Origin of the sequence: Janthinobacterium darwini (assembly GCF_051380905.1) — a bacterium.
In the GTDB taxonomy this organism is placed as follows: Bacteria; Pseudomonadota; Gammaproteobacteria; order Burkholderiales; family Burkholderiaceae_D; genus Janthinobacterium.
The window spans coordinates 879,758-1,108,581 of sequence record NZ_JBNYXX010000001.1 but is presented as its reverse complement, the minus strand read 5'-3'; the positions used below and the strand labels follow the sequence as shown (position 1 = coordinate 1,108,581).

At 62.4% G+C, this 228,824-nt stretch carries 205 protein-coding genes, 7 tRNA genes and 2 riboswitches (1 of these 214 cut by a window edge); of the genes, 73 read left to right on the top strand and 139 right to left on the bottom strand.

All coding sequences use genetic code 11. From position 1 onward, the window contains the following. From ACQ4WZ_RS05055 to ACQ4WZ_RS05020, 8 genes are all read right to left on the bottom strand, one after another. On the bottom strand, nt 1-1,212 hold the 5' portion of the coding sequence (locus ACQ4WZ_RS05055; protein WP_436572716.1) for a TolC family protein. The gene continues 144 nt to the left of window position 1, outside the view; only the first 1,212 of its 1,356 coding nucleotides appear in the window; the start codon lies at nt 1,210-1,212; its stop codon lies beyond the left edge, outside the window. Nucleotide 1,213: 1 nt separating this feature from the next. Next, entirely contained in the window at nt 1,214-1,561 is a 348-nt protein-coding gene (locus ACQ4WZ_RS05050; protein ID WP_436572715.1) for a hypothetical protein, read from the bottom strand. 126 nt (nt 1,562-1,687) lie between these two features. Next, complete coding sequence (locus tag ACQ4WZ_RS05045) at nt 1,688-2,122, bottom strand: hypothetical protein (protein ID WP_436572714.1); 435 nt, start codon at nt 2,120-2,122, stop codon at nt 1,688-1,690. A 44-nt stretch (nt 2,123-2,166) separates the two neighbouring features. Beyond that, on the bottom strand, nt 2,167-2,700 hold the full coding sequence (locus ACQ4WZ_RS05040) for a hypothetical protein (RefSeq protein ID WP_436572713.1): 534 nt from the start codon (nt 2,698-2,700) through the stop codon (nt 2,167-2,169). A gap of 146 nt (nt 2,701-2,846) precedes the next feature. Then, the gene (locus tag ACQ4WZ_RS05035) at nt 2,847-4,421 is read right to left on the bottom strand and encodes a sensor domain-containing diguanylate cyclase (protein ID WP_436572712.1); all 1,575 of its coding nucleotides are present in this window, start codon (nt 4,419-4,421) and stop codon (nt 2,847-2,849) included. 143 nt (nt 4,422-4,564) lie between these two features. Further along, complete coding sequence (locus ACQ4WZ_RS05030) at nt 4,565-5,122, bottom strand: NADPH-dependent FMN reductase (RefSeq protein WP_101481890.1); 558 nt, start codon at nt 5,120-5,122, stop codon at nt 4,565-4,567. Between the two features lie 204 nt (nt 5,123-5,326). Then, the gene (alr, locus tag ACQ4WZ_RS05025; protein ID WP_436572711.1) at nt 5,327-6,448 is read right to left on the bottom strand and encodes an alanine racemase; all 1,122 of its coding nucleotides are present in this window, start codon (nt 6,446-6,448) and stop codon (nt 5,327-5,329) included. 1 nt (nt 6,449) lies between these two features. After that, nucleotides 6,450-7,739 (bottom strand): D-amino acid dehydrogenase, encoded by a 1,290-nt coding sequence (locus tag ACQ4WZ_RS05020; RefSeq protein ID WP_099411493.1) that lies wholly within the window; start codon nt 7,737-7,739, stop codon nt 6,450-6,452. 105 nt (nt 7,740-7,844) lie between these two features. Between ACQ4WZ_RS05020 and ACQ4WZ_RS05015 the strand changes: the two genes are divergently transcribed. Both ACQ4WZ_RS05015 and ACQ4WZ_RS05010 read left to right on the top strand, forming a co-directional pair. After that, the gene (locus ACQ4WZ_RS05015) at nt 7,845-8,345 is read left to right on the top strand and encodes an Lrp/AsnC ligand binding domain-containing protein (protein ID WP_034754979.1); all 501 of its coding nucleotides are present in this window, start codon (nt 7,845-7,847) and stop codon (nt 8,343-8,345) included. Nucleotides 8,346-8,493: 148 nt separating this feature from the next. Next, on the top strand, nt 8,494-8,841 hold the full coding sequence (locus tag ACQ4WZ_RS05010) for a hypothetical protein (RefSeq protein WP_101481893.1): 348 nt from the start codon (nt 8,494-8,496) through the stop codon (nt 8,839-8,841). Here the strand turns inward: ACQ4WZ_RS05010 and ACQ4WZ_RS05005 are convergent. Beyond that, nucleotides 8,807-9,751, bottom strand: coding sequence for a DMT family transporter (locus tag ACQ4WZ_RS05005; RefSeq protein WP_436572710.1), 945 nt, complete (start codon nt 9,749-9,751; stop codon nt 8,807-8,809). The genes ACQ4WZ_RS05010 and ACQ4WZ_RS05005 overlap by 35 nt on opposite strands. 58 nt (nt 9,752-9,809) lie before the next feature. Next, the gene (locus ACQ4WZ_RS05000) at nt 9,810-10,574 is read right to left on the bottom strand and encodes an AraC family transcriptional regulator (protein WP_436572709.1); all 765 of its coding nucleotides are present in this window, start codon (nt 10,572-10,574) and stop codon (nt 9,810-9,812) included. 114 nt (nt 10,575-10,688) lie between these two features. On the opposite strand from ACQ4WZ_RS05000, the gene ACQ4WZ_RS04995 reads away from it, so the two are divergent. Further along, complete coding sequence (locus ACQ4WZ_RS04995; RefSeq protein ID WP_436572708.1) at nt 10,689-11,549, top strand: tetratricopeptide repeat protein; 861 nt, start codon at nt 10,689-10,691, stop codon at nt 11,547-11,549. On the opposite strand, the gene ACQ4WZ_RS04990 is transcribed toward ACQ4WZ_RS04995, so the two are convergent. After that, complete coding sequence (locus ACQ4WZ_RS04990; protein WP_436573855.1) at nt 11,526-12,494, bottom strand: GlxA family transcriptional regulator; 969 nt, start codon at nt 12,492-12,494, stop codon at nt 11,526-11,528. The genes ACQ4WZ_RS04995 and ACQ4WZ_RS04990 overlap by 24 nt on opposite strands. A 143-nt stretch (nt 12,495-12,637) precedes the next feature. On the opposite strand from ACQ4WZ_RS04990, the gene ACQ4WZ_RS04985 reads away from it, so the two are divergent. From ACQ4WZ_RS04985 to ACQ4WZ_RS04970, 4 genes are read left to right on the top strand one after another with little or no spacing between them, the layout of a single operon-like run. Beyond that, a complete protein-coding gene (locus tag ACQ4WZ_RS04985) occupies nt 12,638-13,282 on the top strand; it encodes a cysteine hydrolase family protein (RefSeq protein ID WP_243858009.1) in 645 nt (214 codons plus the stop codon). A gap of 54 nt (nt 13,283-13,336) precedes the next feature. Next, complete coding sequence (locus tag ACQ4WZ_RS04980) at nt 13,337-13,900, top strand: YdcF family protein (RefSeq protein WP_436572707.1); 564 nt, start codon at nt 13,337-13,339, stop codon at nt 13,898-13,900. A gap of 20 nt (nt 13,901-13,920) precedes the next feature. Next, entirely contained in the window at nt 13,921-15,105 is a 1,185-nt protein-coding gene (locus ACQ4WZ_RS04975) for an alpha/beta hydrolase-fold protein (protein ID WP_436572706.1), read from the top strand. Beyond that, entirely contained in the window at nt 15,102-15,476 is a 375-nt protein-coding gene (locus ACQ4WZ_RS04970; RefSeq protein ID WP_436572705.1) for a hypothetical protein, read from the top strand. Before ACQ4WZ_RS04975 ends, ACQ4WZ_RS04970 begins: the two co-directional genes overlap by 4 nt. 4 nt (nt 15,477-15,480) lie before the next feature. Here the strand turns inward: ACQ4WZ_RS04970 and glpK are convergent, their stop codons facing one another. The 8 genes from glpK to glpD form a co-directional block, all read right to left on the bottom strand. Continuing rightward, nucleotides 15,481-16,974 (bottom strand): glycerol kinase GlpK, encoded by a 1,494-nt coding sequence (gene glpK, locus ACQ4WZ_RS04965; RefSeq protein ID WP_436572704.1) that lies wholly within the window; start codon nt 16,972-16,974, stop codon nt 15,481-15,483. Nucleotides 16,975-17,055: 81 nt separating this feature from the next. Further along, on the bottom strand, nt 17,056-18,783 hold the full coding sequence (locus ACQ4WZ_RS04960; protein WP_101481901.1) for an ABC transporter substrate-binding protein: 1,728 nt from the start codon (nt 18,781-18,783) through the stop codon (nt 17,056-17,058). 72 nt (nt 18,784-18,855) lie between these two features. Continuing rightward, nucleotides 18,856-19,131: a DUF2160 domain-containing protein gene (locus ACQ4WZ_RS04955; protein ID WP_034779613.1), complete on the bottom strand. Its 276-nt coding sequence runs from the start codon at nt 19,129-19,131 to the stop codon at nt 18,856-18,858. Nucleotides 19,132-19,159: 28 nt separating this feature from the next. Next, nucleotides 19,160-19,966 (bottom strand): carbohydrate ABC transporter permease, encoded by an 807-nt coding sequence (locus tag ACQ4WZ_RS04950; protein WP_436572703.1) that lies wholly within the window; start codon nt 19,964-19,966, stop codon nt 19,160-19,162. Continuing rightward, nucleotides 19,963-20,847: a carbohydrate ABC transporter permease gene (locus tag ACQ4WZ_RS04945; RefSeq protein ID WP_034754965.1), complete on the bottom strand. Its 885-nt coding sequence runs from the start codon at nt 20,845-20,847 to the stop codon at nt 19,963-19,965. The genes ACQ4WZ_RS04950 and ACQ4WZ_RS04945 overlap by 4 nt, the downstream gene beginning before the upstream one ends. Continuing rightward, nucleotides 20,847-21,938, bottom strand: coding sequence for an ABC transporter ATP-binding protein (locus tag ACQ4WZ_RS04940; protein WP_101481902.1), 1,092 nt, complete (start codon nt 21,936-21,938; stop codon nt 20,847-20,849). Before ACQ4WZ_RS04940 ends, ACQ4WZ_RS04945 begins: the two co-directional genes overlap by 1 nt. Before the next feature lies 1 nt (nt 21,939). Beyond that, the gene (locus ACQ4WZ_RS04935; protein WP_436572702.1) at nt 21,940-23,058 is read right to left on the bottom strand and encodes an ABC transporter ATP-binding protein; all 1,119 of its coding nucleotides are present in this window, start codon (nt 23,056-23,058) and stop codon (nt 21,940-21,942) included. Between the two features lie 81 nt (nt 23,059-23,139). Further along, on the bottom strand, nt 23,140-24,711 hold the full coding sequence (gene glpD, locus ACQ4WZ_RS04930) for a glycerol-3-phosphate dehydrogenase (protein ID WP_436572701.1): 1,572 nt from the start codon (nt 24,709-24,711) through the stop codon (nt 23,140-23,142). Nucleotides 24,712-24,905: 194 nt separating this feature from the next. On the opposite strand from glpD, the gene ACQ4WZ_RS04925 reads away from it, so the two are divergent. From ACQ4WZ_RS04925 to ACQ4WZ_RS04915, 3 genes are all read left to right on the top strand, one after another. Continuing rightward, nucleotides 24,906-25,664 carry a DeoR/GlpR family DNA-binding transcription regulator gene (locus tag ACQ4WZ_RS04925; RefSeq protein ID WP_101481904.1) on the top strand — a complete coding sequence of 253 codons (759 nt, stop codon included), beginning with the start codon at nt 24,906-24,908 and terminating at the stop codon, nt 25,662-25,664. A gap of 355 nt (nt 25,665-26,019) precedes the next feature. Then, entirely contained in the window at nt 26,020-26,523 is a 504-nt protein-coding gene (locus ACQ4WZ_RS04920; RefSeq protein ID WP_101481905.1) for a MarR family winged helix-turn-helix transcriptional regulator, read from the top strand. A 78-nt stretch (nt 26,524-26,601) separates the two neighbouring features. Next, the gene (locus tag ACQ4WZ_RS04915; protein ID WP_436572700.1) at nt 26,602-27,519 is read left to right on the top strand and encodes a pyridoxal-phosphate dependent enzyme; all 918 of its coding nucleotides are present in this window, start codon (nt 26,602-26,604) and stop codon (nt 27,517-27,519) included. 6 nt (nt 27,520-27,525) lie between these two features. Here ACQ4WZ_RS04915 and ACQ4WZ_RS04910 read toward each other — a convergent pair whose 3' ends face one another. The 7 genes from ACQ4WZ_RS04910 to ACQ4WZ_RS04880 form a co-directional block, all read right to left on the bottom strand. Further along, complete coding sequence (locus ACQ4WZ_RS04910) at nt 27,526-29,526, bottom strand: diguanylate cyclase domain-containing protein (RefSeq protein WP_436572699.1); 2,001 nt, start codon at nt 29,524-29,526, stop codon at nt 27,526-27,528. Between the two features lie 19 nt (nt 29,527-29,545). After that, nucleotides 29,546-30,076: an adenylyl-sulfate kinase gene (gene cysC / locus ACQ4WZ_RS04905; protein WP_101481908.1), complete on the bottom strand. Its 531-nt coding sequence runs from the start codon at nt 30,074-30,076 to the stop codon at nt 29,546-29,548. 62 nt (nt 30,077-30,138) lie between these two features. Then, on the bottom strand, nt 30,139-32,808 hold the full coding sequence (locus ACQ4WZ_RS04900; RefSeq protein WP_436572698.1) for a molybdopterin-dependent oxidoreductase: 2,670 nt from the start codon (nt 32,806-32,808) through the stop codon (nt 30,139-30,141). A gap of 22 nt (nt 32,809-32,830) precedes the next feature. Further along, nucleotides 32,831-34,069, bottom strand: coding sequence for an NAD(P)/FAD-dependent oxidoreductase (locus tag ACQ4WZ_RS04895; protein WP_436572697.1), 1,239 nt, complete (start codon nt 34,067-34,069; stop codon nt 32,831-32,833). Then, nucleotides 34,066-34,419: a nitrite reductase small subunit NirD gene (gene nirD / locus ACQ4WZ_RS04890; RefSeq protein ID WP_101484621.1), complete on the bottom strand. Its 354-nt coding sequence runs from the start codon at nt 34,417-34,419 to the stop codon at nt 34,066-34,068. Before nirD ends, ACQ4WZ_RS04895 begins: the two co-directional genes overlap by 4 nt. A gap of 12 nt (nt 34,420-34,431) precedes the next feature. After that, nucleotides 34,432-36,984: a nitrite reductase large subunit NirB gene (gene nirB / locus ACQ4WZ_RS04885; RefSeq protein ID WP_133990370.1), complete on the bottom strand. Its 2,553-nt coding sequence runs from the start codon at nt 36,982-36,984 to the stop codon at nt 34,432-34,434. Nucleotides 36,985-36,995: 11 nt separating this feature from the next. After that, the gene (locus ACQ4WZ_RS04880; protein ID WP_133990368.1) at nt 36,996-38,303 is read right to left on the bottom strand and encodes an MFS transporter; all 1,308 of its coding nucleotides are present in this window, start codon (nt 38,301-38,303) and stop codon (nt 36,996-36,998) included. A 401-nt stretch (nt 38,304-38,704) separates the two neighbouring features. Here ACQ4WZ_RS04880 and ACQ4WZ_RS04875 point away from each other — a divergent pair, with 401 nt between their 5' ends. Next, nucleotides 38,705-40,336, top strand: a complete 1,632-nt coding sequence (locus ACQ4WZ_RS04875) for a CehA/McbA family metallohydrolase (protein ID WP_436572696.1) — start codon at nt 38,705-38,707, stop codon at nt 40,334-40,336. 7 nt (nt 40,337-40,343) lie between these two features. Here ACQ4WZ_RS04875 and ACQ4WZ_RS04870 read toward each other — a convergent pair whose 3' ends face one another. After that, entirely contained in the window at nt 40,344-41,285 is a 942-nt protein-coding gene (locus ACQ4WZ_RS04870; RefSeq protein ID WP_436572695.1) for a LysR family transcriptional regulator, read from the bottom strand. A 144-nt stretch (nt 41,286-41,429) separates the two neighbouring features. On the opposite strand from ACQ4WZ_RS04870, the gene ACQ4WZ_RS04865 reads away from it, so the two are divergent. Both ACQ4WZ_RS04865 and ACQ4WZ_RS04860 read left to right on the top strand, forming a co-directional pair. Continuing rightward, nucleotides 41,430-41,825, top strand: a complete 396-nt coding sequence (locus tag ACQ4WZ_RS04865; protein WP_436573854.1) for a RidA family protein — start codon at nt 41,430-41,432, stop codon at nt 41,823-41,825. Nucleotides 41,826-42,038: 213 nt separating this feature from the next. Further along, a complete protein-coding gene (locus tag ACQ4WZ_RS04860; RefSeq protein WP_436572694.1) occupies nt 42,039-44,150 on the top strand; it encodes a prolyl oligopeptidase family serine peptidase in 2,112 nt (703 codons plus the stop codon). Nucleotides 44,151-44,224: 74 nt separating this feature from the next. On the opposite strand, the gene ACQ4WZ_RS04855 is transcribed toward ACQ4WZ_RS04860, so the two are convergent. Beyond that, entirely contained in the window at nt 44,225-44,848 is a 624-nt protein-coding gene (locus tag ACQ4WZ_RS04855) for a glutathione S-transferase family protein (RefSeq protein ID WP_101481916.1), read from the bottom strand. Between the two features lie 251 nt (nt 44,849-45,099). On the opposite strand from ACQ4WZ_RS04855, the gene ACQ4WZ_RS04850 reads away from it, so the two are divergent. After that, nucleotides 45,100-47,805 carry a M1 family metallopeptidase gene (locus tag ACQ4WZ_RS04850; RefSeq protein WP_436572693.1) on the top strand — a complete coding sequence of 902 codons (2,706 nt, stop codon included), beginning with the start codon at nt 45,100-45,102 and terminating at the stop codon, nt 47,803-47,805. 525 nt (nt 47,806-48,330) lie between these two features. Further along, entirely contained in the window at nt 48,331-49,077 is a 747-nt protein-coding gene (locus tag ACQ4WZ_RS04845) for a YceI family protein (protein ID WP_243858005.1), read from the top strand. On the opposite strand, the gene ACQ4WZ_RS04840 is transcribed toward ACQ4WZ_RS04845, so the two are convergent. Then, complete coding sequence (locus tag ACQ4WZ_RS04840; protein ID WP_101484623.1) at nt 49,040-49,669, bottom strand: LysE family translocator; 630 nt, start codon at nt 49,667-49,669, stop codon at nt 49,040-49,042. The two genes, ACQ4WZ_RS04845 and ACQ4WZ_RS04840, sit on opposite strands and share 38 nt — an antisense overlap. Nucleotides 49,670-49,825: 156 nt before the next feature. Between ACQ4WZ_RS04840 and ACQ4WZ_RS04835 the strand changes: the two genes are divergently transcribed. Further along, the gene (locus ACQ4WZ_RS04835; protein WP_436572692.1) at nt 49,826-52,717 is read left to right on the top strand and encodes a hybrid sensor histidine kinase/response regulator; all 2,892 of its coding nucleotides are present in this window, start codon (nt 49,826-49,828) and stop codon (nt 52,715-52,717) included. Here ACQ4WZ_RS04835 and ACQ4WZ_RS04830 read toward each other — a convergent pair. Both ACQ4WZ_RS04830 and ACQ4WZ_RS04825 read right to left on the bottom strand, forming a co-directional pair. Further along, the gene (locus tag ACQ4WZ_RS04830; protein WP_436572691.1) at nt 52,702-53,613 is read right to left on the bottom strand and encodes an alpha/beta hydrolase; all 912 of its coding nucleotides are present in this window, start codon (nt 53,611-53,613) and stop codon (nt 52,702-52,704) included. The two genes, ACQ4WZ_RS04835 and ACQ4WZ_RS04830, sit on opposite strands and share 16 nt — an antisense overlap. Nucleotides 53,614-53,615: 2 nt before the next feature. Continuing rightward, on the bottom strand, nt 53,616-56,699 hold the full coding sequence (locus ACQ4WZ_RS04825) for an NAD(P)-binding protein (RefSeq protein ID WP_436572690.1): 3,084 nt from the start codon (nt 56,697-56,699) through the stop codon (nt 53,616-53,618). A gap of 229 nt (nt 56,700-56,928) precedes the next feature. Between ACQ4WZ_RS04825 and ACQ4WZ_RS04820 the strand changes: the two genes are divergently transcribed. Then, nucleotides 56,929-57,510, top strand: a complete 582-nt coding sequence (locus ACQ4WZ_RS04820; RefSeq protein ID WP_436572689.1) for a phosphohydrolase — start codon at nt 56,929-56,931, stop codon at nt 57,508-57,510. A 362-nt stretch (nt 57,511-57,872) separates the two neighbouring features. After that, nucleotides 57,873-58,472, top strand: coding sequence for a response regulator (locus tag ACQ4WZ_RS04815; RefSeq protein ID WP_436572688.1), 600 nt, complete (start codon nt 57,873-57,875; stop codon nt 58,470-58,472). A 416-nt stretch (nt 58,473-58,888) separates the two neighbouring features. Here ACQ4WZ_RS04815 and ACQ4WZ_RS04810 read toward each other — a convergent pair whose 3' ends face one another. Next, nucleotides 58,889-59,110: a hypothetical protein gene (locus tag ACQ4WZ_RS04810; RefSeq protein WP_101481921.1), complete on the bottom strand. Its 222-nt coding sequence runs from the start codon at nt 59,108-59,110 to the stop codon at nt 58,889-58,891. Between the two features lie 220 nt (nt 59,111-59,330). Here ACQ4WZ_RS04810 and ACQ4WZ_RS04805 point away from each other — a divergent pair, with 220 nt between their 5' ends. Beyond that, entirely contained in the window at nt 59,331-59,918 is a 588-nt protein-coding gene (locus ACQ4WZ_RS04805) for a chromate transporter (protein ID WP_101481922.1), read from the top strand. After that, nucleotides 59,915-60,499, top strand: a complete 585-nt coding sequence (locus ACQ4WZ_RS04800; RefSeq protein WP_101481923.1) for a chromate transporter — start codon at nt 59,915-59,917, stop codon at nt 60,497-60,499. The genes ACQ4WZ_RS04805 and ACQ4WZ_RS04800 overlap by 4 nt, the downstream gene beginning before the upstream one ends. 2 nt (nt 60,500-60,501) lie before the next feature. On the opposite strand, the gene urtE is transcribed toward ACQ4WZ_RS04800, so the two are convergent. From urtE to ACQ4WZ_RS04765, 7 genes are all read right to left on the bottom strand, one after another. Continuing rightward, nucleotides 60,502-61,200 carry an urea ABC transporter ATP-binding subunit UrtE gene (gene urtE / locus ACQ4WZ_RS04795; protein ID WP_101481924.1) on the bottom strand — a complete coding sequence of 233 codons (699 nt, stop codon included), beginning with the start codon at nt 61,198-61,200 and terminating at the stop codon, nt 60,502-60,504. A 3-nt stretch (nt 61,201-61,203) separates the two neighbouring features. Then, a complete protein-coding gene (gene urtD, locus ACQ4WZ_RS04790; RefSeq protein ID WP_101481925.1) occupies nt 61,204-62,034 on the bottom strand; it encodes an urea ABC transporter ATP-binding protein UrtD in 831 nt (276 codons plus the stop codon). Next, on the bottom strand, nt 62,031-63,146 hold the full coding sequence (gene urtC, locus ACQ4WZ_RS04785; RefSeq protein WP_133990348.1) for an urea ABC transporter permease subunit UrtC: 1,116 nt from the start codon (nt 63,144-63,146) through the stop codon (nt 62,031-62,033). Before urtC ends, urtD begins: the two co-directional genes overlap by 4 nt. Then, complete coding sequence (gene urtB / locus ACQ4WZ_RS04780) at nt 63,143-64,729, bottom strand: urea ABC transporter permease subunit UrtB (RefSeq protein ID WP_436572687.1); 1,587 nt, start codon at nt 64,727-64,729, stop codon at nt 63,143-63,145. The genes urtC and urtB overlap by 4 nt, the downstream gene beginning before the upstream one ends. Before the next feature lie 136 nt (nt 64,730-64,865). Further along, nucleotides 64,866-66,119, bottom strand: a complete 1,254-nt coding sequence (gene urtA / locus ACQ4WZ_RS04775) for an urea ABC transporter substrate-binding protein (RefSeq protein ID WP_436572686.1) — start codon at nt 66,117-66,119, stop codon at nt 64,866-64,868. Between the two features lie 200 nt (nt 66,120-66,319). Further along, nucleotides 66,320-67,108 (bottom strand): DUF4349 domain-containing protein, encoded by a 789-nt coding sequence (locus ACQ4WZ_RS04770; RefSeq protein ID WP_436572685.1) that lies wholly within the window; start codon nt 67,106-67,108, stop codon nt 66,320-66,322. Between the two features lie 16 nt (nt 67,109-67,124). Beyond that, nucleotides 67,125-67,736, bottom strand: coding sequence for a transglutaminase-like domain-containing protein (locus ACQ4WZ_RS04765; RefSeq protein ID WP_436572684.1), 612 nt, complete (start codon nt 67,734-67,736; stop codon nt 67,125-67,127). A 256-nt stretch (nt 67,737-67,992) separates the two neighbouring features. Between ACQ4WZ_RS04765 and ACQ4WZ_RS04760 the strand changes: the two genes are divergently transcribed. Genes ACQ4WZ_RS04760 through ACQ4WZ_RS04750 form a run of 3 tightly spaced genes read left to right on the top strand, consistent with a single transcriptional unit; the run spans nt 67,993 to nt 73,234 of the window. Continuing rightward, entirely contained in the window at nt 67,993-68,574 is a 582-nt protein-coding gene (locus ACQ4WZ_RS04760; protein WP_436572683.1) for a DUF2760 domain-containing protein, read from the top strand. Continuing rightward, nucleotides 68,571-70,442, top strand: a complete 1,872-nt coding sequence (locus tag ACQ4WZ_RS04755; RefSeq protein ID WP_133990340.1) for an Hsp70 family protein — start codon at nt 68,571-68,573, stop codon at nt 70,440-70,442. The genes ACQ4WZ_RS04760 and ACQ4WZ_RS04755 overlap by 4 nt, the downstream gene beginning before the upstream one ends. A gap of 2 nt (nt 70,443-70,444) precedes the next feature. Beyond that, nucleotides 70,445-73,234: an Hsp70 family protein gene (locus ACQ4WZ_RS04750; RefSeq protein ID WP_436572682.1), complete on the top strand. Its 2,790-nt coding sequence runs from the start codon at nt 70,445-70,447 to the stop codon at nt 73,232-73,234. A gap of 30 nt (nt 73,235-73,264) precedes the next feature. Here ACQ4WZ_RS04750 and ACQ4WZ_RS04745 read toward each other — a convergent pair whose 3' ends face one another. Next, nucleotides 73,265-74,806: a CHASE2 domain-containing protein gene (locus ACQ4WZ_RS04745; protein WP_436572681.1), complete on the bottom strand. Its 1,542-nt coding sequence runs from the start codon at nt 74,804-74,806 to the stop codon at nt 73,265-73,267. Nucleotides 74,807-74,927: 121 nt separating this feature from the next. After that, nucleotides 74,928-76,265, bottom strand: coding sequence for a serine hydrolase domain-containing protein (locus tag ACQ4WZ_RS04740; RefSeq protein ID WP_436572680.1), 1,338 nt, complete (start codon nt 76,263-76,265; stop codon nt 74,928-74,930). A gap of 395 nt (nt 76,266-76,660) precedes the next feature. On the opposite strand from ACQ4WZ_RS04740, the gene ACQ4WZ_RS04735 reads away from it, so the two are divergent. Together ACQ4WZ_RS04735 and ACQ4WZ_RS04730 are read left to right on the top strand one after the other, a co-directional pair. Continuing rightward, the gene (locus ACQ4WZ_RS04735) at nt 76,661-77,803 is read left to right on the top strand and encodes a sigma-54-dependent Fis family transcriptional regulator (RefSeq protein WP_436572679.1); all 1,143 of its coding nucleotides are present in this window, start codon (nt 76,661-76,663) and stop codon (nt 77,801-77,803) included. Nucleotides 77,804-77,956: 153 nt separating this feature from the next. Next, on the top strand, nt 77,957-79,765 hold the full coding sequence (locus tag ACQ4WZ_RS04730; RefSeq protein ID WP_436572678.1) for an NAD(P)-binding domain-containing protein: 1,809 nt from the start codon (nt 77,957-77,959) through the stop codon (nt 79,763-79,765). A 107-nt stretch (nt 79,766-79,872) separates the two neighbouring features. On the opposite strand, the gene ACQ4WZ_RS04725 is transcribed toward ACQ4WZ_RS04730, so the two are convergent. Beyond that, nucleotides 79,873-80,439, bottom strand: coding sequence for a YceI family protein (locus ACQ4WZ_RS04725; RefSeq protein WP_101481935.1), 567 nt, complete (start codon nt 80,437-80,439; stop codon nt 79,873-79,875). Nucleotides 80,440-80,920: 481 nt separating this feature from the next. Between ACQ4WZ_RS04725 and ACQ4WZ_RS04720 the strand changes: the two genes are divergently transcribed. The 4 genes from ACQ4WZ_RS04720 (at nt 80,921) to ACQ4WZ_RS04705 (ending at nt 84,033) form a co-directional block, all read left to right on the top strand. Next, a complete protein-coding gene (locus ACQ4WZ_RS04720; RefSeq protein ID WP_436572677.1) occupies nt 80,921-81,379 on the top strand; it encodes a YbaN family protein in 459 nt (152 codons plus the stop codon). A 324-nt stretch (nt 81,380-81,703) separates the two neighbouring features. Beyond that, nucleotides 81,704-82,513: a methionine ABC transporter ATP-binding protein gene (locus ACQ4WZ_RS04715; RefSeq protein WP_070222288.1), complete on the top strand. Its 810-nt coding sequence runs from the start codon at nt 81,704-81,706 to the stop codon at nt 82,511-82,513. Further along, nucleotides 82,506-83,180 carry a methionine ABC transporter permease gene (locus ACQ4WZ_RS04710; protein WP_099380715.1) on the top strand — a complete coding sequence of 225 codons (675 nt, stop codon included), beginning with the start codon at nt 82,506-82,508 and terminating at the stop codon, nt 83,178-83,180. The genes ACQ4WZ_RS04715 and ACQ4WZ_RS04710 overlap by 8 nt, the downstream gene beginning before the upstream one ends. Before the next feature lie 25 nt (nt 83,181-83,205). Further along, nucleotides 83,206-84,033, top strand: a complete 828-nt coding sequence (locus ACQ4WZ_RS04705; protein WP_436572676.1) for a MetQ/NlpA family ABC transporter substrate-binding protein — start codon at nt 83,206-83,208, stop codon at nt 84,031-84,033. An 80-nt stretch (nt 84,034-84,113) separates the two neighbouring features. Here ACQ4WZ_RS04705 and ACQ4WZ_RS04700 read toward each other — a convergent pair whose 3' ends face one another. Next, complete coding sequence (locus tag ACQ4WZ_RS04700) at nt 84,114-84,731, bottom strand: OmpW/AlkL family protein (protein ID WP_101481940.1); 618 nt, start codon at nt 84,729-84,731, stop codon at nt 84,114-84,116. Nucleotides 84,732-84,892: 161 nt separating this feature from the next. Beyond that, nucleotides 84,893-85,789 carry a LysR family transcriptional regulator gene (locus ACQ4WZ_RS04695; protein WP_101481941.1) on the bottom strand — a complete coding sequence of 299 codons (897 nt, stop codon included), beginning with the start codon at nt 85,787-85,789 and terminating at the stop codon, nt 84,893-84,895. A 251-nt stretch (nt 85,790-86,040) separates the two neighbouring features. On the opposite strand from ACQ4WZ_RS04695, the gene fur reads away from it, so the two are divergent. The 7 genes from fur (at nt 86,041) to ACQ4WZ_RS04660 (ending at nt 90,727) form a co-directional block, all read left to right on the top strand. Further along, nucleotides 86,041-86,478, top strand: a complete 438-nt coding sequence (gene fur, locus ACQ4WZ_RS04690; protein ID WP_101481942.1) for a ferric iron uptake transcriptional regulator — start codon at nt 86,041-86,043, stop codon at nt 86,476-86,478. 71 nt (nt 86,479-86,549) lie between these two features. Continuing rightward, nucleotides 86,550-86,915, top strand: a complete 366-nt coding sequence (locus ACQ4WZ_RS04685; protein WP_133990328.1) for a MerR family transcriptional regulator — start codon at nt 86,550-86,552, stop codon at nt 86,913-86,915. A gap of 59 nt (nt 86,916-86,974) precedes the next feature. After that, nucleotides 86,975-87,553, top strand: coding sequence for an NAD(P)H-dependent oxidoreductase (locus ACQ4WZ_RS04680; RefSeq protein WP_133990326.1), 579 nt, complete (start codon nt 86,975-86,977; stop codon nt 87,551-87,553). Nucleotides 87,554-87,725: 172 nt separating this feature from the next. After that, nucleotides 87,726-88,940 carry a SpoIIE family protein phosphatase gene (locus ACQ4WZ_RS04675; RefSeq protein ID WP_436572675.1) on the top strand — a complete coding sequence of 405 codons (1,215 nt, stop codon included), beginning with the start codon at nt 87,726-87,728 and terminating at the stop codon, nt 88,938-88,940. Between the two features lie 64 nt (nt 88,941-89,004). Further along, nucleotides 89,005-89,562 carry a SiaB family protein kinase gene (locus tag ACQ4WZ_RS04670; RefSeq protein ID WP_101481945.1) on the top strand — a complete coding sequence of 186 codons (558 nt, stop codon included), beginning with the start codon at nt 89,005-89,007 and terminating at the stop codon, nt 89,560-89,562. Nucleotides 89,563-89,584: 22 nt separating this feature from the next. After that, nucleotides 89,585-89,983, top strand: coding sequence for a DUF1987 domain-containing protein (locus ACQ4WZ_RS04665; RefSeq protein ID WP_133990322.1), 399 nt, complete (start codon nt 89,585-89,587; stop codon nt 89,981-89,983). A gap of 3 nt (nt 89,984-89,986) precedes the next feature. Continuing rightward, complete coding sequence (locus tag ACQ4WZ_RS04660) at nt 89,987-90,727, top strand: GGDEF domain-containing protein (protein ID WP_133990320.1); 741 nt, start codon at nt 89,987-89,989, stop codon at nt 90,725-90,727. 1 nt (nt 90,728) lies between these two features. Here ACQ4WZ_RS04660 and ACQ4WZ_RS04655 read toward each other — a convergent pair whose 3' ends face one another. From ACQ4WZ_RS04655 to ACQ4WZ_RS04615, 9 genes are all read right to left on the bottom strand, one after another. Beyond that, a complete protein-coding gene (locus ACQ4WZ_RS04655; protein ID WP_436572674.1) occupies nt 90,729-91,442 on the bottom strand; it encodes a substrate-binding periplasmic protein in 714 nt (237 codons plus the stop codon). Between the two features lie 157 nt (nt 91,443-91,599). Further along, nucleotides 91,600-91,695 (bottom strand) — tRNA-Sec (locus ACQ4WZ_RS04650). A 12-nt stretch (nt 91,696-91,707) separates the two neighbouring features. Next, entirely contained in the window at nt 91,708-93,663 is a 1,956-nt protein-coding gene (selB, locus tag ACQ4WZ_RS04645; RefSeq protein ID WP_133990318.1) for a selenocysteine-specific translation elongation factor, read from the bottom strand. After that, nucleotides 93,660-95,069, bottom strand: coding sequence for an L-seryl-tRNA(Sec) selenium transferase (gene selA, locus ACQ4WZ_RS04640; RefSeq protein WP_436572673.1), 1,410 nt, complete (start codon nt 95,067-95,069; stop codon nt 93,660-93,662). The genes selB and selA overlap by 4 nt, the downstream gene beginning before the upstream one ends. Then, on the bottom strand, nt 95,066-96,121 hold the full coding sequence (gene fdhE / locus ACQ4WZ_RS04635) for a formate dehydrogenase accessory protein FdhE (protein ID WP_133990314.1): 1,056 nt from the start codon (nt 96,119-96,121) through the stop codon (nt 95,066-95,068). The genes selA and fdhE overlap by 4 nt, the downstream gene beginning before the upstream one ends. Nucleotides 96,122-96,260: 139 nt before the next feature. Beyond that, nucleotides 96,261-96,932 (bottom strand): formate dehydrogenase subunit gamma, encoded by a 672-nt coding sequence (locus ACQ4WZ_RS04630; RefSeq protein ID WP_436572672.1) that lies wholly within the window; start codon nt 96,930-96,932, stop codon nt 96,261-96,263. Next, nucleotides 96,919-97,842 carry a formate dehydrogenase subunit beta gene (gene fdxH / locus ACQ4WZ_RS04625; RefSeq protein ID WP_101481952.1) on the bottom strand — a complete coding sequence of 308 codons (924 nt, stop codon included), beginning with the start codon at nt 97,840-97,842 and terminating at the stop codon, nt 96,919-96,921. The genes ACQ4WZ_RS04630 and fdxH overlap by 14 nt, the downstream gene beginning before the upstream one ends. Nucleotides 97,843-97,855: 13 nt before the next feature. After that, the gene (fdnG, locus tag ACQ4WZ_RS04620) at nt 97,856-100,927 is read right to left on the bottom strand and encodes a formate dehydrogenase-N subunit alpha (RefSeq protein WP_436572671.1); all 3,072 of its coding nucleotides are present in this window, start codon (nt 100,925-100,927) and stop codon (nt 97,856-97,858) included. A gap of 310 nt (nt 100,928-101,237) precedes the next feature. Continuing rightward, complete coding sequence (locus ACQ4WZ_RS04615; protein ID WP_436572670.1) at nt 101,238-103,382, bottom strand: TonB-dependent receptor; 2,145 nt, start codon at nt 103,380-103,382, stop codon at nt 101,238-101,240. Nucleotides 103,383-103,763: 381 nt separating this feature from the next. Here ACQ4WZ_RS04615 and ACQ4WZ_RS04610 point away from each other — a divergent pair, with 381 nt between their 5' ends. Continuing rightward, entirely contained in the window at nt 103,764-105,473 is a 1,710-nt protein-coding gene (locus tag ACQ4WZ_RS04610; protein WP_101481955.1) for a methyl-accepting chemotaxis protein, read from the top strand. Nucleotides 105,474-105,527: 54 nt separating this feature from the next. Here the strand turns inward: ACQ4WZ_RS04610 and ACQ4WZ_RS04605 are convergent, their stop codons facing one another. Both ACQ4WZ_RS04605 and ACQ4WZ_RS04600 read right to left on the bottom strand, forming a co-directional pair. After that, nucleotides 105,528-105,980 (bottom strand): hypothetical protein, encoded by a 453-nt coding sequence (locus ACQ4WZ_RS04605; RefSeq protein ID WP_101481956.1) that lies wholly within the window; start codon nt 105,978-105,980, stop codon nt 105,528-105,530. Between the two features lie 70 nt (nt 105,981-106,050). Further along, complete coding sequence (locus tag ACQ4WZ_RS04600; RefSeq protein ID WP_133990302.1) at nt 106,051-107,538, bottom strand: SulP family inorganic anion transporter; 1,488 nt, start codon at nt 107,536-107,538, stop codon at nt 106,051-106,053. Between ACQ4WZ_RS04600 and ACQ4WZ_RS04595 the strand changes: the two genes are divergently transcribed. Continuing rightward, nucleotides 107,528-107,776, top strand: coding sequence for a hypothetical protein (locus ACQ4WZ_RS04595; RefSeq protein WP_436572669.1), 249 nt, complete (start codon nt 107,528-107,530; stop codon nt 107,774-107,776). The genes ACQ4WZ_RS04600 and ACQ4WZ_RS04595 overlap by 11 nt on opposite strands. 30 nt (nt 107,777-107,806) lie before the next feature. Here the strand turns inward: ACQ4WZ_RS04595 and ACQ4WZ_RS04590 are convergent. From ACQ4WZ_RS04590 to ACQ4WZ_RS04455, 28 genes are all read right to left on the bottom strand, one after another. Further along, nucleotides 107,807-107,880: transfer RNA gene (locus ACQ4WZ_RS04590), tRNA-Cys, on the bottom strand. Nucleotides 107,881-107,922: 42 nt separating this feature from the next. Next, nucleotides 107,923-107,998, bottom strand: a tRNA-Gly gene (locus tag ACQ4WZ_RS04585). Nucleotides 107,999-108,081: 83 nt separating this feature from the next. Then, a tRNA-Gly gene (locus ACQ4WZ_RS04580) sits at nt 108,082-108,157 on the bottom strand. 56 nt (nt 108,158-108,213) lie between these two features. Then, nucleotides 108,214-108,289, bottom strand: a tRNA-Gly gene (locus ACQ4WZ_RS04575). A 71-nt stretch (nt 108,290-108,360) separates the two neighbouring features. Further along, nucleotides 108,361-108,436 (bottom strand) — tRNA-Gly (locus tag ACQ4WZ_RS04570). A gap of 92 nt (nt 108,437-108,528) precedes the next feature. Further along, nucleotides 108,529-108,604, bottom strand: a tRNA-Gly gene (locus tag ACQ4WZ_RS04565). Between the two features lie 105 nt (nt 108,605-108,709). Continuing rightward, nucleotides 108,710-109,294, bottom strand: coding sequence for a CDP-diacylglycerol--glycerol-3-phosphate 3-phosphatidyltransferase (gene pgsA / locus ACQ4WZ_RS04560; protein WP_101481959.1), 585 nt, complete (start codon nt 109,292-109,294; stop codon nt 108,710-108,712). Nucleotides 109,295-109,420: 126 nt separating this feature from the next. Beyond that, entirely contained in the window at nt 109,421-111,301 is a 1,881-nt protein-coding gene (uvrC, locus tag ACQ4WZ_RS04555; RefSeq protein WP_436572668.1) for an excinuclease ABC subunit UvrC, read from the bottom strand. A gap of 24 nt (nt 111,302-111,325) precedes the next feature. After that, nucleotides 111,326-111,721 carry a holo-ACP synthase gene (acpS, locus tag ACQ4WZ_RS04550; protein WP_436572667.1) on the bottom strand — a complete coding sequence of 132 codons (396 nt, stop codon included), beginning with the start codon at nt 111,719-111,721 and terminating at the stop codon, nt 111,326-111,328. A 23-nt stretch (nt 111,722-111,744) separates the two neighbouring features. Beyond that, nucleotides 111,745-112,506: a pyridoxine 5'-phosphate synthase gene (gene pdxJ, locus ACQ4WZ_RS04545; protein WP_101481962.1), complete on the bottom strand. Its 762-nt coding sequence runs from the start codon at nt 112,504-112,506 to the stop codon at nt 111,745-111,747. 49 nt (nt 112,507-112,555) lie between these two features. Next, on the bottom strand, nt 112,556-113,407 hold the full coding sequence (gene recO, locus ACQ4WZ_RS04540) for a DNA repair protein RecO (RefSeq protein ID WP_436572666.1): 852 nt from the start codon (nt 113,405-113,407) through the stop codon (nt 112,556-112,558). Nucleotides 113,408-113,435: 28 nt separating this feature from the next. Further along, nucleotides 113,436-114,338 carry a GTPase Era gene (era, locus tag ACQ4WZ_RS04535; RefSeq protein WP_034749612.1) on the bottom strand — a complete coding sequence of 301 codons (903 nt, stop codon included), beginning with the start codon at nt 114,336-114,338 and terminating at the stop codon, nt 113,436-113,438. 1 nt (nt 114,339) lies between these two features. Next, nucleotides 114,340-115,155: a ribonuclease III gene (gene rnc, locus ACQ4WZ_RS04530; RefSeq protein ID WP_436572665.1), complete on the bottom strand. Its 816-nt coding sequence runs from the start codon at nt 115,153-115,155 to the stop codon at nt 114,340-114,342. A gap of 92 nt (nt 115,156-115,247) precedes the next feature. Next, nucleotides 115,248-116,165, bottom strand: coding sequence for a signal peptidase I (gene lepB, locus ACQ4WZ_RS04525; RefSeq protein WP_101481964.1), 918 nt, complete (start codon nt 116,163-116,165; stop codon nt 115,248-115,250). 2 nt (nt 116,166-116,167) lie between these two features. Beyond that, complete coding sequence (gene lepA / locus ACQ4WZ_RS04520) at nt 116,168-117,958, bottom strand: translation elongation factor 4 (protein ID WP_101481965.1); 1,791 nt, start codon at nt 117,956-117,958, stop codon at nt 116,168-116,170. A gap of 315 nt (nt 117,959-118,273) precedes the next feature. Continuing rightward, nucleotides 118,274-118,519, bottom strand: coding sequence for a glutaredoxin family protein (locus tag ACQ4WZ_RS04515; protein ID WP_436572664.1), 246 nt, complete (start codon nt 118,517-118,519; stop codon nt 118,274-118,276). 112 nt (nt 118,520-118,631) lie between these two features. Beyond that, nucleotides 118,632-120,116, bottom strand: coding sequence for a DegQ family serine endoprotease (locus tag ACQ4WZ_RS04510; protein ID WP_436572663.1), 1,485 nt, complete (start codon nt 120,114-120,116; stop codon nt 118,632-118,634). A gap of 226 nt (nt 120,117-120,342) precedes the next feature. Then, nucleotides 120,343-120,678, bottom strand: a complete 336-nt coding sequence (locus tag ACQ4WZ_RS04505) for a sigma-E factor negative regulatory protein (protein WP_436572662.1) — start codon at nt 120,676-120,678, stop codon at nt 120,343-120,345. 72 nt (nt 120,679-120,750) lie between these two features. Then, on the bottom strand, nt 120,751-121,374 hold the full coding sequence (gene rpoE, locus ACQ4WZ_RS04500; RefSeq protein WP_436572661.1) for an RNA polymerase sigma factor RpoE: 624 nt from the start codon (nt 121,372-121,374) through the stop codon (nt 120,751-120,753). Nucleotides 121,375-121,440: 66 nt separating this feature from the next. Then, entirely contained in the window at nt 121,441-121,938 is a 498-nt protein-coding gene (locus tag ACQ4WZ_RS04495; protein WP_101481970.1) for a hypothetical protein, read from the bottom strand. 130 nt (nt 121,939-122,068) lie between these two features. Further along, a complete protein-coding gene (gene fabF / locus ACQ4WZ_RS04490; protein ID WP_101481971.1) occupies nt 122,069-123,319 on the bottom strand; it encodes a beta-ketoacyl-ACP synthase II in 1,251 nt (416 codons plus the stop codon). A 29-nt stretch (nt 123,320-123,348) separates the two neighbouring features. Next, nucleotides 123,349-123,588, bottom strand: coding sequence for an acyl carrier protein (gene acpP, locus ACQ4WZ_RS04485; RefSeq protein WP_008449912.1), 240 nt, complete (start codon nt 123,586-123,588; stop codon nt 123,349-123,351). 178 nt (nt 123,589-123,766) lie between these two features. Next, nucleotides 123,767-124,510 (bottom strand): 3-oxoacyl-ACP reductase FabG, encoded by a 744-nt coding sequence (gene fabG / locus ACQ4WZ_RS04480; protein WP_436572660.1) that lies wholly within the window; start codon nt 124,508-124,510, stop codon nt 123,767-123,769. Between the two features lie 49 nt (nt 124,511-124,559). Further along, nucleotides 124,560-125,501 carry an ACP S-malonyltransferase gene (gene fabD / locus ACQ4WZ_RS04475; RefSeq protein ID WP_436572659.1) on the bottom strand — a complete coding sequence of 314 codons (942 nt, stop codon included), beginning with the start codon at nt 125,499-125,501 and terminating at the stop codon, nt 124,560-124,562. Nucleotides 125,502-125,532: 31 nt separating this feature from the next. Next, nucleotides 125,533-126,531 carry a beta-ketoacyl-ACP synthase III gene (locus ACQ4WZ_RS04470; RefSeq protein ID WP_101481973.1) on the bottom strand — a complete coding sequence of 333 codons (999 nt, stop codon included), beginning with the start codon at nt 126,529-126,531 and terminating at the stop codon, nt 125,533-125,535. A gap of 15 nt (nt 126,532-126,546) precedes the next feature. Further along, entirely contained in the window at nt 126,547-127,614 is a 1,068-nt protein-coding gene (gene plsX, locus ACQ4WZ_RS04465; RefSeq protein ID WP_101481974.1) for a phosphate acyltransferase PlsX, read from the bottom strand. A gap of 210 nt (nt 127,615-127,824) precedes the next feature. Beyond that, on the bottom strand, nt 127,825-128,007 hold the full coding sequence (rpmF, locus tag ACQ4WZ_RS04460; RefSeq protein ID WP_010399517.1) for a 50S ribosomal protein L32: 183 nt from the start codon (nt 128,005-128,007) through the stop codon (nt 127,825-127,827). A gap of 191 nt (nt 128,008-128,198) precedes the next feature. Then, a complete protein-coding gene (locus ACQ4WZ_RS04455) occupies nt 128,199-128,696 on the bottom strand; it encodes a YceD family protein (protein WP_101481975.1) in 498 nt (165 codons plus the stop codon). Nucleotides 128,697-128,931: 235 nt separating this feature from the next. Between ACQ4WZ_RS04455 and ACQ4WZ_RS04450 the strand changes: the two genes are divergently transcribed. Next, nucleotides 128,932-129,540 (top strand): Maf-like protein, encoded by a 609-nt coding sequence (locus ACQ4WZ_RS04450; RefSeq protein WP_436572658.1) that lies wholly within the window; start codon nt 128,932-128,934, stop codon nt 129,538-129,540. A gap of 94 nt (nt 129,541-129,634) precedes the next feature. Then, nucleotides 129,635-130,384 carry an SAM-dependent methyltransferase gene (locus ACQ4WZ_RS04445; RefSeq protein ID WP_101481976.1) on the top strand — a complete coding sequence of 250 codons (750 nt, stop codon included), beginning with the start codon at nt 129,635-129,637 and terminating at the stop codon, nt 130,382-130,384. A 182-nt stretch (nt 130,385-130,566) separates the two neighbouring features. Here ACQ4WZ_RS04445 and ACQ4WZ_RS04440 read toward each other — a convergent pair whose 3' ends face one another. Further along, complete coding sequence (locus tag ACQ4WZ_RS04440; RefSeq protein ID WP_101481977.1) at nt 130,567-131,484, bottom strand: 23S rRNA (adenine(2030)-N(6))-methyltransferase RlmJ; 918 nt, start codon at nt 131,482-131,484, stop codon at nt 130,567-130,569. A 279-nt stretch (nt 131,485-131,763) separates the two neighbouring features. Here ACQ4WZ_RS04440 and ACQ4WZ_RS04435 point away from each other — a divergent pair, with 279 nt between their 5' ends. Next, nucleotides 131,764-132,195, top strand: coding sequence for a thioredoxin family protein (locus tag ACQ4WZ_RS04435; protein WP_436572657.1), 432 nt, complete (start codon nt 131,764-131,766; stop codon nt 132,193-132,195). A gap of 3 nt (nt 132,196-132,198) precedes the next feature. On the opposite strand, the gene ACQ4WZ_RS04430 is transcribed toward ACQ4WZ_RS04435, so the two are convergent. Together ACQ4WZ_RS04430 and ACQ4WZ_RS04425 are read right to left on the bottom strand one after the other, a co-directional pair. Then, nucleotides 132,199-134,472: a xanthine dehydrogenase family protein molybdopterin-binding subunit gene (locus tag ACQ4WZ_RS04430; RefSeq protein WP_180338496.1), complete on the bottom strand. Its 2,274-nt coding sequence runs from the start codon at nt 134,470-134,472 to the stop codon at nt 132,199-132,201. Between the two features lie 10 nt (nt 134,473-134,482). Continuing rightward, on the bottom strand, nt 134,483-137,608 hold the full coding sequence (locus ACQ4WZ_RS04425; RefSeq protein ID WP_133990273.1) for a bifunctional diguanylate cyclase/phosphodiesterase: 3,126 nt from the start codon (nt 137,606-137,608) through the stop codon (nt 134,483-134,485). Nucleotides 137,609-137,871: 263 nt separating this feature from the next. On the opposite strand from ACQ4WZ_RS04425, the gene ACQ4WZ_RS04420 reads away from it, so the two are divergent. After that, nucleotides 137,872-138,378 (top strand): DUF1993 domain-containing protein, encoded by a 507-nt coding sequence (locus tag ACQ4WZ_RS04420; RefSeq protein WP_034779265.1) that lies wholly within the window; start codon nt 137,872-137,874, stop codon nt 138,376-138,378. A gap of 127 nt (nt 138,379-138,505) precedes the next feature. On the opposite strand, the gene ACQ4WZ_RS04415 is transcribed toward ACQ4WZ_RS04420, so the two are convergent. Continuing rightward, the gene (locus ACQ4WZ_RS04415) at nt 138,506-138,700 is read right to left on the bottom strand and encodes a DUF1289 domain-containing protein (RefSeq protein ID WP_133990271.1); all 195 of its coding nucleotides are present in this window, start codon (nt 138,698-138,700) and stop codon (nt 138,506-138,508) included. Further along, nucleotides 138,700-139,278 (bottom strand): DUF1415 domain-containing protein, encoded by a 579-nt coding sequence (locus ACQ4WZ_RS04410; protein ID WP_373917852.1) that lies wholly within the window; start codon nt 139,276-139,278, stop codon nt 138,700-138,702. The genes ACQ4WZ_RS04415 and ACQ4WZ_RS04410 overlap by 1 nt, the downstream gene beginning before the upstream one ends. Nucleotides 139,279-139,611: 333 nt before the next feature. Here ACQ4WZ_RS04410 and ACQ4WZ_RS04405 point away from each other — a divergent pair, with 333 nt between their 5' ends. From ACQ4WZ_RS04405 to ACQ4WZ_RS04395, 3 genes are all read left to right on the top strand, one after another. Next, nucleotides 139,612-141,027 (top strand): transglycosylase SLT domain-containing protein, encoded by a 1,416-nt coding sequence (locus ACQ4WZ_RS04405; protein WP_101481982.1) that lies wholly within the window; start codon nt 139,612-139,614, stop codon nt 141,025-141,027. Between the two features lie 104 nt (nt 141,028-141,131). After that, nucleotides 141,132-141,920, top strand: coding sequence for an enoyl-ACP reductase FabI (gene fabI, locus ACQ4WZ_RS04400; RefSeq protein ID WP_101481983.1), 789 nt, complete (start codon nt 141,132-141,134; stop codon nt 141,918-141,920). Nucleotides 141,921-142,461: 541 nt separating this feature from the next. Further along, on the top strand, nt 142,462-143,868 hold the full coding sequence (locus ACQ4WZ_RS04395; RefSeq protein WP_101481984.1) for a DEAD/DEAH box helicase: 1,407 nt from the start codon (nt 142,462-142,464) through the stop codon (nt 143,866-143,868). An 87-nt stretch (nt 143,869-143,955) separates the two neighbouring features. On the opposite strand, the gene ACQ4WZ_RS04390 is transcribed toward ACQ4WZ_RS04395, so the two are convergent. From ACQ4WZ_RS04390 to ACQ4WZ_RS04375, 4 genes are all read right to left on the bottom strand, one after another. After that, nucleotides 143,956-144,414, bottom strand: coding sequence for an acyl-CoA thioesterase (locus ACQ4WZ_RS04390; RefSeq protein WP_101481985.1), 459 nt, complete (start codon nt 144,412-144,414; stop codon nt 143,956-143,958). Between the two features lie 81 nt (nt 144,415-144,495). Further along, entirely contained in the window at nt 144,496-144,864 is a 369-nt protein-coding gene (locus ACQ4WZ_RS04385; protein WP_101481986.1) for a hypothetical protein, read from the bottom strand. Nucleotides 144,865-144,993: 129 nt separating this feature from the next. Then, on the bottom strand, nt 144,994-145,131 hold the full coding sequence (locus ACQ4WZ_RS04380; protein WP_166674638.1) for a hypothetical protein: 138 nt from the start codon (nt 145,129-145,131) through the stop codon (nt 144,994-144,996). Between the two features lie 240 nt (nt 145,132-145,371). Then, the gene (locus tag ACQ4WZ_RS04375; protein WP_166674727.1) at nt 145,372-145,542 is read right to left on the bottom strand and encodes a hypothetical protein; all 171 of its coding nucleotides are present in this window, start codon (nt 145,540-145,542) and stop codon (nt 145,372-145,374) included. Nucleotides 145,543-145,872: 330 nt separating this feature from the next. Between ACQ4WZ_RS04375 and pepA the strand changes: the two genes are divergently transcribed. Further along, the gene (gene pepA, locus ACQ4WZ_RS04370; protein ID WP_101481987.1) at nt 145,873-146,706 is read left to right on the top strand and encodes a flocculation-associated PEP-CTERM protein PepA; all 834 of its coding nucleotides are present in this window, start codon (nt 145,873-145,875) and stop codon (nt 146,704-146,706) included. A 78-nt stretch (nt 146,707-146,784) separates the two neighbouring features. Here pepA and ACQ4WZ_RS04365 read toward each other — a convergent pair whose 3' ends face one another. The 5 genes from ACQ4WZ_RS04365 to ACQ4WZ_RS04345 all read right to left on the bottom strand — a co-directional run bounded on the left by ACQ4WZ_RS04365 (nt 146,785) and on the right by ACQ4WZ_RS04345 (nt 153,715). Further along, nucleotides 146,785-147,894 (bottom strand): nitroreductase family protein, encoded by a 1,110-nt coding sequence (locus ACQ4WZ_RS04365; RefSeq protein ID WP_436572656.1) that lies wholly within the window; start codon nt 147,892-147,894, stop codon nt 146,785-146,787. After that, nucleotides 147,895-148,764, bottom strand: a complete 870-nt coding sequence (locus ACQ4WZ_RS04360; protein ID WP_133990263.1) for a ThiF family adenylyltransferase — start codon at nt 148,762-148,764, stop codon at nt 147,895-147,897. A gap of 79 nt (nt 148,765-148,843) precedes the next feature. Next, nucleotides 148,844-150,436: a methyl-accepting chemotaxis protein gene (locus ACQ4WZ_RS04355; protein WP_101481990.1), complete on the bottom strand. Its 1,593-nt coding sequence runs from the start codon at nt 150,434-150,436 to the stop codon at nt 148,844-148,846. Nucleotides 150,437-150,580: 144 nt separating this feature from the next. Then, the gene (locus ACQ4WZ_RS04350; protein WP_010399555.1) at nt 150,581-150,778 is read right to left on the bottom strand and encodes a hypothetical protein; all 198 of its coding nucleotides are present in this window, start codon (nt 150,776-150,778) and stop codon (nt 150,581-150,583) included. Between the two features lie 93 nt (nt 150,779-150,871). Next, the gene (locus ACQ4WZ_RS04345) at nt 150,872-153,715 is read right to left on the bottom strand and encodes a M16 family metallopeptidase (RefSeq protein ID WP_436572655.1); all 2,844 of its coding nucleotides are present in this window, start codon (nt 153,713-153,715) and stop codon (nt 150,872-150,874) included. A 185-nt stretch (nt 153,716-153,900) separates the two neighbouring features. After that, a riboswitch (FMN riboswitch) is annotated at nt 153,901-154,051 on the top strand. Nucleotides 154,052-154,146: 95 nt separating this feature from the next. Here ACQ4WZ_RS04345 and ribB point away from each other — a divergent pair. Further along, entirely contained in the window at nt 154,147-154,794 is a 648-nt protein-coding gene (ribB, locus tag ACQ4WZ_RS04340) for a 3,4-dihydroxy-2-butanone-4-phosphate synthase (RefSeq protein ID WP_436572654.1), read from the top strand. A gap of 4 nt (nt 154,795-154,798) precedes the next feature. Here the strand turns inward: ribB and ACQ4WZ_RS04335 are convergent, their stop codons facing one another. Beyond that, on the bottom strand, nt 154,799-156,172 hold the full coding sequence (locus ACQ4WZ_RS04335) for an MFS transporter (RefSeq protein WP_101481993.1): 1,374 nt from the start codon (nt 156,170-156,172) through the stop codon (nt 154,799-154,801). Between the two features lie 118 nt (nt 156,173-156,290). On the opposite strand from ACQ4WZ_RS04335, the gene ACQ4WZ_RS04330 reads away from it, so the two are divergent. The 5 genes from ACQ4WZ_RS04330 to ACQ4WZ_RS04310 all read left to right on the top strand — a co-directional run bounded on the left by ACQ4WZ_RS04330 (nt 156,291) and on the right by ACQ4WZ_RS04310 (nt 161,214). Further along, the gene (locus ACQ4WZ_RS04330; RefSeq protein WP_101481994.1) at nt 156,291-157,157 is read left to right on the top strand and encodes a LysR family transcriptional regulator; all 867 of its coding nucleotides are present in this window, start codon (nt 156,291-156,293) and stop codon (nt 157,155-157,157) included. 70 nt (nt 157,158-157,227) lie between these two features. Beyond that, the gene (locus ACQ4WZ_RS04325; RefSeq protein WP_166674871.1) at nt 157,228-158,043 is read left to right on the top strand and encodes an MlaE family ABC transporter permease; all 816 of its coding nucleotides are present in this window, start codon (nt 157,228-157,230) and stop codon (nt 158,041-158,043) included. Nucleotides 158,044-158,098: 55 nt separating this feature from the next. Continuing rightward, a complete protein-coding gene (locus ACQ4WZ_RS04320) occupies nt 158,099-159,130 on the top strand; it encodes an MlaD family protein (RefSeq protein ID WP_101481996.1) in 1,032 nt (343 codons plus the stop codon). Beyond that, complete coding sequence (locus tag ACQ4WZ_RS04315; protein WP_436572653.1) at nt 159,127-159,798, top strand: hypothetical protein; 672 nt, start codon at nt 159,127-159,129, stop codon at nt 159,796-159,798. The genes ACQ4WZ_RS04320 and ACQ4WZ_RS04315 overlap by 4 nt, the downstream gene beginning before the upstream one ends. Nucleotides 159,799-159,885: 87 nt before the next feature. Then, nucleotides 159,886-161,214: an ATP-binding protein gene (locus ACQ4WZ_RS04310; protein ID WP_436573853.1), complete on the top strand. Its 1,329-nt coding sequence runs from the start codon at nt 159,886-159,888 to the stop codon at nt 161,212-161,214. Here ACQ4WZ_RS04310 and nosR read toward each other — a convergent pair. The 8 genes from nosR to ACQ4WZ_RS04270 form a co-directional block, all read right to left on the bottom strand. Beyond that, a complete protein-coding gene (gene nosR, locus ACQ4WZ_RS04305; RefSeq protein ID WP_166674726.1) occupies nt 161,211-162,524 on the bottom strand; it encodes a response regulator c-di-GMP phosphodiesterase, NosR family in 1,314 nt (437 codons plus the stop codon). The two genes, ACQ4WZ_RS04310 and nosR, sit on opposite strands and share 4 nt — an antisense overlap. 14 nt (nt 162,525-162,538) lie before the next feature. Next, nucleotides 162,539-164,002 carry an ATP-binding protein gene (locus tag ACQ4WZ_RS04300; RefSeq protein WP_436572652.1) on the bottom strand — a complete coding sequence of 488 codons (1,464 nt, stop codon included), beginning with the start codon at nt 164,000-164,002 and terminating at the stop codon, nt 162,539-162,541. 14 nt (nt 164,003-164,016) lie between these two features. Then, nucleotides 164,017-164,856: an HDOD domain-containing protein gene (locus ACQ4WZ_RS04295; protein ID WP_133990251.1), complete on the bottom strand. Its 840-nt coding sequence runs from the start codon at nt 164,854-164,856 to the stop codon at nt 164,017-164,019. Beyond that, on the bottom strand, nt 164,853-165,197 hold the full coding sequence (locus ACQ4WZ_RS04290) for a hypothetical protein (RefSeq protein ID WP_133990249.1): 345 nt from the start codon (nt 165,195-165,197) through the stop codon (nt 164,853-164,855). The genes ACQ4WZ_RS04295 and ACQ4WZ_RS04290 overlap by 4 nt, the downstream gene beginning before the upstream one ends. Further along, nucleotides 165,194-166,060: a response regulator gene (locus tag ACQ4WZ_RS04285; RefSeq protein ID WP_436572651.1), complete on the bottom strand. Its 867-nt coding sequence runs from the start codon at nt 166,058-166,060 to the stop codon at nt 165,194-165,196. The genes ACQ4WZ_RS04290 and ACQ4WZ_RS04285 overlap by 4 nt, the downstream gene beginning before the upstream one ends. A gap of 147 nt (nt 166,061-166,207) precedes the next feature. Beyond that, nucleotides 166,208-166,678 (bottom strand): hypothetical protein, encoded by a 471-nt coding sequence (locus tag ACQ4WZ_RS04280; protein ID WP_101482004.1) that lies wholly within the window; start codon nt 166,676-166,678, stop codon nt 166,208-166,210. Nucleotides 166,679-166,765: 87 nt separating this feature from the next. Further along, nucleotides 166,766-168,019 (bottom strand): DEAD/DEAH box helicase, encoded by a 1,254-nt coding sequence (locus ACQ4WZ_RS04275; protein WP_101482005.1) that lies wholly within the window; start codon nt 168,017-168,019, stop codon nt 166,766-166,768. 182 nt (nt 168,020-168,201) lie between these two features. Next, nucleotides 168,202-169,260, bottom strand: a complete 1,059-nt coding sequence (locus tag ACQ4WZ_RS04270; RefSeq protein ID WP_436572650.1) for an Lnb N-terminal periplasmic domain-containing protein — start codon at nt 169,258-169,260, stop codon at nt 168,202-168,204. A gap of 125 nt (nt 169,261-169,385) precedes the next feature. Between ACQ4WZ_RS04270 and ACQ4WZ_RS04265 the strand changes: the two genes are divergently transcribed. From ACQ4WZ_RS04265 to motA, 5 genes are all read left to right on the top strand, one after another. Beyond that, nucleotides 169,386-169,820, top strand: a complete 435-nt coding sequence (locus tag ACQ4WZ_RS04265) for a hypothetical protein (protein WP_436572649.1) — start codon at nt 169,386-169,388, stop codon at nt 169,818-169,820. Between the two features lie 4 nt (nt 169,821-169,824). Further along, nucleotides 169,825-170,529 (top strand): hypothetical protein, encoded by a 705-nt coding sequence (locus tag ACQ4WZ_RS04260; protein ID WP_101482008.1) that lies wholly within the window; start codon nt 169,825-169,827, stop codon nt 170,527-170,529. Nucleotides 170,530-170,571: 42 nt separating this feature from the next. Further along, nucleotides 170,572-170,934 carry a glyoxalase superfamily protein gene (locus ACQ4WZ_RS04255; protein WP_101482009.1) on the top strand — a complete coding sequence of 121 codons (363 nt, stop codon included), beginning with the start codon at nt 170,572-170,574 and terminating at the stop codon, nt 170,932-170,934. A gap of 80 nt (nt 170,935-171,014) precedes the next feature. Beyond that, entirely contained in the window at nt 171,015-171,203 is a 189-nt protein-coding gene (locus ACQ4WZ_RS04250) for a LysR substrate-binding domain-containing protein (RefSeq protein WP_243857999.1), read from the top strand. A gap of 42 nt (nt 171,204-171,245) precedes the next feature. Continuing rightward, the gene (motA, locus tag ACQ4WZ_RS04245) at nt 171,246-172,109 is read left to right on the top strand and encodes a flagellar motor stator protein MotA (RefSeq protein WP_101482011.1); all 864 of its coding nucleotides are present in this window, start codon (nt 171,246-171,248) and stop codon (nt 172,107-172,109) included. Nucleotides 172,110-172,136: 27 nt separating this feature from the next. Here motA and ACQ4WZ_RS04240 read toward each other — a convergent pair whose 3' ends face one another. The 4 genes from ACQ4WZ_RS04240 to ACQ4WZ_RS04225 all read right to left on the bottom strand — a co-directional run bounded on the left by ACQ4WZ_RS04240 (nt 172,137) and on the right by ACQ4WZ_RS04225 (nt 176,248). Continuing rightward, a complete protein-coding gene (locus ACQ4WZ_RS04240; protein WP_133990241.1) occupies nt 172,137-172,535 on the bottom strand; it encodes a VOC family protein in 399 nt (132 codons plus the stop codon). 279 nt (nt 172,536-172,814) lie between these two features. Then, a complete protein-coding gene (locus tag ACQ4WZ_RS04235; RefSeq protein WP_436572648.1) occupies nt 172,815-173,258 on the bottom strand; it encodes a hypothetical protein in 444 nt (147 codons plus the stop codon). Nucleotides 173,259-173,904: 646 nt separating this feature from the next. Further along, nucleotides 173,905-175,722, bottom strand: coding sequence for a DUF4153 domain-containing protein (locus ACQ4WZ_RS04230; RefSeq protein WP_436572647.1), 1,818 nt, complete (start codon nt 175,720-175,722; stop codon nt 173,905-173,907). An 88-nt stretch (nt 175,723-175,810) separates the two neighbouring features. Next, complete coding sequence (locus ACQ4WZ_RS04225; RefSeq protein ID WP_133990234.1) at nt 175,811-176,248, bottom strand: hypothetical protein; 438 nt, start codon at nt 176,246-176,248, stop codon at nt 175,811-175,813. Nucleotides 176,249-176,328: 80 nt separating this feature from the next. Here ACQ4WZ_RS04225 and ACQ4WZ_RS04220 point away from each other — a divergent pair, with 80 nt between their 5' ends. Next, complete coding sequence (locus ACQ4WZ_RS04220; RefSeq protein WP_436572646.1) at nt 176,329-176,712, top strand: MerR family transcriptional regulator; 384 nt, start codon at nt 176,329-176,331, stop codon at nt 176,710-176,712. Between the two features lie 110 nt (nt 176,713-176,822). Here ACQ4WZ_RS04220 and ACQ4WZ_RS04215 read toward each other — a convergent pair whose 3' ends face one another. The 3 genes from ACQ4WZ_RS04215 to ACQ4WZ_RS04205 form a co-directional block, all read right to left on the bottom strand. Then, nucleotides 176,823-177,464 carry a choice-of-anchor C family PEP-CTERM protein gene (locus ACQ4WZ_RS04215; protein ID WP_257561063.1) on the bottom strand — a complete coding sequence of 214 codons (642 nt, stop codon included), beginning with the start codon at nt 177,462-177,464 and terminating at the stop codon, nt 176,823-176,825. A 140-nt stretch (nt 177,465-177,604) separates the two neighbouring features. Beyond that, nucleotides 177,605-178,099, bottom strand: coding sequence for a ribonuclease E activity regulator RraA (rraA, locus tag ACQ4WZ_RS04210; protein WP_101482021.1), 495 nt, complete (start codon nt 178,097-178,099; stop codon nt 177,605-177,607). Between the two features lie 32 nt (nt 178,100-178,131). Continuing rightward, nucleotides 178,132-179,379 (bottom strand): MFS transporter, encoded by a 1,248-nt coding sequence (locus ACQ4WZ_RS04205; protein WP_133990226.1) that lies wholly within the window; start codon nt 179,377-179,379, stop codon nt 178,132-178,134. A gap of 100 nt (nt 179,380-179,479) precedes the next feature. On the opposite strand from ACQ4WZ_RS04205, the gene ACQ4WZ_RS04200 reads away from it, so the two are divergent. Beyond that, on the top strand, nt 179,480-180,280 hold the full coding sequence (locus ACQ4WZ_RS04200) for an AraC family transcriptional regulator (protein WP_436572645.1): 801 nt from the start codon (nt 179,480-179,482) through the stop codon (nt 180,278-180,280). Here ACQ4WZ_RS04200 and fliD read toward each other — a convergent pair. The 4 genes from fliD to alr (ACQ4WZ_RS04180) form a co-directional block, all read right to left on the bottom strand. Beyond that, nucleotides 180,277-181,662 (bottom strand): flagellar filament capping protein FliD, encoded by a 1,386-nt coding sequence (fliD, locus tag ACQ4WZ_RS04195; protein WP_133990224.1) that lies wholly within the window; start codon nt 181,660-181,662, stop codon nt 180,277-180,279. The two genes, ACQ4WZ_RS04200 and fliD, sit on opposite strands and share 4 nt — an antisense overlap. A 231-nt stretch (nt 181,663-181,893) precedes the next feature. Continuing rightward, nucleotides 181,894-182,214, bottom strand: coding sequence for a PilZ domain-containing protein (locus tag ACQ4WZ_RS04190; protein ID WP_257561064.1), 321 nt, complete (start codon nt 182,212-182,214; stop codon nt 181,894-181,896). A gap of 131 nt (nt 182,215-182,345) precedes the next feature. After that, complete coding sequence (gene radA / locus ACQ4WZ_RS04185) at nt 182,346-183,722, bottom strand: DNA repair protein RadA (protein ID WP_101482026.1); 1,377 nt, start codon at nt 183,720-183,722, stop codon at nt 182,346-182,348. 69 nt (nt 183,723-183,791) lie between these two features. After that, on the bottom strand, nt 183,792-184,889 hold the full coding sequence (alr, locus tag ACQ4WZ_RS04180) for an alanine racemase (RefSeq protein ID WP_436572644.1): 1,098 nt from the start codon (nt 184,887-184,889) through the stop codon (nt 183,792-183,794). Nucleotides 184,890-185,146: 257 nt separating this feature from the next. Between alr (ACQ4WZ_RS04180) and lplT the strand changes: the two genes are divergently transcribed. After that, nucleotides 185,147-186,409 (top strand): lysophospholipid transporter LplT, encoded by a 1,263-nt coding sequence (gene lplT / locus ACQ4WZ_RS04175; protein ID WP_101482028.1) that lies wholly within the window; start codon nt 185,147-185,149, stop codon nt 186,407-186,409. An 87-nt stretch (nt 186,410-186,496) separates the two neighbouring features. Here lplT and ACQ4WZ_RS04170 read toward each other — a convergent pair whose 3' ends face one another. From ACQ4WZ_RS04170 to tsaB, 4 genes are read right to left on the bottom strand one after another with little or no spacing between them, the layout of a single operon-like run. After that, complete coding sequence (locus ACQ4WZ_RS04170; RefSeq protein ID WP_436572643.1) at nt 186,497-187,450, bottom strand: DUF1853 family protein; 954 nt, start codon at nt 187,448-187,450, stop codon at nt 186,497-186,499. Further along, nucleotides 187,437-188,324 (bottom strand): uracil-DNA glycosylase, encoded by an 888-nt coding sequence (locus tag ACQ4WZ_RS04165; protein ID WP_133990220.1) that lies wholly within the window; start codon nt 188,322-188,324, stop codon nt 187,437-187,439. Before ACQ4WZ_RS04165 ends, ACQ4WZ_RS04170 begins: the two co-directional genes overlap by 14 nt. Then, a complete protein-coding gene (gene rimI / locus ACQ4WZ_RS04160) occupies nt 188,321-188,818 on the bottom strand; it encodes a ribosomal protein S18-alanine N-acetyltransferase (protein ID WP_133990218.1) in 498 nt (165 codons plus the stop codon). Before rimI ends, ACQ4WZ_RS04165 begins: the two co-directional genes overlap by 4 nt. Next, entirely contained in the window at nt 188,815-189,540 is a 726-nt protein-coding gene (tsaB, locus tag ACQ4WZ_RS04155; protein WP_133990216.1) for a tRNA (adenosine(37)-N6)-threonylcarbamoyltransferase complex dimerization subunit type 1 TsaB, read from the bottom strand. The genes rimI and tsaB overlap by 4 nt, the downstream gene beginning before the upstream one ends. 244 nt (nt 189,541-189,784) lie before the next feature. On the opposite strand from tsaB, the gene dapC reads away from it, so the two are divergent. From dapC to ACQ4WZ_RS04120, 7 genes are all read left to right on the top strand, one after another. Beyond that, complete coding sequence (gene dapC, locus ACQ4WZ_RS04150; RefSeq protein WP_101482032.1) at nt 189,785-191,017, top strand: succinyldiaminopimelate transaminase; 1,233 nt, start codon at nt 189,785-189,787, stop codon at nt 191,015-191,017. A 20-nt stretch (nt 191,018-191,037) separates the two neighbouring features. Next, nucleotides 191,038-191,865, top strand: coding sequence for a 2,3,4,5-tetrahydropyridine-2,6-dicarboxylate N-succinyltransferase (gene dapD, locus ACQ4WZ_RS04145; RefSeq protein WP_101482033.1), 828 nt, complete (start codon nt 191,038-191,040; stop codon nt 191,863-191,865). A gap of 121 nt (nt 191,866-191,986) precedes the next feature. Beyond that, nucleotides 191,987-193,534, top strand: coding sequence for an FAD-dependent oxidoreductase (locus tag ACQ4WZ_RS04140; protein ID WP_436572642.1), 1,548 nt, complete (start codon nt 191,987-191,989; stop codon nt 193,532-193,534). A gap of 121 nt (nt 193,535-193,655) precedes the next feature. Beyond that, complete coding sequence (locus ACQ4WZ_RS04135) at nt 193,656-194,012, top strand: ArsC family reductase (RefSeq protein WP_436572641.1); 357 nt, start codon at nt 193,656-193,658, stop codon at nt 194,010-194,012. Nucleotides 194,013-194,058: 46 nt separating this feature from the next. Next, a complete protein-coding gene (dapE, locus tag ACQ4WZ_RS04130) occupies nt 194,059-195,195 on the top strand; it encodes a succinyl-diaminopimelate desuccinylase (RefSeq protein WP_101482036.1) in 1,137 nt (378 codons plus the stop codon). Between the two features lie 56 nt (nt 195,196-195,251). Beyond that, entirely contained in the window at nt 195,252-196,142 is an 891-nt protein-coding gene (gene prmB, locus ACQ4WZ_RS04125; protein ID WP_133990208.1) for a 50S ribosomal protein L3 N(5)-glutamine methyltransferase, read from the top strand. Between the two features lie 55 nt (nt 196,143-196,197). After that, nucleotides 196,198-198,195, top strand: a complete 1,998-nt coding sequence (locus ACQ4WZ_RS04120) for an ATP-binding cassette domain-containing protein (RefSeq protein WP_166674723.1) — start codon at nt 196,198-196,200, stop codon at nt 198,193-198,195. 41 nt (nt 198,196-198,236) lie between these two features. Here the strand turns inward: ACQ4WZ_RS04120 and ACQ4WZ_RS04115 are convergent, their stop codons facing one another. Then, nucleotides 198,237-198,719 carry a chemotaxis protein CheW gene (locus tag ACQ4WZ_RS04115; RefSeq protein WP_101482039.1) on the bottom strand — a complete coding sequence of 161 codons (483 nt, stop codon included), beginning with the start codon at nt 198,717-198,719 and terminating at the stop codon, nt 198,237-198,239. A 196-nt stretch (nt 198,720-198,915) separates the two neighbouring features. Between ACQ4WZ_RS04115 and arfB the strand changes: the two genes are divergently transcribed. Then, entirely contained in the window at nt 198,916-199,314 is a 399-nt protein-coding gene (arfB, locus tag ACQ4WZ_RS04110; RefSeq protein WP_034749850.1) for an alternative ribosome rescue aminoacyl-tRNA hydrolase ArfB, read from the top strand. Here arfB and ACQ4WZ_RS04105 read toward each other — a convergent pair whose 3' ends face one another. Together ACQ4WZ_RS04105 and ACQ4WZ_RS04100 are read right to left on the bottom strand one after the other, a co-directional pair. Continuing rightward, entirely contained in the window at nt 199,315-201,174 is a 1,860-nt protein-coding gene (locus ACQ4WZ_RS04105; RefSeq protein WP_436572640.1) for a flagellar assembly protein A, read from the bottom strand. 158 nt (nt 201,175-201,332) lie between these two features. Further along, a complete protein-coding gene (locus ACQ4WZ_RS04100; protein ID WP_133990204.1) occupies nt 201,333-201,722 on the bottom strand; it encodes a hypothetical protein in 390 nt (129 codons plus the stop codon). A gap of 264 nt (nt 201,723-201,986) precedes the next feature. Here ACQ4WZ_RS04100 and ompR point away from each other — a divergent pair, with 264 nt between their 5' ends. Beyond that, the gene (ompR, locus tag ACQ4WZ_RS04095; protein ID WP_223278807.1) at nt 201,987-202,688 is read left to right on the top strand and encodes an osmolarity response regulator transcription factor OmpR; all 702 of its coding nucleotides are present in this window, start codon (nt 201,987-201,989) and stop codon (nt 202,686-202,688) included. Between the two features lie 13 nt (nt 202,689-202,701). Then, nucleotides 202,702-204,060 carry a sensor histidine kinase family protein gene (locus ACQ4WZ_RS04090; protein WP_436572639.1) on the top strand — a complete coding sequence of 453 codons (1,359 nt, stop codon included), beginning with the start codon at nt 202,702-202,704 and terminating at the stop codon, nt 204,058-204,060. A gap of 135 nt (nt 204,061-204,195) precedes the next feature. On the opposite strand, the gene ACQ4WZ_RS04085 is transcribed toward ACQ4WZ_RS04090, so the two are convergent. Together ACQ4WZ_RS04085 and ACQ4WZ_RS04080 are read right to left on the bottom strand one after the other, a co-directional pair. Beyond that, on the bottom strand, nt 204,196-204,678 hold the full coding sequence (locus ACQ4WZ_RS04085; protein ID WP_101482042.1) for an Imm26 family immunity protein: 483 nt from the start codon (nt 204,676-204,678) through the stop codon (nt 204,196-204,198). A gap of 93 nt (nt 204,679-204,771) precedes the next feature. Continuing rightward, nucleotides 204,772-205,077, bottom strand: coding sequence for a ferritin family protein (locus ACQ4WZ_RS04080; RefSeq protein ID WP_034750230.1), 306 nt, complete (start codon nt 205,075-205,077; stop codon nt 204,772-204,774). A 142-nt stretch (nt 205,078-205,219) separates the two neighbouring features. Here ACQ4WZ_RS04080 and ACQ4WZ_RS04075 point away from each other — a divergent pair, with 142 nt between their 5' ends. Beyond that, nucleotides 205,220-206,377, top strand: coding sequence for an iron-containing alcohol dehydrogenase (locus tag ACQ4WZ_RS04075; protein WP_101482043.1), 1,158 nt, complete (start codon nt 205,220-205,222; stop codon nt 206,375-206,377). Nucleotides 206,378-206,390: 13 nt separating this feature from the next. Here the strand turns inward: ACQ4WZ_RS04075 and ACQ4WZ_RS04070 are convergent, their stop codons facing one another. Continuing rightward, complete coding sequence (locus ACQ4WZ_RS04070; protein WP_436572638.1) at nt 206,391-206,543, bottom strand: hypothetical protein; 153 nt, start codon at nt 206,541-206,543, stop codon at nt 206,391-206,393. 155 nt (nt 206,544-206,698) lie between these two features. Further along, nucleotides 206,699-206,796, top strand: a riboswitch (TPP riboswitch). Nucleotides 206,797-206,883: 87 nt separating this feature from the next. On the opposite strand from ACQ4WZ_RS04070, the gene ACQ4WZ_RS04065 reads away from it, so the two are divergent. Next, on the top strand, nt 206,884-209,028 hold the full coding sequence (locus ACQ4WZ_RS04065; protein ID WP_436572637.1) for a TonB-dependent siderophore receptor: 2,145 nt from the start codon (nt 206,884-206,886) through the stop codon (nt 209,026-209,028). Here the strand turns inward: ACQ4WZ_RS04065 and ACQ4WZ_RS04060 are convergent. The 3 genes from ACQ4WZ_RS04060 to ACQ4WZ_RS04050 all read right to left on the bottom strand — a co-directional run bounded on the left by ACQ4WZ_RS04060 (nt 209,025) and on the right by ACQ4WZ_RS04050 (nt 210,788). Further along, the gene (locus tag ACQ4WZ_RS04060; RefSeq protein WP_101482046.1) at nt 209,025-209,573 is read right to left on the bottom strand and encodes an AAA family ATPase; all 549 of its coding nucleotides are present in this window, start codon (nt 209,571-209,573) and stop codon (nt 209,025-209,027) included. The two genes, ACQ4WZ_RS04065 and ACQ4WZ_RS04060, sit on opposite strands and share 4 nt — an antisense overlap. Then, nucleotides 209,573-210,184: a nicotinamide riboside transporter PnuC gene (pnuC, locus tag ACQ4WZ_RS04055; protein ID WP_436572636.1), complete on the bottom strand. Its 612-nt coding sequence runs from the start codon at nt 210,182-210,184 to the stop codon at nt 209,573-209,575. Before pnuC ends, ACQ4WZ_RS04060 begins: the two co-directional genes overlap by 1 nt. Before the next feature lie 85 nt (nt 210,185-210,269). Then, on the bottom strand, nt 210,270-210,788 hold the full coding sequence (locus ACQ4WZ_RS04050; RefSeq protein WP_436572635.1) for a DUF2867 domain-containing protein: 519 nt from the start codon (nt 210,786-210,788) through the stop codon (nt 210,270-210,272). Nucleotides 210,789-210,855: 67 nt separating this feature from the next. On the opposite strand from ACQ4WZ_RS04050, the gene ACQ4WZ_RS04045 reads away from it, so the two are divergent. Next, nucleotides 210,856-211,491, top strand: coding sequence for a TetR/AcrR family transcriptional regulator (locus ACQ4WZ_RS04045; RefSeq protein ID WP_436572634.1), 636 nt, complete (start codon nt 210,856-210,858; stop codon nt 211,489-211,491). 225 nt (nt 211,492-211,716) lie between these two features. Here the strand turns inward: ACQ4WZ_RS04045 and ACQ4WZ_RS04040 are convergent, their stop codons facing one another. The 9 genes from ACQ4WZ_RS04040 to ACQ4WZ_RS04000 all read right to left on the bottom strand — a co-directional run bounded on the left by ACQ4WZ_RS04040 (nt 211,717) and on the right by ACQ4WZ_RS04000 (nt 228,719). Next, nucleotides 211,717-212,250 carry a hypothetical protein gene (locus ACQ4WZ_RS04040; protein WP_436572633.1) on the bottom strand — a complete coding sequence of 178 codons (534 nt, stop codon included), beginning with the start codon at nt 212,248-212,250 and terminating at the stop codon, nt 211,717-211,719. Nucleotides 212,251-212,290: 40 nt separating this feature from the next. Further along, entirely contained in the window at nt 212,291-213,529 is a 1,239-nt protein-coding gene (locus tag ACQ4WZ_RS04035; RefSeq protein ID WP_436572632.1) for a tetratricopeptide repeat protein, read from the bottom strand. A gap of 27 nt (nt 213,530-213,556) precedes the next feature. Continuing rightward, entirely contained in the window at nt 213,557-215,149 is a 1,593-nt protein-coding gene (locus tag ACQ4WZ_RS04030; RefSeq protein WP_436572631.1) for a tetratricopeptide repeat protein, read from the bottom strand. A gap of 27 nt (nt 215,150-215,176) precedes the next feature. Then, entirely contained in the window at nt 215,177-216,772 is a 1,596-nt protein-coding gene (locus ACQ4WZ_RS04025) for a tetratricopeptide repeat protein (protein ID WP_436572630.1), read from the bottom strand. Between the two features lie 2 nt (nt 216,773-216,774). Further along, a complete protein-coding gene (locus ACQ4WZ_RS04020; RefSeq protein ID WP_436572629.1) occupies nt 216,775-218,829 on the bottom strand; it encodes a phospholipase D-like domain-containing protein in 2,055 nt (684 codons plus the stop codon). Nucleotides 218,830-218,854: 25 nt separating this feature from the next. Further along, nucleotides 218,855-221,629 carry a type VI secretion system Vgr family protein gene (locus tag ACQ4WZ_RS04015; protein ID WP_436572628.1) on the bottom strand — a complete coding sequence of 925 codons (2,775 nt, stop codon included), beginning with the start codon at nt 221,627-221,629 and terminating at the stop codon, nt 218,855-218,857. A gap of 145 nt (nt 221,630-221,774) precedes the next feature. Further along, nucleotides 221,775-223,931 (bottom strand): S46 family peptidase, encoded by a 2,157-nt coding sequence (locus tag ACQ4WZ_RS04010; protein WP_347876590.1) that lies wholly within the window; start codon nt 223,929-223,931, stop codon nt 221,775-221,777. An 88-nt stretch (nt 223,932-224,019) separates the two neighbouring features. After that, nucleotides 224,020-226,128 (bottom strand): PAS domain-containing sensor histidine kinase, encoded by a 2,109-nt coding sequence (locus tag ACQ4WZ_RS04005; RefSeq protein ID WP_436572627.1) that lies wholly within the window; start codon nt 226,126-226,128, stop codon nt 224,020-224,022. Continuing rightward, the gene (locus ACQ4WZ_RS04000) at nt 226,125-228,719 is read right to left on the bottom strand and encodes a chemotaxis protein CheB (RefSeq protein WP_436572626.1); all 2,595 of its coding nucleotides are present in this window, start codon (nt 228,717-228,719) and stop codon (nt 226,125-226,127) included. Before ACQ4WZ_RS04000 ends, ACQ4WZ_RS04005 begins: the two co-directional genes overlap by 4 nt. Nucleotides 228,720-228,824: the final 105 nt, after the last annotated feature.

Genomic DNA, 228,824 nt, shown 5'->3' with positions numbered 1-228,824 from the left:
CAGCATGCCGTTGTAGCGCAGTAATACTTCATGCGAGATCGTCTTGCGCAGCGGCACGACTTCATCGCGGTAGTGGCGCGCCAGGTCGTAGGCCGTGCGGTAGCTGGAATACGCTACGCGCACTTCGGAGCGGGCCTGCACCGCCGTGCCTGCCGTGCGCTGCAGCGCCTGCTCATACAAGGCTTGCGCCCTGGCGTTGCGCGCCGAGCCCCAGTCGAACAGGGGCAATTCCAGCGACACCTCATAGCCATTCTCGCGCGGCGCCTCGCTCGTGCTCTTGTTGGTATAGCCCACGTCGAGCACATTGACGAAACCCGTGACCTTGGCCAGGCCCAGTGCGTCGGCCATGGCGTGCGCATCAAGTTTCGCTCTTTGCACGTCGAGGCGCTGTTCCATGGCCTGCGCCTCGATATTGCCCGCCTCCACCGCCTGGGCCGGCAAGTCGGGCAGGCGCGACGGTAAAGTAAAGCTGGCCTGCTTGCCCCACAGGCCCAGCAGACGCGTCAGGTGCTCGCGCGTCACCAATGCCTGATGGCGCGCGCGGGCCAGGTCGCCGACAGCATCCGCATAAAACACTTGCTGGCGCGCCTGGTCGAGGCGGCTCCAGTTGCCCGCCTGCTGCAAGCGTGTGGCCAGCTCGGCGCCCGCCTCGGCCGACAGCAGTGCCCGCTGCATGAAAGCTTCCGTCTGCACGGCGGCGACAGCATTGAAGTAGGCGCGACGCGTGTCCGACGCCAGTTGCACGGCGCTGATGGCTGCCTGCAGCTTGGCTTGCTCGAAACGGCCCCGCTCGATATTCACGCGCATCGGCATGGTCAGCAAGCCGGCCAGGTCGAAACTGACGCCCCGGTCGATTTCATTGCCATGGCTACCATGCGAGCGGCCGAATGACAGGCCGGGATTGCGCAAGCGCCCCGCTTGCACCAGGTCCGCCTCGGACGCGCCCAGTTCGGCCAGCGCCACTTTCATGGCGTGGTTGTTCATCAGGGCGATGCGCGCGGCGCTGTCGGCGTCCAGGGGTTGGGCCAGCAATTGCGCCAGCCTGTCGTCGCCTTTGTCAGTCAGCGCTGCGGGGACACCCGTGCGGGCGTCGGCCAGCGCGGACACCGTTTGCATGCCGCCATCCGGGCTGAAGCTGGCGCAGCCACTGAGCAGCAGGACGGCCGCCAGCGCCAGCGGCGTGAGGCAAGTTGATTTTGTGAAACGGGCCATGTCAATGTCCTTCATGCTGGTGTTGCGGAGCCGGCTGGGGGGCCGGCTTGGCACTGGGCTTAGCCATTGGCGTCTTGTGGCCTTCCATCTTGTGGCCCTCCATCTTCATCATGCCCATGTGGCCGCCCGCCTTGCCGACTTTCTCGTTGAGGGCACGCCAGGCCTGGTCGGGCGTGGCGTCGTCTTCGGCGGCGGGTCGGTAGCCCGCGAAGGCGGAGCGGTACATGGTGACAGGCACCGGCGCTTGCGCCTCTTGCGGGGCGGATGGAACTGGCGTCGATGCGGCAGGGCTGGCAGCACTGGCGGCCAGCGGCAGCACGGCCAGCGCGAGGCTGAACAGGTGTTTCATGGTATTCCTTGAAGGACAGGGTATGGCGCGGCAGGCGCGCTACTGGAACGCTGGCGCGGCCGGTGCAAGCTGCAAGATCAAGATGCAAGGACGTGCGACAGCGGCACCGCCAGGTTCAACGGGCGGTCAGGCGGAGTGCGTGCTTCTCGGGGGACGTTCGGGACCAAGCGGGATATGCCCGGCGAACAGGGAATCGGGCGCCAGCGCGGGAGGCGGCGCGCGCAGGGTCAAGGCGTGCAACACTGGCATGCCGGGCGGCGCCGTGGCGCCCACGGTACACGCCCCATGGTTGCTGCAATCGTGGCCATGTTGCGTGGCGCCGCCATCGTCCATGGCCATTTTCATGGGCTGGTCCGTCATCCGCATGTCGGCCATATTGCCCATATTGCCCATATCGTGGCACTGGGGTGCCTGCGCCTGCGCTGCCACGACGGCGACCGTCGCCGCCAGCTCGCCCACACAGCAGCTGCGCATGGCCGACGCAAAGCCCTGCAAGGGCAGCGTGACGGCCAGCAGCCAGAGCAGCGAGCGGGCGAGAAAGCGGGAAAAGGCGTGGTTCATAAGTGGACTATAAACCTTCCCACACGAGGAAGGTCAAGTCCATGTCAAGCTCGGCGGCCGTGCGTCAGCCAGATCACGTACACGCCGTAGTAGCCCTGCCCCTCCAATATGACCTGGCCATCGGCAAAATGGATTTTCTCCACTTTATTGACGGTGAAATACGCGCGGCCATCGGACGCCTCCACGTCGCCCCGGTAACGGGCGCGGGGCCGGCAGTAGCCGCTGGCGCGCCCGATGGCCCACATCAGGTCGCCGATCATGAAGTCGTCAATCATTTCGGCCAGCAGCGTCCGGTGGCCCGCCAGCATGCCCGTGATGTCGGGGTAGCCGGCGTCTCTGAGCGCGGGCAAGTCGCTTTCCTCGTATTGCAGGTCGTCTTCGCGGCAATCCTGCACGAAACTGTTGAACGGTTCGTCGAGCAGTCCCGCCAGCGCCGTTTCCGGCACGCTCAGGCGGAACGGATGCAGCGGCAGCACGCTGTGCTGGCCGTAATTGAGTTCGCGGCAACCGAGATAGGCCAGCGGGTGCAGCTGGCCATTGACCTCGCAGCGGATGCCAAGTTCTTGCTCAAACGTCATCAATACTCATTCCTGCCATTTCTGCCATGCCCATTACTCTCTCGTTACACCTTATCTTGGCCTCATGGTAAGCGTTGGCGGGCAAACCGGACAGACTCAGATTCAACAAAAAACAGCGGATCAGTTTATGCCGCACGGCACGCCTGTCAGGCCGGCTCGGCGAGACCCACCCGGTTGCGCCCATTTTCCTTGGCCACATACAGGGCCGCGTCGGCCGCCAGCAGCACGGCGTCCGCGCCGCGCTCCCCATGCGCCGACGAGACCACGCCCAGCGAGACCGTAACGGCGCCCGCGCCGGGAATCACGGCGGCGGCCACCTTGGCGCGCAGGCGCTCGGCCACCTGCATGGCCACGTCCAGGTCGGCATCGGGCAACAGCATGATGAATTCATCGCCGCCATTGCGGCACAGCACGTCGGCATCGCGCGAACAGGCGCGCATCAGCTGCGCCAGGCGCAGGATGACGTCGTCGCCCACGGCATGGCCCCACTGGTCGTTGACTTGCTTGAAATGGTCGATGTCGATGGCAATGACAGAAAACGGCCGCGCCTGCGCCTGCCACTCTTCCAGCGCTGCCGCCATGCCACGCCGGTTCGACAGGCCCGTCAGCGGGTCCGTCTGCACGTCGGTCTTCAGCTTGCCGATCTTATTCTGCAGCAACGCCAAGCCTTTCAACAGAGCCTTCTTGATCTGTGCCGCCTCCACATACCAGGAGCGGATGGCGGCAATGTGCTCGGCCGTGCCCGCTGCATCCATGCGCCGTGCGCTCTCGGCCAGCTGCACCAGGGGCCGCGATATCAGACTGGCCAGCCACCAGATGAATGGCAAGCTCAGCAAGGCGATCGGCAGGGAATACCATATCGTATTGGCCATCAGCTGGTTCAGCGGTGCCAGGGTCATCGCCGTCGGCCGCTGCGCCACGATGCCCCAGCCCGTCGACGGCATGACGGCGTAGCCGGCCAGCATATCCACGCCCAGGCTGTTATGCATGCGCCGGCTGCCGCCGCCCTGCTGCGCGATGATGGTGTCGATGACATCGTTGCTGCCAGCCACGTCGCCGAGGCGCTCGGGGTCCGGGTGGTACAGCAGGCGCCGGTTCTGGTCCACCACGTACAGATACGAGCCATCGCGGTAGTAATGCTGGCCCAGCATGGTGTACAGGATGTTTTTCTGTTTCAGGTAGATGCTGCCGCCCACATAGCCCAGGTAGCGGCCATCCTTTTCCACGATGGGATGGGAAATGAAGACCACCAGGTTGCCGGCAGAGGACATGTACGGCTGCGTCACCAGCGGACGCCGCTCGCGCAGCGCCTGCACGGCGCCAGCCGAATCGAGCGTGCGGTACTTGAGGGCCAGGGTTTCCGGCGACACCCCCAGCACCTTGCCCTGGGCGTCGACGATGAGCACGGAATTGAAGCTGTTCGTTTGCAGGCGCAGGCGCTGCGCCTCGTCCGTCAGCCAGGCGTCATCCCCCATGCGCGGCGCCAGGCCGCCAGCGCTGTAGGCCAGCTGCTGGCGCGCCGACTGCAGGAAATCCTCGGCCGTGCTGGCCAGCTTGCTCGCGTAGGCGTGGTTCGCTTCCAGCGTGGTATCGATCAGCAACTGGCGCTGCACGCTGTAGCTGGCAAAGAACGTATTGGCCAGGGACACCAGGGCGCTGGCAAAGGCCACGAGCACGATCAAACGGCGCAAATTCATGCGCAGAACAGGTTTAGTCCACATGGCGTCGGCAAGAGATAGGGAAATATTGCGCTAAAGAAAGGGCGCATTATACCGAGACACCCGTGCCAATATTGAAATGTTGGCATCCATAATCAAGGAACGTGTACAAGCGGCAACGCAGAGCGCTGCCGCCTTGACCTGCATCAAGCGTGGATGGCGTGCTTGCGTACCCAGTCCACATAGCGCTGCATCCAGCCCTGGAAGAAGCCCAGGCTGGCCGGGCCTATGCCGCCATGCTCGTCGAACAGGCCTTCCTTGGCCTGGATAAACATTTCGGGCTGGCCCAGCAGCGGCACGTCCAGGTAAGCGAGCACATTGCGCAAATGCTGCTGCGCCAGGGCCGTGCCCGTGGCGCCCACGGAGACGCCCAGCACGGCGCCCGGCTTGCCGCCCCACACGCTCTGGCCATACGGGCGCGAGCCGTGATCGAGGGCGTTTTTCAGCACGCCGGGGATGGAACGGTTGTATTCGGGGGTGAGGAAGAGCAAGGCTTGCGACGCGGAAATGTCGGATTTGAGGCGCAGCACCTGCTCGGCCTGCGCGCCATCGTCATCCTGGTTGTACAGCGGCAAGTCGCCGATGTCGATATGTTTGAAGGAAAACTCGGGCGGCGCCAGCTTGATGATGGCGTCGGCCAGTTTGCGGTTGAAGGAATCCTTGCGCAGGCTGCCGACGATGATTGCAACTTGATATTGGCTCATGAAAGTCCCCGATAACGGTTAAAAGAAAGCCCTGGAGTGAAGCTCATACCAGGGCTATCTTGCCACACAATCATCGGTTTTGCGCTGCCTAGCGTGCGAAGTCAGCGCGCCTGAAAAAATGCACAGGGCCAGGCGCCTTGCCGAAGACAGTACGAATGTACGGCAAGGCAAGGCAACAACGCCATGGGCGTTTTGGCAGGTGCGCTAACGTGCCAAGCCCCGGTATTCGCGGTAGTAACGCCCGCCCAGGTTGGTCAGCACTTCATAGCCGATGGTATTGGCCATGGCCGCCACCGCGTCAACCGGATGTTCGGCGCAGATCAGGTCGACCAGGCTGCCCGGCGCGACGCGCTCCTCGGCGATGGCGCTGACGTCCAGGGTAATGGAATCCATGGAAATGGCGCCGATCTGCGGCACTTTCACGCCATCGACGATGGCCAGGCCCTGGTTGCTCATGCTGCGCAGCCAGCCATCGGCATAGCCGACGGAAATAGTCGCCACCTGGCGCGGCTCGCTGGCCGTGTAACGGCGGCTGTAGCCCACGTGGTCGCCGGCGGCAATCGTGCGCGTCTGCATGACCTTGCCTTGCAGGCGCACCACGGAACGCAGGGGATTGGGCTCGCCGCCCTGCGGCGCGATGCCGTACAGGGCCGCACCGGGGCGCACCAGGTCAAAGTGAAAATCGGGCGACAGGAAAATGCCCGAGGAATTGGCCAGGCTGGCGCGGTATTGCGGCAAACGGGCGCGGATGGCGATGAAACGGGCCAGTTGCTCGCCATTCATGGGGTTGCTGCGCTCGTCGGCACACGCCAGGTGGCTCATGATGTAGCGAACGTTGATGCCGTCAAGAAAGTGTGCATCAGCCAGCCAAGCGTCGATTTCCTGCGGCGACAAGCCCATGCGCGACATGCCCGTATCGACCTGCACGACGGCGTTCAGGGTGGTGCCCTGTGCTTGCGCATGTTTGCGCCAGCCCGCCACCTGCGGCTCGCTGTTGAGCACTGGCGTCAGGCCGTGGGCCGTGAATTCAGCTTCCGTATCGACGGGCGGGCCATGCAGCACGAAAATTTCCGCGTCCGGTGCCACATGCGGGCGCAGGCTGATGCCCTCTTCCAGGTGGGCCACGAAGAAATGGCGGCAACCCTCTTCATACAGGGCCGCACCCACTTGCGCGGCGCCCAGGCCATACGCGTCGGACTTCACCACGGCCGAGCAGGCGGCCGGGTGCGCCTTGTCGCGCAGCAAGCGGTAGTTGGCGCGCACGGCGTCCAGGTCGACCGTCAGGATGGCGCCGCTACGCTCCTTGGCAGGCATGCTACCGGCCATCTCAGGCTCCCGCGTATTGCAATTTGCCGCCGCGCTGCGCGCCGCTGTAGCGGCTGACAGACAGGTCGTCGGCCAAAATGGCCGGCTGTTTCGACGACATCAGGTCGGCCAGCAATTGCGCCGAACCGCAGGACATGGTCCAGCCCAGAGTGCCGTGGCCCGTGTTGAGGAACAGGTTGCGCAGCGGCGTGCGGCCGACGATCGGCGTGCCGTCCGGCGTCATCGGGCGCAGACCAGTCCAGAAGGTGGCTTCCGCCGTGTTGCCGCCGCCAGGGAACAGGTCGTTGACGACCATTTCCAGGGTTTCGCGGCGGCGCGGATTCAGGTTCAGGTTGTAGCCGGCGATTTCCGCCATGCCGCCCACGCGGATGCGGTCGTCGAAACGCGTGACGGCAATCTTGTACGTTTCATCGAGGATGGTCGACACGGGCGCCTTCGCCGCGTTGACGATAGGCACGGTGATCGAATAGCCCTTCAGCGGATACACGGGAATGTCCAGCAGCGGCTTCATGAAGCCCGTCGAGTAGGAACCCAGGGCCACCACATAGGAATCGGCCTTGACGATTTCCGCGCCGCATTGCACACCAGCGATTTCATCTCCCTGCGTGAGCAAGGCATCGATCGACACGCCGTAACGGAACTTCACGCCCAGCGCCTCGGCCATCTCGGACAGGCGGGTGGTAAACAGCTGGCAATCGCCCGTTTCATCGTTGGGCAGGCGCAAGCCGCCGAACAGTTTATCCTTGACCGCTTCCAGGGCCGGCTCGGCACGCGACAGCTCGTTGCGCTGCAGCACTTCATACGGCACACCCGCGTCTTTCAATACTTCGATATCCTTGGCGGCGTCGTTGTATTGTTTTTCGGTGCGGAACAATTGCATCGTGCCTTGCTGGCGGCCTTCATACGTGATGCCAGCCTCCGCGCGCAGCACCTTGAAGCAGTCGCGGCTGTATTCAGCCAGGCGCACCATGCGTTCCTTGTTCACCGCATACGCTTCCGGTGTGCAATTACGCAACATCTGCCACATCCATTTGAGCTGGGCGGCGCTGCCGTCGAGCGAGATGGCCAGTGGCGCGTGGCGCTGCATCATCCACTTCACGGCTTTCAGGGGAATGCCGGGCGCGGCCCATGGCGAAGCGTAGCCGGGCGAGATTTGCCCCGCATTCGCGAAGCTGGTTTCCAGTGCAGGGCCCGGCTGGCGGTCGATGACGGTCACCTCATGTCCTGCCTTGGCCAGATAGTAAGCACTGGTGACGCCGATGACGCCGCTACCCAGAATCACGATACGCATAGTTTCCTCATTATATTTTTTAGGCTGACGCCAGATTAACCGCTATCATATTGGGAAAGAGCCAGTATTTGTTCACGTATAAATCGAGATATTCAGCAATAAATCATGAGAATCCTTAAAGAATCGGCACGTGGCCTCGACAAGCTGGACCGCCACATCCTGCGCATCCTGCAACAGGATGGCCGCATCTCGATGAAAGACCTGGGCGAACAGGTGGGCCTGTCGATCACGCCCTGCATCGAGCGGGTCAAGCGCATGGAGCGCGACGGCGTCATCACGGGCTACCACGCCAAGGTGAACCCGGCCGCGCTGGGCGCCAAGCTGCTCGTCTTTGTGGAGATTACGCTCAATCAAAAATCGGCGTCTGCCTTCGAACAATTCCGCCGCGAAGTGCTGCAAATTCCCGAAGTGCAGGAATGCCACCTGGTGTCGGGCGACTTCGATTACCTGATCAAGGCGCGCATCCATGAAATGGCCGAGTACCGCAAGCTGCTGGGCGACATGCTGTTGCAGCTGCCGGGCGCCGCGCAATCGAAAAGCTATGTGGTGATGGAAGAAATCAAGGAAACCCTGGCGCTCTCGACCGACGTATTGCAGAGCAGGTAAAAAGTAGCGCCAGCCGGTACCGGCAGCATCGTTTTATGCTCCTTTGTATAATCTTGTAGCACATTCGTGGCGACCCAAGCACACTCCCTCCTGACATCACGCCCGTCCCCTCTGAGATTGGAAGCAGTGATGCACATTGGGAGTCCGTATGAACACATTGATAAAACTGGCAGCTTCCTGCCTCGCGGGCCTGGCCGTGGCCATGTGCACCGCCAGTGAATACAAGGTCAACCGCGCGCCGGACAATGGCGCCATCTACCAAAACATCAAGGTCGGCAAGACCACCCGCCTCGACCTCGACGCGGCCCTGGGCAACGCCACCGTGGTCAGCTTCGATCCAGGCTATGAAGTCTGGGTCTACAAGAACCAGCTGCAAACGCCCAAGGTGACGCGGCTGATCCCCCTGCTGGGCGAAAAAGGCACGCGCGAAGTGGCTGTCATGTTCGACCAGGCGGGTGTCGTCAGGAAATTCCGGATACACGAGCCACGCAAGTAGGCGGCCGATGCGCCGCAGCGCAAGCCACCACGCCCGCCAGTAACAGCATGCTGGCCGCAGCCTCGGCAAGCGTGGGCCAGCGCTGCTCCCACAGATAGCCGTACAGCAAGGCAAACAGGAATTCAAACACAATCATCTGCCCCATCAGGGTCAGCGGCAAGACCCGGCTGGCATGGTTCCACAAGCCATTGCCAACGACGGAACACAGCAGCGCGACACCCGTGACAACGCCGGCAAACTGCAGCCAAGCCATGTCGGCATGCGCGGCGGGCGCGGCAAGTGCGACGGGAATTGCCAGCAGCAGCGCGGCACCACCCGTGACCACGCCCGTCAGCAAATTCCACTCCTGCGCCGAGACCGAGCGCAACCGCCCCAGCCAGCGGCTGTTACCGACCGCATACACCGTCCACGACAGCAGCGCAGCCAGCGCACACAGCAAACCCAACAGGGATGCATGGCCCGCATGCGCGAGCGACTGCCAGCTAATGCAGGCCAACCCGGCTGCGCTCAGCATTAGCGAGGGAAGCAGGCGCCGTAACGGCACGGCATGGCGGTCGCGACTGCCCACGAGCGTGACGACCAGCGGCAGCAAGCCGATCACCATCGACGTCATGGCCACGCCACCCGCCTGCACGGCGCTGGCCAGCAGCACGTAATACACGATATTGCCTGTCAGGCTGAGCCAGATCAGCCCGCGCCATTCGCGCCAGGTCAGTACGCGCAGCAGGCGCCGCCACGACGGCGCGACCAGCACGGCCGCGATCAGGCCATACGCGAGGTAGCGGCCCACGGACAGTTCCAGCGGCTGGAAGGCGGGGATCAGCGCCGGCGCCAGGAACACCAGCCCCCATAGCGCGCCCGCGGCTATGCCGGCCAGCATGCCCAGCAGGCTCTTGTTTTCTTGATGCATGTTCAATCTCCTGAAAAGGAGATTGTGGCAAGTCTGCCGCGTCCATTCTTGGCACCAGCTACTGCCTTGTTGACCGTTTCTCGCGACATGCGCGCCGGTAGGCGGCAGGCGTGACATCCATGCTGTCGCGCATGGCCCGCGTCAGCGCGCTTTGCTCGGAAAAGCCGGCCACCAGCGCGATCCCGGCTAGGCTGGCGTCGCTGGCGGCAAGCAGTTCGCAAGCGCGCGCTATGCGCTGCTGCAACAGCCAGGCATGTGGACTGGCATCCATTTCCTCGCGGAACAACGCGTGCAGGCGGCTGACACTGAGGTTGGCGAAGCGCGCCATCGACGCCGTCGACCAGGGCAAGCCAGGCTCGGCTTGCACACGGGCAATGAGCGCCCCCAGGCGCGAACGGGGCTGCGGCTCTCCCACCAGCAAGGTATCGAGCAATAGCGGCGTCCAGGCCGTGACGATGGCCGGCGTCAGCGCCTCCTGCTGCGCCATCAGGCCCAGGTATTCGATCAGCTTGCGGGCACCCGGCCCGATCGCCGTATAGGGACGCTCCAGCAGCAACTGCCAACAGCCCCTGGCCAAGGTGGCCGCATCCACATCGAGGATGATGGAGTGGTTGGCCACCTGGCTATGCTGGGCATGCCATGTATTGGCCGGGATCACCACGCCCAGCTGCGTATCCACCTTCCCCGGCCTGCCGTCGATGTCCAGCAACAGCTGGCCATGCAGGGGCAGCACCAGTTGCACGAAATCGTGCCGGTTCGGCGCGCCAATTTCCGCATAGCTGCGAAAGCTGAAGTCGATGGCAGAGTGTGGTGTGCTGGACATGGCGAGGCCGCCTGGGCGAAGAATCCCCCATTTTATCAGCAGGCAGGTGCACCGAGACGCGCGCCTGGCTCTGCCCACTTGCCCTACACTGGCGTTTTATCTTTCCCTACCTCCATGCAACGACCTGCGAACCTCGCCCACATTTCGGTGGAACAAGACTGGCAACACACGACACCGTATCCACCGCTCGGCTTCGCCCCCTTCTTCGAAGGTGCGCTGGGCAATGGCGACACCTTCGGCCTGTACTGGCCCATCGGCCGCGAAGGGGCCGAACCGATCGTCGTCGAAACCTGGCACGACGAATGGCGTATCCAGCCGCACTTTTCCAGCCTGGCGGCGTTTTTGCAAGCCCATGCGGCTGCGGAGGACGAGTACGTCGCCACGCCCTCGCTGGCCGACGACCCCGCCTCGCCGCGCGCCGCCTTCCTGGCGGCCAAGGAACAGATCGCCCAGCGCAACCCAGACGAGGCCATCGCCCTGCTGGAAGCGGCGCTGGCCATCGTTCCCGAATATACGGATGCGCTGGTGCTGCTACATGGCCAGTATGTGCGCGCGGGAAGAACCGATGCAGCCGTCAAGGTGGCCATCCAGGCGATCATATCGCCACCGTCCTTTGGCGGCCCGCCATTCAAGGCCTTGCAATGGCTGCACACGCAGCCGGTGCCGGATGGGGAACTTGATCCCATCTGGCGCGCCTGCGGGCAGCTGTCGTTCAACTTTGGCGGCAGCAAGGAAAACGGGGATTATCCCGTGCTGCTGGCCGCCATAGAAAGCTATCTGGAGCACGGCAACTACCGTTGCGCCTCGACCCTGATGCAAACGTATGCGGAACTGATGAGCGCGGAAACCGTGTCCTTCCAGGAGCGCTACGCCTTCGAGCCGGCCGCCTTCATTGCACGGCAAATCGCCGTCAGTGCGCGGCTGCCCCAGGGCAGCCGCGACCCGGCAGCGCTATGGTTGTCGGGCATGGCTTAGTTGCTGCCGGAACAGCTTGCGATACGCCGAAGGCGACGTCTGCAGGCTGGCGCGGAAATGCTGGCGCAGGGACAGGGCCGTGCCGAAGCCGGCCTCTTGCGCCACGACATCGATCGAGGCGGCGCTTTTTTCCAGCAAACCTTGCGCATGCGCCAGGCGCTGGTTCAGCAGCCACTGCTTGAACGAGGTACCCATGGCCTGGCGGAAGTGGCGCGTGAAATTGCGCCGGCTCATGGCAGCCTGTTCGGCCAGCGCGTCGATGCTGTGCGCCTGGTCCAGCTTGGCGGTCACGCTAGCGAGCACGTCGGCAAAGCGCCCTTCGCTGCCGGACACGGGCAGCGGGCGCTCGATGAATTGCGCCTGCCCGCCCTGGCGGTGCGGCGCCACCAGCAAGCGGCGCGCCACCCTGTTGGCCACCTCGGCGCCCGCCAGCTGGCGCAACAGATGCAGGCAGCAATCGAGGCCGGCCGCTACGCCGGCCGACGTCAGCACGGCGCCATCGTCCACATACAGCACTTCCCGGTCCACCCTGACCTTGGGATAACGGGCCGCCAGCCGCTCCGCCATGCCCCAGTGCGTGGCCGCGCGCTTGCCATCCAACAAGCCTGCCTGCGCCAGGGGAAACGCGCCCAGGCACAGTCCCACCATGCGCGCCCCGCGCCGACCGGCCGCCTGCAGCGCCGCGACCAGGGGCTGCGGCGCATCGCGGCAATCGTCGTGCCAGGCCGGCATGATGACGATATCGGCGTCCTCCAGCCCTTCCAGTCCGAACTCGGGCGTAATGGCAAAGCCGGCCGTCGTGCGCAAGGGCGCGGGATCGGCGGCGCACACGCGCACATGAAACTGCGGCAGATCGGCCTCGTCCGTCTGGGCGCCAAACACGAGGCAAGGCACAGACAGGTGGAATGGCGTCATGCCGTCGAAAGCGATCACGGCGATGCTCAAGGGAGCGGAAGGAGCGGGAATAGTAGGCATGGCCCGATTTTATCGCATAAAGTCCTTTGGGCCACTTTTTGTTTGTATCGCGCGGCCTGACAATGGCCTTATCGAGGAGCTATTTCCTCCTTTCAACCTTGCCAGGAGAACCCATGTCCACCGAAATATCCACCACCACGCGCCGCGCCCTGCTCGTCATCGATGTGCAAAATGAATACTTCACGGGCGACATGCCCATCGAATATCCGTCCGTCGAGATATCCCTGCCGAATATCGTCACCGCCATGGCCGCCGCCCGCGCCGCCGGCGTGCCCGTGATCGTCGTCCAGCACGACGCGCCGGAAGCCTCCCCCATCTTTGCCAAAGGCAGCGATGGCTGGCTGCTGCATCCGCAAGTGGCCGCCTTCCCCGCCGACCACCGCATCAACAAGACCATGGGCAGCGCCTTTGCGGGTACGGACTTGCGCGCCTGGCTGGAGGACCATGGCATCGATACCCTGACGGTAATCGGCTACATGACCCACAACTGCGACGCCGCCACCATCTACCACGCCGCGCACGACGGCTTGCAGGTGGAATTCCTGCAAGACGCCACCGGCACCCTGCCCTACGCCAACGCGGGCGGCACGGCCAGCGCCGAGGAAATCCACCGCGTCTTCAGCACCGTGTTTCATTCGAATTTCGCCGCCGTCGTCAGCACGCAGGACTGGCTGGCTGCCGTGCGGGAAGGCAAGCCGCTGGAAAAGGACAATATTTATCTGTCGAACCAGCGCGCGCGCAAGGCGCAGGCGAACTGACGCCAGCGGGAATGGACGGGTATCATGCGTCCATTCCCTACTTGACGATGAACAATGCGAAAAATAACTGTGCTGGGCTTAACGACGGCGGGGGTTTTCCTGCTGGCCACGACAGCGCTGGTGCTGGCGGGACTCAACGACAAGCTGGCGCCCGCCGACGTGATCGTCGTGCCCGGCAATACGATCATGCCGGATGGCACGCCCAGCCCCCGCCTGCAGGCACGGCTCGACGTGGCGCTCAAGCAGTTCCAAGAACACAGGGCGCCGCGCATCCTTGTCAGCGGCGCGACGGGCAAGGAAGGTTTTGACGAGGCTGCATCGATGGCCCGCTACCTGCAATCACGCGGCGTGCCTGCCAGCGCCATCCTTGAGGATAATCAAGGCTGGACCACGGATGCCACGGCGCGCAATACGGCGCTTCTCATGCGCGCGCACGGCTGGAAGACAGCCATGGTCGCCACGCAATACTTTCACGTGCCCCGCTTCCGGCTGGCTCTGGCGAGGGCCGGCATAGCCGTCAGCGGCAATGTGCATGCGCCCTATTTTGAGCTGCGCGATTTATATTCAATTCCCCGGGAAACGGCAGGCTATGCAGTGTATTATTCTTTTCACCACTAATTATAAAGGGGATGGAATACATGCGGAAATTGCTACTGGTTTTTTCTTTTATTGCCGCCTGCGGCGTCCTCAATTCCGGCTTTGCCCAGAAAATAGAAGAAATCGCCTTGCGCGATTTCACGAAATGCAGCGCCGACAATAAAAGCACGGGTTATGCCACACCGTGCAAAGATGCGCTGGCCAGCACGGATGTGGCAAAAGCGCTGGCATTGTCCGCAAAACAAAACTTTTCACTCCATATTGAAGGCGATACGCTGTTGCTTGCCGCGAAGGTCGTCTCCGGCGATATTCAGTACGCAGGCAAGCCTTATCTGTGCTGCGACATACAGGCTTATCTCGACCCCATCGCCGATGGCATCTATGCAGCGAAGTTTCGCTGGAAAGAGATGGACAAATCGCTGCTGGAACTATCCCTAATGAATGTAGCCCAACCTTCCAGCCGTAGCATTACCTACAATGGCAGCGGGCAATTTCCTGACCCACTCAGCAACACAGAAAAATCCGTGCTCAAGAATGCGGGCATGGAACTGACCGAACACGCTTTTGAAATCAACCAGGAATTCGGCATGCGCAAGGTCACCGTCATCAAAGGTGATGCATGCCTGCTAAGCGTAGCGCCATGCCAGGTAATTTACACGGCCGATGGCCAGTCACTCGAATTCATGGTCAAAAGTGCACTGCTCGATAAACGCGATTTGAGCCGATTTGTTTTTGTGGGCATTCATACATCGGAGGATAAGGAACATGCGATTAGCATCCGCATTGAAGAATTATTATTTGGCTACAATCCGGCCCGTTATGACGCCTTCATGCACTTTGTCACAGTCACGCTGGTGCAGCAGATAGAAAGACAGGCTGCTCCGCTAGCGCGCTACAGCGCAGGCTATTCGAATGGCGGCGCGTGGGCACTCGATATGCTACTGGACAAGCCCGATATATTCAGTGGCGCCATTATCATGTCGCCGGCGCAGTGGAAATCGCGCACGGATACCCGCCTGCCGGCGCGCCGCGTCTTCGTAGGCGCAGGCCAACTGGAAACGTCCTACCATGCCAACGCGCATACCGTGAGCACGAACCTGCGCGCACGCGGCGCCCTGGTGCAGGAAACCTATGTGCCCAGCGGCCATAGCATGAATACGTGGAGCAATGTCTGGAGCCGCTCACTGCTGGCCCTGTCGCAAGATGCACCGGTGCAGCGCCCATGATCGCCTACAGCCTCGGTTTCATCCTGGCGAGCTTGCTTGCCGTGCCGCCAATGGCCGCCGCCGATGCGGAACCGATTGGCGCCGCTGCAAGCCTGTATCTGTTTGGCGTGCTGATGCTGGGGGTGTGCATCGCCGCCTTTGGCGCGCTGGCGCGGCGTGTGGACGTGGCGCATGGCCACTGGCTGTCGGCTTGCGCGGGCGCGCTGTGCGGCGCGGTGCTGTATGGCAGTTTCGCGCTGGCATTTGCAACGCCATCGATCACGGCGAGCCTTGCCTATGCCGCCAGCGCCCTGTGTGCCGCAAGCGCGGCCCTGTTGCTGCCGGGCCTGCTGAAGCGTGTAGCAAGGCTAATGACAAGGCCAGGCCAGTAAGCCGTCACTCGCTCCAGTCGCGCGAGCGCTCCACGGCGCGCTGCCATTTGTGCAGCCGCGTCAGGCGCTCGTCGGCCGCCATGGCCGGTTCAAAACGGCGTCCCACCTGCCACTGGGCGGCGATTTCTTCCTGCGATTCCCAGAAACCCACGGCCAGGCCCGCCAGGTAGGCGGCGCCCAGGGCCGTCGTTTCCGTCACCACAGGGCGCACCACGGGCACATTCAAGATGTCGGCCTGGAACTGCATCAGCATGTCGTTGCGCGCCGCACCGCCATCGACGCGCAACTCGGATAGCGCGATGCCCGCGTCATCCTGCATGGCGGACAGGACGTCCACGTTCTGGTAAGCCACGCCTTCCAATGCGGCGCGCGCGATGTGCGCCTTGCCCGTGCCGCGCGTGATGCCGATCAGGGTGCCGCGCGCATACGGGTCCCAGTACGGTGCGCCGAGTCCCGCGAATGCAGGCACGAAGACCAGGCCGCCCGAATCGGGCACGCTGGTAGCCAGCGCTTCCACTTCGGACGAGTCGCGGATGATGCCCAGCCCGTCGCGCATCCATTGCACGGCCGCGCCCGCGATAAAGGCGCTACCTTCTAGCAAGTAATCGGTCTTATCGCTGCCCACGCCCAGGCTCCAGCCCACCGTCGTCAACAACCGGTTTTTCGAGGGCAAGGGGCGCTTGCCCACGTTCATCAGCATGAAGCAGCCCGTGCCATAGGTATTCTTCGCCATGCCCGGTTTCAGACAGGCTTGGCCGAACGTGGCCGCCTGCTGGTCGCCCGCGATGCCGGCGATCGGCACGGACACGCCCAACAGTGCCGCATGCGTGTGCGCGGCCACGCCGCTCGATGGCACGACGTCGGGCAGCAGCGCGGCGGGAATGTCCAGCAGCGCCAGCAAATCCGTGTCCCATTGCAGGGTATGGATGTTGAACAGCATGGTGCGCGCCGCGTTGCTCGTGTCCGTGATGTGCGCGCCGCTCATCTTGTAGATCAGCCAGCTGTCGACAGTGCCGAAGGCCAGCTCGCCCCGCTCTGCCCGCGCGCGGGCTTGCGGCACGTTATCGAGCAGCCATTTCAATTTGGTGGCGGAAAAATAGGCGTCCAGCACCAGGCCCGTCTTGCGCTGGATCAAGTCCGCCTTGCCCTGCTCGACCAGTTGCTCGCAATACGCTGCATTGCGCCGGTCTTGCCACACGATGGCGTTGGCGACAGGCTCGCCCGTGGCGCGGTCCCACAATACCGTCGTTTCGCGCTGGTTGGTCACGCCGATGGCGGCCACGTCGGATGCGGCCACGCCGCTGTCGCGCAGCACCTGCTGCAGCACGCCTTCTTGCGAAGCCCAGATTTCGTTCGCGTCATGCTCGACCCAGCCCGGCTGGGGGAAAATCTGGCGAAATTCGCGCTGTGCGCTGGCGTGCGGCCGGCCCGCATGGTCAAACAGGATGGCGCGCGAACTGGTGGTGCCCTGGTCTAAAGCAAGTATGTATTTGGTCATGGTCGCTACTACGTCTTTACAGTGAAAGGGGCACAGGCAAGCGCCCGTGCCCCGGGACAACGGCGGCGGAAGTTTACACCACTACCTTACCTTGCCTTCTTTCCAAGCCTGCAATAATTTATCGTAGGCAATCGTTTCACCCTTCGGCTTTTCATTCGCCAGCTTTTTCCATGGGGCGTGCTGATCCGACAAGTACTGGTTCGGATCGCCCTTGGCATTGAGCTTGGGCGCGCAAGCCTTCATGCCGGCCCGCTGCAGGCGCGCCATGACCTGGTCCATTTCCTCGGCCAGGTTATCCATGGCGGCCTGCGGCGTTTTTTCCGCCGTGATGGCCGTGGCCACGTTTTTCCACCACAGCTGCGCCAGCTTCGGATAGTCAGGCACGTTGTTGCCCGTCGGTGTCCATGCCACGCGGGCCGGGCTGCGATAGAACTCGATCAAGCCGCCGTATTCGTTCGCGTGCTTCGTGAAGTAATCGTGGCGAATGTCGGAATCGCGAATGAAAGTCAGGCCGACAATCGATTTCTTCAGCGACACGGTTTTCGACGTGACGAATTGCGCGTACAGCCAGGCGGCGGCCTTGCGGTCGTCCGGCGTGGACTTGAACAGGAACCAGGAACCGACGTCCTGGTAGCCATTCTGCATGCCCTCTTTCCAGTACGGGCCGTGGGGCGACGGCGCCATGCGCCATTTCGGCGTGCCGTCCTTGTTGACCACTGGCAAGCCAGGTTTCGTCATGCCAGCAGTAAATGCCGTGTACCAGAAGATTTGCTGGGCAATTTCGCCCTGCGCCGGCACGGGGCCCGATTCCGAAAAATTCATGCCGTTCGCCTGCGGCGGCGCATATTTCTTCATCCAGTCGATATATTTCGTCAGCGCAAACACGGCCGCCGGAGAATTGGTGGCGCCGCCGCGCGACATCGATGCGCCCACGGGCGTGCACTTGTCGGCCGCCACCTTGATGCCCCACTCGTCAACCGGCATGCCGTTCGGAATGCCCTTGTCGGCTGCGCCAGCCATCGACAGCCAGGCATCGGTGAAACGCCAGCCCAGGGACGGATCTTTCTTGCCATAATCCATGTGGCCATAGACTTTCTTGCCGTCCAGTTCCTTCACGTCATTGGTAAAAAAGTCGGCGATATCTTCATACGCGGACCAGTTTTGCGGCACGCCCAGCTCGTAGCCATACTTGGCCTTGAACTTGGCTTGCAAGTCCTTGCGCGCGAACCAGTCGGCACGGAACCAGTACAGATTGGCAAATTGCTGATCGGGCAATTGATACACCTTGCCGTCCGGCGCCGTGGTAAAACTGATGCCGATGAAATCCTTCAAGTCCAGGCCCGGGTTCGTGAATTCCTTGCCCTTGGCGGCCATGTAGTCGGACAGCGGTTCGACGGCGCCGTAGCGATAATGCGTGCCGATCAGGTCGGAATCGGAAATCCAGCCGTCATAGATGCTCTTGCCGGACTGCATGGACGTTTGCAGCTTTTCCACCACATCGCCTTCCTGGATGATGTCGTGGCGCACCTTGATGCCCGTGATTTCCTCGAATGCCTTGGCCAAGGTCTTCGATTCGTAGACGTGGGTGTCGATGGTTTCCGAGACCACGGAAATTTCCTTGATGCCCTTGGCTTTCAGCTTGGCCGCCGCATCGATGAACCATTTCATTTCAGCAAGCTGTTGCTGCTTGCTCAGGCTGGATGGCTGGAATTCCTTGTCGATCCAGGTTTGCGCCTGCTTGGCGTCGGCCAGGGCCGCATTCGACACGAGCATGGCCGCAGCCGCGAAGACCGTGAACTTCAATTTCATCGTGAATCTCCTTTTATTGTATTGCCGGCCGCCTGCTGACGGTCCGGCCTCCATCAACACCGGCAAGCCGGCTCACCCCCAACGCATTACCACTAATAAAAGTACAAAACTGATGGCAGCCCCGATGGCCTGCTGCATTTCCGTGAAACCGGCCCACGCCAGGTTGACATAGGCGGCCGTAAGCAAGCCGATGAACAGCCGGTCGCCGCGCGTCGTCGGCATGGGCAAAAAGCCCTTGCGCTCTATGCTGGGCGAGCGGATTTGCCACACCGTCATGCCGGCCAGCATCAAGCCGATGCAAATGAAAAAGATGGCCACTTCCGGCGTCCAGGCCATCCAGCCGAACAGGCTGGCTGTGCTATCGGTATTTTCCATGTCACACCCTCCCCATCGCAAAACCCTTGGCAATGTAATGCCGCACGAACCAGATCACCAGCGCACCGGGCACGATGGTCAGCACGCCCGCGGCCGCCAGCACGCCCCAATCCATGCCGGCAGCCGACACGGTACGCGTCATGGTGGCGGCAATCGGCTTGGCATTGACGGAAGTCAAGGTGCGCGCCAGCAGCAATTCCACCCAGCTGAACATGAAGCAGAAGAAGGCCGTCACGCCCACGCCCGACTTGATCATCGGCAAGAAGATGCGGATGAAGAAGCGCGGAAAGCTGTAGCCGTCGATATACGCCGTCTCGTCGATTTCCTTGGGCACGCCGGACATGAAGCCTTCCAGTATCCACACGGCCAGCGGCACGTTGAAGACCATGTGCGCCAGGGACACGGCCAGGTGCGTATCCATCAGGCCCACCGTCGAATACAGCTGGAAGAAGGGCACGAGGAAGACGGCGGGCGGCGTCATGCGGTTGGTCAGCAGCCAGAAGAACAGATGCTTGTCGCCCACGAAGTTGTAGCGAGAAAACGCGTACGCGGCCGGCAAGGCGACCGTGACCGACATCACCATGTTCAAGGCCACGTAAATCATGGAATTGATGTAGCCGCTGTACCAGGAACGGTCCGTGAAAATCGTGTGGTAGTTTGCGAACGTCAGTTGCCGGGGCCACAGGCTCAAGACCCCCACGATTTCCTCGTTGGTCTTGAGCGACATGTTGAGCATCCAGTAGATGGGCAACAGGGACGCGAGCAAAAAGACGGCGAGGATGGCGCTGCTCATTTTCTTGTGCATCATTTCTGGTCTCCCGTGCCGACGCGCTGCATCCACGTGTACAGCACAAAGCAGAACAGCAGGATGATGAGGAAATAGATCAGGGAAAAGGCGGAAGCCGGCCCCAGGTCGAACTGGCCCACGGCCTTTTGCGTCAGGTATTGCGACAAAAAGGTGGTGGCATTGCCCGGCCCGCCGCCCGTCAGCACGAACGGTTCTGTGTAAATCATGAAACTGTCCATGAAGCGCAGCAACACGGCGATCATCAGCACATTGCGCAGTTTGGGCAGCTGAATGTAGCGGAACACGGCCAGGCGCGAAGCGCCGTCGATGCGGGCCGCCTGGTAATACGCGTCGGGAATGGCGCGCAAGCCCGCATAGCACAGCAGCACCACCAAGGGCGTCCAGTGCCAGATATCCATCACCATCACCGTCAGCCAGGCGTCGAGCGAATTACCGTTGTAGTTGTAATCAAAGCCCAGCTGGTTCAGGGTATAGCCCATCAGGCCGATGTCGCCGCGGCCGAAGATTTGCCAGATGGTGCCCACCACGTTCCAGGGAATCAGGAGCGGCAGCGCGATCAGCACCAGCGCCAGCGACGCCTTCCAGCCATCGGCCGGCATGCACAGGGCGATCAGAATGCCCAGCGGAATCTGGATCGCCAGCACGGAGCCGGAAAACAGCAGCTGGCGCAGCAAGGCGCTGTGCAAGTCGCCGTCCAGCATGACCATGCGGAACCACTCGGTGCCTACAAATACCTTTTGCGTGGGGCTCAGGATATCCTGCACGGAATAGTTCACCACGGTCATCAAAGGCAGGATGGCGGAAAAGGCCACGCACAGCAGCACTGGCAGGATCAATAACCAGGCGCGGCGGTTGTTATCGGTTTTACCATTATGTATCATCAGGCCACCCGCTTATCGTTGACATAGAACAAGGTGCGTTGCGGCGGAAAGCGCAGCCGCACAGCATTCCCGACGACAGCGTCGATGGCGCGCAGCTTGGCCGCCACCATCGCGCCACCCAGCTGGAATTCCGCCAGGTAATGCGTGCCCATATTGCGCACGGCCGTGACCGTCGCGTCCAGGCAGTGCTCGCTACCCTCGCCTGCCGGCAGGCATTCAACGAATTCAGGCCGCACACCGAGCGTGATTTTCCCTTGCGCCCCTAGCAGAGCCGCGCGGGCGGCGGCGGACACCGACAGTGCCTGTCCCGCCACGCGCAAGCCGCCATCGTCCAGCGCGCAATCGAGCAAGTTCATGCCCGGGTTGCCGATGAAATAGCCGACAAAGGTGTGCTCGGGCTCCTCGAACAATGCTTGCGCGCTGCCCGTCTGCACCACTTCGCCCTGCGTCATGACAACCACTTGGTCGGCAAAGGTCAACGCTTCCACCTGGTCGTGCGTGACGTAGATCAATGACAATTTCAGTTCGTGGTGGATTTCCTTCAACTTTCTGCGCAGCAGCCATTTCAAATGCGGGTCGATCACCGTCAGCGGTTCGTCGAAGAGCACGGCCGCCACGTCAGGGCGCACGAGGCCACGTCCCAGGGAAATCTTTTGCTTGGCGTCCACGGACAGACCACTGGCGCGCAATTTCAAGTCGCCCGTCAACTCCAGCATTTGCGCTACCTGCTGCACGCGCTTTTTCACGTCAATCTCTTTCCAGCCGCGATTGCGCAGCGGAAACGCCAGGTTGTCGTGCACGGTCATGGTGTCGTAGATGACGGGGAACTGAAACACTTGCGCGATATTCCGCGCCTCGGTGGGCAGCTGCGTCACATCCTTGCCGTCGAACAGCACCTTGCCATGCGACGGTTTGACCAGGCCGGAGATGATATTGAGCAAGGTCGTCTTGCCGCAGCCGGACGGTCCCAGCAAGGCATAGGCACCGCCGTCATGCCACGCCATGCTCATGGGCCGCAGCGCGTAGTCGGTGGGTTCCGTCGGGTTCGGTTTGTAGGCGTGGGCCAGGTCGACCAGTTCAATGCGCGCCATGTCAAGCTCCTCCCGACATAGCGACGCCCGACGCTACGGCGCCCGGAGCGAACAGCAAACCGCCATCGTCCGCGAATATCAGCAAGGCATGCGGCTGGCAATACACAGTGCAGGCGCTGCCGATGTCCAGGTTGTGCACGCCACCGAGCTGCGCCACCAGAGCCAGCTCGCCGCGGCGCGCGTGCACATAGGTTTCCGAGCCGCTGATTTCCGCCAGGTCCACCTGCGCCGCGATCGCCACGTCGCCATCGGACTGGGGAGATAAATGCAGGCTGTGGGCGCGCACGCCGAGAATCACCTCCGTGCTGTCGCCCAGGCGGGCGCGCTGCTCGCCGCTCAGGTGAATCGCCAGACCATCAGCCGCCTGCGCCACGCCCTGCGCATCCACGCGCGCAGGAATCAGGTTGATCGGCGGATCGCTGAAGGTGCGCGCCACGGCGATGGAATTGGGGGCGTTGAAGACATCGAGTGTCGGTCCCTGCTGCAGGAGCCGTCCCTCGTGCAGCACGGCCACGTGGCCGCCCAGTTGCAGCGCTTCCAGCGGTTCCGTGGTCGCATACACGACCGTCGTGCTGCCGCTGGAAAACAGTTCCGTCAATTCGCGGCGCAGTTCCTCGCGCAGTTTGTAATCGAGGTTGACGAGCGGCTCGTCGAGCAGCAGCAGCGAGGCATCCTTGATCAGCGCGCGTCCCAGCGCCGTGCGCTGCTGCTGGCCGCCCGACAGTTCGCCCGGCGTGCGCTGCAGATACGGGGTGATATGCAGGCGCTCGGCCAGCGCCAGCACTTTCGCGCGGATCTGTTCCTCGGGCACCTTGCGCAGGCGCAAGGGCGAGGCGATATTGTCGTAGACGGTGAAGGCCGGATAGTTGATGAATTGCTGGTACACCATGGCCAGGTTGCGGCGGCTGACGGGCACACCCGTCACGTCGACGCCGTCGGCAGTCACTGTGCCCCCGCTGGGCTTGTCCAGGCCCGCCATCACGCGCATCAGGGTCGTCTTGCCGGCACGCGTGGTGCCCAGCAAGACGTTGATGGCGCCCGGCACCAGCGCCAACGACATCGGATATAAAAAGTCGTCAGCCCCCTGCTTCCTGCTGATCTTGTCCAGTACCAGTTGCACGCGCTTCTCCTCCAGTGATGGTTTCTTATTCTTCGCCGCACCCTCTGCGGGGCGCGGTCGCCAACGTATTCTGCGCTCTTCTTACGGCACCAACGGATGCTGCAACAGCCAGGCGTCGAGCCTGCCCGCCGTCTCGCGCGGCAGGTGCAGGCCCAGCTTGGAGCGCCGCCACAGGATGTCGGCCGCGCTGACGGCCCATTCATGGCGCCGCAAATAATTGACTTCCGCCGCGTACAGGCCGGCGGCGATTTCCTCGCCCATGGCCGCCACGTTCTTGCACCCATCGAGCAACACATGGATGCGCGTGCCGTAAGCGCGCGCATAGCGCGCCACCAGCGCCGCCGGCAGCCAGGGGTACTCGCCCTGCAAGCCTTGCACGAACTGGTCGAACTCGCGCACCGACCTGTTCTGCGGCGTGCTGCCGAACACATCGCCGCCGGGCAGGCAGGCGTTAGCCGTCCAGGCTGGCCGCGTATTGCCCAGCAAGGGCGCCAGCAGATCGAGTGCTTCCTCGGCCAGCTTGCGGAAGGTCGTGATCTTGCCGCCGAAAACACTGAGCAGCGGCGCACCGCCCTGCTCCAGCTCGAAGCGGTAATCGCGCGTGACGGCCTTGGCATCGGCCGCCGCGTCTTCCACCAGCGGACGCACGCCTGCATACGTCCAGACCACGTCGGCAGGCACGACGGGCTTGCTGAAATAGTAACTGGAAAGCTCGCACAAGTAACGAATTTCCTCGTCATCGATTTCCACCTTGCCGCTATCGCCGTGGTAATCGAGATCTGTGGTGCCGATCAGGGTGAAATCATGCTCGTAAGGAATGGCAAACACGATGCGTCCGTCCGGATGCTGGAAGATATACGCATGATCATGCGCGAACAGGCGCTTGACGACGATATGGCTACCTTTGATCAAGCGCAAATGGCGGCCCGTACCACCGGGCGCCGCCTGCTGCAGGAACTCGGCCGTCCATGGCCCGGCCGCATTCACGACGCTGCGCGCGCGCACCAGCGTCTGCCTGCCACCGGCGTGTTGCAAGGTGGCCAGCCAGGTATCGTTCTCGCCCGCACCCTCGCGTGAGAGGGCCGTGCAGCGCGTCTGCGTCAGTACGTGCGCACCCTTGTCTGCCGCATCGATGGCGTTGAGCACCACCAGGCGCGCATCGTCGACCCAGCCATCGGAATACACGAAGCCGCGCTTGAACTGGGGTTTTAACGGTTTTCCCGCCGCGTGGTGCTCAAGGTCGATGCCGTGCGAGGCAGGCAGGATTTCGCGCTTTGCCAGCATGTCGTAGAGAAACAGGCCGGCACGTATCAGCCAGGCCGGGCGCTGGCCCTGCGCATGCGGCATGACAAAGCGCAGCGGCCACATGATGTGCGGCGCCGAGCGCAGCAGCACTTCACGCTCGATCAGCGCCTTGCGCACGAGGCCGAACTCATAGTATTCGAGGTAGCGCAGGCCGCCGTGTATCAGCTTGGTGGAAGCGGACGAGGTGTGGGCAGCGAGGTCGTCTTTTTCGCACAGCACCACGGACAGGCCCCGCCCGGCCGCGTCGCGCGCGATGCCGGCGCCGTTGATGCCACCGCCCACCACCAGCAGGTCGCATGCCATCGCCGGCTCCGGCACTGCGTCGATTCCCTGCTGTACTGAAGCCATCGGAACTCCATCGTTATCAAGGACAGGCGACCAAGAAAGACTAGGCACACCCGGCGACTGTGGTTAAGATCAATACTGATGTCATACGAATTCAATATGGATAAGATTACGCCATAAATCGAACTCATAGCAACATATTTTTACCCGCATTTGTTCGATTTTGTTCGTTTGTAAAATTTTAAAGAGACACGCTCATGAATTTGAATCCCCGCCAGCGCCGCTTGCTTGAAGTGGTGCGCCAGAAAGTCACCATGTCGGTAGAGGAGTTGGCCCAGCAACTCGACGTCACTCCGCAAACCGTGCGGCGCGACGTCAAGCAGATGGAAGAAGCGCGCCTGCTGGCCCGCTATCACGGTGGCGTGGGCTTGCCCTCGTCCGTGGAAAATATCGATTACAACCAGCGCCAAGTATTCAACAGCGAAGCCAAGCGGCGCATCGCCGCCGCCGTGGCGGCGCAAGTGCCGCATGGCTGTTCGCTCCTGATCAATATCGGCACCACTACCGAGGAAGTGGCGCGCGCGCTGGGCCGGCACACGGGCTTGCACGTGGTGACGAACAACCTGAACGTGGCGGCCATCCTGGCCGACAATGCCGCCTGCGAAGTCATCGTGGCGGGCGGCGTGGTGCGCGGGCGCGACCGCGGCATCGTGGGCGAAGCCACCATCGACTTCATCCGCCAGTTCAAGGTCGACATCGGCATCATCGGCATTTCCAGCATCGACGAAGACGGCAGCTTGCGTGACTTCGATGCGCGTGAAGTGAAGGTGGCGCAAGCCATCATCGAGCAGTCGCGCGAAGTGTGGCTGGTAGCCGACCAGCATAAATTCGGCCGCAAGGCGCTGGTGCGACTGGCCGACCTCGCGCAAATCGATATCTTGTTTACGGATGCGCCTCCGCCGGCCCGCTTTACCGACGTACTGCGCGACGCAGGTGTGAAGCTGGTGGTGGCCTGAGCGGCCGGCATATCGGCATGAAAACGCGCACTGTCGCGCAGCCAATACGGCAGGTAGAGGCAAGCGCAGCGAATGATATGAAATATTTATCAATTCAGTAAAAAAGCTGTTACCATTGAGGCAACATGAGTTATTTTTTTAATCTTCCTCTCCGGCAATACGATTATTTGCTTGATATTGCTTTTTATCTATCCAGAGCAAGAAAATAAGGAAAAACTCTTTGCCGGTCGGTGATTTCCTGTGAAAACAGTGTTAGAACTACCTCAAGCACGATGATTGTTCCCAAACAAACCACTCGACAGCAAGCGTGAAGGCCTTGACCATGCCCGTAACGCCGCCCAGTGAAGGAAATAAAATGAGCCATAGTTTTGAAACGGCCGCCTCGCCGCAAGCCGCCCACCCCAACAGCGTTCCCGTCAGCGAACTGGAAGCCCATCTCGGTTACTGGCTGCGTTTCGTGTCCAACCACGTTTCCCACAGCTTCCAGAAAAAAGCGGAAGCCAATGGCGTGACGGTGTCCGAATGGGTGGTGCTGCGTGAAATGTTCCGCCTGGGCTGCACCTCGCCCACGGTGCTGGCGCAAGTGTCCGGCATGAGCAAGGGCGCCGTGTCGAAGCTGATCGACCGCCTGGAAAGCAAGGGCATGGTCAGCAAGTCGATCCTGCTGGCGGACCGCCGTCAGCATTCGATCGAACTGACCACGGAAGGTGAAGCGCTGGTACCCGTGCTGGCCGAGATGGCAGACCAGAACGACGAGGAATTCTTCGGCAAGCTGCCGCGCCAGCTGCGCGACGACCTGCTCGAAGCGATGAAGGAAGTGGCGCGCACACATCAGCTCAAGAGCGCACCCCTGAATTAAAGCGACTTGGGCAAGGGTGAGACGGTAGCTCGGGCGCTTCGGCTATGATGCTGGCCTGACCGTCTACCAGGAACACGCATGGCCCTGCACATCGAAACCCCTCTGCTCAACTCGCGCGCCCTGAGCCTGCACAGCGAACGCGCGATCTGGCTCAAGCTCGAAGCCTTGCAGCCCCCCGGCTCCTTCAAGATCCGCGGCATCGGCCTCGCCTGCGAAGAATACGCGCGGCGCGGCGCCAGTCGTTTCATCTCTTCTTCCGGTGGCAATGCCGGCATCGCCGTGGCCTACGCGGGACGCCAGCTGGGCATTCCCGTCATCGTCGTGGTGCCAGAAACGACCAGTGCGCGGGCCAGGGCTCTGATCGCGCAGGAAGGCGCCGAAGTCATCGTGCATGGCGCCGCCTGGCAAGAAGCCAACGCGCTGGCGCAAGCCATGCTCACGCCGCAAGACGCTTTCCTGCATCCCTTCGATGACCCGCTGCTGTGGCAAGGCCACGCGGGCATGATCGATGAAGTGGCCAGCGCGGGCCTGAAACCGGATGCGGTCGTGCTGTCAGTGGGCGGCGGCGGTCTGCTGGCCGGCGTGGCCGAAGGCTTGCAGCGCAACGGCTGGGACGACGTGGTCCTGGTGGCCGTGGAAACCGAAGGCGCCGCCTCGCTGGCCGCCGCCATGGCCGCGCGCGAACACGTGGCCCTGCCCGCCGTAAACAGCATCGCCACTTCGCTGGCCGCGCGCCAGGTGTGCGCGCAAGCCTACGCCATCAGCCAGACGCGTCTGCTGCACAGCGTGGTGGTCTCGGACCGGGCCGCCGTCGATGCCTGCCAGCGCTTTATTAGCGACCAGCGCCTGGTGGTGGAGCCGGCCTGCGGCGCCGCGCTGGCCGCCGTCTACGGCAAGACGCCGGAACTGGCGCCCTACCGCAATGTGCTGGTCATCGTCTGTGGCGGCGTCACTGCCACCACGCAGCAGCTTGACCACTGGAGCGCCGCCCTGTAACGCCGCCTACGGCGCCGCCTCAAGCAGCGCCACGCCATCGCGGCCCTGCCCCTTGGCGGCATACAAGGCCTGGTCCGCCAGGTCCAGCAACTGCGCCGGCGTCAGCGCGCCTTCGCGGAAGATGGCGATGCCGATGCTGGTCGTCACCGGCAGCGGGCCGCTGGCCAGGTCGAAGGGGTGGCGGATGGCATCGATGATCTTCGCGCCGATCTGGCGCACTTCGGCCGCGCTGTTTACGCCTTCGAGAATGATCACGAATTCATCGCCGGCCAGGCGCGCCACCAGGTCGCTGGCGCGCACGCTGCGCACCAGGCGCGCGGCAAATTCCTTCAGCACCTCGTCGCCGGCATGGTGGCCGAGGCTATCGTTGATGGCCTTGAAGCGGTCGATATCGAGATAGGCCAGCGCCATCGGCGCGCGCGCAGCGCGCGTACGCTGCATGCTTTGCGCCAGTTGTTCGTCGAAGCGGCGGCGGTTGGCGATGCCCGTCAGTATGTCGGTGGCGGCGGCAAACTGCAGCGCCGTATGCACCGCCTTGGTCTTGGTGATTTCGTGGATCAGGCCATACACGCCTTCCACCGTGCCGCTCTCGCCCACATCGGGCACATAGCTGGTCTGGAAGGCACGCTGGCCCGCCTCCCCCTCGCCATCAATGCTGAATTCATATTCGACCTCCTCGCCCGCGAAGGCGCGCTGCAGGTAGGCTTCGCGCAATTGATACGCCTCTTCGCCCAGCACATCGCGTATCGACTGCATCATGCTTTCCTTGCGCGACCGGCCGAACCATTTTTCAAACGTGGCGTTGATGAACTGGTAGCGGTGCTCGCGGTCGATGTAGACGATCACCACGGGTACATGGTCCGTCAGCAGCTTCAAGCGCCGCTCGCTGTCGCGCGTCTGCGCCTCGGCGATTTCGCGCTCGGCCACCAGCGAGTAGAAATCACGGCTCAAGTCACCGATTTCATCGCGCCGTTCGATTTGCAGCGCCTCGATGCCCAGGCGCTGGCGGCGGATCTGGTGCACCTGGCGGCGCAGGCGCTCCAGTGGCTGCAGCAAACGCAGCACCACGCGCCAGCCGGCCAATCCAGCCAGCACCGCCAGCAGCACGGCAGCCAGCAATATTTTGCTGCGCATCGCATGCAGTGGCGCGAAAGCCTGATTCATCGGATAAACCGAGGCCAGTATCCAGCCCGTGCCGGCAATGCGGTGGTAGGCAAACAAGGCATCGACACCCTGCGTGGTGGTGCCCGTCAGCCAGCCCTCGAAGCCCTGCATGGCGCGCCGGGTCGGTTCGCTGACGGGGCCATTCGCCTCGATGCGCTGCATGATGCGCGACTTGTCCGGATGCTCGACGATGACGCCTTCGCTGGTCATGATGTACAGGTAGCCGCCCGTGCCCGGCTTGAGTGCGCCCAGGCGCCCCAGGAAATCGGGTTGGCGCAGGTTCACGCTGGCCGCCAGCACATAGCGCATGGCGCCCTGCGCATCGAACACGGGCTGCGTCACCACCACGATGGGCATGCCGGAAATGCTGCCGTTGAGCGGCGAGGAGATCACCGAGCGCCGGGTCGCCAGCGTCTGATCAAAGTAGGGACGTCCCTTCAGGTTCAGTCCCGCCTGCGGCTTGAAGGGGCTCAGGGTGGCCAGGACAACACCATCGATACCAACCACGCCGGCCGTATAAAACTCCTTGCCCAGCACTGTTTGCGCGCCCAGAAAGCGCTGCAGGCTGGCGCCATCGTGCGCGCCACTGGCCGCCAGGCTGTCCGCCATCGCGCGCAGCACATTGCGCTTGGCATCGAGTTCTTCTTCGATGAAGACGGCGGCGCTGGCCAGCGATACATACTGCTGGCGCCCCGTCACGTCGCGCATGCCGCGCTCGGCCACGCTCAGGGTGGCCAGCGCCAACGAGGCCACGGCAGCCAGCACGAGCAGGAAGACGACCACGCTCATACGCGCCTTCAGGCTGGCCGGCAGGCGTCGGCGCAGCAATTTACGCAATCTCATACGCATCGTCGCCACGCCGTCACAGCCGCTGCTGCAAGTACCGGCACAGGCGCTCGACCGATTCTTGCAGCGCCAGCACCTCGGTGTCGAGGCTCAGGGCGGGCGACAGCGGCGTCTCGTAGGGAGCGGAAACGCCCGTGAATTGCGCGATCTGGCCCGCGCGCGCCTGCGCATACAGGCCTTTCGGGTCGCGCGCCTCACACTCGGCCAGCGGCGTGCTGACATGGACTTCGATGAAATGCGCCGCGCCGATGATGTCGGCGGCCATGGCCCGGTCGGCGCGGTACGGCGAAATGAAGGCGGCGATGACGATCAGGCCGACCTCGTTCATCAGGCGCGCCACTTCGGCCGTACGGCGGATATTTTCATGCCGGTCTTGCGGCGTAAAGCCCAGGTCGCGGTTCAAGCCATGGCGCAGCTGGTCGCCGTCGAGCAGCGCCACGGCGCGGCCCTGCGCCTTGAGCGCTTGCCCCAGCGCCAGCGCGATGCTGGTCTTGCCGGCGCCGCTCAAGCCCGTCAGCCAGACCGTGGGGTGTTGTGCTGCTGTCATCACACTGCCTCTCCATTATAGAGCTGGCAATATAACAAAGCCGTGCCGGAAAGGACAGATTTTCAGGCCGCGCTGCGCGCCTCAAGCAGCAACTGTCGTATCTCGGGCACGCAGGAGCCGCAATTGCCGCCCGCCTTGACGCAGGCCGTCACCTGCGCCGTCGTCGTCAGTTTTTGATCCTGGATGGCGGCGCAAATGGTGTTGCGCCCCACCCCAAAGCACGAGCACACTGTGGGGCCGGCGTCGACGCTCTTGCCGATCGGCTGGCCCAGCAGCACACCGGCGCGATCCGCCGCATCCATTTGCGCGTGCGCAAACAGGCCCGCCAGCCAGCTGCGCGACGGCATGTCGGGACGGGGCGAGACATACACGCACTGCGCGATGCGCCCTTCGTCCAGGTGCACGGCGCGGTACACGCCGGCGCTGGCGTCCGCATAATCGAGCCAGTCGGCGTTGTCGTCCGAGACGCCGAGCAGTGCGCGCGCCCAGACGCCCAGGTCGGCAATGCGCTGGCGGCCCGCCAGCTCGTAGCGCAGGAATTGTTCGCCCTGGATGCGCGTCCAGTGCGCCACGCCGTCAAGGTTCAAGGGCGTGCGGCTCAGGACAAACGCATGCCAGTGCACGCGGAACTGCTCGATGCGCACGGGCGTGTGCTTGAACTCTGGCTCGCCCGAGACGGGATCGACCACCGGATTGACGACGGCGCCCACGCGCGCGTCGGAGGCATTCGCGTCGCTCCAGTGTATCGGCACGAACACCTGGCCGCGCGCGATGCCGCCGCCATGCACGACGCGCGCCACCATCGCGCCCCAGGCACTGCTGATGCGCGCCAGCTCGCCCTCGCGCACGCTGTACAGCAGCGCATCCTGCGGGTGGAGGTCGATGAAGGCTTCGGCGACGTGACCCGACAGCTTGGCCGCCTTGCCCGTGCGCGTCATCGTATGCCACTGGTCGCGCACCCTGCCCGTATTCAAGATGAGTGGATAGTCCTCGTCGGGCATATTATGCGGCGCGCGCGGCGCCGTGGGCACGAAGCGCGCACGCCCGTCCGCATGCGCGAAGCGGCCGTCGCCGAACAGGCGCGCCCGGCCCTGCGGCCATTGCTGCGGCACCAGGGCGTCGTATTGCGCCGCATCAAGGTTGTCCAGGCCCGTCAGGTTGAACAGGCGCGCCGTTTCTGCCGCGTTGCGGAAGGTGGACAGGCGCGCGTGTTCGTCGAAGATGGCCTGCGGCGAGGTGAAATCGAAGCCTGCGTAGCCCATGCGCGTGGCCACGTCGCACAGCACCTGCCAGTCGGCGCGCGCCTCGCCGGGCGCCGGCAAAAAAGCGCGCTGGCGCGAGATGCGCCGCTCGGAGTTCGTCACCGTGCCATCCTTCTCGCCCCAGCCCAGGGCCGGCAGCAGCACGTCGGCATGCGCATTCGTGTCCGATTCGGCGCTGATGTCCGACACCACGACCAGTTCGCATTGATCCAGCGCGCGGCGCACCTGCTCGGCGTCCGGCATGCTCACCAGCGGATTGGTGGCGATGATCCACACGGCTTTCACCTTGCCCGATTCGATCGCGTGGAACAGTTCCACGGCTTTCAAGCCAGGTTTGCCGGCGATGCGGGGAGAGTCCCAGAACGTTTGCACGGTGTCACGGTGCAACGGATTGTCCAGCTCCAGGTGCGCCGCCAGCATGTTGGCCAGGCCCCCTACCTCACGCCCGCCCATGGCGTTCGGCTGCCCCGTCAGGGAAAACGGCCCCATGCCGGGCTGGCCGATGCGCCCCGTCGCCAGGTGGCAGTTGATGATGCTGTTGACCTTGTCCGTGCCGGAGGACGACTGGTTTACGCCCTGCGAAAAGGCCGTGACGACCTTGCGCGTGGCAGCAAAGGCCTGGTAAAACGCCAGCAAGGCCTGCGGGTCGACCTTGCAGATGCGCGCCACCTGCAGCGGGTCGCCGCACTCCACATGCGCGGCGGCCAGCGCCTCATCGAGACCGCGGCTGTGCCGCGTGACGAAAGCGTCGTCGATCACGCCTTCTTTCGCCAGATGGCACAGCAAGCCATTGAACAGCCATACGTCAGTGCCCGGCTTCACGGGCAGGTGCAAATCGGCCAGCTCGCACGTGGCCGTGCGGCGCGGGTCGATCACCACCAGTTTGACGCCTGGCCGGCTTTCCTTGAGGCGCGCGATGCGCTGGAACAGGATCGGGTGGCACCAGGCCGTGTTCGAGCCCACCAGCACCACCATGTCGGCCAGTTCCAGGTCTTCATAGCAGCCCGGCACGATATCCTCGCCAAACGCGCGCTTGTGGCCCGCCACGGCCGACGACATGCACAGGCGCGAATTGGTGTCGATATTCGCGCTGCCCACATAGCCCTTCATGAATTTGTTGGCGATGTAATAGTCTTCCGTCAGCAGCTGTCCCGAGACATACAGGGCCACGGCGTCAGGCCCGTGTGCATCGATGATGGCGCGCAAGCCGCCAGCCACCTGATCCAGCGCAGCATCCCATGAAGCGCGCTGCAGGACGCCATCGACGCGCACCTGTGGAGTCAGCAGGCGCTTGTCGAGGCCCAGGGTATCGCCCAGCGCCGAGCCTTTCACGCACAGGCGCCCCAGGTTGGCCGGGTGGCTGCTATCGCCGGCGATGCGGATGGCGCCGTCGGGCAGGCGTGTCGCTTCCACGCCGCAGCCGACGCCGCAGTACGGGCAAGTGGTTTTTACGGGCGTGCACGTGGTCATGGGCGTATCCTGTTGGTCGCTGTCAGGCGGCCTGGCCGCACAGGGCCTGGCCAAACAATAAATGGGAGCGCAACTGGCTGATGTCGCGGCGCTGCTGGATCAGGTCGAAATACCAGGGACCGTCCTGCACCTCGCCATACAGCACGGCGCCCACCAGGCGGTCGCCCTGCACCACCAGGCGCTTGTAGACACCGCGGCGCGGATCGCGCAGCACCAGGTCTTCGCTGCCCTCGCCGCCTATGATGTCGCCGGCCGAATACAGGTCGATGCCCGTCACTTTCAATTTGGTGGCGCTGGCCTGCTGCACGTAGCGCCGGTGCCCGGCGCCAGCCAGGTGCGCGCCGCACACGCGCGCCTGCTCCCAGATGGGCGCCACCAGGCCGAAGGTGGCGCGGCGGTGCTGCACGCATTCGCCCACGGCGTACACGCGCGGGTCATAGCTTTGCAGACAGTCGTCGACGACGATGGCCCGTTCGCAGTGCAGGCCGGCAGCTTGCGCCAGGGCGATATTGGGGCGCACACCGGCCGTCATCACCACCAGGTCGGCGGGAATGCTGCTGCCGTCAAGAAAACGCACGCTTTCCGCCCGCTCGCGGCCCGTGATCTCGGCGGTCTGCGCCTGCATCAGGAAACGCAGGCCGCGCGCCTCCAGCGCCGATTTCAACAACATCGATGCGGGCGCATCGAGCTGCTGGTTCATCAGGGCGCCGCTCATGTGCACGACGGTGACGTCCATGCCCTGGCGCTGCAAGCCGTTGGCCGCTTCCAGTCCCAGCAAGCCGCCGCCGATGACCACCGCATGGCGGTGCGTGCGCGCCGCCTGCAGCATGGTGTCGACATCGCTGATATCGCGAAAACCGATCACGCCTGGCAGCGCGTGGCCCGGCACGGGCACGATGAACGGCGTCGACCCGGTGGCCAGCAGCAGGCGGTCATAAGGTACCTCGATGCCCGACTGCGCCTCTACCTTGCGCGCCTGGCGGTCGATGCGCACCACGGGGTCGCCCGCGTGCAAGGTGATGCCGTGCTGCGCATACCAGTCGCGCGTGTGCAGCATGATGTCGTCCACCGTCTTTTCACCGGCGAGCACCGGGGAAAGCAAAATGCGGTTGTAATTGCCATGCGGCTCGGCGCCGAACACGGTGATGTCGTACAGGTCAGGCGCGAGTTTCAACAGCTCCTCGACCGTGCGCATGCCAGCCATGCCGTTGCCGACTACCACGAGCGAGGGGCGCGCAGTTGCCTTGGCTGGCGGGTTCACAGGGCCACCCACACCATGTCCGCAAACAAGCGCGCGGGCCAGGATGTGACCGAATGCTCGGGCGCTTCCAGGCACTCGCCGCTGGCGAGGTCGAAGTGCTGCTTGTAGATGGGCGAGGCGACAACGACGCGCTCGCCGATGCTGCCCACCAGGCCACGCGACAGCACGGAAGCGCCCGCGCTCGGGTCGACATTGTCGATGGCGTACACGCGCGGCGCCGCATCGCCGACGCGAAACACGGCCACGTGGCGCCCACCCAGCAGCGCGCACACGCCCGTGTCGGGCACGATGTCAGCCAAGGGGCAGATTGCCACCCAATTGTCGGCGCTGGCGCCAGTCAGTTCATTCATCGCATTCATGCTTCACGCCTCCACGGCAAGGATGGGGATCACGGTGCTGCGGCGTTCGATGGGCGTGGCAGGCCGGATCTGGCCCCGCTCTTCCACGAACACCACGTTTTCATCGTTTTTCTCGCTATTGACGAAGTGGCGGAAACGCTGGCGCACGGCGGGGTTGGAGATGGCTTCCTGCCACTCGCAGGCATAGGTGTCGACCACGTGCTGCATGTCCGCTTCCAGCTCGTGGGCGATGCCCAGGCTGTCGTCGATGACGACGCGCTTGAGGTAATCGAGTCCCCCTTCCAGGTTGTCGCGCCACACACTGGTGCGCTGCAGGCGGTCGGCCGTGCGCACGTAAAACATCAAAAAGCGGTCGACATAGCGCACCAGGGTGGCTTCATCGAGATCGGACGCCAGCAATTCCGCGTGGCGCGGCTTCATGCCGCCATTGCCGCACACGTACAGGTTCCAGCCTTTTTCCGTGGCGATCAGGCCGATATCCTTGCCCTGCGCCTCGGCGCATTCGCGCGTGCAGCCGGAGACGCCGAACTTGATCTTGTGCGGCGTGCGCAAGCCCTTGTAGCGGTTTTCCAGGCGGATGGCGAAACCCACGCTGTCGGCCACGCCGTAGCGGCACCAGGTGGAACCGACGCACGATTTGACCGTGCGCAAAGATTTGCCATAGGCGTGGCCCGATTCGAAGCCGGCCGCGATCAATTCTTCCCAGATGGCGGGCAACTGGTCCACGCGGGCACCGAACAGGTCGACCCGCTGGCCGCCCGTGATCTTGGTGTACAGGCCGTATTTCTTCGCCACCATGCCCACGGCGATCAAGCCGTCGGCCGTCACTTCGCCGCCCGGCATGCGCGGCACCACCGAGTACGTGCCATCCTTCTGGATATTGCCAAGGAAATAATCGTTACTATCCTGCAGGCTGGCGTGCACAGGCGAGAGGACGAAATCGTTCCAGCAAGACGCGAGGATATTCGCCGCCACGGGCTTGCACACGTCGCAACCGAGACCCTGTCCATGCGCGGACAGCAGCGCGCCGAAGCTGCGGATTTTGCCCACGCGCACCAGGTGGTGCAATTCCTGGCGCGAGTACGCAAAGTGCTCGCACACGTGGTTGTTGACGGCCAGGCCCTGCTTCTGCATTTCCGCCTTCATGATCTGCGTTACCAGTGGCACGCAGCCGCCGCAGGCCGTTCCCGCCTTGGTGCAGCTTTTGAGGGCGCCGATACTGGTGGCACCCTCGGCGACGGCCGCGCACAGCGCGCCTTTCGAGACGTCATTGCACGAGCAGATTTGCGCCGACTCGGGCAAGGCGTCCACGCCCAGTCCCACCTTTTGCTGACCGTCGGCCTGCGGCAAGATCAGGAATTCGGGGCATTCCGGCAGCTCGATTTTATTCAGCATCATTTGCAGGAGCGTGCCGTATTCGCTGGCGTCGCCCACCATCACGCCACCCAGCAGGTATTTGCCGCAATCGGAGACGACGATCTTCTTGTAGATCTGCTTGCGCTCGTCCGTGAACTGGTAGGAGCGGCTGCCTGGCGCATTGCCATGCGGGTCGCCCAGGCTGGCCACGTCCACGCCCATCAACTTGAGCTTGGTGCTCATGTCGGCGCCCTTGAACGCGGCTTCTCCCTCTTCCTGCAACACATGGCGCGCGCAAATGCGCGCCATGTCATAGCCGGGCGCCACCAGGCCAAAGATCAAGCCGCCCCACAGCGCACATTCGCCGATGGCGTAGATATCCGGATCGGACGTGACGCAGCTGTCGTCGATGGCGATGCCGCCGCGTGCTCCCACGTCCAGGCCGCAGGCGCGCGCCAGTTCGTCACGGGGGCGGATGCCGGCCGAAAAGACGATCATGTCCGCTTCCAGGTAACTGCCATCGGCAAACTGCATGCGGTGCATGGCCGCTACACCGTCGACGATGGCCAGGGTATTCTTTTGCGTGTGCACGGTAACGCCCAGTTCCTCGATCTTGCGGCGCAGGACGCGCGCGCCGCCTTCATCGACCTGCACGGCCATCAGGCGCGGGGCGAATTCCACCACGTGAGTATCGAGCTTCAAATCGCGCAAGGCCTTCGCGCATTCGAGGCCCAGCAGCCCGCCGCCGATGACCACGCCCGTGGTGGACTTGGCGCCCCAGGCCAGCATGGCTTCCAGGTCTTCGATGGTGCGATAGACGAAGCAGCCATCGCGCTCCTTGCCCGGCAGCGGCGGCACGAAAGGCGTGGAGCCGGTGGCGAACACCAGTTTGTCGTAGCGCAATACCTCGCCCGTGCTGGTCGTGACGCTCTTCGCCAAGCGGTCGATGGAGATGGCCCGCGCATTGAGCTTCAACACGACGTTGTCCTTGTCGAAGAAACCGGGCGCCACCAGCGACAGCTCTTCCGCCGATTTGCCGCTGAAAAATTCGGACAGGTGCACGCGGTCGTAGGCGGGACGCGCTTCTTCGCACAAGACCGTGACGTGCAGGTGCGGGGCGTTTTCCAATGCCAGGCATTCGAGGAACTTATGCCCGACCATGCCATGGCCGAGAACGACGATCTTCAAAGGGTGGTTCATGCTTGCTCTCCTCAGGCCGCAGCCATGTTCGGTTCCGCCGCCAGCCCCGTAAATCGGGCGGCGATGGCGCACAGGGCCGAGATCACCACCAGCGCGCTGAGGATGATCAGGGTCTGGCGGATGTCGCCCGTGCCCTTCATCAGAAAACCGGCCGCCACGGCGCCCACATTGCCGCCCGCGCCGATGATGCCGGCCACGCCGCCGAGCGCACGGCTATCAATAAAGGGCACCAGCGCGTAGGTGGCGCCGCAAGCCATGTGGGTGAACAGGCCGAAGACCAGCATGGCGATGACGGCGTACGTGACGCTGTCGACTTTCGCAAACCACAGCAAGCCCACGCCTTCGCCTATCATCAGCATGAACAGCAGGGTCACGCGGCTGTTCAGGTTGCCGCGCAGGGCCAATTTATCGGACATCCAGCCACCCAGGGCGCGGGCAAACAGGGCCAGCAAGCCGAAGCTGCCGGCGGCCAGGCCGGCGGATTTCAAGGACAGGCCGAAATGGTCGACGTAGTACACGGCGGCGATGTTGTGGATGAAAATCTCGATGCCGAAGCAGGCGCCGTAGGTGACGAACAGCAGCCACACGCGGTAGTTGGAACTGGCGGCCTTGAAGCTGTCCCAGCCCCCGCTTTTGCCACCACCTTTGCCACCCTCGATGGCCGCGCCAGCCTTGCGCAAGTCTGAATAATTTCCTTCCGGGCAATCCTGCGTATAGCGCCAGTAGAGGACAGCCATCAGCAGCATCAGCACGCCCGGCACCAGCAGGGCGATGCGCCAGCCCAGCGACTCGGACACGCCCAGCATCAGCACGGCGCCAAGCAGCAGCGGCATCAGCGCCTGCGCCGCGCCGCCGCCCGCATTGCCCCAGCCGGCGGCGGCCGCATTCGCCGTCCCCACCACGCGGGGCGCAAACATCACGGAGGTGTGATATTGCGTGATGACAAAGCTGGCACCGACGGCGCCGATGCCCAGGCGGAAAAACAGAAAGCTTTCATAACTTTGCGAAGCGGCCACGCCCAGCACGGGAATGGCGCCCAGCAACAGCAAGCCCGTGTACGTCTTGCGCGGGCCGTAGCGGTCGCACAATGGTCCCACGATCAGGCGCACGAGGATGGTGATGGCGACGGCCGCGATATTGATATTGGCCACTTGCGCCAAGGAAAGGCCGAACTCGCCCTTGATGACCGGCATTAGCGGTGCGCAGGCGAACCAGGCGAAGAAACACACGAAAAATGCCATCCACGTCAGGTGGAATGCCCGCATGGGCGGGGTGGCGAGGGAGAAGAGCGCGATGCGCGTTGCTTTTTGGCTGGCCATGTCAGGTTCCCGAAATATCCCGTTGATAAAACAAAACGGCGCCCGCCCCCGCCGATGATAAAAATCAGCCTGGGCGGACGCCGTTGTCCATGTGGTCCCACGTTGGACCGTTGTGCGTTTATTCAGGGGATCGCCGTTGATCCGTATCTCTTGTGTAGCAAGCGCCGTGCCAGCTTCTCCAGGGGCATGCGGCGCCATTGACACCTGCTTTGCGCCAGATCATGGTGCCTCATGGTGCAAGCACGCCACTTGCTGGTGCATGCGGGAACCAACGATGGCATATCTTATCTAAACTACATTTGAAGCAGTAGCGGGAGACTACAATGGTCAAGACCCTGCAATGCCGATTTTGGCCACCTTGGCCGCCCTGGCCGCCATGGCTCGCTTGCATGTGCGCTGGCGTGTTGCTCCTTACATGGAGCAACACTGCTGCCGCGCACGAGCCTAAGGAACACAGCGAACTCGACGCCACCGTCGTCGCACACTTCCGCGCCGCAGCCGGTGCGCGGACAAGCCCGGCGCACACATTTATCGTGTGGCTTGCTTATCCCGACGAGGGCCGCACCCATGCGGTGCGCTGGACATTGACGCTGTCCGGCCCCTTCCCGCAAGGCGCCATGCAGAGGCGCTGGTCAGGCACACAAGAGGTGGGCGCTGGCGGCCAGAACGTCACCCTGCCCTGGGATGGCCGCGCCGACGCCGATGCGCGCGAACGGCGCGCGCGGGTTCCTGACGGCTTGTACCAGCTGCGCCTGCTGGCCGTGGCGGACGCCGGCACGCCGCAGCAGACGCAGGTGGAGCAGCAATGGCACATCCAGCTGCTGCGGGGGCGTGGCACGGCGCCCAGGGTGCCCGCCTTCCAGGCCGCCCAGCAACAACTGCCCGGCCTGGATGGCCAGGTGGACTACCGCATCGTCTACGCCAACCTGCACAGCCAGACGCGCCACAGCGACGGCGGCGCGGCGCTCGATGCCTGCCATGGCGCGCAAGACCCGCAAACGGCGCCCTACGGTCCCATCGATGCCTACCAATACGCGCAGCAACATGGGCTAGACGCGCTGCTGACGTCCGAGCACAACCATATGTATGACGGTTCTGACGGCACGAATGGCGCTGCCACCGCTGCCGAAGCGACAGCTCTGTACCAGACGGGGCTGGCCGAAGCGGCCGCCTACACGGCTGCCCACCCCGGCTTCCTCGCCCTGTACGGCATGGAATGGGGCGTCATCAACAAGGGCGGCCACCTGAATATCTTCAATAGCGAGCAGTTGCTGGGCTGGGAAAGAAATGCCGGCGGCGAACTGCTGGCCGACGTGGAAACGCCGAAGGGCGATTATGCGGGCCTGTACGCGCTGACGCGCGAACGGGGCTGGATAGCCCAATTCAACCACCCTGCCTATGCGGGCCAGTTTCTCGTCAACGGCCAGCCGCTGGGCTACACACCCGATGGCGACGCGGCCATGGTGCTGTGCGAAGTGATGAATACCTCCGCCTTTTCCAGCAACGACCAGGAATCGGAGACGCGGCGCAGCAATTACGAGGCCGCTTGCAACCGGGCCCTGGCGGCCGGCTACCACGTGGCCTTCAGCAGCAATCAGGACAACCACTGCGCCAACTGGGGCGCGTCGTATGGCAACCGTACGGCCGTGCTGGTGGCCAACCCGGCTGCCGGCATGCCCGTGACACGCGACAGTTTCCTGGAGGCACTGCGCGCGCGCCGCGTCTTCGCCACCATGGACAAGCACGCACAGCTGCTGTTCACGGCCAACGGAAAGCTGATGGGCGAGCGCTTCGACAACCATGGCCCGCTGCACCTGGCCACCCATTTCAGCAACAGCGCGGGGCGGCAAGCGGCGGCCATCGCCATCTTGCACGGCGTGCCGGGCGGCAATGGGTCCGTCACCCAACTGTCGGACCAGGCTGACATCACCTTCACGCCCGCGCCCGGCCCGCATTTCTATTACGCGCGGCTGACGCAGGATGACGGCAACATCATCTGGTCCGCGCCCGTGTGGGTGAATCAGTTGCCGTGAAGGGAGCTTAGCGTGGCGGCAGAAATTCCCGCGTGTCTGGCTGCAGCGGCGCCTGCTGCGCCATCAATTCGACGACCCAATCAATAAATACGCGCAGCTTCTTGCTGACATGGCGGTTGGGCGGATATGCCAGGTACAAGGGCATGGGATCGATCTGCCAGTCCCCGAACAAGGGAATCAGGGCCCCTGCCGCCACATGCGCCCTGGCCATGTAATCCGGTAGCCACAACGCGCCCAGGCCCGCCAGCCCCGCCGCCAGATAGCCATTGCCATCGTCAATCGACAGCGCATACTGGCCCTGGATCGTCACGCTCCTGCCATCGTGCCGCAGCACAGTGGAAAAGCCGTTGCCGCCACGCCCCCAGCGAAAGCGAACGATACGGTGCCGTGCCTCTTCCAGTTCCTGTGGATGGCTGGGCGTGCCTGCGCGCGCCAGGTAGCCTGGCGCGGCGTACACGGCCAGTTGCAAGTCGCCGATCTTGCGCGCCATCAAAGACTGGTCGCGCATCTCGCCGCCACGAATGACGCAATCGACATTGTCGCCAATGACATCGACCATGCGGTCGCTGGCGCCCATATCCAGCTGGATGTCCGGATAACGCGCGTAAAATTGCGGCAGCGCCGGCACCAGCAGCAGGTTGGCGAGCGGGCTGGGCACATCCACCCGCAACTGGCCACGGGGTAGCGCCGCAGCGCCGGGCAAGCTGGCTTCAATGTCGTCCAGGCTGGCCAGCACGGGCACGATGCGTTCGTAATACTCGGCACCATCGGCCGTGACATTGACCTTGCGCGTCGTACGGTTGAGCAACTTCAGGCGCAAACGGGCCTCCAGCTGCTGCACCAGCTGCGTCACGCTGGTACGACTCATGTGCAAGGTGTCGGCCGCCTTGGTGAAGCTGCCCGTCTCGACCACCCGCACGAACGCCCGCATCGTATCCAACTTGTCCATCGCCACCTCCCCGTACCGATTATTTGGATTATACAAACAGTCTTGGGGTAGTTTGCCCCTTTATCTGCGCGCCGGGCGTGGCTAAAGTTCTGTCCAGGCCGCCGTTGGGCGGCATCACCAAAGGAGCATGCCATGAACAATGCAATGACCACCCGCGACGTCGTCTTTCCACCTGGTCGCCAGGCGCTGTATGAAAAAAACCGCTATTCCCCCGCCGTGCGGTCCAACGGCTTGCTGTTCGTCTCCGGCCAGGTGGGCAGCCGCGCCGATGGCTCGCCAGAACCGGAACTGGAAGCGCAAGTCAGGCTGGCCTTCGACAACCTCAACGCCATCCTGCAGGCCGCCCATTGCACCTTCGACGACGTGGTCGACGTGACCCTCTTCCTGGTCGAACCGGAAGCGACATTCCAGCGCATCTGGGACATTGTGCTGGCCGAGTACTGGGGCGATGCACCCCACCCCACCGTCACGGCCGTGGGGGTGACGTGGCTGTACGGCTTCCAGTTTGAGATCAAGGTGGTGGCAAAGTTGCCAGCGTAGTACTTCCCAGGAAGCACGAAATTAAAAACCGTAGACACCGCCCAATGACGCAGAAAATGTGGCCAACAGGATTCAAATAAAATATTATATGAAACACATGCCAAGTCTATCGTAATAGCGATACCACACTGGTTCCTCACAGCAATCCATGGCACCATGAACGCGCCGTTTTGCCTGCAACGCGGCCTCCATCGGACCAACCAGGAACCCTTTATGTCGTCATATCGCACCTTTGCCAGCAGCATGCTGCTCGGCCTGGCCGCAGCGGGCATCGCCCATGCACAAGCACCCGCACCCGCCGCGTCCACTTCTCCGGCCGATCCCCACCTGTGGCTGGAAGAAGTCCTCGGCGACAAGCCGCTGGCCTGGGTCAAGCAGCACAATGCCGTCACCACCAAAGAATTGGAAGCCCGGCCCGGCTTCCCGGCCCTGCAGGCGCGCCTGAAAACCATCCTCAATTCGAAGGAACGCATTCCCTACGTCAGCAAGGAAGGCGATTTTTACTACAATTTCTGGCGCGACGCCCAGCATGTGCGTGGCATCTGGCGCCGCACCACGCTGGCGCAGTACCAGCTGGCCGAACCGACCTGGGAAACCGTAATCGACCTCGACCAGCTGGCCGCCGGCGAAAATGAAAACTGGGTCTGGGGCGGCGCTTCCTGCCTGTATCCGAAGGGCGAACGCTGCCTCATTTCCCTGTCGCGCGGCGGCGGCGACGCCAAGGTGGTGCGCGAGTACGACGTGGCGAAACGCGCCTTTGTCGACGGCGGCTTCACCCTGCCGGAAGCGAAGGGCAGCGCCAGCTGGATCGACCAGGATACCCTGTTCGTCTCCACCGATTTCGGCCCAGGCACGATGACCAGCTCCGGCTACCCGCGCATCATCAAAGAGTGGCAGCGCGGCACGCCGCTGGCGCAGGCGCAAACGCTGTACGAAGCCAAGGCCGACGATCTGAGCGCCGGCGCCTACAAGGGCTTCACACCCGGCTACGAACACCAGTTCATCGAGCGGCAGATCGATTTCTACAGCGGCGAAATGTTCCTGCGCGACGGCGCCAACTTGAAGAAGGTGCCGAAACCGGACGACGCGACGGCATTCACCGTGCGCGACCAGCTGGTCATCACACTGCGCTCGGACTGGAAAGTGAACGGCAAGACCTATGTGCAAGGCTCCCTGCTGGCCACCGACTTCAAGGCCTTCATGCAGGGCAAGCAAGAGCTGGAAGTACTGTACGCGCCCACGGCCACGTCTTCGCTGGACAATGTCACGCCGACGAAATCAACCATCCTCGTGACAACCCTGGACAAGGTCAAGAACCGCCTGACGGAACTGCGCCACGTGAACGGCAAGTGGCAGCGCCGCGCCGTCGATGCGCCAAAACTGGGTACCCTGGCCGTCAGCGCGCTCGATCCCGTCGACTCGGACCAGTACTTCCTGACGGTGACGGACTTCCTCAACCCGACCACCCTGTATCTGGCCACGGCGCAAAGCGACAAGCGGACCAAAATCAAGTCGCTGCCCGCCTACTATGACGCGGCGCCGTACAAGGTGGAGCAGTTCGAATCGACGTCGAAGGATGGCACCAAGGTGCCGTATTTTGCCATCATGGGCAAGAAGACGAAGTTCAACGGCAGCAACCCTACCGTGCTGTATGGCTATGGCGGCTTCGAAGTGTCACTCAAACCTAGCTACAGCGGCACCACGGGCGTGGCGTGGCTGGAAAAGGGCGGCGTGTATGTGCTGGCGAATATCCGCGGCGGCGGCGAATTCGGCCCCCGCTGGCACCAGGCGGCGCTGAAGGAAAACCGCCAGCGCGCGTATGACGATTTCATCTCCGTGGCGCAAGATCTGATCAAGCGCAAGGTTACCAGTCCGCGCCACCTGGGCATCATGGGCGGCAGCAATGGCGGCCTGCTGACGGGCGCCGTGCTGGTGCAGCGCCCCGACCTGTTCAACGCCGTCGTCAGCCAGGTGCCGCTGCTCGACATGCGCCGCTATAACAAGCTGCTGGCGGGCGCCTCGTGGATGGGAGAGTACGGCGACCCGGACGTGCCGGAACAATGGGCTTACATCAGCAAGTACTCGCCGTACCAGAACGTCTTCAAGGACAAGAAATATCCGCGCGTGCTGTTGACCACCTCGACGCGCGACGACCGGGTCCACCCCGGCCATGCGCGCAAGATGGTGGCGAAGATGGAAGAACAAGGCCACGACGTACTGTACTGGGAAAACACGGAAGGCGGCCATGCGGGCGCCGCCAACAACGACCAGCAGGCGCTGATGTGGGCGCTGACCTACACCTTCCTGCTCGAGCAGCTGAAATAAAACGGGCCTGACGGCACCTGGCAAGACAGAACGCCTGCACCGGACTCCGGCGCAGGCGTTCTTTTTTGGGGAGCTTACTTCAGCTGCGCGCTGGGACGTTCGGCGATGCGGTCGCGGTAGGCCTGCAAGTGCTGCAGCCCTTCCGCGCCCGGCCGATACTTCATCAGGCCCCGTGCGAATTCCAGCGCGCAAAAGGCCGTGATGTCGGCAATCGTGAAACGATCGCCGGCGATGTAGGGCTGGCTGGCCAGCACCTGGTCCAGCCATTGCGCCGTTTCGCGCAGCTTGCCCGCCTGCGCCGTGGCGAAATCGGGAAACTGCGGGTTTTCCAGCGCCACCAGGGCCGGATGGCCATGGCGCACCCAGTTGGCGGCGGCGCTGAACAAATGCAATTCCACGCGGCGGTCGGCCATTTCAATGAAGGCGCGCTCCTCGAAACCCTCGCCCATCAAATTGGGCTGCGGCTGCAAACCTTCCAGGTAGGTGCAGATGGCGCGCGTCTCGGTCAAAACGCGCCCGTCCGCCAATTCCAGCACGGGCACGCGGCCCAGCGGGTTTTTCGCCAGGAAGGCGGGATCGCGGTGCTGGCCCGCCATCAGGTCGAGCGCCACTTCCTCGATGCCGGTGATGCCCTTCTCGGCGATGAACATGGTGACGCGGCGTGGATTGGGCGTGCGGGGGCTGATAATCAGTTTCATGGGCGTGGGTCTCGTCTCGTTGTGGTGGAAAATCAGCTGTGGGACTGGCCTGTGGCAGTACGGCCAGTCACCCATCATACCAGCGTGCGGCAGGCAAGTGCCGCCCCGGGCGCGTTGACTTTGCCCCCGTTTCGCCTTAGATTGCTGCAGGGGAACGCTGGCCGCCAGTTCCAGCGATGTCCCCCACACGTCATCAACGCCCGCGGCCTACCCGGCTGGCGGGCGTTTTATCCATGAACCAAGGGCATACCATGCACCGTACACCGACACCGCGTTTCCGCCGCAGCCAACTGGCCGCCGCCGTCCTGGCACTGGCTGCCGTCACCGCCTTCAACCCGGGCCACGCCGCACCCGCCGCCAAATACGCCTCGGCCAGCCACGCCGCCACGACCACCACGCAGCTGCCGCGCGGCGTCAGGCCTTTGCACTACATTGTGTCGATCACCCCGGACGCCGCCGCCGCCACCTTCAAGGGCGAAGCGGCCATCAAGGTGGCCGTCGACACGCCAACAAGCAGCATCACCTTCAATGCCTTGAACCTGGCGTTTGCCGCCGCCGCCATCGAAGGCGCGGGCGGCAGCAAGCAGGTAACGCGCAAGATCGAGTTCGATGCGGACAAGCAGACGGCCACCGTGCACTTTGCCGAGCCCGTGGACAAGGGCGAGTACCTGTTGCGCATCGATTACAGCGGCAAGATCGGCACGCAGGCCACGGGCCTGTTCTCGCTCGACTACGACACGCCGCAAGGGCGCCAGCGCGCGCTGTACACGCAGTTCGAGAATTCCGATGCGCGCAGCATGCTGCCGTCATGGGATGAACCGGACTACAAGGCCACCTTCGCGCTGGACGTGGTCGTGCCGAGCAATCAGATGGCCGTCGGCAACATGCCCATTGCCCGCAGCGAGGAGCTGGGCTATGGCATGAAGCACGTGTACTTCGCCACCACCCCGCGCATGTCGACCTATCTGCTGTTCTTCGGCCTGGGCGACTTCGAACGGGCGACAAAGATGGCCGACGGCACGGAAGTGGGCGTCATCACGAAAAAGGGCGCGCTGGCGCAAAGCCGCTTCGCGCTCGACGAATCAGCCGCCCTGCTGCGCGAATACAACGATTACTTCGGCGTGCGCTACCCGCTGCCCAAGCTCGACAACATCGCCGCGCCGGGCCGCAGCCAGTTCTTCGGCGCCATGGAAAACTGGGGCGCCGTGTTCACCTTCGAATATGGCCTGCTGCTCGACCCGGCCATCTCGACCCAGTCCGACAAGGAAAACATCTACACCACCCTGTCGCATGAAATGGCGCACCAGTGGTTCGGCGACCTGGTCACCATGCGCTGGTGGGACGACCTGTGGCTCAACGAAGGCTTTGCCTCGTGGATGGAAAGCCGCACCACGGAACGCCTGCACCCTGAGTGGAACACGGCCCTGTCCAACGTGGGCGGGCGCGAATCGGCCATGAGCCAGGACGCGCTACGCACCACGCATCCCGTGGTGCAGCGCATCGCCACCGTGGAGCAAGCCAGCCAGGCCTTCGACGGCATCACCTATCAAAAAGGCGAAGCGGTGATACGCATGCTTGAAGCGTACGTGGGCGCCGACACCTGGCGCACGGCCGTGCGCAGCTACATGCGCAAGCATGCGTATGGCAATACGGTGTCGGACGACCTGTGGCGCGAAGTCGATGCGGCCGCCGGCAAGCCTGTCAGCGCCATCGCCCATGATTTCACCCTGCAGCCGGGCGTGCCGATGATCACGGTGGGCCAAGCCGTGTGCAGGAAGGGCAGCACGCGCGTGACCCTCACGCAGACGGAATTTTCCAAGGACCAGCCGGACAAGAAGCCGCTGTCGTGGAAAGTGCCGGTGATCGCCTCGACGGTCGGCAGTCCCAAGCAGGCGCGCGTGCTGGTCAAGAATGGCAAGGCGACATTGAACGTGCCCGGTTGCGGCGCCCTGCTGGTGAACGCGGGCCAGAGCGGCTACTACCGCACCGTGTACGCGCCCGCCAACACGCGCGCGCTGGCGCGCAGCTTTGCGCGCCTGGCACCCATCGATCAACTGGGCTTGCTGTCGGACAGCCAGTCGCTGGGCCTGTCGGGCGCGCAAAACCTGGCCGACTTCCTGGAACTGGTAAAAGCGACGCCCCTGTCGGCAGATCCGCAAGTGCTGGGCAAGGTGGCCGCCTCGCTGAACGGCCTGTATGAACAATATGCGGGCGATGCCGTGCGCCAGCAAGCCTTCGGCCGCTTTGCCATCGCCCGCCTGGCGCCGATGATGGCGCAGACGGGCTGGGAAGCGCGCGCCGGCGAAGCGTCCAGCGTGGCGACCCTGCGCGGCCGCCTGATTGCCATCCTCGGCGACATGGGCGAGCCCGGCGTGCTGCAAGAGGCGCGCCGCCGCTACGCGGCCAGCGAACAGGCCGGTGAGCAAAATGCCGCCGCCATGCCCGCGCCGCTGCGCCGCACCATTCTGGGCGTGGTGGCCCAGCATGCGGACGCCGCCACCTGGGAACAGCTGCACGCCAAGGCGCAGCAGGAAAAGACGCCGCTGGTCAAAAACCAGCTGTACGACCTGCTGGCCTCCAGCGATGATCCTGCCCTGGCACAGCGCGCGCTGACACTGGCGCTGACGGACGAACCGGGCGTGACCAACAGCCCCGCCATGATCTCGCGCGTGGCGCGCACGCATCCGGATCTGGCCTTCGACTTTGCGCTGGCGCACCTGGAACAAGTCAATGCGCGCATCGACGCCAGTTCGCGCAGCCGCTACTTCCCACGCCTGGCCGCCGGCTCGGCGCAGCCGGAGATGATCGCCAAGCTGAAGGCGTACGCGCAAGCCAACCTGCCCGAAGGCGCGCGCGGCGACGCCGACAGTTCCGTGGCTGGCATCGAGTACCGCATCAAGCTGCGTGCAGAACGGCTGCCAGCGGTCGATGCATGGCTGGCGAAACAGGCGGGCTAAGTGGAATTGCCGGCGCTACGGCGCCGGGAACGGATGAAAACGCAGGCAAAAAAAACCGGCTTCGCAAAGTGCGGTAGCCGGTTGAAACGCTGTTTCAGAGCGCAGGGATAAACTGGGAAAAACAAGAAAGCGGAAATCGTGCCGGTCATTGAGGTGTCCGGCAACCCTGCGCCCGGGGTTTCCGTGCGCCATGACTCCACTATGCCAGCCCTTCGTTGAGACAGGCTTAGGACTTCATTAAATTCCCGCCCCATCCCTTCATTTCCCCTGCTCCGCCCTGCGATCATTACTATAAAATAAGTTTTACGTGTCTGGTGCCGATGGTTGAGCTCACCGGCTAAGCTGTTGAGTCATGCCTGCATCCTATCGCTCCCGGAACGTAGTGATCTGCGCACCGCATGCTGTGTGCCAACGAAAGCATCATAACAGCGGCATATGACGGCTGTATGACGCAGCGCTAACATTGCACGCGCGCCGACGCGCAGATCGCGTACTATTCCCCCATCGCCCCAGCCCCTTGCGTCCATGCCCAGCCAGAAACACCGCCTGCCGTCCGCCATATGCACCACTTTTCTGCTTGCATGCGCCGTGCTGGCGGCCTGCACGCCCTTGCCTCCCGCTCCTGCCCAGGCACCTGCGCCGGCCGCCCCTGCCGCCATGCCCGCGCCCGCGTGGCAACAGCCGGGCATGCGCGTCCTGCATATCGTCCCGCAGGAATCCCTGCTGACCATCACCGTGCGGCGCGGCGGCGCGCTGGCCCGCCTGGGGCATGACCATGTGATCGCCAGCCGCACCCTGCAAGGCGTGGTGGCACCTGCGCCGGGACGCGCACAATTCCAGTTCCGGCTGGACGAGATGAGCGTGGATGAAGAGAGCTTGCGCCAGGCGGCCGGCCTGACAACGACGCCGTCGGCGGACGCCGTCGCCGGCACGCGCCACAATATGCTGGTGCGCGTGCTCGACGCCGAGCGATATCCGTGGGTGCGTATCGAGGCCCGCCGCACGGGCGACAAGGAGGTGCTCGACGCCGACATCACCCTGCATGGGGTGACGCGCACAGTGCAGCTGCCCGTGCGGGTGGCGGAAGCGGCCGATGGGCGCGGCTTGCAGGCCAGTGGCAGCCTGCTGCTGAAACAGAGCGACTTCGGCATCGTGCCGTTCGCCGTCCTGGGCGGCGCCATGGCCGTGCAGGATCAGATGGAACTGGCGTTCCGCATCACCGCCCGGCAGGAAGTCAGCGCGCCAGGATCAGGCGCAGGCCCAGGCCGATGAAAATGGTGCCGGCCACGCGGTCCAGCCACAGGCCGGCGCGCGGGCGACGGTTGAGCCAGAGGCCGACGGCGCCGGAAAAATAGCCGAGCAGGCCGAACAGCACGCAAGCTTGCGCCGTGAAGACCAGGCCCAGCTGCGCCGTCTGCCAGCTGGCATTGCCCTGGCCTGCGACAATGAATTGCGGCAAGAACGAGAGGAAAAACAGCACGACTTTCGGATTGATACTGTTGGCGAACAAACCCTTGCCGAACAGGCGCAGCAGCGATTCGTCGGGCAAGACAGCCGCACCGTCGACTTTCGCGCCGCCACGGCTGCGCAAGGCGCCGATGCCCAGCCATACCAGGTAGAGGCCGCCAGCTACTTTCAGCGCGGTAAAGGCGATGGGCGAGGCGGCAAGCAGGGCCGACACGCCGACGGTCGCCAGCACCGTGTGCGTGAGGCAGCCAAGGGCGCAACCCAGGCCGAACGCCATGCCCTGGCGGCGCCCGCGCGACATGCCCACGCCCAGCACCATCAGGTTGTCGGGGCCGGGACTGGCGGTAATGAGGACGGCGGCGGCCAGGAAGGCCAGGAACTGGTCGGGACTGAGCATGGAGGTCTCGCGGGCAAAAGGCGCCATGATACCGGAGTGTGCGCCATGCCGGCAGGACATGAAATTGTCCTTATGCCACCGAGAGTCGATTAAAATGAGTCATCTACAGCAAACGGCATTGCCGCCAGTCCCGCGCGACCATCACCACACTCATCGATGCCAGCCCACCCGCCCCCATCCCGCCACCGCGCGCCCAGCTCCCGCGTCAGCGTCTGGCTATGCGGCTGGCCGCTCCTGATCGGCCTGCTGTTCGGTCTGCTGGGGCTGACGGGCGCGGCGCAGGCGGCATCCTTGTCCCTGAGCAAGCAAGGCATCCATCACCTGGGCAGCGGCGGGCAACTATTTCTCGCCGGAAATGACAGCGCGCCCGCCGATGCCGCCGCCCTGCCCGCCTGGCTGGCGCGCCAGCGCCCGGCCGACCAGGTCGACCTGTTCGGCGGCGCCTACTGGCTGCATGCGCAAGTGCGCAACGACAGCAGCGTAGCAGCCTGGGTCATCGACCCGAACGACACCCTGATCGACCTGGTCGACCTGTACGTGTATGGCCCCGGGCCGCACACGGCGCCGCAGACCTTGCTGACGGGCTACCAGCGCCCGCACGAGTATTTATTGCACTACGGCAGGAACGTGCAACTGGCGCCTGGCGCCACGTATGACATCCTGATCCGCTTTTCCAGTCCGTATTACGCGCGCGCCCCCCTGTTCGGCATGAAGACGCAGCAGGACTACCGCAAGCTGGTGGGCAAGGAAAACTTCCTGATGGTGGCGTCCATCGGCGCCCTGCTGGCGCTGGGCCTGTTTAATTTCTTCATCTTTTCCATCACCCTGGACAAAGCCTCGGCCTATTACGCGCTGTACGTGCTGACCTATGGCCTGGCCTGGGCCATGACCTTCCACGTCTTTGCCGACCTGTTCGACTGGCACCAGTTGCAGTTGCATTACGTGCCGTTTTTCCTGCTGCCCGTCTTCAGCACCCTGTTCTACATGCATTTCCTGCACCTGCGCGACTACTCGCTCCTGCTGTACCGCATCAGCAAGGTCAACCTGGTGCTGCCCCTGCTGCTGCTACCCAGCTGCTTCTTCGCCCTGTCGTATGCGCACACCCTGGCCACCATCGCCATCAGCATCTGGATGCTGCTGGCGCTCATCTGCGGCATCGTCGTCTGGTGCCGCGGCTACCAGCCGGCGCGCTTCTTCGTGCTGGCCTTCGTCGCCCTGATGCTGCCCGGCTTTCTGATCCTGCCGGCCAACCTGGGCCTGATGCCGGCCATGGTGGCCAATGCCCAGCTGGTAACCCTGCTTGGCGGCACCTTCGACGGCTTGCTGCTGGCGTTTGCCCTGGCCGACCAGATCCGTTTGCTGCGCAACAATCTGGAGCAACGCGTGCGGGAGCGGACGTTGGCGCTCACCCTCAGCAACGACGCCCTGCTGAAGGCCAAGGAGCACGCGGAAGTGGTCAGCCGCCACCGCATCGATTTCCTGTCGGCCATGAGCCACGACATCCGCACCCCGCTGGCCGGCGTGATCGGCATGCTGAAATTCGCCCTGCGCGACCAGTCCGTCAAAGGCCGCACGCAGGAATACCTGCGCATCGGCCTGCACAATGGCGTCTCCCTATTGACCATTCTCAACGATATCCTTGATTTCTCGAAGATCGACGCGGGCAAGCTGACCCTGGAAACCGTGGACTTCGACCTGCTGGCGCTGATCGGCGACGCGGCGGGCATCGTGCAGGGCCAGGCCGACGCCAAGAGCCTGCTGCTGCGCCGCGAACTGGCGCTGGACCTGCCCCGCTACGTGCGCGCCGATCCCACCCGATTGCGGCAAATCCTCATCAATCTGCTGGGGAACGCGCTGAAATTCACGGCGAATGGCGAAGTGCTGCTGGAAGTGCGGCGCCCCCGCACGCTGCCGCGCGGCGATGGCCGCTGCGACATCGAATTCATCATCAGCGACACGGGCCCTGGCATCGATGCCGACACCTTGCCGCGTTTGTTCCAGAAATTCGAGCAAGCCGACCATTCCACCACGCGCCGCTACGGCGGTACGGGCCTGGGCCTGGCCATCTGCAAGGAACTGGTCGAACTGATGAATGGCACCATCGGCGTGGAAAGCCGGGTCGGCATCGGCTCGCGCTTCCATTTCACTTTGCCGCTGCAAGACGGCAGCGCGCCGGCGGCCGACGCGCGCCGGCCAGTACGCCAGGCGCGCCATGCCTGCCGCCTGCGCATCCTGTGCGCCGAAGACGTGCGCACCAACCAGATCATCATCGGCACCCTGCTGGAGGGCATGGGCCATGACGTCACCATCGTCGAAAACGGCGAGCAGGCGCTGCGCGCGCTGGGCACAGGCGCCTACGACTGCGTGCTGATGGATGGCCGCATGCCGCTGATGGATGGCGAACAGGCCGCGCGCCTGATCCGCGACGGCGGCAACGCGCAATTCCCCATTCCCGACGCGCACATCCCCATCCTCGCGCTGACGGCCAACGCCAGCGAACACGACCGGCAACGCTACCTGGCATCCGGCATGGACGACTTCCTCAGCAAGCCCGTCGACGAAGCGCTGCTGTTCGAGAAAATCGACGCCATCATCGACCTGCTGCTGGCGCGCGGCCATGCCCTGCCGCCGGCCGCGCCCACCGAGGACGAGACCCTGGCGCACCAGTTCGGCCTGGACGTCGCCGACGACGAACCATCCGCGCCGGCCGATCCCATGACGGCGCCCGTGCACATCCTTCCCCTGGCAGGCTTGTCGCCGCAGCACTTGCAGCGTATCGCGCAAGCGTTCTTGCTGGAAGCGCCGCGACGCCTGGACCTGGCATGCCACGCCGTGCGCGATGGCAACGCCGGCGCGGCCGCGGCCGCCTTCCACGCCTTGAAAGGCAGCGCCGGCTACCTGAGCCGCCCCACCCTGCACAGCCTGTGCCACCAGATGGAAACCCTGGCCTCGAACGGCCAGCTCGATAACGTGGAGCAATTCCTGCCACAACTGCAGGCGGCGCTGGACGTGGCGCGACACGACCTGGAAGATCAGCCCGGAGCTTGAACCATCCAGTCATGCGATTGCAGCCACGCCAGCAACAGTTGCGGCCAGGCGGCCGGCTCGCTGCCCGGCTTGCCCAGGCCCCAGCCATGGCCGCCGCTCTGGAACTGGTGCAGCTCGACGGGTACGCCCGCGCGGCGCAGAGCCGCGGCCATCAGCACACTGTTCTCGGGGGGAGAAATGGGATCGTCCAGTGCCTGCGCCAGAAACACTGGTGGCGTGCGCGCATCGACTTGCAATTCAACCGACAGCGCGTCGCGCGCCGCCTGCGTCGGATGGGCGCCCAGCAACTGCTTCTTCGCATGCGTCGTGTCGTATGGTCGCTGCATGGTCAACACGGGGTAGAGCAGTACGGCAAAGTCGGGCCGCGCGGATAAGACGTCCATCGCGTCGACAGGCGCATACAGGGCGGCGTCGGGCTGCACGGCCGTCATGCCGGCCAGGTGGGCGCCAGCGGAAAACCCGAGCATGCCGATACGCGCAGGGTCAATCCCCCACTCTGCCGCGTGCGCACGGATCACGCGCATGGCGCGCTGGCCGTCCTGGAATGGCGCGGCCACCCCGCCGCCCTCCTGCGGCAAGCGGTACACGAGTTCAAACGCCGTAATGCCCTGCGCCTGCAGCCAGCTGGCGGCCGGGGCGCTTTCCTTGCCCGCCTCGATATGCGCATAACCGCCGCCGCTGACCAGCAGGATGGCCAGGCCGTTCGGCTGCGCCGGGCGGTGCACGATCAGATACGGTTGTTCGACCTGCGTGAGGGAGCCCTTGGCACTATCGCGCTGCGGGCCGGGCGCCGCGCCACCGGGCGGCGCACCGGGCCACAACACAATGGCGCCAGCCGGCGCGGCGCTGGCATGCAGGTGGACAAGGACAAGACACAACAGCATCAGGCAGCGCATGGCTAGAAGTCCTTTTCGCCCTGGATCACGGCCGGATAGCCCGTCATGGCCCGCGACGTTTGCATGCCAGCCATCACGGCCGCTTCCACGCAGCCCGCGTTGAGGCCCGTCTTGATCCAGTCGCCCGTCAGGAACAGGTTGGAAAAGCCCGACTGGTCGGTGGCCAGCCGGAACTGCGTGCTGTTCACCACCGACATCACGTAGCGCTCGGATGGGTCGACATTGGCGCGCCAATACTGACTGTCGAAGCGCGCCGGTCCGCTACCCGCCTTTGCGTCGACCAGCCATTGCCACGGAAACGCGCCCGGCCCGCCCGCCTCGGGCCACAGCGCGCCGATCTCGCGCTCCAGCTGGTGCAGCGCGCCCTGCTTCGCCTTGGCAGCGCAGCGAGCAGGAAAGCCCGTATCGGTGACGGGCGGGTAGCTGTCGACGGGGAAGGCGCTGCAAAAGTAGGACACATTCTTCGGTTCCAGCCCCGCCGGCCAGTCTTCGTGCGCCAGCAGCTGGTCCATGGGCGCCCACGTGTCGTACGGCTCCGTGAAAGCCGACAGCACAGGTTGCTGACCTTTCGGCTGCGTGGTCCAGCCCATCTGCGCCAGGTTTTTGTTCAGCCACACCTGGTAAGCCTGCGTGGCCACGGTTTTCACCTTGTCGGCCGCCAGTTGCAGGGCCGGGCTTTGCGCCAGCAATTGCGGACATAAAGCCTGCAGCGAGCCGATGGAAATGCCGAACACCACCTTGTCGAAATCGACGCCCTTCTGCAAGACCGTGACGGGCAGCGCGCGGCCGAACGCCTGCTGGTACTGCTGCGGCCAGTCGCTCCAGTACGATTCCAGGTTGACTTCCTGCTCTTGCAGCAGCGCCGCTTGCGCTGGATCAAGCTGCGCGTAATCGGGCGCGCTGGGCCAGCAAGCCAGGCCTTTCACATCCACCAGCGGCGCGTAGCCGGCGGCCGGGTCCTTCAATTGCACCTGCTGCGTGATACGGATGCTGTCGATGTCGCCCGCGCCCGGCACCAGCTCTTCCACGCGCTGGAAGAACTTGAATTGCACGCCGCGCTTGGCGAGCACTTCGTACAGGGGCGTAAAAATCGTGTCGCCCATGCCGGCCTGCATCTTGAACATGATGCCGCCCTTGTAGGCCAGGCCGATGCGCGCCATGGCCCGCAGCAAGGTGCCCGCCTCGATATTCGGCTTGGAGAAATCGCCGCCCTCGTAGGCGAACACCAGGTCGTAAAAGCCCCGCACGGGTGCCGAGTTGACGCTGAACTGCTCGTCGCCGCCATGCTTGCGCAGCCAGGCGCGGAAATCGATGTCGTTGATGACGTCAAAGCCGTGCTTGAACACGCCATCCTCGAACATGCCTTTCATGACCGTGATGCCCAGGTCCAGGCAGGTGAACAGGCGACGCAATTCATCGTCGCCATCGATCAGGGTCCGGTAGCGCAGGCGCAGCCAGGCGCGGATGCCGTTCAGGGTGCTGGCCAGCAGCTGGTGGCGGGCCTGGTCGTGGCGCGTGGAATCCGGCGCCAGGTCGGCCACCAGCGCCGCCAGCGCGCCCACGGACAGGCCCACGTCCAGGCCCAGTTCATCGGCCTGGCCCACCACTTCGTCGGCCAGGCGGCGCAGCCAGCCCGGCCACACGCCCTCGCCTTGCGATGCGCTGGCGCGGACGATGCGCGCGTCGGCGTCCGCCACTTGCCGGATCTGGCGTATCCACTGCTCGATCCATCCCACCATGGCAATGGCCATCTGCCACAGGGTGATGTCTTCGCCGCCCTCGCCCGGCTCGCCCGGCAAGGTGGGAAAGACGATGGACCAGTTGCGCCACTTGCCCTTCACGTCTTCCGACAGGGCCACGTAATCGTGCTGTTTAAAAGCATCGCGCCAGGTGGCCAGCGGGGCACCGGGCGGGCGCTCCAGGCTGGCGTAGGCTTCCTTGATCATCCTGAAGGCATTGGCATAGAAGCCGAACCAGATGTGCAGGCCGTGCTCCTCGATGCGCTGGCCCACTTGTGCATTGCGTCCGCTGGCGCCCTTGCCGCCCAGGCGCCAGCCCAGCTGATAGACGGTGATGGCGTGCTGGTTTTGCCAACCCGGCTGGTTCGTCAGGTAATACGCGGCCGTCATGGCCGCCACGCCGCCGCCCAGGATGGCGATCTTTTCCGGCGCGATCTGCGAATTGTCGACCAGTTCCTCGCCCGGCATGGCCGTGAAGTCGAAATTCACATTGAACGGCAATATCGCCGTCTGCGGCCCCAGCTGCAAGCCCAGGGTCTGGTCCAGCGGGAAGCTGTCGAAGGCGTGCAAGGTACATTCGTATTCATAGCCGAGCAGGCGCGCACTGTGCAGACGGTTGATTTCGGCCGGTGCGGCCACCAAAGCCTGGTACACGGCTTTCACGCCCGCGCTGTCGGGAAACTGCTTGAGGAAAATCTGGTCGATGCGGGGCTTGCGCAGCAGCGACAAAATATCAGCCCAGCCGGCTTGATCCATGTCAAAGAAATCGGGAATCGACAGGAAAATCTTGAAGGCTTGCTCGATGAGTTCGAGGAAGCTGTTGACGCTCTTGTGCTGGCCCGTCTGCACGGTGGCATTGACTTCCAGCAGCGGGTGCAGGGCAAGTTTCGTTTCCGGCGAAAAATGCTGGAACCCCTTGGCGGCCACGGAACAGCGCAGCGGCTCGCTGCCGGCGGCGGGAATGTCGTATTCGCACAGGTATTTCGGATAGCCGAACAGTTCGCGCCCGTTGATCAGGGCCATGGCATCGTCGACGAAAATATGGCAAGGGTACCAATAGATATGCGCCAGCTTGCCCGCCGCATCCATCTCGCCGACCATGATCCAGGTGACGATGTCGACTTCCGTGATCCAGCCCTTGGCCTGGTCGACGGGATTGGCGGAGTCCGCGTGGTTGACGCGCGTAAACGTCAGCATCACGTACGGCGACAGCGCTTTCAGGGTCATTTTGCGGCCCGCCACCTGGTTCAGGGTGGTATTCACGGTCGATTGCAACTTCGCCAGGTCGCCCCTGACGAAATAACCGTACATTTCCGACTGTTTCAATTGCAGCGGCGAGTGCATCATCACCGAACCGCCCTGATAAATATACGAAGGTCTTGCCGAAGGTATCGCCGTCATTGCCCTGTCCCCTTAAGTTTCAGTCAAACAAGATTTCTACAGTGTATTTGAGAAAGAACAATGAATGATATGAAATAAATTAAAGGATTTGCCAAGATGCATAGCTTTACTTCCATCCCGGCAGCAAGGTGCTTGCGCACGGCAGCTGGGGCAAGCCCGTGCCATCGGGTGTACGATGAAACATCCTGACCGCTCCGAGCACCCTGCCATGGCAATGATTACCACCGACTACGTTTCCACCTATTCCGGCAACCGTTTTTATCCCTTGCGCCCGCATATCGACAAGGTCGCCATCGAAGACATCGCCCACGGCCTGGCTTACCAGTGCCGTTTCAATGGGCAGACGCAAGTGTTTTACTCGGTCGCGCAGCACAGCCTGATCGTCGCCGAACTGGTGCCACCCCATTTGCGCCTGGCCGCCCTGCTGCACGACGCGGCAGAAGCCTACCTGGGCGATATGGTGAAACCCCTGAAAGTGCTGTTGCCGGAATTTGCCCTGCTGGAAGACAAGGTCAGCGCCATCATCGCCGCCACCTATGGCCTCGACTTTTCCGATTACGCGCCCATCAAGCGGGCCGACCTGATCGCGCTGGCCACGGAAAAGCGCGACCTGATGCCGCATTCGGCGGAACGCTGGGCTTATCTTGACGACATCGCCCCCTTGCCCGGTATAATCGAAGCCATGGGTCCGGCCGAAGCCAAGCAGCGCTTCCTGCATGCCTTTGCCCAGTTGGGCGGGCTTGGGCTTGCCGCATGAATGCATCCACCCTGCCGCACGAACCGGCGCTAAGCCCCGGTTTTTGCACGGCTTTTTTAGATATCCACAGCAACTGTGGATAAAGTTGTTGATAAGCCCCTCTTGACAAGCCGCAACACCAGTATTAATGCGGGTTTCAACAATTTGCTGATTTCACAGGCAATTTTTTACCTCAATGAAATCAATGACTTAGAATCCTGATTTTGCGCCTGAGCAAAGTTACTCTGCAAGCATGAAAATATATTTTGCTGTGCATAAGCAATCCTGCTCCACGCCGTCTTGCCTGAACCGCATTGTTTTGACAAACCCCGCAGACTGGCATAGTGTGGAATGAGCGAACACAATCAACGGTGGATAAATGCATGAATATGGATAGCGACAGTGCCGCCAAGGGTGCGGATGACCCCGACTGGCTGGTCGACGAGCCACTCGGTCGGGCAGACGCGGCGGCAGAAGCACCCACCGCGGCGCCATGGCGCGTGCTGATTGTCGATGATGATGTCGACGTCCACGTGGTGACCAAATTCGCCCTCAGCCAGGCCAGCTTCCAGGGCCGCAGGCTGAGCTTTATGCACGCGTATTCGGGCGCCGAGGCGCTCGCCTTGCTGCGCAACACGCCCGATATCGCCGTGGTGCTGCTTGATGTCATCATGGAAACCCAGGATGCCGGGCTGCAAGTGGCGCGCCAGATCCGCGAAGACCTGCACAACAGCGCCGTGCGCATCATCCTGCGCACGGGCCAGCCCGGCCAGGCGCTGGAGCACCGCATCATCATCGACTACGACATCAACGATTTCTGGTGCAAGACCGACCTGACCACGCGCAAGCTGTTTACCACCGTGATCACCTCGCTGCGCACCTACGCCACCTTGCGCGAAGCGCAGCAACAAGTCGCCGACCTCGCCGCGGCCCTGGTCCACTGCGGCGACGCGCCAGCAGAACCGGTGGACGGCAAGCCCTGAAACGCCGCCGCTACTTTCAGTCATAAAACAAGAGCACTGGATAGGCATACAGGCTTGTGCAATGCCCTGTTTTGGGCTGGCGCGACACTGCATTTGCAGCGCCGATCCGGTGCCACTATCTAAGTGGCGGATTGTTAAGCGCTTTTTCAGATATCCACACTGACTGTGGATATCTTTGTGGATAAGGGCCTATTGACATGCCTCAAAGCCACAGCCCGTGCGGCTTTCAATAAACTGCTCAATCAAACAGCAAAAATAAACCCCAATAAAATCAATCACTTAGAAATTCACACATAATCACAAGAAAAATATTTCGGCATTTTCGCTAAGCCATCATTTGTGCATAACTGAGCCGAAATGATCAATCCGACAACACCGCACTCCGGCTGCCGGCAACACAGTTGCCGTGCGAATACTCAATGCACGGTCTGGCGGCGCTGCTCAGGATGCAGCAGCACGCGTTCGATCAGTTCGGGGGCGACATTGTATGACTTCAGGTATTCCAGCGCGCACAAGGTACTGAAGGCAGCCTGCACGGCGATGCCCAGGTTGACGATATCGGACATCTTCTGATCGAGCCGGGCATGCAGCACCACGGTATTGACGGGCATATGCAGCGTTTCTGTGGAATTAAGCATGATGAACAACTCCTGCGAAGGGGGACGGAGGGGTGGAGACGGCGTAGCGGTACGCACCGCGCCAGCGCGGGCAAGAACAGCGGTCGTGTTGCCGATAAAGTATTGCTGATAAACTCTCGATGTCAATGGCAGGGAAACATGAGCCACAGTTTTTTCTTGCTGGCACAACAGGGGGGCGAAAGCGATGGACAAGCGCAATCGGCCACGGCGATAATCAGCGATGCCCTCGCCGCCCCCCTTCCCGCCCGACCTGCCCCGCCCGCAACCGGCTTCGCTGGCCGACCTGTTTTTCTCGTTTACCTGGTTGGCCCTTCAGGGGTTTGGCGGCGTGCTGGCCGTGATCCAGCGCGAAATGGTCGAACGCAAGCGCTGGCTGACGCAAGAGGAATTCCTGGAAGACTGGGCCGTGGCACAAATCATGCCCGGGCCAAATGTTGTCAATCTGTCGCTGATGGTGGGCGGACGCTATTTCGGCTTGCAAGGCGCGCTGACGGCGCTGGCCGGCATGCTGGCCGTGCCCCTCGTCATCGTGCTGCTGCTGGGCGTGCTGTACACGCACTATGGCGACAACCCGCAGATGGCGGGCGCCTTGCGCGGCATGGCGGCCGTCTCGGCCGGCATGATCGCTGCCACGGGCGTGAAACTTGCGGCCGCGCTGGGCAAGCATCCGCTGCCCTTGTGGCTGACTCTGCCGATCACCATGCTGGGCGTGCTGATGGTGGCCATCCTGCACTGGCCCCTGCTGTACATCCTGCTGGGCCTGGGCGGCATCGGCTGCCTGCTGACATACCGGAAGCTGTCCTCATGAACCCGCCCTTGCAACTGGTCCTGAGCGCGGGCGACTGGCTGAACCTGTTCGGCCATTACCTGATGCTGTCGCTGATGTCGATCGGCGGCGCCATTTCCACCACCTCCGAAATGCACCGCTTCCTCGTCGAACAGCACGGCTGGCTGACACAGGCGCAATTCAATGAATCGATCGCCATCGCGCAAGCCGCGCCTGGCCCCAACGTGCTGTTCGTCGCCCTGATGGGCTGGAACGTGGGCATGAATGCGGGCAGCTACACGGCCGCGTACCTGGGTGTGCTGGTGACCATGGTGGGCATCATGCTGCCCAGCACCACCCTCACCTACGTGGCAGCCCAGTGGGGCTACCGCAACCGCGACCTGCGCCCCGTGCGCGCCTTCAAGCAAGGCATGGCGCCCATCGTCGTCGCCCTCCTGATTTCCACGGGCATGATTTTAGGCGGCGCCAATCACGACATCCGCACGGACTGGCCACTGTGGAGCCTGTCCATCGTGGCCGGCCTGATCATCTGGCGCACGAAGATCCACTTATTATGGCTGCTGGCCGCTGGCGCCGTGCTGGGCTGGCTGCAACTGGTGTAAGCCTACACGGCCAAATGCCGCTTCACATCCTCGCCATCCATCTGTGCAGCCAGTCCGCTGGCGACGACACTGCCGCGCGACAGCACGATGAATTCGTCGGCCAGTTCGCGGGCAAAGTCGAAATACTGTTCGCACAGCACGATGGCCATGTCGCCCCGCTGCTTTAACAGCGCAATGACCCTGCCGATATCCTTGATGACGGAGGGCTGGATGCCTTCCGTGGGCTCGTCAAAAATGATCAGCTGCGGCTCGGCCAGCAAGGCGCGGGCGATGGCCAGCTGCTGCTGCTGCCCGCCGGACAAGTCGCCGCCGCGCCGCTGCAGCATCTCCTTGAGTACCGGAAACAGTTCATACACGTGCGGATCGATGCGCGAGGCTTGCCTGCCCCGCTTGACGGCCATGCCCATCAGCAAGTTTTCCTCGACCGTCAGGCGCGCAAAGATGTCGCGTCCCTGCGGTACATACGCCATCCCCAGCTTTGCCCGCGCGTGGGGCGCCAGTGTCGTGATGTCGCGCCCATCGAGCACGACTTTGCCTTGGGCCACGGGCAACACGCCCATCAGGCATTTCAGCAAGGTCGTCTTGCCGACGCCATTCCTGCCCAGCAAGGCCAAACACTCGCCCTTGCGCACGGACAGGTCGATGCCGCGCAAGGTGTGCGAGGAGCCATAGTATTGATTTAATTGTTGCACTTCCAGCATGACTTACCTTCCCAGATAGACTTCGATCACGCGCTCGTCGGCTTGCACCTCATCCATGCGCCCCTGCGCCAGCACAGAGCCTTCGTGCAACACGGTGACGATGCCTTGCTGGGCAATGTCCGTGACGAAACCCATGTCGTGCTCGACCACCATGATGGAATGCTTGCCGCGCAATTCATTGAGCAACTCCGCCGTGCGCGCCGTTTCCGCGTCCGACATGCCGGCCACCGGTTCATCGAGCAATATCAGCTGCGGCTCCTGCATCAGCAGCATGCCGATTTCCAGCCACTGCTTTTGCCCGTGCGACAGCAAGCCGGCCGGCCGCGCCTCCTGGCCATTCAAGCGTATCAGGCGCAATATGGCCTCGATCCGGCCCGCCTGCTCGGACGTGAGCCGCGCAAACAGGGTCGGCGCCACGCGCTTGTCCATCTTCATGGCCAGTTCCAGGTTGTCAAACACCGTGTGCTGCTCGAACACGGTGGGGCGCTGGAACTTGCGGCCTATGCCCGCGTGGGCAATTTGCGCTTCCGTCATGGTGGCCAAATTCATGGTCTGGCCGAACCAGGCTGTGCCGGATGTAGGCCGCGTCTTGCCGGTGATCACATCCATCATCGTCGTCTTGCCTGCGCCATTCGGGCCAATGATGCAACGCAATTCGCCCACGGAAATATCCAGGCTCAGCTTGTTAATAGCCTTGAAGCCATCGAACGACACGCTGATGTCTTCCAGATACAGAATGGCGCCATGCGTCGTGTCGACGCCCTCGCCTTTCACGCGCGAATACGTGGGGCCAGCTTCGGCGCTGGCCATGCCTGGCAGCATGCGGATGCTCATGCGTTCTCCTCTGCCACGATGGGCTTGCGCTTGAGCTTGCTTAACACGCCCAGCATGCCTTGCTGCATGAACAGGGTGACGACGATGAACAGCAAGCCCAGCGCGAACAGCCACAGCTCCGGCAAGGCGGCCGTGAACCAGCTTTTCAAGCCATTGACGGTAAAGGCGCCCAGGATGGGACCGAGCAAGGTGCCGCGTCCGCCCACGGCCACCCACACGACCATCTCGATGGAGTTCGCCGGCGACATTTCGGACGGGTTGATGATGCCCACCTGCGGCACGTACAGGGCGCCGGCGATGCCGCACAGCACGGCCGATAAGGTCCACACGAACAGCTTGAACCACAGTGGGTTGTAGCCGAGAAACATCAGCCGCGCCTCGCTGTCGCGCACGCCCTGCAGCACCCTGCCCAGCTTGGAGCGGACGATGGCGCGCGCGCCCACCAGCGCGGCCAGCAGGAAGGCCAGGGTCAGCAGGAACAGCACGGCGCGGGTGGCGGGTGCCGTCACGCTATGGCCCAATATCGTCTTGAAATCCGTGAAACCGTTGTTGCCGCCAAAGCCGGTGTCATTGCGGAAGAACAAGAGCATGAAGGCATACGTCATCGCTTGCGTGATGATGGAAAAATACACGCCCTTGATGCGCGAGCGAAAGGCAAAATAACCAAACACGAAGGCCAGCACGCCCGGCACCAGCACGACGAGGGCCATGCAATACCAGAAATGTTCCGTGAAGGCCCAGTACCACGGATAAGTTTTCCAGTCGAGAAAGACCATGAAGTCGGGCAAGCTGCTGTGGTACTGGCCCTGGTCGCCGATGGCGCGCATCAGATACATGCCGTGCGCATACGCGCCCAGCGCAAAGAACACGCCGTGGCCCAGGGACAGGATGCCCGTGTAGCCCCAGACGAGGTCCAGCGCCAGCGCGGCCAGCGCATAGCACATGAACTTGCCCACCAGCGCCACCGTGTAGGCGGACACATGCAGCGCATGCCCTTCTGCAAACGCCAGGTTAAAAATCGGCAACAGCGCCGCCAGCACCGTGCATGCGGCAATCGCCAGCCAGACGGGCCGCGTAAACAGGCCTTGCTTGGATAGACAGGAGGTAGTCATTCGACGCTGCGTCCCTTCATGGCAAACAGGCCCTGCGGCCGGCGCTGGATAAAGATGATGATGAATACGAGAATGGCGATTTTCGCCAGCACGGCGCCCGCCACCGGTTCGAGGAATTTGTTCACTTCGCCCAGGCCCAGCGCGGCGATCACGGTGCCGGCCAGCTGGCCCACGCCACCGAGCACCACCACCATGAAGGAATCAACGATGTAGCTTTGGCCCAGGTCCGGCCCCACGTTGCCCAGCTGCGACAGGGCCACGCCGCCCAGCCCCGCGATGCCGGAACCGAGGCCGAAGGTCAGCATGTCGACCTTGCCCGTGGCCACGCCCACGCAATCGGCCATGCGGCGGTTTTGCGTCACGGCCCGCACGAACAGCCCCAGGCGCGTCTTGTTCAGGATCAACCACACTGCCACGACGACGACGATGGCGAAGGCTATGATGGCCAGGCGGTTGTACGGCAGCACGAGGCCGCCCAGCACGCTCACGCCGCCCGACATCCAGGCCGGGTTGGCCACTTCCACGTTTTGCGCGCCAAAGATCGTGCGGACAAGCTGCATGAGGATCAGGCTGATGCCCCAGGTGGCCAGCAGGGTTTCCAGCGGCCGGCCATACAGCCAGCGGATCACGGTGCGCTCGAGCACCATGCCCACCAGTCCGGCAACAAGAAAGGCGGCCGGCAGCGCGGCCAGCAGGTAGGCCTCCTGCATGCCGGGCAGGTAGGTGCGGAAAAACAGCTGGCACAGATACGTCGTGTAGGCGCCTATCATCAGCAATTCGCCGTGCGCCATGTTGATGATGCCCATCAAGCCGAACGTGATGGCCAGTCCCAGCGCGGCCAGCAACAGCACGCTGCCCAGGGAAATGCCATAGAACACATTGCCGGCGAATTCCATGCGCGCCACTCTAGCCTTGATCTGGCGCATAGTCTCGATGGCGGCCAGCTGCACGGCTTCGTCCGGCTCGCCGTCCTTTTCCAGCATGGCTTGCAGCACGGGCAGCAAGCGCGCATCGCTGCTGCCGGCCAGCGCCTGCACGGCGGCCTTGCGCGTGGCGGCGTCCGGCGCATGCAGGTTGGCGCTGGCGATCAGCACCTGCAATAGCTGTTTAATGTCAGCATCGTTTTCCCGCGCCAGCGCCTTGCGGATAAGGGGGATTTGCGCGGGGTCAACGGCCTTTTGCAAGGCTTGCGCGGCCGCCAGGCGGGCGCTGCGCTCAGGCGCCAGCAGCTGCAAGCCGGACAAGGCGCCCGCCACGGCCGCGCGCAAGCGGTTGTTAACCATCACGCCATCGAGGCCATCGGGCAGCGGAACGCTCTGGCCGATGGCCGGGTCATACGCCTGCTCGCCGTCGACGACATACACCTTGCCGTCCGGCCCGGCATACAGGCCGTCGTCCTGCAAGGCTTGGAGCACCTTTGCAGCCTCGGGCGTGGCCAGGGCGGCGATCTGGGCGACGGCAGCGACCCTTGCGTCAGAATCGTCTGCAGCCAGCGGTTTGAGCAGTTCAGGAGAGATGGCGGCCTGCGCCAGCGAGGACAAGAACAGGCAAACGAGGACCAGCAATTTGGGGATAAGCTGCATATGCATAGATACCATGTAGTAAAGCCGATGTCTTGATAAGTATCCTTCCCCCATAGGCAAGGACAAGGGTCAGACCCGGCGGGTCTGACCCCAGCTCTTTGCCTGGGGTTGCGATGACCATTCGACGCGCAAGCGCCTACAGCTTTTGCTTGCCCTCATTGCCCTTGATAAAGGGGCTCCACGGCTGGGCGCGTATCGGCTCCTTGGTTTTCCACACAACATTGAATTGCCCATCAGCCTTGATTTCGCCGATCATCACGGGCTTGTGCAAGTGGTGGTTGGTCGGGTCCATGGTCAGGGTAAAGCCAGACGGCGCCTTGACGCTCTGGCCGGCCATCGCGGCGATCACCTTGTCCGTGTCCGTCGATTTGGCTTTTTCCACCGCTTGCGCCCACATGTGGATGCCCACATAGGTCGCTTCCATGGGGTCGTTCGTCACCACCGAACCCGCGTTCGGCAACTTTTGCGCCACCGCATACGCTTTCCACTGCTTGATGAAAGCCGTGTTGACGGGGTTCTTGACGGATTCAAAATAGTTCCAGGCCGCCAGGTGACCGAGCAAAGGCTTGTTATCGATGCCGCGCAGCTCTTCCTCACCCACGGAAAACGCAACGACGGGGACGTCCGTGGCTTTCAAGCCCGCATTGCCCAGTTCCTTGTAAAACGGCACGTTGGAATCGCCATTGATGGTGGAAATGACGGCCGTCTTGCCGCCAGTGGAAAATTTCTTGATGTTGGCGACGATGGTTTGATAGTCGGCGTGGCCGAACGGCGTGTAGACCTCGCTGATATCGCTATCCTTGACGCCTTTGCTCTTCAGGAAGGCGCGCAATATCTTGTTGGTGGTGCGCGGGTAAACGTAATCCGTGCCCAGCAGCACGAAGCGCCTGGCGCCGCCGCCATCCTTGCTCATCAAGTATTCCACGGCGGGAATCGCCTGCTGGTTCGGCGCGGCGCCCGTATAAAACACATTCTTTTCCAGCTCCTCGCCTTCGTATTGCACCGGATAAAACAGCAGGCTGTTGAGTTCCTTGAACACGGGCAAGACGGATTTACGGGACACGGACGTCCAGCAACCAAACACCACGGCCACTTTATCTTGCGCCACCAGCTGGCGCGCTTTTTCCGCAAACAAGGGCCAGTTCGACGCCGGATCGACCACGACGGCTTCCAGCTTCTTGCCCAGCACGCCGCCCTTGGCATTGATCTCGGCGATCGTCATCAGGGCCACGTCTTTCAGCGACGTTTCGGAAATGGCCATGGTGCCCGACAGGGAGTGCAAGATGCCCACCTTGATGGTGTCGGCGGCCAGGGCCGCCTGCATGGTGATGGACGTGGCCAGGGCCAGGGCGCCGGCGGCGGCCGCTTTCAGGATGATGCGTCGTGACATGGGGACTCCTGTGATGTATTCGTGGGGGACGGACTGGGCATACGATGTTGTTAAAGCAGAATGCATGCCAGCACCAGCAGGCGTCCGCCATGGTGCACACGGCCATCACCGCACGAAAAAAAACCTGGCTGCACAAGGACTGTGCAGCCAGGTTTCAAATTGCCGTAAAACGGTGCGCCGGACGCATTAATCCTTGCGCTTCAATCCTTGCGCGACACGCCCCGCAAGCGGCGCCAGCCCTTGCGGCCCAGCGGAAACAGCAGCACGAAAGCGATCAGCCATGGCAGGATATACGCCATGGCCGTGATGGCGTTGGCCACGCCTTCCGACAGGTTTTCCGTGAAATTGCCCAGTGCGCGCTTGACGGGGCGCCAGAACGACTGCTTGCCTTCGGCACTGATGGCCACGTTCAGCAAGTCCGTATCGATGCGCTGCATCAACAGCGCATTGACCGCCGTCGCCTGCTCCAGTTCCACTTGCACGGTGGCCAGTTCCTTGGTCACCTTGATCAAGGCATCGACGTTCACGCCCGAGCGTTTTTCCAACTCCTGCAATTGCGCCTGGTATTGCTTGAGCATTTCCAGGCGTTTCTTGCTATCGAGCACAGGACGGCCCAGATCTTCCACCTTGGTGCCCTGGCTGGTAACGTCGCCTCCGGCCGCAACCAGCGCCACGAGCTTCTTGATGCCGGCCGGCTTGGCGCGCATGCTGATGCGCGCATGCACGTAACGACCGCCGTCTATGCTCGAGTCGAGCAGCAGACAGCCATTGTCCGTATCGGCCTTGCAGGCGGCGACCACTTTTTCATACAGGGGCCGCACTTGCGCTTCGTTCGTATCGACGCCGACATTGTGTTCATACGCAAGAAACTCGCTGCCTTTTTCCTTGCCGTCGAGACGCGCGGCACTGGACTGGCCCGCGCTCTCTCCCTTGCCGCCGCAACCGGCCAGCAGCAACAGGCTTATCAAACATAGGGATACTTTTTTCATGATTTCTTTCGTCGAGTTATTTGTGCCGCGGCAGCAATTGAATATCGGGCAAATGCGCGGCCACCTCCTGCACCGTGGCATAAACGGTCAAGGATGCCACCACCTGTGGCAGCGGTGCCGGCCAGATTTCAGGCAAATCGCGCTCCTCGGGCGCCAGCACGGGAAAGGCCAGCTGCTCCCGCGGCGGGGTGAAGGCGGCGGCGACACCGGGCTTGTTGCCACGCGCATCGATGCGGTACCAGCCAAACTCTTGCAGGTACACGGCATTCAAGCCATGCAGGCAAAACGGCGGCCCCACCTCGCCCACGGCCAGGCGCTGATAGCACAGCCCGGCCGGAATGCCATTGGCGCGCAGCAGCGCGGCCAGCAGATGGCTTTTCGCATAACAATAGCCCGTGCCATGCTGCAACACGTCAGAAGCGCGGCAAGTGACGGGATTGCGCTGGTAGTCCCAGCTGTGGGCAATCTCATCGCGCACGAAGGCAAAGCAGCGGGCCGCGATGGCGGCATCGCCCGACGCGCCGGCGGCCAGCTCGGCCGCCCTGGCGCGCACGGCCGGATGGTCGCTGTCTATGTAAGTGCTGCTGGCTAGATATATAGAAAAGTCGGGGGAAAAGTCGGTAGACATGGCGTCAAGGTCTTGCATAAAGATAATGCGCGATTCTAGTCGAAGCAGACCGAAATCGAGCGTTTCCTTGCGCAGGAACAAAGAAAATCCACGTTTCAGGCTCGCTGGGCGGGGGCCGGCGACTTTGGCGACGGCCCGGTAGCTGGTATCATTCGGGCAAACGCCAGCCGGCCCCATTGGGCCGGCGCATGCAACACCTTGCGAAGCGGTTCCGCGCCGCCGACGCCTCCCCTACAGATCAGAGAAACGAGTTCCTATGAGCACACCATCGTCCCACCCATCGTTCTGGCGCCGCGTCCCGCTGGCTTTCGGCGCCTTCTTCAGCACCCTGTCGGACGCCGCCTATGCGGCCCGCGTCGAAAAACTGTCCTTGCCCGAGGCTGCGCCCGTCGCTCCCGTGGCTCCGGCACCCGCTCCCGTGCCGACGCCGGCAGCTGCCCCCGTCATATTGAAGGAAGCCACGCCGGACGCCGCCCTGCAGTTACTTGCTTTACTGCAACGCGAAGCGCGATTGATCGACTTCACCCAGGAAAACCTGGGCAGCCATGCCGACGCCGACATCGGCGCGGCCGCCCGCGTGGTGCATGAAGGCTGCGCCAAGGTCATGCGCGAATACTTCACCATCGAGGCCGTGCGCCAGGAAGCCGAAGGCAGCCGCATCGTGCTGCAGGAAGGTTTTGATTCCGCGCAAGTGCGCCTGACGGGCAACGTCGTCGGTTCCGCGCCGTACACGGGCACCCTCAGTCACCGCGGCTGGCGCGCCTCCAGCGTACGCCTGCCGAAACTGAGCGAGCAACACGACGCTGCCATCCTGGCCCCGGCCGAGGTGGAACTGTGAACGATACCGTCAACCCTACCCCGCGCTACGCCATCGGCATCGACCTGGGCACCACCCATAGCGCCCTGTCGTATGTGAACCTGGTCGAGAGCGACGGCGAAAAGTCCAGCCACGGCGTGCTGAAAGTGCCGCAGCTGTCGGCGCCCGGCACCGTCGAAGAACTGCCGCTGCTGCCATCGTTCGTCTACCTGCCGCACGCTGACGAAGTGGCGGCGGGCGACCTGGCCCTGCCCTGGGTGACCGAAGAAGCGGAGGCGCCGTTCGTCGTCGGCGAAATGGCCCGCAGCCGCGGCGCCACCACGCCCATCCGCCTGGTGTCGAGCGCGAAAAGCTGGCTGTGCCACCCGGGCGTAGATCGCCGCGCGGCGATCTTGCCGAACGACGCGCCGGCGGAAGTGGCGCGCATCTCGCCCATCACGGCGGCCACGCGCTATCTGACGCATTTGCGCCAGGCCTGGGACAACGCCCACCCGCAAGCGCCGTTTGCGCAGCAGGAAATCACGGTGACGATTCCTGCGTCCTTCGACCCGGCCGCGCGCGAGCTGACGATGGAAGCGGCGCAGGCAGCCGGCTACACTTCATTGACCTTGCTGGAAGAGCCGCAGGCGGCCCTGTACAGCTGGATCCAGACCAGCGAGGGACGCTGGCGCAAGGAAGTCAAGCCGGGCGACATCATCCTCGTCGTCGACGTGGGAGGCGGCACCAGCGACTTTTCGCTGATCGCCGTTCTGGAACGCGACGGCGTGCTGGAACCGCACCGCGTCGCCGTCGGTGAACACATCCTGCTGGGCGGCGACAATATGGACCTGGCCCTGGCCCATCTGGTGGCCCGCAAGCTGGCCGCCAACGGCACCCAGCTCGACGCCTGGCAAATGCGCGCGCTCACTTATGGCTGCCGCAGCGCCAAGGAAAGCCTGCTGGCTGACAGCGGCCTCGATGTGGCACCGATCGTCGTGCCGAGCCGCGGCTCGAAACTGATCGGCGGCTCCATCCGCACGGAACTGACGCGCGCGGAAGTGTCCACCTTTATCCTCGACGGCTTCTTCCCGCAAGTGGAAGCATCGAGCCGCCCTGCCGTGCGCACGCGCGCCGGCCTGACGCAACTGGGCTTGCCGTATGCGCAGGACGCGGCCATCACACGCCACCTGGCCGCGTTCCTGGGCCGCCAAGTGGCGGCGACCAGCGAACTCGATGGTTTTGCGGGCCGCCAGGCGGACGGCGCCAGCTTTTTGCACCCGACGGCCGTGCTGTTCAACGGCGGCGTCTTCAAGTCGGACTTGCTGGTACAGCGCATCATGGCCACCGTCAACGACTGGCTGTACATGGAAGGCGCGGAACCGGCGCGCATGCTGGCCGGGGCCGACCTGGACCTGGCCGTGGCCCGTGGCGCCGCCTACTACAGCTACGTGCGGCGCGGCCATGGCGTGCGTATCCGCGGCGGCACGGCCAGCGCCTTCTACGTGGCCATCGAATCGGCCATGCCGGCCATCCCCGGCATGGAACCGCCGATCCAGGCCCTGTGCGTGGCGCCGTTCGGCATGGAAGAAGGCAGCGAACTGGAATTGCCAGGCCAGCAATTCGGCCTGGTGGTGGGCGAACCCGTGCACTTCCGCTTCTTCGCCTCGTCCACGCGCCGCAACGACCAGATCGGCGACCTGCTCGATTTCTGGGGCCCCGATGAATTGCAGGAACTGAGCGAAATCCACGCGACGCTGTCTGCCGAAGGCCGCCAGGCTGGCGACGTGGTGCAAGTCAAGCTGCACGCCAGAGTCACGGAAGCGGGCACCCTGGAGCTGCTGGCCGTCTCCCCTGATGGCGCCGAGCGCTGGAAAGTGGAATTCGACGTGCGCGGCACGCCGCAGCAATAAGCATGCGCGGCGCGAAGGTGCAGCCGGCCTGGCTGGTCGGCATCGACCTGGGCACCACCAACACGGTGGTGGCCTATGCCAATGCGGCCGATGCCCAGGCGGGCATACAGCTGTTCGCCATTGAGCAGCTGCTCGCTCCCGGCGAAGTGGGCGCACGCCCCCTGCTGCCATCGCTGCGCTACCACCCTGCCCCTGGCGAGCTGGCGGCCGGCGATTTGCAGCTGCCGTGGCCACAGGACGATGTCACCAGGGCGGAACATCCGGTGCTGGGCGCCCTGGCGCACCAGCTCGGCGCGCAAGTGCCGGGCCGCCTCGTTTCCAGCGCAAAGAGCTGGCTGTCACATGCGAACGTGGACCGCCAGGCGCCCATCCTGCCGTGGGGCGCCGATGCCGACGTGGCCAAGGTATCCCCCGTGGCGGCCAGCGCCAGCTACCTCGCGTATGTGCGCGCCGCGTGGAATCACCGCTTTGCGGATTCTCCCCTTGAAAACCAGGAACTGGTGCTGACCATCCCCGCTTCCTTCGACGAGGGTGCGCGCGCACTCACGCTGGAAGCTGCCCGCCTGGCGGGCTTGCCCACGCTACGGCTGGTGGAAGAACCGCAGGCTGCCTTTTATGACTACCTGCACCGCCGGCGCGACACGCTGCACCTTGACCTGGCGCAAACGCGGCGCATCCTGGTCTGCGACGTGGGCGGTGGCACCACCGATTTCAGCCTGATCGACGTCGCCTTCGATGAGGATGGCGAACCGCAGCTCACGCGCAGCAGTGTGGGCAATCATTTGATACTCGGCGGCGACAATATGGACCTGGCGCTGGCCCACCTGATGGAAACGCGCATGGCGGCAAGCGTCGAAGGCGGCATGAAGCTCTCCGCCGCACGCCTGTCGCAGCTGATGGAACGCTGCCGCGCCGCCAAGGAATTGCTGCTATCGAGCGACGCACCGGACAAGGCCACCGTCACCCTGCTGGGCGCCGGCTCTCGCCTGATCGGTGGCAGCCGTTCCGCCGATATCACGCGCGAAGAAGTGGCGGCCCTGGTGGTCGACGGCTTCTTCCCAAAGGTGGAACTGAGCGAGACGGCGAAAAAAGGCCGCGCCGGCATCGTCGAATTCGGCCTGCCCTACGCGCAGGACGCGGCCATCACGCGCCATCTGGCCAGTTTCCTGCAGCAGCATCAAGGCGAACTTCCCGACACGTTGCTGCTGAACGGCGGCGTGTTCCGCGCCGACGCGCTGGCGCGCCGCCTGGCCGAGACGCTCGCGCACTGGCGCGGCGCGGCCCTGCCCCTGACTATCCTGCACAACGACAATCCCGACGTGGCCGTGGCGCGCGGCGCCGTCGCCTACGCGCTGGCGCGCCGGGGACAGGCCCCGCGCATCGGCGGCGGCTCCCCGCGCAGCTATTTCCTCGTGCTGGGCGAGGCGGGCAAGGACAACCGCGCCGTCTGCATCCTGCCCCGTGGCAGCGCCAGCGGCGAGGAAATCGGCCTGACGGAGCGCCTGTTCGCCCTGCGCCTGGGCCGCCCCGTGCGCTTCCACCTGGCATCCTCGATTGCGGAAACGGGCACGCCGCCGCAACTGGGCGACATCGTCGACCTGGACGCCGGCGAGTATCTGCGCCTGCCGCCGCTGGCCAGCGTGCTGCACGATAAAGAGGATGCCAGTGACAAGCGCGAAATCACCGTGCAGCTGGTCACCGTCATGACAGAAGTGGGCACCCTGGAAGTGCATTGCGTGGCCGAAGCCGATGCCGGCCAGCGCTGGCTGCTGGAATTCCAGTTGCGCGCTGGTGAGGAAGAGCAAGGCGATAGCGAGCCTCAAGCCGTCTCGCCGCGCATCAAGGAAGCCATCGAGAAGATCGAGCGCATCTTCGGCGGCAAGGCGCAAAAGGTCGAGACCAAGGAAGTGCGCCAGTTGCGCCAGCACCTGGAACGTGGGCTAGACGGGCGCGAGAGCTGGGATACGCCGCTGCTGCGCCAGCTGTTCGACGCCCTCATGCTGCGCACCCGTGGCCGGCGCCGCTCCGCCGAACATGAAAAAGTCTGGCTGAACCTGGCCGGCTACTGTTTGCGCCCCGGCTATGGCGACGCGCTCGACCCATGGCGCATCGAGCAGCTGTGGGCCCTGTTCGACACGGGCATCCAGCATCACAAGGATAACCAGGTGTGCGCCGAATGGTGGACCCTGTGGCGCCGTGTGGCTGGCGGCTTGAGCACGCAGCAGCAATTGCGCCTGCTCGACGACTTCGCCTTCAACCTGCAAGCCGATGCGGCCCAGCGCGGCAGCCGCCCCCTTACCCTGGTCAACGGCAGCGATGACGACATGCTGCGCCTGGGCGCTTCGCTGGAGCGCATCCCCGGCGCCTACAAGGCGGAAGTGGGCGCCTGGCTGATCAAGCGGCTGGAGAAAGCCGGCAAGAAGGGAGAAGCGGCCGATACGAATACCCTGTGGGCGCTGGCCAGGGTCGGCGCGCGCCAACCCTTCCACGGCAGCGCGCACGAAGTGGTCGACAGCGCCACCGTGGCCGGGTGGTTGCAGGTGCTGCTGGCGCTGGACTGGAAAAAAGTTGAACCGGCCGCCTTCGCCGCAGCCCACCTGGCGCGGATGACGGGCGACCGCTCGCGCGACATCGGCGACGAGCTACGGGCGACCATCCTGACCCGCCTGAAAGCCGTGGGCGCCCCGCCCCTGTGGCAAGCCATGGTCAGCGAAGTGACACAGCTGGACGAAACAGCTACCCGGCGCATGCTGGGCGAGGCACTGCCACCGGGGTTGAAGCTGATCGGCTGATCGGATTCCTGTGCAGCCTGTCCTCCAGCCCTACGCCAGCGCCACCACCAACAGCACTACCGCCAGCGGCGCCTGCACCAGCACGATGCCTGGATGCGTGCGGCGCAGCTGGGCCCACACGGACAGGCCCGGCACTTCTTCGTGCGGATGGTGGGCTTCATCGCGCAGCGACATCGCATGCAGGAACATGCCGGCGATCAGGGGGCCGGGATTGACCCACCAGCCCTGCTCGAGCAAGCCGCGCGACAGGTAGATGGCCAGCGCGCCAATGGCAAACGGCGAAGCCCACACCAGCACCAGCATCAAGCGGATGCCATAGAATTCCGCCAGGGTGCCCATGCGGTGCAGGCGGCTGAAATCGTGGTCTTCCATGCGCTTGTCGATGGCCAGCTCGGCCCGGCCGTACAGGGTCCACAAGCCGCCGAACAGGCAGCCCAGCAGCACCCCGATGACGATATCAGCCGCGAACACAGCATATTTGTTGACGTCGGCCGTGCCGATGCCGAGCGAGGTGTGGGCGGCCGCATGCAGGTGCAGGCTGGCCTGCTCGCCTTCTGCCGTCGTATAGCGGTCGCGTACGTCATACGTGCTGCCAATATACACGACGTTCTTGCGCAGTGCCCCGGCATCCACGCCAGCCTGGCCCTCGATCAGTTTGACGCGCGCGCGCGTGGGGTTCAGGAATGCCGGCGCCACGGCGGCCGGGTGAAACGGCGCGGTGACGGCATTCTGTTCGGCCGCCGCCTTGGCGTCGCCGCGGATGACGGGTTCGAACGCCCAGCGCGCCAATTCCTTTTCACTGCCCGTGCGCCGGGCCAGCTGGCACACGCGGCCGGCCAGCGCCACCACTTCCTTTTGCTCGGACAAGACGGCCGGCATGGGCTGCTTCTGCTCCTGCTCGTCGGCCCCATGCGCCAGCTCGAAGGCCACGGCCGCCAGCACGGGACTTTTCAGCTCGATGCGCGTGACGGCGCCCATGCGTTCGCGGATTTGCGGGCTGGCGAAATGGATGCCGGCCGCGCAGCGCGCGCGTATCCACGGCAGGTTCGCGTTCCGGTCCGATTGCTCGGGCAGGATCAGCACCACTTGCCGGCCATCGGCGGCCAGCTGGTCGAGCAGGCGGTCCAGAGGGCGCTCGCCCGCCTTGTGCTGCTCATACACGGCCGGCGCCAGGTCCAAGTCGATGGCCAGCACCTTGCTGCCGCGCGCGGCGGCGCTGGCGATCACTTGCTCCAGGCGCGTGCGTTCCAGCGGTTCGCGCTCGTCGAAGACTTGTTCGAACGCAGGCTGGTCGATTTCGATGATGCCGGGCCGATAAGCTGCGCCCGGATCCTTGCCCCGGTTCAACAGCTGGCCCTGTGCCGCACTGGCGCGCAGCATGGCCGCATCGAGCCATTCGAGCACGTGAAAACCTTCCAGCGCCAGCATCAGCGCGGCGATCAGGCTGGCGCCGATTACGTGGTGCAGCAGGTGCGTGCCCGTCAGTTTAAAGGCCGAGCCCAGCTGGGCAACCGGCCACAGCAGGCGCCGCCAGAGCGGCGGGCGTGGTTGGTCTGGCTGGCTGGTTTCCACAGTGCGTTCCCCTTGCGTGCGGCGCTTGAGTTAACACTCAAGCAATATTCAATGACAAAGGGATAGTGTATTGCAGTTATGCCCCATCCGCAGCACGTCTGGCGTGGCCCCGACTGGCCGCCTACTTCGGCTTGGCCAGCAGCAGCTTGCCCAGCGCTTCGAAGGCCGGCGTGGTGGTCGGATCGTTGGCCGCATTGGCCGCCGTCGGCGTGGAGGCGAAGCGCACGATCACCATTTCCGCCTTCGGATCGACATAGATGCGCTGACCGTACACGCCGCGCGCCATATAGGCGCCATGGTCGTTATGCGTGACCCACCACATGTCGCGGTAACTCCAGCCCTTGAGCAAATCGTAGCCGCCCTTGGCGAACAGCTGCTTGTCGCCGCCGCGGCGGATATCGTCGACAGCCGCCTTCGGCAATATCTGCTGGCCGTTGTAGCGGCCATCGTTGCGCAGCATCTCACCGAAGCGGGCCAGGTCGCGCAAGCCCGCATTCAGGCCGCCGCCGGCAAACGGCGTGCCGGTCGAATCAACCGTCATGTAGGCATCCTGCTCGGCGCCCAGCTTTTGCCAGATATGCTCGGACAGATACTCGTTGACGTTCTGCCCCGTGACCCTGGCGATGATCCAGCCCAGCACGTCGGAGTTGACCGTGCGGTAGCCGAACGCCTCGCCATGCCGGCCCTCGTGCTGCACCGTTTGCAGATATTCGAAATAGCTGCGCGGCCCAGTGTAATCCTTGGGCTTGGGCAGCGGGCTGCCGGCTGCCGCGTGCTGCCACACTTCCGCTTTCGGGTCGGCGTAATCTTCGCTGAATTTCAGGCCCGTGGTCATGTCGAGCACCTGGCGCACGGTGGCGTCGCCGAATGCAGATTTGGCCAGTTCCGGCACATACTCGGCCACTTTCCTGTCAGGATCGAGCTTGCCTTCGGCCACCAGCGCCGCGCCGATGGTGCCCATGACGGACTTCGTTACCGACATGGCGCCATGCTGGCCACTTTCCTTCAGCACGCCAAGGTAACGCTCATACACGATGCGGCCCCGGTGCAGCACCACGATGCCGTCCGTGTAGTTGGCGCCCAGCGACTGCTCCCAGGTCATGGTTTCCTTCGCACCCAGGGGCGTGAAGCGCAGGCTGTCGATATCGCTGCGCAGCGCGCGCGGCAAAGGCACGGGCGCTTTCAAGCCGCGCGCAACTTCCACCGTCGGCATCAGCTGGCGGAAGTGCGACACGCTCCAGCGCAGCTGCGGGAAATTGAAGTAGCTGCCATCGTCGAAGCGGATGATTTTATCGGCCGGTGGCGGCGCGCCCACCATCCATTTCAATGCAGCCGGATCGCTGGCGGCGGCCGACATCGGCGTGCCTTCCACCTTGGCCGTCTCGGCCGCATCGGCACCGGCAGCCAGCGCGAGGCAGGCGGCCAAGGCCAGGCATGTCATCTTGGGCAGTACGTTCATGCGATGTTCTCCTTGATAGTCAGGCAGATATTCAGGTTCACCACGCGCACCTTCTTGACGAAGATAGGGTTCGCCAGCAGCGGGCGCAGCACGCCAGCGATCACCACGGGCGCGCCAGCAGGGCCAGGACGAGTGAACGGCGCACCGGGAACATCGCTTGCATTGCCATAGATATGCCTTGCGCCAGATGACTGTCCATTTGACCGAATGTTATCAGAGATGCTCTTTTTTATTGTTGAGAAGCATCCTATTGTGCGGACCACGCGCTGAGACTAAGGTCTCAGGTGCGCGCCATGCTGCAGCGCAGGATGCGCCGCCAGGCGCTTCGTGCTAAAAACGGAGGCGACAAGCGAAATACCATAAAAACACCAGATACCGAGACACTGGAGAGCTCCATGCCCTACGTCCGCCAGACCAGCCATATCGACCGCGTGCGCGACCTGATCGCCGGCAGGATCGTCAATCCGGGGGCCGATACGGCCAGGCTGGCCTCGTCCTACCGGCGCTCGCTGGACCACTACCGGCTCGATCCCGCCTCCACTACCGGGCCGCGCATTCTGACAGGCGCCGAACTGCGCACCATCCAGCAATCCGAGGAAGGCTTCCTGCGCTCCACGGGCCAGTGCCTGCCGCGCCTGCACGCCATGGTGCGCGAAGCGGGCTACTGCGTCATCCTGGCCAATGCACACGGCGTGACCATCGATTACGTGGTCGACACGGCCCAGCGCAAGGATTTCAAGAAGGCGGGCCTGTATCCGGGTTCGTGCTGGTCGGAAGAAGAGGAAGGCACCTGTGGCATCGCCTCCGTGCTGCTCGACCACGAAGCCATCACCGTGCACAAGACCGACCATTTCCGCGCCGCGTTCACGGGCCTCACGTGCAGCGCCGCACCCATTTTTTCGCCGCACGGCGACTTGATCGGCGTGCTCGATGCCTCGGCACTGAACTCGCCCGACGCGCGCGACAGCCAGCGCCTGGTCAAACAGCTGGTGCGCCAGGGGGCGACCCTGATCGAGGACGGCTTTTTTCTCAAGTCCTACAGCCATTGCTGCATCCTGCTGGCGCACCGCAACCGCCACTTCGTGGAAGTGCAGCCGGAAATGCTGCTCGCCATCGACGAACATGGCAACGTCATCGCCGCCAACCGCTGCGCGCGCGACGTCATCGCAGGCCTCGATAGCCTGCCGCGGCCCGTCGCCGAGGTGCTGGAAGTACGCGCCGAACGGCTGTTCGATGCGCGCGCGGGGCACAATCTGCTGTCCCTGCGCCTGGCGGGCGGCAGCACCTGGCTGCACGCCCGCGTGCGCGCGCCGCTGCGCCAGGCCAGCGCGCGCCCGCGCGCCGCACGCGAGCTGCCTGTCGCGGACGGCGTGCCGGAATACACGCCGCCGGAGCTGGCCGAGCGCACGCGCATCGTCAACGCCATGAACGCCGCCAAATGGCGCCCGCTGCAGGCGGCGGCCATGCTGGGCGTCTCGCGCGCCACCCTGTACCGGCGCCTCAAGCAGCTGCACATCGTGCCGCCGCACCGGCAATGAAGCGCAATGAAGCGATCAACGCACTGAGACTTCCGTCTCAGTAGCCGCCATGCTGCAATGCGAGATGCGGCGCCAGAACGCCAGTGTTACAACATCGTCAGCGGCAACACAGCCGCATCCCATCATAAAGTCAGCAGACTTGGAGGAGACACGATGCAAACCGAAAACACCCCGCTTGACCTGCCCGTGGCAGGCATCCTGGAGCAGCTAGAGGGCTTACTTCGCGCCAGCGACAGCACGGGCGCTGCGCAGCTGTTCGAACAAGACGGCTACTGGCGCGACCTGGTGCTGTTTACCTGGAACCTGAAAACCATGGAAGGCCGCGAACAGATCGCCGCCATGCTGGCCGCCCAATTGGGCACCGTGCAGCCGGTCTCCATCCGCATCGCCGACGGCGAGCACGCCAGCGAGGCCGGTGGCGTGCTGCAAAGCTGGATCACGGTGGAAACGAAGGTGGCGCGCGGTGTAGGCTTTATCCGCATCCGCGACGGCAAGATCTGGACCCTGCTCACCACCATGAGTGAATTGAAGGGCTTTGAAGAAGCCAAGGGCGGCCGCCGTCCGATGGGCGCCGAGCATGGCGCGCGCACGGACCGCAGCAGCTGGCTGGAACAGCGCGAACAGGAAGCGGCAGAACTGGGCTACGCGCGCCAGCCCTATTGCGTCATCATCGGCGGCGGCCAGGGCGGCATCGCGCTGGGTGCGCGCTTGCGCCAGCTCAATGTCCCCACCATCATCATCGAGAAAAACGCCCGTCCCGGCGACAGCTGGCGCAAGCGCTATAAATCGCTTTGCCTGCACGACCCCGTCTGGTACGACCACATGCCGTACATCCCCTTCCCGGACAACTGGCCCGTCTTCACGCCCAAGGACAAGGTGGGCGACTGGCTGGAAATGTACACCAAGGTGATGGAGCTGAACTACTGGGGGTCGACCAGCTGCGAATCGGCCAGCTTCGACGAAGCCACCGGCGAGTGGACGGTGCAGGTGCTGCGCGATGGCCAGGCCATCACCCTGAAACCGAAGCAGCTGGTGCTGGCCACGGGTATGTCGGGCAAGGCAAACATGCCGAAGTTCAAGGGCATGGACGTGTTCCAGGGCGAGCAGCAGCACTCGTCGCAGCATCCGGGACCGGACGCCTATGTCGGCAAGAAGGTTGTGGTGGTCGGCGCGAACAATTCCGCGCACGATATCTGCGCCGCCCTGTGGGAAGCGGGCGTGGACGTGACCATGGTGCAGCGCTCGTCGACGCACATCGTCAAGTCGGACTCGCTAATGGACCTGGCGCTGGGCGACCTGTATTCGGAACGGGCGCTTGCGGCCGGCATGACAACGGCCAAGGCCGACCTGACATTCGCCTCTATCCCGTACAAGATTCTGGCCGACTTCCAGAAACCCGTCTTCAAGGCCATCCGCGAGCGCGACGCGGACTTTTATGCGCGCCTGGAAGAACGGGGCTTCATGCTCGATTTCGGCGACGACGATTCCGGCCTGTTCATGAAATACCTGCGCCGCGGCTCCGGCTACTACATCGATGTGGGCGCCTCGGAGCTGGTCGCCGAGGGCAAGATCAAGCTGAAAAGCGGCGTCGGCGTGCAGGAGCTGAAAAGCCGTTCCATCGTGCTGTCCGACGGCACGGAGCTGCCCGCCGACCTGGTGGTGTACGCTACCGGCTACGGCTCCATGAATGGCTGGGCGGCCGACCTGATCTCTCCCGAGGTGGCCAACAAGGTGGGCAAGGTGTGGGGCCTCGGTTCCGCCACGACGAAAGACCCTGGTCCGTGGGAGGGCGAACAGCGCAATATGTGGAAGCCCACGCAGCAGCAAGCCCTGTGGTTCCACGGCGGTAACCTGCACCAGTCACGCCACTATTCCCAGTATCTGTCGCTGCAGCTGAAAGCGCGCATGGAAGGCTTGACTACCCCCGTGTATGGGCAGCAGGAGGTGCATCACTTGTCGTGATGGCAGGGACAAGCAGATAAAAAAATGGCGGCGGACCGAAGTCCGCCGCCATTTTTACGGTGCAGCGAAAATGTGGGGTCAGACCCGCCGGGTCTGACCCCAGCAGTTTATTGCTTGATCGCTTCGATCGCGAAAGTCAGGGTGACATCATCGCTGACGGCTGGCGCATATTTGCCGGCGTTGAATTCCGAACGCTTGATCTTGGCCGTGGCGTTGGCGCCGCAAGCGTCTTTTTTCAGCATCGGGTGCGGTGCGCAGGCAAACGAGGTGACGGTCAGGGTGACTGGCTTGGTCACGCCTTTCAGGGTCAGGTTGCCGTCGACGGAGGCCAGCTTGTCGCCGTCGAAATTGAACTTGGTCGATTTGTAGGTGGCGACCGGGAACTTGTCGGTTTCAAGGAAACCATCGCCCTGGATGTGCGTATTGAACAGGGTCGAACCCGTGTCAACGGACTTGGTGTCGATCAGCACTTCCACGGAGCCCGTCTTGGCGGCGCGGTCCAGGGTGACCTTGCCGGTGGTGTTATTGAAACGGCTTTGCTGCGTCGAGAAGCCCATGTGGGTGTACTCGAAACGGGGGAAAGTGTGGCTGCCATCGATGACATAGACTTCAGGAGCGGCGACGGCGGACAGCGAGAAGCCGGCAGCGGCGATAAAAGCGAGCAGTTTTTTCATTGTAAATTCCTGATTGGGCGTGGAGGATGTCAAAACCGCAATCGGCTGCAGGCGTAAAGCGTATGCGGCTGATTGTCTGGCTTCAGTTGCAACAGATTATGCATGGCATGAAGATCGATGTAAAACGGAAAATATACCTAGTTAGCATCGATAAAATCGATAATACAGACATCAAGGTCTGCGACAGCGCGTTCTGCTGCCGATTATTGTCTGCATTGCCAAAAATATCCAGCGTTATCCAGCGCCTCAGATAATACATCCAATGAGAATGATTCTTGTTATTATTCTGCGGGATTGCTATCCTCGCGGCCCCGGGGGACATGCAGCGTCGCCTTGATTCATCCATAATAGAGCCGAACACCGAGCAGAACCCAGAGCAGAAAAACATGACGGCCACCCGCCACGCCACGAGCACATTGAACGCGCACCGCACCACCAACCTGCCCCGCAGCCAGGGCCTGGCTGCGGGTGCATTCGCCTGATGCGGGAGCCGCTCGCCCAGTCCCCGCTGCGCGAAGCGCACGGCGTGCGTCTGCGCCGCTGGGCCTGGACCGCCGCCGGCGCCCTGATGGTGCTGCTGGGGATCATCGGCGCCATGCTGCCCGTCATGCCAACGACGATTTTCCTGATCCTCGCCCTGGCCTGCTTCAGCCGCGCCTCGCCGCGCCTTGAGCACTGGCTGCTGCAGCATCCCCGCTTCGGCCCGCCGCTACGCCAGTGGCGCGAACACCGCGCCGTCTCGCGGCGCGGCAAAGCCATGGCTTGCCTGGGCATGGCCATCGGCTTTGTCGCCATGTGCCTGGGCCATCCGCCCTGGTGGGTCATCGCCATGGTGGGCGCCATGGAAATCGCCGTCCTCACCTACCTGTTGCGCCGTCCTGAAGGCCCTGCCGCCAGCGGAGCAGAATCTGCCCGCGAAGTGGACAATAGCAGGCAGTAAACGGCCCTGCTTACTTCAAAAAAACGGCAAGTCAGCCGAACTTCACATAAAAACACCGCGATGCCCGCGCATGGCGCGTCGAACTTTTCACCAAGATGCGGCTACTTCGCGCCCGCCCACGGGATTAAATTCGGCACAGATATCACTTTCCCGCTTTTTCAACTTAAAAACAAGCGCATAGACATTATTTGCATATTCAAAGCAAGATTCTGTCGTAGGAGTAATAACACGATCGGAGGTATACTACGCAACCGACGTAACAGGCTGGGCGATTTGGCCCCTGCAAGCAAGCCTGTCACGGTCCAATAAAAAAGGAAACACTGCATGACCACACCACACCGTACGCCGGTGATTCGCATCGACGGCGCGAACAAGACCTTCGCGCTGCCCAAAGGCGAACAATTCCACGCGGTCAAATCGGTCACGCTGGAAGTCTATCCCGGTGATATTTTCGGCCTGATCGGCAAGAGCGGCGCCGGCAAATCGACCTTGCTGCGCCTGATTAACCTGCTCGAGCGCCCCGACAGCGGCACCATTACCGTGGCCGGACGCGAACTGACGCGCCTGGGCAAGAGCGAACTGCGTGACGCGCGCCAGAATATCGGCATGATTTTCCAGCAATTCAATTTGCTGCAAAACGCCAGCGTCTTCGACAACGTCGCCTTCCCCTTGAAAATCCATGGCACCACCAAGGGCGAGCAAATCGCCGCCCGCGTCGAGGAATGCCTGGCGCTGGTGGGCCTGTCCGACAAGCTGCACAGCTATCCGGCGCAATTGTCGGGCGGGCAGAAACAGCGCGTGGCGATTGCACGCGCCCTGGCCAGCCACCCCGATGTGCTGCTGTGCGACGAGCCGACATCCGCGCTGGACGCGGAAACCACGCGCGCCCTGCTCGACACCCTGCGCGACATCAATGCGCGCCTTGGCGTGACCATCGTCATCGTCAGCCATGAGCTGTCGGTACTGGGCGCCATCTGCAACCGCGTGGCTGTCGTGGAAAACGGCGCCATCGCCGAACAATTCGATTTGAGCGACACGGCCACCCCGCGCAAGACGGCGCTGGGACGCGAACTGGCGTATTACGGCACCGAGGCGTTTGAAGCCACCGCATGGAAGGATGCAACACATGTTTGAAGAATCGATCAATAACGTCATCAAGCTGCTGCCGGAAATCTGGGTGGCGCTGGGCCAGACCATGACCATGCTGGGCATCGGCTTGACGGCCGCCATCCTGATCGGCGGCCCGCTGGGCATCCTGCTGTTCCTCGTATCGGAAGGCCAGTCGCTGGAAAACCGTCCGCTGTCGACGATTTTGGGCTGGCTGGTCAACACCGTGCGCAGCTTCCCCTTCATCATTTTGCTGGTCGCCCTGACGCCGTTTACGCGCATCATCGCGGGCACCTCGATCGGCCCGCTGGCAGCTGCCGTGCCGCTGTCGTTCGCCGCCATTCCCTACCTGGCGCGCCTGGTGGAACAGAACCTGCGCGAAGTGCCGCGCGGCGTGATCGAGGCGGCGCACGCCATGGGCGCATCGGAGATGCAGATCATCTTCCGCGTGCTGCTGGTGGAAGCGCGCTCCGGCCTGGTACTGGCCCTGACCGTGCTGTCGATCAGCTTCCTGTCGTATTCGGCCGTGGCCGGCGTGGTGGGCGGCGGCGGCATCGGCGACCTGGCCATCCGCTACGGCTACTACCGCTTCGAGACGGACATCATGGTCGCCACCGTGGCCATCCTGATCGTACTGGTGCAAACCATCCAGTTCGCAGGCACGCGCATCGCCAAGCGCCTCGACAAACGTTAATTCAAATTCAGAAACAAGGACACACATGAACCAACTTCGCCGCAACCTGCTCCTGGTCGCCACCAGCCTGGCCTTCGCTACCGCCGCCCACGCAAAAGACCCGAAAGAACTCGTCATCGGCACCAGCTCCGGTCCGTATTCCGACCAGCTGAAGCTGGGCATCAAGCCCATCCTGGAAAAACAGGGCTACAAGGTCAAGATCGTCGAATTCAACGACTACGTGCAGCCGAACTACGCGCTGGCCGAAGGCTCGCTGGACGCCAACGTGTTCCAGCACATCGTCTACCTGACCAAGTTCGCCACCGACAACAAGCTGCCCTTGAGCCCCCTCATCACCGTGCCGACCATGCCGATCGGCCTGTACGGCGGCAAACAGAAAACGCTGGCCGAAGTGAAGAACGGCGCCACCATCACCATGCCGAACGATCCGACCAACCAGGCGCGCGCGCTCGTGATGCTGGCCAAGATGGGCTGGATCAAACTGAAACCGAACGTCGATCCGCTGCGCGCTTCCGAGCGCGACGTGCTGGAAAACCCGAAGAAGCTGAAACTGGTGCCGCTGGAAGCGGCGCAGCTGCCGCGTTCGCTGGCGGACGCCGACTACGCCTTCGTCAATGGCAACTTCGCCCTGGCCGCCGGCATGAAGCTGACGTCGGCCCTGAGCGTGGAAAAGATCTCGGACAGCTACATTAACCTGGTGGCCATCCGCACGGCCGACAAAGCCAAGCCATGGGTCAAGGACCTGGAAGCGGCCTACCGCTCGCGCGCCTTCCTCGACGCGACGAACAAATACCTGCCCGGCTACGAAAAGACGGATTACCAGCTGGCACTGGAAAAGACGCTGAAAAAATAAACCGCTGCAGCTAATGTAAAAAGGACGGCAAAGCCGTCCTTTTTTATTGTGTGCGCCACGCAGGCGCTGTCATGCCATGCTTAGAAGCGGTAACCGACGCCTACACCGATCAGGACAGGATCGACCTTGACTTCGCTGGCCTTGGCGCCACCGATGAAGACGTCGCTGCGGATCTGCACTTTCTTGATGTCGAAGTTCAGGGACCAGTTCTTGTCCAGCTTGTAGTCGACACCGGCTTGCAGCGAGTAACCCCAGCTGTCATGCTCCAGGCGGCCGGCGCCGTTCAGCAATTTCACGTCCGAAATGTTCGTGTAGTTGATGCCGGCACCCACGTAAGGGCTGAACTGTTTTTCAGGCATGAAGTGGTATTGCAGCGACAGGGTCGGCGGCAGGTGTTTGAAGGTACCGATATTGTTGCCGTCGAGCTTGACGTCATGCTTTTGCGGGTAGGTCAGGATCAACTCGGCAGCGATATTCGGGGTAAAGAAGTACGAAATATCGATTTCAGGAATCGTCTTGCTGCTCACATGCAAGCGGTCGGATGCACCGACACCACCAACAGGAGCAGATTTATCGGCCGGATCGATGTGCACGGCGCGCGCGCGCACCAGCCATGGGCTTTCCTGAGCCATTGCATTGCCGGCGAATGCGCCGATGGCGGCCAGGACGATTGCTGCTGCAGTTGCGGACTTCTTCATTCTAGTTCCCTCTTTTTGTCGTTAAGTAACGCTGCGAAGTCTAAGAGTGCAGTGCAACAAAAACTTTGATCCACATCAAATAGTGCTAGATGGCATCACTAGAGGGATTTTTTTCTTTGCCCAGGTCAAGAAAATGCCGCAGCGCAGCGCGACCATACCAATTAATGCACGCCGTCAAACAGGCTGGCGACCCAATCGGCAAACACGCGCACGCGCGCCGACAATTGCCGGTGATGGGGGTACAGCACGGACACGGGCAGCGGGTCGGGACGACAGTCCCGCAGCACTTCCACCAGCTCGCCAGCTGCCAGCGCCTGCTCCAGGTGGTAGCGGGGTGCCTGGATCAAGCCCAGGCCCGCGCGGCAGCAGGCGTGATACGCGTCGGCATTGTTGACCGATACGGTGCCCGGCAAGGCCACGCTGTGCCGCTGTCCTGCCACCTTGAAATCGAAGGGCCAGACCTTGCCCGTCTGGGTAGAAAAGAAATTCACGGCGCGGTGGCCATCGAGCTGCGCCAGATTCTCCGGCGTACCGTGGGCGGCCAGGTAGGCGGGGCTGGCGCACGTCAGCTGTTCCAGCAGCGCCAGCCGGCGCGCCACCATGGACGAGTCGCTCAATTCGCCCACGCGCAGCACGCAGTCGACGCCTTCGCGCACCAGGTCGACGAGGCGGTCGCCCATGCCAATTTCCAGTTCGATCCGCGGATAGCGGGCGCAAAACTGGTCCAGTACGGGCAGGACGAAATGCATGGCCAGGGTCGCGTGCAGGTCGATGCGCAACTTGCCTGCCGGCTGCTTCTGCGCCGAGGAAAACACGGCTTCCGTTTCTTCCAGGTCCGCCAGCAGGCACACGCAGCGCTGGTAATACGCCTCGCCATCGGGCGTGGGCGTCACCTGCCGCGTGGTCCGCTGCAGCAGGCGCACGCCCAGCCGCGCTTCGAGTTGCTTGATCGCATGCGTGACGGTCGCCTTCGGATAGCCAAGGTCATGCGCCGCCTGCGTGAAACTGCGCAGCTCGACGATGCGGGTAAACAGACGCATTGCATCAAATCGGTCCACACCCCCTCCATTATTATTTCCTGCTGCACAGTGTATCGATTTGAGCGCCACTTTTCCATATTGAACGAACACTCTGGTATCAGTTGCCCGCCAAGCAATCGTCACTTGCGCCGAGGTCACTGGCTTCCCAGCTGACTGCACCGCATACTATCCCCAGTTCGCACATGAGAATGGTAATGATTATCATTTGCGATATAATGCAGATTCACGCTGGGGCGTGCGCTCCGGCGATCATAAAAGGAATGGGAGACATGGATATTTTGAGGGAACTGCGTGATTCGGGCTTGAAAGTGACTATCCCCCGCTTGCGGATTCTGCAGCTGTTTCAAGAAGGAGGCATCAAGCACCTGAGTGCGGACGATGTCTACAAACTCTTGCTGGCCGAAAAGATCGACGTCGGCCTGGCCACCATCTACCGCGTGCTGATGCAGTTTGCCGAAGCGGGCATCCTGTTTCGCCGGCATTTCGAATCGGGCCATGCCGTCTTCGAACTCAATGAAGGCCAGCACCACGACCACCTGGTTTGCACGGGTTGTGGCAAGGTCGATGAATTTGTCGATGAAGGCATCGAACTGCGCCAGAATGAAATCGCCACCGAGCGGGGCTTCGTGCTGCACGAGCACGCGCTGTCGCTGTACGGCACCTGCGCCGAGTGCACGGCGAAGAAAATTCCGCCACGCCGGGCCTGAGGCCAGCGCGCAGCATAGCGCTCGGCACCTTGCCTGCGCTACACTGCGCGCAAGCTCGACAAAGGACACGCATGTACATCGGAGAAATCGCCCGCCTGGCGGGCACCTCGCCCAAGGCCTTGCGCCACTATGAAACGCTGGGCTTGCTGGGCGACGTGCGCCGTTCCGGCGCCTACCGCGTCTACACGAAGCAAGACCTGGCGCAAGTCAGGCTCATACGCCAGGCGCAGGCCCTGGGATTCCGCCTGGCCGAGCTGCTGCCCATCCTGGCCGGCGACAACACGGACTGGGCCGCCCTGTCGCGCCACATCGCCGCCAAGCGCGCACAGATACAGCAGGATATCGCCCGCCTGCGCCAGCTCGACGCGCAGCTGGCCGATATCGACACGGAAATCAGCGACTGCCTGGCACGCCAGCACCTTCCAGCGGCCGCTTGACTCTGCCACTAGGGGCAGGCTTTAGCATGCAAGCTGTTCTTTTACGGAAAGCCTGCATCATGACCAAACGCATTCTCATTCTCCTCGGCCACCCGTCCAGCGACAGTTTCTGCGCCGCCCTGGCCGAGGCCTACGCCGCCACGGCCCGCACTGCAGGTCACAGCGTGCGCGAACTGCGCCTGGGCCAGCTGGACTTCGATCCCATCCTGCACGAAGGCTACCGCCAGATGCAGCCGCTGGAAGCGGACTTGCTGGCGGCGCAGGAAGCCATCAGCTGGGCCGAACACCTGGTGTTCGCCTACCCCATCTGGTGGGGCGGCGCGCCGGCCCTGCTGAAGGGGTTTGTCGACCGCGTCTTCCTGCCCGGCTTTGCCTTCAAATACCGCCCGGGCAAGGCTTTCCCGGCCCAGCTGCTGAAGGGCCGCACGGCCCAGCTGCTGGTGACGATGGATACGCCGCCCTGGTATTTCCGCTGGGTCTACCACATGCCCGGCATCCACCAGCTGCGCAAGACGACCCTGGAATTTTGCGGCGTCAAGCCCGTCAAGGTGGCAAGCTTCGGCCCTATCTTGAATTCCACCGAGCCGCAGCGGGCGCGCTGGCTGGCACAGGCGCAGGTGCTGGCCCGGCGCCTGTAAGTTGCTTGCCATGCAGCCATCTTGCATACGGTTTTGACAAGCTGGTAATCAAGCCGTCACATTCAAAGGCTACCATAATGATATTGCCTGTTTGTCAGTCGCCTTGCCGTCGCGACAACAAGGGTCCGATTGTCATGTAAAGGTAGCCGCTGTGGAGTTCAACGCTTCTCGATTGCATCTTCCCCGTTATCGCACCTCCGTGGCGGCTGATCTGTGCATTCCCACGGAATCAGTGCAGGCCGACGCCAGCAATTTCGCCGTGCTGGAGCTGTTCACGGAACGGCGAGACATGATGAGCCTGCCAGTTACGGAGCAGCAGAAGCCCATCGGCTTGATCAGCCGCAACATCTTCATGTCGCAGATGTCCAAGCCCTTCTATCACGAGGTGTACGGCAAGAAAAGCTGCATCGCCTTCATGGACAAGGAACCGCTGATCGTCGATGGCGCCATGAGCATCGAGGACCTCACCTTCCGTGCCGTGGAAGCGGGCGAAAAAGCGCTGGCCGATGGCTTCATCATCACCGAGGATGGCGCGCTGGCCGGCGTGGGCTTCGGCTTGCAGCTGATGAACGTGGTGGCCACCATGCAGGCCGAAAAGAACCGGCAAATCATGCACAGCATCGATTACGCCAGCGTGATCCAACGCGCCCTGCTGCGCACCTCCGATGCGCAATTGCGCGCCACCCTGCCCGACGCCCACCTGGAATGGCAGCCGCGCGACGTCGTCGGCGGCGATTTCTACTTCTTCGAACGCCACGCAGGCGGCTGGTTTGCCGCCATCGCCGACTGCACGGGCCATGGCGTGCCGGGCGCATTCATGACCCTGATCGCCTCGTCGGCCCTGAGCCAGGCCTTGCGCGAACTGGGGCCGCGCGATCCTGCCGCCCTGATCGGCACCGTCAGCCGCGCCATCAAGACCTTGCTGGGCCAGGACGGCGCCGGCAGCGACAACGCTGGCCACGCCGGTTCGAACGACGGCATGGATTGCGCCTTCTTGTGTTACGACGACGCCAGCGCCAGCCTGCGTTTCGCGGGGGCGAAACTGGCGCTGCACGTGGTGGCGCCCGGCGAAGAGGCCGTGCGCGCCATCGATGGCGCGCGCATGGGCGTGGGCTATGTCGATACGCCCGCCAGCTACTGCTGGCACAACGAGACGCTAGCCATCCCCGCCGGCAGCCTGCTGTTCATCACTACCGACGGCTTGCTCGACCAGATCGGCGGCGCGCGCGACATCGCCTATGGCAAGCGGCGCATGCGAGAGCAGCTGCTGGCGCAGCGCGACGCGCCCGCCAGCGAGGCGGCGGCGGCGCTGCTGCTGGACAGCGTCGCCTGGCAAGGCAAACAGCCGCGCCGCGACGACCTGACCTTTTTCTGTTTCCGCCTGTAGTTGGGCGCCCTCGAACCACTTTATCAACAAGAAACCGGGTCACCGGCTAGCCAGGAGCACGGACGTGCTGTACGAAGAATTCAACGAGTTTTGGGATGTGGCGCGCAAGCGCAACATCATCTTTTTTTACGTGGGCTATTTCTCGCAGCACGTGGTGAGCGCCATTTCCGAAACCATCAAGGCGCGCCTCGACACGGCCGGCGCGGCCGGGCCGACGCGGCGGCGCATCTTTTCCTCGTTCATCGAGATGTCGCAAAACATCATGCACTATTCGGCGGACAGCCTGACGCCCGATGCGCAGCTGGACCAGCAGATGCGGCGCGGCTCGTTTTGCATCGGCACGCGCGGCGACAGCTTTTTTCTGCTGTGCGCCAACCCCGTCTCGACGGACAACGTGGCGCAGATCCGCACCCGCCTGGAGCCGCTGCACAGCATGACGATGGAAGAAATCCGCCTCGCCTACAAGAAGGCCCTGCGCGAGGAAGCACCGTCCGACAGCAAGGGCGCTGGCCTGGGTTTCCTCACCATGGCGCGCGATGCCAGCGAGCCGCTGGAATTCGAATTCGTCCAGGATCCCCAGGAGCCGGGGCACACCATCTTCTGCATCAAAGCCATCATTTGAAAGAGCCGACTCAGGAAAGCATATGCAATTACCGTCACCACTGTTCATCGCCGCGACCCCGAGTTCGCCCGAAATCGACTTCCGTTTCGAGCAGCACACCCTGTCAATCAAGGGCGAGTCATATCCGGAAAACGCGGCCGCCTTCTATGGCCCGTTGATCGCCGCCGTGCGCGCCTACCTGGACGGCTGCCACGAGAGCGCCATCACCGTCAACGTCTCGCTGGCCTACTTCAACAGCTCCAGCACGAAGATGCTGTTTACCCTGTTCGACATCCTGAACCAGGCAGCAATGGAGGGCAATCAAGTGCGCCTGAACTGGTATCACGATGAAGACGATGACACGATCCTGGAATTTGGCCAGGAGCTGCAGCAGGACTTTACGGCCCTCGACTTCCACGACCATCCCGTGCAAGGCAGCTAGAGCATGCACGCCGCCATCTCCGAGTCCGCCCTGGAACCCGACCTGTTCACCGTGGAAGCGGCGGCGCTTGCTGCCGCGCGTCACATGCACGCCGACGTCCATGCCAGCGGCGAGGCGCAGCGCCGCGTGCTCGGTGAACTGATCAATCACTACGAACGGCTGATGCGCGAGACGCGGCGCCTGATCGGCCGCAGCGACCGCGCCGAGCGCGACATGCATTTGCTGAACCGGCAATTGCAGACCCTGGCCGGCCAGCTCGAATATCGCGCTACGCACGACCCGCTGACGGGCGCCCTGAACCGCGGCGCCGTGATCGAGCATGCCTCGCGCTGCCTGGCGCAGGGCGACATGGCCCTGATCGTGCTCGACATCGACCTGTTCAAGCAGGTCAACGACGATTTCGGCCACCCGGCCGGCGACGGCGTGATCCAGGCCGTGGTCGACTGCCTGAAAGGCTTGCTAGGACAGGAAACGGCCATCGGCCGGGTCGGCGGTGAAGAATTTTCCGTGGTCTGGCCCACCTCTTCGCGCGACGACGCGGCGACAGTGGCGCAGCGCATCTGCGAGAGCGTCGGCCGCCAGCGACATGCGGCGCCCATCACTCGGGCCATCACCGTCAGCGTGGGCCTGAGCTGGAACCGCGCCGGAACAGCCTTCGAGACGGCCTACAGCCATGCGGACCAGGCCCTGTACCAGGCCAAGCGCGAAGGACGCAACTGCGTGCGCCAGTGGCTGGAAAGCTGAATCAGCGGCCAGGCTCGCGCGCCATGCTGCCGTCGCGGCGCATGGCGGCAGCGGCGCGCTGCATGGCAGCCACCTGCGCCTCGGGCACCTTGAGATTGCAGGCCAGGTAAGTCTGCACGCGATTAAAGGTCAGCAGCGGTTCCACCTTGCCCTCCCACTCCTTGCCGACAAACGGCTTGCTGCCCACCGCCATGCCCACGGCCCACAGATCTATGCGCCCAAGCAACAGTTTTTGCGGATTGAGCCACTCCTGCGTCACGGGCGCCACGCTCAGGCCATGCTGGCGCAGGTAGTCGTCGCGCGCGTCGCCCAGCACCGTACCGATCACCAGGCCGCGCGCATCGGCTAGCGTGCGCAGCGTCAGATGCCGCTCGGCCAGGCCATACAGTATCCACTCTGCTTCGTTGAGGGGGCCGATCCAGCGAAATTGCGCTTCGCGCTCTTGCGTGCGGGTGGTGGAAAAGATGCAGGTGTCGGTTTCGCGCAGCGCCTGCGCATACGCGCGCTTCCACGGCAGTAATTCGATACTGTGGGCGATGCCGGCGCGCGCCATGATGTCGCGCACCTTCGTGGTTTCGCGTCCGACAACGACATTGCCTTCCATCATGCTCGATGGCGGCAAGTGCTCGCCAACGATGCGCAGGCCAGCCGCCGCGGCCAGCGCCGGCATCAGCAGCGCCACTGCCAGCAGCCGTGCCATGCTTGCTTGTTTCATGCTTGCTTTCATCTGCTACAGGGGGATTTCCGCCGATGTTACCATCGGCCCGCGTCAGCATCGCTGCATATTGCCAATTACACCATTCATTTTCCGCAATGTGGCAACAGGCCAACGCCGGGACGATCACTGTGCAGGGGAAAAAGGGAAGAATAACTGGCGGAAAACAGTAGGAGTCGAACCTACGGGAGAACGTCTGACGCCCTCCACCGGGTTTGAAGCCCGGCCACATCACCGGATGAGTGTGCTTTCCGCGGTGCCTGAGCTAGCTGTTGGGCAAGGCTGCACTATAGGACCACAGCGCTTGCGGGCGCAATAGATGCCCATTGCCAACACGGCGAGTATAACCGACGCGGTCAAAGAATTCCAAGACCTGGATCGCACGCTTGCGGCCCAGGCCGCTGGCGTCGCGGAAGGTCGCCGCCCCGACGGCGCCACTGCCGGCCGGCAAGCCGCCACCCTCTTCCGCCCCTTGCGCCAATTCCCGCACCAGTTGCGCCAGCTCGGCAAGCGCCGCCTGGTGATAAAACAGGTCGTGCACCACCTGACTGATCTGCCCTGCCTTGGCAAGTTTACGAAGTAGCTTGCGCGTTTCGTCCTCGGCCAGGCCGAAGTCGCGCGCCAGGTCGCGCGTCCACGCCGGCTCGAAGCGCCCCTGCAGCAAAGCCGCCAGCAAGGGCTCGGCCACCGTTTGCTCCTGCGGCGTCAGTTCCACGCTGTGCGTCGGCAGATGCAGGCTGGCGCCGCGCGCCTGCAGCTCGCCGCGCGCCAGCAAGCCTTCGACCAGATGGCTCCACAAGGCGTCTTCCATCTCCGCGTCGACGATGCGCTTCAGGCGCCACAGTTCCGGCCCCGCTTCATCGGGTGCGCGCGCGTGGAACACCGCCAGGGCGGCCAGCACGCGCTCTTCCAGCGCGGCCTGCGCCGCCGGCGCCAGCAGCAGGGCATCGCCACCGCGCAGGGCGATGCGCCGCGTATCGGCCGGCAGCGCGATGGCGTTCGCCGGCAGCAGCGACAGGCGCACCAGCAGCGACTCGCGCAAGCCCAGCGGGCTTTGCGCCAGCAGCGCCGCATAGTCGCCCTGCGCGACAAAGGCAGCGAGGGCATCGAGCCAGGCAAGCCTGGCCGGGCTGCGCCGCTTGCGCGCGGGGCCGAACGGGTCGAGCACCATGCCGCCGCCCACCGTCTGCGTCGCTTGCGCATTGCGCACGACGAAACGGTCGCCCGGCACGCCGTGCATGGGGGCGTCGAACACCAGCTGCACTCTCCCCGTCTGCCCCGGCGACAGCGTCTCGCCATCGAGCATGACGGCGCGCGCCAGTTGGTGCGCTGCGCCCAGATGCACGTGCAGCGGCGACCAGGCTTTCAATTGCACGCCGGCGTCGGGCAGCAAAGTCAGTTCCACGTCGATACGCTCCGAGCATTGCGCCAGTTCCGGCGCGACGATCCAGTTGCCCCGTTCGATGCGTTCGCGGTCGATGCCGGCCAGGTTCAGCGCCAGGCGCTGGCCCGCCATGCCCGTCTCGGCTGCGCGGTTTTGCGCATGGATGCTGCGCACGCGCGCGCTTGCGCCGCCGGGTGCCAGCTGCAGGGTGTCCCCCACCCTGGCCATGCCGGCCAGCGCCGTGCCGGTGACGATGGTGCCCTGTCCCGACAAGGTAAACACGCGGTCCACGCCCAGGCGGAACAAACGTCGTTCATCGCGCTGCGGCAGGCTGCGCGACACTTGCGTCAAGTGCGCCAGCAAGGCGGCCACGCCGGCATCGTTGTCCCGGCTGGCGGCCGTGGGGAAAATCGGGCTGCCCACCAATGGCGTGCCGGCCAGCAGCGCCTCGATCTCCGCTTCCACCTGCGCCACGCGGGCGCTGTCGGCGCGGTCGATCTTGGTCAGCGCCACGGCGCCCCGCGTCACGCCCAGCAGCTGCAGGATGGCCAGGTGCTCGTGCGTCTGCGGCATGATGCCATCGTCGGCCGCCACCACCAGCAGGGCAAAGTCGATGCCCGTCACGCCGGAAGCCATGGTGCGGATGAATTTTTCGTGGCCGGGCACGTCGATCACGCCCAGCACCGTGCCGTCCGCCAGCGGCAGATAGGCATAACCGAGTTCAATCGAGATGCCGCGCGCCTGCTCTTCCTTCAGGCGGTCCGTGTGCACGCCCGTCAGGGCCCGCGTGAGCGTCGTCTTGCCATGGTCGATATGGCCTGCGGTACCGACGATCATGCGGACAACTCGTCGAGCTGCGCGATGAAGGCCGTCTCGTGCGCCGCTTCCAGGCAGCGCAGGTCCAGCCACAGCGCTTCCTGGCCGATGCGCCCGATGACGGGGCACGGCAAGGCGCGCAGGCGCTGCTCCAGCATTCCCAATGGATTGCTCAGGCGCGAGCCGGGGGCGCAGCGGATGGCCAGGCCAAAGCTGGGCAGCTGGTCGACGGGCAAGGCGCCGCTGCCGATCTGGCTTTTCATGGCTTCGGAGGTGACCACGTAGGCAGCACCGAGCACGCTTTGCAACTGCGGCAGCAGCAGCTCGGCTTGCGCGCGCATGGCGGCCGCGGGGCGCGTCAGCAGGCGCAAGGTGGTCAGGCGTTCGGCCAGCAAGTCCGGCGCGCGGTACAGCTGCAGCACCGGGGCCAATGCGGCCAGGGTCAGTTTGCCCACACGCAGCGCGCGTTTCAGGGGGTTGCGCTTGATTTTCGCGATCAGGTCGGCGCGTCCGACGATGACGCCGCATTGGGGCCCGCCCAGCAATTTATCGCCGCTGAAGGTCACCAGGTCGGCGCCCGCTGCTATCGTCTCGCGCACCGTCGTTTCATGTGGCAGGCCGTATTGCGCCAGGTCGACCAGGGTGCCGCTGCCCAGGTCCACGGCCGTCGGCACACCGTGTTTGGATGCCAGCGGTACGAGTTCGTCGAGTTCCACGCTTTTCGTGAAACCGGTGATCGCGTAATTGCTGCAATGGACCTTCATCAAGAGGGCCGTGTCCTCATTCACGCCATTGGCGTAATCGGCCAGGTGGGTGCGGTTGGTGCTGCCCACTTCGCGCAGCACGGCGCCCGCGCGCGTCATCACGTCGGGGATGCGGAAGGCGCCGCCGATTTCCACCAGTTCGCCGCGCGAGACGACGACCTCTTTATTCTGCGCCAGGGTATTGAGCATCAGCAGCACGGCGGCCGCATTGTTGTTGACGATGGTAGCCGCTTCTGCTCCCGTCAGTTCGCGCAGCAATTCCTCGACCAGGTCGTCGCGGTCGCCGCGCTTGCCCGTTTCCAGGTCGAACTCCAGGTTCATCGGCCACTGCAGCGCTTCCACCACGGCTTGCACGGCGGCGTCGGGCAGCAGCGCGCGGCCCAGATTCGTATGCAGCACGGTGCCCGTCAGGTTGAACACCGCGCGCAGCTGCGAGCGCGATCGGGCCTGCAGCCGCTCGGCCATTTGCCCGACGATGGCAGCAAGCGATGCGCCCTCTTCGCAGACTGCACCGGCCAGCATGGCCGCGCGCAGTTCCGCCAGCACGGCGCGCGCGCAGGCCAATGTTTGCGCGCGGCCGTAGTGCGCAATCAGGGCGAGGCAAGCCGCGTCGCCCAGGATGCGGTCGACCGACGGCAGGCGCACGGTTTGCCCCGTCGTCATGGCTGCGGGTCCTCGCTGCTGTCGTTCTTCCCCAGCCACAGCAGCGGATTGCCGCTGGCGCGCTGGTAGCCCGCTTCGCCCACCAGCAGGTCAAGCATCAGGCTGGCCAGGTCGTCGGCCAGCGGCTCGACGTTGTAATCGTGTTCCTGGTTGAAGACCTTGCGATAAGTATGGCAATCGTCGCAGGTTTCCGCGCGCGCCACTTTTTTAGGATCATTCGCTTTGTTGGGTAATTTGTCGTCCTTCGCCGTCACGGGGTCGAACGGCTTTGCGTCGGCCGCGTCCAGGCCCTGGTAGGCGATCTTGCCATTCTGTTCGCAGGTGGAGCACTTCACGCGCACCATATGCCATTCGCTTTCGCAGATGCCGCAGTGCAGGTAGCGGTAGCCCTGGGACTGGCCGCCGATGCGGATTACGCTGGCGACGGGGTGCGAACCGCAGACGGGGCACAGTGTGCCCGTTTCCAGGTCCGGCACGCGCGCGGCGCGCAGTTCGCTGGCCGACACCGACCACAGGATCTGCAGCGCGGCCGCGACGAACGGCGCGTGCATGGGGTTCAGGTTGTCGCCGTTTTCATCGAGCACGGCATCGGCGCAGGCATCCAGCGCTGGCGCGTCGAGCGCGCGCAACTGCGCCAGCACCTGGGTCAGGCCGCCCGATAATGCCGGCTGGCTGGCTGCCGTGGCGGCCAGTTCATCGAGCAGGCTGGCAAAGATGTCGCGCCAGACGGGCGGACGGGCGCCATTCACGGGCAGCACCGGCATGCGGTGCTGCATCGCGCGGCGCAGCGCGTCGGGGTCGGCGGCAGGCACGGCGCCGGGCGCCAGTTTCCCCACCACGGCGGCCTGCGCATCGGCCAGCGCGGCCATCAGCACCAGGTAGCCCTGCATGCCCGCGTCCACGGGGATGCCCTTGATCTTGCCTTGCGCCAGTTCGCGCAAGCGCAAGGCGCGCGCCTTGAACAGGCTGTCAGGCTGCGGCAGCAGCAGGCGCGGAATCGCGTTGTGGTCCAGGCCTTCGATTTCGCCTGGCTGAAGAATGCGTTGTACCAATGGAGTTTTCCCATCAAAAAAGGGGGCTGTAAAGTATTCTAATCGATATGGTGCAGCGCAAGCCGCAAAGGAAAACCGGGGTCAGACCCGTCGGGTCTGACCCCAGCTCTTGCACTTGGGCTAATTAAGCAAAAAACCGTCAGTCTTTGCTGTTGCGAATGACAGCCTCAAACCACTTCGGATGGTGCTTGCGCGCCCAGCCATAGGTGACGGTACCGCGCACCATGGCGCCGATCGAGCCCTTGACCCACAGCGCCGCATAGATATGCACGATGATGGCGCAGATGATGGCAAAAGCACAACCGGCATGCAACAAGGCGGCAAAACGCACCACGTCGATCGGGAAGTAGAACGCAAAATACGCGCGCCAGATCACGATGCCAGACAGCAACAGGCCAATCATGGTTGCCAGCAGCACGAAAAACAGGATCTTCTGGCCGGCATTGTATTTGCCGATCTTCGGAAGCTTTTCCTCGCGGTTGTTGAGCACGTCGTCCATCTGTTTCAGCCACTGCTTGTCGCCGTCCTCGAACTTGTTGTGGTGCCAGAAACGCACCACCAGGATCGCGAACGAGACGAACATCACCAGGCCGGCAAACGGATGCAGGATGCGCGTCCATTGCCCGCCACCAAACAGGTTCGCCAGCCACGCCATCGAGGGATGGAACATGGCCAGGCCGGACAGGGCCAGCATGACGAAGGTGATGGCGGTCACCCAATGGTTCGTGCGCTCGTTCGGATCGTAGCGCTGAATCAGCGGGTTGCCATCCTTGTCGTACCGCTTTCCATCATGCAGGTCATTGTGGCTCATGGTCTTCCTCCCGGATGCGCTTGGCCTCTTCCAGCGCTTCGCGCTCTTCGTCCTTGCTCACTTCGTTCGGACCGACACGCGTGTAATGGAAGAAGCCTGCCAGCGCCGTGGCAGCCATGCCGGCCACGGCCAGCGGCTTGGACCAGCCCTTCCAGAAGCCCACCATCGGGCTGATGCGCGGGCGTTCCGGCAAGTTCGAATACAGCTTCGGCTTGTCGGCATGGTGCAGCACGTACATCACGTGCGTGCCGCCCACGCCCAGCGGATCGTACAGGCCCGCGTTTTCGAAACCGCGCGACTTCAGGTCAACGATGCGCTCTTCCGCATGCACCTTCATGTCTTCCTTGGTGCCGAAAACAATGGCGCCCGTCGGACAGGTTTTCACGCAGGCCGGTTCCTGGCCCACGGCCACGCGGTCCGAGCAGAGCGTGCACTTGTAGGCGCGGTCGTCCTTTTTCGAAATGCGGGGCACGTCGAAAGGACAGCCAGCCACGCAGTAGCCGCAACCGATGCAGTTTTCCTGGTGGAAATCGACAATGCCATTCGTGTATTGCACGATGGCGCCCGGCGCCGGGCAAGCCTTCAGGCAGCCCGGGTCCTCGCAGTGCATGCAGCCATCCTTGCGGATCAGCCACTCGAGGTTGCCGTCGTTGTTTTCGTGTTCGGCAAAACGCATCACCGTCCACGATTGCGGCGTCAAGTCCGTCGGATTGTCATAGGTGCCATGGTTTTCGCCGACTTCATCGCGCAAGTCGTTCCATTCCATGCACGCCGTCTGGCAAGCCTTGCAGCCGATGCATTTCGACACATCGATCAGCTTGGCCACGGTGCCCGTCACCGGGCTGCGCGCTTGCGGTGGCGTCACCGTGGTAGCCGACAGGCGCCGGATATCTAAGGATTGCAGTGCCATTATTGAGCTCCCATCATGCTTTTTCCACCTTCACCAGGAAGGACTTGAATTCCGGCGTTTGCGAATTCGCATCCCCCACGCCCGGCGTCAGGGTATTGATCAGATACCCCGGCTTGGCCACGCCCGTGAAGCCCCAGTGCAGCGGCAGGCCCACGGTATGCACCTGCTTGCCCTCGATCATCAACGCCTTGATGCGCTTGGTGACGACGGCCTTGGCGATGATGTGGCCCCGCTTGGAACTGACGCGCACTTCACCGCCGGCAACGACGCCGATGCTCTTGGCCAGCTCTTCGCCGATTTCAACGAATTGCTGCGGCTGGATAATGGCGTTCAGGCGCGCATGCTTGGTCCAGTAATGGAAATGCTCGGTCAGGCGGTAGCTGGTGGCCACATGCGGATATTCCTCGTGCGTGCCGAACATTTTCCGGTCATCGGCGAACACGCGCGCGGCCGGATTGCTGGTCGCCTGCGGGTTTTTCGGATGCATGGGGTTGTAACCCAGCGGATTTTCGAACGGCTCGTAATGCTCGGGGAACGGCCCTTCGGCCATGGCGCCACGCGCAAAGAAGCGCGCCACGCCCTCGCCCAGCATGATGAACGGGCCCATGCCATTTTCCGGCGGCTCGTCGACCTTGAAGTCGGGAATATCGGCCCCGCTCCAGTTCGTGCCATTCCACTCGATCAACTTGCGGGTCGGGTCGAAAGGCTTGCCCTTCAAGTCGCACGAGGCACGGTTGTACAGCACGCGGCGGTTGGCCGGCCACGCCCAAGCCCAGCCCAAAGTCTGGCCGATGCCCGTCGGGTCGCTATTGTCGCGCCGTCCCATCTGGTTGCCCGCCTGCGTCCAGCTGCCGGCGAAGATCCAGCAACCGCTGGTGGTGGTGCCATCGTCGCGCAGTTGCGCAAACGAGGCCAGCTGCTCGCCCTTTTTCACCAGCAACTTGGTCGCGTCCTTCGGATCGTACAAGTCAGCCAGTGCACGGCCGTTGAATTCGCGGGCGATTTCTTCCGGCTGCGGGTTATGCGGCTGCGCATAATTCCACGTCAGGTTGACGATAGGATCGGGGAACTTGCCGCCCTCTTTCTTGTACATGCTACGCATGCGCAAGAACAGGCCCGACATGATCTCCAGGTCGCTGCGCGCCTGGCCCGGCGGTTCGGCCGCCTGCCAGTGCCATTGCAAGACCCGCGAAGAGCTCACCAGCGAACCGCGTTCTTCGGCGAAGCAGCTGGTCGGCAAGCGGAACACTTCCGTCATGATCTTGGTGGGATCGACTTCGTGGTATTGCCCGTGCGGCTTCCAGAATTCGCCCGTTTCCACGGCCAGCGGGTCCATGATGACGAGGAACTTCAGCTTCGACAGCGCTTCCGTGACCTTCTGCTTGTTCGGCGCGGACGCCAGCACATTGAAGCCCTGGCAGATATAACCCGTCATCTTGCCTTGGTGCATGTTCTCGATGGCTTGCATCAAGTCATACGGCTTGTCGAGTTTCGGCAGGTAGTCGAAGGCGTAATTGTTTTCGGCCGTGGCGAAATCACCCCACCACGTCTTCATGAAGCTGACGTGGAATTTGCGGTAATTGCTCCAGTAGCTGAGCTGGTTCGGCCGCAGCGGCTTGGTGGCGCGTGCGGCGATGTACGCATCGAAATCCTGCTCGCCCTCGTTGGGCAAGGTCATATAACCTGGCAACAGGTTGGACATCAGGCCCAGGTCGGTCAAGCCCTGGATATTCGAGTGGCCGCGCAAGGCGTTCATGCCGCCGCCAGCGATACCCATATTGCCCAGCAACAGCTGCACCATGGCGCCCGTACGGATGGTTTGCGCGCCCGTCGAGTGGTGCGTCCAGCCCAGTGCGTACAGGATGGTGCCGGCGCGTCCCGGCACGGCAGTCGAAGCCATGGCTTCAGCCACCTTGTGGAACTTGTCGGCCGACACGCCGCACGTACGCTCGACCATCTCGGTCGTGTAACGTGCGTAGTGCTTCTTCATCATCTGGTAGACGCAGCGCGGGTGTTCCAGGGTCGGGTCGACCTTGGCATAACCATCGTCGCCGATCTCGTAATCCCAGGTGGCCTTGTTGGTGTACTTGCCTTTTTCCTTGTCGAAACCCGAGAACAGGCCATCCTCGAACGCATAGTCTTCGCGCACGATGAAGGGCATGTCCGTGTAGTTGCGCACGTACTCATGCTGGATCTTGTCGTTCGTCAGCAGATAATTGATGATCGCGCCGAGGAAGACGATGTCCGTGCCGGTACGCGTGGCGCAGTAGTAATCTGCCACGGATGCGGTACGGGTAAAACGCGGATCGACAACGATCAGCTTGGCCTTGTTATGCGCCTTCGCTTCCGTTACCCATTTGAATCCGCAAGGATGTGCTTCTGCTGCATTGCCGCCCATGACCAAAATCACATCGGCATTCTTGATATCGACCCAATGATTCGTCATCGCGCCACGGCCAAACGTCGGGGCAAGACCTGCCACCGTCGGTCCGTGTCATACACGCGCCTGATTATCAAAGGTCAGCATCCCCATGCTGCGCACTGTCTTGTGGGTCAGGTAACCGACCTCGTTGCTGCCGGCGGACGCGGCAAGCATGCCGGTGGAGAGCCAGCGGTTGACGGTCTTGCCGTCGGCATTCTTTTCGATCAGGTTGGCATCACGGTCATCCTTCATCAGGCGCGCGATCTTGTCGAGCGCCACATCCCAGGAGATCGGCTGCCATTCCGTGCCGCCCGGTGCGCGGTATTCGGGCACTTTCAGGCGGTTCGGGCTGTGGATGAAGTCGACCAGGCTGGCGCCTTTCGGGCACAGCGTGCCGCGGTTCACCGGGTGATCGGCATCGCCTTCCACGTGGATGATGCTGGAGACGGCATTTTTCGCGCCGTCGCCCAGACCATACAGCAGGACGCCACATCCTACCGAACAGTAAGGACAGGTATTACGTGTCTCGGTCGTGCGAGACAGCTTGTATTGCCGCACTTCCGCCATCGCCTGGCCCGGTGCGAAACCGAGCAGGGCGAGGCTGGAACCAGCAATGGTCGCGCCAGTTACCCGAAGGAACTGGCGCCTGGACATCTGAACCATATTCAGGCCTCTATGATGTGAGTAAATAAGAGTCATACAACGTCGTCGTGGTCTCATATCACGAAGATATAAGCACCATGACTGTGCCGTATGACACCATTTTACCCCTCAAACTCCGTCAAGGCTCAGAGCGCCGGAAAAAATTGCACTTAGTCAACAATATTTTATAGGAACCGAACAGTTCTTCTAAACAATGCCAACCTGCCGTTACCGGCCTGGCAGCCGTGCTGTGCACTTGCATATCGCTATCCAGGCATGAAAAAACCCGCTCGCAAGCGGGTTTTTCGGGGTGCGGCGAATGACAGCCTGCTTACAGGCTGTAGCGCAAGGTCAGCGCCACAGTGCGCGGCGCGCCCGGCAAGCTCAGGTTAGGGCTGGAACCGTGACCGGAAACGATGTAGCGCGTGTCGCCGATATTGTTGACGTTCAGCTGCACTTCATAGCGCCCCGTGCGGTAGGCGGCCATGGCGTCGGCCGTCACGTAGCCAGGCAATACCACCGTATTGCCCGGATTGGCGAAGCGGCTGCCGACGGCATTCATGCCTCCGCCCACGGTGTAGCCATGGCCCAGGTCTTTCGTCAGCCACAGGTTGGCCGTATTGCGCGCCGTCAACGTGGCGCGCTTGCCCTTGATGGCGACGGAACTGGCCGTCGTTGTGCCCGCTACGTTGACGCTCTTGTCGACGGCGATGGAATCCGTGATGGTGGCGTCCAGGTAGGCATAGCCGGCCACCATCTTCCAGCCATCATGCAGGTCGGCATTCAAAGTCAGCTCCAGGCCGTCCGTGCGCTGCGCGCCGACAGGTACGATGCGGTTCGTGATGGGGTCGCTGGTCTTGATATTGTCGCGTTCCAGGCGGAACAGCGACACAGTGGCGTTGGCGCGGCCACCCCACAGCTCGTACTTGGCGCCCACTTCCGTGTTGCGCGTGGTTTCCGGCGCCAGGTCGGCATTGTTGGCGGCCAGAGCGAAGTTCTCGCCGCTGGGCTGGAACGAGCGGCTCCACGACGCATAGTACGATTGCGTGCTGCCCGGTTGCCAGACGAGGCCGGCGCGGGGGCTGTAGGCCGCATCCGTGCGCGACAGCTTCGCCGTCGTCACGCCAGCCGCATTGGCCAGGCGCGACTGCTGCTGATAGCTGTCATAGCGCAAACCGGCCAGCGCCTTCCACTCGTCGCTGAAGCTGATGGCATCCTGCACGTAGGCGGCGGCCGTATCGTAGGTACCGAAAGTATCGCTGCGCGCGCCCAGCTTGCTGCGGTCGACCTGCGGCAGCACAGGGTTGAAGATCGATACATTCGTCGCCACCACGGTCGAGGCCCAGCTGTTGGCATCCTTGTTTTGCTTGCCAAACTCGGCGCCGTACAGCACTTCATGGCGCAGGCTGCCGGTGACCAGTTTTTGCGTCAGTTCCGTCTGGTTGAACCAGCCGCTCTCGTCGCGGTTCAGCTTGGCGTGGCCGAAGTTCATCGTGCCTTTGACTTCGTTGACGTTGCCGGAAATATTCGTGTTGTTGCGGTCCAGGTGGTAATCGTAATAGCGGAAGGCATTGCGCAGCGACAAGGACTCGCTGAACTTGTGCGTCAGAGTGGCGGCCGTGGAGACCACGCGCGACTGGCTGAAATCGCTATCCCGGGCGTTGGCGGCGCCGTAGTAAGTGCTCGCATCAACAGCCACCGGGCGGCCATGCCAGGACGGGATGCCGAAGTCTGTCAGGCGACGGTCTTCCAGGTAGTCGCCCTGCAGCAGCAGCCTGGTCGCGCCAGAGAGGCGGATGGCCACCGATGGCGCCAGCGCCGTGCGATTGATGAATTGCTGGTCGCGGTAGCTGTCCGACAATTCACGCGCGCCAGTAAAACGCCAGTCCACCGTCTCGCCAACGCGGCCCACGTCGACTTCGCCGCGGCGCCCTTTTGTATTCGTCAAGCTCAGGGCCAGGTCCGTGATATCCACGCCCGGTTTTTTGGAGATGCGGTTGACCAGGCCACCCGAGGAACCGCGGCCGTACAGGACGGCGGCCGGCCCCTTGATCACTTCCAGCCGTTCCACATTCGACAGGTCGCGGAAATACAGGGCGTCATCGCGGAAGCCGTCGACAAACTGGTCGCCGATGGCCGTGAAGCCGCGGATAAACACCTGGTCACGCTGGCCGTCTCCCGTGGACAAGCCCACGCCAGGAATGTTCTTCATGATGTCCTGGATCGACATGGCGTTCTGGTCGCGGATGACCGCGGCCGGCACCACGTTGATCGTCTGCGGCACATCGCGCAGGGCCATTTCCGTCTTGGTGCCGCTGGCGGACGTGCCGGCGACATAGCCATCCTTGTCCTTCGATGCCGTCACGGTGACGGCGGGCAAGCTTTCCTGCGCCCATGCCGCCAGTGGCACGGCGCCCAAGGTCAAGGCGCCCAGTACGGCGATGGTAATCGGTTTACATCCTGGCTTGCGCTGCATACAACTCCCTGGTCGATTATTTAATACGAATGATTATCATTAGTATTTTACCAGCAGACACAGCGAAAAGTAAGGCGGGATGTAAGTGATAGTACTTATGGACTAGGTACTTGATGTAAAAAAGCAACAATAAATTAATATCAAAAAGTAATTAAAATTGCTTTGGAAAACTATTTCCGTGCGTCAATGCTATACTTGCGCTTGCTGGTTAGCGGATTCCCACGCCGCCACACCCCTTGCTTCACCTCCAACGCCGCGCACTGCGCGGCGCGCCGCAACGCATGCACGCGGCACCCGAAGACCCCGATCCCCTGCGCCTTGCGGCGCCTGTCCGCCCCTGCTGGCGGCGGCGATCATGACTATTAAACTGCTAGGAATTACATGAAAAACCTGAACATCGGCAGCCGCCTTGGCGTCGGCTTTGCTGTCGTATTGCTGTTGCTTGCCGCCTTGACCATCACCGCCCTCGTGCGCATGCAAACGGCCAGTGACCTGACTTACCGCCTCATCAATACCAGCATCAAGAACCAGCGTATGGTGGCCGAATGGTCGAAGATCATTGAACTGAACAGCGTGCGCGGCGTGGCCTCGTTTGAAATCACCGATCCCATCGTGCGCGCCAAGATCGAGGAAGACTTGAAAGTCGATGCGGAGCGTTCCAGCAAGCTGCAGGACGACATCATCGCGTCGCTGCTCAACCCGGCCGTGATCGAGCAATTCAAGGTCGTGCGCAAGGTACGCACCGATTATGTGACGACGCGCGCACGCGCCTTCAAGATGAAGGCCGACGGCGACGTGGCGGGCGCCAAGGAAGTATTCGAGAAGGAAGTCACGCCAATCACCACGGCCTACCTGGCCGAAGTGAAGCGCTTTGCCGGCATGCAGATCAAGGCTGCCGACGGCGTAGGTGCCAGCATCATCGAGGCTTACAGCAGCACCCGCATCTTCCTGATCACCATGGGCGTGCTGGCCGTGCTGATGGGCATCGGTTTCGCGTGGTGGATCACGCGCTCGATCACAGGTCCCATCCGCGATGCCGTGAAAGTGGCGGAAACCGTGGCAGCGGGCGACCTGAGCAGCACCATCACGGCCCAGGGCCGCGATGAAACGGGCCAGCTGATGCACGCCCTGAAAACCATGAACGACAGCCTGGTCGGCATCGTGGGCCAGGTGCGCAGCGGCACCGACACCATCGCCACGGCCTCAGCGGAAATCGCCGCAGGCAACCAGGACCTGTCGTCGCGCACGGAACAGCAAGCCAGTTCGCTGGAAGAAACGGCCTCGTCGATGGAAGAGCTGACCTCGACCGTGAAGCAGAATGCGGACAATGCGCGCCAGGCAAACAAACTGGCGGGCGACGCAGCCGGCATCGCCAGCCGCGGCGGCGCCGTGGTAGCCGAAGTGGTGGCCACCATGGGTGAGATCAACACCTCGTCGAAGAAAATCGTCGATATTATCTCTGTCATCGACGGCATCGCCTTCCAGACCAACATCCTTGCCCTGAACGCGGCCGTGGAAGCGGCACGCGCCGGGGAACAGGGACGCGGCTTTGCCGTGGTGGCCACGGAAGTGCGCAACCTGGCGCAGCGCTCGGCAGCGGCGGCAAAAGAAATCAAGGGCTTGATCGACGACTCCGTGCAAAAGGTCGAGGTGGGCACGGACTTGGTCGACAAGGCCGGCAAGACGATGGAAGAAATCGTGCAAAGCATCGGCTTCGTCACCTCCATCATGAGCGAGATCAGCAACGCCAGCGAAGAACAGAGCGCAGGCATCGAGCAAGTCAACCAGGCCATTTCCGAAATGGACCAGGTGACGCAGCAAAATGCAGCCCTGGTGGAAGAAGCCTCGGCCGCAGCCGAAGCGATGCAGGAACAGGCGAGCGAACTGGCGCAGGTGGTCAGCGTCTTCCGACTGGATGCCAGCGCGGCGGCGACCGACCGTTTCAGCGTGACAGCGGCGCAGCGCAGCGCGCCGACAGCTCCAGCAACCCCGGCCGCGCCTGCCCGCAAGGCCCCTGCCCTGCGCCTGCCCGCAACGCGCGCCAGCAGCAAGGCAACAAGCCCTGCCCAAGGCGAATGGGAAGAGTTTTAAAGTGTGACGATCAATGCGTGGCAGCCACTGCTACGCATGCCAAACAGCCAGGCATCAGCACAGCCTGGTTTGCGCATCTTCGATGAGTTTCGCCAGTTCGCGCGGCGCGGATTGTCCCAGGAATGCCAGCGCCAGCGCTTCCGGATCGATGGCCGCGTCCAGCGGCAGGCCATGCTCGAAGCCGCCCACCATATAGCGGCAGAAATGCGGCGATTCGGCCCGCGTTTCCACATACCAGCAGCCCGCATGACCCTGCACAAAGTATTCGCCGATAAAGTAGCCGAGCATGGTTTTCACCCATTGCCAGCTCTCGTCTCGGATAACGATGGTGCGCATGGCAGCATCGATGTACGGCAGGTATTCGGCCGCGTTCGTCAACACTTCGTGCGCGGGCTGGATGCCCAGGCGCTCGACAAAGTTCACCAGCGACGTACCCAGCGCGTCATAGTAAGCGTCGAAACCCGCTTGGCTTTGTTGCAATAATTGTTCTTGTTCGTTCGACAGCATTCACACTCCACAGACATTCTACAATTCCGCCCATTGTCGAGAAACGGCGCGGATCCAACCTTCCCATATTTTACGCCACGCTCACCACCACGCCAGCGCGTTGCAGCAGGACCTGGTTGCGGGCGGACAAATGCATCACCTGCAGGTGCTTGCCCGCCTTGTCATAGCGCTCATACAAGGCTTCAATGGCGGCGATGGCCGAGTGATCGGCCATATGCATGTAGCGGCAATCGAGGATGACGCAGGCCGGATCGGCGGTCGGCTGGAACAGTTCCTGGAAGTGCGTGGCCGAAGCGAAAAACAGGGTGCCGTGCGGCACGTACACGCGCACGCCCGGAGTCTTGTCATCGATGTCAGCGCGCATGTCGCGCGCATGTTGCCAGGCAAAATTCAAGGCGGCGATGACGATGCCGCACAGCACGGCCATCGCCAGGTCGGTGAATACCGTGATCACCGTCACGGCAACGATCACCAGCGCATCCTGCAACGGCACCTTGCCCAGCACGCGCAAGGAACCCCAGGCAAACGTCTGCTGGGCCACCACGAACATCACGCCCACCAGGGCGGCCAGCGGTATGCGCTCGATCAGCGGCGAGAGGAACAGGATGAACAGCAGAATCATCACGCCGGCCGTCACGCCCGACAGGCGCGAGCGGCCGCCGGAACTCAAATTGATCATCGTCTGCCCGATCATGGCGCAGCCGCCCATGCCGCCAAACAGGCCCGAGACGACGTTCGAGGCACCGAGCGCGATGCATTCGCGGTTCGGCTGCCCCCGCGTTTCCGTTATCTCATCTGTGAGATTAAATGTGAGCAAGGTTTCCAGCAGCCCCACCATGGCCATCAGCGCCGCATACGGAAAAATGATGTGCAAAGTGCCCATGTCCAGCGGCACGGTGGGGAAATGCAGGGCTGGCAAGCCGCCGGCGATATGCGCGAGGTCGCCCAGGGTGCGCGTGGGCAAGTGCAAGACATGGCTGAGCACGCCCACGCCCAGGATGGCCACCAGTGCTGGCGGCACGACCTTCGTGATGCGCGGCAGCACGTAGACGATGGCCATGGTCAGGGCCACCAGCCCACCCATCACGAGCAAGGGCGTGCCTTGCAGCCAGCTTTCACCTTGCGGCGTGGCTTGGCGGAAATGCTCCAGTTGCGCCAGGGCGATGACGATGGCCAGACCATTCACAAAGCCCAGCATCACGGGATGGGGCACCATGCGGATCAGCTTACCCAGGCGCAAGATACCGAACATGGCCATCAAAATGCCACTCAGCACCACGGTCGCCAGCAGATACTGCACACCGTGCTGCGCCACCAGCGCCACGATCACCACGGCCATGGAACCGGCGGCGCCCGAAATCATACCGGGACGTCCGCCAAAGATCGCCGTGCATGCACAAATGATGAAAGCGCCATACAGGCCCATCAAGGGGTTCAACTGCGCCACCAGGGCGAAGGCGATGCACTCGGGCACCAGCGCGAAGGAGGTGGTCAGGCCAGCCAGGATATTTTTTGCTACGTTCGAGTACCACTCATCGCGAAAAGTTGTGTTGATCATTGATGCGTATCCAAAGTCGGAACAGGAAAATGCGGGCCTGATGGGCAATAAACAGGCGCAGCCATGCCAGCGGGCGTCACAGAAAAGCTGCGCTGAGGTCGATTGGAGCAGGAAAGTCGTCAGTGACTACATCGGTATGGCGGAAAGGGGAAGTTTCATCAAGGCGCCAGGCGGCGCGGCTGAGCTTGCCGGCATTATACAAGATGCGCAACCGGCAAAAATATGGACAAAAAAATAGCCCACTCGAAAGCGGGCTATTTTTTTCATCTGGAGGCGAGGACGGGAATCGAACCCGTCTAAACGGCTTTGCAGGCCGCTGCATAACCTCTTTGCTACCTCGCCAGAGGAACTGCTTGGATGCGCCTTGCGGCCCACCTTGATAACTGGAGCGGGAGAAGAGTCTCGAACTCTCGACCTCAACCTTGGCAAGGTTGCGCTCTACCAACTGAGCTACTCCCGCATTGGAGCTTGGTTACAGCCTAATCACGCCGCGTACTGCGGCGGATAAAAAAAGGAAGCCAGCTTAGCTTCCCTTTAGAATTCTGGAGCGGGAGAAGAGTCTCGAACTCTCGACCTCAACCTTGGCAAGGTTGCGCTCTACCAACTGAGCTACTCCCGCATTGGAGCTTCTATTTTCTGCTACTGCCATCTTGCTGTACTGCTTCCAGCTTGCGCTGGAGCGGGAGAAGAGTCTCGAACTCTCGACCTCAACCTTGGCAAGGTTGCGCTCTACCAACTGAGCTACTCCCGCATACGAACCACTATTTTACTGCTTTTTACTACCGTTTACCAGTGCTGCTTTACTGCTGATCCAGCATTCACTGGAGCGGGAGAAGAGTCTCGAACTCTCGACCTCAACCTTGGCAAGGTTGCGCTCTACCAACTGAGCTACTCCCGCAGTGGACAACATTGTATCAGAAGCTCTACTACATCGCCAGTACTACTTTTTACTGCAGTTGCTGTTTTTACCTATGACACGATCCAGAAAACTGGAGCGGGAGAAGAGTCTCGAACTCTCGACCTCAACCTTGGCAAGGTTGCGCTCTACCAACTGAGCTACTCCCGCGTCATCAACAACAGGCCAGCATTATAGAGGGATTACAGGGGCTGTCAACGGGCAATATCTGGTCTTTTGCAAAATATTCCGCACAAAACAGCCGCCTGCCTGTTCTTAGTGCAAATTCCCCGCTTTTTCCTTGATGAGAGGCCATGCCAGGCGCAGGTAATAGAACATCGACCATACCGTCAGCACGCAGGCGATCCACAGCAGTTTTTCGCCCCACACATGGGTATCGATCGCGCCAAAGATCACATCGTGGTAGAGCAGCAAGGGGATGGCCGTCATTTGCGCGGCCGTTTTGATCTTGCCGATCGAGCTGACTGCCACCGATTTCGATGCGCCGATCTGCGCCATCCATTCGCGCAATGCGGAAATGGTGATTTCGCGGCCGATGATGATGAAGGCCAGCACGGCATTGACACGGTCCAGCTGCACCAGCACCAGCAAGGCGCCCGCCACCATCAGCTTGTCGGCGACCGGGTCGAGGAAGGCGCCAAAGGCCGAGGTCTGGTTCCAGCGCCGCGCGAGGAAACCATCGAACCAGTCGGTCACGGCGGCAACAATGAAGACCAGGGTGGCAACCAGGTTCTGGTCGCCATGCAGCAGCATGGACGGCGGCAGATAAAACACGCCGACGACGAGTGGAATCAGGGCCACGCGCAGCCAGGTCAAAAGGATGGGAATATTAAAAGGCATAAGGAAGCAATCGGCCGACGGGTAAATTGAACATGAAGAAAGCGTGAAGAAAGCGCCACTAGTCTACATGGCCCGGGGGTATTAGCCTAGTCCGCTTGCGGCAGCGCCGGGCCAGGCCATCATCCATCAATGCAGCTGCTTGTAGATTTCTTCCGCAAGTTGCGTCGAAATCCCCTCCACCGACATCAAATCCTCAACGCTGGCATCGACCACGCCGCGCAAGCCGCCAAAGCGCGACAGCAGTTTCTGGCGGCGCTTGGCGCCTATGCCCTCTATCTCTTCCAGGCGCGAAGTCTGGCGCGTCTTGGCACGCTTGGCGCGCATGCCGGTAATGGCGAAGCGGTGCGCCTCGTCGCGGATTTGCGCGATCAGCATCAGCGCGGCCGATTCCTTGCCCAGTTCCTGCGCCGGGCGGCCATCGACGAACAGCAGTGTTTCCAGGCCCACCTTGCGCCCTTCCCCCTTGGCCACGCCGACAATCAAGCTGATATCGAGTCCCAGTTCGGCAAACACCTGGCGCGCCATTTCAATCTGCCCCTTGCCGCCGTCGATCAGCACCACGTCGGGCATGACGCCATCGCCATTCGCCACTTTTTCATAACGACGCATCAAGACCTGGCGCATGGCCGCGTAATCGTCGCCGGGGGTGATGTCATTGATGTTATAGCGCCGGTATTCGCCATTCTGCATGGCGTGGTGATGGAATACCACGCACGACGCCTGCGTCGCCTCACCCTGCGTGTGGCTGATGTCGAAACACTCCACGCGCAGGCTGTCGAGGTCCTCCGTTTCCAGGCGTAGCGCTTCGGCCAGCGCGCGCGTGCGCGATTGCTGCGAACCCTGCTCCGACAGCAAGCGCGCCAGCGAAATCTCGGCGCCCTTTTGCGCCATCTCCAGCCATTGACGGCGCTGTCCCTGCGGCTGGAAGATCAGGTTGATGCGGTGGCCGCACTGTTCCATCAATGCCACCATCAGGGCCGGCTGGTCGAATTCGATATTCAAGATCAGGGTGCCAGGGATGAATTTTTCCGTGTAGTGCTGCGCCAGGAAAGCGGCCAGAACTTCCACCTCGATCGGTTCTTCGGCAATCGCCGCCGCATCGCTGAGCTGGCTGGGGAAGTAGGCGCGGTCGCCCAGGTGACGCCCGCCCCGCACCATGGCCAGGTTGACGCAGGCGCGTCCGCCCTGCACCAGCACGGCGAGGATGTCGACATCGGCGTCGCCCGTCGTTTCCATGCTTTGCTGGTGCAGCACGCGCGATAGCGAAGCGATCTGGTTGCGCACCACCACCGCCTGCTCGAATTTCAGCTCGGCGGCAAAGGCGTGCATTTTCTTTTCCAGGTCAGCCATCACTTCGCTCTGACGCCCGCGCAGGAAGCGTGCCGCGTTTTCGACGTCGTTTTTATAATCTTCCTTGCTGATCAGGTCCACGCAGGGCGCGCTGCAGCGGCCGATCTGGTGCAGCAGGCAGGGCCGCGTGCGGTTGGCGTAGACGCTGTCCTCGCAGGTACGGATCAAGAACACCTTTTGCAGGATCTGCATCGATTCCTTGACGGCCCAGGAACTGGGGAACGGCCCGAAATACTGGTTCTTCTTGTCCACCGCGCCCCGGTAATACACCATGCGCGGCGCATCGCCGCTGGTAATCTTCAGGTAGGGGTAGGACTTGTCGTCGCGGAACAGGATGTTGTAGCGCGGCTGCAGCGCCTTGATCAGGTTGTTTTCCAGGATCAAGGCTTCCGCTTCGCTGTGCGTCACGGTGGTTTCCAGGCGCGCGATGCGCTCGACCATCATGGCGATACGGGGGCTGGCCAGGTTTTTCTGGAAATAGCTGGAGACGCGTTTTTTCAAGTCGCGCGCCTTGCCGACATACAGTACCTTGTCGGCGGAGTCGAAATAGCGGTACACGCCGGGCAAGTTCGGCAGCTTGGCGACAGTGGCCAACACCTGCACGCGCGGGTCGGGCGGCGTTTCCGCCAAGGATGGTTCTGGGCTTGCTTCGGTCATTGCTGGCTCATTGTGCACTTATAGTTACACTGCTTGCTCTACGATCACAAACGCGACCGCATATTCTTCTTCATCGCTGATGGTCACTTGCGCGCTCAGGCGGTGCTTTTCCATGAACTCCGCCAGCACGCCACTGCAGACGATCACCGGCTTGCCGCTGGGATGGTTCAGCATCTGCGCGGCGGGCCAGGTCATCGGCATGCGCAAGCCCAGGCCGATGGCCTTGGAAAACGCCTCCTTGGCCGCGAAGCGCGTGGCCAGGAAGCGTATGCCGCGCACGGCATTCTTGGCGCTGCGGGCACGGAATTTTTCCAGCTCCTGCGGCCCCAGTATTTTCTGCGCAAAACGCTCGCCGTGGCGGGCCAGGGCCGCCTCGATGCGGGGAATCTTGCAGATATCGGTACCGATGCCGTAGATCATGGCGGTCTCCCTTGTGCGTGCGTTTATGCTTTGTTGCCCAGGCGCGTGGCCACCATGATGGCCTTCATTTCACGCACAGCATTTTCCCAGCCGACAAACACGGCGTGCGCGACGATGGCGTGGCCGATATTCAGTTCAGTAATATCCGGAATGGCGGCAATCGCCTGCACATTGGTGTAATGCAAGCCGTGGCCCGCGTTGACCTTCAAGCCACGGCCCACGCCGAACAGCACGCCCGCCTTGATGCGTTCCAGCTCGGCCAATTGCTCGGCGCCAGCCGTATCCGCGTAGCGCCCCGTGTGCAGCTCGATCACGGGCGCACCCAGTTCGGCGGCGGCGGCGATCTGCTGCTCGTCGGCATCGATGAACAGGCTGACGCGGATGCCCTCGCCTTGCAATTGCTTCACCGCCGCCTGCACTTCCTTGAAGTAGCGCACCACGTCCAGGCCACCTTCGGTGGTCACTTCGGTGCGCTTTTCGGGCACCAGGCAGACGTCGGCAGGCTTGATGCGGCAGGCGAAATCGATCATTTCCTGCGTCACGGCCGCTTCCAGGTTCATGCGCGTGAGCAATTGCGGTGCGATGGCGATCACGTCCGCATCCTTGATGTGGCGCCGGTCTTCGCGCAAATGCAGGGTGATGGCATCGGCGCCCGCCTGTTCGGCCAGCAGGGCCGCGCGGATTGGGTCCGGATAGGCGGTGCCGCGCGCATTGCGCAAGGTGGCCACGTGGTCGATATTGACGCCCAGGTCGATGACGGGGCCGGAAGGCTGCAGAAAGCTCATAGTAATGGTATCCGTAAAGTGCCGTAGCGCTGCAATGTAAAGAGCAGCACTACAGCTGCATTAAATCGATCAGTATCTGGCGCGTGTTCAAGGTGGCGCCCCCCAGTTGATGGGCCAGCAAAAAGCGCATCAGCAACTTGCTTTGCGCCTGCGTGGCCACGTCAAGATAATCTTCGCGCTCCATGTCGAGCAGGGTCTTGCCCGTGATCTTCGGCCAGACATCGCTGGCGCGTGCCGGACGTGGCCCCCGTTCCGGGTCGACCACGTACACCTGCCCCGCCTCAACGGCCTGGCGCGTGCCCGTGCAGCGCGTCAGGTCGGCCGCCACGCCCGTTTCCTTGAGCAGGGCCCGCTCGAACTTGCGCAGCACGATGGGCGGCGGCTCATTGTGCGCCAGTTGATTCAAGGTAGCAACGTAGTGGTCGAACAGGACGGGATGCGGGTCGTCGCGCGCCAGCAGTTTCACCAGCAATTCGTTCAGATAAAAGCCGCACAGCAGGGCCGTCTTTTCCAGCGGCAGCATGCCTCCCACCCATTCGGCGCCCGTCAAAATACGCAGTTCGGATTTGCCCGTCCAGCCCGCCTGCAGGGGCTGGAAGGTCTGCAGCACGCCGCGCAACTGCGAATGGGGCCGCTTGGCGCCCTTGGCGACGAGCGCAATGCGGCCGTATTCGCGCGTAAACACGTCGACGATGAGGCTGGTTTCTTTATGCGGATAGCTGTGCAGCACGAAGGCTGGCTGGCCCGCGACCTTGCCGTCGCGCGCGGGCGGACGGCTGCGCCTTGGCGGCGGTGCGGAAGTTGCGGCCGGCGGCGCGATGGCCACCGGCGCGGGGACAGGTACGCAGACAGCAGATGAAGCTGGCGCGAGCTCAGGCTGCGCTGGCGTGGTGGTGCTCATGCGTGTGGCGTCGCCCCCGGGTTGCGGATTACTCGTAGCCGTAGGCGCGCAAGCCCGCCTCGTTGTCGGCCCAGCCCGATTTGACCTTGACCCAGATTTCCAGGTACACGGGGCCGCCGAACAGTTTTTCCATGTCCAGGCGGGCCTGGGTGGAGACTTCCTTCAGGCGCGCGCCCTTGTTGCCGATAATCATGGACTTGTGCGTATCGCGCTCGACCAGGATGGCGGCGAACACGCGGCGCAGATCGCCTTCCTGCTCGAATTTCTCGATCAGCACGGTACTCGTGTACGGCAATTCGTCGCCCACGAAGCGGAACAATTTTTCTCGCACGATTTCCGAGGCAAGGAATTTCTCGCTGCGGTCCGTGATGTCGTCAGGTCCGAAGATGGGCTGGTTTTCCGGCAAGAAGCGCTTGATCTCGTTCTGCAAGCCTTCCAGCTGAAAATGCAGCTTGGCGGACACGGGCACGATGGCGGCGAAGTCGCGCATGGCGGCGATCTTTTGCGCGAACGGCAGCAGCACGGCCTTGTCCTTGACGCGGTCGGATTTGTTGATGACGAGGATGCATGGCACTTCCTTCGGCAGCAGGTCCATCACTTGCTGGTCGGCCGGACCAAAGGTGCCCGCCTCGATCACGTACAAAATCACATCCGAGGAAATCAGGGTGTTCGTGACGGTCTTGTTCAGCGTCTTGTTCAGCGCGTTCGAGTGGCGCGTCTGGAAGCCGGGCGTGTCGACGTAGATGAACTGCGCATCCGGCACCGTCTGGATGCCCGTGATGCGGTGGCGCGTGGTTTGCGCCTTGCGCGAAGTGATGCTGACCTTCGCGCCGATCAGCACGTTCATCAGGGTCGATTTGCCCACGTTGGGGCGGCCCACGATGGCGATATAGCCACAGCGGAAGTTGTCGGGCATTTTAGTGGCTGTCATGCTAGTGTCGATTCTGTTTAGTGTGAGCGGCGATCGCCGGGGCCGCAGGGGCTGCCGCGTCGTCGCTCTGGATGGTGGCAATGCCGGCCAGCTTGAGCTGGGCGGCGCGCGGTTTGGGCTTGCGGCTGGCGGCTGGCGACTTCAACAGCGCCTGCTCGGCCACGTCCAGCGCCAGTTTGGCGGCGGCTTGCTCACCGGCGCGGCGGCTTCCGCCACGGCCGTAGACCTGGATGTTCAATTTCGGCACCAGGCATTCGATCTCGAATTCCTGGCTGTGGGCGGCGCCATGGGTGGCCACCACGTTGTACTGTGGCAGCGAAATTTTCTTGCTTTGCAAAAACTCCTGCAGCAAGGTCTTGGCATCCTTGCCCAGGGTTTGCGGATCGACCGAGTCGAGGATGGGAATGTAGAAGGCGCGGATCACCGTGCTGGCGGCGTCGAAACCCGTATCGAGGAAAATCGCGCCCAGCAAGGCTTCCAGGGTATCTGCGAGGATCGATGGACGGCGGAAACCGCCCGACTTCAACTCGCCTTCGCCCAGGCGCAGGAATTGCGACAATTCCAGCCTTTGCGCGATCTCATACAGCGACTGCTGCTTCACCAGGTTGGCGCGCAAGCGCGACAGGTCGCCCTCGTCGATGGACTTGAAGCGTTCGTACAGGATGGAGGCGACCACGCAGTTGAGGATGGAGTCGCCCAGGAATTCCAGCCGCTCATTATGCAAACTGCTGTGGCTACGATGCGTCAAGGCTTGCTGCAACAGGCCAGCATCCTGGAACGTATAGCCTAAACGGGTTTGCAATAGCTGAAGATTCATTGTTGTTTCTGTATCATCTGAGTAATTCGGCTGGCCGCCGCGCGGGGAATCCGGCGCGGCAGCCATGGGTGGTCTCTGGAGACCTGGCCGGCCTAGTGTATGCCGCCCACGCGTTTCGGGTTACTGAAGTTCATCCACACCAGGAATGCCTTGCCGACGATGTTCTCGTTCGGCACGAAGCCCCAGTAGCGGCTGTCCGCGCTATTGTCGCGGTTATCGCCCATCATGAAGTAATTGCCTTGTGGCACCACACACGTAAAACCGTCTTCGTTGTAGTTGCACGCGTCCTTGTGCGGGAAATCCTTCACTTCGCGCAAGTTCAACGTGGGAGCCGGTTCGTCGTTGAGGATGCGGTGGCTCACGCCCGTCAGATTTTCTTCCAGCTGCTTGTGATACACAGTGCTTTCGTCATCAAGGTAGTCGTCCAGCGGCGTGTACCGCACTTCCTTGCCGTTGACCGTCAAGCGCTTGTTTTCATAGGTGATTTTATCACCGGGCACGCCGATCACCCGCTTGATATAGTCTTGCGACATATCTTTCGGGTACTTGAACACCATCACGTCACCGCGCTGCGGATCGTTGACTTCAATGATGCGCTTGTTGACGATCGGCAAACGGATGCCATAGGTGAACTTGTTGACCAGGATCAAATCGCCCACCAGCAAGGTCGGCACCATCGAGCTCGACGGGATCTTGAATGGTTCGTACAGGAAGGAGCGCAGGCAGAACACCAGGGCGATGACGGGGAAGAAGCTGCCCGAATACTCGACCCAGGTCGGCTGGCGCAACAGCGCTGCCTCAATGGTCGCGCGGCTGCCGCCCGCATCGGACTTGATGCCCTCAGCGGCCAGCTTGGACTGGCGCGCATCGAAATCAGCCAGGGCGCGGTCGGCCGCCTTGCGGCGCTGCTTGGACAGATAAAACACATCCAGGCACCAGACCAGGCCCGTCAACACCATCAGCACGAACAGGATTAAAGCGAAGTTTCCTAAAATTACTTGCAGGTTCATTATTAACCATCCACTTGTAAAATTGCCAGGAATGCCTCTTGAGGGATTTCCACGGAACCTACCTGCTTCATGCGTTTCTTACCCGCTTTTTGTTTTTCCAGCAATTTTTTCTTGCGACTGATGTCGCCGCCATAGCACTTGGCCAGCACGTTCTTGCGCAAGGCTTTCACGTTCTCGCGCGAAATGATGTTCGCGCCGATGGTCGCCTGGATGGCCACGTCGAACATCTGGCGCGGGATCAGTTCGCGCATCTTGGCGGCCACCTGGCGGCCACGGTACTGGCTGTTCGAACGGTGGACGATGATGGCCAGCGCATCGACTTTTTCGCTGTTGATCAGCATGTCGACCTTGACCACGTCGGCCGCGCGGTATTCCTTGAACTCGTAATCCATCGAGGCATAACCGCGCGACGTCGATTTCAGGCGGTCAAAGAAGTCCAGCACGATCTCGGCCATCGGCATTTCATACACGAGCTTGACCTGGCGGCCGTGGTAGCTCATGTCCATCTGGATGCCGCGCTTGCCGATACACAGGGTAATCACGGAGCCCACGTATTCCTGCGGCATGTACAGATTGACCGTGACGATAGGCTCGCGCACTTCCTCGATGCGCGACGGATCGGGCATCTTCGACGGGTTGTCGACGTTGATCATGGTGCCGTCGCGCTGGATCACTTCATACACCACGGTTGGCGCCGTGGTGATCAGGTCCATATCGAATTCGCGCTCGAGGCGTTCCTGCACGATTTCCATGTGCAGCAAGCCCAGGAAGCCGCAGCGGAAGCCGAAGCCCAGCGCCTGTGACACTTCCGGCTCGTACATCAGGGCCGCGTCGTTCAGTTTCAGCTTTTCCAGCGAGTCGCGCAGCGCGTCGTACTGGTTCGCTTCCACGGGGAACAGGCCGGCGAACACTTGCGGCTGCACTTCCTTGAAGCCAGGCAATGGCGCGGCGGCAGGACGGCTGACCAGGGTGACGGTATCGCCCACCTTGGCCGCCTTCAATTCCTTGATGCCGGCGATGATGAAGCCCACCTGGCCTGCCGACAATTGCGGCAAGGATTGCGAACGGGGAGAAAATACGCCGATGTCTTCCACCAGCTGCACCGAATCGGTGGCCATCAGGCGGATCTTGTCTTTCGGTTTCAGGGTGCCGTTGACCACGCGTACCAGCATGACCACGCCCACATAGGCGTCATACCAGGAATCGACGATCAGCGCCTGCAGCGGCGCATCGGGGTCGCCCTTCGGTGGCGGCACCTTGACGATCAGCTGCTCGAGCACGTCCAGCACGCCGAAGCCCGTCTTGGCCGAGCAATGCACGGCGTCGGCCGCGTCGATGCCGATCACGTCTTCGATTTCGGCAATGGCGTTCGGCGGGTCCGCGTTCGGCAAGTCGATCTTGTTCAGGACGGGCACCACTTCCACGCCCAGGTCCAGCGCCGTATAGCAGTTGGCGACCGTTTGCGCTTCCACGCCTTGCGACGCGTCAACCACCAGCAGCGCGCCTTCGCACGCCGACAGCGAGCGCGACACTTCATAGCTGAAGTCGACGTGGCCTGGTGTATCGATCAGGTTCAGGTTGTAGATCTGGCCATCGCGTGCCTTGTAGTGCAGGGCCGCCGTCTGCGCCTTGATGGTAATGCCGCGCTCGCGCTCCAGATCCATCGAATCGAGCACCTGCGCCTCCATCTCGCGGTCGGACAAGCCGCCGCACAATTGAATGATGCGGTCAGCCAGGGTCGATTTACCGTGGTCAATATGGGCGATGATGGAGAAGTTGCGTATGTTATTCATTAACTAATATATGTGCGAGTGACAACACTGCTTTAACAGGAATCAAGGGGATCATGTCCGGGCCAAACAGGGCCAACACCGGGCGCCCCACTCATGATGAAAAAAGCGCTCCGAGCAGGACATCTGCATGCCCAGGCGAGCGCTTTTGAAGCGACAGAAGCTGCTGCCTCGGACAGTAGCTTTTTCGACCTTCCCATTTTACCGGATTTCAGAGTAGAAAGCCCGTCTTTCAGAGGCCGGCACTGGGCAAGCCGACATTTTCAGCTGTTTACAGCACCAGGATGGTGCAATGCAGCGTGAATATTGTTATTTAAGCTACGACAGGCAGCGACGCACGGCAGCCTCGTCCAGAAAATAATGGCAGAGCTCCGGCTGCGCCAGGTCGCCAAACAGCACCGGCACCAGTTCGTCGAAGCGCGCCAGCAGCGAGGCATCGGGCGAAGCATCGATATCGATCACTTCCACCGCAAACGGCTTGTCAGGCGACTGCAACAGGAACAGGGCGTCGAGCATATCCTGGCATAAATGGCAGTAGCTGCGGGAATAGAGAGTGAAGTGCATATTTTAGTGATGGCGCAAAGGAAGGCTGGGGTCGGACGGGGACGCCTAGTACCGACGGGGGAATTCAAGCCAGTGGCTTGAATTCCGATCCCGCAGGGACTACCCCCAGAATTTACTTGGCTGACGGGCGCAGCGAGACGAATTGCGCCGTATTGCCACGGCGCACCAGCACGGCCGACGGCTTCTTCGGATCGAGCTTGGCCACCAGGGCATTGAACTGCTTGGCATCTTTCACGGCAACGTTGTTCAATTGCAAGATCACATCGCCAGGCTGCAGGCCGGCCAGGGCCGCCACCCCATCCGCATCGTCGACCAGCGCGCCCGCGTCGATCCTCAATTCCTGCTTTTTCGCGGCCGGCACGTCGCTGACCTTCAGCCCCAGTGCATTGACGGCTTGCGCTTCCGACTTCTTGGCCGTCTTGTCGCCTTCCAGTTCGCTCACGGTGATGGGCAAGGTCTGCTGCGCGCCATTGCGCCAGATGGTGATGTTGGACTTGCCATTAAGAGTGGCGTCACCGACCAGGCGCTGCACGTCGGACCAGCGCTCGATGGCCGCGCCGTTGAATTTCAGGATGATGTCGCCCGGCTTGATACCCGCCTTGTCGGCCGCGCCACCCGGCTCCACCATCGACACTTGCGCGCCCTTGGCGTTCGGCAAGCCCAGCGATTCCGCCACGTCCTTGCTCACTTCGCCGATCTGCACGCCGATGCGCCCGCGCACCACTTTACCCGTCTTTTTCAGCTGCTCGCCCACGCGCATGGCTTCATCGATCGGTACGGCAAATGAAATGCCATTGTAGGCGCCGGACAAAGTGGCGATCTGCGAGTTGATGCCGATCACTTCGCCGCGCATATTGATCAAGGGACCGCCCGAGTTGCCAGGGTTGACGGCCACGTCGCTCTGGATCAGGGGCAGGTAGTCGCCCGTATCGCGGGACTTGGCGGAAATGATGCCGGCCGTCACCGTATTTTCCAGGTTGAATGGCGAACCGATGGCGATCACCCACTCGCCCACGCGTATCTTGTCCGAGTCGCCGATGGTCAGGCGCGGCAGGTTGGCGCCCTCGATTTTCAGCAGGGCCACGTCGGTGCGGGCGTCAGCGCCGATCACCTTGGCCTTGAATTCGCGCTTGTCCGTCAGGGTCACGTACACCTCGTCGGCGCCATCGACCACGTGGGCATTGCTCAGCACGTAACCATCGGCCGAGATGATGAAACCGGAACCGACGCCGCGCTGCACTTCCTGCTCCTGCGGCACGGCGCGACGACCGCCACGCGGTGCCTGCTGGCGCGGCACAGGCATGGCGCCGCCAAAGAAGCGGCGCAGGAATTCCTGCATTTCCTGTTCATCCTGGCCGCCCGCACCGGGCGTATTCATCTTCAGGCGCTCGGTGGTACGAATATTCACCACGGCCGGACCGACGGCATCGACCAGGTCAGCGAAATCAGGCAACTTCATGGCCGGCACGGCCGCGTGCGCCTGTGGCGCCAGGCCCAGCATAGTGGGAGCGAGAAAGAGACCAGCCGTACCGAACAATAAGGCGGAAAGCGTCTTCACTGAAAACGACTTGCTGGCGACACACATGTTTTTTTTCATGGAAAGGATCTTTTCGAGTATTAAAACGGATCAGGCGATTGCCTACGCGCATGATTGGCCGTCATGACGGAGACCCAGGGGTAAACACACCTGGCAGCGCGCATGGAAAGCAATGCAACAATATATCGCAAAAGCAAGATATTGCCAGCACAGAGTGTCAATCGTAGCGAAGTCCGGTGTCAAGAGGGCCAGGGGCAAGTTAAGCCTGGCATAAGATGCCGCAGCGCTAGCGCTGTGCCAGCGGCCCCGCCTCCAGCGGCTCGGCAGTGCCCAGCGGCACGATGGCAGGGGACAGAGGTTGCAATGGCTCCGCGTGGACAGCCTGCTCGTCAGGCGCCGCCTCGGCGGCCAGGCGCCTGGCCAGGCGTGCGTCGAATTCGGCGCCCAAGGCATGGCCGCACTGCTCCGAGCGCAGCACGTCACCGATCAGGCGATAGGCAGTCCAGGCTTGCCGCCCCGATGGCGTATCGAGGGCCGCGAAAGCCAGTTCGAGTTCGCTCGCCGCCAGCTCACCATCGGCCAGGGCGGAAATCGTCTCGTGCAATCGTGTATGCGTATCCATGATGGGTCCTGCCATTTCAAGAGAATAGTTGCGGAAACCGGACGCAGCCATGCCAACCTCATACTCCCCAGATTACCAGCGCTTGTCAATCGGCATATCCAACAACGGTTTCAATTTCTCCGCGATCACTTCGCGCGCGCGAAAAATGCGGCTGCGCACGGTGCCAATGGGGCACGCCATGATTTCCGAAATCTCTTCATAGCTGAGGCCCTCGATCTCGCGCAGCACGATGGCCGTGCGCAGCTCGATGGGCAGCACTTCCATGGCCGCATTGACGGTGACTGCAATCTGCTTGCTGGCCAGCACGGATTCGGGCGTATTGTTGTCGCGCAATTTAGTGCCGTCATCGAAGGATTCCGCCTGCTCGACGTCGGCATCGCAGGACGTGGCGGCGCGCCGCCCCTGCGTGACGAGATAATTCTTGGCCGTATTGATGCCGATGCGATACAACCAGGTATAAAAGGCGGCATCGCCGCGAAAATGGCGCAGCGCCCGGTATGCCTTGATAAAGGTTTCCTGCACCACATCTTCGGCCTCCGCCGGGTCATGCACAAGTCGCGACACAAGACGCATCAAGCGGCGCTGATATTTCGATACCAGCACATCGAATGCCCGTTTGTCGCCAGCCTGCACCCGCTCGACCAGTAACTGATCATACTCGCGCTCTGTGCTCACGCCCGATGCCCCTGTTCGCATGCAGCGTGGGCGCCTGTATGGATATAGAGTTGGCCCGCTGCAAGAAGTTCAGTGTTCGCCCCACTTTTATTCGTCCCCGCTCCGCGCCGCAATGGCCCGGCACGCCACGGCCAGCGGACGGAAGGCGGTGCAAGCGCTGCCACGCTGCACCAGCACCTGCGTGCGTCGCCCCGCGGCATCGGCCAGGCACAGCACCAGCAGCGATGGCCACAGGGTCGAACCGGGCAACAGGCGCAGCACAGGCGGCACCAACGGCGCCCCGCCATGTTCCAGATATACCCCCAGCCGCAACTGGCCGACCGGCGAAATATCAAGCACCTGCGGCTTTCTGCGCTTGCGCAGCAAAGCCAGCAAAAACACGCCGCCAGTCGCACTCGGCAGGGCACCGGGCCAGCCCAGCGCATAGCCGCCCACCAGCTGGCCGGGGCCAGGCTCGGACAGGGCCGCAACGCGCCACGCGCCGCTCAAGGGGCAGGCTGCCAGCACAGCACACAGCCCCAGCACCGCTTGCAGCAGGCGCAAACAGACAGGCGTGCGAATGACAGCCGCTACCGCGATCGACATAGTGACAACTCAAAGGGGAAAACATCAGGCGCGCCGGCACCATGCCGGGCAAATTCAGGCACCAACGAACGTTGGCACCGAATCAGCGCTCACTACGGTTTGACCGTAGCGAGCGCTTGAAAGTTCCTGCTTATTTCGCTTTACCGAAAATCAGCGTGCCATTCGTTCCGCCGAAGCCGAACGAATTCTTCACCGCATAATCGATCTTCATATCCCGCGCCGTGTTGGCACAGAAATCGAGATCGCAAGCTGGATCCTGGTTGAAGATGTTGATGGTCGGTGGCGACACCTGATGGTGCAACGCCAGGACCGTAAACACCGCTTCCAGACCGCCCGCGCCGCCCAGCAAATGGCCCGTCATCGACTTCGTCGAGTTGACGACCATATGCTTGGCATGCTCGCCGAAGGTGCGTTTGATACCCATCACTTCCGCCACGTCGCCTTGCGGGGTCGACGTGCCGTGCGCGTTCAGGTACTGAATCTGATCCGGATTCAAGCCTGCGTTGTTGAGGGCCGCGATCACCGATTTGCTGCCGCCGCTACCATCTTCCAGCGGCGAGGTCATGTGATAAGCATCTGCGCTCATCCCGAAACCATGCACTTCGGCATAGATCTTGGCACCACGGGCCACCGCGTGCTCGTACTCTTCCAGCACCATGACACCAGCGCCCTCGCCCAGCACGAAGCCGTCGCGGTCGGCATCCCACGGACGCGATGCCGTTGCCGGATCGTCGTTGCGGGTCGACAAGGCACGAGCCGAGGCGAAACCGCCCAGGCCCAGCGGCGACACGGTCGATTCAGCACCACCGGCGATCATGACGTCGGCATCGCCGTACTCGATCATGCGCGCGGCAGCGCCTATGCTGTGCAAACCGGTGGTACACGCCGTCACGATCGCCAGATTCGGACCCTTCAGACCATATTTGATCGAAAGGTTGCCAGAAATCATGTTAATGATCGAGGCAGGCACGAAAAATGGCGAGATACGGCGCGGACCGCGCTTTTCGTACTCGGATTTGGTTTCCTCGATCAGCGGCAAGCCGCCGATACCGGAACCGATGATCACGCCGATGCGCTCGGCGTTTTCCTCGGTCACTTCCAGACCGGAGTCCTGCATCGCCTGGATGCCTGCAGCCATGCCGTAATGGATAAAGGTATCCATGTGGCGGGCTTCCTTACCGGAGATGTACTCTTCGATATTGAAACCTTTGACTTCACCGGCAAAATGCGTGGTGAAGGGCAATGCATCAAACTTGGTAATCGTGGCAATGCCGGATTTACCTTCAATGATTGCGCCCCACGCCTCGGCAATAGTATTGCCGACAGGTGAAACACAGCCTAGGCCGGTGACAACAACACGACGGTTTTTAGAACGGCTCAAGCGATTCTCCTGAAGTCGGTCAGACAGGCTTAGGCCTTGACGTGTGCGGTGGCGTAGTCGATCGCCTGTTGCACGGTGGTGATTTTTTCAGCTTGTTCGTCAGGGATTTCCATTTCGAATTCGTCTTCCAGGGCCATGACCAGTTCCACGGTGTCCAGGGAATCGGCGCCGAGATCGTCGACGAAGGAGGATTCGATTTTGATGTCTGCTTCTGCAACGCCCAGTTGCTCAGCGACGATTTTCTTAACGCGTTGTTCGATATCCGACATGTTATGGCTCCAAAGTGTGTGTTACGGAAAGTGCGCGCATTTTATCAGGTTTGCGCGTCCGAATACTAATTTCGGTGTCTGCTGCTAATTCGACCGAAGCTGCTGCTAAAAGATGTGATTATAGACAAAAACGATCGTTGAATCATGCCACAAACGCCCGCCCTGCCTGCCTTTCACATCAATTCATGTACATTCCGCCGTTCACGTGCAGGGTCGTGCCCGTGATATACGCCGCTTGCGGCGAGGCCAGAAAGGCCGCCGCCGCTGCCACATCTTCCGGTTTGCCCAGGCGGGACAGGGGAATTTGCGTCAACAGGGCCGCGTGCTGCTCTTCGCTCAGGGCCTTGGTCATGTCGGTATCGATGAAGCCGGGGGCGATGCAGTTCACGGTAATGTTGCGGCTGCCGATTTCGCGCGCCAGGGCGCGGCTCATGCCTTCCACGCCGGCCTTGGCCGCCGCGTAATTCATTTGCCCCGGATTGCCCGACGAGGCCACCACCGACGTGATATTGATGATACGCCCAGCTTTGGCCTTCATCATGCCACGCAGTACTGCGCGCGACAGGCGGCCGACGGCCGACAGGTTGGTGGAAATGACGCTATCCCACTCGTCATCCTTCATGCGCATGGCCAGCTGGTCTTGCGTGATACCCGCATTGTTGACGAGGATCGACAGGCTGCCATAGGTTTTCTGCACTTCATCGACGACGGCCGCGCAGCGCGCCGCATCGGTCACGTTCAGGACCAGACCCTTACCCGCCACGCCTTCGGCGGCCAGGTAATCGGTGATGGCTTGCGCGCCGCTTTCCGAGGTGGCAGTGCCAACTACGGTGGCGCCCTGCTTGCCCAGTTCGGTGGCGATGGCGCGACCGATGCCGCGCGAAGCGCCCGTCACCAGCACGACTTGATTTGCTAAATTCATGAGTATCCTTAAAAGCAAGCGCGGCAGGCAGGCTGCCGCAATCTGATGTTTATTTGAGCTGCGTCAAAATGCGTTCCAGCGATGCCTGGTCAACAATGGCGTCGCCCACCAGCACCGGATCGATGCGCTTGGCCAGGCCCATCAGAACCTTGCCCGGACCGCACTCGATCACTTGCGTGATACCGTCGGCAGCCACTTTCTGCATGGTTTCCACCCAGCGCACGGGGCTCGCTGCCTGGCGCACCAGCGCATCCTTGATGCCGGCGACATCGTTGACGATGGCCACGTCGACGTTGTTGATCAGGGCGATCTGCGGTGCGGCGAACGTCAAGCTGGCCATGTACTCGCGTAAACGGTCCGATGCTGGTTTCAGCAACGACGAATGGAATGGCGCCGAGACGGGCAGCTTCATGGCGCGCTTGGCGCCCTTGGCCTTGGCCAGTTCGCAGGCACGCTCGACTGCAGCCGTGTGGCCGGCGATGACGACTTGCGCTGGGGCATTGAAATTGACAGGCTCGACCACCAGGGCCGGGTTCTCCGCCGCCGCTTCCGCACAGGCGGCGCGCACGTCGTCATCCGACAGGCCCAGCACGACGGCCATCGTGCCCTGCCCTACCGGCACGGCTTCCTGCATGGCTTGCGCGCGGAAGCGCACGAGCGGCACGGCATCCTTGAACGAAATGACGCCGGCGGCGACGAGCGCCGAGTATTCACCGAGACTATGGCCAGCAACAACGTTCGGCACGGGACCGCCCGCTGCCAGCCATGCACGGTAGAAAGCCACGGCCGCCGTCAGCATCACGGGTTGCGTGTTGGTGGTCAGGTCCAGCTCTTCCTTCGGACCTTCGGCGATCAGCTTGCCCAGGTCGAATTGCAGGGCTTCCGACGCTTCGGCCACGGTCTGCGCAACCACGGGGTTGCCGGCGAAACCGTCGAGCATCGCAATCGCTTGCGAGCCTTGGCCTGGGAAAACAAATGCAAATTGTGTCATGTCGACTCCGTTTTTTAATAGTATTGCGGGATTACATGCGCGCCAGCACGGCGCCCCAGGTAAAGCCGCCGCCCACGCCTTCCATCATGACGTTGTCACCCTTCTTGACGCGGCCGTCGCGCACGGCGATGTCCAGCGCCAGCGGGATAGACGCTGCCGAGGTATTGCCATGCTGGTCGACGGTAACAACCATCTTGTCCAGCGGCAAGCCGAGTTTCTTGGCCGTGCTGTTCATGATGCGGATGTTCGCCTGGTGCGGGATCAGCCAGTCGATCTGGTCCGATGTCATGTTGGCGTGGGCCAAGGCTTCGTGCGCGACCTTTTCCAGCACGGACACGGCCAGTTTGAACACGGCCGGGCCATCCATGTACAGGAAGGCACTGCCGGCCAGCGCCCCGCCTGCCACGCTGCCTGGTACGCTGAGGATGTTCGAGTGGCGACCATCTGCATGCAGCTTGGTAGCGAGGATGCCGGGCTCCTTGGAGGCCGTCATGACAATGGCGCCGGCGCCGTCGCCGAACAGCACGCAGGTGCCGCGGTCGTCGAAATTGAGGATGCGCGAAAACACTTCCGCGCCGATCACCAGCACATTCTTGTGCATGCCAGATTGAATAAAGCTATCGGCGGTAGCGACTGCATATACAAAACCGCTGCAGACGGCTTGCACGTCGACGGCGGCGCAGTTATTCGTGATGCCCAGCTTGCTCTGCACGATGCAGGCGGTGCTGGGGAAGCTGCCGAAGAAATCGGGGGTCGAGCTGGCGACGATGATCAGGTCCAGGTCGTTGCCGCTCAGGCCCGCCATTTCCAGGGCTTTTTTGGCCGCTTCCACGCCCAGGTCCGAGGAGTTTTGCGACGGCGCCGCGTAATGGCGCGCCGAGATACCGCTGCGCGAGACGATCCATTCATCCGACGTCTCGATGCCCTTGGCGGCGAGCTGTTCGGTCAAGTCCTGATTGGTGACGCGCTTCTCCGGCAAGTAGCTGCCGGTGCCGATAATTTTGCTGTAAGTTTTGCTAAAAACAGTCATGCAAGTACCCGTCCACTAAATGGTAGAGCTTGTTGAAGTAGGTTCATCCGGTACTGGCGTGCGCGGCATCAGCTCGGCGATCAGACTGGCCAAGTGCGCTTGCACGTCATTTTTTGCCGCATCAAAGGCACGGCGCAAGGCCCATTCAAACGAATAGGCATCGGCGCTGCCATGGCTCTTGAAGACAAGGCCACGCAAGCCCAGCAGGCTGGCGCCGTTGTAACGCGAAGGATTCAGGCGGTTGCCGATGGCCCTCAGGGCACCCCGGGCGATCAGTGCACCCAGCATGGTGATCGGGTTGCGCTTGAATTCGGAAGTGAGCACGTCCTTCATGAGGCGCGCCAGGCCCTCGATGGCCTTCAGGGTGACATTGCCGACAAAACCGTCGCAGACGACGATATCGGTCGTACCCTTGAAAATATCGTTGCCTTCCACGTTGCCGTAGAAGTTCAGCGCGCCACGCTCGTGGTCGGCCTGCAGCAGCTTCGCGGTGAGTTTCACCACTTCATTGCCCTTGATATCTTCCGTGCCCACGTTCAGCAAGCCGATCGTCGGGCGGGCTATACCTTCCATGGCGGACACCAGCACGGAACCCATGATGGCGAACTGGTGCAAGTGATGCGGTTCGCAATCGACGTTGGCCCCCAGGTCCAGCATGTAGGTCGGGCCGTTCTTTTGATTCGGCAGGATGCTGCAGATGGCCGGGCGGTCGACGCCGGACATGGTTTTCAATACATAGCGCGACACGGCCATCAGGGCTGCCGTATTACCGGCGGAAACGGAGGCTTGCGCCGCGCCGCTCTTGACCTGTTCGATGGCCACGCGCATGGAGGAATCCTTCTTGCGGCGCAGGGCCACTTCCAGGGGATCGTCCATGGTAACTTGTTCGGAGGCATGCAATACCGACAGGCGCGGATGCGTGTCGGCTTTATGTTTCTTCAGTTCGGCACGGATCACGTCTTCCAATCCAACAAGGATCAGTTCGGCTTCAGGCTCATGTTTTACGAAGGAAATTGCTGCGGCGATAGTGACTGAGGGACCATGATCTCCGCCCATGCAGTCGATAGAAATTTTGATTGTCATTTGTGTTGATTCAATACCGCTGCGGGCGTGCGGCAAGATGTGAATCGGACTGGAGCATATGCAGGGCGCAGCATGTCATGCACAGACCTGGACAGCGTGATTCAAAATGACGGGTGCGCAAGATGAATTGCAGCCGATAGAAAAGAAGAAGCGGCGCCACGCCGAATAACCACGCAACACCGCTTTCATCTTACCCAACAAAAACGTTGATTACTCGTCGTTTTTGGTCTTCAACACTTTACGGCCACGATAGAAGCCGTTAGGGCTGATATGGTGACGCAGGTGTGTTTCGCCGGTAACTGGCTCGACGCTCAATTGCGGCGCGACCAGGAAGTCGTGCGAACGGTGCATGCCGCGCTTGGAAGGGGTTTTCTTGTTCTGTTGAACTGCCATGATGACTCCTAATACATAAGTTCTAAAATTTTAGCACAATCGATTGGCAAATACATGCGAATCGAGTATCCCAGCGGCAAAGACTACCCGAAAATAGCCCGGACCGACATCGTTTATTACAATTACATTTTCACTACACTTGCCATACTCGATTACAACACGCGTTTGACACGTTCTTTACGCACTACAAATTATTCTGGCTTCAAGTCCTTCAGGGCCGCAAACGGCGACTTCTTTTCAGTCTTGAGAGCATCGAGCTGCGCCGTATCGGGGCAGACGTCGTGTTTGGGTACCTGCGGCAGGGCCAGCAAGGCTTCATCTTCGATCAGGGCCGCGGCATCCATGCTGCGGCTGCCGACGATCACGTCGATCGTTTCATCGTTGATGATTTCTTCGATCTCGTCCGCGTGCTCGTCATCCTTGCCCAGCATCAGAGTGGTCGTCGAATCAATTGCGTAAGCATACGGAGTCAGGCAGCGCTGGCAAACCAGCTGAACGGTGCCGTTGACCGACAAGGTCAGTTGTGGGTAGCCCAGCTTGCTGGTGCCGCCGACGATCTTCCAGGCGATCTCGCCGGAAGCATCTGCACAATCCTTGGTCAACCGGGTCATTTCAGCGACAGGAGTTACACCCTCGCGGCTCCCGCTGATACGACAAAAATCAAAGGCGTCGATCACAAAAGCATTCATTGGTAGAAAATTTCCCCGGAAAACCTGCGATAATAACAGGGTTTTCAGCACCGAGTCAAAGCCTAACCATCTTTTTTGACGCAATGATTGCCGTATTCGTGACAAACTCAGTTATAAATTCATCAACACCGTCATGCCGCATGGGGCCTCAGTTAGGGGCTCTGCGCCCTGGAATTTGCGTGAAATTCCACTGACATCGACCAGTGCGGCCATGCCGGCCGCCATCCACTACCGAATGATACCAACTTCCGCCCCATTGCGCTTGATTCTTGCATCGAGTTCGACCTACCGCAAGGAATTGCTGCAACGCCTGCGCCTGCCTTTCGAGGTCGCCGTGCCCGATCTCGACGAAAGCCCCCTGTCAGGCGAAAGCCCCAGCGCCACAGCCCTGCGCCTGGCCCAGGCCAAGGCGCAGGCCGTACTCGACCGCCACCCTGGCAGCCTCGTCATCGGCTCCGACCAGGTCGCCACCCTGGATGGTGCGCAAATCGGCAAGCCGGGCAATCACGGCAATGCCCTGCTGCAGCTGCAAACCATGCGCGGGCGCCAGACCGTGTTCCACACGGCGCTGTGCCTGCTCGACGGGCGCCAGTCGCCCGCCGTGGCGCAAGTGGAAGATATCCAGACCCTCGTCACCGTGCGCGACTTGCCCGATGCCGAACTGGACGCCTACCTGCGCATCGAGCAGCCATATGATTGCGCCGGCAGCGCCAAGAACGAGGGCCTGGGCATCGCCCTGCTCGAACGTATCGACAGTGTCGACCCTACTGCCCTCACCGGCCTGCCGCTGATCGCCCTGACGGGCATGCTGCGCCGCGCTGGCGTGACGTTTTTTACATTTTAATCACCCTGGGGCCAGACCCGACGGGGCAGTGTGTTCCAGTGGAGCGCACTGCGATCCCGGAGGGACTGACCCCGGCCAATACAAAGCTAACAATATGACCGGCACCCTGTACCTGATTCCCAACCACCTCGGCCTGTCCGACAGCCCGGCCGACCCGCTGGCCCACATCATTCCCGAGCAGGTGCGGCAAATCACTTCGCAACTCGATTATTTCGTTGCGGAAAACGCCAAGACGGCGCGCGCCTTCCTGAAATTGATCGGCAACCAGCATCCGCTGGCCAAGCCCTTGCAGGAAATTACGATTTCCGAACTGAACGTGAATACCCCGGCGCAAGCGCTGGCCGGCTTGCTGGCGCCGCTGCTGGCGGGACGCGATGCGGGCCTGGTGTCGGAAGCGGGCGTGCCCGCCGTGGCCGACCCGGGCGCCGACCTGGTGCGCCTGGCGCATCAGCACGGCATTAAAGTGCGCCCGCTGGTAGGCCCGTCGTCGATCCTGCTGGCCGTGATGGCCAGCGGCTTGAACGGCCAGAGCTTCGCCTTCAACGGCTACCTGCCCACCGATGCGGCCCTGCGCGCCAAACGCATCAAGGAACTGGAACTGCGTTCGCGCATGGAAAAGCAGACCCAACTGTTCATCGAAACGCCGTACCGCAATGCCGCCATGCTCGAAGCGCTGGTGGCGCAATGCGCACCTTCGACACTGATCTGCGTCGCCACCGACCTGAGCCTGGACACGGAAAGCGTGCAAACGTGGAATGGCGGGCAGTGGAAGAAACAATTGGCCGCCGGCAAGGCTCCGGACTTCCACAAGAAACCGACCGTATTCCTGTTGTTGGGACAGTAAACGACAAACGCCACGAACATATTTGCCGTGGCGTTTTACTTTGCTCAACTACGATAGTTACGACACCTGACAAAACCGTCGCGAGCGGAAGGGAGAGGTGGCTAAGAAGCGCAACCGTACTCTAGTACGGTGAGCATCGCAGGCCGCCTATACCGACGCGCAGTAGGTTTGGCCAGGTGTCCTCAGACTCGGCGTGTGCCCGTGTTTTTCTGGCCGCCCTTACCTGTTTCCAACACGAACTTGGCACCATCGTCGCGGCCCAGCACCTTGACCAGATACGGCATGACTTCGCGCAACATCGGCTCCAGCGTGTACGGCGGGTTCAAAATGAACATGCCGCTGCTGTGCAAGCCGAAACCGTCCGGCGACGGCGTGTTGACCGTCAGAGTCACGTGCAGCCAGTCCGAGCTGGGCAGTTGCTTGAGCTTGTCGGCGAACTGGCGCGATTCCATGCGCTGCAGCACCGGATACCAGACAGCGTAGATGCCCGACGGGAAGCGCACGAGGGCGTCTGCCAGGGTATCCTTGACCTTGCGGTAATCCATCTTGTCTTCATACGGCGGGTCGATCAGCACCAGCGCGCGGCGCGATGGCGGCGGCAGCAGGGCTTTCAGGCTCTGGAAGCCGTCGGCCTTGGTGATGAGCACGCGCTTGCCGCGCACGGTAGGACGCTCGCCCTGGGCCAGCGCATGCGCCTCGACCTTGCGGAAGTTGTCAGCCAGAATCTTTGCATCGGCAGGATGCAGCTCGAACAGGCGCAGACGGTCTTGCTCGCGGCTGACCTTGTCGGCGCAGTACGGCGACCCCGGGTAGTAGCGCATCTTGCCGCTCGGATTCATTTCCTTGATCAGCTTCATGTACTCGGCCAGCGAAGCGGGCAAGTCCGTGCGATCCCACAGGGGCGCGATGCCCGTTTCGTACTCGGCATTTTTCGAAGCATAACCACCGTCGAGCGCATACACGCCCGCGCCGGAGTGGGTATCGATATAACTATAGGCGGTATCTTTTTGATTCAGATATTGCAATAACTGAATCTGCACATAATGCTTCAACACATCGGCGTGATTACCCGCGTGAAAGGCGTGGCGGTAACTCAACATAAGCTGGCTAATTCCATAATAAAAATAAACAAAGGCGGGGCTGCGCTGACACCGGGCAGGGCATGAAAACAGACTGGAGGAGTCAGGCTGCGGGGCCAGGAAACAGCATGGACCAGCGTAATCAGCGCGCAATTACCAGCATTATCCACCAGAAAGGTGTATTGCATCAAAAAACACCGTTAAACAAGGCCATGCTTTCCCGGGACTGCCGCGGTCGGGCGCGGTAGAATACGCGCATCGGGCGCCCCGCGCCCATCAGACGACTAACTAGACACAGCCATGCACAGCCTGACCCTCACGACCGATAACCGCGCCGATGTCGCGGCAGCCCTGGCCGGCCCACGCTGGACGGTGGCCTGCCTGTGCGCGCTGTGGTGCGGCACCTGCGGCACTTACCGCGCCACGTTCGAGGAACTGGCCGCGCGCCACCCGGACACCGTCTTCGTCTGGATCGACATCGAAGACCAGGCCGATGTGGTGGGCGACCTCGACATCGACAACTTCCCCACCCTGCTGATCCAGCGCGAGAACAATGTGGCCTTCTTCGGCACGGTGCTGCCCGACGGCGGCCTGGCGCACCGCATGGTGCAGGTGCAGCAGGCGCTCAGCGGGGACGAACTGGCAGCGCTGGCCAGCAGCACACAGGAGCGGCGCGACTGGCAGCGCGACTGCAATTTGCGCAACATGCTGGCCGCCACCCTGGCACAATAAACATCAGGCCAGCCGCAGCGGCAGGCTGCGCAGCCGTTTCCCCGTCAAACTGAACACGGCATTGGCCACGGCCGGCGCGATCGGCGGCGTACCGGGTTCGCCCACGCCTTCGGGATGTTCGGCGCTGGCGATGATGATGGTTTCCACTTCGGGTGCCTGGCCCATGCGCAGCACGGGATAGTCGTGGAAATTGCCCTGCTCGACTTTGCCATCCTTGAAGGTAATCTCGCCACCCAGCGCCGCCGACAGGCCGAATAGCACGGCCGACTCCATCTGCTGGGCGATGATGTTCGGATTGACGGCAATGCCGCAATCGATGGCGCACACCACGCGCTGCACGCGGATTTCGCCATTTTCCACGGACACTTGCGCCACCTGCGCGACGATGCTGCCAAACGACTGGTGCAAGGCCACGCCATGCGCATGGCCGGGCGGCGCACTGCCCGCCTTGGCAACTGCCGCGTCGAGCACGGCCAGGTGGCGCGGATGTTTCGATAGCATGGCGCGGCGGAAAGCAATACTGTCCTGTCCGGCCGCATGCGCCAGCTCATCGATAAAACTTTCCTTGAAGAACGCATTGTGCGAATGCCCCACCGAGCGCCAGTAGCCTATCGGCACGGCACTGTCGGCGATCACGTGGGCGATGCGCTGGTTGGCGATTTCATACGGCATGTCGAATTCGCCTTCTGCCGTGGTCTTGTCAGGCCCCGCGCCGGGCAAGCCGAAGTTGCGTTGCAGAAACTGGTGCGTAATGGAACCGCTGACGGATTTATTATCCCAGGAGGCGATGCGGCCATGCTCGTCGAGGCGTGCCGAAAAACGGGCCAGCGCGGCGGGACGGTACATATCGTGCTGTGTATCCTGTTCGCGCGTCCACACCAGCTGCACGGGTGCACCATCGCACTGCAGCGCGATGGCCACGGCTTGCGCCACCATATCCACCTCCAGGCGGCGGCCAAAACCGCCACCGAGCAGCAGCACCTCGATCGTCACATCCTTCGCGTCGACGCCAGCCACCTTCGCCGCCACGTCAACGGCGATGCCGGGCGCCTGCGTCGAGACCCACAGCATCACCTTGCCATCCTTGACCTGCGCGGTACAGTTGACGGGTTCCATGGCAGCGTGCGCGAGGAACGGCGCGCGGTACTCGGCCTTGACGCTGCGCAAACCCTGCAAGCCCTTGCCCTCGACCTCGCCGCTGGCGTGGTAGGCATGGCCAGCTTCCGTGTCCAAGCGGCGGGCAAACTCCGCGTAGACGCCGGCGCTGGACAGGCCCGCTTGGGCACCGGCCTTCCACTGCATCGGCAAGGCGGCGGCGGCCTGCCTGGCGCGCCACCAGGTATCGGCCACCACGGCGACGCAAGAGGCACTGCGCTGCGCCAGGTGCGGCGTCAAGTCCAGCACCTTTTTGACGCCGGGCATGGTCAGGATGGGTGCCGCATCGAACGCGGCGAGGGTGTCGCCCAGGCGCGGCGGCAAATGCAGGGCCGCGTACAGCATGCCGGGCGGGCGCGCATCGATGCCGAAACGTGCGCTGCCATTCACTTTGGAAGGCGTGTCGCGGCGCGGCGCTGGCTGGCCGATCAGCTTGAAATCCCTGGGCAGTTTCAGCACGGGCGTGCCCGGGGCTACGCTGGCGGCGCGCTGCGCCAGGCTGGCGTAGCTGGCGCGCCGGCCGTCCGGGTGGATCACGGCGCCATCCTGCGTGCGGCATTGCGCGGCCGGCACTTGCCACTGCGCGGCGGCGGCGCCCACCAGCATGGCACGCGCGGACGCTCCCGCTTCGCGCATGGGAGCCCAGCCATCCTTCACGCTGGACGAACCGCCCGTGACGATCACGCCCAGCTCGCGCGCGGCCTTGGCCACCGTCCATTGCGCCAGCGCCTTGAGGCGGCCCTGGTCGTCCGGGTGGAAAGGCAGGCTATCCTTGAGCATGGCGACATTGCCAAAGATTTTATCCATGGGCGCCTGGATCAGCTTGACGCTGCTCAAAGGCACGTCGAGTTCCTCGGCCACCAGCATGGGCAAGGCCGTATGCACGCCCTGTCCCATCTCGCTGCGCGGCATGGCCAGGATCACCATGCCGTCCCCACCTATGGCGAGCCAGCCGTTCAGGGCCACGGCGCCATCCTGGAGCGGCAGCGGCGCGCTGCCGTTCAGGCGCTGGCGCGGCGGCAGCACGCCCCAGCCCAGCACCAGGGCGCCCACGCCGGCCACGCCGAGGCCCAGGCCTCCTAGCAGGAAACGGCGGCGCGACGGGGAGGATTGTGCGGCCATGGGCTATCCTTTATGGTGGTGATTGATCGATCCAGCGCTCTAGCATATCCTGCGCCAGCACCGGGCGGCTATAAAAATAACCTTGCGCCAGCTTGCAGCCATGGCGCAGCAGGAAGGCGGCCTGCTCTTCCGTCTCCACACCCTCGGCGATCACCGACAAGTGCATGCTCTTGCCCAGCTGGATGATGGCAATCGCAATCGCTTCGTCGTTCACGTCCGTCGAGATATCCTTGATGAAAGAGCGGTCGATCTTCAGGGTTTGCACGGGCAACTGTTTCAGATACGCGAGCGAGGAATAGCCGGTGCCGAAGTCGTCGATGGCCAGTCCCACGCCGATGGCATGCAAATCGTTGATGAAACCAAGCGCATCGCCCGTATTCATGATCACCGATTCCGTCACTTCCAGCTGCAGGCGCTGCGGCTCCAGGCCCGTTTCCTGCAAAATATCGGCCACCATGCCGGCGATGCTGCCCCGCTCGAACTGCTTGACGGACAGGTTCACGGCCATCTTCGGCACCCGCAAGCCCTGCGCCTGCCAGCGCATCATCTGGCGGCACGCCTCGTCGAGCACCCATTTGCCCAGCTGGTTGATGAAACCGCTGTCCTCGGCCAGCGGGATGAAGCGTGCCGGCGGCACCAGGCCCAGTTCCGGGTGGTTCCAGCGCACCAGCGCCTCCACGCCGACCAGGCGGCCCGTATCAATTTCCACCTGCGGCTGGTAATTGAGGAACATCTCGTTCTTTTCCAGCGAGCGGCGCAAAAAGGTTTCCAGGCGCAGCCGCTCGACGCCCTCGCCCGTCATCGACGGCGCATAGAAACGGTAGCCATTGCGCCCGCGCGCCTTGGCCTGGTACATGGCCACGTCGGCATTGCGGATCAACATGTTCAAGTCCAGCGCATCGTCCGGATACAGGCTGATGCCCACGCTGCAGGTGACGAACAATTCGTGGTCAGCCACCGTGAACGGCTGGTCGAACATGGTCATCAGCTTTTCCGCCACCTGCGTGGCGCCGTACTCGCCGTCGATGCATTCGAGCAGCACGATGAATTCATCGCCACCCAGACGCGCCAGGGTATCGCCCTCGCGCAAGCGGGCAGCCAGCTGGCCGGCCACCTTTTGCAGCAATTCGTCGCCCACATGGTGGCCCAGGGTATCGTTGACGTTCTTGAAACGGTCCAGGTCGATGAACAGCACGGCCAGCTGCTCCTGCTCGCGCGCGGCACGCAACAGGGCGTGCTGCAGGCGGTCGTGGAACAGCAGCCGGTTCGGCAGCGCCGTCAACGGGTCGTGGTGCGCCATGTGGTCGAGCTTTTCCTGCGACTCCTTGATCAGCGTGATGTCACTGAACACGCCCACGTAATGGGTGGTGACGGCGCGCGTGTCGCGCACGGCGCTGATGGTCAGCCACTCCAGGTAGATTTCACCGTTCTTGCGCTGGTGCCAGATTTCGCCGCGCCAGAAACCGCTGGCCTTCAACTCGCTCCACATGGCCTGGTAAAACGCCGCGTCGTGGCGCGCCGAGCGGTTCAGCGATGAGTGCCGGCCCAACGCCTCCGCTTCGCTGTAGCCCGTGATCTGCGTAAAGGCGGGATTGACAGTGACAATGATGCCCTCGGCGTCGACCACCATCACGCCATCGGCGATGTGTTCCAGCACGGTGGCCGACAGGCGCAGCTTTTCTTCCGCTTCCTTGCGCGCCGTGATATCGGCGTACACCCAGATGCTGCCTTCGTTGGGGCGCAGGGGGTCGAGCGCACAGCCGCTGACCAGCGCCCAGAACAGGCTGCCGTCGCGGCGCTTGTACTGGCGCTCCTCGCTGAAATCGCCGCCCATCGCCAGCGCCGGATACTGGCGCTCGCCCGCCTCTTCGAAGTCATACGACGTCATGAACACGATGGCGGTTGAACTGCCCGTCATTTCGGCGTGACCGTAGCCGAACAGCTCCTCGCAGCGGCGGTTGACGGAAATGATGCGGCGGTGGCGCACGAACATCACGCCGAACATCACGTTGTCGAGGATGGCGCTTTGCTCCGTCAGCAGCGCCTCGATGCGCATCTCGTGGTGCTTGCGCTGGCTGATGTCCGCAATGATGCCGTCGACCCAGGTGACGCCCTGCTCGCCCGCCTGCGGCTGGCCATTCTCGGCCACCCAGCGCTCGATGCCGAAGGCGTCGATGATGCGGTATTCCAGCGCATACGGCCGCACCTCAAGCACCGCCTGGCGCACGGCGCGGCGGTGCTCGCGGCGGTCTTCCGGGCAGATCAGATCGGCCCAGGCGTGCGTGGTGCCGCGCATGAACTGGCGCGCCGAATAGCCGGCGATGTCTTCGATGGCATCGCTGACGAAATCGATGGGGCCGTCGGGCCGGTAGCGGAAGACGGCGCCCGGCACCTGCGTGACAATGGTGCGGAAACGCTCTTCGCGCTGGCCCACATCCTCGAACAACTGGCGGATGGCGGCACGCATTTGCTCGAGCTGGGCCGTCAGGCGCCCCAGTTCGTCGTTGCTGTGCGAGGCCAGGGGCGTGTCAAAATCGCCGTGCGACAGGCGGTCGGAAAAGCGCGTCAGGCGGCGCAGGGGTTTCAACAGGCGGCGGTTCAGGAACAGCACGATCAGCGCCATCGACACGGCCAGCTGTGCGCCCAGCACGAAAATATAGGACATCTGCTTTTCGCGCAGCTCCTGCTGGCTGCGCGCATCGTCCATCTCGACGACGACGTGCCCGATGCGTTCGCCGCGCACGAGGATGTCGCGCTCGGCACGGTACAGATTGCCCACGGGCCGCTGCGGTGCCTGCAGGCTGATGAATTCCGTGTCGCCCTGCCCCAGCACTTTCACCAGCAGCACGGAGCGGTCGCGCATCACCGACTCGACCAGTGAATGGGCCGATTCCGCATTCATGTTCCACAGCGACTCCTGCATGCCCAGCGCCAGGATGTCGGCATTGCGCTGCAAGGCTTCGTTCAGACTGGTGCGCGCCGACTGGCGCTCATGCACGCCGACCAGCAGATAGCTGCCGAAGATGGCCGGCACGACCAGGCCGCCGAACACCACCACCAGCAGGGCGCCATAGATCGACGAGCCGTACAGCACGCGCAGGCTGGCGCGCAGGCGCTGATAGGGCGAATTAAACATGCGGCAACAGAGCAACAGGGATCAGGCAGGCGATCATGGAACTTTTTACAGGGGAATTCGGGTGATATGGCGGGGGAAAACTTTTTCAGGAGCAATTATGCATGGAAAAAGCGGGAAAAGTCACCAATAAACACGTGCCAATGGCGACGTCATGCCATATAGACAGGGCTGAAAAACCACACGAAGGCTGGCGCGCCGGGCAAGCGCCAGCAGAAAAACGCGCGGCTTGCTATCATCGCGCCACTTTACCTCGAGGAACCACCATGACCTTCTCCATCTACTCCGCTTCCATCCCCGTCTTCAAACAGATCCTGGGCAGCCTGGCCGCCATCCTGGACAAGGCGGAAACGCACGCGCAAGACAAGAAAATCGATCCGAACGCCTTGCTGCAATTCCGTTTGTTCCCGGACATGCTGCCGTTCGTGCGCCAGATCCAGATCGCCACCGACTTCGCCAAGGGCTGTGGCGCGCGCCTGGCCGGCGTGGCCGTGCCACCGTATGAAGACAGCGAACAGAGCTTTGCAGAGTTGAAGGCGCGCATCGTGAAAACCATCGCCTTCCTGGAAAGCCTGCCGCAAGCGGACATCGACGGCAGCGAAACGCGCGCCATCACCACCGGTAGCGGCGAAAAGACCAAGCACTTCACGGGCCAGACGTATTTGTTCCACTACGCGCTGCCGCACTTCTTCTTCCACGCGACGACGGCGTACGACATCCTGCGCCACAATGGCATCGAAGTCGGTAAAAAAGACTTTATCGGCAGCTATTGATCGTTGACGCTGAAAGATCTGGGGTCAGACCCTCGCGGACGCTGGCGCTGAGCTCTGCGTTAGCGGCCTTGGGGGTCTGACCCCGGCAGTCCAGGGGGTCTGACCCCAGCAATTGCTGCTGGCTTACCTAAGTATTCCGGCGCGGATAACCTTGAGAAAGAATCCGCACCCACACCACTTCCTTCTCTTCATCCGTCATCGATACCCAGTGGGCCACTTCCACTACACTGCGGCCACAGCCGCGGCAGATTTCATCGAAGGTCGTCGAACACACGGCCACGCAGGGCGTGTCTGGACGCGGCGGCAATTCCTTGTCACCCATCAGGACACCTTCGGCAAGCCGAGCTTTTCCCAGCCTTCGACGCCTAGCGCTTCCAGGGTGGCGATATTCTTGTCAAAAATCTCCGACGCTTCCGGAAAGGCTTCGACGGCGCGCTCGATGCTGTCTTCGCGTAGCAGGTGCAGGGTTGGGTAGGGCGAGCGGTTGGTGTAATTGCTGATGTCATCCTCGAATGTCTCGGCAAACTGGTAATTCGGGTGGAAACTGGCTACTTGAAGCTCGCCGGCCAGGTGCATGTCTTCCACGGCCGCGTCGGCCACATCAAGAAACTCGTTGTAGTCGAGAAAATCATTCAGTGTGTACGGATGGATCAGCAAGGTCGTGTCGATCTGCTCGGGGTCCGTGTCGGCCAGGGTTTGCAGCTCGTCCATCAGCATGGCCAGCAAATCTTCCGGATTGCTCGATTCGCACACCACATAGCGAATCTGCTTCTTGACGTGCACGGCCTTGGCGAAAGGGCACAGGTTCAGGCCGATCACGGCCTTTTCCAGCCAGGCAACAGTATTGGCGATGATGACGGCGTTGTCGTCGTCGTGGCGCGGCGGGGTGTTCATATGCATGACTCTCTATCAATATGGCGGCTGGCAGCCGAATGGCCGGCCAAAGCCAAATTGTACGCACTCTTTGCTCAGTCTCATACCGGACGACTGCCAGGCTTGCGCCAACCTCCCCGCCATGTATGCTATAACAGCGGCCGAATCACGCATCGGGCAAATTAAATTTGCAATAATGACAGCATTTGCGAATGGAAACTCAGTCGTTTCCCACTTATTGCCGCTTATTTCCTGTCATCATGCTGACATAATTCTTGACTCCAGCATGTGGATATACGTACACTCGCAGCTTGATCATGGGTCTGTCCGATGTTTCTCCGACGACAACAATGGAACACTATGCACGAAAACTCCTTTAAATCTACCGTCCTGGCGGCGTTGGCCTTGGCGCTTGCGCCCGCCCTCAGCCAGGCGTACGAAGCCGGTGTTGAGAGCGATAACGCGCCAGTCGCCGCCGCCACCGCACCGGCCCTGATCCCGATGACCGCCCAGGTCACGGCGAAACTCCCCACCCTCGACAACCGCCTGCAAAAGACCGACCGTCTGCTGAAAAATCTCAGCGACAATTCCGATCCCCTGCGCGAAGCCGACGTCTGGGGCCGCATCCGCAGCGGCTATGCGATTCCCGACATCAACAACCAACTGGTGGCCAACCACGTCAACTGGTACGCCACCCGCCCCGACTACATCGCCCGCACCACGGCGCGCGCCTCGCGCTACATCTTCCACGTGGTGCAGGAGCTGGAAAAGCGCGGCATGCCGACGGAACTGGCCTTGCTGCCATTCATCGAATCCGCCTTCAACCCGCAGGCATTCTCCAGCGCCAATGCGGCCGGCATGTGGCAATTCGTGCCCGCCACCGGGCGTGATTTCAACCTCAAGCAAAACATGTTCAAGGACGAGCGCCGCGGCGTACTGGCCTCGACCGATGCGGCCCTGACGTATCTGCAGCGCCTGTATGACATGTTTGGCGACTGGCAACTGGCGCTGGCCGCCTACAACTGGGGCGAAGGTTCGGTGCAGCGCGCCATCAAGAAAAACCAGGCGCTGGGCAAGCCGACCGATTTCGAAAGCCTGGCCGACCTGATGCCGGCCGAAACGCGCAACTACGTACCCAAGCTGCAAGCGGTGAAAAACATCATCGCCAATCCGGCCCAGTTCGGCCTGACCCTGCCCGTGGTCGACAACCAGCCCTACTTCACGGCCATCGACAAGACCAGCGACATCGACATCACCGTCGCCGCCCAGCTGGCCGAACTGTCGATGGATGAATTCAAGGCCTTGAATCCGCAATTTAACCGCCCTGTCATCATCGGCGGCGAAAAGACCAAGATTCTGCTGCCGCAGGAAAACGCCGCCAAGTTCACCACCAATCTGGCGCAATGGGGCCATGCCTTGTCGAGCTGGACCACGCACAAGATCACCAATGCGCGCGAACGCATCGAAACCCTGGCGTCGAAATTCGGCACCACGGCCGACGTGCTGCGCCAGGCCAACAACATTCCCCAGCGCACCAGCCTGCGCGCCGGATCCACCATCCTCGTGCCGAAGACTTCGGCCACGATGAACAAGGACATCACCCAGGAAATTGCCGACAGCGCCACCATGCTGCTGGAAGCGGACCGGCCGGAACGGGCCGCCAAGGCACTGCGCCGCGTCGCCAAGGGCGGCAAGGTGCAGGCCGCGCCAATTTCCCTGGTAAAACCACGCATCCAGCGCGGCGGCGGCAATCACCGCGCCAAGGCCCGCCATTAAACTGCGCTACGTCTGATTCGTACAGGAAACACGCCACCGGCCGCCACAGCTTTGCTGTCGCGGCCGGTGGTACATCCGCCCCACCCACCCAGACAGGAGTCGTCATGGCTTTCTTGCAAGGCAAAAAAATCCTCATCACGGGCCTGCTGTCCAACCGCTCCATCGCCTACGGCATCGCCAAGGCTTGCCACCGTGAAGGCGCCACCCTCGCCTTCACCTATGTGGGCGAGCGCTTCAAGGAACGCATCACGGAATTTGCGGCGGAATTCGGTAGCGAACTGGTGTTCGACTGCGACGTTTCCAGCGATGAACAGATCAGCGCCGTCTTCAGCGACCTGGCGCACCACTGGGATCAATTGGACGGCCTGGTGCATGCCATCGGTTTTGCCCCGCGCGAGGCGATTGCCGGCGACTTCCTCGACGGCCTGTCGCGCGACAGCTTCCGCATCGCACACGATATTTCCGCCTACAGCTTCCCTGCCATGGCCAAGGCCGCGCTCCCCCTGCTGCATCCGGGCGCCTCGGTGCTGACCCTGACCTACCTGGGCGCCGCGCGCGCCGTACCCTATTACAACACCATGGGCCTGGCCAAGGCGTCACTGGAAGCGTCCGTGCGCTACCTGGCCGAATCGCTGGGTCCGCGCGGCATCCGCGCCAACGGCATCTCCGCCGGCCCCATCAAGACCCTGGCCGCTTCCGGCATCAAGGATTTCAGCAAACTCCTGGGCTTCGTGGCCGAGCACGCCCCGCTGCGCCGCAACGTCACCATCGAAGAAGTGGGCAACACGGCCGCCTTTCTGCTGTCCGACCTGGCCTCGGGCATCACGGGCGAGATTACCTACGTCGATGGCGGCTTTTCGCAAGTGATGGCGGTCAATCCCGAAGCAGATTGATATGGTGATGGCCGATATTGGCGGCATCGCATGCTGCCGGCCTCGCAACCCTAGAAAGACATCCGGGCGGCACTGCGCCACGCGGAAAGCCAGGGCTGGCGCGTGGGAAGGCAGCGCCGCCGCTGCCCGCCGGCGTCGCCACCCCCGCCATGTTTGCCTGACTGATGGAAAACTACGTATTCCTACTGATTTCACATAGGAAACATGTTCAAAACGTGGTAGGACTTTCGTTTCCTCCCATTTAGACCGTGCAAAACGGCGGCAAATACGGTATAGTGTCGTTGTGCGCTGCAATATGTTCCCTTGAAGCGATGGCAACACGGCAGTAATCGCACTACAAACTTAGCAGCTTCGCAAGCCTTAGCGCATCCACAGGATGCCGCTTATAAAGCCCTCCCGCCTTGTGTGTCGCACCTGACACCGTCCCGGCGCAAAGCTTTTGTGCCGAAATTTCTTTCTAGTTGAGTCATTTCGTTTTGGTTGGCGTTGCTATTTTGCGTTCTGCTTTTTGCAAGAACGCTGATTTTTACGAAAGAAAAGAATGACATTTGAATCCTTAGGCCTGCATCCGTCCATCATCGCCGCTCTGACCGAATCGGGCTACACCGCGCCAACCGCGGTACAGTCGCAAGCGATTCCAGCCGCGATCGAAGGCCGTGACCTGCTGGTCTCGTCGCAGACCGGTTCGGGCAAGACCGCAGCTTTCATGCTGCCGTCGTTGCACAAACTGGCCAGCGCCGAACAAAGCGCCGCCGGCAAGACGCCGAACCAGGAAATGCAAGCATCGCGCGCCCGCGGCGAGCGTCCACGCTTCAAGGCTGCCCAGCCAAAAATGCTGGTCCTGACGCCAACGCGCGAACTGGCCCTGCAAGTGACCACCAACACCGACAAGTACAGCACCGGCATCCGCCGCATCAAGGCCGTGTCGATTCTGGGTGGCATGCCTTACCCTAAACAGATGCAATTGCTGGCCAAGAATCCAGAGATTCTGGTCGCCACCCCAGGCCGTCTGATCGACCACATGGATTCGGGCAAAATCGACTTCTCGCAACTGGAAATCCTGGTGCTGGACGAAGCCGACCGCATGCTGGACATGGGTTTCATCGATGACATCGAAAAAATCGTGGAAGCGACGCCAGAAGGCCGTCAAACCATGCTGTTCTCGGCAACGCTGGACGGCGTGGTTGGCAACATGGCCCGCCGCATCACGAAAAACCCGCTGGTCATCCAGATCGCCGGTTCGTCGAACAAGCATGAAAACATCACCCAGCGCGTCCACTTCGTCGACGATCTGTCGCACAAGAATCGCCTGCTGGACCACCTGCTGCGCGACGAAACGCTGGACCAGGCTGTTGTGTTCACCGCCACCAAGCGTGACGCAGACACCATCGCTGACCGTCTGAACATCGCCGGCTTCTCCGCTGCCGCCTTGCACGGCGACATGCATCAGGGCGCACGCAACCGCACCCTGGACGGCATGCGTCGCGGCCAGGTCAAAGTGCTGGTCGCCACCGACGTTGCCGCCCGCGGTATCGACGTACCGACGATCACCCACGTGTTCAACTACGATCTGCCGAAATTCCCGGAAGACTACGTCCACCGCATCGGCCGTACCGGCCGCGCTGGCCGCAATGGCCTGGCCATCTCGCTGGTAAACCACGCTGAAGGCATGAACGTCAAGCGTATCGAGCGCTTCACCAAGCAATTGATCCCGGTCAATGTCATCGAAGGTTTCGAACCTAAGAAAACGGCGTCGGCACCACGCTCGAGCGCCCGTCCAGGCGGCTGGAAACCAGGCGACAACCGTGGCGGCGCGAAGCCAGCGCAACGCACGTTCAGCAAGCCAGGCGCACCACGCAAAGATGGCGCACCTAGCACCGGCGGCGGCTACAAGGGTTCCAACCCGCGCAGCACCGACGGCGCACGCCGCAGCTACGGCGACCGTTAATCACGGCGCCATGCCGCCAGTAGGCGGCACGCAATAAAGAACGGCCACCAGATCACTCTGGTGGCCGTTTTTTTATGCCCGCCGCCCTTATTTCTTCGACACCCTCTGGCGCGACAGCTTGCGCAGCTTGGCTTGCTCAAAGCGCAGCTGCTGCTCCGGCGTTTCCAGCACCAGCGGCGGCACGGCCACCGGCTTGCGATTGGCGTCCACGGCTACCATCGTGAAATAGCAGCTGTTGGCATGGCGCACCAGGCGCTGCTGGATGTTTTCCGTCACCACGCGGATGCCCACTTCCATCGAGGTCGTGCCCGTGTAATTAATCGAGGCGAGGAACGTCACCAACTCGCCCACGTGGATAGGCTGCAAGAACATCACCTGGTCCACGGACAGGGTCACCACATAGCTACCCGAATAGCGGCTGGCGCAGGCGTAGGCGACGCTGTCGAGGTATTTCAGGATGGTGCCACCGTGCACGTTACCGGAAAAATTGGCCATATCGGGCGTCATCAAGACCGTCATCGTCAGTTCGTGGGCCGACCAGTTCATCGCACTGTCCAAAAGTGTTCTCCAAGGGGGAAATAAAAGTGAGGGGATGTGAAAACCGGCCCCAGGGGCCGGCTGCAGACCTTACAGGCCCAGGGTGTCGATATCGGCCAGCGAGTCGCGGCCCTTGTCGGAAATGTCGTGGCCCTCGCCTTCCGCGCGCGCCACGATGTGGGCTTTCTTGCCCAGGAAATAGGCCACGTCCGAGTCCAGCTTGGTCAGCGGATCGACGGCGACAGCGCGCAAACCCATGATGCAGCGGCGCAGGAACAGCAGCTGTTGTGCTTTCTCGGTGATGGACAAACGGCCATCGCGTGCATAGCTGAGCAGCTTCAGGCCGGACAGGCGCTTGGCATTGCGGGCAACGCAAGCACTGGGGCGCTCGGTCTTGATGCCGCGTGCAACTTGCTCCAGCGCGTCATATTCATCGGTTGTTAATTTCTCGTTCTTCATTACTTTTCCATAAAAGGCCAGGTGTTCGGCCCCCATGGTACGCGCCCCGCTGCGCATCGGCAACAGGCAACGTGATTCAGTCGCCGCCCGCCTCACGGACGGCGTGCTGAAAATGCGCGTGGCGCGCGCTTATTTGTAGGTGCGCAGCAGCAGCCATGCCAGGCCGCAACCAGCCACAGCGCCCGCCAGGGCCAGCGCTGCGAGGTTTTTGCTGGTGATCACAGGGCGCCGGCCCAGGTAGATTTTGTTATGCAAGGAATTGCCCATGATGGTCTCCTGTACAAGAATTTTTATGATGTCTCATTATAAGAACAGAATCGTGACGGCCGCATGACACACAGCAGTTAGCGCTCCATTTGTGTCCACCCGGCAACGTTTATTGGCATTTTTGTTGTTTAAATGGCGCGGCGATCCCGCCGCCCGCGCAATCCATTTCCGACTAGAAATAAACAGCGCGCCGCAGTGGCATGCCAGCCTGGGTGCGCCCGGGTGCGCGACGACTTGCTCTTAACCCATCTTGACGGGCGGCGGCGGCGGCGTCGGTTCCTCGACGGGTACGGGATCCATATGCGGCGGCTGTTCGGGCGGCGGCGTCAGCGGATCGCCTTCTGGCGGCGGGATATCCGGTTCAGGCGTGCTGTGCGCACGCAGCGGGGCAGGACGGAATTGTGATGGCATGGTGACCTCCTTTGCCCCACTGTAGCCGATGACGGAAAAGACTGGCGCCCGCGAGCCGCACTACTCAAACGTGAAAAAACTCCCGCTGCAGGACGCGCAATGAGCCTGCATTGGCCAATTGAGCTGTAATAAGCCTGCGCGTGTGAAGGCTGCGTAAAACGTCGATTTTTTTTACACAAACGCGAAAAACGGCAAGCCTGTTTTTATAAGCTGTTGAATTTAAATACAAATATTACATGGTACGAATTCTGCTCCAAGGGCGTATGAGGTTATCTGAGGCAGCCGCCACAGTGACCTGGTCCAATCAACCCTCACGCTGAAGGAAATGCCATGAAACCACTGTCCTCATTCCTGCGTTTCGCTCTCTCCGCGGCCGCCATCAGCGCCGCGCTGATCAGCGCTCCCGCACTCGCTGGTCCTTTGTTTACCGTCAACGAAGGCTCCGTCCCCGGTACCGCAGCCAATCAGGTTGTGGCCGACCGCATCAGCTTTGAATATCACGCGCGCGTCGAACAAACCATCGTTGGCGGTTTGGGTGGTGGCAACGACCCCTTCACTCAAACAGGCTTTCTGACCAAGGCCGCTTTCGGCAGCCCCACTGGCGGCAGCGTACCATCGCAATTGAATGCCCTCAATGGCTATGGCATATATGGCTTGTTTACCATTACCGGCCAGTCGGATACGCTGGCTGGCGGGATCCACGCCAACTTTCAAACCCTGACCATGACGCTGTACATCGACCCCAACCAGGACACGTCATTGTCAGTCAGTAACGTAGCAGGCTCGCCAGTGAATGTGGGCGGCGCCTCCGGGGATGACTATGCGATCGTGACCTACACGCTCGATCTGGGCGAAGCCCACATTTTCGCCGGCCTGGCCCAAGGCGACTTCAAGGCCTTGCTTAACGCCACGCTGACGCCGCAAGGACAGTTGTTTTTCGTCAATCCCAACCCGTTTTTCCCGCTGGAGTCCCTCAGCGGGAATACGAACAGCTTCATCGGTGGCAGCCTGACCAACAGTTTCATCGCGATGGCCGACGGTGGCGGCCTGGAATTATTTCAGGCAGCCGTACCTGAGCCAGGCACCATTGCCCTGCTCGGCATCGGCCTGTTTGGCCTGGGCATGACTGCGCGCCGCCAGCAAGGCGGGCAGCGCCAGGCTTGACATGCGATCGTCCTCTTGAAAAGCCGCCGATGTCCTCAGCGGCTTTTTTCGCTGCAGCCACCGGCAAACGCCTAGCGCTCACGCAGGCGTCCTCGCGTCGACCGGCGCCACCAGCAAGTCTTGCAGCGGCCGGCGCAATGAACGCGCCTGGGCCGCCGGGCCGGCGCCGATGCGGCCAAGGAACACGGCCCGCTCGACCACCACCACACCCAGCACGGCCTGGCATTGCAGCGCCAGTTCCTGCGCCAGCTCCAGCATGCCGTCGGTACGCGAAAAGGCCCGCCGTTCGCGCACATAACGGGAGAAGATCAGCGGTGTCAGTTCCGGCTGCAATTGCAGGCCCAGCTGCGTGGCCGTCAGCCAGAAGCGCTGCATGGCGCGGCCCGCCGCCACGTAATCGTCGATATGGCGCGGCGGCGCCTCGGCCAGCAGCGCGAAATGCGCAGCGCAGTACAGACCAGGCAACAAATCCATCTGCAGCCGGGGCGCGACGGTGCCCGCCAGCCAGGTATTGAAAAAATCCACGCGGCGCCAGCTGTGCATGACCCAGCGCATCAGCCTTGCCGTCATCGGGTCGACGCCCAGCGCCTGCTCCGGGATGCGGTCGTTGCTGAAGCGCGCGCCCCATTCGATCACGTCGCGGTGTACCTTGTGCGCTTCGGGCATGGTCAGGCGCAGCTTCGCATTGTTGAACATCAGGCGCGCACAGGCCAGACGCACGCGCCAGCCTTCGAACCACTGCACAGTGTAGCCAAGCGGCAAGCTGGCAAGCAGCGCGGCCTTTTCGCTGGCGCGCAGGGGGCGTGTGCTGAGCCGTCGCCGCTGCACGCTGCGCTGCGGCAGGAAGGCTGCCAGCGGGTCGGGCAACATGCCGGGGCTGTCGACAAAGCGCACGTCAAACGTAGGCAAGGTGTCGGGCAAGCCGCCGCGTCGGCGCGCTTCCATGCGCATGCCATGGCTGCTGGCCGCCAGTGCCATGCTTTCGAGCAAGGCGCCCAGCGATAGCTGGCTGGGATGGCCGTCGAGGTCGTAGACACAATGGCTGCGCGTATCGAAGCCATGCACGACGACATGGCGCTGCGCCACGACTTCAAAGCGCCACGGCTGCGTGTTGTCGCCGCTGGGTGCCCAGCGCGCCTGGTCGAGGAGGTTTTCCAGCACGGGATCGATCAGCAATGCTTGTGCCATTTATGCCCCCTGCGCCGCGCGGCGGCGCTTGATGATGGCCATCGTCAGCCGTTGCAGCGGATGACGGTTGCCGCCGGGACGCCAGGTACGCACGAGTTTGTTGCGGTAGGCGTCGAAATGCATGCCATGCGGCGCCGCCATCACCTTGCCGCGTTTCAGTAATATTTTCAGCGCCTCGGTGGCGGCCGCGCCCGCGCACAACTGGCAGCCCATGATGGTCGACGGTCCGCGCCGCTCCTTCAGGTTAATGGCCGACGGGTCGATCAGGTAAGGGCCGTGCAAGCCGGCCGGCGCAAGCCCGACGAGAAAGCGCAGGGCTTTTTCTTCCTCGGGCAAGTCGCCCCAGCCAAAATACTCTTCGAACGTCATGCCGCCCGGCATGAAGCTGAGCACGGCCGTGCCCATGCCCAGCGGCGCGGCCGTGATGGCAGGGATGCCCAGGCGCGCGCAACTGGCGAAGGTGGCCTGGCGCGCGGGAAAGGCAAAGAAATCCAGGCCATCCACATACAGATCGACACCGGCAAAAAACTCGGCCAGATTGCTGTCGTGTATGCCGTCAGGAAATTGCTTGATCTCCAGTTCGGGATTGATGTCCATCGCCATCTGCGCCAGCACCGCCACCTTGGGCTGGCCCAGGGTGGACATCATGGCGCCGGCCTGGCGATTGAAGTTGGCGATATCGAAGGTGTCGAAATCGGCGATGTGAAAAGCGCCGATGCCCAGCCGCGCCAGGGTCAGCAAGTGCACCCCGCCCACGCCGCCCATGCCGGCAATGGCCACGCGCCTGCCACGCAAACTGTCCTGCTCAGCCTGCGTGACCCAGCCCAGGTTGCGGGCAAATGCCGCGTGATAGGAAAAACCGTCTGTCATGCTTACCTCTTCTGTGCGTCAGCGAAGGACCAAGAATGGTTTGACAGACGGTCGGGCGACAAGTTCCCGCTATGACGGTTTAGCGCGCCAGACGGCGCTGCACTGCCGGTGCAGCGGCTACGCGCGAGGGCGCCGCCGCATGCCGCGCCACTGCACCCACCTTGAACACGCTGACGATCTGCGCCAGCCCGGCCGCCTGCTCGTTCATGGCCTGCGCCGCCGCCGAAGCCTGCTCGACCAGGGCCGAATTTTGCTGCGTCATGTTATCCATCTCGACGATGGCCTGGTTGATCTGCTCGATACCGGCGCTTTGCTCGGCGCTGGCCGAGGAAATCTCGGCCACGATATCGGTCACATGCTGCACGCTGGAGACGACCTTTTCCATTGTCTCGCCCGCCAGCGCCACCAGTTTTTCACCGGCGCCCACTTGCTCGGCCGAACTGTCGATCAATTGCTTGATTTCCTTGGCGGCCGCAGCCGAACGCTGCGCCAGATTGCGCACTTCACTGGCGACGACGGCAAAGCCACGGCCCTGCTCGCCCGCGCGCGCCGCTTCCACGGCGGCGTTCAAGGCCAGGATATTCGTCTGGAAGGCGATACCGTCGATGACAGCGATGATGTCGCCGATCTTTTTCGACGAAGCATTGATGGCGCCCATGGTGTCGACCACCTGGCTCACCACGCCGCCCGCCTGTGTCGCCACTTGCGAAGCGGAAATGGCCAGTTGGTTGGCCTGGCGCGCATTATCCGCATTCTGGCGCACGGTCGAGGTCATCTCTTCCATGGTCGAGGCCGTCTCTTCCAATGATCCCGCTTGCTGTTCCGTGCGCGCCGACAGGTCGTGGTTGCCCGAGGCGATCTCGCCCGACGCCGTGGAAATGGCATCGGCATCGTTGCGCACCTGGCTCACCAGATGCGCCAGGTTGTCACGCATGGCCTTGATGGCCATCAACAGACTGGACGTATCGCCGGGACGCGTATCGATCTGCGTGGTGAGGTCGCCCTGGGCGATTTGCGCCACGATGGCGGCTGCATAGTCGGGTTCGCCACCGAGTTGGCCCAGAATACGGCGCAGCATCAAGGCCGCCAGAGAGCCCACTACCAGCATCAGCGCACCGCCGATGGCCAGCAGCACGCCGGCCTGGGCCCAGAACTTGTGGTTGATGTCATCGATGTAAGTGCCCGTGCCGATCAGCCAGTCCCACGGCGCAAATTTCACCACGGCATACATCTTCGCCACGGGGTCAGTCACGCCGGGACGCGTGCCGTCCGCCTGCACCAGGCCGATGCGGCTGTTGGCCAGCGCGGCCCGGTAGCGGTCGCCCGACTGCCGCATATTCTTTTGCGGCGTGCCGATGCGTGAGGGATTCGGATGCACATACAGCAAGTCGGTGCTGAAATCGCGCACAAAGTAATACATCTCATCCTTGACGAAGCTGCCGATGGCCAGCTTGGCCTGTTGCTGGGCCTGCTCACGCGTCAGCTTTCCCGACTGTTCCAGCGCATACGCCTTTTCCACCGACGCGTTGGCCAATTCCACCAGCACAGTCAATTGCTCGACCCTTTCGGCCATCATGGTCTGGCGCAAGGAATACAGGGAAAACGAGGCGATGAGGACGATGCCCAGCAAGGTGCTGAAACACAATAAAAGAATACGCGAACGGAGAGTCATGGGAGCCTGGGTGGAAAATAAAGCATGGAATTATAAACAATTTCCTTATGGAAATCTTTTCAGAAAAGCAAAGCGGGCGGCGCTACCAGGCTGATGCCCGGCAGGCACCGCCCGCTTTGTTATTACTCGCTTGTTTTTAGACGATCACGCCAGCGCTTCCTTGGCCGCCTCTTCCGGCGTCAAGCCGTCGTAGAACTGATCGGTAAACCACTCGACCTGCTCTTCGATGTGGTCTTGCGCCTGCGCCACGGTGGCGCCGCCAGCCACGAGGAAGCCTTCGACCTCGATACACCAGTTGATCAATTCCAGGGTTTCCGGATCGAGCTCTTCTTTCTTAGCCATCGTATTTCCTTGCTTGTTAAATTGCGATCAAATTCATCAGCAGCAGTTTAACAGCTTCGCGACCCCGCCGCTCCTGCAATGGAACAATAAAAATTACTTTAAGGTAACATTTTTGCGTTCCGGATACAGCACCACCTGCACATAATTGTGCATGTCCAGGTAGCGCTGCGCCGCCTGCTTGACGGCTTGCGGCGTGATCGCCCGCACGCGCTGCTCGTAGCGCAATATCTGCGCGGGATCACGGCCCTGCGTCACCGAACCCATCAGTTGGTTCATCCAGTAATTATTTTCCCGCAATGACTTCTGCTGGCGCGTGATCCAGTTCAGCTTGACCTTTTCCAGGTCGGCCACGGACGGCCCCTCAGCCTTCATCTTGTTGATTTCGGCAAAGGCGGCGGCGATCACCTTGTCCACGTTTTCCGGGCCCGTCGGCAAGTTCAGCGCCACCGAATAATGGCCATACGGATGCTGGCCCATGGAAGTTTCGAAGCCGCCGCCATAGATCATGCTCATCTTTTCGCGCAGCACTTCGATGACTTTCAGATTCAGCACCTCGCCCAGCGCCTGCAGGGTCAGCTTTTGCTCGTCCGAGTACGTCGCGGCGCCATTGAAGGTGATGGAAATCGTGCTTTTCGGCTCGCTGCCCATGTAGATGTCCTTCTTGACGATCCCGGCCACCGGGCGCATGCCCACGTCCCGGTAGGCGTGCGCCACCTCGGTCACGGGCAAGGTACCCAGGTAGCTGGCGATCAGCGGCTTGATCTTGTCGAGCTCGAAGCTGCCCGTGAAGATGAAGGTCATGTCGCGCGCGCTGGAAAAGCGCTGGCGGAAGATCTCCAGCGAGCGGTCCAGGCCCACCTTGTCGAAGTCGGCCGCGCGCGGTACGCCATCGACGCGCGGGTTGTCGCCAAACATGGCGTGCTGGATGGCATCGTAAAACACGGCTTCCGGCTGCGCCATGCTGTTTTTCGCCAGGTCCTGCTGCTTGCCGATGAAGGACTGGTACAGGCCCGCATCCTTGCGCACGTCATGGAAATACAGGGTCACCAGTTGCAGCATGGCTTCCACGTCGGCGCTGCTGGCCGAACCGCCAAAACCTTCGCTCAGTTCGCCCAGCGAAGCACCCACGTTGACCGTCTTGCCGGCCAGCACTTTTTGCAAGTCCAGCGGCGCCAGGTCTTTCAGACCCATGCTGCCGACCACGGCGCTGGCATAGCGGGCATTGTAGATGTCGGCGTCGCCAAACAGGGACTGGCCGCCGAAGCGGGTCGAGCCCATCAGCACCTGGTCATTCTTGAAATCCGTCGGTTTCAGCAGCACGCGCACGCCATTGCCCAGGGTCAGTTCCGTCACGCCGATGGCGCTATTCAACTTTTCAGCGACGATGCTGCCGCCGGCCGGCGGGCCATCCATCAGCTTGCTGGCCAGCACTTTTTCCGTGCGCGGCTCGACCTTTTGCCGCTCGGCTTGCGCCACCGCGTCGAGCAATTGCTGCTGTGTTGGCACAGCCGAGGCCGTATCGCCCGCTTTCGGCTCGGCCCCCATGAAGACGACGAGTTTCTTTTGCTGGTCGGGGATGACCCTGGCCACCGTCTCATTGATTTCCTGCAAGGTTACCTGCGGCAAGAGTTCCTGTGCGTACAGCAATTCATTGGCGATGCCGGGGATGGCTTCCTGCTCCAGGAAGTTGCGCGAATACTCTGCCACGAAACCGGAGGAATCGGACTTGTCGCGCTCGCTGTATGCGCGCTCGTAATTGCGCAGCATGTTCTTGCGCGCGCGGTCCAGCTCATCCTGGCTGAAACCAAAGCGGCGCGCCCGCTCATCTTCGTGCACCAGCGCGTCGACAGCCGGCTGCACGCCGCCCTTGCCCAGCAAGGCGTACGCGCTGAACGATTCGTAGCCACGCACCAGCTTGCCCATGCTGCTGCCGCCCTGGATGAATGGGGGATGGGCTTGCTGCGTCAATTCCTGCATGCGTGCGCTGAGCATCTGGCCGTACAGGTTTTCGATCATCTGGCGGCGGTAGTCGGCAATGGTGACGGGCTCCTGCGCGGCGCGGACCGGGTAGCGGATGAAGACGGTGTCGTCCGGCGCTTCCTTGTCCGTGATCACCAGCGCTTCCGTCTGCGAGCGCTGCGGCACTTCCGCATACAGGCGCGGCCGGGGTTTCGCGGGGTTTTTCAGCTTGCCGAAATGCTGCTGGATCAGCTTTTCAGCCTGTTTCGGCTCCACGTCACCGACCACCATCACGGCCATCAGGTCGGGCCGGTACCAATCCTTGTAGAAACGCTTGATGGCTTCCGGCTTGAAGGTTTTCAAGACGGATTCCTTGCCGATCGGCATGCGTTCCGCATAGCGCGAACCGTTCAGCAGCTTGGGATACAGGACCTTGTTCATGCGGTCGCTGGCGCCCTTGCCCAGGCGCGCCTCTTCCAGCACGATGCCGCGCTCGCTGTTGATGTCGGCCGAATTGAATTTCAAGCCATGCGCCCAGTCTTCCAGCACGAGGAAGCCCTTTTCCAGGTTTTCCTTCTTGTTCGTCGGAATCGGCAGCACGTACACGGTTTCATCGAAACTCGTGTAGGCGTTCAAGTCGGCGCCGAACTTCACGCCGATCGATTGCAGATACGAAATCAGCTCATTGCGCTTGAAATGCGTGGAGCCATTGAAGGCCATGTGTTCGGTGAAATGCGCCAGGCCCTGCTGGTCGTCATCTTCGAGGATGGAGCCGGCTTTCACCACCAGGCGCAACTCCACTTTCTGGGCAGGACGGGCATTTTTCTTGATGTAGTAGGTCAAGCCATTCGGCAATTTCCCGACGGTCACTTCTGGTGCCAGTGGCAGGGGGTCGCTCAAACGGATTTCCGCCTGGGCCATGCAGGCGCACGCCAGCAAGACGGCGCCCGAGATCAGGCGTAATTTACTCAGCTTCATGTATTCTCAACGGTAAGATTCAGTAGGCGTACCTTACACTGAAATCGTCTTTCCGCCATTAAAAACAGCTTAGGAAAGACGGCTTTCCCCAGGCAGCTTTGCCGCACAAGAAACTCAGCAGTACTCTGTCACATTTTTTCAATTGTGCTAAAGTATTGCCGCCGGTCATGTGGACCGGCACAACAATACGTCTTCGGGGCGGGGTGCGATTCCCCACCGGCGGTAAGACCGACAACGGTCAAGCCCGCGAGCGCCTGTCAAACTTCGTTTGGCAGGGTCAGCAGATCCGGTGTGATTCCGGGGCCGACGGTATAGTCCGGATGAAAGAAGATGTGCAGTAAACGCGATGTCCCATCGACCTGTCGATGCGGCCGGCTGCGTCTATTCGCTTGCCCTGCAGCGTTTTTCGCCTATGCGAGGAGCGTTTCACCATGTTAGTCAACAGCTATACCCTGCTTTCCAACGACCTGGAAGGTCGCATTCAATCCGCACTGGCCGCCATGCGCGCCGGCATCCCCGTCATCCTGCTCGACGATTTCGACCGCGAAAACGAAGCCGACCTGATCCTGTCTGCGGAAAAAATCACGAACGAAACCATGGCTCTGCTGATCCGCGAATGTAGCGGCATCGTTTGCCTGTGCCTGCCCACGGACGTCGTCAGCGCGCTGGAATTGCCGCCCATGTCGTCCGACAATGGCAGCCGCTACGGCACGCCATTTACCGTCTCCATCGAGGCGCGCGACGGCGTCACGACGGGCGTGTCGGCCGCCGACCGCGTGACCACCATCCGCGCCGCCATCGCGCCGAATGCCAAGCCGGCCGACCTGGTCCGTCCCGGCCACGTCTTCCCCCTGCGCGCCGCGCCCGGTGGCGTGCTCGAACGCCGCGGCCACACGGAAGGCTCCGTCGACCTGTCGCGCATGGCGGGCCTGAATCCGGCCGCCGTGCTGTGCGAACTGATGAACCCGGACGGCAGCATGATGCGCGGCGACGATATCGAGCACTTCGCCGAACTGCATGGCATGCCGATCCTGACCATCGAAGAACTGGTGGAGTGGCGCAGCACGCGCGAGCAGTAAGCGCTCAGGCGGCGGCCACGGCCTTGGGCAAATGTACGTGTCTGTACACGAGGCACGCCGCCAGGCCATACGCGGCGGCAATCGTTGCGTAGGCCAGCGGCAAACGCAGCGACCAGTCCTGCACCATGTGCAGGATGCTGCCGATCAACGCCACGCCCACCAGGGCACCGATCTGGCGGTTGGCATTCAGGGCCGCCGCCGCGCTGTTCGCATGCTGCTTGCCGGCCACCCGCATCACGGTGGCCGTCATGGCGGGAATGGCAATGCCGATGGCCACGTTCATCACAGCCGTGCCCAGCGCCAGCAGCGCGTAAGGCGTACCCGGACGCAAGCCCATCAGAAGCAAGGCCATGACGGCCCCCACCAGCAAACCTGACAGCATGGGCAAGCGCGTGCCATGACGTGCCGCAATACTTCCTGCCATGAAGTTCCCCACCGTATAGGCCGCCATCATGGGCAACAGGCGCAAGCCCGACTGCAAGGCATCGGCGCCGCCAGACTGCTGCAGGAACAGGCTCAATAAAAACAGCTGGCCGAATACGCAGAAATTAATCAAGAAGCCCACGCCATTGGCCGCGCCAAAGCTGCTGCTATGAAACAATTCACGCGGCAACAGCGGATGGCTGCCGCGACGTTCGCGCCGCAACAACTGCCAGGCCGACAGGACCATCAATGCCCCCGCCGCCAGCACGCCAGGCGACAGCCAGCCCAGCACTGGGCCTTCGATCAAGATAAAACTCAGGCCAGCCAGCGCCGCCACACCGAGCACATGACTGAACAGCGACAAGGCGCGCTGCTGGCGTGCCGGCGCGGCCAGCAGCACTTGCGCCATGACGATCGCCAGCACGCCCAGCGGCACATTCACCCAGAAGACGCTGCGCCAGCCGAACTGGTGCACAAGGATGCCACCGATCAGGGGGCCGGACGCGCCCGCCACGCCCACCAGCGCCGACCAGGCGCCCAGCATGCGCGTGCGTTCGCGCTCGTCGTCAAAGCTGTGCGTCAGCAAGCTGAGCGAACTGGGCATGAACAGGGCCGCGCCCGCACCCTGCAACAGGCGCGCCGCCGTCAGGAAATGCCCGTCGGGTGCGGCGCCGCACAACACCGAACCGAGGATGAAGATGCCCAGGCCGCCCTGGTAGACGGCTTTCGGGCCAAAGCGGTCCGCCAGCGCGCCGCCGGCCAGCAACAGCGCGGCAAACGTCAGCGTATAGCCGTCGACGACCCAGACCAGACCCGTCAGCGGTATGGCCAGGTCCAGCGCGATATCGGACAGGGCCACGTTGACGGCAGTGACGTCAAGCATGGCCATGACGAAGCCAAAGGCCAGGGTCAGCAGGATCAAGCCGCTGGCGCGGCGCGGTGTGGCGGTAGACATGATATTCCTTGCAGTGACGGCGGGGCAGCCATTATGGGAGCGTTGCACAATGCGGTAAACAGGCATAAACTCGGCGCTATGATGCAAAAATGCATCATGCAACCGAATAAGGAATGCCATGGACTGGGATAACGCGCGCATCTTTCTCGCCATCGGTCGCGCCGGCACCCTGCGCGGCGCGGCCGCCCTGCTGTGCATCGACCAGGCCACTTGCGGGCGCCGCCTGGCCGCGCTGGAAAGCTCCTTGGGCGCCACCCTGTTCCTGCGCACGCCTTCCGGCTACGTGCCCACGCCGGCTGGCGAACTGGCGCTCACAGCCGCCGAAGCGATGGAGCGGGCGGCCGACAAGCTGCAGCGCGAGATGCAGGGCGTCGACAACCGCCTGTCCGGCCTCGTGCGCGTGGCCACCACCGACACCATGGCCAGCCATTTCGTCATCCGTGCCATGCAGCAGCTGCACGCGGCCCACCCCGACATCCGCATCGTGCTCAACGTGGCGCCCGCGCTGGCCAGCCTGACGCGGCGCGAAGCGGACCTGGCCGTGCGCGGCGTGCGCCCGACCGACCCGGACCTCATTTCCCGCCACCTGGTCAAGCGCAGCCTGGGCCTGTACGCGTCGCAAGCCTACCTGGCCGAACGGGGCGAGCCCGTGCGCGGCACGGCGCTGGCCGGGCACGACATCGTCATTTACCACCATTCCGTGACGCCCCGTCATGGAGAAAAAATTGCCGGCGAGCCCGTCGCCAACGCCAGGGTCGCCATGGAAGTCAATTCGGCGGCGATGCTGCAGGAAGCCACGCGCGCCGGCCTGGGCGTGGCCGAGCTGGCCACCCACCTGGGCGACATCGACCCGCAACTGGTGCGCATCTGGCCCGAGCGGGCGGAAGCGTACGACGTATGGCTGGTCATGCATGCGGACCTGAACCGTTCGGCACGCGTGCGGGCGGCGGCCGACGCGATTATCGCCAGCGTGGCCGGACAATAGGGCCGCCCGCGCACGCCTGCACGGCCAGGGAATCGCTTGTATCGAGCGCATCCAATGTTAAGATGCCATGATGACCCTATCCGTCTCCCTCATCATCAGCCTGCGCCGCCTGCACCGGGCCACCATGGCCTGGCTGGTCAGCTGGTGGCGCATGCTGCATTTCGCCACCCTCGTGTTTTCGCTGGCCCTGTCGCCGTCGAGCTATAACCGCGACAACCGCCCCATCCTCGCGCACCGCCTGGTGACAAACACGGCGCCCAATCTCGTGTGGTTCAGCGTGGCCTGCGCGCTGGTCAGCCTGGTCCTCATCCGCATCGTTGTCGTCAGCGCACAAAGCTACGGCCTGTCGCGCTATGCGCTGGAAATGGTGGTGCGCGTGCTGGTGCTGGAACTGATACCGCTGACGGCCGCCCTCTTCGTGGCCCTGCGCCTGACCCTGCCCGACGGCATTGCGTTTGCGCAAATGCGCTCGAGTGGCGTGCTCGACACCATGCAGCACCAGGGCGTCGACCTGCTGCGCCGCGAATACTTTCCGCGCGTCATGTCCGGCATCTTCGCCGTGTGGATGCTGGCCATCGTCAGCTGCGTCACCTCGCTGATCCTCGCCTACCTCACCATCTATGGCTTTACGCCGTGGGCGCTGCAAGGCTACACGCGCGTGGTCGGGCAAATCTTCAATCCGGCCGTGGCCCTGATCCTGATGCTCAAGGTCATCTTCTTCAGCTTTGCCGTGGCCCTGATCCCGCTGGCCTCCTCGTATTACCCGGAGGAGCCGCACGGCAGACGCAAGCGCCTGTGGGCCGCGCACGGCCTGTCCGAAATGCTGCGCCTTTTTTCCGTCATCCTGCTGATCGAAGTGGCTTCGCTGATGGGCAATTACTACTGATGCCCCGCCCGCCACCGCCAGCGATCCCGAATTACCCATACGAGAGCCAGAATCCATGAGCCAGAGCCAGCCCCCCAATCCCGACCAGGTCGATGTCACGGCGCCTGCCGGTCTCACGCAAGATGCCGTCCTGCCCGCACCGCCACCCGTGCGCCACGCCGAACTGAAGGCGGCCATCCTGCTCGTCTTCATGTTCGTGCTGGTGGTCGGCTCCGTCGTCTACCTGATGTACGCGCGCGGCGCCTTCGAGGCAACGCAAACGCTGGTGCTGACTACCGACGATTCGGACGGCGTGGGCGTGGGCGCCGACCTGACCTTTTCCGGCTTTCCCATTGGCCGCGTGCAGCGCATCGAGCTGGCGCCGGACGGCAAGGCCCGCGTCATCATCGATGTGCCGAGAAAAGACGCGCACTGGCTGCGCAGCAGCTCCATCTTCACGCTGGAACGGGGCATCGTGGGCGGCGCCAAGCTGCGCGCCTACAGCGGCATCCTGACGGACCCGCCGCTGCCCGACGACGCCACGCGCGACCTGCTGGTGGGCGACATGGCGGCGGAAATCCCCCGCCTGCTGGCCGCCGCCAAAGACCTGTTGAACAACCTGGGCAGCCTGACGGGCACCGATTCCCCGCTCGACGGCACCCTGCGCAATGTGCAGGCCGTGACCGGAAAATTGAGCGGCCCGGGCGGCGCCATGGGCTTGCTGACGGGCGACGACAAGCAGTCGCGCCTGCTGGTCGAACGGGCCAACGCCCTGCTGGTCACGGCCGACCAGCTGGCGCGCCGCACGGACGGCCTGGTGGCCAATGCCGATACGCGCGTATTTGGCGAAAAAGGCGTCATGACGGATGCGCAGGCAACCATCGTGCAGCTGAACGCCCTCTTGGCCGACACGCGCGCCAGCCTGAAAAAGGTCGATGCCGTGCTGGTCGAGGCGCAAGCCGTGGGCGCCAATGCCAGGGTAGCGACAGCCGACCTGGGCCCGCTGCGCGCGGACGTGGAAAGCAATCTGCGCAAGGTCGAGCAACTGGTCAATGAAATCAACCGCAAATGGCCATTCAAGCGCAATCCGGAGATCAAACTGCCATGAGAAATATCCATACCCTCCTGTCTGCCCTGGCCATGACAGCGCTTGCAGGCTGCTCCAGCGGCCCGCCCGTGCCGGACTGGAAAATGAATGCGCAAAGCTCCGTCGAGCGGTTTGAGTCAGCTTATTTGAATGGCAACACCCTGGTCGAACAGACGGAATTCCGGCGCGCCCGCAGCCAGGTAGCCGGCACGGGCAAGCTCGACCTCGTGGCACGCATCGAACTGCTGCGCTGCGCCGCCCGCGTGGCCAGCCTGGCATTCGAGGACTGTGCCGGCTTTGACGCCCTGCAGGCCGACGCGACAGCCGCCGACCGCGCGTATGCGGCCTGGCTGGCTGGCAAGGCGCAGGGGCCCGACATCGCCCTGCTGCCGGAAACGCAGCGGGCGGCAGCCAGCGCCAGCTCGGACACGGCCGCCGCCAGCGCCGTGGCGGCCATCAAGGACCCGCTGTCGCAGCTGGTGGCGGCCGGCGTACTGCTACGCTCTGGCCGCGCCACGCCGGACCTGCTCGATACGGCCGTGGCTACCGCCTCGGATCAGGGCTGGCGCCGTCCTCTGCTGGCGTGGCTGGGCGTGCAGCGCCTGCGCGCCGAACAGGCGGGCGACACGCAAGCGGCGCAGCGCATCGCGCGGCGCATGGCGATCGTGGAGCAGCCGCTGGCGCCTTGAGCGTGCCGATGGCGAGCCTGGGACAGGCAGAATCAGGCATAATCGAGCCAGGATGACAGCTATGCCATGCAGCAGCGAGGTGTGACGATGCAGTTCGAGGATTTCGACCTTTCTACTCCCGATGCCGGCCGGCAAGCCGGGGCGGCGCCTGGCGATGAAGAGTCGGCGGCCACGGCAGTGCGTCTGCAATACCTGCTCGACAATACGCCCTCCATCATCTATTGCACCGTACCCAGCGGCGACTTCAAGATGACTTTTGTCAGCAACAATGCCCTGAATGTGCTAGGCTACCGGCCCGCCGAGATGGTGGCCGACCCCAATTTCTGGTTCGACCACATCCATCCCGACGATGCGCCCGGCATCTTTTCCAGCCTGGCGCAGATCTTCGTCGAAGGCGCGCGCGCCTATGAATACCGCTTCCGCGTGCGCGACGGCAGTTACCTGTGGATGCACGACAGCCTGCGCCTGGTGCGCGACGAGCACGGCGTGCCGTTCGAGATCATCGGCTCGCTGACGGATATTACCGAACGCAAGCACATGGAAGCGATGCTGCAGGCGCGCGGCGAAGAACAGCAACTACTGATCAGCAAGTTGCAGGAAGCGCACGACCAGCTGCTGCAATCGGAAAAGATGGCCTCCATCGGCCAGCTGGCGGCCGGCATCGCGCATGAAATCAATAACCCGATCGGCTTCGTCAACTCCAACATGAGTTCGCTGCAAGGCTATGTCGACACCCTGTTCGGCGTGATCGCCCAGTATGAAGCGGCGATGCGCGAGACGCTCGACGGCGCTGCCCTGGCCGCGCGCGTGGCCCAGGTGCGCGCGCAGGCCGACCTGACCTTCCTGCAGGACGACATGGTGGACCTGGTCCGCGAATCGATGGATGGCCTCAAACGCGTGCGCGACATCGTGCAGGCACTGAAGGATTTTTCCCACGTGGGCGAGACGGACTGGCAAGTCGCCAGCCTGCATGCTGGCCTGGACAGCACGCTCAATATCGTTGCCAACGAATTGAAATACAAGGCGCGTATCGACAAACAGTATGGCGAACTGCCGCCGATACTCTGCCTGGCCTCGCAGCTGAATCAGGTGTTCATGAACCTGCTCGTCAACGCGGGCCAGGCCATCAGCGGCGAAGGCGTGATCAGTATCCGCAGCGGTCATGCGGACGACTGGGTGTGGGTGGAGATCGGCGACACGGGTGCCGGCATCGCGCCCGAGCACCTGAATCGCATCTTTGAACCGTTCTTCACCACCAAGGCTGTCGGCAGCGGCACAGGCCTGGGCCTGTCGCTCTCATACGGCATCGTCAACAAGCACGGCGGACGCATCGAGGTGGCATCCGAAGTGGGCCAGGGCACGCGCTTTACCGTGCACTTGCCCGTATCACCCCCGACAGCCCGGGCCGCGCCCTAGCCTTCCTTGACGGGCGCGTACACGCGGATGCTGAGCCGGCCGCCATTCTTGGCTTCGAAATCGAACAGCTGGGCAATCACGCGGGCCGTCAGTACGTGTTCGGCGGCAAGCAGCATCAGGCCATCGCGGCTGATCAGGTCGCGCGACAGCACCATGCCCGGTTCCAGCTGGCCCGACAGCACGGTCAGATCGCGCGCCGGCGGTTCCGTCTCCTCCATGATGGCGCGGAATGCGGCCACCACGGCAGGGTCGTAGCGCTTGCCGATGCTGTCGTAGATCAGGGTGCGGGCTTCTTCGGCGCGCAGGCTGCGCTGCACCATGGCGCCGATCTGCAAGCCGTCATAGTCAGACGCCAGCGCCAGGATGCGCGCGCCCAGCGGAATGGCCAGGCCCACCATGCCATCAGGAAAGCCGCCACCGTCGAAGCGCTCCAGTTGCGAGCGCAGGATGACGGAGACGGCGCGCAATTCATCGAGCGCCATCAGCAATTGTTCGGCGCGCAGCGGATGCTTGCGGAAGGCCGCCAGCTGCTCGCCCGTCCAGGCGCTGGCCGGCAGTTCCAGTACATCGTCGCTCAAGCTGAGTTTGCCGATATCCTTGAGCAGGGCCGCGATGAACACGTCGCGCGCTTCCTGCCCTTGCAAGCCCAGCGCCTGCGCCAGCTTGCGCGACAATTCCGCCACGCGCCGCGCATGGCCGACCAGCTTGCCGCCACGCATCTCGATCAGATTGGAAAACACCTTGATCGTCGTCACGAACGTGGCTTTCAGGCGTTCGTTGGCCGCCTGCACTTCGTCGTGCGAGTGTTTCAGCTGCTGCGTGCGCGTGGCCACCTTCGCTTCCAGGCTGGCGTTGAGCGCCTGCAGCTGCACGTTCTGGCTGGCCGTCAGCGCTTCCAGGCGCAGTTTTTCCTGTTCCAGCGCGCGCCGTTCCAGCGCGTGGCGCACCACCAGCACCATATCGTTCTCGTCCCACGGCTTGGTCACGTAGCGGTAGATTTCGCCCTGGTTGATGGCGTCGAGGATGGACTGGATGTCCGCGTAGCCCGTCAGCAGCAAACGCATGGTGCCGGGCCAGCGCTGGCGCACCTGGGCCAGGAATTGCGCGCCATCCATGTGCGGCATGCGCATGTCGGAAATGACCAGGTCCACCGTCTCGCTCTCGAGCAGGGCCAGGCCCGCCGCGCCGCCGTCGGCTGTCAGCACGCGGTAACCGTGCGGGCGGAACAAACGCCGCAGCGACGACAGGATGTTCGGTTCGTCGTCGACGCACAGGATGGTCGGCGCTGCGGCCGCGGTGCTGGTGCTCATGTTTTCCCGTTCGGTCATGGTATGGCGGCCTGCGCCTGGCGCACGGGCAAGGTGATGCGGAAGGTGGTGCCGAGGCCGATGCTGCTGCGCACGTCGATGCGGCCGTGGTGCTTTTGCACCGTGCTGTAAGCCAGCGACAGGCCCAGCCCCGTGCCCTTGCCGACGGCCTTGGTGGTAAAGAAGGGATCGAAGATGCGCGACAGGTGTTCGGGCGCAATGCCGCCGCCCGTGTCCTCGATCTCGATCCACACTTCCCTGGCGTTGTCGCTGCCCGTGCGCAGGGTGATGCGTCCGCGCGCCTCGCCCATGGCGTGGGCGGCATTGACGACCAGGTTCATGATCACCTGGTTCAGCTCGGAAGGCTGGCATTCGATATCAGGGATGTCGCCATAGTCGCGCACCACGTCTGCCTTGTACTTGACCTCGTTATTCACGATATTGAGCGTGGTGTCGATGCCCTGGCGCAGGTCGGCCCAGACCCACTCCTGGTGCGCATCCGTGCGCGAAAAATCCTTCAAGTCCTGCACGATGCGGCGCACGCGCGAAATGCCTTCCTTCGATTCGCCCATCAGCAGCGGAATGTCGGTGCGCAGGAAATCGAGGTCGATCTGTTCGCGCAAGGCGCGCAGGCGCGCCGCCACCACGGCGTCGGCGACGGCCGGCTCGGCTTCCTCATAGGCGTCGAGCATGCTGAACAGGTCGTCCAGATACCCTTCCAGGGTGCCGACGTTGGAAAACACATAGCCGATGGGATTGTTGATCTCGTGCGCCACGCCGGCGGCCAGCTGGCCGATCGAGGCCAGTTTTTCCGACTGCAGCAGCTTTTGCTGGGCCAGCGACAGCTTGCTGTTCAATTCCGTCAGGGCCAGGTTACGCTCGCGCAATTCCATATCGGCGATCTGGCGCTGGCGGATATCGTCGGCCAGGCGCTCGTTCATGTCCGCCAGTTGGGCCGTGCGTTTGGCCACCAGATGTTCCAGGTTGTCGTGCGCCTTGCGCAGCGCGAGTTCGGCAAGGCGCCGCTCGCTCACGTCGCGCAGGGTTTCGATGGCGCCCACCAGGCGTCCCTGGCGATCGCGCAGGGGCGCCGCCGTGAAGTGCAGCCAGTGACCATCGGGGCCGATATCGGCAAAGAAATCCTCGGCCTCGTAGGCGCCGGGGATCACGGGAGAGCGCTTCAGCTTGCCCAGGTAGAGGTCGTTTTCGCCGAGCGCGATATCGTCGGCCACCAGCAAGTCGGCCAGGCAGGCGCGCGGCTGCGGATAAAACGCCTTCCAGTGCTCGCGCGTGCCGACCATCTCGGCGGCCGTAAAGCCCAGCAACTGTTCGCAGGCGCTGTTCCAGTGCGTCACCACGTGGTCCGTGTTGATGGCGAAGGTGGCCACGGGATGGCCATCGAAAAACGCCGATAGCGCGATGGTATCTCCCTGGCGGCGTTCCGGCGTGGCGGGCAGCGCCTGCCCTGCGTCTGTGTCCATGGCCTCTATCCTGTTCATGCCAGCATGATCCGCGACATTTCATCGAAGGTGTGTTCCGTTTGCCGCAGCAGCGCCAGCCACGCTTGTTCGTCCAGGGCAAGGTTGCGCCAGACTGCGGGCGACAGCGGTGGTACCAGCGCGTCGTCGACGCCGGCCAGGTCGAGCGCCAGAGCGACGGCGTTGGCCATGTGCACGGCCAGCGGCAAGCCGCCCGCCTCCAGGCGGTCGATGGCGTAGTGGTCGGCCACCGCCTGCTGTATCGCCTCGGGAAACTTCCAGTAGGCGGCCAAGGCGCTGCCCACTTGCGCGTGATCGATGCCGATGACGGCCAGCTCCGCCTCGGCCATCTGGCAGTCGTGCGCCTGGCGGTAGCTGCGCACGAGCGCGTGCTCGGCCGGGAAGCGCGTCACCAGCACCAGGGTGCCCAGGTCGTGCAGCAGCCCGGCCGTGAAAGCCGTCTCGGGATTGACACCCAAGTGCGGCGCCAGCAGGCGCGCGGCGATGGCCGTGGCCAGCGAATGGCGCCAGAATGCCTGGAAGTCGAAGCCGCCGGCCGCCGGCGCGAAGCTGCTCGTCAGGGCACAGGCCGTGACGACGGTGCGGATGCTGTGAAAGCCCAGCACGGAAACGGCTTGCGGAATGCTGGTGACCTTCGATTGCATGCCATAGAAAGAGGAATTGGCGATGCGCAAGGTCTTCGCCGCCAAGGCCTGGTCCAGCTCAATCTTTTGCGCCAGCACATGCACGTCCGTGTCGTCCTGGTCCATGCTCGACAGCAGTTCCAGCACCACCACCGGCAGCGAAGGCAGTTCCTGTATCTGGCGGACGATGTGCTCAAAACTGAGGCGTATCATGCCGCATCCCCCTGCCGGTAGCGCTGCAGCAGCGCCAGCAGTTGCGCCCCTGAGGAATCGGGCGGCGTGGCGCGGAACAGCACCGCCAGCCGTTCCAGGCGGCGCAAGCGTTCCTGCTCGGCAAGCTCCTGCGCGGCGGGGTCCAGCGTCTCTTCCATGACGACGTAGCAGCGCTCCACATTGCGCCTGCGCAAGGCCGTCAGGCTGGCCGCCGTCAGGGTGGCGCCCTGGGCCAGCAGCACGGCGCCGCCGGCGTCGCTCAGCGCCTGCGCCAGCACCATGCCTTCCTGCGCCTGCTCCATCGAAATCTCGCGTCCGCTTTCACTCACGCTCTCACTCATTTATCCACTCCATGACGACTCAGTGTGACCAGGCTGCCGCGCGAGCGCGAATGCAAGCCCATGGGATGGATCGCCACGACATACGGCTGCCCATCGATGGCGGCCAGGCGGGGCGTGTCCTGCCCGTCGAACAGCTGCGGCAAGACCAGCGCCGCCTCGTTGCCCAGCAGGGCCGCGCCCCGCTCGAACAGGTTGGCTGCCGCCGCATTGATGAAGGCGATCATGCCTTCGTCGTCTAGCCCGATCACGGGCAGCGGCAGAAATTGCAGCAGTTCGCGCGCGATGCCCAGACTGACCTCATCGCGGCTGATCTGATGCTGCTGCTGGCGCACCAGCGCCTGCATGGCGGTATTGGCTGCCGCCAGCGCCAGGTTGGCCTCGCGCAACTGCTCGTTGAGGCGCACATTGTCGTCGTCGATGCCCTTCAGACGGAAGGCTTCGGCGATATGTTCGCGCAGCTGATGGTCGTCCCAGGGTTTGGTGAGGAACTTGAAGATGGCGCCTTCGTTGACGGCGTCCGTAACGGCCTGCAACTCGGTATAGCCCGACAGCATGATGCGGATGGTTTGCGGACACAGCAGCTTGGCCTTGCGCAGGAAGTCGGCGCCCAGCATGCCGGGCATGCGCTGGTCCGACACGATCACATCGACCGCATGGCTGGCCAGCACGTCCAGCCCTTCCTGGCCGCTGCCGGCCGTGAGGATATGGTAGGCATCGCGCCGCAGCAGGCGCTTGAGGGAAGCGAGGATATTCGGCTCGTCATCGACCAGCAGCAAGGTGCGCGGCTGCGCCGCAGGCTGCTGCACGGCGTCCGCCGCCGGCACCGCAGTACCTGGCATACCATGCTCGTCGTGCAAATCCATGGGACCATCCTCTCATCGCCACGGCGATATGGGAGCTTGCCTGGAGCGGGAAGCTGTCGCGCGAGACAGTCTTGCGAGTCTTGCGCGGCATCCCGCTTGCGCTGAAATTATACGACTAAATATTCCTTCATAGCACTTATCCGCCACTTATCCGCGCCGTGCCGGACAGGGCGTGTCGCGGTAGAACACAAAGCCGCCCAGGCCGATGGCCTTGGTATCGGCTTTCACGCCATATACCAGCATGTTCTTGTCCGCCTCGATGCGCAGCAGGTTCAGGTGCTGCACGATTTGCGCGTGCGACAGTTCCAACGAAGGGGTCGGCGCCAGTTGCAAACGCAGCTCTGACGTGGCCGCATCGTAGGCCCAGCGGCCCGGATTATAGAAGGCGAAGCCGCCATCGAAACGCAGGCGGCCATCCTTGAACTGGGTCAGGCAAATACCGGGAAATTCGCTGGGCGGGTTGTACCAGGTGGCGGCCACGGCCGCATCGGCCGGCGTCTTGCCCGGCATCTGCATGCCAGCCGTGTCACCGACATTATTACCGTCCCCGCCCATGCCGGCGCAACCGGCCAGCGCCAGCGCGCAAGCCCATGCGCCCGCGCGCGTGATGAATCTCATGTGCATTCCCGTCCCCTTGCTTTATAGAAACATAATCTTAGTCCGGGAAACTTGGCTGTTCAAGCGGCCAGCGCACATAAGGCGGATTTAATTGCCTCCGGACGCCTTGGCAGCCGCCTCGCGCAATTTATCTTTTTTACTCTTGCGCGCGCCCTTCACGCCACCATTGACCGTATCCGTCACGGCACTCACGGGCGTGGGCAGTTCCGTCGGCTCGAAACCGGCCACCACTTCGCGCACGATGCGCAAGTCGTTGCGGTTTTCGATCAGGCGGAAATGCGCTTCCGTATCGGCCGTCACAAAACTGATGGCCGTGCCGCTTTCGCCGGCGCGGCCAGTGCGCCCGATGCGGTGCGTGTAGTCGACGGCCGAGCGGGGCAAGTCGTAATTGACGACGGCAGGCAAGCCGGCGATGTCGATGCCGCGCGCGGCCACATCGGTGGCCACCAGCACCTGCAAGCGCCCCGCCTTGAAGTCGGCCAGCAGCTGGCTGCGCGTGCCCTGGCTGAATTCGCCATGGAAGGCGCCCACGTGCAGGCCCGCGCGCTGCAGCTTGTCGGCCACGTGTTCAGCCGCGTACTTGGTGGCGACGAACACCAGCACCCTATCCCACTGCTGCTGCAGGATCAGGTAGCGCAGCAGCTGCGTGCGGCGCGGCACGTCGACCGTGATGGCCCGCTGCACGATATCGGGCTTGTCCTGCGGTTCGGACGCCACCTCGATGCGCACGGGGTCCGTCAGCAGGCTGTCGGCCAGCGCCTGCACGCTGTCAGGGAAGGTGGCGGAGAAAAACAGGTTTTGCCGCTGCTTGGGCAGCAGAGCCAGGATGGCGTTGATTTCCTCGCTAAAACCCATGTCGAGCAGGCGGTCAGCCTCGTCCAGCACGCACAGCGACACGCCGCCCAGTTTCACGGCATTTTGCCGCACCAGGTCCAGCAGGCGGCCCGGCGTGGCGACGACGATATCGGCGCCGCCGCGCAAGTCCATCATCTGCGGATTGATCGACACGCCGCCGAACAGCACGGAAATCTTCAATTTGACGGGCAGCGGCTTGGCCAGCGCGTGCACCGTCTGTCCCACCTGCGCCGCCAGCTCGCGCGTGGGCACGAGGATCAGCGCGCGCACCTGGCGCGGGCCGGAAACGGGCGCCATCAGCGCCTGCAGCAGCGGCAGCGCGTAGGCGGCCGTCTTGCCGGAACCCGTCTGCGCCGCGCCCAGCACGTCGCTGCCGCGCAGGATGGCGGGAATGGCGGCCGCCTGGATGGCCGTCGGCGCGGCATAGCCGGCCTTGTCAACGGCACGGACCAGGGAGGGAATCAGACCCAGTGAGGAAAATGGCATAGCGGGCCTTCTTGTATATTCGTAAAGTGAGACCGGCCGCAATGTGCGGCCGGTCGGATATGGTGACAGTATAAAGCAAGGGTACGATTAACCGGACAAAATGCTCAGGGCCAGGCGCCATGCCGCAGACAGTGCGCTAGTACGGCAAGGCAATGGCAACAACGCTCTGGGGATTTTGTCGGCTATTGCTTGGGCACTTGCAGCTTGGGGTAGCCATTGTCATCGTAACCCGGCATGCCGCGGCGGATGGCGTGCGAAAAGTCCGCATCGTCGTTGGCGGCCCGCGCGCGCGCCGTGATGTGGCCCCCTGTACGCAGCTGCTGGAAGCTCTGGCCAGGCACCAGGCCCTTGACGTCGAACAGATAGCGGTCCAGGTAGCCCGAGGCCAGCAGGCGGTAGTCGAACGGCAGGCCCGGCACGATGCGGCGCACCATCTCGAAGACGATGGTGGTGCAGTTGGCCGTCAGCGTGTTGTAGAACTGCGGCTTGGCCTTCAGCGCTTGCGCTTCGTCCAGGTAGGCGAGGAACAGCGAGCGCATGGCCGCTTTCGGCATCATCACGCGGTACAGATGCATGTCCTCGTGCCGCGCATTCGTGCGCACGCGCAGGATGTCGCGCTCGTCGGCGGCAATCAGGCTCATCTCGAAATGCTTGAAAAAGCCGCCGATGGCGGAAAAGCTCTCGCCCTTTTCCTTGCGGATCTCGATGGAAAACGTCAAAAATCGCCCGTCGGCAAAGCCGAACGAGATCAGGGTATGCGCAATGTAGGGCCCCGTCCAGTACGACAGCGCCGTGTCCACCGTGCGCAGCTCGTCGAGGTCGTAGCTGCGCTGCTCCCACTTGACCGTGTAGTCGTCATCGCTGCGCCAGTCGAAATTGCGCACATTGTCCAGCGTGACGCGATTGCCCGTCACGGTGCCCGCGACATTGCGCGCCACGTCATCGGCCCACACGCGCTGCTGCTTTGGCGTGATCAGGCTCCACCACAGGAGCAGCAGGATAAAACCACCCGCATACGGCAGCAGCACGCGCGCATCGCCGCGCGTCCACCACAGCACCACGCTGGCCACGCCCAGCGCGCCCCACAGCAGCGCGCCGATGGCTTGTGCCGCCGTGCCGCCAGAGAGCTGGTACCACAGCGCCAGCGCACCCCACAGAGCAGTCAACAGGAGAATCAGGGAAACGGCCATTTTGCCGATGCTGCCCAGCACGGAGCGGGCACGAAGTGATAAGAAAGTCATGCCTCAATTATAGGGGCAAGTGAAGATGCGCAAGTAGTTCGGGCGTGTCCAGCGTATCTTGGAACAGACACGCAATATTATTTCGATGGCATAATGATTTCTTTTGCAATTAATTCTGCCTTCGCATGCAACTCCATGGTTTTTCCATCGTCAAAGGTTTAACTAAGATCTTGCTTGAAGGGCAAGAACTTGACCTGCACAACGATTACGAATTCAGGCATCTCGACTACTGCATCGCTACGCGGCGGCTGCAGCTGCATTGGGTACGCCATGCCGGCCACTGGGTCAGGCCATCCATGCCCCCGGCGCTGACACTGGTTTGCGCAGGCGTGCATATGCTGAAAATCCGGGAATCCGGCGACGATGAGCATGCCAACGGGGAAAAATGCCTTTCCTCGATCGGCTTCCTGTGGAATGCCATGCGCGATGACATGGATGGCGTCGCGTCGCATGCAGCGAGCGAAGGATGCACGGATCTCTCGTGCATTTTCATGAGTGGCTTGAGCATCAAGATTGCCGCCGTCGAAGCGCGCATCACAACCACGACAACATTCAGGTGACACCTTGCAGCATCAAGCGCTCTACGCCCTCGCCGGCAGTCTCAATTCCCTCTTCATCGTCGTCAGCCTGCTTGGTCTGTGGTCGCAGCTGCAAAAGATCTGGCGGCGCAAGCACGATGCCGGCATCGGCGCGGGCAAGACGACGGACATCCTTTCCATCAACCAGTTCACCGTCAGCTTCCTCGCGTACTGCGCGTTCTTTGTGTACGGCTATTCGATCACGCCGTTCAACCACTACATCGTCTGGCCCCGTTTGATCGCCTCCCTGATCGCGCTGGCCATCCTGTATGAAATCGCCCGCGACCGCCGTAGCCTGGCCTCGCGCAATGCGCTGCTGGCCTGCATGCTGCTGCTGTGCGCGGGGGTGGCGGGGCTGGCCTTCGGCCCCACCTTCAGCGATGAAAAGCGCGTGATCTCGCAAAGCCTGATCGTCGCCGTCACGGTGCTGCTGGCGCAGGGCTATGCGCATCAGATCCGCCTGATCTGGCGCTCGGGCAAGACGGGCGCCGTGTCGCTGAAAATGAGCCAGTTCATCCTGGCGATGGATATCAGTACCATCTTCTTTGCCTGCGTCATGGGGCTGAAAACAGGCTGGCCATTGCTGCTGCTCGCCTGCGTCAGCGCCACGACCAAACTGATCATCATGTGGCTGTTCCGCTGGGAAAAGACCAGTCCCGCCGCACAGGTGAAACGGCAGGCGCCGGCCTGAGGCTAGAATGGTGGCCTTGCCACCTTTGTTGAAAGAGCCGCCATGCAGCTGTCCCCCGCCATCCCCATCCTGCGCAGCTTTTCCGAAGCCAAGGCGCGCGAGTTTTACCTCGATTTTCTCGGTTTTACCCTGGACTGGGAACATCGCTTCGAGCCCACGGCACCGCTGTACCTGCAGGTGACGCGGGGCGAACTGGTGCTGCACCTGAGTGAGCACTACGGCGACGCCACGCCCGGTGCGGCGCTGCTGATCCCCGTCGATGACATCGCCGCCCTGCACGCGGAGCTGCAGGCAAAGGATTACCCGTATGCGCGGCCCGGCATCCGCGACGAGGACTGGGGCCGCATCCTGGAAGTGGCGGACCCGTTCGGCAACAAACTGCGCTTCTGGCAAACAACGCAATAACGCTCGCTCCCCGTTCAGCGCGCGCATCTCCGCGTACAGGTTCGCCAGCATACCTGCAGGCGCAGGGCACGCCCGACGAATTGCCACGCCACCGTTGCATCGACAGCGGCCGCCTGCGCGTGGTGCTGGCCGACTATGCGCTGGCGCCGGCCGACCTGTACGCCTGCTACCCGAGCCGCCACCAGTTGCCCGCCAAAGTGCGCGCTTTTATCAATTTTCTCGGCCAGCAGTTGCAGCCGGAAGCGGCCACGGCAGCCGAATCAGGTTAAACTACAATATTGCGATATGGCAATATTTTGAAGGAGTAAGTTTTGCTAGTCATACTCGGATTTCTCGTCGTGCTGTTTTCCGTCTTCGGCGGCTTCGCCTTGCAGGGCGGCCACCTGGCGGCCCTGTTCCAGCCGCTGGAGCTGCTGATGATCGGCGGCGCCGCGCTGGGCACCTTCTTTGTCGGCAACGATGCCAAGGCCATCCGCGCCACGTTCGCCGCCCTGCCCACCCTGTTCCACGGCTCGCAGTACACGAAGGCGCGCTACATGGAACTGATGGGGCTGATGTATGAAATCCTCAGCAAGATCCGCAAGGAAGGCTTGATGTCCGTCGAGGACGATATCGACGATCCGTACCGCAGTCCCATCTTCGTGAAATACCCGTACACCCTCGGTGACGAGCACATCCTGGAATTCATCACCGATTACCTGCGCCTGATGGTGTCGGGCAATATGGATGCCTACCAGATCGAAAACCTGATGGATAACGAGATCGAGACGCACCACGAAGATGCGGAAATGCCGATCCAGACGATTTCGCAGCTGGCCGACGCCATGCCCGCCTTCGGCATCGTGGCCGCCGTGATGGGCGTGGTGCATACCATGGCATCCGTCGGCTTGCCGCCGGCCGAGCTGGGCGTGCTGATCGCGCAGGCGCTGGTGGGCACCTTCATCGGCATCTTGCTGGCCTATGGCTTCATCGCCCCGCTGGCCAGCTTGCTGCGCCGCAAGCACCATGAAACGGCGAAGATGTACCAGTGCGTGAAAGTGACCTTATTGGCCAGCCTGAACGGCTATGCGCCGGCGCTGGCCGTGGAATTCGGTCGCAAGGTGATTTCCGCCACGGAACGCCCTTCGTTCAGCGAACTGGAAAACCACGTGCGCCAGGTGCGCACGAAGAACTGATCCGGCCTGTTTCGCTTGCTCCGCGCCTCAGGCTTCCGGTGCCGTCCAGACCAGGTTCCACAGGTGGCCATCGATATCCTCGAAACCCTGGTCATACATGAAGCCATGGTCCTCGGGCGGATGCGGTATGCGGCCACCTGCGGCAACCGCCTTGGCGATCAGGCTGTCCACCTCTTCCCGGCTTTCGCAACTGAGGCAAATGACGAATTCATTGGCTTCCTTTGCATTCACGACTGGTTTGTCGATCAGGGACTGGAAGAACGGTTCGGTCGTCAGCATGGCCTCGATGGCGCCGTCGACGATGGTCATGAACGCCGCGTTCTCTCCGCTAAAGCGGGAATTGAAGGAAAAGCCGAGCGCGCAAAAGAAGGCCCTGGATTTGCCCAGGTCCTTCACGGGCAGGTTGAGGATGATCTGTTTCTTCATGGCGTTTCCTTGCTGAAGGTGAACTGGGCAATCGGTGCCTCGTCCCTGCGACGGGTGACGGCACACAAGATCGACACGCTTGCAAACAAATATTTTCCTCCAGGATGGAAGAAAATGAAAGCGTAAAAAGTGAGGGGCAAGACGGCATGATCGATGGCATGCAAGTCAAGCCGGCATGCTTTCCAGCGATGTCTCATTGCCATACCCACCGCTGGCCGACTACGGCCCGTCGAGACGTTCAATCTTCTGACGGAGGTTGCCAGATGAAAGCGCGCGCCGCTATCTGTTCGTGGCCATTGACCGCGCCACGCGCTGGGTACTCGGAAGCAGAAGCCTTGCCTCCCTCATTGGTGCACCAAACCGTAACACGGCGCCTGACGTTGACAACACCAAAACCAAGCTACCCTTGATTATTATTTGATCGAATGGATTGGATTGATCCGAAACAAACGTCCAAACAGGGTCATGATTTTGCAGCGATTCCAAAACGACTACGCCGATTGAGCCGTGTTCCGCAGCCTCTCCGCACTTGACTATGTACTGTCCGCCATACAGCTCTTCTTGCGCCAGAATCGCGACATTGAGCCAACTGCCAAGCTCCTGTTTTTCATGTACTCTGGCCATCCAGGTTTCGTGCACGTCGTAGATATCACCGTTGCTGCACACGAGGCCATTGTAGCCTCGCACCTCCTGGTTCTTCCACTTTGCTGCCATCACTGTCATTGATTCCATATTTAGAAAGGGGCGACCGCATGCCCTGAATTAAACAATTTATACTCCATCGAACGGCTGCTCTTGCACTAGTTAGCCTCGCTGAAAGTAGCCCGGGCAAATTCGACGCAAAATCGACTTGAGTTCAGAATCATTGATGATGATGGTGTTCTTGCCCGTAAAGGCGTGCAAGAACCGGCGCGTGCCTGTTCAACGTCCGCTCCTGGCCGGATTCGGCCAGACGCAACTAGCCCTTTCTTCTGGTCTTTTCGTGTTGCAAAATCGACCTGCATTCGTCCTCGGTTGGCACGCTTTTCTCAGTCAGTATGGTATGCCAGCCACCGCAATCAGGGTCAGGGCAACCACACACCGTTGTTCGCACCGGGTGCTGGCTTAATCCATCGCGCTTCTGAATAGCATTCGTTCGTTCCTGACTCTTGATAAGGTGGACTAGCGCGCCTCGACTCAAAAATTTCCCTGCCATGATTTTCCTCCAGATGCATTGGACCGCACAAGACGTTAACGTTTTCAATGTCTGCTACTGGCCGATAGCGTACGGTCGGAATGGCTCGGCGCACGAAACTGCAGCCTTAATGGCAGGCAAGATGTTTTCTTCGGCGCGCCTAGTCTTCTCTCTGCCATTTCCTCTTCCTGCCATTCAAGGACCCGGCGCCGTCTCATCCGGGCAGCTGACCTCGTCCTCTGGCGTATATAAAGTCATCGGCACGCGCTGGCCGTCGACTTCCAGCTCGCGCACCTTCGGCGGCACCAGCTGGAATTGGCCCGCCTGCAGTTTCTCGCGCAAGGGCTTGCAGCGCAGGGCATCTACGGGGATTTGCCCGCGCGCAGTCCAGCTGCCATCGGCCTTTTCCGCCAGCAAGACCGACGAGGCGCGCGGGTCATTACTGATCAGCAACACATCCTGCTTGCCATCGCCATCGAAATCGAGCAGATACGCATCGCACTGCGGCCCTGCCCGCTTCAAACAGGCGGGCAAACGCCAGGCCGGACTCACTTGCGTCCAATCCTGGCGCAGGAAACTCTCCGGCAGCTTCGCCGTGGCCGGGCGCAGGGTCAGGTTGATCGACACGTCGCTCAGCGCACCCGTCTCGTCCAGGCGGTTCTGGCGCTTGAGCATGGCCTCGGCGCGGGCCCGCACTACTGCTGCGTCAGCGCCCGTCGTGCGTTTCGTCAATTCCTGCAGGGCCGCCTGGCCATAGCGGGCGCCCTGGAAGCGCAGGTATTCGAAATCGAACTTGTCCACGCCAACCTTGCCGCTGTCCAGGCGCGCCATCTGGCTGGCCACGGAAATGCGCGCCGGGTCCGCCAGCGGCGAGAACAGCGCGAACAGCACCAGCAGGGTGACAAAGGCGGTGGCCACGTTGACGTTGGCGATCAGGTGCAGCCAGTCGCCATACTTGCTGGCCGCCCACGCATAGCCGGCGGCGTAGCAGGTGGCGACCAGCAGGCAGGCGGCAGCGATGAGGCGGTCGGCCGTCCAGCCATGCGACATCACGCGCAAGGTCAGCGCATAGATGGCGATGCCCACCACCCATGGCAGCAACAGGCAGGCCAGGCGCGTGCCCAGGCGGATGCCGCGCGCCACGCCATGGCCCACTTCGCCATTCTGGAAGGCGGCATTGATCAGTACCACCAGCACGCCGGCCATGCCCAGCAGCACGGACGCCGCATGGCGCGTGGCCCACAGGCGCTCGAAACCGATGAAGGGCAGGGTCAGCAGGAAGCCGGAGACCAGCACGGCGGCGATCGGCATCAGCCACGACAGCAGCACCAGAAGCAAGGTGCGGATGCCGCGCACGATGGACGGGCGCACGTCGGTGATGTGGATGGCAAACGAAAACGCGAAGCAGATGACGGGAATCACGAACCAGGCCTGGCCCAGCAGCTTTTTCAGGAAACTGAGCTTGATCAGCAGGAACAATTGTCCGCCCAGCCACAGCACCAGCCACAGGCCCAGCACGAACAGCAGGGAAAACAGCAACTGGATGCCCAGCTTCCAGGCGATTTCAAAATAGGTGGGATAGCGGGCGATGCGCCGGCCATCCTGGGCGCTGGCCAGCACCAGGGCGTGGGCGATATACAAGCCCACCACGCAAAAACCGAACAGCTGGGCGGAAATCACGCGCAGCGGCGCGCCCGGCTTGTAATTGCCCCAGATCACATGCTCGGCGCCGCGCGCCACGTCATGCCAGGCCAGTACACCCAGCACGACGGCCGCACCGGCCATCCACAGGGCGATGCGCCGGAGCGACATATGGCCCAGGCTGGAGACCAGCAGGATGGGCAGCAGCAAGCTGATCAGCATCAACGGGCCAAGCAGGTAAGCTTCCGTGGCGGGCCACACCTTGTCTTGCGCCGTGCTGTACAGCCAATACAGCAGCAAGCCTTGCAGCAGGCCCGTCACCAGGCGCGTCACCGCGATGCGCGGCGCCACCACCGGATCGAGCAACGCCATGTTTTTTCCTGCGGCATCCTGCTGCATAGTCATTCCCTTAAAGTCGTTTATTGCTGTAAAGCACGGCCATTATTGCATTTCGTTATCGTCATCTCAACAGCGATTCGCGCGGCTGCCCTGCCGGCGCGCCTTCGTCGGAGCGCAGCGGCAGGCTTTGTGCCAGGCCCCAGGCCAGTTCCGGCACGAGAAACAGCCACAGCAGGGGCTGGCCCGTCACCAGCAGCGCCCACGCCATCCAGGTGGAAAACAGGTAGCGGGCCGCCGCATCATAGCGACCGAAGCGCGGCTGCGGATCGAGCATGCGCAGCACGGACCAGACCATCACCACGCTGCCCAGCAAGCTGCTGATGAGCAGATGAAACGGTCCGAAGTCGGGCAGCGGCACGCCGCCCAGGCCCACATTGAGGGCGCTCAAGTGCTCGCGCATGAGCAAGAACGTCCACGGCGTGGTAAACGGGGCAATCATGAACACATCATAAATGGCGCTGGCGCGCACCACGCGGCGGAAAGCAGAAACGGACAACATGGCAACTCCTGTCTATGGAAAGCGTCCATGATCTAGGTTGGAGTACACTCCATGGTCAAGCATTTTATGAAAGAAAATCCATGCAAATCGGCGAGATGGCGCAGGCGACGGGCTTGAGCCGCGATACCCTGCGCTTCTATGAAAAACGGGGCTTGCTGCGCGCGCGGCGCGGCGCGAACGGCTACCGCGACTACCCGCCCGAGGCAGCCGACTGGCTGCGCTACCTGCGCACGGCGCAGCAGCTGGGTTTTACGCTGGCGGAAATCGAGGCCGACATGCCGCTGCTGGCCAGCGCCGGCGACCCCGCCACGGCGGAATTGCTGCGCGCGGCGCTGGCACGCAAGCTGGGTGACATCGATGCACGCATCGCGGGGCTAACACAATTGCGCGGTGAACTGGTGCGGCGGCTGGAACCGCAGGCGGCGGCCTGCCCAATGCGCGGGGATGCCGACGCGGCGCGCTAACTTACCGCCGTGGCTGCTGTTGCCGGGCGCGGGCGGCGCGCAAGCCTCCCTGAAAAACAAAAACCGCCTGTGCTGAGCAGCAGGCGGTTTGATCTCGGACAAAACCAGGCTTACTTGGCGGCCTTGCGGCGGCGCAGGAAACCCATCAGGCCCAGGCCAGCCAGCAGCATGGCGTAGGTTTCCGGTTCCGGCACGGCGGCCATCACGGACACGTTGTCGATCACGGCGCCCGAGAAATTGTCGAATGGCGTGCCGGCCTTGGCAGCGCTGGCAAACGACAGGGTCGCCAGGCCAGAGCTGGCAGCCGTGAAACTCAGGGTATTGCTGTACAAGGTGTTCGAAGCGTCGGCCGTCGAGTAGAAATCGCCTGCCACGCCGCCGAAATTGACGCTCACGCCCTGGCCTGCCGGGCCGCCGGAATTGCGCGCCATATCGAAGCTCAGGTTATACGTTTGGCCGGCAACGACGCTGAAATTTTGCGACAGGAAACCCGGACCTGGCGTACCCAGCAAATCAATGCTGTAGCCATTGATGGCATTGTAGGCATTGCGGATCAGGTCCACGGAACTGGCGCCCACGGTCCAGCCAGTGATGGCCGACGAACCGCTGCCGACAACTTTGAAACCGCTGTCGATGGTGTAGCCGGAAGCGACCGTTTCAAAATCGCCATTCGTGATCAGGTTGACGGGGCTGGCGCTGGCGGTGCCTGCAGCAAACAGAGCGACAATTGCTGCGATGGTGGCGATTTTCATGAGCTGATTTCCTTGCCTTGTTGATATTAAAGTTACCTTAAGTGAAATCATATCTCAGCCATGATGAAAATCAAAGAACTTTGCAAAAATATATTTAATGTAGACAATTTGCAACGTCATGAGGTGCATTGGCTGTGCCTTTAATCAAGCTCCTGCCGCGCCACCAGGACGCCGTCCGCATCGGCGTAGATCCAGTCGCCCGGATGCACGGTCACGCCACTGAGCTGCACGCGCACGTTGCGCTGGCCCGTGCCCGCCTTGTTGCTCTTGCGCGGATGCGTGGCTAGGGCGCGCACGCCGATCTGGCAGACATTGATTTCCTCGCTGTCGCGGATGCAGCCGTCGACGACGATGCCGGCCCAGCCGTTGCTTTCAGCCAGCACGCCCAGCTGGCCGCCCACCAGCGCGCGGCGCAGACTGCCGCCCCCATCGATCACCAGCACATGACCCTGGCCCGGCGTTTCCAGGGTGCTGCGCACCAGGGCATTGTCCTCGAACACTTGCAGGGTGGTGGCGGGGCCGCTGAAGCGCACGTGCTGGCCAAAGGCGCGGTACACGGGCGGCAGCACGGCCAGGGTGCCATCGTCCAGCATGGCTGCATAGTCGTCGCACAAATCGGTGGTGGCAAAGGTCATGGCAACTCCTTTAGTGACAGATAGCAACGATTCTATGCCTTTTGCAGCGCCGCAGCGCGCGTTTTACCGCCCACGCCGACGGCCGTGGCAATGGCTAGCGCCTGGAACACGCCTATGAAGACGAACAGCAGGGCCGGATGGTCGCCATCCATCAGCGCACCAAAGAACAGGGGCCCCACGGCCAGGCCGCTGTCGAGACCCGAATACACGACGCCATACACGCGCCCCGTGGCATTCTTGGGCGCCGCCGCGCGTATCATCAGGTCGCGCGACGGCCCCGCCACGCCGGATGTCAGGCCGATGGCGCCCATCAGCACTACCGCGCCCCAGGCCGGCACGACGGCCATGGACAGCAGCACGGCCAGCAGCGCGGCGGCAGAAAAGGCGATCGCCACGTTGCGGTCCGGCTGCTTGCTGCGCGCGCCCACCACGCCGCCAGCCAGCATGCCCACGGCCGAGGCCAGCATATAGGCCGTGTAGGCGCTGGTGGCCAGCGCCAGGCTCATGCCGTACAGCTTGACCAGTGCCACGCTGGCAAAGCTCTGGATGCCGCCCAGGGCGATGGCGGTAATAAAGAAGAAGGCAAAACACATCCACACGGCCGGCAGGCGCAGGAAATCCAGCGTGCCTTCGCTGGCAGCCTGGCCCGGCGCCGCCTGCTTGACAGGCTCGGGACGAATTGCGTGGCGGTTCAAGAACAGGATCAGCAGCACGCCAAACGGCAGCACGGCCGCGCATTGCAGCGCCACTCGCCAGTCATACTGGGTGGCGACATACGTCATGAACAGGGGCGCCAGCGCCCAGCCGATATTGCCGCTGATGCCATGCACGGAAAAACCGTAAGCCACGCGGGCCGCCGAGACGCGCTGGTTGAGTATGGTGTAGTCGGCCGGATGGAACACGCTGTTGCCCATGCCGGCCAGCATGGCACCCAGCATCAGCGCCGCATAGCTGTGGGCCGTGGACAGCGCCAGCGCCGACACGCCCAGCAGGAAAATGCCGGAAAACAGCACGGCGCGGGCGCCGAAGCGGTCGACGACAAAGCCGGCCAGCGCCTGCCCCACGCCCGAAATGATGAAGAACACCGTCATCAGCAGGCCCAGTTCCGCATACGACAGGTTGAACGCAGGTTTCAGCCAGACGAACAGGGCCGCGAGGATCAGATGGTAGAAGTGCGACACGCCATGCGCCAGACCCACCAGGCCAATGACGCGCGCGTCGCTGCGCAAAGTTGGCGCTGACTGCGGTGGCAAGTCTGTTGCCGAGTTAGTTGTTATCATGTCATACCCTGTCTTATACTGGTGAAGCTCAAGTGTATGCAAAATATCATCGTCTGTTTTCCGACGGAATGACATAATTTATCGAATTAAGGCCAAGCTGATGGGTGTACCTATCCTCCACCATACCCGCATGTGTCCGCCACGGGAAGCGCCCAGCGCGACTATCCCCGTGACGATGATCGCGCGCGACCTGCAATCCGATGAATTCTTGTTACCGCACAGCCATCCTTGGGGCCAGGTGACGATGGTGCTTGAAGGCGTGCTGCGCATCACCGCCAACAACAGCAGCTGGGTGCTGCCGCCCATGCGCGCCATCTGGATCGCGCCCAACGTGGAACATGCCGTCACGATACTGGAAAAAACCCGCTTGCGCCCCCTGTGCGTCCATGCCGCGCGCGCGCCGTTCGCGGGCCGCGACTGCAAGGTACTGGAGGTATCGAACCTGCTGCGCCAGCTGATCATGGCGCTGGAACAGCTGGACCCGGGCCAGGAACCGGCGCGCGAGGCATTGCTGGCCGAACTGATACTCGATGAATTGAAACGCTCGGCCACGCGGCCCATCCGCGTCCCCTTGCCTGGCGACAAGCGCCTGAAAACGCTGTGCGACAGCCTGATCGAAAAACCGGGCTCGAATCAGACCCTGGAACACTGGGCGCAGCAGGTCGGCGCCTCGGAGCGTACCCTGGCGCGGCTGTTCGAACGGGAGTTGGGCATGAGTTTTGGCCAGTGGCGCCAGCAGGTGCGCCTGGCGCATGCGGCGCCCCTGATCGCGCGCGGCGTGCCACTGTCGCAAGTGGCCGAAGAACTGGGCTACGCCAGTCAGTCGGCTTTTTCCGCCATGTTCAAGAAGACCTTCGGCAGTTCGCCATCGGCCTTCTTTGCGCAGGGCGGACGTCCTTAGGCCATGAAGTCGAACAAGGAGTTCTTGCCCGTATAACCGGGAAGGGCCGAGTTCGTTCCCATCTGTTCCTGGGCGGAATAGGCCTTCACCAGCGCCTGCGCCTGGGCCGTCAGCGCCTTGGCCAGCACGGCTTTCTTGTTGGTGAGGGTGGTGATGTCCTTGCCCACCGATTGCACTTCCTTGCGGATGATGCTCGTTTCGCCCGTCAGTTCACCGATCTTGCTGGAAAACTGGTCCGCCACACCCTTGCCATTATTCGTAAACAGCTTGCTCACGGCGTCAGGATCGGCGGCGATGGCGGCCTTCAGTTTTTTATCGTCGAGCACCAGCTCGCCGCTCTTGCCCAGGGTCACGCCAGCGCTGCCCAGTATGGAAGCGGGCACGCCCGTGCTCGCCGTGCGCAGCACTTGCTCCATCTGCGAACGCACCTGGCCCAGGGCTGTGTCAGACTTCAAATCGCCCTGCTGCAGGCTTTGCAGCTTGCTGTTGAGTTCGTTGTAGGCAGTCACGAAGCTGGCCACGTTGCTGGCGATCTGGCTGCTATCCTTGGCGATGACGAGGTCGGTCGTGCCCTTTTTCTTCAATTCGATGGTGGCGCCCTCGACGGCCGTGGTCAAGGTATTCGTGGCGCTCTTGATGTCCTTGCCGTCGACGGTGAGCAGCGCGTCCTGCGCCGCGGCCGTCTGCTGCAAGCCCTTGCTGGACCCTGGAGCGTAGGCCAGCAGGTTGCTGACGGCCGCGTCGCCCGACACGCTGATGCGCATGCTGCTGTCGGCGCCGCTCTTGCCGTTCAGGGCCAGCGAATAGCCATCGGCACCCTTCACCACGCTGGCGTCGATGCCCTGCTGCTTCAGCGCGGCGGCGATGCCGTCGAGGCTATTGTTGCTGCTGTCGATGGTCAACGAAATGATCTTGCCGCTGCCGGGGGTAAATTGCTTGCCGTCGGTCGCGCCCACTTCGATCTTCACCAGAGCCGGCGCGCCTGTGCCGATCGCCGCGCTCGATGATTTCTGCGCTCCGCTGAGCAGGGTCTGCCCCTGCGCCAACTGCTTGACGTTCAATTCATGGCTGCCGCTGACAGCCTTGTCGGTGGTGGTGGCGCTCAGCACATCCTTGGTGCTGGACGTGGCCGCTGTGGCCAAACCGCTGCCGGCCATGTTCTTGGCCACGGTCTGGAATTTCGCCAGCGCCGATTGCAACTGGCCCAGGCCAGAGAACTTGGCCTGGTCGCGCGCCAGGCTGGCATTGAGCTTGACGACGCCCGTGTTCTGCGACTGCATCTGGCGCTCCACCTTCGCATACACATCGGCCGAGATATTGCCCTGCGTCGTCTGCTGCGTGTTGTTGGTGTAAGCCCTGCTATTGATGGTCGAATTAAACATGGTCGGCGTTCCCGTCAGGTGTTAGGTCATGGCACACGGTTCAGGTCTTGACCGCGCGCTGGGCTGGAAACGGACATCAAGCGCGCGTGACGCGGCAAGGTCCCTCTTCTGGTTGATAATTATGCAGTATTACCGGAATATCAAAACAGCGAACAGAACAAGTTTTTCCTGACTGCAAACCCTTATGCACCATTTTAGCGCAATTACCTGGCGCCCATCTCCGGGCATGCCTCAGCGCATGAATTTCGAGATGGCACTGCTGACAGCCATGTCCAGCTGCAGGAAAGTGAGTCCCACCTTGAAACCCGCACTGCTGAAAATGCAGTGCGAGACGGACACGCGCGCCTCGATAATGTGTACAGAGCCATCGTAAAACAACTCGAACAGCACCTTGCCCTGTTTGCCTGTCGGCACCGGTTCCGCGATGACGGCCGACATGCCGCCCGGCCCCACATCGAGGGTGCGTGCCGCCACAGGGCCCGCACCATCCATTACCAACATTGCCTTGGCACGCAATATCTTGCGTGCGCCCTGCCTTTGCTCAACTGACACTGTATTCCGCTTCTCTAGCTATGCATTGCCGATGCGAACTCGCTGCGCGAATCCATCGGACAAATATTATAGTTCTAAACGGAAATTCTGTTTGACTTGTCTCAAGCTTGGCATTTAAACCATACCAACTTTTACTCCAGATCGCGCAACTTGTTGAATGCTTCGTCGATGCGCTCGACCCCGATGACCTTGAGCCCCTCAATGGCTTGCTTGGGCAAGTTGGACTTGGGCACCACGGCCAGTGTAAAGCCCAGCTTGGCGGCTTCACGCAAGCGTTCCTGGCCCCGTGGCGCGGGGCGGATTTCGCCGGCCAGCCCCACTTCGCCAAACACCACGAGTCCCCGCGGCAAGGGCTTGTTGCGCATCGACGAGTTAATCGCCAGCAACACGGCCAGGTCGGCCGCCGGCTCCGTGATCTTCACGCCGCCCACTGCGTTAATGAAAACGTCCTGGTCGAAGGCGGCGATGCCCGCGTGGCGGTGCGCCACGGCCAGCAGCATGGCCAGGCGGTTTTGCTCCAGGCCGACGGACAGGCGGCGCGCATTCGGCAGATGGCTGGTATCGACCAGGGCCTGGATTTCCACCAGCAGCGGGCGCGTGCCTTCCTGCGTCACCATCACGCAGGAACCGGGCACCTGGTTGTCGTGCTGCGACAGGAACAGGGCGGACGGGTTCGACACCCCCTTCAGCCCCTTTTCCGTCATGGCGAACACGCCCAGTTCATTCACAGCGCCAAAACGGTTCTTGATGGCGCGCACCAGGCGGAAGCTGGAATGGGCATCTCCCTCGAAATACAGCACCGTATCGACGATGTGTTCAAGCACGCGGGGACCGGCCAGTGCGCCCTCTTTCGTCACATGGCCCACCAAGATGATGGTCACGCCCGTCTGCTTGGCCGCCCGCGTCAGTTGGGCCGCGCACTCGCGCACTTGCGCCACGGAACCGGGCGCCGAGCTGAGCGCGTCCGAATACACGGTCTGGATCGAGTCGATCACCACCACTTCCGGCTTCAGGTCGTTCAAGGTGGACAGGATCTTTTCCAGCTGGATCTCCGCCTGCAATTTCAATTCCTTGGCGTCGATGACGAGGCGCTTGGCGCGCAGGGCGATCTGCGCACCAGATTCCTCGCCACTGACGTACAGCACGCGCTTGTGATGCGACATATTGGCCAGCGCCTGCAGCAGCAAGGTCGACTTGCCGATGCCGGGGTCGCCGCCGATCAGCACGACGCCGCCCGCCACCATGCCGCCGCCCAGCACGCGGTCGAATTCCTCGATGCCGGTGCCGAAGCGGGGCACGTCGATGGCGTCGATATCGTCGAGCGACAGCACGGGCGCCGTCTGCGCCAGCGACATGTGCTGCGGGTTCGAATAGCGGTTGTTGCCGCCCGTTTCGGGCAGGGTTTCCACCATGGTATTCCACTGGTTGCACGAGGTGCACTGCCCCATCCATTTATTGCTGATGGCGCCGCAATCGCTGCAGGTGTAGATGGTCTTGACTTTTGCCATGGTGTACTTTGCCCGGGTAAGGTGAAAATGCTGTTTATATATACAGTATATACAAACGGCGGGCCGCCGTCACTGTGTCGCTACGATCACGGGCACGCGCGGCGCCAGTGCGCACATCAGCTCGTAGCCGATAGTGCCGGCGGCCATGGCCACCTCGTCAATCGGCATGCCCTGGCCCCACAGGGTGACGGAACTACCGACCCGCGCACCGGGCACGCGCGTCAAATCAACCATCAGCATGTCCATCGAGACCCGGCCAATGAGCCCCGTGCGCACGCCGTCGACCAGCACGGGCGTGCCATCGGGCGCATGGCGCGGATAGCCATCCGCATAGCCGCAAGCCACCACGCCCACCTTGATATTGCCAGCCGCTTCGTAGCGGCTGCCATAGCCCACCACCTCGCCGGCGGCGATCTCCTGGATGCCGATGATGCTGCTGCGCAAGGTCATGGTGGGCAGCAAGCCGAACGCTTGCGCCGACGTGCCGCCGGGAGCGCCGCTGGGCGTGCCGCCATACAGCATGATGCCGGGGCGCACCCAGTCGCTGTCCAGATGGTGCAGCAGCAATCCGGCCGAATTGCACAGGCTGCGCGGCAAGGCCGTGCCGATGCTGGCCACCCCGGCCTCGAAGCGCAGCATCTGCTGGGCCAGCGGCAAGCGCGTGGGCGCCGCCGCGTCCGCATTGGCGAAATGCGTCATCAGGGTGATCGTGCCAACGTGCGGCATGGCGCGCAGGCGCGCATACGCGGCGGCGATGGCTTGCGGCGTAAAGCCCAGGCGGTTCATGCCCGTATTCATCTTCAGGTGCACATCGATGGCGCGCGGCAAGCGCGCCGCTGCCAGCATGGCGATCTGCTCTTCGCAATGCACGCTGCCATTCAAGCCATATTGCGCCATGACCGGCAAATCGCTGGCGTCGAAAAAGCCTTCCAGCAGCAAGATGGGCTTGGTCCAGCCCAGTTCGCGCAAGCGCTCGGCGTAATCGACCTCGACCAGCGCCAGGCCATCGGCGTCGGCAAAGCCCCGCATAGCTTGCTCCAGGCCATGGCCATAGGCATTCGCCTTGACGACGGCCCACACTTTGGCACCGCGGGCGCAGGCACGCGCGCGCGCCAGATTCTGTTGCATGGCATCGAGATGGATGGTGGCGATGAGGGGCCTGGGCATATGCGTCGTTCACGGCGGGTGGGAAAGCCGTATTTTAACGGATGGACCAGATGCGGGGCGGCAAGCCTGCCAGGCGGACGGGGGCGATGGCCGCCCACGACAGCATGTATAAAATGTTCACATGTGATGTATTTTTCTACGGCAGAAAAATTAAGCTTCCCTTAGGCAAGACTATGCGAGGCAGCCCCGGCCAAACTTGGGGTTTGCCGTTTTTTCGTGGTATAAAGCAAGCCAGATATGATTTCAGGCAATCCAGAATGAATCGTGGTTTTTATACCATCATGGCGGCGCAGTTCTTTTCCTCGCTGGCAGATAACGCCCTCTTTTTTGTCGCCGTCGATTTATTGGTGTCCATGAAATCCCCGGCCTGGATCACGCCGCTACTCAAATTGTCGTTCGTACTGTTTTACGTGCTGTTGGCCGCTTTTGTTGGCGCTTTCGCGGATGCATTGCCGAAAGGCAAGGTCATGTTCATCGCCAACATGGTCAAGATCTTCGGCTGCGCCCTCGTCTTCTTCCACGTACACCCGCTGCTGGCCTACGCCGTCGTCGGTTTTGGCGCGGCCGTGTATTCGCCCGCCAAGTACGGCATCCTGACGGAACTGCTGCCGCCGGAAAAGCTGGTGGCGGCGAATGGCTGGATCGAAGGCTTGACCGTCACCTCCATCATCCTGGGCACCGTCATGGGCGGCGCGCTCGTCAGCGGCCACGTGTCCGACATGCTGCTTTCCATCGACATCCCCCTGATCGATACGGGCATCAGCAACAAGACGGAAGCGGCCTTGTGCGTGGTAGTCGGCATCTACGTCATGGCGACCCTGGCCAACCTGAAGATTCCCGACACGGGCTGCGTGTATCCGCATCAGGAACGCAATCCTATCAAACTGATCACCGATTTTGCCAATTGCTATTCCATCCTGTGGAAAGACAAGCTGGGCCAGATTACCCTGGCCGTGACGACCCTGTTCTGGGGCGCTGGCGCCACCTTGCAACTGATCGTGCTGGAATGGGCCAAGCAGTCGCTGAACATGCCGTTCGACAAGGCGACCAGCCTGGTGGGCGTGGTCGCCATCGGTGTGGCCGCTGGGGCCGTGCTGTCGGCGCGCTTCATTCCCCTGCGCAAATCGCTGACTGTCATTCCGCTGGGCATCGCCATGGGCGTGATCGTCATGATGATGACGCAAGTGCACTCAGTGTGGATTGCCTACCCGCTGCTGATACTGATCGGCGCCCTGTCCGGCTTTTTCGTCGTGCCCATGAATGCCCTGCTGCAACACCGCGGCCACGTCCTGATGAGCGCAGGCCATTCCATCGCGGTGCAGAACTTCAATGAAAACCTGTCGATTCTCACCATGCTGGCCGTGTATTCGATCATGATCCGTTTGCACCTGCCGCTCAATATCATCATCACCCTGTTCGGCCTGTTCGTCGCCGGCACCATGTACATGATCATGCGCAGGCACAAGCTGAACCAGCTGGAACACGACAATCTGTCCTTGATTGGCGAGCAGAAACATTAATTCGGGGTCAGACGGAGACGCCGAGTCCCGTCGGGGGAATGCATCCCAATGGGATGCATTCTGATCGCGAAGCGACTGACCCCAACATTAGGCTGGCAGCACACCCGCCAGCCGCCGCACAGCAGCCTGCTCCGTCCAAGTATCGGGCACGACAAAACCACGCGTGCGCTCCACTTCCCAGCCGTCGACATGGTCCACCGTGGCTACCATCACCGCTTGCACCAACCCAAACAACTGCGCGCGCAAGGCATCGACGTCGAGCACTTCCACCTCGCGTCCCTTGAACGGCGCCAGCCATTGCAAGCGCGGCAGCACGATATAGCGCTGCTGCGGCAATTCTGTTGGCGTGCACCAGAAGCCGTGTCCATGTTCCTGGGAAATACCCTCCATGCCGGGCGTGGCGCCTGCCGCATAAAACAGCCAGCCCTTGACCAGCGCCTGCGCCGCCCGCACGGGCTGCGCCAGCAGGCTTTGCGCGGCCGGATGCCGTGACAAGGCCAGTTGCTTGTCGAGGATCTTGCGCATTTTCAATCCCAAGGTGTCGGCCAGGTTGGGACCGATCAAGTGGTTGAAGACACCGGCATCAGGCGCGCCTTCGAGCAGGTAGAACTTGGTGGCGAATTCCCAGTGCAACAACGCCTCACCATCCGCGCCATCACGCAACAGGAAATCGAACTCGCCCACTGTGTCATTGCGGTTCACTTGCACCTGCAAGCCATGCGCTTGCAATACACCATGTTGCTCAAAATAAAAGGCCAGCAGCTTTTCAGCATACAGGCCCAGGCGGGAATAGAATCGGGGACCGAGCGCCGCATCGAGCGGCGACGGGTCATCCTGCAGCGCCCCCAGCCAGGCGGTCACGGCAGGCGTGACCGGGTCCAGGCTGGCGATGCGCCCGCCCCAGTGGGGGCTGGCCGGGTCCAGCAAGTCGGGCGAATCGAGCAGCCAGGCCAGCGCCCGCACGCGGGGGTGCGTCAGATGCCCCCAGCGACGTTCGAAGCGGGCCTGAAAAGTGCCGATGGCTGGGTCAGCCGCCTGCATGCGTGCTTTTCGCCAGGCACAGGTCGGCCCAGGCACGCGCCTTGGCCTTGCCCGTCTCGTCCTGCAACAGCATTTCCGGGTGGAAGGTGGCAACAACGGAAGCATTTCCTAGCTGGCGCACCTTGCCACGCACGGGTTTTTCACCGGGATTGATACCGGCTGCGGCCATCGAACCCAGGGTGACGATGGTGCGCGGCTGCAGCAGGGCCAGTTCACGCTCGAAATACGGGCGGCAGGCGGCGGACTCCGATTCGGTGGGCAAGCGCTCCTGGCCCGCCTCGTCAAGCGGACGGCATTTCAGCAAATGGGTGATATACACATCACTGCCCGCATCGACTTCGATGGCTTTCAACATATTGTCGAGCAATTTACCCTGCTCGCCCGGCAAGGCGCGCCCTTCGCGTTCTTCCGCGCGCGACGGGCTGCTGGCCAGCATCAGCCAAGCGCCCTGACGGTCGCCACGCCCCATGACGACGCCCTTGCGCGTCTTGCACAAGTCGCAGCGCGCGCACTTGGCGACGGCGGCCGTCAAGCCATCCCAGTCGAGGGCGGCGATATCGGCATCATTCAGCTGTTTGGCGGGCGGCGGCGGGGGAGCATCGTCGAACCAGGCCGTGTCGTCGGGCATGGCGGCAGGTTCCGGTGTCACGGCAACGGCAACGGGCGCCTCGACCTTCACCTCGGCGACTACCTCGGCGACCACCTCAACCACTGCTTCCGCTTCTGCAGCTGCGGCCACAGGCTCCGCCACGCTGGCTTCCCTAGGCACAGGGGCCTCGACAACGGCCTCAGCGGGCTCGGGCGCGCTCCCCTGGCGCAAGCGCCACAGGGGACCAACGCCCATTTCATCGAGGAAAACGGCGCTGCGGCTCATAAGGTATAACGCATCACGATGGCGTCCTCACGTTGCGAGTTGCTGGCCGGATAGTATCCCTTGCGCCGGCCTATCTGTTCAAATCCATAGCGCTGGTAAATATCGAGCGCGCGCACGTTCGACGGACGCACTTCCAGCAGCATCGATTCCATGCCCAGCTGGCGCGCGCAGGCGCAGGACTGGTTCAGCAGAAAACGGCCCAGGCCCTGGCCCTGTATGGCGCCTTCGACGGCCACATTGAGCAAGTGCGCCTCATCGACGACCAGCATCAATAAAAAGTAGCCGAGCAAGGTGCCGTCCACGTCGCGCAACACCCAGGCCGGATAGCCGCTCTTGAGCGAATCGACGAAGTTACCGTGCGTCCAGGGATGCGGATACACGCGCTGTTCCAGCGCCAGCACTTCGGCCAAGTCCGTCTCGGCCATCGGTTGATAGTCGAGACGCAGCAAGTCCCAGCCTGCCGCGCTGTCCAGAACCTTGCCCGCCACGCTCATTGCACGGACTCCGCAGCGGCCTTGGCGGCCTGCATGTCCAGGCGCTCTGCGCTCGTGTAGGCGATCTTGTTGCGCAAATACAAAGGCTGCGCCTCGGCCGCCGTCACGAACTGACCGGCCGCAAAGGCGATGCGCGCCAGCTGGCCCACCTGCACGGCGTGCGGCATGATGGCGGCATCGGCCGTGGCGGCACATGGCAGCGCGGCCAAGGCGTCGGCATACGCGCCAAAACCGTTGCCACAGCCAACCACATCGCCTTGCGGCGCCACGCCGGCCGGCGCGCTCAGGGCCGGCGGCGACACGGCTTGCAAGCCATCCTGGTAATCGTATTGCGCCCAGTACACTTCGCCCATGCGGGCGTCGAGCACGGTCACGATGCGCTGCGCGCCATGCTGCTGGTGGCAGGCCAGCGCCATGGCGTCGAGTGTCACGACGGGCACGACGGGCAGACTGGCGCCGTAGGCCAGCCCTTGGGCGATGCCGCAGGCCGTGCGCACGCCCGTAAACGAGCCGGGGCCGGAGCCGTAGGCGATGGCATCGACGTCGGCCAGGGTCACGCCCGCTTCGGCCAGCAATTCCTGCACCATCGGCAAGATCGATTGGGAATGCGTGCGCACGCCCGACGAGGCACGGGACAGCACGACATCGCCGCGCAGCAGGGCGCATGAGGCGAGTTCGGACGAAGTTTCAATAGCAAGTAAGGTAGGAAGTAAGATAGGCATGGCGTATTTTACCTTGCCGCGCCATGGCGCGGCACTCCCCGCTACGCCATGCCTGGACCAGCCGGACAGCGATCAGGGCGATGCGGCTTGCACAGCAGGCCCGCGAGGACGGCTATAATGAAAGACGCAGCTTATTAATTGACCGTGACCGGCATCAAGTGTGCCGCGCCAAGCAATCGTTCAGCCATTACTAAGCAACATCGCTAAGCAACATCGTCTTTCCACTCTTGCCCTGGTCCGTTCCGTGAATCCACATCTTGCTAAACTGCAACCATATCCATTTGAAAAGCTGCGCCAGCTGTTTGCCGGCGTGACGGTCAACCCCGAGTATGCGCCCATCAGCCTGGGCATGGGCGAACCCAAGCACCCGACGCCAGCCTTCATCGAGCAGGCATTGGTCGACAATATCCACGGCCTGGCCAGCTATCCGACCACCATCGGTTCGGAAGCCTTGCGTACCGCCATCGCCGGCTGGCTGGAACGCCGCTATGGCATCCCCAAGCTCAATCCTGCCACGCAAATCCTGCCCGTGAACGGTTCGCGCGAAGCGCTGTTTGCGCTGGCGCAAACGGTGATCGATCCGTCGGCCGGTTCGCTGGTGATCAGCCCGAATCCGTTTTACCAGATCTATGAAGGCGCGGCTTACCTGGCCGGCGCCGAACCGTATTTCGTCAATTCCGATCCCACGCGCAATTTCGGCTGCGACTACGACGCTGTGCCGGCATCCGTGTGGGAAAAGGTCAAGCTGCTGTTCCTTTGTTCGCCAGGCAACCCGACGGGCGCCGTGCTCACCCTGACGGACTGGGAACACCTGTTTGCCCTGTCCGAGCGCTACGATTTCGTCATCGCCGCCGACGAGTGCTATTCCGAGATTTACCACGGCGACACGGCCCCGCTGGGGGCGCTGCAGGCGGCGCACATGCTGGGCCTGTCCACGATCGAACGCCCGTATGCTCGCCTGGTGGTGTTTTCCAGCCTGTCGAAGCGTTCGAACGTGCCGGGCATGCGCTCGGGCTTTGTCGCCGGCGACGCGGAAGTGCTGAAAAAATTCCTGCTCTACCGAACCTACCACGGCGGCGCCATGAGCCCCGCCGTGCAGGCGGCCTCCGTCGCGGCCTGGAACGACGAAACCCATGTCGAGGAAAATCGCGCCAAGTATCGTGCCAAGTTCGATGCCATCACGCCGCTGCTGCAATCGGTGATGGACGTGCAATTGCCGGACGCCGGCTTTTACCTGTGGGCCGACGTCAGCCGCACGGGACTGTCCGACACCGAATTCGCGCAACGCCTGTACGCCGAATATAATGTCACGGTACTGCCTGGCAGCTACCTGGCGCGCGACGCGCACGGCATCAATCCGGGCCGCAACCGCATCCGCATGGCCCTGGTGGCCGAAACGGCTGAAGGGCTGGAAGCGGCATTGCGCATAGTAAAATTCTGCCAGCAGCTTTCCGCATCCGCATCAACTCCGCATTAACCAATACATAAGACATCATCATGAGCCAACAACTGCAAAACATCATCGACCAGGCCTGGGAAAACCGTGCCGAGATCAATCCGGGCAACGGCACGGCCGAACTACGCGACGCCGTATCCCACGTCATCAATGGCCTGGACAACGGCAGCATCCGCGTAGCGGAAAAAACCACGGGCGACTGGGTTGTCAACCAGTGGGTCAAGAAAGCCGTGCTGCTGTCGTTCCGCCTGGAAAACAACGTCGTCATGCCATCCGATGGCACGATGCAGTTCTACGACAAGGTGCCGACCAAGTTCGCCAACTACACGCCGGAAGACTTCGCCAAGGGCGGTTTCCGCGTGGTGCCGCCAGCCGTCGCCCGCCGCGGCAGCTTCATCGCCAAGAACGTCGTGCTGATGCCGTCCTACGTCAACATCGGCGCCTACGTCGATGAAGGCGCCATGGTCGACACCTGGGCCACCGTCGGTTCCTGCGCCCAGATCGGCAAGAACGTCCACCTGTCCGGCGGCGTCGGCATCGGCGGCGTGCTGGAACCGATGCAAGCGAACCCGACCATCATCGAAGACAACTGCTTCATCGGCGCCCGCTCGGAAATCGTCGAAGGCGTGATCGTCGAAGAAAACTCGGTCATCTCGATGGGCGTCTACATCGGCCAGTCGACCAAGATCTACGACCGCGCCACGGGCGAAGTGACCTATGGCCGCGTGCCAGCCGGCTCCGTCGTGGTGTCGGGCAACCTGCCATCGGAAGACGGCAAGTACTCGCTGTACTGCGCCGTCATCGTCAAGCGCGTGGATGCAAAAACCCGCGCCAAGACCGGCATCAACGAACTCTTGCGTGGCATTTGATCGTTGCGCTGTGAAGCATAAGTAATACCTGAATGTCCCGCCCCGGCGGGACATTTTCATTTCCGACTAGCAACTTCAATCGTCCCGCAGCCTTACGCCATCCTGTCCTATACTGGATGGCATGAATACTCCTCCCGTATTGATCGTCGGCGCCGGTCCTACCGGCCTCATGCTTGCCCTGCGCCTGGCGCGCCATGGCGTCGATTGCCGCATCATCGATAAAAACAGCGGCCCCGGGCAAGCGTCGCGGGCCATGGCCGTGCATGCGCGCACGCTGGAGTTTTACCAGCAGCTGGGCTTTGCCGACGAGCTGGTCAGCCTGGGCATCAAGATCAATGCCATGCACATCCACGAAGGGGGAGAAGAACTGGTGAAACTGGCGCTGGGCGAGATCGGCGAAGGCCTGAGTCCCTACCCTTTCGTGCTGAGCCTGCCCCAGGACGAGCATGAGCGCTTTCTCATCAGCAAGCTGGCGGCGGCCGGCGTGCATGTGGAATGGAATGTGGCGCTGGACCTGTGGACGCAGGACGATAGCGAAGTGCAAGCCATCCTGCTCAAGGATGGCGAACGCCAATATTGCACGTTTGACTATATTTGCGGCTGCGATGGCGCCCGCAGCGCCGTGCGCGAGATCGCCGGCTTCGACTTTTCCGGCGGTACTTACGACCACCTGTATTACGTGGCCGATGCGCAAGTGGCCGGCAGCAATACGGATTTGCACGCCCACCTGGGCGCGAATTCTTTTGCGCTGATGTTGCCCGTGCGCACGAGCGGCATGCAGCGCCTGATCGGCATCCTGCCTGACCGCCCGGACGGCGCGCCGCCCCCCGTGTTTGACGATGTGCGCGAACAGGTGCAAGCCTTGCTGGGCATCCAGGTCGAACACGTGAACTGGTTTTCCACGTACAAGGTGCATCACCGGGTGGCGGCACAGTTTCGCGAACGGCGCTGCTTCATTCTCGGCGACGCGGCCCATTTGCACAGCCCCGTAGGCGGCCAGGGCATGAACACGGGCCTGGGCGACGCCGTCAACCTGGCCTGGAAACTGGCGCAGAAACTGCACGGACAAAGCAACGACGCCCTGCTCGACACCTATGAAAGCGAACGCATCGTGTTTGCCCGCAAGCTCGTCGCCACCACTGACCGTGCGTTCCAGGCCATCGTCGCGCAAGGCATGGCCGGGCAATTCCTGCGCCGCTGGCTGGTGCCCCATGCGCTGCCCTTCCTCTCGGGCTTCGGGCGGGCGCGCCGCTTGCTGTTCCAGACCGTGTCGCAAATCCAGATCAGCTATGAAGACAGCGCCCTTTCCGCGGGCCACGCGGAATACCTGCGCGGTGGCGACCGCCTGCCATGGTTCTCGGACGGCACGCAAGACAATTTCACGGCCTTGCGCAGCATGGATTGGCAATTGCACATCTATGGCGAAGCGGCGCCCGAGCTGCTCGGCGAAGCACGCGTGCTGAAGCTGCCCGTGCATTGCTACACCTATAACGTGGCCGCCAAGCTGGCCGGCCTGGGCCGCGACGCGGCCTACCTCGTGCGCCCCGACGGCCACATTGCGCTGGCCCTGCACTTGCAGGAGAGCGGCGCCCTGCGCGCCCTGGCCTTGCGCCTGGGCCTGCATTTCGGCCCGGCAGAGATGGGCAAGGCGGCGCCACGGCCGGTGTAGGGGAATCACGGGGCCGTGTTGCAGCGCCGCATCGACTGTATAATGGCGGCTACCATCGCATTTTTCCCTGGCGCAAGCGCCGCGATCAAGCGAACCGCATTCATTCCCCTTAGCCCTACCCATGACGACCATTACACTCTACGGTATCCCCAACTGCGATACCGTCAAAAAGGCCCGCACCTGGCTGGCCGCGCAACAACTCGATTTCACTTTCCACGACTTCAAGAAACTGGGCCTGGAACGCACCACCGTCGAAGCGTGGCTGCAGCAATTACCGTGGGATGTGCTGGTCAACAAAAAAGGCACGACCTGGCGCGCCCTGTCCGACGAGCGCAAGGCCGCCACCGTCGACGCGGCCAGCGCGTTGACCCTGATGCTGGAAAACCCGTCCATCATCAAGCGCCCCGTACTGGACAAGGATGGCCAGTTCAGCGTGGCGTTTTCCGATGCGCAGTACAAAACCATTTTCTCGCTGTAACCCTCTAGTTGACCACCGGAACGATGTTGCCGGCACCACCTTACTCATGACCACCTCCAAAACCCTCGCCCTGACCGAAAAACTGATCGCCCTGTCCTCGGTCACGCCCGATGATAAGGGCTGCCAGCAGCACCTGATCGACCTTCTCACGCCGCTGGGCTTTGTCTGCGAAACGATACAATCGAACGACGTCACCAACCTGTGGGCCCGCCGTGGCACGACCTCCCCCGTGTTCGTGTTTGCCGGCCATACGGACGTGGTGCCCACGGGGCCCGTCGAGCAATGGCGCTCGCAGCCCTTCATCCCCACCCATCGCGACGGCAAGCTGTACGGCCGTGGGGCGGCCGACATGAAGACCTCGATCGCCGCCATGGTGGTGGCCTGCGAGGAATTCATCGCCGCCACGCCCGGGCATACGGGTTCCATCGCTTTCCTGATCACCAGCGACGAGGAAGGCCCGGCCACGGACGGCACCGTCATCGTCTGCGACAAATTGAAGGAACGGGGCGAGCAGATCGACTATTGCCTGGTGGGCGAGCCAACGTCGAGCGCGCAGCTGGGCGACATGATCAAAAATGGCCGCCGCGGTTCCCTGTCGGGCCGCCTGACGATCAAGGGCGTGCAAGGCCATATCGCCTACCCGCACCTGGCGAAAAACCCGATTCATGAAGCGGCGCAGGCGCTGGCCGACCTGGTCGAAGAGAAATGGGACGCGGGCAACGAGTACTACCTGCCGACGTCGTGGCAAATGTCCAACATCAACGCGGGTACGGGCGCCAATAACGTGATTCCGGGCGACATGGTGATCGATTTCAATTTCCGCTTTTCTACGGCCAGCACGGCGGAAAACCTGCAGGAACGGGTGCACGCCATCCTCGACCAGCATGACTTGCAATACGATTTGCAGTGGACCCTGAGCGGCCTGCCCTTCCTCACGCCGCGCGGCACCTTGAGCGATGCGCTGTCCGCCGCCATCCTGGAAGAAACGGGCATCACGACGGAGCTGTCGACCACGGGCGGCACCTCGGATGGCCGGTTTATCGCGCAAATCTGCCCCCAAGTGATAGAATTCGGGCCGCCCAATGCCAGTATTCACAAGATCGACGAGCACATCGAACTGCGCCACATCGATCCCCTGAAGAATATTTACCGGCGCACGCTGGAGCATTTGCTGCCCGTCTGAACCAGAATACCGAGGCCCGTCACGGCGGGCCAGAACACCGTCTTTTCGAGAATGCCATGACCCCGAACCCGTTTTCCACGCCACGCGACCTGCTGCGCTACGCCGTTACCCGTTTTAATACCGCCAAGCTGTTTTTCGGCCACGGCAGCGCCGAAGCGTTCGACGAAGCGGCCTATCTGATCCTGCACACCTTGAAGTTGCCACTCGACAAGCTTGAACCGTTCCTGGACGCGAAGCTGCTGCCGTCGGAAATCGCCAGCGTGATGACGGTCATCGACCGCCGCAGCATCGATCGCGTGCCAGCCGCCTACATCACCAAGGAAGGCTGGCTGGGCACGTATAACTTCTACGTGGACGAGCGCGTGATCGTGCCACGCTCCTTCATCGCCGAGCTGATCCCCGAATACTTTTCGCCATGGGTGGCGGAACCGGAAGCGGTGGAAAACATCCTGGAACTGTGCACCGGCTCGGGCTGCCTGTCCATCATGATGGCCGACGCCTTCCCGAACGCCAGCGTGGACGCCGTGGACATTTCCGCCGACGCGTTGGCCGTGGCCAAGCGCAACGTCGACACGTATAAACTGCAAGACCGCGTCAAGCTGATCGAATCGGACCTGTATACCAACGTGCCGGCCAAGAAATACGACTTGATCATCAGCAACCCGCCGTACGTGAATTCCGCGTCGATGGGCGCCCTGCCCCAGGAATACCTGGCCGAACCGCAAATCGCCCTCGACGGCGGCAGCGACGGCATGGACCTGGTGCGCAAGATCATCGCCGGTGCGGCTGAACGCCTGACGGACGATGGCATCCTGATGATTGAAATTGGCAACGAACGCGCCTACGCGGAAGCGGCCTTCGGCGAGCTGGGCCTGACCTGGCTGACGACGAGCGCTGGTGACGACATGGTATTCCTGCTGACGGCAGAGCAGCTGAAGCTGGCCTAATTGACTACCGGGGTCAGACCCGCCGGGTCTGACCCCAGCCTCTACAAAGAAAAAAATGATACGTTTCCTACAAGTAAGCCTGATGCGCGGCATCAAACCGTTGCTCGAACAAGTCGATGTCACGCTCAACCCGGGCGACAAGATCGGCCTGATCGGCGCCAATGGCGCGGGCAAATCGAGCCTGTTCGCCATGATGCGTGGCGAATTGCACCCTGACCAGGGCGAGATCGATTTCCCGGCCAAATGGCGCGTGGCTTACGTGGCGCAGGAAACGCCACCGCTGGACCGTGCCGCGCTCGACTATGCGATCGATGGCGACATCACCCTGCGCAAACTGGAAGCGGAACTGGCGCGCCTGGAATCGGAGCCGGCCACGTCGGAAAACGGCATCGCCATCGGTGAAATCTACAGCGCCATGGCCGACGCCGACGCCTATACCGTGCAGTCGCGCGGCGAGCAATTGCTGCTGGGCCTGGGCTTTACCCTGGACCAGATGCAGCAACCTGTCGCCAGCTTCTCCGGCGGCTGGCGCATGCGCTTGAACCTGGCGCAAGCGCTGATGTGCCCGTCCGACCTGCTGCTGCTCGATGAACCGACCAATCACTTGGACCTGGACGCCATCATCTGGCTGGAAGACTGGCTGAAACGCTACGCCGGCACCTTGCTGATCATTTCCCATGACCGCGACTTCCTCGACGAAGTGGTCAACGTGGTCGTGCATATCGACGAGCGCAAGCTGAAGCGCTATTCGGGCAACTACTCGAGCTTCGAGCGTCAACGCGCGGCGCAGATGATCCTGGCCGCCGGCGCGCTGGAAAAGCAGCAGCGCAAGCGTGCCCACCTGGAATCGTTCGTCAACCGCTTCAAGGCGCAAGCCTCGAAGGCGCGCCAGGCGCAAAGCCGCATGAAGGCGCTGGCGAAGATGGAAGAGCTGGCGCCATTGCGCGCCGCCGCCGAATTCTCGTTCGAATTCCGCGAGCCGCTGTCGGCCCCGAACCCGCTGCTGGTCATGGAAGACGTCGATGCGGGCTACAAGATCGAAAACGAAGCGACGGGCGAAATCACGCATAAAACCATTGTCAACGGCATCAAGTTTTCGCTGCAGATCGGCCAGCGCATCGGCCTCCTGGGCCAGAACGGCGCCGGCAAGTCGACCTTGATCAAGACCATCGCCGGCGAACTGATGCCGCTGACGGGCGACGCCACCATGGGCAAGGGCTTGAACATCGGCTACTTCGCCCAGCACCAGGTGGAAATGCTGCGCCACGACGAATCGCCGCTATGGCATCTGGCCAAGATCGCCCCGACCGTGCGCGAGCAGGAACTGCGCAACTTCCTGGGTGGCTTCAACTTCCCCGGCAACATGGTGACCGCGTCGATAGCACCGTTCTCGGGCGGCGAAAAAGCCCGCCTGGCGCTGGCCCTGATCGTCTGGCAACGTCCGAACTTGCTGCTGCTCGATGAACCGACCAACCATCTGGATCTGGAAACGCGCGAAGCGCTGACGGAAGCCTTGGCCCAGTTCGAAGGCACGCTGGTCGTCGTTTCCCATGATCGCCATTTGCTGCGCGCGACCACCGACGAATTCATCATCGTTGCCGACGGCAAGCTGCAACCGTTCGACGGCGATCTGGACGACTACAAGGACTGGCTGTTCAAGACCAAGCTGGGCAAAGGCACGGATGTGCTGCCGGCCGCCGGCAAGGCCAACAAGACAGACTTCCCCGTGACTTCTTCCGTCCCTTCGCCGGTAGCGGCCGCCCCTGCCGCGCCCGTGCGCGACAAGCGCCAGGAAGCGGAAGACCGCCAGAAGGCTGCTGCCCTGCGCAAGCCGATCGAAAACAAGATCAAGCGCCAGGAAGAGCAAATTGCCAAGCGCAACGCGCAAAAGGCGGAAACGGAAGCCAAGCTGGGCGAGCCGACCATCTATGACGCGGCCAACAAGGCCAAGCTGAAGCAGTTGCTGGCTGACCAGACCTTCTTCACCAAGGACCTGGCGCAACTGGAAGCGGAATGGCTCGATCTGCAGGATCAGCTGGAAAAGCTCGGTTAATCACGTGACGACAAAAGACGACCCTCGGGTCGTCTTTTTTTTCAGGCTGCTTGCATGGGGCTGGGGCTGCGGATGGCCATCAGGCGGTCGATATCGACGAGGATCAGCCGGCGTCCCGACACCATGCCCAGGCCCATCAGGTAATCGGCTTCCACCTCGCCCAGGCCGGGTACGGTGGCGATGTCGGCGGGCGCCAGGCTGACGATATCGGTAACGCCATCGACCACCATGCCCATCACGCCATTGCTCAGCTGCAGGATGATCACGTCGGTGGACGGGTCGGGCGCGCCCCGTGTGCTGCCGAACGCGGCGCGCATGTCGACGATGGGGATGATCACGCCGCGCGAGACGGCCACGCTGTGCAGCACCTCTCCTTCCGAGGAGAAGCGATCGAGTTCCTTCAGCGGGCGCAATTCCCGCACGCAGCGATAATCAAGGCCGTATTCCAGGCCGCCCAGCCGGAAGCTCAAGTACTGCGTCAGGTATTGCTCCGTTGCGGCGCCAGGCGTAGTTGTGGGCTGCATGGTGATCCTTTCATCCGGTAAGCGCTGCCAGAATGCGCAGTGGCGCAACGTTGGCCCCATGCTAACCAGCATCGCCGCTCCCGGCGTTGAGAAACATCAACTTTCCCGGGAGCCATGCTTTGCCTCCGCCCCCAGCCTTGCGCCGCCGCAGCCATCTTCCCTTACAATAGCCACATCGTTTTCCCACAGGCAGGCCATGCAACACCTCGTCAATCCCGCTGAAGTTGAATTCTCCGCCATCCGCGCCCAAGGGCCGGGCGGGCAGAACGTCAACAAGGTTTCCAGCGCCATCCATTTGCGCTTCCCCATCGCCGCCTCGTCGCTGCCGGAAGCGTACAAGGAAAGGCTGCTGGCCCTGCGCGACAGCCGCATCAGCAAGGATGGCGTGCTGGTGCTCAAGGCGCAGCAGTCGCGAAGCCAGGAACAGAACAAGGAAGAAGCCTTGCGGCGCCTGCAGGAAATCATCGACAGCGTGACCTTCCTGCCTGCCGTGCGCCGCGCCACCAAGCCCACGCGCAGCTCGCAACGGCGCCGCCTCGACAGCAAGAGTACGCACAGCGTGCTCAAGCAGTCGCGCGGCAAGGTCACAGACTGATTACGGCGCTGGCTGGTACGTCCAGTCCAGGCTGCCGCTGCTGTCCGCAAACACGGGCTGCGTGGCTGGCGTGGCGCTGCGCAACAGCGCCTTGATCTCCTTCGGCGGCCGGTCGTAGACCTTGGCCGGCCCGGGCGGCACGACCATGGCGCGCACGGCCGTTTCACCGTCCACCAGTCCCAGGGTGCAACGCGACTGGCCCGCCGTCGCTTGCCGCTGCTGGCGCAGCTGCTCCACCAGCGCCAGCATTTGCGCGTGCAGGATTTCCGACTGTTTTACTTCCACGCGCAGGCGGGCCACTTCTTTCAAGACGGGGGCGATGCGCGCCGCCAGCTTGTCGTACTGCGTTTGCTGCGCCGGCTGCAGCTGCAGCTCGCCGCGCCGCAGCTGGCCCGCCAGGGTCAGGTAGTTGCGCACCTCGGGCAATTGCGCGATGGCATCAATTTCCTGCTGGCGCTTGTGCTGCGCCTGCTGATATTGCGCGGCCCGGGCCAGGCTTTCCGCGATCTTTTGGTCCAGGCCACTCAAATCGGGCACCAGCGGGAACAGCAGCATCTCCACCTGCTTGCGGGGGCCGGCGCTGCCAATGCGGATGGTGCGTGCCGCCACGGCACAGCCTTCGGCCAGCTCGATGACGACCTCGTCGGCGATGATCTCGCAATTGCTGGCATGGTCGATCACCACGCGCGTGCCGGCGATGACGCAGCTTTCGGCACGCTTCAAGTGCACTTCGCCACTGAGCGCCTGCAGCACGGAACCGGAAGCGACGCCCTCGACGCGCACGTCGCCGTGTTCATTAAAAGCCGTGCCGCCCACCAGGTTGCGCTGTAACCATATCAGCCCGCCATGCGAATGCAGATGGCCGTACACGTCGCCATGGATGGTGATGTCGCTGCCGTCGACCTGGCGCTGCTCCTGCACTTCGCCATATTCCTCGTACGCGGCGCGCAGCTTCAAATTGCCCGTGGTGCGGCTGCTGACGCCTTCGCGGCTGACGATCTTGTTTTCGATGGAGAGCTTGCCGTGCGCATCGACATTCACATAGCCATCCTGGGTGGCCACAACGTAATCGCCATCGCTGAAGTGCTCGACCGCCGTGCCCACACCTGCCACCGCCGCCGGGTCCAGCTCCAGCGGCGCGCGCGGCGGCAGCAGCGTGCCGTCCAGGTCGTAGCCGGGCAAGCCGGGCGCACCGGGCAACAGCCGCAGCAGGCGCGCGTGTTTTTTCACTTGCGGAAAGCGGTTCTTGAAGCTCAGCAAATCCAGACGGCCGTCGGAGCGTTCGCGGGGCGCATCGTCGCGGTGGATGCCTTGCGACACTTCGACGAACCGGGCGTCGCGCCCCGGCTGGGGCGGCAGTGCGCGCGCCACCGTGATGCGCTCGGCTTTGCCGCTGCCGAGAATGGCGCGCACGGCAGCGCCATCGATGCCATAGTGCACGCCCTTGCACCACAGGTCGGCCACCAGTTCGTCAAACTCGCGGCGGGCAGGCACCTGGCCCTGCGCGTCAGGCGCCAGCGCTTCAAAGTAAAACTGGGCGCTGTCGCCGCGGATCTTGATTTGCTTGTACAGCGCGCGACGCTGGGGCGGGAATGGCGCCACGCGGGAGGCGATGCGCAGCAAGGCGTCCCTCTTGGGCGCGGCGCGGGGCGCGGGGGCATGGAACAGGGTCAGCAGGAACAAACCGTAGTCGAGACCCGCCAGCAGCTGCCCCGACTGGAACAGCTGGTCGACGGCGGCGCGCAACTGCGCGGGCGACATGGACAAGTCCAGGCACACGCCCTCGTCGCGCTGGACCAGGCCATGCTGCAGGCCGCCTGCGGGGGCCGCATCAGGAACAGGTGCGTCGTTGTCGCTCACCACTTGCCTCCCCCAGCAACACAGTCATAGAATTGCCTCAATGCACTAGAACAATATCACGGGGCGTGGCCGTGTGCATGACTCGGCAAAAATGTGCCGCCAGATGCAAACAGGGCCATGTCTTGCGAGATGGCCCTGTCGGATGGGGTGGGGGATGCCTAGCGGCGAGGCGGGTTGGAGTAAATATCCTGGCCCACTTCGTTGATCTGGCGGCGCAGGTCGCGGCGCTCGTCGGGCGTCATGCGACCCGTGCGGCGCGAAGCCTCGGCGCCTTCGCTGGCGCGGCGCTGCTCTTCGGCGCGCGTGTCGAAACTGCGTGCGTCACGCTGTTCGCGCAGTCGCGTATCATTGCTATTGCTGCGCTGTACCTGTTCATAGCGCTGGGCCTGCACTTGCGGCTGGTCTTCACGGCGTGGCGGCGGCTGGTTTTGTGCCAGCGCCAGGCTGGTGACCAGCACGGAGCAAACGGCAAATGCGGAAAGCACAGTCGTACGTGCGGCAATAGCTGCGCTGGGAGCGGCGTGAATTTTTTTAGTAAAGATATTCATTGAGTTCCTCTTCCGCGATGCCGTATAAACTTAAAGCTGATTTCCACTGTGGCCCCAGTGTATGATGCTTTACACGGTGCAGTAAGAGCAAATGGGTAAAGTTTGTAACACTTTGTAATGGGTCGGCATACCCCCTTGCCGACACCGCGCGAGGCGTTACTATAGCAACTAATATACGATAACACGACACCTTAAATGACCACAACCTCCACTTCCGGCAGCAATACGCCTACGCAATCGATCCACGGCCACCAGGCAAAAATCATGGTGGTCGATGACGATGTGCGCCTGCGCGACCTGCTGCGCCGCTACCTGACTGAACAGGGTTTCAATGTCTTCACGGCAGAGAGCGCGACGGCCATGAACAAATTGTGGCTGCGCGAACGCTACGACTTGCTGGTGCTCGATTTGATGCTGCCCGGCGAAGACGGCCTGTCGATCTGCCGCCGCCTGCGCGGCGCAGGTGATCAGACACCGATCATCATGCTGACGGCCAAGGGCGAAGACGTGGACCGCATCGTGGGTCTGGAAATGGGTGCCGACGACTACCTGCCGAAACCGTTCAACCCGCGCGAACTGGTGGCCCGCATCGGCGCCGTGCTGCGCCGCAAGGGTCCCGATGAAATCCCGGGCGCGCCGTCGGAAACGCCGCAAACCTTCGAATTCGGCGACTTCGTGCTGGACCTGGGAACGCGCACATTGAAAAAGAATGGCGAAACGGTGCCACTGACGACGGGCGAGTTTTCCGTGCTGAAAGTGTTTGCCCGCCATGCGCGCCAGCCGCTGTCGCGCGAGAAACTGATGGAACTGGCGCGCGGCCGCGAATACGAAGTGTTCGACCGCAGCCTGGACGTGCAAATCTCCCGCCTGCGCAAACTCATCGAACCGGACCCGTCGAGTCCGCTGTTCATCCAGACCGTGTGGGGTCTGGGCTACGTCTTCATCCCGGACGGACAGCCGCGCTAATCGCAGGCGAGGCATGATGAAGCTTGTTCCCGATATCAGCCTGGCGCGGCTGAAAAGCGGCCTGTTCTGGCGCACCTTTTTGCTGCTCGGCACCTTGACCACGGTCAGCATGATCACCTGGATAGGCATGATTTCCGTCATCCAGCGCGAGCCGCAGGCGCAGCAGATTTCCGCCCAGATCATTTCCGTCGTCACCATCACGCATGCGGCACTGACCCACTCGGCGCCCGAGCTGCGCCGCGAGCTGCTGTTCGACCTCGTCAGCAACGAAGGCATCCGCATCTTCTCGCTGGAAGAGGACGACCGCATCGAGCCGCCGCCCGACAATTACCTGATGCCCGAGATCGAGGCGCAGGTGAAAGCCAAACTGGGCAAGGACACGCGCTTTTCCGCGCGCGTCAACGGCGTGGCCGGCTTCTGGGTCAGCTTCAAGATCGACGACGATGAATACTGGCTGATGCTGGACCGCGAGCGCCTGCGCGGCTTGACGGGCTTCCAGTGGCTGGGCTGGGCCAGCCTGGTGTCTTTGCTGTCCCTGCTGGGCGCGGCCATCATTTCCAGCCTGATCAACTTACCGCTGTCGCGTTTGACCGCGGCAGCGCGCGACATCGCCAAGGGCAAGCAGCCGGCGCCGCTGCCGGAAAAAGGCCCGATCGAAATCATCGAGGCGAACCGCAGCTTCAACCAGATGGTTGATGATTTAAAACAAGTGGAATCGGACCGGGCCGTGATTTTGGCGGGCATTTCGCACGATTTGCGCACGCCGCTGGCGCGCATGCAGCTGGAAGTGGAAATGGCGAATCTGTCGGACGAGGCGCGTATAGGCATACAGTCCGATATCGGGCAAATGGACGCCATCATCGGCCAGTTCCTCGACTACGCCAAGCCGACGGAAGCGTCGAGCTTTACGGACGTGGACCTGAGCGCCTTGCTGGGCGACATGACGCGCGAAGCCATGCGCCTGCAGGACGTGACGATCAACGCCACCATCGCCGAAGGCGCGCATGCGATGGGCAACCCCACCGACCTGCGCCGCGTAATGAACAACCTGATCGAGAATGCGCGCCGCTATGGCAAGACGCCGGGCAGCGAGATGACGGAAATCGACATCGCCTGCCATGTGCGCACCAGCCACGGCGCGAAAAAGGTGATCATCGAGGTGCAAGACCACGGCACGGGCGTGCCGGCGGAAAAGATCGAGCAACTGATGAAACCCTTCACCCGCCTCGACACGGCGCGCGGCCAAGCCAATGGCGCCGGGCTGGGCCTGGCCATCGTCGACCGCGTGCTGCTGCGCCATGGCGCCGAATTGCAGGTGCGCAACCGCGAAGGCGGCGGACTGGCGTTTCAGATCAGCTTGCCAGCGGCGTAAAATATAATCGGGCCTGCTCACTCCGGTGTTTGCGCCAGCAGTGCAGGCGATGCAGGTCGGATTAGCGGGAACCGCGTAATCCGACAAGAACAGCCAACAAGGTTGTCGGATTACGGCCTTACGGCCTCATCCGACCTACGCTGCCGACGCCGCTTCCTGCACCAGCAATTTATTCATCAGCAATTCTGTCGCCCCATAGCCGTACAGGGAATCACTTTCCATGCCCGGCGTATCGAAGGGTATCGATTCCTCGCGGTTCAGCTTGGCAGGGTCGGCGTCCGCATAGCTGGCGCGCCAGGCGCGCTGCAGCGATTCATTGCGGCGGATAAAGGCCGGCATGGGCCAGGCATCGCGCTCCCAGTGCAGGCTGTCGCCCAGCAGGGGCCAGCGCTCGTTGAGCAGGGCCATGTCGCCCGTGCGCAGGCGGCGCACGGCCTGTTCCGGGCGCAAGCCTTCCAGCTCTTCCAGCGCAGGCAGGCTGTCGCGTTTCGGCCCGAACATATACGCCAGCATGATACGCCCGGCAGGCGCCCGGCGCGCCACCACGCCGACGGCATAACCGCCGCCCGGCAAGGGCACGGCAAACCAGCTGCCTTCTCGGTATGGTAATGATCTCATCGTTGCAAACTCTCCCAAAATCGTGTTCGGGGCACAGTCTACGCGAAGAAAGGCGAAAGTGGCGCATGGTACACCACAGCAACAAACCAATAGTTACAATATTTTCTCGTCATAGTGATATTGGGCAACAATCGGTCCCGCCTTGAACAGCGCTTCCTTCATGGCCGTGTCCAGGCGCGCATCGCGGCGGCGCATCCATTCGAGCAGCATGGCCGCTTCCTTGCGGCTGGTATCTCCCGCATGCGCCAGCACGCGGCGCAGTTCCGGGTCCGTGCAAGCCTCGAAACGCTGGCTGTTCAAGTCCAGCGCCTGCAGCGCGGCGATGGTGGCGCCGATGGCGCGGTGCATGTCGAGTGCCGTGGCCGGCAAGCCGGATTCTTCCAGTGGGACGGTGGTCATGCGCATTCCTTTTCGCGTGGTGGTGACATCGGCTGCATTCTCCACCGCGCGAGCGAAAAGCTCAAGCGTCCACGACACGTTTCCACCCGTTCGGCCATAATCATGATTCAGCAATAGCCAAAACCTCAGCGGCAGGAGCCCCATGTTCAATTTCGACTTTTACAATCCGACGCAAATCCTCTTCGGCCAGGGCCAGATCGCCGCCATCGCCAGCCTGATCCCGCCACAGGCACGGGTCCTGATGACCTACGGCGGCGGCAGCATCAAGCAGAACGGCGTCTATGATGAAGTCAGGGCGGCGCTGGCCGGCCACACAGTGCTCGAATTTGCCGGCATCGAACCCAATCCCAGCTATGAAACCCTGATGCAGGCCGTGGCCATGGTGAAAAGCGAGCGCATCGATTTCCTGCTGGCCGTCGGCGGCGGCTCCGTGGTCGATGGCACGAAGTTCATCGCCGCCGCCGCCCTGCATGAAGGCGAGGCCTGGGATATCCTGGCGAAAGGCGGCAAGGTCGTCGAGGCCGCCCTTCCCTTCGGCACAGTCTTGACCTTGCCGGCCACGGGTTCCGAAATGAATGGCTCGGCCGTGATCACGCGCAAGGCCACGCAGGAAAAGCGCTCGTTCATGAGCCGCAAGGTGTATCCTAAATTTTCCGTGCTGGACCCCTCGAAGACGTTTACCTTGCCGCTGCGCCAGGTGGGCAATGGCGTCGTCGATGCGTTTGCGCATGTCATGGAACAGTACCTGACTTACCCTGTGAACGCGTCCGTGCAGGACCGCTTTGCCGAAGGCATCCTGTTGACCCTGATCGAGGAAGGCCCGAAAGCCCTGTCGCACCCGGACGACTACGATGTGCGCGCCAACGTGATGTGGAGCGCCACCTTGGCCTTGAACGGCCTGATCGGCGTGGGCGTGCCGCAGGACTGGTCCACGCACGCCATCGGCCACGAATTGACGGCCCTGTATGAGCTCGACCATGCGCAAACCCTGGCCATCATCCTGCCCAGCATGCTGCGCGTGCGCAAGCAGGCCAAGCGCGCCAAGTTGCTGCAATACGCGGCCCGCGTCTGGGGTCTCGATGGTGGCGACGAGGATGGCCGCATCGAGGCTGCCATCGCGCGCACGGAATTTTTCTTCCGCCACATGGGTGTCAAGACGCGCCTGGCCGACTACGGCCTGAACCACGCCAGCGTCGACGCCGTCGTGTCCGCCCTGGAAGCGCACGGCATGACGGCACTCGGGGAACAGCGCGACATCACGCCCTCCGTCAGTCGCAAGGTGCTGGAATTGAGTCTGTAAAAGCCTCGCCGGCCTACAGTTTGCGCAGGATGTCGATGCCCTTGTTGAGGGTGAGCGCACACAGCAGGCCGGCAAACACCCGGCACACGGGCGGGCGTTCAGCGGTCAGCAAGGCGAGCAGCATAAGTGGCCCGACGAACACATGGTACTTTTCATTCAGACGCAAGTTGATCCTGCGCATGTAATCTGCCATCGCCGTTTCCACATCGCAATTAGTAAAAACACATTTTGCCAGAAATGTTCGTCCGCGCTTCCCGTTCAGCCCATGTGTTGTAAAACGGTCAGCCAGTGGGACAGCTGGCCGTGCTTCATGCTAAGCTCTCGGTTCGCTAGGGGTCCTGGAGCAGTCATCCGGGTGAGAGATACCCTTCGTACCTGATCTGGATAATGCCAGCGAAGGAAAGCGCAAAGTACCTCCCTCCTTTGATAGCTCCTGCGTTGGCGCCAGCCGAACAAGCAGCCTGCCGTACTTTTTCCCAAGAGACGGCTTGAACCACGAGCAATCTATGTCCACACCGAATTTATCCGTTTCTGTTCTGACCCTGGCGATCCTGCACGCGTTTGCCGCGCCCGCCCTGGCCGCAAATGACACCGCCGAAGTGCAGGCCGACACGCAAAGCATGGCCGAAGTCGTCGTCACGGCCAGCAAGGCGCCGGCCGCCAAGCGCGCCTCCGTGGGCGGCTTTTCCGACGCGCCCCTGCTGCAGACGCCGGCGTCCGTCACCGTCATTTCGCAAAAAGACATGCAGGACTTGCAAATCCGTAATCTCAGCGATGCCGTCAAGCTCGACACCAGCATCAACGACGCCTACAACGCCGTCGGCTATGCGGAGCAATTTTCCATCCGCGGCTTCAAGCTCGACAACAATTCCAGCTACCGCAAGGATGGCGTGGCGATTCCTGGCGACACGCAAATTCCGCTGGAAAACAAGGAACGCATCGAAGTCCTGAAGGGCCTGGCCGGCTTGCAGGCCGGCGTGGCCGCGCCTGGCGGGGTGATCGACTTCATCGTCAAGCGCCCCACCGCCGCGCCATTGCGCACGGTCACCGTGGAAACGCGCGAACGGGGCACCCTGTACGGTGCCGTCGACCTGGGCGGACGACTGGAAGACACGCGCTTCGGCTACCGCGTCAACGTGGCGGCCGAGCGCCTGCGCTCCTACATCAAGGGCGCGGATGGCAACCGCAAGTTCATTTCCGGCGCCTTCGACTGGCAAATCTCGCCGCAAGCGCTGCTGCAAATCGATGCCGACTACCAGGACAAGGCGCAGGCGACGGCGCCCGGCTTCCAGCTGCTGAATAACACCACCTTGCCGACCGGCATCAGCGCCGACGCCATGCTCAACCGCCAGCCGTGGACGCGCCCCGTGGAAACCGTCACCAGCAATATCGGCCTGCGCTTCCAATACGCATTCAGCGACGACTGGCACGCCACCTTGTCGGCCAACCAGCACTCGTTCAAGCGCGACGACTACACGGCCTTCCCGTATGGCTGCAGCGGGCAAGACCTGTACCCTGGCTTCTGCGGCAATGGCGACTTCGATGTGTATGACTACCGCAGCCTGGGCGAAACGAAAAAGCCCCTGAGCGCGCAAGCCATGATTCAGGGCAAGTTCGCCACCGGTGCCCTGCGCCACGAATTCACGGCCGGCGTATCGACCTTCCGCCGCAAGGACCGCGCCGGCCTGTACGTATACGACTGGGTGGGCGTGAGCAATATCTATCAGCCACAAATCGTCGGCACGTCGCCCGGCGTCACGGGTCCAGTGCGCCTGGTGCGCAAGGATACGGAAAACTCCGTCTTCGTGCAGGATATCGTCAGCCTGGCCCAAAACTGGAAGCTGCACGGTGGCTTGCGTCATATCAATGTCGATGGCTACCAGTATGTGCTGAAGGCAGCCACGGAAATCCGCGCCAAGCATGACTTCCTGCTGCCCAACGTATCGCTCGTCTACACCCCGCTCGACAATCTCTCCGTGTATGCAGCCTACTCACAGGGCATGGAGCATGGCGGCACGGCCGACCGCAAGGCGATGAATGCCAACGAAGAGCTGACGCCCAGCCGCTCGAAGCAGATCGAATTCGGCGTGAAGATGGATGTGACGCCGGACTTCATGGTGTCGGCCAGCCTGTTCCAGATCCGCAAGGGCCTGGAATTCCAGAACGCCGCCGGCTACTTCGTGCGTGAAGGCCAGGCGCAGCACCGTGGCCTGGAATTTTCCGCCCAAGGCAAGCCGACCCGCGATCTGAACCTGGGCGTCTCGCTCACGGCCCTGAACAGCCAGCAATCGAATACGGGTGAAGCGTCGCTCGACGGCAAGCGCGTGCCCAACGTACCCGCCTTCAAGGCGGCCGTGCATGCAGACTACGCCGTGCAACAGGTGGCGGGCTTGAGCGTCAATGGCAGCTGGGAATATGCGGGCAAGAAAGCGTTTGAGTACAACAACACCACTTTCGTGCCGTCGTACCACGTGTTCAACCTGGGCGCCGCCTACGCCACGCGCATCGCCGGCAAGACAGCCGTACTGCGCGCCGCCGTCAACAACGTGGCCGACAAGTTCTACTGGCGCGACGTGACGCCGGAATCGGACGGCTACCTGTACCCGGGCGCCAGCCGCACGTTCAAGCTCTCGGCGCAGTTCGACTTTTAATTGAGGGAAATGGCAGGCGCTGCAGCGAGCGCCTGTTGCAACAGGGGCGCCGCCTGTTCCAGGCGCGCCTCCAGGCTGTCGTGCAATACGTGATAGACGATGCCACGCGCGTCGAGCGCGTCGAGCAGGTAGCGGTAGATCAGCTGGCGCACGGCTTCCGACTCGCGCTGCAAACCGTCGGCCACCCACGGGCTGTCGGGCGCCGTCACCAAGGTCACATCGTACTGCGTGGCATCGGCCAGCGCCGCCAGGGGCGCGTCCGCGCCATTAAAATAATGGCGGCTGTAGACCAGCGTCATCAAGGGCGTCGTGTCGCAAAACAGGAAGTGACGGGCTTGCGCGGCGGCTGCCGCTTCGCGTTCGACTTGTGTCAACGCAATGCCATACTGGTCGGCCGCGACGGGCACCCTGCCCTGGGTTTCGACGAATTCGCGCAGGTATTCAGGCACCCAGACGGTGCCGTAGCGCTCGGCCAGGGCGGCCGCCAGGGTCGACTTGCCCGACGATTCCGCGCCCAGGATCGCGACGCGCACGCAACGCTCCATCACTTGAGGACCATCGCATCAGGCGCGGCCGGCGCCGACTTTCTCCACGCCAGCAAGCCGATGATGGCCATCACCACGAAGAAGGCATACAGCACGGCCGTCAGGGTCAGGCCCTTGTGCAGATACAGCCAGACATACAGCACGTCGACGACGATCCAGGCGATCCAGTTTTCCAGCTTCTTGCGCGACAGCAGGAATTGCCCCACCAGGCTGCCTGCGGTGAGGAAACCGTCCGCATGGGGCACGTCCGTGTCCGTCGTCGTCAGCAGCCAGGCAATGAGCAGGAAACCGGTCAGCCAGCCCACGGCGCAGGCCAGCCAGCCGCGTCCATTCAGACGCGTGACGGGCAGGGTCTTGCCGCCGCTGGCCGGATGCAGCCACTGGTACCAGCCCCAGAACGAGACGCTGATGAACAGCAGTTGCAGGGCCATGTCGCCATACAGACGCGACTCGAAAAACACGAAACCGTAGGCTGCCGAGGAAATGATGGCGAACAGCCACGCCCAGTGATTCTGGCGGATGTTCAGCGCAACGGTTGTCAGTGCCAGGACAAAGGAAATCAGTTCAAGCGGCGTGGTGGCAAAACCCAGCAGGAGAAGCGTATCGTTCATGGGAATCGTGATGAGGCTGGTGGCGCAGTATGCAATACCGGCCATGAATAAGCAAGATTGCCCGCGCCGTCACGCCCCCTCCCCCTCAGGCAAAGCCCCCTTTGACGGCGCGCGCCAGCGAGCGCTGCACAATCAGCTTGTGAAAAGGCCGGATCAGCAGGATGTAGGCACGGCCCACCCTGTTGTGGCAATGCACGACGCTGGACACGGTGACGCTGCCATGCCGCCCCGCGCCACGGTTGCGCAGCACCGACAGGCGGAAATCGAGGTGACTGTCATCCTCGCCCAGGATGATTTCATCGTCGCTGACGGCAAAGATGCGGAAGATGCCAATGCGCTTGCCCGGCCTGGCTTCCATCTGCTTTGCCGTCCGGATGCCGAAGCGCGCCACGATGGCGTCGCGCAGCACCATCAGGCTCTGCGCCCAGCCCGGCTGGCTGCCCAGCAGCTGGCGCGCCAGGCTTTCCATGTCCAGTTCGCGGGCACGCGCGTTCGGCAGGTCGACGGCATACGCATCGGCCAGGTTGCTGCCCGGGTACAAGGGGGCGATGCTGGCGCCGGGCGGCAAGGCCACGGCGCGGACGGCGATGTTCATCTCTTGCATGTGCTCTCCATGTGTTCAGTGATAACATGACCATCATACACGACAATGTGAACAGCGATAACATAGAATGACGACAACGAGTACCTATCATCACGGCAACTTGCGCGACACCCTGGTCGCCACCGCCATCGCGCAACTGGCGCAGCAGCACGACGCGGCCCTCTCGCTGCGCGAACTGGCGCGCACGGTGGGCGTATCGATCGCCGCCGTGTACCGCCACTTCCCCAGCAAGGAAGCCTTGCTGGCCGACGTGGCGGCGGCCGGTTTCGCCAGCCTGATCGCCAAATGGGAGGCAGAACTGCCACCGCCGGGCAGCCTGCCCGCGGAGCAGCGTTTTCAGCTGCTGGGCCAGCAATACATCGAATTCGCCCTGGCCGCGCCTGCCCATTACCGGCTGATGTTCGAACACCAGGACGTGCGCCAGTTCCCCGCCCTGCAGGAAGCGGCGCAAGCGTGCTTCCAGTACGTGCTGCAGACGGCCGGCGCGGCCGTGCGCGAAGCGGGCCTGGATCCCCGCTGGGACAAGGCCGCCGCCAGCGCCGGCTGGTCGCTGGGCCATGGCTACGTGATGCTGCTGCTGAGCGGGCGCCTGGCCATGGCGGACGGTGGCGACGATTTGTCGCCGGCCATGGTGCCGAGGTTTTTTCAATTGCCGGTGGAGGCGCTGCGACAGGCGCGTCAGCCTGCGGAAGAAAAACAATAAAATGAATCAGTGACCGGCAGCACAGGTGCAGATAGCATGTCCTCCCCTCATCCAGAGCAGACGCTACCGTCCACAACTGACGATTTATGCACGATATATCGATAGCTGCGCTCTGCATGGCAGGATACCGCGCTGCGCAGCGGCTGGGTGCCGATGCCGACGAATGAGGAAGTCAGGCGCTGGCAGGCCCTGACATAGCATGCGCCCGGCAACGGCGGTGGAAGCTCACGCCAGGAGGCCCTGGCGCACCTGGTCGAGCAGCCGCTCCTCTTCATCGGTATCGGCATCGACTTGCGTGACCACGGTCCAGAATCGCGCGTACGTCTTGATCTGGTCGAAAGCATGGCTCGCTTCAAGCCGCACCATCGTTTTCCTCAGGCTGTGCAGATAGCCCTCTTCGATGGCGCAGAGCAATTCGTCATCGGCTGCGTCGATCAGCTCGCGCAGCGCACCTTCGATCCTTGCGTAGCCGTCCTCCCAGAGCTGCCCAATTTCCGGCACATCAACTTCCATGCATTCGTTCGACCAGTCCGGAGGATAGTCATCGCGCTCCCGGTTATCGGGATCGGTGTCAAAGCTTAAGGAAATGGATGGAAACGATACGGCATTGAAGGCAAATGCTGAAAATGGCTGATCCTTGAAAGCGGACGCGCCAAGCAACGCCAGCGAGGCGCTGGTCAGCCTGAACCAGGTTGCTTCAACGTCATAGGCCGTTTCAAACGCGTGCCAATCCGGCGGCAAATCGGGAGTCTGGGGCATGGGGGCCTGTCAAAAAAAATAGCGGTGGGTAGTGGAGGAATTATACGTGGCACAGCCAATGCGGCAGACGGTAGCGCGTGAACAGTGCGGGCGATGCCGGGACCGCAAACCGGCCGGTTGCCAGTATGCGGTAAATGGCGCGGTCGGCGCGTCGCTGTGCAAGCCGGTGGGACGCAGCGCATAGTCGGCTGCCAAGAAAATACGGTTTTTGTAACAGCGAGGCGGCGCTTGGCTGCGAGATGGCTGGCGGTGGGCGCACGCCCATGGCGGCATGTAGCAAGGTATCCCTGTCGCCATTCCAGGGCGGCAGATCGGCGGGCGGGAGCGGCAAGACCTTGTCCAGATTAGGAAAGCGCGCATTGGGATTGAATCCCAGTTCACGACTAAGTACGCCGTAACGTTCCGCTCGCGCCTTATCAATATACGGAACCAGCATATTTGCAAGATCAAACGGATCGCCGAATTCAATCGTGAGTTTGTTTGCGCATTTCTCGCAGCCCAGTTTTACTCCGGTATGTAATACTTGCAAAGCACGTTCTTTGGTTTCAGTTGTTCTTTCCCCATCAGACGTGCCGTCAGGCGTTCTTAATACAACATATAAATAAGATAAATCATATGCGGATGGACCATATCCCTGCCCCAGCGCGCATTCCATCATCTTGATTGCCACAGGAATATTACCCCACATTTCGGCACCAGGATAATCTTTTCCTGCGGTTAGTTTTTCTCCTAAAAAACCCAGCGCTTGGGGGTTGCCCATTTGCGCCGCCTTTTGCCAGAAGGCATAAGCGCGAGTGATGTCGCCGTTGACGCCCGTGCTGTTCGCATAATACGTTCCCATCCGGTCATAAGCCGCCGGTATGCTGAGCAGCATCGCCTTTTCCACTAATTGCACCGCTTCTTCCTCACCATGCAAGGGATCGCGTCCTTCCACATACAGGCTGGCCAGATTGAGCATCGCCTTCCAGTGCAACCGCTCTGCCGCCTGACGCGTCAGATCGACGTTTTTTTTGTAATCTCGATCTTCCACGAAAATTTCAGGATCTTCCATGGCGCGCGCTTCGAGGAACAAATCCTCGGCTTGCGCATCGATGGGCGGCACCTTGTTCGCCTCAATTTCGCAAATGAAGTCGGGGACGTGCGGATTGAAAAGCGGCAGGCTTTGGTTGCGTGGCCAAACTTTGTCGTCTGGTACTTTGCAGGCAAGCAGGCAGCACAAGAAGACAAGCGATGCGAGGCGTCCACTCGTGCCAGCCATGCTGGATTGATTACCGTCCATTGCATCCTCCATCGCTGCCGCGCCGTCCTATCCAAGATCAGGAAGGGACATATCCATCAAATGCCACGTCACCTCGCCATCTGGCAAATCCAGCAGCCAGTCGCGGCGCGGTTGCGGGAACGGCGCGCCCTGGGTCAGCCAGGCCTGGCGCCAGTATTGGTTGACGATGGCCTGCAGCGGATGGTCGACCGCTACCCACGGTTGCCAGACGCCGCTGACCGGACAGGCTTGCCCGCAAGCGCAGCTCAATAGAGGCTCGGGCCGCGCCACCTCGCGCAGCAAGCCGTGCGCCGCGCACGGTTCCACTGCCCCACGGTTATGCCGTATCGTCAGGCACTGTCCCCACGTCACGGGGCCATAACGAGTCTTGCCATCGGCATCGAGCACGCTGAAATGGCGGAACTCTTCGCCTTTGCGAAATAGCCGGGCCGGCTCCGTCACACCCTGCCCTTGGGCGGGTTGCCAGTATGCGGAAAATGGCGCAGTCGGCGCGTCGCTGTGCAAGCCGGCAGGGCGCAGCGCATAGTCGGCTGCCAGGAAATACGGTTTTTGTAACAGCGAGGCGGCGCTCGCCTGCGGGATGGCGGGCGGCGGACGAACGCCCATGGCGGCGTCGAGCAGGCTCTTTCGTTGACCATCCCACGGCGGCAGATCGGCCGGTGGCAATGGCAAGATTTTATCGAGGTTGGGAAAGCGGCGATTGGGGTTGAAGCCGAGGGCACGACTAAGTACGCCGTAACGTTCCGCTCGCGCCTTATCAATATACGGAACCAGCATATTTGCAAGATCAAACGGATCTCCGAATTCAATCTTGAGTTTGTTTGCGCACTTTTCGCAGCCGAATGCTACTCCCTCATGTAGAACTTTAAGAGCAAGTGCTTTAGTTTCTGACGTACGCGGCCCGCTAACTCTCCCTGAGGCCATTCTCGGGGAGGCATACATGTAAGACAAATTATATGCAACTGGTCCGTACCCTTGGGAAAATGCACATTCCATCATTTTTATTGCAACAGGAATATTAGCCCAATACCCTGCGCCCTCATTTGCAGGACCCACATTTAGTTTATCTGACAAAAAATCCATCGCTTGAGGATTACCCATCTGTGCTGCCTTTTGCCAGAAGGCATAGGCACGCGTGATGTCGCCGTTGACACCCGTGCCATTCGCGTAATACGTCCCCATCCGGTCATATGCCGCCGGAATCCCGAGCCGCATCGCCTTTTCCACCAATTGCACCGCCTCTTCCTCACCATATAAAGGATCGCGCCCTTCCACATACAGGCTGGCCAGATTGAGCATCGCCTTCCAGTGCAACCGCTCTGCCGCTTGACGCGTCAGAGCGACGATTTTTTTGTAATCGCGGTCTTCCACGGCAATTTCGGGATCTTCCATGGCGCGTGCTTCGAGAAACCAGTCCTCCGCTTGCGCATCGATGGGCGGCACCTTGCTCGCCTCAATTTCGCAAATGAAGTCGGGGACGTGAGGATTGAACAAGGGCAGGCTTTGGTTGCGCGGCCAAACTTTGTCGTCTGGTACTTTGCAGGCAAGCAGGCAGCACAAGAAGATAAGCGATGCGAGGCGTCCACTCGTGCCAGCCATGCTGAATTGATTGCTGTCCATTGCATCCTCCATCGCTGCCGCGCCGTCCTATCCAAGATCAGGAAGGGACATATCCATCAAATGCCACGTCACCTCGCCATCTGGCAAATCCAGCAGCCAGTCGCGGCGCGGTTGCGGGAACGGCGCGCCCTGGGTCAGCCAGGCCTGGCGCCAGTATTGGTTGACGGTGGCATGCAGCGGATGGTCGGCTGCTACCCACGGTTGCCAGACGCCGCTGACCGGACAGGCTTGCCCGCAAGCGCAGCTTAATAAAGGCGCGGGGCGCGCCACCTCGCGCAGCAAGCCGTGCGCCGCGCGCGGTTCCACTGCCCCATGGTTATGCCGTATCGTCAGGCACTGTTCCCACGTCACGGGACCATAGCGACTCTTGCCATCGGCATCGAGCACGCTGAAATGGCGGAACTCTTCGCCTTTGCGAAATAGCCGGGCCGGCTCCGTCAAGCCCTGCCCAGCGGCCGGTTGCCAGTATGCGGAAAATGGCGCGGTCGGCGCGTCGCTGTGCAAGCCGGTGGGACGTAGCGCATAGTCGGCGGCCAGGAAATATGGTTCTTGCAACAGCGAAGCGGCGCTTGGCTGCGGGATGGCTAACGGCGGACGCACACCCTTGGCTGCATGCAGCAAGGTATCCCTGTCGCCATTCCAGGGCGGCAGATCGGCGGGCGGGAGCGGCAAGACCTTGTCCAGATTAGGAAAGCGCGCATTGGGATTGAATCCCAGTTCACGATTAAGTACCGCATAACGTTCACCTCGAGCTTTGTCAATGAACGGCACTAGCATATCGGACATATTGAAAGGTTGGCTGAACTCTATTGAGAGATCGCGTGCGCACTGCGCGCAACCCAGGCGGACACCTTCATGTAAAACTTTTAGTGCGCGGTCTTTTGTTTCTGGCGTCCGATGGTCGCCAATTATTGTGCCATCTGCAGTTCTTGGCGCAGCATATAAATAATATAAATCATATGCCGCAGGACCATAACCTTGGGCAACAGCACACTCCAGCATTTTGGTCGCTACAGGAATGTTGCCCCACATATCAATACCTGGGTGATCCTCTCCAGCAGTCAATTTTTCGCCGAGAAATCCCATTGCCTGTGGATTTCCCATCTGCGCCGCCTTTTGCCAGAAGGCATAAGCCCGCGTGATGTCGCCGTTGACACCCGTGCCATTCGCATAATACGTTCCCATCCGGTCATACGCCGCCGGTATGCCCAGCCGCATCGCCTTTTCCACCAGTTGCACCGCCTCTTCCTCACCATATAGAGGATCGCGCCCTTCCACGTACAGGCTGGCCAGGTTGAGCATCGCCTTCCAGTGCAACCGCTCTGCCGCTTGACGCGTCAGAGCGACGATTTTTTTGTAATCGCGGTCTTCCACGAAAATTTCAGGATCTTCCATGGCGCGTGATTCGAGGAACCAGTCCTCGGCTTGCGCATCGATGGGCGGCACCTTGCTCGCCTCGATTTCGCAAATAAAATCCGCGACATGAGGATTGAAGAGCGGCAGACTTTGGTTGCGTGGCAGGACTTTGTCGTTAGGCATTTTGCAAGCAATCAAAGGAACAAAGAGAAGAACTGCCAACGCAAAAAATGGCAGGCGAAAAGATACGGTATTTTTCTTACGCATGATCAACCCAGACGTATGGTGGAGCTGCGTTTGTCTTCCAATGGCAGCAAAAAACCAGTCATTTTCTTGAAAATTGCAGTTTCGGATTTGTTGAATTTTTTCTTGCGGTTTTCCTTCATAAGTTTTGTCCAATTTTCAAACGCCAATGCAATCTCCCCCTTCGTCCCGCCCCCGCCATCGACCAATCCGCCGCTATGCATGCGCCACACCCGCTTGCGCAAATCGCTGGCCACGCGGCGGTCGATAGTGGCGATATTGATTTCGCTGTCGACGGCCATGCTGCGCTGGTTCAGGTTGGCGCTGCCCAGCGTCATGAACACGTCGTCGACCAGCATCAATTTGGAATGGATGTAGATTTCACGGTAGCGCCAGCGGTCCTGGTCAAACGCGCTGACATTGAGCATGGCCACCGATACTTTCAGCCCGAATTCGCTCTCGAGCGTCATCACGCCGGGTTTGTTGATGCCATTGGAATGCTGCACCACGTCGGGCAACTTGACTTCCGCCTCGGTGGAAATGCCGAATCCTGCCCTGACACGCCGGGTTTTCGGTCGCTTGTTATAGTCGTCGATCATGGTGTTTTGCCCCGTCATGCCAGCGTGTTGCCCCAGCGCCGCCAGCGTGTCATGGGTGCGCGGCACCATCTGCGCGCGCTCCGGCACCGGGATGACGATGAATACGTGCATGATCGGCATATCACGCATGGTCTTGCCAGCTTTCAGGCTTCCAGCCTTCCAGGCGGCGACCACCTTCTTGCGCTCGGCCAGCAAGTGCCGGGCCCAATCTTCATACTGGAAATACTGGTTTTCCACGTAAAGGTAACCGGCCGCCAGGCTGGCCTGGGTCACCGCGCGAAAGTAGGTTTCCTTGATGGTCTTGTCTTGCTCCTCGGGTTGCGTCAGGACGATCTGCACGGTGGAGTCGTCCGGCCCTGCCTCGCGCAACAGCTGGGCCGGCGGGTTTTTACATGACGAGTACCAACTCACGCATTCCCCGGCGGCCTGATGCGTGCGGTCGTCGATCGCGCGGTCCCATGCCTTCACGAAATTGTTGTACAGCGCGATCAATGCCTTGCCACCGTCGATGCGGCAGGCATAATCCTGGTACGGTTTCAGCGTGGCGAACCCACCGTCCGCGGCCATTCCCTGCAAACACTCGCGCCGCTCGTTGACACCGCCCTGTTCGCGGCGCGTGTCGTCGAGCAGATGGGCCGTCGTGTCCCAATAATCAGTCACCGAGTTCAGGCCCATTACATAGCCGACGGCCTTGGATCCCTTTTCGTGGGAGAAATCGATCAGGATCGTCTTCTGGTGATGCGTGCCCAAGTAGCTCATGCCAGGCTTTTCAATTTCCCCCATCGTCAGGCCGTGCGGCTGGCTTGTTTCGGTCGCGATACTCTTGCCTATCGCATGGCTGTTGCCGTGCCGCAGGTGAATCGTCAGGCGCCCCAACAAGCCATGGAACGCGGCCGCATACCAGCTGTAGCAATATTCCTCACGCGCAAGCATAGGGATATCCTCGGGCGGTACCCTATCACCCCTGTAACCGCCACTGAACATCTCTTTCCTGGCGACCGCGTCCTGCAACATCGCCAGGCTCCCTTTTGCGCTGATGTTCTCAAAGCGCTGTCCACCGGTTTTCCACGGCGAGGTGCCGTGCGAATAGCCCGGCATAGTTCGCGCTATCGGCGAACCGATCCGGTCATACCAGACCAGCAGGCGCACCCTGACGTGACGCCGTGCGGCGGCGATCAGCAAGTCGCCAAACGTTTCGCCCCGCGGCCAGGTGGCGCTGTTGCCGCGCACCAGTTCCATGCCCGGGTCGAAACCCCAGCAGCACAGGTCGATCGAATGTTTAGCCCTGGCGATCTCGGCGGCGATGTCGGCGAACCCTTCCTGTCCGCAAATGAACAGCGTCAGCTTGTTGTTATGTGTAATCGGATGAGTGGCCTTGCCCTTCAGGTTACGGTTTTCCAGCAGCCACTGGAGCGAACTCGTCGCAGTGCGTCCGACTTCGTCGATGTGGGTGGTTTCGATGCGGCCGCTCGATTCCGGCATGGCGCTCTCCTGTCAGTGTCGTGCATCATTGAACAGCGCGGCCGTCGCTGGTGTCGTCGAACGCGCGCAAACCGCGATTCGACAGCTTGTGTTCACCCTCCGGCGCCGCGTTCGGGTCGAAGCGCGCACTCGCCTGCAATGAAAACTCTTCGCCATTGCCAAGGACGACACGGTAGCGCGGCGTGCCGTCCTGATGCGCGATCAGGATGCGGCCGAATTCGTCGGTCAGGCCTTGCTCGACTTCGGCTTCCCCCTTGTACAGCGTGTACGGTACATTGGCGTACTGGCCGCCATCCGCATGAGCCTGTATCGTATGCTGCAACTGCCCCGCTACCGGCGCGATGGGGGGCTCCAGCTCCGGTTGCGGCCGGTTCTTGGGCGCCAGCGTTTCCAGGTTTCCATGGAACAGCGTCGGCGACGCGGTAAAAAACTGTACCTTGTCGCTGATTTCAAGCATGCAATCGGCGCCATGCAGGCGCACGCCTTTGCGGCCGCGAATATTCACCCAGTCGGCCTGGCTGATCAGCTCCAGCACCTTGTGGGCGACGATTTCGACCGCATCGGTTTGCGCCGCAATCTGCACGGGGCCAGCTGCGGCGATCAGTTTCATGCCAGCCTTGTGGACGAACAGGCGCAGCGCTGCGCCGATGCTGGCGAACAGGCCGCCGCCGGCCGCCAGCGATAGGTCGCACCCGGTCGTCAGCGCGGTGTGCTCGGCGCTGGCGATGTGCGTCGATTGCGCGCTCGTCGTTTCGATACCGGCCGGACTGGCCAGCACCAGATGCGGCTTCGACAATTCGGGAAAGGCGTTTTCGCCATTGCCGGCACCACCCTTGATCCCGGCATACTGGGCTTTCAGCACATCGGCGGCGGCGCCCTGCTGGGCGGCACTTTCTTGCGCGCCATAATGCTGCGCCAAGGCGGCAAGCGCCTTGTGCCGCTCAGCAGCCTCGGCCAACCGGCGCAAGGTTTCATCCATGCTCTTGATATGCGAGGCGGCGCCAGGGCGCGCTTCGGTGGTCAGCAACATGCCGCGGCCGGCGCGCGCCACGCCCCAGGCGTCTGACGCCAGTTCCCAGCCCTCGCCACGCGCATCCTTGCGCCCGCTGGCGTCTTCGATGCGGCTGATACAGCCGAGCGACAATTGGCTGTGCTGATGATCGCTTTTCAGTTGCGCCTGGATGTGCTGGTGCGTATCGTCGAGCACCAACTGGTTGCCGCGCACGCCGTAGCCACCACCAGGCATCAGCTCGGCGCTGCGCCAGCCGCCCAGCATCCGTTGGCCCGGCAAATTCCACGGCGGCGCATGGTTGCCGTTGTACACCGCGCCAACAATGACGGGACGGTCGATATTGCCGTCGAGAAACTGGATCAGCACTTCCTGGCCGATGCGCGGCAACGCGATCTGGCCGAAGGCCTGGCCCGCCCATGGCGTCATGACCCTGATCCATGGCGAACTGCCCGCGTCGAACTTGCCCAGCCGGTCCCAGTGGAATTGCACCTTCACCCGGCCCAGCGCGTCGGTATGGATGGTTTCGCCTGCCGGCCCGGTGACAATCGCCGTCTGCACGCCGGGCAAGGCACAAGGCATGCTGTTGAACTGCCGCCCCGGATACCAGCGGATGCTCTTGCGGATGCAGCGAAAACGGTTTTCATAATGCGACTTCGCGCCCGTCCCTGCCTGGTAATTGTTGCTGGCGATATGATCGACCGACAGGATCAGGTATTCGCGCGAGCCGATGTCAGCGCGCGCCGCTTCACCTCTGGCCGGCATGGCTTGCTTGCCACTGAAGTGTCCACCCAGCGTGAAACTGCGCCCGGCCTGGGCGCAGCGGTGATTGCCGCCAGCTTCGAAGGCTTGCGCCTGGCAGTTATGCTCCTCCAGGCGGCGTTGCGCCAGCGCTTCGCCGCCACCCATGTCGGCATAACCATAGCCGGTATTTTGATACATTTCATGGGCAAACACGTCGCCCTGCTGGTGCAGCGCATAGCCACTGGCGCGACTGGCAAACGGATGCTTGTAGTTGAAGCTGGCCAGCGTGAGCGAGCCTGAAGCGATCTTCCGTATTGCCTGCCAATCGCGTATGCCGTCGCACTCCAGCGAGCCCGCGTCGCTGCGAAACACCATCTCGTCGGCTTCGCTGGCATCGCGGTCGCTTGGGTCGATGCTGTCGCTCAGCCAGGTATTGTCGCCCAAACAGAGCGTATGACCGTCGGTGCGATGTTCATACCAGTAATGGATACCCTGGTCTTCCCAGCGCCGGTGCAGATGGTTGTAATCGGTTTCATTATGCTGGTTGGCGCAGCTTAATATCGCTTGTTCCTCATGCAGCCGGTTTTGCCAGTCGCGCTGCAAATAATGATTGAAGGTCGTTTCGGTGATGTCGATGACCGTGCGTTCTTGGAACGAGACGTTGTCCATGCGCAGCTTGGAAAACGCCAGCCAGGGTTGCAGCACCATCTGGTAGAACGCGAAACCTCCATCGCTGCGCAACAAGCGAAATTGGCCGACATAACCATTAAAATAGCGCAAACTGCCGTCATCGCGCACCATCGAAATCGTGACCATGCGTCCCATCATCGCTGTCAGGGGAAGGTGGAGATTGTCGGACAGCAGTTCGACGTCGAAGCGGAAGTCGCGTGACATTTCCTCGTGTGCCCGCAAACTGTTGACCAGCAGCGCGGTATTGGGCGGACCATCGTCGCGCGGAAAATCCATACGCAGCAAGCGGCTGTCCTGGGTTCGCCAGCCCGCTCCGAAAAGGCGCGCCAGATCGGCTGCCAGCTCGCCATCATCCATATCGCCTCCTTCGGATAGTTACACTAGCCCATGCTAACCATGGTGAACGCTGGCATATTGATGGAACGCAAACTAGTTACCCATACGTAAAAAAGCCGCATCAGCCCTGCGGCGGATGCGGCTTTGCGCTAGCGCAAATTAACGCTTACTTCTTGGCAGTCTTCACTGGCTTCGGATACTTGATCGTCATTTCCTTGAGCAAGTTATCGGCATGGTCCACTTCCTTCATCACCCACAGCATGTAGCGGATGTCGAGGTGGATGGCGCGCGTGATGGCCGTGTCGAAGTACCAGTCCTTGGTGATCGATTCATACGTCGAATCGAAGTTCAGGCCAATCAGCTCGCCACGCTTGTTCATCACGGCCGAGCCGGAATTGCCGCCCGTGGTGTCGGCGCTGGTGAGGAAGTTGACGGGCACCGTGCCCAGTGCCGGGTCGCGGAACTGGCCGTAGCGTTTTTCCTTGACGGCGTCAATCAAGCCTTGCGGCGCTTCGAACGGCGCCTTGCCCGTGACTTTCTCGACGATGCCTTCCACCGTCGTGAACGGGCCCTTGGTCAGCCCATCGCGCGGCGAGTACGGCGAGACCGTGCCATACGTGACGCGCAGGGTCGAGTTGGCGTCAGGATACACCGGCTTGCCTTGCGATTTTTTCCAGGCGATCACGGCTTGCATGTATTGCGGAATCACGCGTTCCAGGTTGCCGTCGATTTCCTTGCGGCGCTCTTCCAGCGACAACTCCACCGGCTGCAGCTTGACGGCCAGTTGCATGAAGGCGTCGTCGGACTGGGCAACAGCAGCCTGGTCCTTTTCCAGCCAGGCCAGGCGCTTGGCCGTGTCAGCCAGTTGCGTCTGCTGGTACAGGGCCGCCACGGCCACTGGCGCCGGCAGCAGCGCGTCCAGGCCTTGCGGATGGCTCTTCGCGGCCAGCTGCGCGTAACGCTTCAGGCCCGCTTCAAAACGTGCCTGATCGACCTTATTGACATACGACTGCTCCAGGCGGGCCAGGCGGGCCTTGATGAAGGCCAGGTCACGCTGCTGGAAGCCCGATTCGCGCTCGGCGTCCGCTTTCTGGCGCTCCAGCGACAAACGGTAAATGGTGCGCGCACTTTTCAGCAAGTCGCTGTTGGTGGCCACCGACCAGGCGAACTCTTCTTCGCTCAAGGCCATGTCGCTGGCGATTGCCGCGTCCAGTTCGGCCAGCAAGGTGGGCGAGACGTCCGGCTGCTTCGCGTACCAGGCGCGGAACTCGGCATCTTGCACGTCCTTGATGGCGGCAATGTCCTTGCGGGCAAAACCGTCGAGCAAGCCCTGGGTTTTCTTCAGCACGTTGTTGATGCTTTTGACCACGCTCGCATAGCGCACGGCAGCGGCCGCGTCGCCCTTCGTCGCATCGGCCATCACGGCCAGGTCGGCTTGCAGTTCCGATACTTTCAGGGGGAAGGCCGTATCGCGCGCGAAGCGGATTTCCGCCGGCAGCTTGTAGCGGCTGGTGCGGCCGGGATAGCCCGCCAGCAAGATGCCGTCGCCGGCTTTCAAGCCTTCGGCCGAGACCACCAGGAAGTCCTTCGATTTGTACGGCACGTTGTCGGGCGACGGGTCGGCCGGACGGCCATCCTTGCCCACGTAGGCACGCAGGAACGAATAATCGCCCGTATGGCGCGGCCATTCGTAGTTGTCGATGTCACCGCCGAAGTTGCCGATCTTGTCCGATGGCGCGTACACCAGGCGCACGTCGCGTATCATCATCTGGCGGATGCGGTAGTACTCGAGGCCGCGGTGGAAGGCGGGCACGGAGCAGCGGTACATCTTGTCCGTTTCGCATTCGGCGATCAGGTCCTTGACGCGCTTCTCCACGGCTTCGTGGCGCGCGCGGCCGCTCATGTCGGCCGTCAAGCCTTTCAGCACGCGCTCGCTGACGTTCTCCACCTTGTCCGTCACGTACACCAGGCTGTTCGGACCGCCCGGCAGCTCGCTCGCGCGCGTCTTGGCCAGGAAGCCGTCGGTGATGTAATTGTGTTCCGGCGTGGAATTGCGCTGCACGGCGCCATACGCGCAATGATGGTTCGTCACCACCAGGCCCGCGTCGGAGACAAAGGCGGCCGAGCAGCCGCCCAGCGACACGATGGCGCTCATCGGGTGCTTGCTCAGGTCGGCCAGCTTTTCTGCAGGAATGTCGATGCCGACCCGTTTGAGTTCGGCTTTCAGCTGTGGCAGTTGGTGTGGTTGCCACTGCCCTTCGTCGGCGTGTGCGCCGGCGAACGCGCCCAATAAGGCGACTGGTAAAACGATTGTTTTGAACAAGATATGCCCCTCCATAAATAGCAGGCGAAAGTATAGCCTGTCCAGGGGGCCTGAGTCGGCAAAAAATTAACCCATTGCAATTGCTATATCAGGCAGCAGGCCGCCCCGTCCCCGTCAAGGGAATATGCAGGAACAGGCGGCAACCGGTACCCGACGCCGGCGTGCCCACCTCGAAATGCCCGCCAAGCGCCGTCACCCGCTCGGCAATGCCGATCAGGCCAAAGCACTGCTTTTTGCGCTGCTGCTGCGGCGTGATGCCGATGCCGTTGTCGCTGATAGCCGCATACACGGCGCAGGCATCCGAACTGAGCTCGATCTCGACCTGGCTGGCCTGGGCATGGCGCATGACGTTGCTGAGCGCTTCCTGCACGATGCGGAACAGTACGATCTCGACCTGGCTGCCAATGGCGGCAAACAGGGCCTCATCGCGTATCAGCAGGCGGCAAGCGACGCCGCTGCGCTTGCGGAAGTCGCCCACCTGCCATTCGATGGCGGCCTGCAAGCCGAGGTCCAGCGCCATCGGGCGCAGTTCGTTCATGATGCCGCGCACGCTCTTGATGGTGGTGTCGACATTGCTGAGCACGGCGCCGACCCGGCGGTGCAGGCGCGGATGGGAACCCTCGGTGCGCGCGCTGAGCATGGAAATATCGATGCGCAGCGCCAGCAGGTTTTGCCCCAGTTCATCGTGGATATCGCGCGAGATGCGCTTGCGCTCGTCTTCCTTGGCCGTTTCCATGTGCAGCGCCAGCTGGCGCAGCTGCGCATGCGACTGACGCAGGGCGCCATCCATCAGCTTGCGTTCAGTAATGTCCGTGTGCGCCACCACCACGCGCAGCGGACCTTCGCCCAGAAAACGGCTGACCCGGGCCTGTGACCAGCGCGCCCCGGCCTCCGTGGCGAATTCATATTCCAGCGCATAAGCATCGGCGCTGCCGGCGATCACGGCGCGGATGCCCGCGGCCAGCTCGCGCCCGGCGCTGCGCTTCCAGCGCGGGTCCCTTTCGCAGAAATCCAGATAATGCAGCTGTCCCGGTGCATGGCTGGCAAAGGCCATGCAAGCCTGATTGGCATGCACCAGGCAGCCGGCCTGGTCCAATACCAGCACGCGGTCGGACAGGGAATCGATGGTGGCGTGAAAAAAACGCTCGGCGTCGCGCAAGGCTTCCTGCGCCCGCTCGCGTTGCTGCACTTCCAGCTGCAAATGCAGGTTGGCCCGCAACAGCTCGGCCGTGCGGTCGATGACGCGCTGGTCCAGCTCCCGGTGCAATTCACGCAGCGTGGCATCGGCCAGCTTGCGCTCGGTAATATCGGAAAACACCCCGACAAAATGGCTGGTGTCGCCGTTCGGCATGCGCATGGGCGTGATCGACAACGACTCGACGAAGCGCTCGCCATTCTTGCGCCGGTTCACCAGCTCGCCATACCAGCTGCCATCCTGCCTCAGGCTGCGCCACATGGCGGCATAGAATTGCGGCTCGTGCGTGCCGCCGCCCAGGAAGGAGGGATCGCGCCCGATGGCCTCTTCCGCCTGGTAGCCAGTGATGGTGGTAAACGCCCGATTCACGGAAATGATGCGGTTATCGCTGTCGGTCACCAGCACGCCTTCGCGGATGGTGTCGAGAATCAGGAAGGCGCGCCGCAAGGCTGACTCGCGCACATACTCGTCGCCCAGGTCCGTCACCAGCATACGCACGCTGGCGCTGTCCACATCAAGATTGGCTTCGATGCGCACGACGCCGCCGCCCAGCACATCTTCGAATAGCCGCGCTTCCAGCACTTGCGGCGTGCCACTGCTAAAAATGGCATCGAGGAAGCGGCGGAATGCGCCCTGCGCCTGCGGCGCGATGAATTGCTCGAAACGTCGACCCAGCAATTGATCCTTGTCGCGTTGCAGCAAACCGCTGGCGGCCACGTTGACGCGCGTGATAACGCCTTCGCGCGCCAGTGAGAAGTAGCTGACAGGCGCATGTTCATACAGCTGCGCATAACGGTCGCGGCTGCTTTTAAATTCATTCTTGAGTTTTTCCAGCTCCGCCAATCCGGCGTTCTGCACTTCCAGCTCGATCTGCCTCACCCGCAACTCATGCAGGTGGCGCATCATCTCTTCGTTCGACAACGATCCTGCCGCCAGCAGCGCCTGCTTCGCAGGCTCGCACAAGTTCTCGTCAGCGGGTCCGCTGTCGAACGGTTTATTCATGGCGCGCTCTCACGTGCCCCTCTGTTCGCCACTGCGCCCGACTGTATCAGGCGCAGCTCGGCTTCCAGCAACTTGGACTCGGTAATGTTAATGAAGGTCACCACCACGCCATCGATCACGTTTTCCACCGTGCGGTACGGCATGATGCGCACGGTGTACCAGCGCCCGTTCTTGGTCTGCACCTGGCGTTCGCAAAACACCAGGCTGCGGATGACTTCCTGCGCATCCGTTTCCAGGTCTGGATAATCGAGGTCGTTGACGATGTCGCTGAGCGGACGGCGCAAGTCCGTCTGGATCAGCTTGTAGATTTGCGTGGCCGGCGCCGTGAAGCGGCGGATGCGCAGCTCGCTGTCCAGGAAAATGGTGGCGATATCGGTACTATTGAGCAGATTTTTCATGTCGCTGTTGACCAGTGACAAGTCGTCTACCTTCGATTGCAGCTCGGCATTGACCGTGTACAACTCTTCATTGAGCGACTGCATCTCTTCCTTCGATGTGGTCAGCTCTTCGTTCGCCGATTGCAGTTCTTCATTGGTCGACTGCAATTCCTCATTGGCCGATTTGAGTTCTTCGCGCGAGGTCTGCATTTCGTCGCGCACGGCCTGGATTTCATTGCGCGCCTGGATCAGCTCCTGCTCCAGTTCCAGCACCTTGGGATTCGGCGAGCGGCCCCGGCGCGGGGTGGCCGCCAGCGGCACGCTGGCAAACGTGACGAAGACCATGCCGCGCAGCGCGTCGGGCTGGCGCAAGGCTTCCGCCGTCAAATCCACGCCCTGTGCCTTCCCTGCCTGCTCCTTGAGCACCAGCCCTTTCAGGCATACCTGGGTGTCGCTTTGCAGCGCCAGTTTGATCAAGCCCGCCAGCTCGTAGCGCAAGCCGTCGCGCGCCATCGCATGGATATTCCAGTTGGCCTTGCCTGCAGCTGGTTCCAGGAAGGCGCCGGTGCGCCCGTTGATATACAAAATGTCTCCATCCTGGTTCAGCAACACGGCTGCAGGCGAGTATTTCTGGAGCAATAATTGCTCGACATGGGATTGGATTCTTCCGGGCATGCTGACTTCTCTCATGTCGCTGGGGGTAGGAGGAGTGGCCGACGATACTTTCGTGGGAAAGTAGGTCAGCAAGCGCTGGCGCGCCAGGTTGTCGAGACGACGGTACAGCCTGGTGGATGTCGTCAGCGGCGCGAACAGCTCGGAAAAGTGGCCGGGCGTGTCGGCGCTGCCCAGTAGCAAGATCCCATCGCGATTCAAGGCGTAATGAAACAGGGGAATCAAACGCTGCTGCAGCTTGGCATTGAGATAAATCAACAGGTTGCGGCAGCACAGGATATCGAGCTTGGTGAAGGGCGGATCCGAAATGATGTTTTGCTGGGCAAAGATGATCATGTTGCGGATCTCTTTCCTGACCAGGTAATCACTCTTGTCCTGCAAGAAAAACCGCTCCAGGCGCTCGGCCGACACATCGCTCACTATCGTTGGCGGAAACCGGCCCTGGCGCGCGCGGTCGATGGCGTCGGCCGACAGGTCGGTGGCAAAAATCTGCAGGCTGTACTTCGACGGTGGCTTGCTGCTGGCCACCACTTCATGGAAGACCATGGCCAGCGTATAGGCTTCCTCTCCCGTGGAGCAGGCCGGTATCCAGGCCTTGAAGGCGCGCCCTTCCGGGTGAGCCGCCAGCATTTGTGGAAAGACCTCGATCTTCAGATACTCCCACACTTTCGCGTCGCGGAAAAAATTCGTCACGCCGATCAGCAACTCCTTGAACAACAGGTCGATTTCCGAGGGATTGTTGCGCAGATAGGGAATGTACTCTTCCATCGACGTCATCTGGTACAAGCTCATGCGGCGCTCGATGCGGCGCAATACCGTATTGATCTTGTAGTCCGTGAAGCTGTTGCCCGTATGTTCGGACAGCAAGGCGACAATTTCCTGCAAGGCATTGCGCCCGCCAGGCTCCTTGCCCGGCAACTCCAGGAAGCTGCCGCGAAACAGGTAACTGGCGATCTTTTCCGGCATCTTGTCGGGAATATCGACGAGGTCCACGGCATCGGCGGCGATGGCGCTTTGCGGCATCATGTCGAACTTGGCCGTATCGGGATGCTGGGCCAGGGTCAGGCCGCCCGCCTGCTTGATGGCTTGCAGGCCGCGCGTGCCGTCGCTGCCCATGCCGGACAGAATCACGCCCACGGCCAGTTCGCCCAGCTCGGCCGCCAGGCTTTCGAAGAAACCATTGATGGGCAAGCGGTGTCCGCGCAGCTGCAGCGGCTCGCTGAGCACAAAGTGCCCCTTGGACAGGCCCAGGTCCGCATTCGAGGGAATCACATAGATATGGTTCGGATGCAGTGCGGCGCGCTGTGTGATTTCCGTGACGGGAATGCTGGTGGCACGCTGCAGCAGTTCCGGCAACATCGCTTTTTGCGTGGGATCAAGGTGCTGGATCACCACATAGGCGATGCCGCTATCGGGCGGCACGTTCGTCAGGAAAGCGATAATCGGGTCGAGACCGCCAGCCGACGCGCCGATGGCCACCACGGGAAAATCGATGGCGGCCACCTCCGGCGCTGGAGCTTTGCTGTGTTTGCTGTATGTCATCGTCGGCAAGAATGCAGCCGCGGCACGTGCGCCAGGCTGGCGGATGGATAATCTTGCATTTTAGCACCCAAGCCGCGCGTAAAAACGCGAATTTGGCCCGGGACG

Coding starts and splice junctions, on each gene's coding strand:
- ACQ4WZ_RS05050 (WP_436572715.1), bottom strand. CDS start 1,561: ATGAAACACCTGTTCAGCCTCGCGCTGGCCGTGCTGCCGCTGGCCGCC.
- ACQ4WZ_RS05045 (WP_436572714.1), bottom strand. CDS start 2,122: ATGAACCACGCCTTTTCCCGCTTTCTCGCCCGCTCGCTGCTCTGGCTG.
- ACQ4WZ_RS05040 (WP_436572713.1), bottom strand. CDS start 2,700: ATGACGTTTGAGCAAGAACTTGGCATCCGCTGCGAGGTCAATGGCCAG.
- ACQ4WZ_RS05035 (WP_436572712.1), bottom strand. CDS start 4,421: ATGTGGACTAAACCTGTTCTGCGCATGAATTTGCGCCGTTTGATCGTG.
- ACQ4WZ_RS05030 (WP_101481890.1), bottom strand. CDS start 5,122: ATGAGCCAATATCAAGTTGCAATCATCGTCGGCAGCCTGCGCAAGGAT.
- alr (WP_436572711.1), bottom strand. CDS start 6,448: ATGGCCGGTAGCATGCCTGCCAAGGAGCGTAGCGGCGCCATCCTGACG.
- ACQ4WZ_RS05020 (WP_099411493.1), bottom strand. CDS start 7,739: ATGCGTATCGTGATTCTGGGTAGCGGCGTCATCGGCGTCACCAGTGCT.
- ACQ4WZ_RS05015 (WP_034754979.1), top strand. CDS start 7,845: ATGAGAATCCTTAAAGAATCGGCACGTGGCCTCGACAAGCTGGACCGC.
- ACQ4WZ_RS05010 (WP_101481893.1), top strand. CDS start 8,494: ATGAACACATTGATAAAACTGGCAGCTTCCTGCCTCGCGGGCCTGGCC.
- ACQ4WZ_RS05005 (WP_436572710.1), bottom strand. CDS start 9,751: ATGCATCAAGAAAACAAGAGCCTGCTGGGCATGCTGGCCGGCATAGCC.
- ACQ4WZ_RS05000 (WP_436572709.1), bottom strand. CDS start 10,574: ATGTCCAGCACACCACACTCTGCCATCGACTTCAGCTTTCGCAGCTAT.
- ACQ4WZ_RS04995 (WP_436572708.1), top strand. CDS start 10,689: ATGCAACGACCTGCGAACCTCGCCCACATTTCGGTGGAACAAGACTGG.
- ACQ4WZ_RS04985 (WP_243858009.1), top strand. CDS start 12,638: ATGTCCACCGAAATATCCACCACCACGCGCCGCGCCCTGCTCGTCATC.
- ACQ4WZ_RS04980 (WP_436572707.1), top strand. CDS start 13,337: ATGCGAAAAATAACTGTGCTGGGCTTAACGACGGCGGGGGTTTTCCTG.
- ACQ4WZ_RS04975 (WP_436572706.1), top strand. CDS start 13,921: ATGCGGAAATTGCTACTGGTTTTTTCTTTTATTGCCGCCTGCGGCGTC.
- ACQ4WZ_RS04970 (WP_436572705.1), top strand. CDS start 15,102: ATGATCGCCTACAGCCTCGGTTTCATCCTGGCGAGCTTGCTTGCCGTG.
- glpK (WP_436572704.1), bottom strand. CDS start 16,974: ATGACCAAATACATACTTGCTTTAGACCAGGGCACCACCAGTTCGCGC.
- ACQ4WZ_RS04960 (WP_101481901.1), bottom strand. CDS start 18,783: ATGAAATTGAAGTTCACGGTCTTCGCGGCTGCGGCCATGCTCGTGTCG.
- ACQ4WZ_RS04950 (WP_436572703.1), bottom strand. CDS start 19,966: ATGATGCACAAGAAAATGAGCAGCGCCATCCTCGCCGTCTTTTTGCTC.
- ACQ4WZ_RS04945 (WP_034754965.1), bottom strand. CDS start 20,847: ATGATACATAATGGTAAAACCGATAACAACCGCCGCGCCTGGTTATTG.
- ACQ4WZ_RS04940 (WP_101481902.1), bottom strand. CDS start 21,938: ATGGCGCGCATTGAACTGGTCGACCTGGCCCACGCCTACAAACCGAAC.
- glpD (WP_436572701.1), bottom strand. CDS start 24,711: ATGGCTTCAGTACAGCAGGGAATCGACGCAGTGCCGGAGCCGGCGATG.
- ACQ4WZ_RS04925 (WP_101481904.1), top strand. CDS start 24,906: ATGAATTTGAATCCCCGCCAGCGCCGCTTGCTTGAAGTGGTGCGCCAG.
- ACQ4WZ_RS04920 (WP_101481905.1), top strand. CDS start 26,020: ATGAGCCATAGTTTTGAAACGGCCGCCTCGCCGCAAGCCGCCCACCCC.
- ACQ4WZ_RS04915 (WP_436572700.1), top strand. CDS start 26,602: ATGGCCCTGCACATCGAAACCCCTCTGCTCAACTCGCGCGCCCTGAGC.
- ACQ4WZ_RS04910 (WP_436572699.1), bottom strand. CDS start 29,526: ATGAGATTGCGTAAATTGCTGCGCCGACGCCTGCCGGCCAGCCTGAAG.
- cysC (WP_101481908.1), bottom strand. CDS start 30,076: ATGACAGCAGCACAACACCCCACGGTCTGGCTGACGGGCTTGAGCGGC.
- ACQ4WZ_RS04900 (WP_436572698.1), bottom strand. CDS start 32,808: ATGACCACGTGCACGCCCGTAAAAACCACTTGCCCGTACTGCGGCGTC.
- nirD (WP_101484621.1), bottom strand. CDS start 34,419: ATGAATGAACTGACTGGCGCCAGCGCCGACAATTGGGTGGCAATCTGC.
- nirB (WP_133990370.1), bottom strand. CDS start 36,984: ATGAACCACCCTTTGAAGATCGTCGTTCTCGGCCATGGCATGGTCGGG.
- ACQ4WZ_RS04880 (WP_133990368.1), bottom strand. CDS start 38,303: ATGGCCAGCCAAAAAGCAACGCGCATCGCGCTCTTCTCCCTCGCCACC.
- ACQ4WZ_RS04870 (WP_436572695.1), bottom strand. CDS start 41,285: ATGGACAAGTTGGATACGATGCGGGCGTTCGTGCGGGTGGTCGAGACG.
- ACQ4WZ_RS04865 (WP_436573854.1), top strand. CDS start 41,430: ATGACCACCCGCGACGTCGTCTTTCCACCTGGTCGCCAGGCGCTGTAT.
- ACQ4WZ_RS04860 (WP_436572694.1), top strand. CDS start 42,039: ATGTCGTCATATCGCACCTTTGCCAGCAGCATGCTGCTCGGCCTGGCC.
- ACQ4WZ_RS04855 (WP_101481916.1), bottom strand. CDS start 44,848: ATGAAACTGATTATCAGCCCCCGCACGCCCAATCCACGCCGCGTCACC.
- ACQ4WZ_RS04850 (WP_436572693.1), top strand. CDS start 45,100: ATGCACCGTACACCGACACCGCGTTTCCGCCGCAGCCAACTGGCCGCC.
- ACQ4WZ_RS04845 (WP_243858005.1), top strand. CDS start 48,331: ATGCCCAGCCAGAAACACCGCCTGCCGTCCGCCATATGCACCACTTTT.
- ACQ4WZ_RS04840 (WP_101484623.1), bottom strand. CDS start 49,669: ATGCTCAGTCCCGACCAGTTCCTGGCCTTCCTGGCCGCCGCCGTCCTC.
- ACQ4WZ_RS04835 (WP_436572692.1), top strand. CDS start 49,826: ATGCCAGCCCACCCGCCCCCATCCCGCCACCGCGCGCCCAGCTCCCGC.
- ACQ4WZ_RS04830 (WP_436572691.1), bottom strand. CDS start 53,613: ATGCGCTGCCTGATGCTGTTGTGTCTTGTCCTTGTCCACCTGCATGCC.
- ACQ4WZ_RS04825 (WP_436572690.1), bottom strand. CDS start 56,699: ATGATGCACTCGCCGCTGCAATTGAAACAGTCGGAAATGTACGGTTAT.
- ACQ4WZ_RS04820 (WP_436572689.1), top strand. CDS start 56,929: ATGAAACATCCTGACCGCTCCGAGCACCCTGCCATGGCAATGATTACC.
- ACQ4WZ_RS04815 (WP_436572688.1), top strand. CDS start 57,873: ATGAATATGGATAGCGACAGTGCCGCCAAGGGTGCGGATGACCCCGAC.
- ACQ4WZ_RS04810 (WP_101481921.1), bottom strand. CDS start 59,110: ATGCTTAATTCCACAGAAACGCTGCATATGCCCGTCAATACCGTGGTG.
- ACQ4WZ_RS04805 (WP_101481922.1), top strand. CDS start 59,331: ATGCCCTCGCCGCCCCCCTTCCCGCCCGACCTGCCCCGCCCGCAACCG.
- ACQ4WZ_RS04800 (WP_101481923.1), top strand. CDS start 59,915: ATGAACCCGCCCTTGCAACTGGTCCTGAGCGCGGGCGACTGGCTGAAC.
- urtE (WP_101481924.1), bottom strand. CDS start 61,200: ATGCTGGAAGTGCAACAATTAAATCAATACTATGGCTCCTCGCACACC.
- urtD (WP_101481925.1), bottom strand. CDS start 62,034: ATGAGCATCCGCATGCTGCCAGGCATGGCCAGCGCCGAAGCTGGCCCC.
- urtC (WP_133990348.1), bottom strand. CDS start 63,146: ATGACTACCTCCTGTCTATCCAAGCAAGGCCTGTTTACGCGGCCCGTC.
- urtB (WP_436572687.1), bottom strand. CDS start 64,729: ATGCAGCTTATCCCCAAATTGCTGGTCCTCGTTTGCCTGTTCTTGTCC.
- urtA (WP_436572686.1), bottom strand. CDS start 66,119: ATGTCACGACGCATCATCCTGAAAGCGGCCGCCGCCGGCGCCCTGGCC.
- ACQ4WZ_RS04770 (WP_436572685.1), bottom strand. CDS start 67,108: ATGAAAAAAGTATCCCTATGTTTGATAAGCCTGTTGCTGCTGGCCGGT.
- ACQ4WZ_RS04765 (WP_436572684.1), bottom strand. CDS start 67,736: ATGTCTACCGACTTTTCCCCCGACTTTTCTATATATCTAGCCAGCAGC.
- ACQ4WZ_RS04760 (WP_436572683.1), top strand. CDS start 67,993: ATGAGCACACCATCGTCCCACCCATCGTTCTGGCGCCGCGTCCCGCTG.
- ACQ4WZ_RS04750 (WP_436572682.1), top strand. CDS start 70,445: ATGCGCGGCGCGAAGGTGCAGCCGGCCTGGCTGGTCGGCATCGACCTG.
- ACQ4WZ_RS04740 (WP_436572680.1), bottom strand. CDS start 76,265: ATGAACGTACTGCCCAAGATGACATGCCTGGCCTTGGCCGCCTGCCTC.
- ACQ4WZ_RS04735 (WP_436572679.1), top strand. CDS start 76,661: ATGCCCTACGTCCGCCAGACCAGCCATATCGACCGCGTGCGCGACCTG.
- ACQ4WZ_RS04730 (WP_436572678.1), top strand. CDS start 77,957: ATGCAAACCGAAAACACCCCGCTTGACCTGCCCGTGGCAGGCATCCTG.
- ACQ4WZ_RS04725 (WP_101481935.1), bottom strand. CDS start 80,439: ATGAAAAAACTGCTCGCTTTTATCGCCGCTGCCGGCTTCTCGCTGTCC.
- ACQ4WZ_RS04720 (WP_436572677.1), top strand. CDS start 80,921: ATGCGGGAGCCGCTCGCCCAGTCCCCGCTGCGCGAAGCGCACGGCGTG.
- ACQ4WZ_RS04715 (WP_070222288.1), top strand. CDS start 81,704: ATGACCACACCACACCGTACGCCGGTGATTCGCATCGACGGCGCGAAC.
- ACQ4WZ_RS04710 (WP_099380715.1), top strand. CDS start 82,506: ATGTTTGAAGAATCGATCAATAACGTCATCAAGCTGCTGCCGGAAATC.
- ACQ4WZ_RS04705 (WP_436572676.1), top strand. CDS start 83,206: ATGAACCAACTTCGCCGCAACCTGCTCCTGGTCGCCACCAGCCTGGCC.
- ACQ4WZ_RS04700 (WP_101481940.1), bottom strand. CDS start 84,731: ATGAAGAAGTCCGCAACTGCAGCAGCAATCGTCCTGGCCGCCATCGGC.
- fur (WP_101481942.1), top strand. CDS start 86,041: ATGGATATTTTGAGGGAACTGCGTGATTCGGGCTTGAAAGTGACTATC.
- ACQ4WZ_RS04685 (WP_133990328.1), top strand. CDS start 86,550: ATGTACATCGGAGAAATCGCCCGCCTGGCGGGCACCTCGCCCAAGGCC.
- ACQ4WZ_RS04680 (WP_133990326.1), top strand. CDS start 86,975: ATGACCAAACGCATTCTCATTCTCCTCGGCCACCCGTCCAGCGACAGT.
- ACQ4WZ_RS04665 (WP_133990322.1), top strand. CDS start 89,585: ATGCAATTACCGTCACCACTGTTCATCGCCGCGACCCCGAGTTCGCCC.
- ACQ4WZ_RS04660 (WP_133990320.1), top strand. CDS start 89,987: ATGCACGCCGCCATCTCCGAGTCCGCCCTGGAACCCGACCTGTTCACC.
- ACQ4WZ_RS04655 (WP_436572674.1), bottom strand. CDS start 91,442: ATGAAACAAGCAAGCATGGCACGGCTGCTGGCAGTGGCGCTGCTGATG.
- selB (WP_133990318.1), bottom strand. CDS start 93,663: ATGATCGTCGGTACCGCAGGCCATATCGACCATGGCAAGACGACGCTC.
- selA (WP_436572673.1), bottom strand. CDS start 95,069: ATGACGACGGGGCAAACCGTGCGCCTGCCGTCGGTCGACCGCATCCTG.
- ACQ4WZ_RS04630 (WP_436572672.1), bottom strand. CDS start 96,932: ATGAGCCACAATGACCTGCATGATGGAAAGCGGTACGACAAGGATGGC.
- fdxH (WP_101481952.1), bottom strand. CDS start 97,842: ATGGCACTGCAATCCTTAGATATCCGGCGCCTGTCGGCTACCACGGTG.
- ACQ4WZ_RS04615 (WP_436572670.1), bottom strand. CDS start 103,382: ATGCAGCGCAAGCCAGGATGTAAACCGATTACCATCGCCGTACTGGGC.
- ACQ4WZ_RS04610 (WP_101481955.1), top strand. CDS start 103,764: ATGAAAAACCTGAACATCGGCAGCCGCCTTGGCGTCGGCTTTGCTGTC.
- ACQ4WZ_RS04605 (WP_101481956.1), bottom strand. CDS start 105,980: ATGCTGTCGAACGAACAAGAACAATTATTGCAACAAAGCCAAGCGGGT.
- ACQ4WZ_RS04600 (WP_133990302.1), bottom strand. CDS start 107,538: ATGATCAACACAACTTTTCGCGATGAGTGGTACTCGAACGTAGCAAAA.
- pgsA (WP_101481959.1), bottom strand. CDS start 109,294: ATGCCTTTTAATATTCCCATCCTTTTGACCTGGCTGCGCGTGGCCCTG.
- uvrC (WP_436572668.1), bottom strand. CDS start 111,301: ATGACCGAAGCAAGCCCAGAACCATCCTTGGCGGAAACGCCGCCCGAC.
- acpS (WP_436572667.1), bottom strand. CDS start 111,721: ATGATCTACGGCATCGGTACCGATATCTGCAAGATTCCCCGCATCGAG.
- pdxJ (WP_101481962.1), bottom strand. CDS start 112,506: ATGAGCTTTCTGCAGCCTTCCGGCCCCGTCATCGACCTGGGCGTCAAT.
- recO (WP_436572666.1), bottom strand. CDS start 113,407: ATGAGCACCACCACGCCAGCGCAGCCTGAGCTCGCGCCAGCTTCATCT.
- era (WP_034749612.1), bottom strand. CDS start 114,338: ATGACAGCCACTAAAATGCCCGACAACTTCCGCTGTGGCTATATCGCC.
- rnc (WP_436572665.1), bottom strand. CDS start 115,155: ATGAATCTTCAGCTATTGCAAACCCGTTTAGGCTATACGTTCCAGGAT.
- lepB (WP_101481964.1), bottom strand. CDS start 116,165: ATGAACCTGCAAGTAATTTTAGGAAACTTCGCTTTAATCCTGTTCGTG.
- lepA (WP_101481965.1), bottom strand. CDS start 117,958: ATGAATAACATACGCAACTTCTCCATCATCGCCCATATTGACCACGGT.
- ACQ4WZ_RS04515 (WP_436572664.1), bottom strand. CDS start 118,519: ATGCACTTCACTCTCTATTCCCGCAGCTACTGCCATTTATGCCAGGAT.
- ACQ4WZ_RS04510 (WP_436572663.1), bottom strand. CDS start 120,116: ATGAAAAAAAACATGTGTGTCGCCAGCAAGTCGTTTTCAGTGAAGACG.
- ACQ4WZ_RS04505 (WP_436572662.1), bottom strand. CDS start 120,678: ATGGATACGCATACACGATTGCACGAGACGATTTCCGCCCTGGCCGAT.
- rpoE (WP_436572661.1), bottom strand. CDS start 121,374: ATGCGAACAGGGGCATCGGGCGTGAGCACAGAGCGCGAGTATGATCAG.
- ACQ4WZ_RS04495 (WP_101481970.1), bottom strand. CDS start 121,938: ATGTCGATCGCGGTAGCGGCTGTCATTCGCACGCCTGTCTGTTTGCGC.
- acpP (WP_008449912.1), bottom strand. CDS start 123,588: ATGTCGGATATCGAACAACGCGTTAAGAAAATCGTCGCTGAGCAACTG.
- fabG (WP_436572660.1), bottom strand. CDS start 124,510: ATGAATTTAGCAAATCAAGTCGTGCTGGTGACGGGCGCTTCGCGCGGC.
- fabD (WP_436572659.1), bottom strand. CDS start 125,501: ATGACACAATTTGCATTTGTTTTCCCAGGCCAAGGCTCGCAAGCGATT.
- ACQ4WZ_RS04470 (WP_101481973.1), bottom strand. CDS start 126,531: ATGACTGTTTTTAGCAAAACTTACAGCAAAATTATCGGCACCGGCAGC.
- plsX (WP_101481974.1), bottom strand. CDS start 127,614: ATGACAATCAAAATTTCTATCGACTGCATGGGCGGAGATCATGGTCCC.
- rpmF (WP_010399517.1), bottom strand. CDS start 128,007: ATGGCAGTTCAACAGAACAAGAAAACCCCTTCCAAGCGCGGCATGCAC.
- ACQ4WZ_RS04455 (WP_101481975.1), bottom strand. CDS start 128,696: ATGAATGCTTTTGTGATCGACGCCTTTGATTTTTGTCGTATCAGCGGG.
- ACQ4WZ_RS04450 (WP_436572658.1), top strand. CDS start 128,932: ATGATACCAACTTCCGCCCCATTGCGCTTGATTCTTGCATCGAGTTCG.
- ACQ4WZ_RS04445 (WP_101481976.1), top strand. CDS start 129,635: ATGACCGGCACCCTGTACCTGATTCCCAACCACCTCGGCCTGTCCGAC.
- ACQ4WZ_RS04440 (WP_101481977.1), bottom strand. CDS start 131,484: ATGTTGAGTTACCGCCACGCCTTTCACGCGGGTAATCACGCCGATGTG.
- ACQ4WZ_RS04435 (WP_436572657.1), top strand. CDS start 131,764: ATGCACAGCCTGACCCTCACGACCGATAACCGCGCCGATGTCGCGGCA.
- ACQ4WZ_RS04430 (WP_180338496.1), bottom strand. CDS start 134,472: ATGGCCGCACAATCCTCCCCGTCGCGCCGCCGTTTCCTGCTAGGAGGC.
- ACQ4WZ_RS04425 (WP_133990273.1), bottom strand. CDS start 137,608: ATGTTTAATTCGCCCTATCAGCGCCTGCGCGCCAGCCTGCGCGTGCTG.
- ACQ4WZ_RS04420 (WP_034779265.1), top strand. CDS start 137,872: ATGACCTTCTCCATCTACTCCGCTTCCATCCCCGTCTTCAAACAGATC.
- ACQ4WZ_RS04415 (WP_133990271.1), bottom strand. CDS start 138,700: ATGGGTGACAAGGAATTGCCGCCGCGTCCAGACACGCCCTGCGTGGCC.
- ACQ4WZ_RS04410 (WP_373917852.1), bottom strand. CDS start 139,278: ATGCATATGAACACCCCGCCGCGCCACGACGACGACAACGCCGTCATC.
- ACQ4WZ_RS04405 (WP_101481982.1), top strand. CDS start 139,612: ATGCACGAAAACTCCTTTAAATCTACCGTCCTGGCGGCGTTGGCCTTG.
- fabI (WP_101481983.1), top strand. CDS start 141,132: ATGGCTTTCTTGCAAGGCAAAAAAATCCTCATCACGGGCCTGCTGTCC.
- ACQ4WZ_RS04395 (WP_101481984.1), top strand. CDS start 142,462: ATGACATTTGAATCCTTAGGCCTGCATCCGTCCATCATCGCCGCTCTG.
- ACQ4WZ_RS04390 (WP_101481985.1), bottom strand. CDS start 144,414: ATGAACTGGTCGGCCCACGAACTGACGATGACGGTCTTGATGACGCCC.
- ACQ4WZ_RS04385 (WP_101481986.1), bottom strand. CDS start 144,864: ATGAAGAACGAGAAATTAACAACCGATGAATATGACGCGCTGGAGCAA.
- ACQ4WZ_RS04380 (WP_166674638.1), bottom strand. CDS start 145,131: ATGGGCAATTCCTTGCATAACAAAATCTACCTGGGCCGGCGCCCTGTG.
- ACQ4WZ_RS04375 (WP_166674727.1), bottom strand. CDS start 145,542: ATGCCATCACAATTCCGTCCTGCCCCGCTGCGTGCGCACAGCACGCCT.
- pepA (WP_101481987.1), top strand. CDS start 145,873: ATGAAACCACTGTCCTCATTCCTGCGTTTCGCTCTCTCCGCGGCCGCC.
- ACQ4WZ_RS04365 (WP_436572656.1), bottom strand. CDS start 147,894: ATGGCACAAGCATTGCTGATCGATCCCGTGCTGGAAAACCTCCTCGAC.
- ACQ4WZ_RS04360 (WP_133990263.1), bottom strand. CDS start 148,764: ATGACAGACGGTTTTTCCTATCACGCGGCATTTGCCCGCAACCTGGGC.
- ACQ4WZ_RS04355 (WP_101481990.1), bottom strand. CDS start 150,436: ATGACTCTCCGTTCGCGTATTCTTTTATTGTGTTTCAGCACCTTGCTG.
- ACQ4WZ_RS04350 (WP_010399555.1), bottom strand. CDS start 150,778: ATGGCTAAGAAAGAAGAGCTCGATCCGGAAACCCTGGAATTGATCAAC.
- ACQ4WZ_RS04345 (WP_436572655.1), bottom strand. CDS start 153,715: ATGAAGCTGAGTAAATTACGCCTGATCTCGGGCGCCGTCTTGCTGGCG.
- ribB (WP_436572654.1), top strand. CDS start 154,147: ATGTTAGTCAACAGCTATACCCTGCTTTCCAACGACCTGGAAGGTCGC.
- ACQ4WZ_RS04335 (WP_101481993.1), bottom strand. CDS start 156,172: ATGTCTACCGCCACACCGCGCCGCGCCAGCGGCTTGATCCTGCTGACC.
- ACQ4WZ_RS04330 (WP_101481994.1), top strand. CDS start 156,291: ATGGACTGGGATAACGCGCGCATCTTTCTCGCCATCGGTCGCGCCGGC.
- ACQ4WZ_RS04325 (WP_166674871.1), top strand. CDS start 157,228: ATGACCCTATCCGTCTCCCTCATCATCAGCCTGCGCCGCCTGCACCGG.
- ACQ4WZ_RS04320 (WP_101481996.1), top strand. CDS start 158,099: ATGAGCCAGAGCCAGCCCCCCAATCCCGACCAGGTCGATGTCACGGCG.
- ACQ4WZ_RS04315 (WP_436572653.1), top strand. CDS start 159,127: ATGAGAAATATCCATACCCTCCTGTCTGCCCTGGCCATGACAGCGCTT.
- ACQ4WZ_RS04310 (WP_436573853.1), top strand. CDS start 159,886: ATGCAGTTCGAGGATTTCGACCTTTCTACTCCCGATGCCGGCCGGCAA.
- nosR (WP_166674726.1), bottom strand. CDS start 162,524: ATGAGCACCAGCACCGCGGCCGCAGCGCCGACCATCCTGTGCGTCGAC.
- ACQ4WZ_RS04300 (WP_436572652.1), bottom strand. CDS start 164,002: ATGGACACAGACGCAGGGCAGGCGCTGCCCGCCACGCCGGAACGCCGC.
- ACQ4WZ_RS04295 (WP_133990251.1), bottom strand. CDS start 164,856: ATGATACGCCTCAGTTTTGAGCACATCGTCCGCCAGATACAGGAACTG.
- ACQ4WZ_RS04290 (WP_133990249.1), bottom strand. CDS start 165,197: ATGAGTGAGAGCGTGAGTGAAAGCGGACGCGAGATTTCGATGGAGCAG.
- ACQ4WZ_RS04285 (WP_436572651.1), bottom strand. CDS start 166,060: ATGGATTTGCACGACGAGCATGGTATGCCAGGTACTGCGGTGCCGGCG.
- ACQ4WZ_RS04280 (WP_101482004.1), bottom strand. CDS start 166,678: ATGAGATTCATCACGCGCGCGGGCGCATGGGCTTGCGCGCTGGCGCTG.
- ACQ4WZ_RS04275 (WP_101482005.1), bottom strand. CDS start 168,019: ATGCCATTTTCCTCACTGGGTCTGATTCCCTCCCTGGTCCGTGCCGTT.
- ACQ4WZ_RS04270 (WP_436572650.1), bottom strand. CDS start 169,260: ATGACTTTCTTATCACTTCGTGCCCGCTCCGTGCTGGGCAGCATCGGC.
- ACQ4WZ_RS04265 (WP_436572649.1), top strand. CDS start 169,386: ATGCAACTCCATGGTTTTTCCATCGTCAAAGGTTTAACTAAGATCTTG.
- ACQ4WZ_RS04255 (WP_101482009.1), top strand. CDS start 170,572: ATGCAGCTGTCCCCCGCCATCCCCATCCTGCGCAGCTTTTCCGAAGCC.
- ACQ4WZ_RS04240 (WP_133990241.1), bottom strand. CDS start 172,535: ATGAAGAAACAGATCATCCTCAACCTGCCCGTGAAGGACCTGGGCAAA.
- ACQ4WZ_RS04235 (WP_436572648.1), bottom strand. CDS start 173,258: ATGACAGTGATGGCAGCAAAGTGGAAGAACCAGGAGGTGCGAGGCTAC.
- ACQ4WZ_RS04230 (WP_436572647.1), bottom strand. CDS start 175,722: ATGGCGTTGCTCGATCCGGTGGTGGCGCCGCGCATCGCGGTGACGCGC.
- ACQ4WZ_RS04225 (WP_133990234.1), bottom strand. CDS start 176,248: ATGTTGTCCGTTTCTGCTTTCCGCCGCGTGGTGCGCGCCAGCGCCATT.
- ACQ4WZ_RS04220 (WP_436572646.1), top strand. CDS start 176,329: ATGCAAATCGGCGAGATGGCGCAGGCGACGGGCTTGAGCCGCGATACC.
- ACQ4WZ_RS04215 (WP_257561063.1), bottom strand. CDS start 177,464: ATGAAAATCGCCACCATCGCAGCAATTGTCGCTCTGTTTGCTGCAGGC.
- rraA (WP_101482021.1), bottom strand. CDS start 178,099: ATGACCTTTGCCACCACCGATTTGTGCGACGACTATGCAGCCATGCTG.
- ACQ4WZ_RS04205 (WP_133990226.1), bottom strand. CDS start 179,379: ATGATAACAACTAACTCGGCAACAGACTTGCCACCGCAGTCAGCGCCA.
- ACQ4WZ_RS04200 (WP_436572645.1), top strand. CDS start 179,480: ATGGGTGTACCTATCCTCCACCATACCCGCATGTGTCCGCCACGGGAA.
- fliD (WP_133990224.1), bottom strand. CDS start 181,662: ATGTTTAATTCGACCATCAATAGCAGGGCTTACACCAACAACACGCAG.
- radA (WP_101482026.1), bottom strand. CDS start 183,722: ATGGCAAAAGTCAAGACCATCTACACCTGCAGCGATTGCGGCGCCATC.
- alr (WP_436572644.1), bottom strand. CDS start 184,889: ATGCCCAGGCCCCTCATCGCCACCATCCATCTCGATGCCATGCAACAG.
- lplT (WP_101482028.1), top strand. CDS start 185,147: ATGAATCGTGGTTTTTATACCATCATGGCGGCGCAGTTCTTTTCCTCG.
- ACQ4WZ_RS04170 (WP_436572643.1), bottom strand. CDS start 187,450: ATGCAGGCGGCTGACCCAGCCATCGGCACTTTTCAGGCCCGCTTCGAA.
- ACQ4WZ_RS04165 (WP_133990220.1), bottom strand. CDS start 188,324: ATGAGCCGCAGCGCCGTTTTCCTCGATGAAATGGGCGTTGGTCCCCTG.
- rimI (WP_133990218.1), bottom strand. CDS start 188,818: ATGAGCGTGGCGGGCAAGGTTCTGGACAGCGCGGCAGGCTGGGACTTG.
- tsaB (WP_133990216.1), bottom strand. CDS start 189,540: ATGCCTATCTTACTTCCTACCTTACTTGCTATTGAAACTTCGTCCGAA.
- dapD (WP_101482033.1), top strand. CDS start 191,038: ATGAGCCAACAACTGCAAAACATCATCGACCAGGCCTGGGAAAACCGT.
- ACQ4WZ_RS04140 (WP_436572642.1), top strand. CDS start 191,987: ATGAATACTCCTCCCGTATTGATCGTCGGCGCCGGTCCTACCGGCCTC.
- ACQ4WZ_RS04135 (WP_436572641.1), top strand. CDS start 193,656: ATGACGACCATTACACTCTACGGTATCCCCAACTGCGATACCGTCAAA.
- dapE (WP_101482036.1), top strand. CDS start 194,059: ATGACCACCTCCAAAACCCTCGCCCTGACCGAAAAACTGATCGCCCTG.
- prmB (WP_133990208.1), top strand. CDS start 195,252: ATGACCCCGAACCCGTTTTCCACGCCACGCGACCTGCTGCGCTACGCC.
- ACQ4WZ_RS04120 (WP_166674723.1), top strand. CDS start 196,198: ATGATACGTTTCCTACAAGTAAGCCTGATGCGCGGCATCAAACCGTTG.
- ACQ4WZ_RS04115 (WP_101482039.1), bottom strand. CDS start 198,719: ATGCAGCCCACAACTACGCCTGGCGCCGCAACGGAGCAATACCTGACG.
- arfB (WP_034749850.1), top strand. CDS start 198,916: ATGCAACACCTCGTCAATCCCGCTGAAGTTGAATTCTCCGCCATCCGC.
- ACQ4WZ_RS04100 (WP_133990204.1), bottom strand. CDS start 201,722: ATGAATATCTTTACTAAAAAAATTCACGCCGCTCCCAGCGCAGCTATT.
- ompR (WP_223278807.1), top strand. CDS start 201,987: ATGGTGGTCGATGACGATGTGCGCCTGCGCGACCTGCTGCGCCGCTAC.
- ACQ4WZ_RS04090 (WP_436572639.1), top strand. CDS start 202,702: ATGATGAAGCTTGTTCCCGATATCAGCCTGGCGCGGCTGAAAAGCGGC.
- ACQ4WZ_RS04085 (WP_101482042.1), bottom strand. CDS start 204,678: ATGAGATCATTACCATACCGAGAAGGCAGCTGGTTTGCCGTGCCCTTG.
- ACQ4WZ_RS04080 (WP_034750230.1), bottom strand. CDS start 205,077: ATGACCACCGTCCCACTGGAAGAATCCGGCTTGCCGGCCACGGCACTC.
- ACQ4WZ_RS04075 (WP_101482043.1), top strand. CDS start 205,220: ATGTTCAATTTCGACTTTTACAATCCGACGCAAATCCTCTTCGGCCAG.
- ACQ4WZ_RS04065 (WP_436572637.1), top strand. CDS start 206,884: ATGTCCACACCGAATTTATCCGTTTCTGTTCTGACCCTGGCGATCCTG.
- ACQ4WZ_RS04060 (WP_101482046.1), bottom strand. CDS start 209,573: ATGGAGCGTTGCGTGCGCGTCGCGATCCTGGGCGCGGAATCGTCGGGC.
- pnuC (WP_436572636.1), bottom strand. CDS start 210,184: ATGAACGATACGCTTCTCCTGCTGGGTTTTGCCACCACGCCGCTTGAA.
- ACQ4WZ_RS04050 (WP_436572635.1), bottom strand. CDS start 210,788: ATGCAAGAGATGAACATCGCCGTCCGCGCCGTGGCCTTGCCGCCCGGC.
- ACQ4WZ_RS04045 (WP_436572634.1), top strand. CDS start 210,856: ATGACGACAACGAGTACCTATCATCACGGCAACTTGCGCGACACCCTG.
- ACQ4WZ_RS04040 (WP_436572633.1), bottom strand. CDS start 212,250: ATGCCCCAGACTCCCGATTTGCCGCCGGATTGGCACGCGTTTGAAACG.
- ACQ4WZ_RS04035 (WP_436572632.1), bottom strand. CDS start 213,529: ATGGACGGTAATCAATCCAGCATGGCTGGCACGAGTGGACGCCTCGCA.
- ACQ4WZ_RS04030 (WP_436572631.1), bottom strand. CDS start 215,149: ATGGACAGCAATCAATTCAGCATGGCTGGCACGAGTGGACGCCTCGCA.
- ACQ4WZ_RS04025 (WP_436572630.1), bottom strand. CDS start 216,772: ATGCGTAAGAAAAATACCGTATCTTTTCGCCTGCCATTTTTTGCGTTG.
- ACQ4WZ_RS04020 (WP_436572629.1), bottom strand. CDS start 218,829: ATGCCGGAATCGAGCGGCCGCATCGAAACCACCCACATCGACGAAGTC.
- ACQ4WZ_RS04015 (WP_436572628.1), bottom strand. CDS start 221,629: ATGGATGATGGCGAGCTGGCAGCCGATCTGGCGCGCCTTTTCGGAGCG.
- ACQ4WZ_RS04005 (WP_436572627.1), bottom strand. CDS start 226,128: ATGAATAAACCGTTCGACAGCGGACCCGCTGACGAGAACTTGTGCGAG.
- ACQ4WZ_RS04000 (WP_436572626.1), bottom strand. CDS start 228,719: ATGACATACAGCAAACACAGCAAAGCTCCAGCGCCGGAGGTGGCCGCC.